Source organism: Rugamonas rivuli (genome assembly GCF_009380165.1).
GTDB lineage: Bacteria > Pseudomonadota > Gammaproteobacteria > Burkholderiales > Burkholderiaceae_D > Rugamonas > Rugamonas rivuli.
In genome coordinates this window covers 1-226,660 of record NZ_WHUF01000001.1, presented here as the reverse complement: position 1 = coordinate 226,660, position 226,660 = coordinate 1, and the positions used below count along the sequence as shown (strand labels likewise).

General features: G+C 63.7%; 210 protein-coding genes, 2 tRNA genes, 1 pseudogene and 2 riboswitches (1 of these 215 cut by a window edge). Of the genes and pseudogenes, 91 read left to right on the top strand and 122 right to left on the bottom strand.

Going from position 1 to position 226,660, the window contains the following annotated elements; translation table 11 throughout:
- Positions 1 to 315, top strand: partial view of an SCO family protein gene (locus GEV01_RS01060; RefSeq protein ID WP_152800877.1) — the 3' portion only. 273 nt of this gene lie to the left of the window's left edge; the window shows 315 of its 588 coding nt (coding positions 274-588); its start codon lies beyond the left edge, outside the window; it ends in the stop codon at positions 313 to 315.
- A 5-nt stretch (positions 316 to 320) separates the two neighbouring features.
- Here GEV01_RS01060 and GEV01_RS01055 read toward each other — a convergent pair whose 3' ends face one another.
- The 5 genes from GEV01_RS01055 to GEV01_RS01035 all read right to left on the bottom strand — a co-directional run bounded on the left by GEV01_RS01055 (position 321) and on the right by GEV01_RS01035 (position 3,055).
- A complete protein-coding gene (locus GEV01_RS01055; protein WP_152800876.1) occupies positions 321 to 734 on the bottom strand; it encodes a nuclear transport factor 2 family protein in 414 nt (137 codons plus the stop codon).
- Positions 735 to 896: 162 nt separating this feature from the next.
- The gene (locus GEV01_RS01050) at positions 897 to 1,358 is read right to left on the bottom strand and encodes a DUF4188 domain-containing protein (RefSeq protein WP_152800874.1); all 462 of its coding nucleotides are present in this window, start codon (positions 1,356 to 1,358) and stop codon (positions 897 to 899) included.
- A gap of 106 nt (positions 1,359 to 1,464) precedes the next feature.
- Positions 1,465 to 2,424: a DUF2806 domain-containing protein gene (locus tag GEV01_RS01045; RefSeq protein ID WP_152800872.1), complete on the bottom strand. Its 960-nt coding sequence runs from the start codon at positions 2,422 to 2,424 to the stop codon at positions 1,465 to 1,467.
- 50 nt (positions 2,425 to 2,474) lie between these two features.
- Positions 2,475 to 2,759 (bottom strand): HigA family addiction module antitoxin, encoded by a 285-nt coding sequence (locus GEV01_RS01040; RefSeq protein WP_152800869.1) that lies wholly within the window; start codon positions 2,757 to 2,759, stop codon positions 2,475 to 2,477.
- A gap of 17 nt (positions 2,760 to 2,776) precedes the next feature.
- Complete coding sequence (locus GEV01_RS01035; protein WP_152800867.1) at positions 2,777 to 3,055, bottom strand: type II toxin-antitoxin system RelE/ParE family toxin; 279 nt, start codon at positions 3,053 to 3,055, stop codon at positions 2,777 to 2,779.
- 165 nt (positions 3,056 to 3,220) lie between these two features.
- On the opposite strand from GEV01_RS01035, the pseudogene GEV01_RS01030 reads away from it, so the two are divergent.
- Together GEV01_RS01030 and GEV01_RS01020 are read left to right on the top strand one after the other, a co-directional pair.
- A pseudogene (locus GEV01_RS01030) lies at positions 3,221 to 5,437 on the top strand (ribonucleoside triphosphate reductase).
- Between the two features lies 1 nt (position 5,438).
- Positions 5,439 to 6,146, top strand: a complete 708-nt coding sequence (locus GEV01_RS01020; protein WP_152800863.1) for an anaerobic ribonucleoside-triphosphate reductase activating protein — start codon at positions 5,439 to 5,441, stop codon at positions 6,144 to 6,146.
- Between the two features lie 30 nt (positions 6,147 to 6,176).
- Here the strand turns inward: GEV01_RS01020 and ubiT are convergent, their stop codons facing one another.
- The 3 genes from ubiT to ubiU are packed head-to-tail and all read right to left on the bottom strand — an operon-like array spanning position 6,177 to position 8,625.
- A complete protein-coding gene (ubiT, locus tag GEV01_RS01015; RefSeq protein ID WP_152800860.1) occupies positions 6,177 to 6,674 on the bottom strand; it encodes a ubiquinone anaerobic biosynthesis accessory factor UbiT in 498 nt (165 codons plus the stop codon).
- Complete coding sequence (gene ubiV, locus GEV01_RS01010; RefSeq protein ID WP_152800858.1) at positions 6,671 to 7,573, bottom strand: ubiquinone anaerobic biosynthesis protein UbiV; 903 nt, start codon at positions 7,571 to 7,573, stop codon at positions 6,671 to 6,673. Before ubiV ends, ubiT begins: the two co-directional genes overlap by 4 nt.
- Before the next feature lie 14 nt (positions 7,574 to 7,587).
- Positions 7,588 to 8,625, bottom strand: a complete 1,038-nt coding sequence (ubiU, locus tag GEV01_RS01005; RefSeq protein WP_152800856.1) for a ubiquinone anaerobic biosynthesis protein UbiU — start codon at positions 8,623 to 8,625, stop codon at positions 7,588 to 7,590.
- 150 nt (positions 8,626 to 8,775) lie between these two features.
- Between ubiU and GEV01_RS01000 the strand changes: the two genes are divergently transcribed.
- From GEV01_RS01000 to GEV01_RS00980, 5 genes are all read left to right on the top strand, one after another.
- Entirely contained in the window at positions 8,776 to 9,243 is a 468-nt protein-coding gene (locus GEV01_RS01000) for a hemerythrin domain-containing protein (protein ID WP_152800854.1), read from the top strand.
- A complete protein-coding gene (locus GEV01_RS00995; protein ID WP_152800851.1) occupies positions 9,240 to 9,500 on the top strand; it encodes a DUF2249 domain-containing protein in 261 nt (86 codons plus the stop codon). The genes GEV01_RS01000 and GEV01_RS00995 overlap by 4 nt, the downstream gene beginning before the upstream one ends.
- The gene (locus GEV01_RS00990; RefSeq protein WP_152800849.1) at positions 9,497 to 10,831 is read left to right on the top strand and encodes a permease; all 1,335 of its coding nucleotides are present in this window, start codon (positions 9,497 to 9,499) and stop codon (positions 10,829 to 10,831) included. The genes GEV01_RS00995 and GEV01_RS00990 overlap by 4 nt, the downstream gene beginning before the upstream one ends.
- Positions 10,828 to 11,772 (top strand): PaaX family transcriptional regulator C-terminal domain-containing protein, encoded by a 945-nt coding sequence (locus GEV01_RS00985; protein WP_152800847.1) that lies wholly within the window; start codon positions 10,828 to 10,830, stop codon positions 11,770 to 11,772. Before GEV01_RS00990 ends, GEV01_RS00985 begins: the two co-directional genes overlap by 4 nt.
- A gap of 87 nt (positions 11,773 to 11,859) precedes the next feature.
- Positions 11,860 to 12,078 carry a hypothetical protein gene (locus GEV01_RS00980; protein WP_152800846.1) on the top strand — a complete coding sequence of 73 codons (219 nt, stop codon included), beginning with the start codon at positions 11,860 to 11,862 and terminating at the stop codon, positions 12,076 to 12,078.
- A 94-nt stretch (positions 12,079 to 12,172) separates the two neighbouring features.
- Here GEV01_RS00980 and GEV01_RS00975 read toward each other — a convergent pair whose 3' ends face one another.
- On the bottom strand, positions 12,173 to 13,483 hold the full coding sequence (locus tag GEV01_RS00975) for a sugar MFS transporter (RefSeq protein ID WP_152800844.1): 1,311 nt from the start codon (positions 13,481 to 13,483) through the stop codon (positions 12,173 to 12,175).
- Between the two features lie 284 nt (positions 13,484 to 13,767).
- On the opposite strand from GEV01_RS00975, the gene GEV01_RS00970 reads away from it, so the two are divergent.
- From GEV01_RS00970 to GEV01_RS00945, 6 genes are all read left to right on the top strand, one after another.
- Positions 13,768 to 14,985 carry an AGE family epimerase/isomerase gene (locus GEV01_RS00970; RefSeq protein WP_152800842.1) on the top strand — a complete coding sequence of 406 codons (1,218 nt, stop codon included), beginning with the start codon at positions 13,768 to 13,770 and terminating at the stop codon, positions 14,983 to 14,985.
- Positions 14,978 to 15,889, top strand: a complete 912-nt coding sequence (locus tag GEV01_RS00965; protein ID WP_152800840.1) for a carbohydrate kinase family protein — start codon at positions 14,978 to 14,980, stop codon at positions 15,887 to 15,889. The genes GEV01_RS00970 and GEV01_RS00965 overlap by 8 nt, the downstream gene beginning before the upstream one ends.
- Before the next feature lie 74 nt (positions 15,890 to 15,963).
- A complete protein-coding gene (locus GEV01_RS00960; RefSeq protein ID WP_152800838.1) occupies positions 15,964 to 18,009 on the top strand; it encodes a glycoside hydrolase family 97 protein in 2,046 nt (681 codons plus the stop codon).
- Between the two features lie 134 nt (positions 18,010 to 18,143).
- Positions 18,144 to 20,591 (top strand): GH92 family glycosyl hydrolase, encoded by a 2,448-nt coding sequence (locus GEV01_RS00955; RefSeq protein WP_152800836.1) that lies wholly within the window; start codon positions 18,144 to 18,146, stop codon positions 20,589 to 20,591.
- 20 nt (positions 20,592 to 20,611) lie between these two features.
- Positions 20,612 to 21,856, top strand: coding sequence for an MFS transporter (locus GEV01_RS00950; RefSeq protein WP_328595405.1), 1,245 nt, complete (start codon positions 20,612 to 20,614; stop codon positions 21,854 to 21,856).
- 267 nt (positions 21,857 to 22,123) lie between these two features.
- Positions 22,124 to 22,861 (top strand): hypothetical protein, encoded by a 738-nt coding sequence (locus GEV01_RS00945; RefSeq protein ID WP_152800832.1) that lies wholly within the window; start codon positions 22,124 to 22,126, stop codon positions 22,859 to 22,861.
- 2 nt (positions 22,862 to 22,863) lie between these two features.
- On the opposite strand, the gene GEV01_RS00940 is transcribed toward GEV01_RS00945, so the two are convergent.
- Complete coding sequence (locus GEV01_RS00940; RefSeq protein WP_152800830.1) at positions 22,864 to 25,449, bottom strand: beta-mannosidase; 2,586 nt, start codon at positions 25,447 to 25,449, stop codon at positions 22,864 to 22,866.
- A 175-nt stretch (positions 25,450 to 25,624) separates the two neighbouring features.
- Between GEV01_RS00940 and GEV01_RS00935 the strand changes: the two genes are divergently transcribed.
- The gene (locus GEV01_RS00935; RefSeq protein WP_152800828.1) at positions 25,625 to 26,632 is read left to right on the top strand and encodes a hypothetical protein; all 1,008 of its coding nucleotides are present in this window, start codon (positions 25,625 to 25,627) and stop codon (positions 26,630 to 26,632) included.
- Positions 26,633 to 26,645: 13 nt separating this feature from the next.
- Here the strand turns inward: GEV01_RS00935 and GEV01_RS00930 are convergent, their stop codons facing one another.
- Genes GEV01_RS00930 through GEV01_RS00895 form a run of 8 tightly spaced genes read right to left on the bottom strand, consistent with a single transcriptional unit; the run spans position 26,646 to position 33,328 of the window.
- Positions 26,646 to 27,095, bottom strand: coding sequence for a GlcG/HbpS family heme-binding protein (locus GEV01_RS00930; RefSeq protein WP_175022861.1), 450 nt, complete (start codon positions 27,093 to 27,095; stop codon positions 26,646 to 26,648).
- A 10-nt stretch (positions 27,096 to 27,105) separates the two neighbouring features.
- Entirely contained in the window at positions 27,106 to 28,512 is a 1,407-nt protein-coding gene (locus tag GEV01_RS00925; protein ID WP_217428325.1) for an FAD-dependent oxidoreductase, read from the bottom strand.
- Between the two features lie 12 nt (positions 28,513 to 28,524).
- Positions 28,525 to 29,370, bottom strand: coding sequence for a tryptophan 2,3-dioxygenase (locus tag GEV01_RS00920; protein ID WP_235914115.1), 846 nt, complete (start codon positions 29,368 to 29,370; stop codon positions 28,525 to 28,527).
- 37 nt (positions 29,371 to 29,407) lie between these two features.
- On the bottom strand, positions 29,408 to 29,680 hold the full coding sequence (locus tag GEV01_RS00915; protein WP_152800822.1) for a MoaD/ThiS family protein: 273 nt from the start codon (positions 29,678 to 29,680) through the stop codon (positions 29,408 to 29,410).
- Between the two features lie 2 nt (positions 29,681 to 29,682).
- Entirely contained in the window at positions 29,683 to 30,123 is a 441-nt protein-coding gene (locus GEV01_RS00910) for a Mov34/MPN/PAD-1 family protein (RefSeq protein WP_152800820.1), read from the bottom strand.
- Positions 30,124 to 30,134: 11 nt separating this feature from the next.
- Positions 30,135 to 31,301: a molybdopterin-synthase adenylyltransferase MoeB gene (gene moeB, locus GEV01_RS00905; RefSeq protein ID WP_152800818.1), complete on the bottom strand. Its 1,167-nt coding sequence runs from the start codon at positions 31,299 to 31,301 to the stop codon at positions 30,135 to 30,137.
- 30 nt (positions 31,302 to 31,331) lie between these two features.
- Entirely contained in the window at positions 31,332 to 32,339 is a 1,008-nt protein-coding gene (locus GEV01_RS00900) for an aminotransferase class I/II-fold pyridoxal phosphate-dependent enzyme (protein ID WP_152800816.1), read from the bottom strand.
- A gap of 50 nt (positions 32,340 to 32,389) precedes the next feature.
- On the bottom strand, positions 32,390 to 33,328 hold the full coding sequence (locus GEV01_RS00895; RefSeq protein ID WP_152800814.1) for a helix-turn-helix transcriptional regulator: 939 nt from the start codon (positions 33,326 to 33,328) through the stop codon (positions 32,390 to 32,392).
- Between the two features lie 232 nt (positions 33,329 to 33,560).
- Between GEV01_RS00895 and GEV01_RS00890 the strand changes: the two genes are divergently transcribed.
- The 8 genes from GEV01_RS00890 (at position 33,561) to GEV01_RS00855 (ending at position 47,849) form a co-directional block, all read left to right on the top strand.
- On the top strand, positions 33,561 to 38,192 hold the full coding sequence (locus GEV01_RS00890) for a CoA transferase (protein WP_152800812.1): 4,632 nt from the start codon (positions 33,561 to 33,563) through the stop codon (positions 38,190 to 38,192).
- Between the two features lie 3 nt (positions 38,193 to 38,195).
- Positions 38,196 to 39,929, top strand: coding sequence for an ABC transporter ATP-binding protein/permease (locus GEV01_RS00885; protein WP_152800810.1), 1,734 nt, complete (start codon positions 38,196 to 38,198; stop codon positions 39,927 to 39,929).
- Positions 39,922 to 41,682 carry an ABC transporter ATP-binding protein gene (locus tag GEV01_RS00880; RefSeq protein ID WP_152800808.1) on the top strand — a complete coding sequence of 587 codons (1,761 nt, stop codon included), beginning with the start codon at positions 39,922 to 39,924 and terminating at the stop codon, positions 41,680 to 41,682. Before GEV01_RS00885 ends, GEV01_RS00880 begins: the two co-directional genes overlap by 8 nt.
- Positions 41,683 to 41,694: 12 nt before the next feature.
- On the top strand, positions 41,695 to 43,905 hold the full coding sequence (locus tag GEV01_RS00875; RefSeq protein WP_152800806.1) for a TonB-dependent receptor: 2,211 nt from the start codon (positions 41,695 to 41,697) through the stop codon (positions 43,903 to 43,905).
- A 14-nt stretch (positions 43,906 to 43,919) separates the two neighbouring features.
- On the top strand, positions 43,920 to 45,176 hold the full coding sequence (locus tag GEV01_RS00870; RefSeq protein WP_152800804.1) for an MFS transporter: 1,257 nt from the start codon (positions 43,920 to 43,922) through the stop codon (positions 45,174 to 45,176).
- 82 nt (positions 45,177 to 45,258) lie between these two features.
- Positions 45,259 to 45,852, top strand: a complete 594-nt coding sequence (locus GEV01_RS00865; protein ID WP_152800802.1) for an undecaprenyl-diphosphatase — start codon at positions 45,259 to 45,261, stop codon at positions 45,850 to 45,852.
- A gap of 3 nt (positions 45,853 to 45,855) precedes the next feature.
- Positions 45,856 to 46,518 (top strand): response regulator transcription factor, encoded by a 663-nt coding sequence (locus tag GEV01_RS00860; protein ID WP_152800800.1) that lies wholly within the window; start codon positions 45,856 to 45,858, stop codon positions 46,516 to 46,518.
- Complete coding sequence (locus tag GEV01_RS00855; protein WP_152800798.1) at positions 46,494 to 47,849, top strand: sensor histidine kinase; 1,356 nt, start codon at positions 46,494 to 46,496, stop codon at positions 47,847 to 47,849. The genes GEV01_RS00860 and GEV01_RS00855 overlap by 25 nt, the downstream gene beginning before the upstream one ends.
- Positions 47,850 to 47,854: 5 nt before the next feature.
- Here the strand turns inward: GEV01_RS00855 and GEV01_RS00850 are convergent, their stop codons facing one another.
- From GEV01_RS00850 to GEV01_RS00840, 3 genes are all read right to left on the bottom strand, one after another.
- Positions 47,855 to 48,259, bottom strand: coding sequence for a histidine kinase (locus tag GEV01_RS00850; RefSeq protein ID WP_152800796.1), 405 nt, complete (start codon positions 48,257 to 48,259; stop codon positions 47,855 to 47,857).
- 29 nt (positions 48,260 to 48,288) lie between these two features.
- Positions 48,289 to 49,056 carry a COG4705 family protein gene (locus GEV01_RS00845; protein WP_152800794.1) on the bottom strand — a complete coding sequence of 256 codons (768 nt, stop codon included), beginning with the start codon at positions 49,054 to 49,056 and terminating at the stop codon, positions 48,289 to 48,291.
- A 171-nt stretch (positions 49,057 to 49,227) separates the two neighbouring features.
- Entirely contained in the window at positions 49,228 to 51,942 is a 2,715-nt protein-coding gene (locus GEV01_RS00840; RefSeq protein ID WP_152800793.1) for an AAA domain-containing protein, read from the bottom strand.
- A gap of 337 nt (positions 51,943 to 52,279) precedes the next feature.
- Between GEV01_RS00840 and GEV01_RS00835 the strand changes: the two genes are divergently transcribed.
- Positions 52,280 to 53,446 carry an FAD-dependent oxidoreductase gene (locus GEV01_RS00835; RefSeq protein WP_328595404.1) on the top strand — a complete coding sequence of 389 codons (1,167 nt, stop codon included), beginning with the start codon at positions 52,280 to 52,282 and terminating at the stop codon, positions 53,444 to 53,446.
- A gap of 31 nt (positions 53,447 to 53,477) precedes the next feature.
- Complete coding sequence (locus GEV01_RS00830) at positions 53,478 to 55,199, top strand: flavin monoamine oxidase family protein (RefSeq protein WP_152800789.1); 1,722 nt, start codon at positions 53,478 to 53,480, stop codon at positions 55,197 to 55,199.
- A 66-nt stretch (positions 55,200 to 55,265) separates the two neighbouring features.
- Here GEV01_RS00830 and GEV01_RS00825 read toward each other — a convergent pair whose 3' ends face one another.
- The 7 genes from GEV01_RS00825 to guaB form a co-directional block, all read right to left on the bottom strand.
- On the bottom strand, positions 55,266 to 55,790 hold the full coding sequence (locus GEV01_RS00825) for a protein tyrosine phosphatase family protein (protein WP_175022859.1): 525 nt from the start codon (positions 55,788 to 55,790) through the stop codon (positions 55,266 to 55,268).
- 13 nt (positions 55,791 to 55,803) lie between these two features.
- Complete coding sequence (locus tag GEV01_RS00820; protein ID WP_152800785.1) at positions 55,804 to 56,070, bottom strand: globin family protein; 267 nt, start codon at positions 56,068 to 56,070, stop codon at positions 55,804 to 55,806.
- Between the two features lie 43 nt (positions 56,071 to 56,113).
- Positions 56,114 to 56,329, bottom strand: a complete 216-nt coding sequence (locus GEV01_RS00815) for a hypothetical protein (protein WP_152800783.1) — start codon at positions 56,327 to 56,329, stop codon at positions 56,114 to 56,116.
- 62 nt (positions 56,330 to 56,391) lie between these two features.
- Entirely contained in the window at positions 56,392 to 57,279 is an 888-nt protein-coding gene (locus tag GEV01_RS00810) for a hypothetical protein (protein WP_152800781.1), read from the bottom strand.
- On the bottom strand, positions 57,260 to 57,490 hold the full coding sequence (locus GEV01_RS00805; RefSeq protein WP_152800779.1) for a hypothetical protein: 231 nt from the start codon (positions 57,488 to 57,490) through the stop codon (positions 57,260 to 57,262). The genes GEV01_RS00810 and GEV01_RS00805 overlap by 20 nt, the downstream gene beginning before the upstream one ends.
- A 34-nt stretch (positions 57,491 to 57,524) precedes the next feature.
- Positions 57,525 to 59,135 carry a glutamine-hydrolyzing GMP synthase gene (gene guaA / locus GEV01_RS00800; RefSeq protein WP_152800777.1) on the bottom strand — a complete coding sequence of 537 codons (1,611 nt, stop codon included), beginning with the start codon at positions 59,133 to 59,135 and terminating at the stop codon, positions 57,525 to 57,527.
- Positions 59,136 to 59,204: 69 nt separating this feature from the next.
- Positions 59,205 to 60,677, bottom strand: a complete 1,473-nt coding sequence (gene guaB / locus GEV01_RS00795; RefSeq protein ID WP_070271573.1) for an IMP dehydrogenase — start codon at positions 60,675 to 60,677, stop codon at positions 59,205 to 59,207.
- 229 nt (positions 60,678 to 60,906) lie between these two features.
- Here guaB and GEV01_RS00790 point away from each other — a divergent pair, with 229 nt between their 5' ends.
- The 9 genes from GEV01_RS00790 to GEV01_RS00755 all read left to right on the top strand — a co-directional run bounded on the left by GEV01_RS00790 (position 60,907) and on the right by GEV01_RS00755 (position 73,220).
- Positions 60,907 to 62,136 carry a hypothetical protein gene (locus GEV01_RS00790; protein WP_152800775.1) on the top strand — a complete coding sequence of 410 codons (1,230 nt, stop codon included), beginning with the start codon at positions 60,907 to 60,909 and terminating at the stop codon, positions 62,134 to 62,136.
- A gap of 207 nt (positions 62,137 to 62,343) precedes the next feature.
- Entirely contained in the window at positions 62,344 to 62,466 is a 123-nt protein-coding gene (locus GEV01_RS31280) for a hypothetical protein (RefSeq protein WP_268878347.1), read from the top strand.
- A gap of 335 nt (positions 62,467 to 62,801) precedes the next feature.
- Positions 62,802 to 63,971, top strand: coding sequence for a choice-of-anchor J family PEP-CTERM protein (locus GEV01_RS00785; RefSeq protein WP_235914112.1), 1,170 nt, complete (start codon positions 62,802 to 62,804; stop codon positions 63,969 to 63,971).
- Positions 63,968 to 65,383, top strand: coding sequence for a PA domain-containing protein (locus GEV01_RS00780; RefSeq protein WP_152800771.1), 1,416 nt, complete (start codon positions 63,968 to 63,970; stop codon positions 65,381 to 65,383). Before GEV01_RS00785 ends, GEV01_RS00780 begins: the two co-directional genes overlap by 4 nt.
- 119 nt (positions 65,384 to 65,502) lie before the next feature.
- Positions 65,503 to 66,024, top strand: coding sequence for a DUF4124 domain-containing protein (locus GEV01_RS00775; RefSeq protein ID WP_152800769.1), 522 nt, complete (start codon positions 65,503 to 65,505; stop codon positions 66,022 to 66,024).
- 67 nt (positions 66,025 to 66,091) lie between these two features.
- The gene (gene gntR, locus GEV01_RS00770) at positions 66,092 to 67,120 is read left to right on the top strand and encodes an HTH-type transcriptional regulator GntR (protein ID WP_152800767.1); all 1,029 of its coding nucleotides are present in this window, start codon (positions 66,092 to 66,094) and stop codon (positions 67,118 to 67,120) included.
- A 103-nt stretch (positions 67,121 to 67,223) separates the two neighbouring features.
- Positions 67,224 to 68,564, top strand: coding sequence for an MFS transporter (locus tag GEV01_RS00765; protein WP_152800765.1), 1,341 nt, complete (start codon positions 67,224 to 67,226; stop codon positions 68,562 to 68,564).
- Between the two features lie 13 nt (positions 68,565 to 68,577).
- On the top strand, positions 68,578 to 70,947 hold the full coding sequence (locus GEV01_RS00760) for a GH36-type glycosyl hydrolase domain-containing protein (protein ID WP_152800763.1): 2,370 nt from the start codon (positions 68,578 to 68,580) through the stop codon (positions 70,945 to 70,947).
- A gap of 35 nt (positions 70,948 to 70,982) precedes the next feature.
- Positions 70,983 to 73,220, top strand: a complete 2,238-nt coding sequence (locus GEV01_RS00755; protein WP_152800761.1) for a beta-glucosidase family protein — start codon at positions 70,983 to 70,985, stop codon at positions 73,218 to 73,220.
- A 21-nt stretch (positions 73,221 to 73,241) separates the two neighbouring features.
- On the opposite strand, the gene GEV01_RS00750 is transcribed toward GEV01_RS00755, so the two are convergent.
- Positions 73,242 to 74,075, bottom strand: a complete 834-nt coding sequence (locus GEV01_RS00750) for a substrate-binding periplasmic protein (RefSeq protein WP_175022857.1) — start codon at positions 74,073 to 74,075, stop codon at positions 73,242 to 73,244.
- A gap of 130 nt (positions 74,076 to 74,205) precedes the next feature.
- Between GEV01_RS00750 and GEV01_RS00745 the strand changes: the two genes are divergently transcribed.
- Positions 74,206 to 75,423, top strand: a complete 1,218-nt coding sequence (locus GEV01_RS00745) for an esterase/lipase family protein (RefSeq protein ID WP_152800757.1) — start codon at positions 74,206 to 74,208, stop codon at positions 75,421 to 75,423.
- Positions 75,424 to 75,425: 2 nt separating this feature from the next.
- Here GEV01_RS00745 and GEV01_RS00740 read toward each other — a convergent pair whose 3' ends face one another.
- Entirely contained in the window at positions 75,426 to 75,710 is a 285-nt protein-coding gene (locus GEV01_RS00740; RefSeq protein ID WP_152800755.1) for an RnfH family protein, read from the bottom strand.
- Positions 75,700 to 76,134: a type II toxin-antitoxin system RatA family toxin gene (locus tag GEV01_RS00735; protein ID WP_070360913.1), complete on the bottom strand. Its 435-nt coding sequence runs from the start codon at positions 76,132 to 76,134 to the stop codon at positions 75,700 to 75,702. Before GEV01_RS00735 ends, GEV01_RS00740 begins: the two co-directional genes overlap by 11 nt.
- Before the next feature lie 75 nt (positions 76,135 to 76,209).
- Here GEV01_RS00735 and smpB point away from each other — a divergent pair, with 75 nt between their 5' ends.
- The 3 genes from smpB to GEV01_RS00720 all read left to right on the top strand — a co-directional run bounded on the left by smpB (position 76,210) and on the right by GEV01_RS00720 (position 78,108).
- On the top strand, positions 76,210 to 76,659 hold the full coding sequence (smpB, locus tag GEV01_RS00730) for an SsrA-binding protein SmpB (protein ID WP_152800753.1): 450 nt from the start codon (positions 76,210 to 76,212) through the stop codon (positions 76,657 to 76,659).
- Between the two features lie 187 nt (positions 76,660 to 76,846).
- Complete coding sequence (locus tag GEV01_RS00725) at positions 76,847 to 77,542, top strand: hypothetical protein (RefSeq protein WP_235914110.1); 696 nt, start codon at positions 76,847 to 76,849, stop codon at positions 77,540 to 77,542.
- Positions 77,542 to 78,108 (top strand): FlgO family outer membrane protein, encoded by a 567-nt coding sequence (locus tag GEV01_RS00720; RefSeq protein WP_152800751.1) that lies wholly within the window; start codon positions 77,542 to 77,544, stop codon positions 78,106 to 78,108. The genes GEV01_RS00725 and GEV01_RS00720 overlap by 1 nt, the downstream gene beginning before the upstream one ends.
- A 1-nt stretch (position 78,109) precedes the next feature.
- Here GEV01_RS00720 and GEV01_RS00715 read toward each other — a convergent pair whose 3' ends face one another.
- From GEV01_RS00715 to GEV01_RS00685, 8 genes are all read right to left on the bottom strand, one after another.
- On the bottom strand, positions 78,110 to 78,952 hold the full coding sequence (locus tag GEV01_RS00715) for an NAD-dependent protein deacetylase (protein WP_152800749.1): 843 nt from the start codon (positions 78,950 to 78,952) through the stop codon (positions 78,110 to 78,112).
- Positions 78,953 to 79,051: 99 nt separating this feature from the next.
- The gene (locus GEV01_RS00710; RefSeq protein WP_152800747.1) at positions 79,052 to 79,900 is read right to left on the bottom strand and encodes a hypothetical protein; all 849 of its coding nucleotides are present in this window, start codon (positions 79,898 to 79,900) and stop codon (positions 79,052 to 79,054) included.
- A gap of 165 nt (positions 79,901 to 80,065) precedes the next feature.
- The gene (locus GEV01_RS00705) at positions 80,066 to 80,563 is read right to left on the bottom strand and encodes a hypothetical protein (RefSeq protein ID WP_152800745.1); all 498 of its coding nucleotides are present in this window, start codon (positions 80,561 to 80,563) and stop codon (positions 80,066 to 80,068) included.
- A 62-nt stretch (positions 80,564 to 80,625) separates the two neighbouring features.
- Entirely contained in the window at positions 80,626 to 81,117 is a 492-nt protein-coding gene (locus tag GEV01_RS00700) for a hypothetical protein (RefSeq protein WP_152800743.1), read from the bottom strand.
- Positions 81,118 to 81,200: 83 nt separating this feature from the next.
- Positions 81,201 to 81,335 (bottom strand): hypothetical protein, encoded by a 135-nt coding sequence (locus tag GEV01_RS31275; protein WP_268878346.1) that lies wholly within the window; start codon positions 81,333 to 81,335, stop codon positions 81,201 to 81,203.
- Between the two features lie 62 nt (positions 81,336 to 81,397).
- A complete protein-coding gene (locus GEV01_RS00695; protein ID WP_217428322.1) occupies positions 81,398 to 81,829 on the bottom strand; it encodes a hypothetical protein in 432 nt (143 codons plus the stop codon).
- 397 nt (positions 81,830 to 82,226) lie between these two features.
- Entirely contained in the window at positions 82,227 to 82,598 is a 372-nt protein-coding gene (locus GEV01_RS30685) for a hypothetical protein (protein WP_175022855.1), read from the bottom strand.
- 145 nt (positions 82,599 to 82,743) lie between these two features.
- On the bottom strand, positions 82,744 to 83,112 hold the full coding sequence (locus tag GEV01_RS00685) for a hypothetical protein (protein ID WP_152800739.1): 369 nt from the start codon (positions 83,110 to 83,112) through the stop codon (positions 82,744 to 82,746).
- A gap of 213 nt (positions 83,113 to 83,325) precedes the next feature.
- Between GEV01_RS00685 and GEV01_RS00680 the strand changes: the two genes are divergently transcribed.
- The 6 genes from GEV01_RS00680 (at position 83,326) to GEV01_RS00655 (ending at position 88,603) form a co-directional block, all read left to right on the top strand.
- Positions 83,326 to 83,910: an RNA polymerase sigma factor gene (locus GEV01_RS00680; RefSeq protein ID WP_152800737.1), complete on the top strand. Its 585-nt coding sequence runs from the start codon at positions 83,326 to 83,328 to the stop codon at positions 83,908 to 83,910.
- Positions 83,907 to 84,593 (top strand): zf-HC2 domain-containing protein, encoded by a 687-nt coding sequence (locus GEV01_RS00675; protein WP_152800735.1) that lies wholly within the window; start codon positions 83,907 to 83,909, stop codon positions 84,591 to 84,593. Before GEV01_RS00680 ends, GEV01_RS00675 begins: the two co-directional genes overlap by 4 nt.
- Positions 84,590 to 86,014: a S8 family peptidase gene (locus tag GEV01_RS00670; RefSeq protein WP_328595402.1), complete on the top strand. Its 1,425-nt coding sequence runs from the start codon at positions 84,590 to 84,592 to the stop codon at positions 86,012 to 86,014. The genes GEV01_RS00675 and GEV01_RS00670 overlap by 4 nt, the downstream gene beginning before the upstream one ends.
- Complete coding sequence (locus GEV01_RS00665; RefSeq protein WP_328595401.1) at positions 86,011 to 86,715, top strand: TorF family putative porin; 705 nt, start codon at positions 86,011 to 86,013, stop codon at positions 86,713 to 86,715. The genes GEV01_RS00670 and GEV01_RS00665 overlap by 4 nt, the downstream gene beginning before the upstream one ends.
- Positions 86,716 to 86,798: 83 nt before the next feature.
- Complete coding sequence (locus GEV01_RS00660; RefSeq protein ID WP_152800729.1) at positions 86,799 to 87,854, top strand: TIGR03118 family protein; 1,056 nt, start codon at positions 86,799 to 86,801, stop codon at positions 87,852 to 87,854.
- A gap of 131 nt (positions 87,855 to 87,985) precedes the next feature.
- Positions 87,986 to 88,603, top strand: a complete 618-nt coding sequence (locus tag GEV01_RS00655; RefSeq protein ID WP_152800727.1) for an FxDxF family PEP-CTERM protein — start codon at positions 87,986 to 87,988, stop codon at positions 88,601 to 88,603.
- Positions 88,604 to 88,656: 53 nt separating this feature from the next.
- Here the strand turns inward: GEV01_RS00655 and GEV01_RS00650 are convergent, their stop codons facing one another.
- Positions 88,657 to 89,073 (bottom strand): DUF4259 domain-containing protein, encoded by a 417-nt coding sequence (locus GEV01_RS00650; protein WP_152800725.1) that lies wholly within the window; start codon positions 89,071 to 89,073, stop codon positions 88,657 to 88,659.
- 79 nt (positions 89,074 to 89,152) lie between these two features.
- Between GEV01_RS00650 and GEV01_RS00645 the strand changes: the two genes are divergently transcribed.
- Positions 89,153 to 90,247 carry a GSCFA domain-containing protein gene (locus GEV01_RS00645; RefSeq protein ID WP_152800723.1) on the top strand — a complete coding sequence of 365 codons (1,095 nt, stop codon included), beginning with the start codon at positions 89,153 to 89,155 and terminating at the stop codon, positions 90,245 to 90,247.
- On the top strand, positions 90,247 to 91,791 hold the full coding sequence (locus GEV01_RS00640; protein WP_152800721.1) for an SGNH/GDSL hydrolase family protein: 1,545 nt from the start codon (positions 90,247 to 90,249) through the stop codon (positions 91,789 to 91,791). The genes GEV01_RS00645 and GEV01_RS00640 overlap by 1 nt, the downstream gene beginning before the upstream one ends.
- A gap of 16 nt (positions 91,792 to 91,807) precedes the next feature.
- Here GEV01_RS00640 and GEV01_RS00635 read toward each other — a convergent pair whose 3' ends face one another.
- The 3 genes from GEV01_RS00635 to ppsA all read right to left on the bottom strand — a co-directional run bounded on the left by GEV01_RS00635 (position 91,808) and on the right by ppsA (position 95,801).
- Entirely contained in the window at positions 91,808 to 92,758 is a 951-nt protein-coding gene (locus GEV01_RS00635; protein WP_152800719.1) for an SPFH domain-containing protein, read from the bottom strand.
- Between the two features lie 22 nt (positions 92,759 to 92,780).
- Entirely contained in the window at positions 92,781 to 93,215 is a 435-nt protein-coding gene (locus tag GEV01_RS00630) for an NfeD family protein (protein WP_152800717.1), read from the bottom strand.
- A gap of 156 nt (positions 93,216 to 93,371) precedes the next feature.
- Positions 93,372 to 95,801 (bottom strand): phosphoenolpyruvate synthase, encoded by a 2,430-nt coding sequence (gene ppsA / locus GEV01_RS00625; protein ID WP_152802245.1) that lies wholly within the window; start codon positions 95,799 to 95,801, stop codon positions 93,372 to 93,374.
- A gap of 153 nt (positions 95,802 to 95,954) precedes the next feature.
- Between ppsA and ppsR the strand changes: the two genes are divergently transcribed.
- Together ppsR and GEV01_RS00615 are read left to right on the top strand one after the other, a co-directional pair.
- Positions 95,955 to 96,803 carry a posphoenolpyruvate synthetase regulatory kinase/phosphorylase PpsR gene (gene ppsR, locus GEV01_RS00620; protein ID WP_008449263.1) on the top strand — a complete coding sequence of 283 codons (849 nt, stop codon included), beginning with the start codon at positions 95,955 to 95,957 and terminating at the stop codon, positions 96,801 to 96,803.
- Positions 96,803 to 98,152 (top strand): amidohydrolase family protein, encoded by a 1,350-nt coding sequence (locus GEV01_RS00615; protein ID WP_152800715.1) that lies wholly within the window; start codon positions 96,803 to 96,805, stop codon positions 98,150 to 98,152. Before ppsR ends, GEV01_RS00615 begins: the two co-directional genes overlap by 1 nt.
- A gap of 15 nt (positions 98,153 to 98,167) precedes the next feature.
- On the opposite strand, the gene GEV01_RS00610 is transcribed toward GEV01_RS00615, so the two are convergent.
- The 18 genes from GEV01_RS00610 to rpsB form a co-directional block, all read right to left on the bottom strand.
- A complete protein-coding gene (locus GEV01_RS00610; protein WP_152800713.1) occupies positions 98,168 to 100,615 on the bottom strand; it encodes a catalase in 2,448 nt (815 codons plus the stop codon).
- A 120-nt stretch (positions 100,616 to 100,735) separates the two neighbouring features.
- Entirely contained in the window at positions 100,736 to 101,941 is a 1,206-nt protein-coding gene (locus tag GEV01_RS00605; RefSeq protein ID WP_152800711.1) for an EAL domain-containing response regulator, read from the bottom strand.
- 21 nt (positions 101,942 to 101,962) lie between these two features.
- Complete coding sequence (locus tag GEV01_RS00600; protein WP_152800709.1) at positions 101,963 to 102,748, bottom strand: TrmH family RNA methyltransferase; 786 nt, start codon at positions 102,746 to 102,748, stop codon at positions 101,963 to 101,965.
- On the bottom strand, positions 102,745 to 103,386 hold the full coding sequence (gene rnhB / locus GEV01_RS00595; protein ID WP_328595400.1) for a ribonuclease HII: 642 nt from the start codon (positions 103,384 to 103,386) through the stop codon (positions 102,745 to 102,747). Before rnhB ends, GEV01_RS00600 begins: the two co-directional genes overlap by 4 nt.
- A 20-nt stretch (positions 103,387 to 103,406) precedes the next feature.
- Positions 103,407 to 104,597: a lipid-A-disaccharide synthase gene (lpxB, locus tag GEV01_RS00590; protein WP_328595399.1), complete on the bottom strand. Its 1,191-nt coding sequence runs from the start codon at positions 104,595 to 104,597 to the stop codon at positions 103,407 to 103,409.
- On the bottom strand, positions 104,581 to 105,369 hold the full coding sequence (lpxA, locus tag GEV01_RS00585) for an acyl-ACP--UDP-N-acetylglucosamine O-acyltransferase (protein ID WP_152800707.1): 789 nt from the start codon (positions 105,367 to 105,369) through the stop codon (positions 104,581 to 104,583). Before lpxA ends, lpxB begins: the two co-directional genes overlap by 17 nt.
- A 2-nt stretch (positions 105,370 to 105,371) precedes the next feature.
- Positions 105,372 to 105,884 (bottom strand): 3-hydroxyacyl-ACP dehydratase FabZ, encoded by a 513-nt coding sequence (fabZ, locus tag GEV01_RS00580; protein ID WP_152800705.1) that lies wholly within the window; start codon positions 105,882 to 105,884, stop codon positions 105,372 to 105,374.
- Positions 105,885 to 105,886: 2 nt separating this feature from the next.
- Positions 105,887 to 106,942 carry a UDP-3-O-(3-hydroxymyristoyl)glucosamine N-acyltransferase gene (gene lpxD, locus GEV01_RS00575; RefSeq protein ID WP_152800703.1) on the bottom strand — a complete coding sequence of 352 codons (1,056 nt, stop codon included), beginning with the start codon at positions 106,940 to 106,942 and terminating at the stop codon, positions 105,887 to 105,889.
- A gap of 24 nt (positions 106,943 to 106,966) precedes the next feature.
- A complete protein-coding gene (locus tag GEV01_RS00570; RefSeq protein WP_152800701.1) occupies positions 106,967 to 107,491 on the bottom strand; it encodes an OmpH family outer membrane protein in 525 nt (174 codons plus the stop codon).
- Positions 107,492 to 107,549: 58 nt separating this feature from the next.
- Positions 107,550 to 109,886 carry an outer membrane protein assembly factor BamA gene (gene bamA / locus GEV01_RS00565; RefSeq protein ID WP_152800699.1) on the bottom strand — a complete coding sequence of 779 codons (2,337 nt, stop codon included), beginning with the start codon at positions 109,884 to 109,886 and terminating at the stop codon, positions 107,550 to 107,552.
- 65 nt (positions 109,887 to 109,951) lie between these two features.
- Positions 109,952 to 111,322, bottom strand: coding sequence for an RIP metalloprotease RseP (gene rseP, locus GEV01_RS00560; protein WP_152800697.1), 1,371 nt, complete (start codon positions 111,320 to 111,322; stop codon positions 109,952 to 109,954).
- Positions 111,319 to 112,512, bottom strand: a complete 1,194-nt coding sequence (gene ispC, locus GEV01_RS00555) for a 1-deoxy-D-xylulose-5-phosphate reductoisomerase (RefSeq protein WP_152800695.1) — start codon at positions 112,510 to 112,512, stop codon at positions 111,319 to 111,321. The genes rseP and ispC overlap by 4 nt, the downstream gene beginning before the upstream one ends.
- Positions 112,513 to 112,523: 11 nt before the next feature.
- Positions 112,524 to 113,363, bottom strand: a complete 840-nt coding sequence (locus GEV01_RS00550) for a phosphatidate cytidylyltransferase (protein WP_152800693.1) — start codon at positions 113,361 to 113,363, stop codon at positions 112,524 to 112,526.
- Positions 113,363 to 114,115, bottom strand: a complete 753-nt coding sequence (gene uppS, locus GEV01_RS00545) for a polyprenyl diphosphate synthase (RefSeq protein WP_008449290.1) — start codon at positions 114,113 to 114,115, stop codon at positions 113,363 to 113,365. Before uppS ends, GEV01_RS00550 begins: the two co-directional genes overlap by 1 nt.
- Positions 114,116 to 114,272: 157 nt before the next feature.
- Complete coding sequence (frr, locus tag GEV01_RS00540) at positions 114,273 to 114,833, bottom strand: ribosome recycling factor (RefSeq protein ID WP_008449292.1); 561 nt, start codon at positions 114,831 to 114,833, stop codon at positions 114,273 to 114,275.
- Positions 114,834 to 114,875: 42 nt separating this feature from the next.
- Positions 114,876 to 115,592 carry a UMP kinase gene (gene pyrH / locus GEV01_RS00535; RefSeq protein ID WP_008449294.1) on the bottom strand — a complete coding sequence of 239 codons (717 nt, stop codon included), beginning with the start codon at positions 115,590 to 115,592 and terminating at the stop codon, positions 114,876 to 114,878.
- A gap of 153 nt (positions 115,593 to 115,745) precedes the next feature.
- A complete protein-coding gene (gene tsf, locus GEV01_RS00530) occupies positions 115,746 to 116,657 on the bottom strand; it encodes a translation elongation factor Ts (protein WP_008449296.1) in 912 nt (303 codons plus the stop codon).
- A gap of 118 nt (positions 116,658 to 116,775) precedes the next feature.
- Positions 116,776 to 117,528 (bottom strand): 30S ribosomal protein S2, encoded by a 753-nt coding sequence (gene rpsB, locus GEV01_RS00525; RefSeq protein WP_008449298.1) that lies wholly within the window; start codon positions 117,526 to 117,528, stop codon positions 116,776 to 116,778.
- A 390-nt stretch (positions 117,529 to 117,918) separates the two neighbouring features.
- On the opposite strand from rpsB, the gene GEV01_RS00520 reads away from it, so the two are divergent.
- From GEV01_RS00520 to GEV01_RS00490, 7 genes are all read left to right on the top strand, one after another.
- Positions 117,919 to 118,749, top strand: a complete 831-nt coding sequence (locus GEV01_RS00520; RefSeq protein ID WP_152800691.1) for an MHFG family PEP-CTERM protein — start codon at positions 117,919 to 117,921, stop codon at positions 118,747 to 118,749.
- Positions 118,750 to 118,905: 156 nt separating this feature from the next.
- Entirely contained in the window at positions 118,906 to 119,730 is an 825-nt protein-coding gene (gene map, locus GEV01_RS00515) for a type I methionyl aminopeptidase (protein WP_043482003.1), read from the top strand.
- Positions 119,731 to 119,752: 22 nt separating this feature from the next.
- Positions 119,753 to 122,320 carry a [protein-PII] uridylyltransferase gene (locus tag GEV01_RS00510; protein ID WP_152800689.1) on the top strand — a complete coding sequence of 856 codons (2,568 nt, stop codon included), beginning with the start codon at positions 119,753 to 119,755 and terminating at the stop codon, positions 122,318 to 122,320.
- 42 nt (positions 122,321 to 122,362) lie between these two features.
- Positions 122,363 to 123,112 (top strand): pseudouridine synthase, encoded by a 750-nt coding sequence (locus GEV01_RS00505; protein WP_008449305.1) that lies wholly within the window; start codon positions 122,363 to 122,365, stop codon positions 123,110 to 123,112.
- A gap of 202 nt (positions 123,113 to 123,314) precedes the next feature.
- Positions 123,315 to 123,986 (top strand): flagellar brake protein, encoded by a 672-nt coding sequence (locus GEV01_RS00500; protein WP_152800687.1) that lies wholly within the window; start codon positions 123,315 to 123,317, stop codon positions 123,984 to 123,986.
- A gap of 80 nt (positions 123,987 to 124,066) precedes the next feature.
- On the top strand, positions 124,067 to 127,477 hold the full coding sequence (locus GEV01_RS00495) for a hybrid sensor histidine kinase/response regulator (RefSeq protein WP_152800685.1): 3,411 nt from the start codon (positions 124,067 to 124,069) through the stop codon (positions 127,475 to 127,477).
- Complete coding sequence (locus GEV01_RS00490; protein ID WP_152800683.1) at positions 127,461 to 128,423, top strand: response regulator transcription factor; 963 nt, start codon at positions 127,461 to 127,463, stop codon at positions 128,421 to 128,423. Before GEV01_RS00495 ends, GEV01_RS00490 begins: the two co-directional genes overlap by 17 nt.
- Here GEV01_RS00490 and GEV01_RS00485 read toward each other — a convergent pair.
- The 9 genes from GEV01_RS00485 to GEV01_RS00445 all read right to left on the bottom strand — a co-directional run bounded on the left by GEV01_RS00485 (position 128,365) and on the right by GEV01_RS00445 (position 137,368).
- Positions 128,365 to 128,961 (bottom strand): trimeric intracellular cation channel family protein, encoded by a 597-nt coding sequence (locus GEV01_RS00485; RefSeq protein WP_152800681.1) that lies wholly within the window; start codon positions 128,959 to 128,961, stop codon positions 128,365 to 128,367. The genes GEV01_RS00490 and GEV01_RS00485 overlap by 59 nt on opposite strands.
- An 86-nt stretch (positions 128,962 to 129,047) precedes the next feature.
- Positions 129,048 to 129,890, bottom strand: a complete 843-nt coding sequence (locus tag GEV01_RS00480) for a hypothetical protein (RefSeq protein ID WP_152800679.1) — start codon at positions 129,888 to 129,890, stop codon at positions 129,048 to 129,050.
- Positions 129,891 to 129,978: 88 nt separating this feature from the next.
- A complete protein-coding gene (gene urtE, locus GEV01_RS00475) occupies positions 129,979 to 130,677 on the bottom strand; it encodes an urea ABC transporter ATP-binding subunit UrtE (RefSeq protein WP_116988640.1) in 699 nt (232 codons plus the stop codon).
- A 5-nt stretch (positions 130,678 to 130,682) separates the two neighbouring features.
- Positions 130,683 to 131,492, bottom strand: coding sequence for an urea ABC transporter ATP-binding protein UrtD (gene urtD, locus GEV01_RS00470; RefSeq protein WP_152800677.1), 810 nt, complete (start codon positions 131,490 to 131,492; stop codon positions 130,683 to 130,685).
- Positions 131,489 to 132,571 carry an urea ABC transporter permease subunit UrtC gene (urtC, locus tag GEV01_RS00465; protein ID WP_152800675.1) on the bottom strand — a complete coding sequence of 361 codons (1,083 nt, stop codon included), beginning with the start codon at positions 132,569 to 132,571 and terminating at the stop codon, positions 131,489 to 131,491. The genes urtD and urtC overlap by 4 nt, the downstream gene beginning before the upstream one ends.
- On the bottom strand, positions 132,568 to 134,142 hold the full coding sequence (gene urtB, locus GEV01_RS00460; protein ID WP_152800673.1) for an urea ABC transporter permease subunit UrtB: 1,575 nt from the start codon (positions 134,140 to 134,142) through the stop codon (positions 132,568 to 132,570). Before urtB ends, urtC begins: the two co-directional genes overlap by 4 nt.
- Before the next feature lie 68 nt (positions 134,143 to 134,210).
- Positions 134,211 to 135,479 carry an urea ABC transporter substrate-binding protein gene (gene urtA, locus GEV01_RS00455; protein ID WP_152800671.1) on the bottom strand — a complete coding sequence of 423 codons (1,269 nt, stop codon included), beginning with the start codon at positions 135,477 to 135,479 and terminating at the stop codon, positions 134,211 to 134,213.
- A 22-nt stretch (positions 135,480 to 135,501) separates the two neighbouring features.
- Positions 135,502 to 136,614 (bottom strand): porin, encoded by a 1,113-nt coding sequence (locus GEV01_RS00450; protein ID WP_235914108.1) that lies wholly within the window; start codon positions 136,612 to 136,614, stop codon positions 135,502 to 135,504.
- A 34-nt stretch (positions 136,615 to 136,648) separates the two neighbouring features.
- Positions 136,649 to 137,368 (bottom strand): S41 family peptidase, encoded by a 720-nt coding sequence (locus tag GEV01_RS00445; protein ID WP_175022853.1) that lies wholly within the window; start codon positions 137,366 to 137,368, stop codon positions 136,649 to 136,651.
- 118 nt (positions 137,369 to 137,486) lie between these two features.
- On the opposite strand from GEV01_RS00445, the gene GEV01_RS00440 reads away from it, so the two are divergent.
- Positions 137,487 to 137,714, top strand: coding sequence for a hypothetical protein (locus tag GEV01_RS00440; RefSeq protein WP_070359967.1), 228 nt, complete (start codon positions 137,487 to 137,489; stop codon positions 137,712 to 137,714).
- A 21-nt stretch (positions 137,715 to 137,735) separates the two neighbouring features.
- Here GEV01_RS00440 and GEV01_RS00435 read toward each other — a convergent pair whose 3' ends face one another.
- On the bottom strand, positions 137,736 to 138,764 hold the full coding sequence (locus GEV01_RS00435) for a hypothetical protein (RefSeq protein WP_152800667.1): 1,029 nt from the start codon (positions 138,762 to 138,764) through the stop codon (positions 137,736 to 137,738).
- 115 nt (positions 138,765 to 138,879) lie between these two features.
- Here GEV01_RS00435 and GEV01_RS00430 point away from each other — a divergent pair, with 115 nt between their 5' ends.
- On the top strand, positions 138,880 to 139,302 hold the full coding sequence (locus GEV01_RS00430) for a hypothetical protein (protein ID WP_152800665.1): 423 nt from the start codon (positions 138,880 to 138,882) through the stop codon (positions 139,300 to 139,302).
- Positions 139,303 to 139,314: 12 nt separating this feature from the next.
- Here GEV01_RS00430 and GEV01_RS00425 read toward each other — a convergent pair whose 3' ends face one another.
- From GEV01_RS00425 to GEV01_RS00395, 7 genes are all read right to left on the bottom strand, one after another.
- On the bottom strand, positions 139,315 to 140,280 hold the full coding sequence (locus GEV01_RS00425) for an ion channel (RefSeq protein WP_152800663.1): 966 nt from the start codon (positions 140,278 to 140,280) through the stop codon (positions 139,315 to 139,317).
- Positions 140,281 to 140,289: 9 nt separating this feature from the next.
- The gene (gene def / locus GEV01_RS00420; RefSeq protein WP_152800661.1) at positions 140,290 to 140,826 is read right to left on the bottom strand and encodes a peptide deformylase; all 537 of its coding nucleotides are present in this window, start codon (positions 140,824 to 140,826) and stop codon (positions 140,290 to 140,292) included.
- Positions 140,823 to 141,725, bottom strand: a complete 903-nt coding sequence (gene galU / locus GEV01_RS00415; RefSeq protein ID WP_152800659.1) for a UTP--glucose-1-phosphate uridylyltransferase GalU — start codon at positions 141,723 to 141,725, stop codon at positions 140,823 to 140,825. Before galU ends, def begins: the two co-directional genes overlap by 4 nt.
- Before the next feature lie 15 nt (positions 141,726 to 141,740).
- Positions 141,741 to 144,077 carry an NAD-dependent DNA ligase LigA gene (gene ligA / locus GEV01_RS00410; RefSeq protein WP_152800657.1) on the bottom strand — a complete coding sequence of 779 codons (2,337 nt, stop codon included), beginning with the start codon at positions 144,075 to 144,077 and terminating at the stop codon, positions 141,741 to 141,743.
- Between the two features lie 11 nt (positions 144,078 to 144,088).
- Entirely contained in the window at positions 144,089 to 145,249 is a 1,161-nt protein-coding gene (locus GEV01_RS00405) for a cell division protein ZipA C-terminal FtsZ-binding domain-containing protein (protein WP_152800655.1), read from the bottom strand.
- Positions 145,246 to 148,773: a chromosome segregation protein SMC gene (gene smc, locus GEV01_RS00400; protein WP_328595398.1), complete on the bottom strand. Its 3,528-nt coding sequence runs from the start codon at positions 148,771 to 148,773 to the stop codon at positions 145,246 to 145,248. Before smc ends, GEV01_RS00405 begins: the two co-directional genes overlap by 4 nt.
- 92 nt (positions 148,774 to 148,865) lie before the next feature.
- Entirely contained in the window at positions 148,866 to 149,495 is a 630-nt protein-coding gene (locus GEV01_RS00395) for a phosphatase PAP2 family protein (protein ID WP_152800653.1), read from the bottom strand.
- Between the two features lie 144 nt (positions 149,496 to 149,639).
- On the opposite strand from GEV01_RS00395, the gene GEV01_RS00390 reads away from it, so the two are divergent.
- The gene (locus tag GEV01_RS00390) at positions 149,640 to 150,263 is read left to right on the top strand and encodes a glutathione S-transferase family protein (protein ID WP_152800651.1); all 624 of its coding nucleotides are present in this window, start codon (positions 149,640 to 149,642) and stop codon (positions 150,261 to 150,263) included.
- Between the two features lie 21 nt (positions 150,264 to 150,284).
- Positions 150,285 to 150,941, top strand: coding sequence for a LysE family translocator (locus tag GEV01_RS00385; protein ID WP_008449342.1), 657 nt, complete (start codon positions 150,285 to 150,287; stop codon positions 150,939 to 150,941).
- A gap of 13 nt (positions 150,942 to 150,954) precedes the next feature.
- Here GEV01_RS00385 and GEV01_RS00380 read toward each other — a convergent pair whose 3' ends face one another.
- Positions 150,955 to 153,582, bottom strand: coding sequence for a DUF1631 family protein (locus tag GEV01_RS00380; protein WP_152800649.1), 2,628 nt, complete (start codon positions 153,580 to 153,582; stop codon positions 150,955 to 150,957).
- Between the two features lie 217 nt (positions 153,583 to 153,799).
- On the opposite strand from GEV01_RS00380, the gene GEV01_RS31380 reads away from it, so the two are divergent.
- Together GEV01_RS31380 and GEV01_RS00370 are read left to right on the top strand one after the other, a co-directional pair.
- Positions 153,800 to 155,578, top strand: a complete 1,779-nt coding sequence (locus GEV01_RS31380) for a methyl-accepting chemotaxis protein (RefSeq protein WP_328595397.1) — start codon at positions 153,800 to 153,802, stop codon at positions 155,576 to 155,578.
- 158 nt (positions 155,579 to 155,736) lie between these two features.
- Positions 155,737 to 155,940: a hypothetical protein gene (locus GEV01_RS00370; protein WP_152800647.1), complete on the top strand. Its 204-nt coding sequence runs from the start codon at positions 155,737 to 155,739 to the stop codon at positions 155,938 to 155,940.
- A 67-nt stretch (positions 155,941 to 156,007) separates the two neighbouring features.
- Here the strand turns inward: GEV01_RS00370 and GEV01_RS00365 are convergent, their stop codons facing one another.
- Positions 156,008 to 156,568 (bottom strand): ATP-dependent Clp protease proteolytic subunit, encoded by a 561-nt coding sequence (locus tag GEV01_RS00365; RefSeq protein WP_008449350.1) that lies wholly within the window; start codon positions 156,566 to 156,568, stop codon positions 156,008 to 156,010.
- Positions 156,569 to 156,711: 143 nt separating this feature from the next.
- Positions 156,712 to 156,809: riboswitch (glycine riboswitch) on the top strand.
- A 41-nt stretch (positions 156,810 to 156,850) separates the two neighbouring features.
- Positions 156,851 to 156,968, top strand: a riboswitch (glycine riboswitch).
- Positions 156,969 to 157,046: 78 nt separating this feature from the next.
- Here GEV01_RS00365 and gcvT point away from each other — a divergent pair.
- The 3 genes from gcvT (at position 157,047) to gcvP (ending at position 161,593) form a co-directional block, all read left to right on the top strand.
- Entirely contained in the window at positions 157,047 to 158,180 is a 1,134-nt protein-coding gene (gcvT, locus tag GEV01_RS00360) for a glycine cleavage system aminomethyltransferase GcvT (protein ID WP_152800645.1), read from the top strand.
- A 36-nt stretch (positions 158,181 to 158,216) separates the two neighbouring features.
- Complete coding sequence (gene gcvH, locus GEV01_RS00355) at positions 158,217 to 158,597, top strand: glycine cleavage system protein GcvH (protein ID WP_070271636.1); 381 nt, start codon at positions 158,217 to 158,219, stop codon at positions 158,595 to 158,597.
- A 101-nt stretch (positions 158,598 to 158,698) separates the two neighbouring features.
- Positions 158,699 to 161,593 (top strand): aminomethyl-transferring glycine dehydrogenase, encoded by a 2,895-nt coding sequence (gcvP, locus tag GEV01_RS00350; protein WP_152800643.1) that lies wholly within the window; start codon positions 158,699 to 158,701, stop codon positions 161,591 to 161,593.
- Between the two features lie 82 nt (positions 161,594 to 161,675).
- Here the strand turns inward: gcvP and GEV01_RS00345 are convergent, their stop codons facing one another.
- Positions 161,676 to 162,053 (bottom strand): hypothetical protein, encoded by a 378-nt coding sequence (locus GEV01_RS00345; protein ID WP_152800641.1) that lies wholly within the window; start codon positions 162,051 to 162,053, stop codon positions 161,676 to 161,678.
- A gap of 143 nt (positions 162,054 to 162,196) precedes the next feature.
- Here GEV01_RS00345 and GEV01_RS00340 point away from each other — a divergent pair, with 143 nt between their 5' ends.
- From GEV01_RS00340 to GEV01_RS00330, 3 genes are read left to right on the top strand one after another with little or no spacing between them, the layout of a single operon-like run.
- Positions 162,197 to 162,484: an ArsR/SmtB family transcription factor gene (locus GEV01_RS00340; protein WP_235914225.1), complete on the top strand. Its 288-nt coding sequence runs from the start codon at positions 162,197 to 162,199 to the stop codon at positions 162,482 to 162,484.
- A 29-nt stretch (positions 162,485 to 162,513) separates the two neighbouring features.
- A complete protein-coding gene (locus GEV01_RS00335) occupies positions 162,514 to 162,750 on the top strand; it encodes a hypothetical protein (RefSeq protein WP_084806023.1) in 237 nt (78 codons plus the stop codon).
- A gap of 26 nt (positions 162,751 to 162,776) precedes the next feature.
- Entirely contained in the window at positions 162,777 to 163,193 is a 417-nt protein-coding gene (locus tag GEV01_RS00330) for a hypothetical protein (protein ID WP_152800637.1), read from the top strand.
- A 5-nt stretch (positions 163,194 to 163,198) separates the two neighbouring features.
- Here the strand turns inward: GEV01_RS00330 and GEV01_RS00325 are convergent, their stop codons facing one another.
- Positions 163,199 to 164,830: a methyl-accepting chemotaxis protein gene (locus GEV01_RS00325; RefSeq protein WP_152800635.1), complete on the bottom strand. Its 1,632-nt coding sequence runs from the start codon at positions 164,828 to 164,830 to the stop codon at positions 163,199 to 163,201.
- Positions 164,831 to 164,839: 9 nt separating this feature from the next.
- On the bottom strand, positions 164,840 to 165,277 hold the full coding sequence (locus GEV01_RS00320) for a cache domain-containing protein (protein ID WP_152800633.1): 438 nt from the start codon (positions 165,275 to 165,277) through the stop codon (positions 164,840 to 164,842).
- 78 nt (positions 165,278 to 165,355) lie between these two features.
- Here GEV01_RS00320 and GEV01_RS00315 point away from each other — a divergent pair, with 78 nt between their 5' ends.
- The 3 genes from GEV01_RS00315 to GEV01_RS00305 all read left to right on the top strand — a co-directional run bounded on the left by GEV01_RS00315 (position 165,356) and on the right by GEV01_RS00305 (position 166,912).
- Positions 165,356 to 165,685: a DUF6677 family protein gene (locus GEV01_RS00315; RefSeq protein WP_152800631.1), complete on the top strand. Its 330-nt coding sequence runs from the start codon at positions 165,356 to 165,358 to the stop codon at positions 165,683 to 165,685.
- Between the two features lie 63 nt (positions 165,686 to 165,748).
- The gene (locus GEV01_RS00310; RefSeq protein WP_152800630.1) at positions 165,749 to 166,150 is read left to right on the top strand and encodes a cupin domain-containing protein; all 402 of its coding nucleotides are present in this window, start codon (positions 165,749 to 165,751) and stop codon (positions 166,148 to 166,150) included.
- Positions 166,151 to 166,213: 63 nt separating this feature from the next.
- Positions 166,214 to 166,912, top strand: coding sequence for a hypothetical protein (locus GEV01_RS00305; RefSeq protein ID WP_152800628.1), 699 nt, complete (start codon positions 166,214 to 166,216; stop codon positions 166,910 to 166,912).
- A 6-nt stretch (positions 166,913 to 166,918) separates the two neighbouring features.
- Here the strand turns inward: GEV01_RS00305 and GEV01_RS00300 are convergent, their stop codons facing one another.
- The 12 genes from GEV01_RS00300 to GEV01_RS00245 form a co-directional block, all read right to left on the bottom strand.
- Positions 166,919 to 168,352 (bottom strand): hypothetical protein, encoded by a 1,434-nt coding sequence (locus GEV01_RS00300; RefSeq protein ID WP_152800626.1) that lies wholly within the window; start codon positions 168,350 to 168,352, stop codon positions 166,919 to 166,921.
- Positions 168,349 to 169,224: an ABC transporter ATP-binding protein gene (locus tag GEV01_RS00295; RefSeq protein ID WP_152800624.1), complete on the bottom strand. Its 876-nt coding sequence runs from the start codon at positions 169,222 to 169,224 to the stop codon at positions 168,349 to 168,351. The genes GEV01_RS00300 and GEV01_RS00295 overlap by 4 nt, the downstream gene beginning before the upstream one ends.
- Positions 169,221 to 169,619: a GntR family transcriptional regulator gene (locus GEV01_RS00290; protein WP_152800622.1), complete on the bottom strand. Its 399-nt coding sequence runs from the start codon at positions 169,617 to 169,619 to the stop codon at positions 169,221 to 169,223. Before GEV01_RS00290 ends, GEV01_RS00295 begins: the two co-directional genes overlap by 4 nt.
- Positions 169,620 to 169,739: 120 nt before the next feature.
- Positions 169,740 to 171,407 (bottom strand): peptide chain release factor 3, encoded by a 1,668-nt coding sequence (locus GEV01_RS00285; RefSeq protein ID WP_152800620.1) that lies wholly within the window; start codon positions 171,405 to 171,407, stop codon positions 169,740 to 169,742.
- Positions 171,408 to 171,499: 92 nt separating this feature from the next.
- The gene (locus tag GEV01_RS31270; RefSeq protein ID WP_152800618.1) at positions 171,500 to 176,155 is read right to left on the bottom strand and encodes a PilC/PilY family type IV pilus protein; all 4,656 of its coding nucleotides are present in this window, start codon (positions 176,153 to 176,155) and stop codon (positions 171,500 to 171,502) included.
- 28 nt (positions 176,156 to 176,183) lie between these two features.
- Positions 176,184 to 176,762 carry a hypothetical protein gene (locus GEV01_RS00275; RefSeq protein WP_152800616.1) on the bottom strand — a complete coding sequence of 193 codons (579 nt, stop codon included), beginning with the start codon at positions 176,760 to 176,762 and terminating at the stop codon, positions 176,184 to 176,186.
- Positions 176,762 to 177,949 carry a PilW family protein gene (locus tag GEV01_RS00270; protein WP_152800614.1) on the bottom strand — a complete coding sequence of 396 codons (1,188 nt, stop codon included), beginning with the start codon at positions 177,947 to 177,949 and terminating at the stop codon, positions 176,762 to 176,764. Before GEV01_RS00270 ends, GEV01_RS00275 begins: the two co-directional genes overlap by 1 nt.
- Before the next feature lies 1 nt (position 177,950).
- Positions 177,951 to 178,394 (bottom strand): type IV pilus modification PilV family protein, encoded by a 444-nt coding sequence (locus GEV01_RS00265; RefSeq protein WP_152800612.1) that lies wholly within the window; start codon positions 178,392 to 178,394, stop codon positions 177,951 to 177,953.
- Positions 178,391 to 179,032, bottom strand: coding sequence for a prepilin-type N-terminal cleavage/methylation domain-containing protein (locus GEV01_RS00260; protein ID WP_152800610.1), 642 nt, complete (start codon positions 179,030 to 179,032; stop codon positions 178,391 to 178,393). Before GEV01_RS00260 ends, GEV01_RS00265 begins: the two co-directional genes overlap by 4 nt.
- Positions 179,020 to 179,445 (bottom strand): type IV pilin protein, encoded by a 426-nt coding sequence (locus GEV01_RS00255; RefSeq protein WP_152800608.1) that lies wholly within the window; start codon positions 179,443 to 179,445, stop codon positions 179,020 to 179,022. Before GEV01_RS00255 ends, GEV01_RS00260 begins: the two co-directional genes overlap by 13 nt.
- Before the next feature lie 97 nt (positions 179,446 to 179,542).
- Positions 179,543 to 180,931, bottom strand: coding sequence for a sensor histidine kinase (locus GEV01_RS00250; RefSeq protein ID WP_152800606.1), 1,389 nt, complete (start codon positions 180,929 to 180,931; stop codon positions 179,543 to 179,545).
- Positions 180,924 to 181,604 carry a response regulator transcription factor gene (locus GEV01_RS00245; RefSeq protein WP_070271700.1) on the bottom strand — a complete coding sequence of 227 codons (681 nt, stop codon included), beginning with the start codon at positions 181,602 to 181,604 and terminating at the stop codon, positions 180,924 to 180,926. Before GEV01_RS00245 ends, GEV01_RS00250 begins: the two co-directional genes overlap by 8 nt.
- 217 nt (positions 181,605 to 181,821) lie before the next feature.
- Between GEV01_RS00245 and GEV01_RS00240 the strand changes: the two genes are divergently transcribed.
- A complete protein-coding gene (locus GEV01_RS00240) occupies positions 181,822 to 182,628 on the top strand; it encodes a Crp/Fnr family transcriptional regulator (protein ID WP_152800603.1) in 807 nt (268 codons plus the stop codon).
- On the opposite strand, the gene GEV01_RS00235 is transcribed toward GEV01_RS00240, so the two are convergent.
- The 12 genes from GEV01_RS00235 to GEV01_RS00180 form a co-directional block, all read right to left on the bottom strand.
- The gene (locus GEV01_RS00235) at positions 182,525 to 184,078 is read right to left on the bottom strand and encodes a CHASE3 domain-containing protein (RefSeq protein ID WP_152800602.1); all 1,554 of its coding nucleotides are present in this window, start codon (positions 184,076 to 184,078) and stop codon (positions 182,525 to 182,527) included. The genes GEV01_RS00240 and GEV01_RS00235 overlap by 104 nt on opposite strands.
- Positions 184,079 to 184,202: 124 nt before the next feature.
- A complete protein-coding gene (locus tag GEV01_RS00230) occupies positions 184,203 to 184,835 on the bottom strand; it encodes a response regulator (RefSeq protein ID WP_008449397.1) in 633 nt (210 codons plus the stop codon).
- Positions 184,836 to 184,980: 145 nt separating this feature from the next.
- Positions 184,981 to 185,397, bottom strand: a complete 417-nt coding sequence (locus tag GEV01_RS00225) for a MerR family transcriptional regulator (RefSeq protein WP_152800599.1) — start codon at positions 185,395 to 185,397, stop codon at positions 184,981 to 184,983.
- 16 nt (positions 185,398 to 185,413) lie between these two features.
- Complete coding sequence (locus GEV01_RS00220) at positions 185,414 to 185,761, bottom strand: integration host factor subunit alpha (RefSeq protein ID WP_008449399.1); 348 nt, start codon at positions 185,759 to 185,761, stop codon at positions 185,414 to 185,416.
- Between the two features lie 176 nt (positions 185,762 to 185,937).
- Entirely contained in the window at positions 185,938 to 188,364 is a 2,427-nt protein-coding gene (gene pheT, locus GEV01_RS00215) for a phenylalanine--tRNA ligase subunit beta (RefSeq protein WP_152800597.1), read from the bottom strand.
- Between the two features lie 67 nt (positions 188,365 to 188,431).
- On the bottom strand, positions 188,432 to 189,451 hold the full coding sequence (gene pheS / locus GEV01_RS00210; protein ID WP_008449402.1) for a phenylalanine--tRNA ligase subunit alpha: 1,020 nt from the start codon (positions 189,449 to 189,451) through the stop codon (positions 188,432 to 188,434).
- Positions 189,452 to 189,554: 103 nt separating this feature from the next.
- Entirely contained in the window at positions 189,555 to 189,914 is a 360-nt protein-coding gene (gene rplT / locus GEV01_RS00205; protein WP_008449404.1) for a 50S ribosomal protein L20, read from the bottom strand.
- 23 nt (positions 189,915 to 189,937) lie between these two features.
- The gene (gene rpmI / locus GEV01_RS00200) at positions 189,938 to 190,135 is read right to left on the bottom strand and encodes a 50S ribosomal protein L35 (protein ID WP_008449407.1); all 198 of its coding nucleotides are present in this window, start codon (positions 190,133 to 190,135) and stop codon (positions 189,938 to 189,940) included.
- Positions 190,136 to 190,345: 210 nt separating this feature from the next.
- Positions 190,346 to 190,885, bottom strand: coding sequence for a translation initiation factor IF-3 (gene infC, locus GEV01_RS00195; protein WP_071658961.1), 540 nt, complete (start codon positions 190,883 to 190,885; stop codon positions 190,346 to 190,348).
- A 19-nt stretch (positions 190,886 to 190,904) separates the two neighbouring features.
- Complete coding sequence (gene thrS / locus GEV01_RS00190) at positions 190,905 to 192,812, bottom strand: threonine--tRNA ligase (protein ID WP_152800595.1); 1,908 nt, start codon at positions 192,810 to 192,812, stop codon at positions 190,905 to 190,907.
- Positions 192,813 to 193,011: 199 nt separating this feature from the next.
- Positions 193,012 to 193,088 (bottom strand) — tRNA-Val (locus GEV01_RS00185).
- 46 nt (positions 193,089 to 193,134) lie between these two features.
- Positions 193,135 to 193,211: transfer RNA gene (locus GEV01_RS00180), tRNA-Val, on the bottom strand.
- A 141-nt stretch (positions 193,212 to 193,352) separates the two neighbouring features.
- On the opposite strand from GEV01_RS00180, the gene GEV01_RS00175 reads away from it, so the two are divergent.
- Together GEV01_RS00175 and GEV01_RS00170 are read left to right on the top strand one after the other, a co-directional pair.
- Positions 193,353 to 194,300, top strand: coding sequence for a cation diffusion facilitator family transporter (locus GEV01_RS00175; RefSeq protein WP_152800593.1), 948 nt, complete (start codon positions 193,353 to 193,355; stop codon positions 194,298 to 194,300).
- The gene (locus tag GEV01_RS00170; protein ID WP_152800591.1) at positions 194,293 to 194,934 is read left to right on the top strand and encodes a CatA-like O-acetyltransferase; all 642 of its coding nucleotides are present in this window, start codon (positions 194,293 to 194,295) and stop codon (positions 194,932 to 194,934) included. The genes GEV01_RS00175 and GEV01_RS00170 overlap by 8 nt, the downstream gene beginning before the upstream one ends.
- Here the strand turns inward: GEV01_RS00170 and GEV01_RS00165 are convergent.
- The gene (locus tag GEV01_RS00165) at positions 194,924 to 195,793 is read right to left on the bottom strand and encodes a LysR family transcriptional regulator (protein WP_152800589.1); all 870 of its coding nucleotides are present in this window, start codon (positions 195,791 to 195,793) and stop codon (positions 194,924 to 194,926) included. The genes GEV01_RS00170 and GEV01_RS00165 overlap by 11 nt on opposite strands.
- A 93-nt stretch (positions 195,794 to 195,886) precedes the next feature.
- Between GEV01_RS00165 and gstA the strand changes: the two genes are divergently transcribed.
- Positions 195,887 to 196,495, top strand: coding sequence for a glutathione transferase GstA (gene gstA / locus GEV01_RS00160; RefSeq protein ID WP_152800587.1), 609 nt, complete (start codon positions 195,887 to 195,889; stop codon positions 196,493 to 196,495).
- Here the strand turns inward: gstA and GEV01_RS00155 are convergent.
- The 3 genes from GEV01_RS00155 to GEV01_RS00145 are packed head-to-tail and all read right to left on the bottom strand — an operon-like array spanning position 196,492 to position 199,997.
- Positions 196,492 to 198,744 carry a RelA/SpoT family protein gene (locus GEV01_RS00155; protein ID WP_152800585.1) on the bottom strand — a complete coding sequence of 751 codons (2,253 nt, stop codon included), beginning with the start codon at positions 198,742 to 198,744 and terminating at the stop codon, positions 196,492 to 196,494. The genes gstA and GEV01_RS00155 overlap by 4 nt on opposite strands.
- Before the next feature lie 7 nt (positions 198,745 to 198,751).
- Positions 198,752 to 199,102, bottom strand: a complete 351-nt coding sequence (locus tag GEV01_RS00150; protein ID WP_008449422.1) for a RidA family protein — start codon at positions 199,100 to 199,102, stop codon at positions 198,752 to 198,754.
- Positions 199,103 to 199,118: 16 nt separating this feature from the next.
- On the bottom strand, positions 199,119 to 199,997 hold the full coding sequence (locus tag GEV01_RS00145) for an alpha/beta fold hydrolase (protein ID WP_152800583.1): 879 nt from the start codon (positions 199,995 to 199,997) through the stop codon (positions 199,119 to 199,121).
- Positions 199,998 to 200,131: 134 nt separating this feature from the next.
- On the opposite strand from GEV01_RS00145, the gene GEV01_RS00140 reads away from it, so the two are divergent.
- The 3 genes from GEV01_RS00140 to GEV01_RS00130 all read left to right on the top strand — a co-directional run bounded on the left by GEV01_RS00140 (position 200,132) and on the right by GEV01_RS00130 (position 203,005).
- Entirely contained in the window at positions 200,132 to 200,926 is a 795-nt protein-coding gene (locus GEV01_RS00140; RefSeq protein ID WP_070271669.1) for a 3-hydroxybutyrate dehydrogenase, read from the top strand.
- A gap of 72 nt (positions 200,927 to 200,998) precedes the next feature.
- Positions 200,999 to 202,336, top strand: coding sequence for a dicarboxylate/amino acid:cation symporter (locus tag GEV01_RS00135; protein ID WP_152802234.1), 1,338 nt, complete (start codon positions 200,999 to 201,001; stop codon positions 202,334 to 202,336).
- Positions 202,337 to 202,456: 120 nt separating this feature from the next.
- Positions 202,457 to 203,005 (top strand): PEPxxWA-CTERM sorting domain-containing protein, encoded by a 549-nt coding sequence (locus tag GEV01_RS00130; RefSeq protein ID WP_152800581.1) that lies wholly within the window; start codon positions 202,457 to 202,459, stop codon positions 203,003 to 203,005.
- 52 nt (positions 203,006 to 203,057) lie between these two features.
- Here GEV01_RS00130 and GEV01_RS00125 read toward each other — a convergent pair whose 3' ends face one another.
- On the bottom strand, positions 203,058 to 203,708 hold the full coding sequence (locus tag GEV01_RS00125; RefSeq protein WP_071849954.1) for a CoA transferase subunit B: 651 nt from the start codon (positions 203,706 to 203,708) through the stop codon (positions 203,058 to 203,060).
- A 21-nt stretch (positions 203,709 to 203,729) separates the two neighbouring features.
- Complete coding sequence (locus GEV01_RS00120) at positions 203,730 to 204,428, bottom strand: CoA transferase subunit A (RefSeq protein WP_008449436.1); 699 nt, start codon at positions 204,426 to 204,428, stop codon at positions 203,730 to 203,732.
- Between the two features lie 128 nt (positions 204,429 to 204,556).
- On the opposite strand from GEV01_RS00120, the gene GEV01_RS00115 reads away from it, so the two are divergent.
- Positions 204,557 to 205,117 carry a LuxR C-terminal-related transcriptional regulator gene (locus tag GEV01_RS00115; protein ID WP_008449438.1) on the top strand — a complete coding sequence of 187 codons (561 nt, stop codon included), beginning with the start codon at positions 204,557 to 204,559 and terminating at the stop codon, positions 205,115 to 205,117.
- 3 nt (positions 205,118 to 205,120) lie between these two features.
- Here the strand turns inward: GEV01_RS00115 and GEV01_RS00110 are convergent, their stop codons facing one another.
- Positions 205,121 to 205,897: an SDR family oxidoreductase gene (locus GEV01_RS00110; protein ID WP_008449440.1), complete on the bottom strand. Its 777-nt coding sequence runs from the start codon at positions 205,895 to 205,897 to the stop codon at positions 205,121 to 205,123.
- A 204-nt stretch (positions 205,898 to 206,101) separates the two neighbouring features.
- Here GEV01_RS00110 and GEV01_RS00105 point away from each other — a divergent pair, with 204 nt between their 5' ends.
- The 3 genes from GEV01_RS00105 (at position 206,102) to GEV01_RS00095 (ending at position 210,006) form a co-directional block, all read left to right on the top strand.
- Positions 206,102 to 207,778, top strand: coding sequence for an electron transfer flavoprotein-ubiquinone oxidoreductase (locus tag GEV01_RS00105; RefSeq protein ID WP_175022851.1), 1,677 nt, complete (start codon positions 206,102 to 206,104; stop codon positions 207,776 to 207,778).
- Between the two features lie 291 nt (positions 207,779 to 208,069).
- Complete coding sequence (locus GEV01_RS00100) at positions 208,070 to 208,954, top strand: flagellin N-terminal helical domain-containing protein (RefSeq protein WP_152800579.1); 885 nt, start codon at positions 208,070 to 208,072, stop codon at positions 208,952 to 208,954.
- 101 nt (positions 208,955 to 209,055) lie between these two features.
- Positions 209,056 to 210,006, top strand: a complete 951-nt coding sequence (locus tag GEV01_RS00095; RefSeq protein ID WP_175022849.1) for a hypothetical protein — start codon at positions 209,056 to 209,058, stop codon at positions 210,004 to 210,006.
- Positions 210,007 to 210,090: 84 nt separating this feature from the next.
- On the opposite strand, the gene GEV01_RS00090 is transcribed toward GEV01_RS00095, so the two are convergent.
- From GEV01_RS00090 to GEV01_RS00055, 8 genes are all read right to left on the bottom strand, one after another.
- Positions 210,091 to 210,666, bottom strand: coding sequence for a PEP-CTERM sorting domain-containing protein (locus GEV01_RS00090; protein ID WP_152800577.1), 576 nt, complete (start codon positions 210,664 to 210,666; stop codon positions 210,091 to 210,093).
- A gap of 144 nt (positions 210,667 to 210,810) precedes the next feature.
- On the bottom strand, positions 210,811 to 212,898 hold the full coding sequence (locus GEV01_RS00085) for a flagellar biosynthesis protein FlhA (RefSeq protein ID WP_008449450.1): 2,088 nt from the start codon (positions 212,896 to 212,898) through the stop codon (positions 210,811 to 210,813).
- On the bottom strand, positions 212,895 to 214,034 hold the full coding sequence (locus GEV01_RS00080; RefSeq protein WP_152800575.1) for an EscU/YscU/HrcU family type III secretion system export apparatus switch protein: 1,140 nt from the start codon (positions 214,032 to 214,034) through the stop codon (positions 212,895 to 212,897). Before GEV01_RS00080 ends, GEV01_RS00085 begins: the two co-directional genes overlap by 4 nt.
- Positions 214,027 to 214,809 (bottom strand): flagellar biosynthetic protein FliR, encoded by a 783-nt coding sequence (locus GEV01_RS00075; RefSeq protein WP_152800574.1) that lies wholly within the window; start codon positions 214,807 to 214,809, stop codon positions 214,027 to 214,029. Before GEV01_RS00075 ends, GEV01_RS00080 begins: the two co-directional genes overlap by 8 nt.
- An 18-nt stretch (positions 214,810 to 214,827) precedes the next feature.
- Positions 214,828 to 215,100, bottom strand: coding sequence for a flagellar biosynthesis protein FliQ (gene fliQ, locus GEV01_RS00070; protein ID WP_008449457.1), 273 nt, complete (start codon positions 215,098 to 215,100; stop codon positions 214,828 to 214,830).
- A 16-nt stretch (positions 215,101 to 215,116) separates the two neighbouring features.
- A complete protein-coding gene (gene fliP / locus GEV01_RS00065) occupies positions 215,117 to 215,884 on the bottom strand; it encodes a flagellar type III secretion system pore protein FliP (RefSeq protein WP_152800573.1) in 768 nt (255 codons plus the stop codon).
- Entirely contained in the window at positions 215,881 to 216,252 is a 372-nt protein-coding gene (locus tag GEV01_RS00060) for a FliM/FliN family flagellar motor switch protein (RefSeq protein WP_175022847.1), read from the bottom strand. The genes fliP and GEV01_RS00060 overlap by 4 nt, the downstream gene beginning before the upstream one ends.
- A 4-nt stretch (positions 216,253 to 216,256) precedes the next feature.
- Positions 216,257 to 217,138 carry a FliM/FliN family flagellar motor switch protein gene (locus GEV01_RS00055; protein ID WP_152800569.1) on the bottom strand — a complete coding sequence of 294 codons (882 nt, stop codon included), beginning with the start codon at positions 217,136 to 217,138 and terminating at the stop codon, positions 216,257 to 216,259.
- A 593-nt stretch (positions 217,139 to 217,731) separates the two neighbouring features.
- On the opposite strand from GEV01_RS00055, the gene GEV01_RS00050 reads away from it, so the two are divergent.
- The 10 genes from GEV01_RS00050 to GEV01_RS00005 all read left to right on the top strand — a co-directional run bounded on the left by GEV01_RS00050 (position 217,732) and on the right by GEV01_RS00005 (position 226,587).
- A complete protein-coding gene (locus GEV01_RS00050; RefSeq protein WP_152800566.1) occupies positions 217,732 to 218,076 on the top strand; it encodes a flagellar hook-basal body complex protein FliE in 345 nt (114 codons plus the stop codon).
- Positions 218,077 to 218,109: 33 nt separating this feature from the next.
- Entirely contained in the window at positions 218,110 to 219,885 is a 1,776-nt protein-coding gene (gene fliF, locus GEV01_RS00045; RefSeq protein WP_328595395.1) for a flagellar basal-body MS-ring/collar protein FliF, read from the top strand.
- Positions 219,869 to 220,912, top strand: a complete 1,044-nt coding sequence (locus GEV01_RS00040; RefSeq protein WP_152800564.1) for a flagellar motor switch protein FliG — start codon at positions 219,869 to 219,871, stop codon at positions 220,910 to 220,912. The genes fliF and GEV01_RS00040 overlap by 17 nt, the downstream gene beginning before the upstream one ends.
- Positions 220,909 to 221,619, top strand: coding sequence for a flagellar assembly protein FliH (gene fliH, locus GEV01_RS00035; protein ID WP_152800562.1), 711 nt, complete (start codon positions 220,909 to 220,911; stop codon positions 221,617 to 221,619). Before GEV01_RS00040 ends, fliH begins: the two co-directional genes overlap by 4 nt.
- Positions 221,616 to 222,926, top strand: a complete 1,311-nt coding sequence (gene fliI / locus GEV01_RS00030; protein ID WP_328595394.1) for a flagellar protein export ATPase FliI — start codon at positions 221,616 to 221,618, stop codon at positions 222,924 to 222,926. The genes fliH and fliI overlap by 4 nt, the downstream gene beginning before the upstream one ends.
- A complete protein-coding gene (gene fliJ, locus GEV01_RS00025) occupies positions 222,923 to 223,354 on the top strand; it encodes a flagellar export protein FliJ (protein WP_008449472.1) in 432 nt (143 codons plus the stop codon). Before fliI ends, fliJ begins: the two co-directional genes overlap by 4 nt.
- A 101-nt stretch (positions 223,355 to 223,455) precedes the next feature.
- A complete protein-coding gene (gene fliD / locus GEV01_RS00020; RefSeq protein WP_152800560.1) occupies positions 223,456 to 224,877 on the top strand; it encodes a flagellar filament capping protein FliD in 1,422 nt (473 codons plus the stop codon).
- 39 nt (positions 224,878 to 224,916) lie between these two features.
- Complete coding sequence (fliS, locus tag GEV01_RS00015) at positions 224,917 to 225,306, top strand: flagellar export chaperone FliS (protein WP_008449474.1); 390 nt, start codon at positions 224,917 to 224,919, stop codon at positions 225,304 to 225,306.
- Positions 225,299 to 225,616: a hypothetical protein gene (locus GEV01_RS00010; protein ID WP_152800558.1), complete on the top strand. Its 318-nt coding sequence runs from the start codon at positions 225,299 to 225,301 to the stop codon at positions 225,614 to 225,616. Before fliS ends, GEV01_RS00010 begins: the two co-directional genes overlap by 8 nt.
- Positions 225,613 to 226,587, top strand: coding sequence for a hypothetical protein (locus GEV01_RS00005; RefSeq protein ID WP_175022838.1), 975 nt, complete (start codon positions 225,613 to 225,615; stop codon positions 226,585 to 226,587). Before GEV01_RS00010 ends, GEV01_RS00005 begins: the two co-directional genes overlap by 4 nt.
- Positions 226,588 to 226,660: the final 73 nt, after the last annotated feature.

The following is a 226,660-nucleotide window of genomic DNA, read 5'->3' as shown; positions in this document are numbered from 1 at the left end:
GGCAAGCGGCTGCGGGTGCTGATGATCAGCCTCGACCCGCGCCACGACACGCCGGCCACGCTGTCCGGACTGCTGAAGATGCATCAGTTGGATTCATCGCAGTTCCGGCTGGTAGTAGCCGACGGCGACAGCCAGACGCGCGCGCTGGCGGCTGTGTTGAACATCAAGTACCGGATACTGGAGAGCGGCGAGATCAATCACACCAACCGCATCGCGCTGCTGGACACCAGCGGCACGGTGCAGGTGGACACCACCCGTCTCGATGCCGAACCTGATCCGGCGTTCGTCAAGCGGGTGGCTGCGTTGATCAAATAAGGGATTTACTCGGCCAGACGATCGGGGATGGCCTTGAGCCGGTAATGCTCATGGAAGAACAGATCGGCCTTGTGCTGGTCTGAGCAGAAGTTGGTCACTTCCTTGATTTTCCCGTGCTCGAATCGGAAGACCAGGCACCAGGTCAAGTCAAGACCGCTGCCAGCGGTACTCCATCCCCGGTGGTGGTCGATGACATAGTCGCCTTGCTCCGCGATAGCGTAGGGCTGAGCTTGAAACTCGGCTTTTCCAAGCTGATCGAAGAAGGCCAGCACCTCCCTGATGCCGCGTTTCTCGCCGGCGAGAGGGTGATGGCCGGGAATGCGCCAGACGATATCTTCCGCCATGACATCGCTGACCGCAGCGACATTCTTGCTTGCATATGCTTCGAAAAGTGCACCAATCTTTTGAAGGTTCGACATGAAATACTTCCTCTCGTGAGCGATGTAATCCCTGCTTAGAACGGACACCATGCATGGCGCCCCTGATCCGGTCGGGCCGGAACCATTATCAAAATGGCGACGTTAACTTTAAAGCATTTGCAAAATTCCCGCTATCTCGGCGACGGCGGGCAAGTCTGCTGGCTATTTAAAGCGATCCTTCGCGCTGAAGCGTTTTCCGGTGGCGGGGTGCACGGTGCCCGCCTTGCCCAGTCCAAACAGCGGCATGTTCGCATAGACGTTCTCGCATGCGCCCGGCGAAATCTTGTAAGTCTCATGCCAGATGCCGACATCGCCGGACGTTCCCACCGCCTGGTTGAACTTCCGCCAGGCCGGAAGGTGCTCGGCATCTTTGTTGGTCGCGTAGGCCAGCAATTGCTCGGACGAGCGCCAGTATTGCACCATGATGGTAGTGCGCCCAAACCACGATTCAAACGACAGCAAACCCGAGTCCGGCGTGCTCATCAACTCACGCAGCATCTTCGGCATGGCCAGCACGACCGGCAGCCACTTGTGGATTTTCCACAGCTTGTTGATACGCATGCCAATCAGGAAGACCACAAAGTCCCCCTCCACTTCTGCGGTCAGGCGTTCGGAACGAATCATCTACACTCCCATGCGATTAATGTCCGGCAGCCGGATGGCGGCTATTGTAGCCCGTTTGATAACTAGCTAGATCAACGCTATCTGCCCTCCCCGCACGACTACATTTTCATGACTCAGCTGTCCAAATCACTTCCTCTGGTTTTCCTAAACAATGCAGCTCTATGCGGGTTAGGCCGCTTCGCGACAAATTATTCGTAGCCTGCCGGATATTCGCTTCATAATCTGGTCTGTCGAGTAGGCTTCCGATTTCCCGTCCAACTCGGGTGAACTCAATATGATTCCATTGTGACGAGCTTTGGTGAAAGTACACTAGCAACCACACATTTCCTGCTCTCATTGGCGTCCACAATGATTGCTCGCCAACGACGGGGTGAACATCAGGCGAAAATTGGCTAATTTCCGTAGGTGCCATGAAGCCAGCCTCGCTAAGCCGCTTCCATCTTGAAAAGTACTCGCCTCGCTTCCATTCGGCGCTATAGTCGACTGCGGCGCCGACACTCTTAGCCCACGCTAAGCTGAAGTCATTCGCTATAGTCTGATCTAGTTCGCTAATCGCCCTGAGCGTTGCCAGTCCAAATGAGCCTGGGCGCACGACTTCGCCCGCAAGTATACGTCCAAAGAGGTCTTGTAGCCTTTCCGACGACGCATCCTCCGCAAATCGAGAAAAGCTGTTCATCCAATCGTCATCGAGTGGTCTGGTCTCATCATCGGCACCCGCCGACGTCGTTTCTTCTAAACGCTTAACAGCACTTTGCGCTACGTTTAGTCGATTTTTCGCTTTGCGGAGATTAGTGGGAAGGTAAATTTCAGTTGCCGCCTGAATTAAGACAGGATCGTTGATTGCTTCTGCAGCAGCGGTCTTAGCTACTGCTGCTGCGATCATTGATCTAGCGGACGTTGTGTCCTCAATGGATTTAACATACTGCTTGAGCTTCGCAGCTGGGATTGCAGTTAGTCCACCCAATAAATTACTCAACGCTTTGAAGAGCGTTGTTTTCACGGGTTCAGGCAAACTAGTAACTGCTTCCGTCACCATTGCCATCACTGTCGATTCTGGTTCAGTCATATAGTCTTTTCGCTTGAGAGATTTCGTTCGTTATGTCCGAGTGGGTAGAGTTACGACACTACGGACACGATGCATTCTATTTTCGGCCTTTTAACCTTACCAGCTTGGTACAGATCGTATTGCAGCTGCATACCGGCCCACATCTCAGGACTAGTACCAAAGGCCGCGCCGAGCCTGTAAGCCATGTCCGGCGAAATACCCGCTGCGCCGTTCACTATGCGTTGCAGCGTGACACGCCCCACGCCCAGATGCGCTGCGACATCCGTTATGGTCAAGTCGCCCAAGTATTCTCTGAGGACCTCGCCCGGATGGGGAGGGTTATGCATCCTCGTCATGTCAATCCTCCATCATTTCAATGGTAATCCCGATAGTCAACCAAAATGGCGTTGGTTCCCTCAAATGCAAAAATCATACGCCAATTTCCGCTTACCGTAACAGCCCAATGTCCTTGTAAATCACCTTTCAAAGAATGAAGGCGCCATGAAGGCATGGACAGATCTTCTGGCCGCACAGCTTGGTCGAGCACAGCCAGTTGCAGGCGCAGCTTGGCGGCATGTGCCGCCTGAATTCCCGCTTTGCTGCCCGTCTCGAAGAAACGTTGCAGTCCTTTATGCCGAAAACTCTTGATCATGGATGCCGCCATGTTGTGTATCGCCACCCGATACACTGCCATGAAATACAAGCGGAAGGACAATCCAGATCAAGGAATTCCAAGTTCGCGCTGACTTTGATTGACGACACCATATCTAGTGCATAACCTTCTTAAACCAACTAGATATGGGACCAAGGAAAAATCATGCAAGGATTGTTTCATACGCAGATCACCAAACGCGACGGCAGCGAGCAGGCCTTTTCGCTGGCGAAGATCGAGGCCGCGCTGTTGAAGGCCGGCCGCGCCAGCGGCGAGTTCGACCTGCCCGAAGCCCGCCACCTGGCCGAGTGCGCGCTGCTCCACCTGTCATCGCTGCGCCCGCAGGACCACATGACCGTCGAGCTGATACAGGACACCGTCGAACGCGTGCTCTACGACGCCGATTACCGCCACACCCTGCGCCGCTACGTGGTCTACCGCGAACAGCACGCCACGCTGCGCCAGGACCGCCACGCGCTGGTTGACGTCGCCGCTTCGATCAACGAATACCTCGACCGCCAGGACTGGCGCGTCAACGCCAACGCCAACCAGGGCTACTCGCTGGGCGGGCTGATCCTCAACGTGTCGGGCAAGGTCATCGCCAACTACTGGCTCAACCACGTCTACCCGCCCGAAGTCGGCCGCGCCCACCGCGAGGCCGACCTGCACATCCACGACCTCGACATGCTGGCCGGCTATTGCGCCGGCTGGTCGCTGCGCACCCTGCTCAACGAAGGCCTGAACGGCGTGCCGGGCAAGGTGGAATCGAGCCCGCCGCGCCATATGTCCAGCGCCATCGGCCAGATCGTCAACTTCCTCGGCACCCTGCAGAACGAATGGGCCGGCGCCCAGGCCTTCAGCTCTTTCGACACCTACATGGCGCCCTTCGTGCGCAAGGACAGGCTCGGCTACAACGAGGTCAAGCAGTACATGCAGGAGCTGATCTACAACCTCAACGTGCCGTCGCGCTGGGGCACGCAGACGCCGTTCACCAACCTGACCTTCGACTGGGTCTGCCCGGACGACTTGCGCGAACAAATCCCCTGCATCGCCGGCGAGGAAATGCCGTTCGCCTACGGCGCGCTGCAAACCGAGATGGACATGATCAACCGTGCCTACATCGAGATCATGATGACCGGCGACGCCAAAGGCCGCGCCTTCACCTTCCCCATCCCGACCTACAACATCACCGAGGACTTCGACTGGGACAGCCCCAACGCCGAACGCCTGTTCGAGATGACGGCCCGCTACGGCCTGCCCTACTTCCAGAACTTCATCAACTCCGAGCTCAAGCCGAACATGATACGGTCGATGTGCTGCCGCCTTCAGCTGGACCTGCGCGAGCTGCTCAAGCGCGGCAATGGCCTGTTCGGCTCGGCCGAGCAGACCGGCTCGCTGGGCGTGGTCACCATCAACTGCGCGCGCCTCGGCTATCTGCACCGCGGCGACGAGGACGGCCTGCTGGCCGCGCTGGACCGCCTGCTGGAACTGGGCCGCGACAGCCTGGAGATCAAGCGCAAGGTGATCCAGCGCCATATGGACAACGGCCTGTTCCCGTACACCAAGCGCTATCTGGGCACGCTGCGCAACCACTTCTCCACGCTGGGCGTGAACGGCATCAACGAGATGGTGCGTAATTTCGATATGCGCGGCGACCGCGACATCACCAGCGACTGGGGCCGCGCACTGGCGCTGCGCCTGCTCGACCATGTGCGCGCCCGCATGGTCGAATTCCAGGCCGAAACCGGCCATATGTACAACCTGGAAGCCACCCCGGCCGAAGGCACGACCTACCGCTTCGCCAAGGAAGACCGCAAGCGCTATCCAGCCATCCGCCAGGCCGGCACGGCGGACATGCCCTACTACACCAACTCCTCGCAGCTGCCGGTCGGCTACACCGACGATCCGTTCGAAGCGCTGGAGCAGCAGGATGCCTTGCAGCGCAAGTACACCGGCGGCACGGTGCTGCACCTGTACATGACCGAGGCGCTGTCGAGCGCGGACGCCTGCCGCTCGCTGGTGCGGCGCGCGCTGAGCCGCTTCAGCCTGCCCTACATCACGGTCACGCCGACCTTCTCGATCTGCCCCAAGCACGGCTACCTGAACGGCAGCCACGCCTACTGCCCGAAATGCGACGCCGAACTGCTGGCCCGCAAACAAGCCGTCAATGCCTGAACTTTTTAAACCCAACCAAGGACTATCATGAACAATCTGCCGCAAACCACCATCGCCGAACTCGACAACGCTGAACGCCAGCCATGCGAAATCTGGACCCGCGTGATGGGCTACCACCGTCCGCTCGCCTCCTTCAACATCGGCAAGCAGGGCGAGTTCCATGAACGTAAATTCTTCAGCGAAGCCGCTGTCAACGCGGGCCGCTGACATGGGCCAGGCCAGCCTCAAGGTAGGCGGCTACACGCCGTTCAGCGCCACCGAATATCCCGGCCTGCTGTCGGCCGTGGTGTTCGTGCAGGGTTGTCCGTGGCGTTGCGGCTACTGCCACAACCCGCACTTGCAGCCTCGCACGAACGCCAGCCCGCTGCCGTGGGCTGACATACTGTCGGCGCTGGAACGGCGCGTGGGCTTGCTTGACGCGGTGGTGTTCTGCGGCGGCGAGGCCACGATGGACCCGGCGCTCGCAAGCGCCATCGGCCAGGTGCGGGCGCTGGGCTTCAAGATCGGACTGGAAACGGCGGGCATCTATCCTGAGCGCCTGGCCGGCCTGCTGCCGCTGCTCGATTGGGTGGGGCTGGACGTGAAAGCGCCCTTCGCCCACTACGCCGCCGTCACCGGCGTTGCCGGCAGCGGCGATCCTGTGCGCGACAGCATCGCCGCCGTGCTGGCCAGCGGTGTCGACTACGAATGCCGCACCACCGTCCATCCGGCCCAGCTGCCGCCGGCGCAGCTGACGGCGCTGGCGCAGACGCTATCCGAACTGGGCGTCGACAACTATGTGTTGCAGGAATTCCGCGCCACCGGCTGCCAGGACCAGGCGCTGCTGACCAGCGCCGTCGCCGGCTATCCGGGCGACGAGCTGCTGGCGCGCATCGAACCGCTGTTCGCCCGCTTCAGCGTGCGCCGCAACCACTAGGGCGCAGCGCACGTCCATGCACGCCGGGTGTTAGGCGCGGGCGCGGCGGCCCGGCAAGCTGTCTAGCAAGCGGGTCAAGGCCTGCTTGCCCAGTTCCGTCAATGGCAACGCGATCGCGTCCAGCGTATTCTTGACCAGCAATCCCAATTCCGTATCCCCCTGCATCGACAAGCGGCGCGAGAAGAACAGCGTGTCCGGATCTTGCTCGCGCCGGGCCAAGGCGATGAAGTCACGCGTGCAAGCGCCGATTTCCAGGTCCGGCTCACCCGCCGAGCGCAGCGGCGCGAAGCCCTGGCCGCGCCACGTAAAGTCGAAGGCCACGCCGCCATCGGTGACGCACACGCGCATATGCTTGCCCTGCAGGCTGGCGCGCACATCGTCCGGCAACTGCGGACGCAGCACCAGGTTCAGCGCGGCCACGCACAGGAACGCACCGGGATAGGCCGGCAGCAAACGGCCGAACGCCGCCAGCGCCGCAGGCAGCGGCCGCGCCGCGCCGCCCGATTGATGAGTGGTGACGGGATTCATGCTGCGCGCTCCAGGTGATAGTCGAGTCCGGGCTGGCCGTACCAATAGCCGTTACAGGCGGCAGCCGGCAACAGCGCTTCCATGGCCTGCGCCGTCGGCGTGGCCTGCGAGGAGCCGCCACGCGCAGCATCGAAGGCCGCGATGATCTGCGGCATATGCTGCGACTGCGGGCTCAGCCTCACAACATCGACACCCATCGCGCTCATCTCGCCCATCTCGGCGATCAGGTTGTACACCAGCGCGGACTGGCTCTGGATGCCGTTCAACACCAGGAATTCCTGCTTCTCCTTGGTGCGCATCATCAGGCCGTCGGGATGCTCGATGCAGCTGAAGCGGCAATCGTCCTTGGGCAGGTTGCGGTTGCGCGCGGTGAAGCAGCGCGCCGAGAACGCCAGCGGCATGCGACCGAAGGCAAACACCTCCGTCTCCATGCCTTCCGGGCGCTGCGCCTGCATATGCCGCAGCCCGCTGCGCCCCATCTCCAGCGGCATGACCCAGCGCTGCGCACCCAGCCCGTGCAGCAGCGACAGCGTCGGCGGGTTGTAGATGTTCAGATGCGGGCCGGCGACAAAGCCGCCCTGCCCCGACAACAGCTGCACCGCGCCCATGTCGTTGGCCTCGACCCGGTAGCGGCCGTTGCCCGCCAGCCGGCGCTGGGCGCCGAAGTCGGCGCTCGATTCGATCAGCGCGAGCGAGGACAGCAGCACCTGCTTGCCGCGCGCCTCCAGCATGGCCGCCAGTTCAAGCCAGTCGGCGGCGCGCAGTTCGTGGCGGCGCGAGCACACCGTTTCGCCCAGGTAGACGATGTCGACCGGCGTTGCGGCCATCTCTTCATAAAACGCCATCACTTCGGCACGCGGCCAATAGTAGAGCAGCGGACCCAATGCAAGTTTCATCATGGTGACTCCAGGTTTCATTTCCACGAGCGGTGATAGGCGCCCAGCGTGTGCTGCTGCCCCTCCGCCAGGGTGTTCAGTTCGGACATCCAGCCCGGCTTGACCGAGTAGCGCGCGGCGTTGCCCATGCACTGGTCGAGCGCCTCGCGCCACACCCGCGTCACCTGCGACACATAGGCCGGACTGCGCTGGCGTCCTTCGATCTTGACCGCCCGCACGCCCATCTCCAGCAGCTGCGGCAGCAGTTCCAATGTGTTGAGGCTGGTCGGTTCCTCGACCGCGTAATAGGTTTCATCCTCGACTTCGAAGCGGCCTTTGCACAGCGTCGGATAGCTGGCGTTTTCCTGAGGCGTGTAGCGGTCGATCATCACGCCGTTCAGGCGCGACTCCAGGCCGTTGGCGTTCTGCTGCCAGCGCACCGCCTTGGCCGGCGAGCAGACGCCGTGGGTGTTGGGCGATTCGCCGGTCACGTAGGACGACAGCGCGCAGCGGCCCTCGACCATCACGCACAGGCTGCCGAAGCCGAACACTTCGATCTCGACATCGGTGTTCTTCACGACATGCTCGACCTGCGCCAGCGACAGCACCCGTGGCAGCACAGCGCGGGCGATGCCGAAGTGGCGCTGGTAAAAATTGATCGCCTCGGCGTTGGTAGCCGAGCCTTGCACCGACAGATGCAGGCGCAGCGACGGGTGATGATCGCAGGCATATTGCATCAAGCCGGGATCGGCCAGGATGACGGCGTCGACGCCGGCGGCGGCGGCGCGGTCGATTGCGCTGCGCCACAGCGCGCTGGTGTCGGGTTGCGGATAGGTGTTCAGGGCCAGCAGCACTTTGCGGCCGCGCTCGTGCGCGTAGGCGATGCCGGCCGCGATGGCGGCATCGTCGAAGTTGAGGCCGGCGAAATTGCGCGCATTGGTGGCGTCGCGGAAGCCCAGGTAGACGCAATCGGCGCCGAGATCGACGGCGGCCTTCAACGCCGGCAGACTGCCGGCGGGACACACCAGTTCAATGGGCCGCGTGGGGGTGGATACGGGAGAGTCGGTTCGATTCATGTGGGGGTTGAGGCACGGGTAAAAAAATCATGGCCAAACGGCGAACGAACTGTATCCCGCCGTCAACCCGGAAATCCTTGATGTGAATCAAAGAAATTCCGCTTCAGCGGGTGGGACAATGCCTACCAGCACATAACGAAGGACAACAGCATGCATACGATCGCCCACTATCTCGATCAGGATCATCGCCGCTGCGACGATCAGTACACCTTGGCCGAGGCCGATATCGCCCGCCGCGACTGGACCGCCGCCGCGCCCCGCTTCACGCTGTTTTTGCAGATGTTCGAGCGCCACCTGGACAAGGAAGAGCGCATCCTGTTCCCCTGCCTGGACCGCGCCATGGGCAATGCCTACGGCCCCACCGCCGTCATGCGCGCCGAACACGGCCACCTGCGCACCGAGCTGGCCCACATGCGCGCGGCCATCATGCGCCGCGACAGCGACGCCTTCTTCGACCACGCCGACACGCTGCGCGTGCTGATGCGCCAGCACAATCTGAAAGAGGAAGGCATCCTGTATCCGCACGCCGACCGCGTGCTGGAAGGCCAGGCTGAAGCCATCGTCGCCAGCATGGAAGGCCTGGCACTGGCCGAGTCCGAAGCCGGGAGCCCCGCATGAACACGCCGGCCGAACACCTGGGCAGCACCCACCTGCTGGATGTGGGCGGCATGGAGCCGCCCGAGCCTATGGTGCGCATCCTCGAAGCGATCGACACGCTGGGCCCGGACGAGCGCCTGCGCGTGCTGATTGACCGCGATCCCATCCCGCTCTACCGCGTGCTGCAACGCTACGGCTACCAGCACCGCACCACGCCGCAGGCCGACCAGCGCTACGAAGTGCTGATCTGGCTGGTGCCGGACGCCGCCTCCGCATGAAAGCCGCCGACGCCCCGCAGCGCGCGCTGTCGTTCGAACACAATCCGCCGCTATCGCTGCCGATGCGCTACTTCCTCAGCGCCCCGCTGTTCGCGGCGCTGGCGGCGGCACTGCTGGCGTGGCAGGGTCCGGCTGCGCTGCTGAGCCGCTGGTCGCCGCAAACGCTGGCGCTGACGCACCTGATGGTGCTCGGCTGCCTCAGCATGACGATGGTGGGCGCGCTGTTGCAGATACTGCCGGTGGTCGGCGGCATCGCCGTGCCGCGCTCGCGCACTGTGGGCGCGCTCGTGCACGCGGGCTTGTGCGTGGGCACGCTGCTGCTGGCGGCCGCCTTCTGGCTGGAGCAGCCGCTGCTGTTCCGCTGCGCGATGGCGGCGCTGCTGGGCGCGCTGCTGCTGTTCCTGGGCGCATGCACGGTCGGCATGTGGCGTCCGCACGCGCCCGGCGCCGGCGCGGTGATGGCCGGCATCCGGCTGGCACTGGCGGCGCTGGTGGTGACGATGGTGTTGGGCGGCATGCTGGCCGGCGCCTTCGCCTGGCCCGGCGCGGCCAGTTGGCCGCTGGAGCGCTTGACCGACCTGCACGCCATGTGGGGCTTGCAGGGTTGGGTCGGCCTGCTGGTGATCGCGATCGCCTTCCAGGTGGTGCCGATGTTCATGGTGACGCCGTCCTATCCGACGCTGCTCACCGGCGGCTACACCACGGCGCTGTTCCTGCTGCTGACGGCGGTATCGCTGTCGAGCGGGCTGGCCGGACCGGGCCAGTTGTTCCATCTGGCCAGCCAGGTGCTGCTGGCGGCGGGCTACGGCCTGTTCGGCGGCTGCACGCTGTACCTGCTGGCGCGCCGCAAGCGGCCCAAGGCCGATCCCACCACGCTGTACTGGCGCACCGCCATGGCCTGCCTGCTGGCCGCGCTGGCCGTGTGGCTGTGGCCGCAAAGCGAGGCTTCCAATGTGCGGCCCCTGCTGGTGGGCGTGCTGCTGGTGGCCGGCTTCGCGCAGTCCGCCGTGCAGGGCATGTTGTACAAGATCGTGCCCTTCCTGGCCTGGTACCACCTGCGCGAGGCGGCGCCGGACCCGCGCTGCAAGCTGCCCAGCATTACCAAGATCATTCCCGAGCACCGCGCTCGCCATCAGTTCTGGATCCATGTGCTGGCCCTGCTGTCGCTGGCGGCCGCCTGCTGGCAGCCGGACACGCTGGCGCGGCCGGCGGCAGCGCTGATGTGCGCGTCCTGCTTGTGGCTGTGGTTCAACCTGGCCGGCGCGGCACGCCTGTACTGGCGACTGCGCGCAGCGCCCGCTCCATCCTTTTCTGTAAGCGCAACAACATGAGCACCACCAGTTATCTCGACGCCTGTCTGCAACAAGCCAGGCCACGCCTGAACACCATGCTGATCCTGATGTTCAGCGAAGCCCGGTTGTTCGGGCAGAACAGCCAGTGGCTGGGCAGCGCCATCGCGCTGCTGGAGCCGCTGGGCTTCCAGGAGCGGGCGATACGCACGGCCTTGTTCCGCTTGGCCGCGCATCAGGCGGTGCGGGTCGAGCGGCACGGCAGGCGCAGCCTGTGCATGCTGGCTCCGGCCACGGCGGCGGCCGTCGCGGCGGCGCGCCAGCGGTTGGACATTCCGCCGGCCCGCAGCTTCGGCGAGGATTGGACCATATTGGTCAACAGCGGCGGCATCAGCGCGGCGCGCTACGGCGCGGTGCGCAAGCGTCTGCTGACACTGGATTACTGCCAGCTCGCGCCCAACCTGCTGGCGCGGCCGACGGCTTACCGGGCTGGGGCCAGGGCCGGCGTCGAACGCGACATGCCGGCGTCGGAAGAGCATGGTTTGGCGTTGTTCGATGTCGGCGGCGCGCAACTGGCGGCGGCGATGCGCCAGCCGCTGTTCGGCCGCAGCGATTGCGACCTGGAAGCAGCCGATGAGTTGTACCGACAGTTCCAGCAACGCTTCCAGCCCTTGTCCAAGCTGCTGGCGCAGCATGGGGCCATCAGCGATGAGCAGGCTTTCTTGATACGGCTGCTGGTCAGCCACGGCTACCAGCACTGCCGCCGCAGCGATCCGCTGTTGCCACAAGAGCTGCTGCCGGCCACATGGCAAGCGATGGCGGCCTACCAGACCTACACCGCGCTGTACTGCGGCTGCGCGAGCCAGGCCCGGCGCCATATCCAGGCGGTGACGGCGGCCGTGGCGGCGGCGGGACAGCCGACAAGCGCCGCGCCTCGGCTACGGCGCGCGCTACTCACATCGGACAGTCTGGTGGCGGCATAAGGCGGGGCTACGCCTAGTCCTTATTGCCGATTGCGCCGCCGGCCGGCGTCCGGCCACAATACCCACATCCATTCCAGGAGAAAAAGCATGGAGTCTATGGCAGAGGACTTTTACAACGGTCCTACCCTGAGCATCACGATCAGCCGCGAAGGCAGCCGTGTCCACCGTCTGATCGACGACACCTGTTACCCGCTGCGCGCCAGCAAGCTGACGGTGCGCCGCGATCCGATGGTCGAAGCGCTGTTCGGCGCGGCAGGCGTACCCGCTCCGCTGGCCGGCGCGGCGATGCCGGCAAGGAAACGCTGAGCCGGTAACCGTCGTTCCCGCGAAAGCGGGAACCCATACGCCGCATGCTCGCCGAGGCCGTATGGATTCCCGCCTGCGCGGGAATGACGGGGGCTTAGGCGGCCGGCGCGTTGCGGTACATGGCGGCGTACTTGACGCCAAAGTACACGATGTAGCAGTAGCAAACGGCCGGCACCAGGAACGAGGTGTACAGCCCGGCCACATCGGCCACATAACCCTGCACGAACGGCACGATGGCGCCGCCGACGATGGCCATGCACAGCACGCCCGAACCCTGACCGGTGAACCGGCCCAGGCCGTTAAGCGCCATGCTGAAGATGGTCGGGAACATGACCGAATTGAACACGCCCACCGCGATGATGGCCCACATCGCCACATGGCCCTTGCTCAGGATGGCCAGCAAGATCAGCGCGATGGAAACGGCGGCATTGAAAGCTAGCGTCTTGCCCGGGCTGATGTAGCGCATCACGGCGAAGCCTATAAAGCGGCCCGCCATGGCGCCGCCCCAGTAGTAGCTGACGTAGTGCGCGGCGGCGCTAGGCGCCAGGCCGGCCACGTCGGCCTCGCCGAGGAAATTGATCAGGAAGCTGCCTATGCTCACCTCGGCGCCGACATACACGAAGATGCCAATCGCGCCCAGCACCAAATGGCGATACGAGAACAGCGACGCCTTCAACGGCGCGCCCGGCGCCTCATCCTGCGCAGCGGTGTCGGCATAAGCGATCTTCGGCAAACGCACCAGCGCGAACAGCACCGCCAGCATCAGCAAGGCCGCGCACAGCGCCAGATACGGGCCGCGCACCGAACCGGCCTGCTGGGCCTGGTAAGCCACTTGCTCAACGCTAGGCAGTTGCGCGAACTGCACCTCGGTCAGCACCCCGCCCGACAGGATCAGCAAGCCGCCCAGCGTAGGCGCGATGGCCGTGCCAAGCGAATTGAACGCCTGCGTCAGGCTCAAGCGGCTCGACGCCGTGGCCGGATCGCCCAGCACCGTGACGTAGGGATTAGCCGCCACCTGAAGCACCGTAATGCCGGCCGCCAGCACGAAGAAGGCGAACAGGAACATGCCGTAGCCGCCCGTCGACGCCGGGTAGAACAGCGCGCAGCCCATGGCGGCGATCACTAAACCGGCCACCGCGCCGTTCTGGTAGCCCAGCCGCTTGATCAGCATGCCGGCCGGCAGCGAGACGATGAAATACGCGCCGAAGAAGCAGAACTGCACCAGCATCGCCTGCACATAGTTCAGCGAATACACCGCCTTGAGGTGGGGAATCAGCACGTCGTTTAGCGACGTCAGCAGCCCCCACAGGAAAAACAGCAGTGTCACGATCATCAAGGGCGCAGTGTTGCTGCCGCCCTGCGTGTCGCCGCGCTGGGCGACGCCCAGTCCTGAAATATGTTCCATGTTTCGATCTCCGTGGTCTTGTTGTTCTGTCGCCTGTCCAGCCGGCGCCACGAATTTTCCATGGCCGCCGCGGCCAGGTCAAACACTGCCTCGGCGGGAGCGCCAGTTTCGCGAGATTCACTAAACAAGCGTGGCGTCGCGCGCGGGGCGAACAGCAGCGTGTTTAGTGAAACGCGATAAACTGAGCCGTCCGCGAAAGATTCCCCCTCTGCGGCGTTTTTCGCTGTGATTAAATCGCGCCACGGTCTACCAGGACCCTCCCCGCAAACTAACCACAAGCGATAATGGCCCCGAATTTCCTCTCCCGCGATGTACTGCTGGCGCATGTGCGCCACACGATGGCCTTCTACGATCCCCGCTGCGTCGACCCGAGCGGCGGCTTCTATCACTTCTACCAGGACGACGGCACGGTCTACGACCGCCACACCCGCCATCTGGTCAGCAGCACGCGCTTCATCTTCAACCATGCGATGGCCTATCGCCACTTCGGCCTGCCGGAGTACCAGCAGCGCGTACGCCACGGCATCGCCTTCCTGCGCGACGTGCACCGCAACCCGCAGACCGGCGGCTACGCCTGGGAACTGTGCTGGAACGGCACCGACAAGCTGATCACCGACGCCACCAACCACTGCTACGGCCTGGCCTTCGTGCTGCTGGCCTACGCCCATGCCAGCATGGCCGGCGTGAGCGAGGCCAACGACTACATCGCCGAGACCTTCGCGCTGATGGAGCAGCGCTTCTGGGACGAGGGTCACGGCCTGTACGCCGACGAAGCCAGCGGCGACTGGTCGGAACTGGCGCCCTACCGCGGCCAGAACGCCAATATGCACGCCTGCGAGGCGCTGATCGCCGCCTTCGAGGCCACCGGCCACCGCCCTTACCTGTTGCGCGCCGAGACGCTGGCGCACAACATCACGGTGCGCCAGGCTGCCCTGTCCGGCGGCCTGATCTGGGAACACTACCGCGCCGACTGGTCGGTCGACGCCGACTACAACAAGGACAACCGCAACAACATCTTCCGTCCGTGGGGCTACCAGCCGGGCCACCTGACCGAATGGTGCAAGCTGCTGCTGATCCTCGAACGCCACCAGGCCCACCTGGCGCGCTCGCCGGAATGGCTGCTGGAACGCGCCCGCGCGCTGTTCGACGCCGCCGTCGGCAGCGCCTGGGACGCCGAACACGGCGGCCTGTACTACGGCTTCGCGCCGGACGGCTCGATCTGCGACGGCGACAAGTATTTCTGGGTGCAGGCCGAATCGCTGGCCGCCGCCGCCCTGCTTGCGCACCGCAGCGGCGACGCTGTCTACTGGGACTGGTACCAGCGCCTGTGGGACTACAGCTGGCAGCACTTCGTCGACCACAAGCACGGCGCCTGGTACCGCATCCTGGCGGCCGACAACAGCAAGATCTGCATCTACAAGAGCCCGGCCGGCAAGACCGACTACCACACCATGGGCGCCTGCTACGAAGTGCTGAACGTATTCGGCAACGAGCATGGTTGATGCCGCACTGCCGAGCTTTGTGGTGGCCGGCGAGGCGCTCACCGACATGATCGTCGACGAGGATCGCGGCCAGCATTGGACCAGCCAGGTTGGCGGCTCCGGCTGGAACGTGGCGCGCGTGATGGCCGGCCTGGACGTGCCGACCGCCTTCGCTGGCGCCATCAGCACCGACGTCTTCGGCGAGGCGCTGTGGCAGGCCAGCACGGAAGCGCGGCTGGACTTGCGCTTCCTCCAGCGCCTGCCCAAGGCGCCGCTGCTGGCGGTGGTGCACCGGCGCTCGCCGCCCAGCTACTTCTTCATCGGCAGTGACAGCGCCGACCTGCACTTCGATCCGGCGCAGCTGCCGGCCGGCTGGATGGGCCAGGCGCGCTGGGTGCATTTCGGCGGCATCAGCCTGGCCCGCGAGCCGCTGGCCGGCAAGCTGGTGGCGCTGGCGCAGACGCTCAAGGACGCCGGGGTACGCATCAGCTACGACCCCAACTTCCGCAAGCTGATGGACGCCGGCTATGACAGCACCTTGCGCCGCATGGCCGGGCTGGCCGACGTCATCAAGGTGTCCGACGAAGATCTGGCGGGCCTGTTCCGCACCTTCGATGTCGATGCCGCGCTGGCCACGCTGCGCAGCTGGAATCCCGAAGCGATCTGCCTCTACACCCGGGGCGAGGCCGGCGCCGAGCTGCACATCGGCGCGCAGCGCTGGAGCGCGCCGGCCGTGCCGGTCACGGTGGCCGACACCGTCGGCGCCGGCGACGCCAGCATCGCCGGTTTGCTGTACAGTCTGATGCGCAAGCCGCTGGACACGCCCGAGGAACACCTGCGCTTCGCGGTGGCCGCCGGCGCGGCCGCCTGCCAGGGCCACGGCGCCACCCCGCCGTCGCTGGCCGCGATCCGGCAACTGCTGTAGGCAAGCGCTGTAAGCACCAGGCCGCGCCTGCCCGGCGCGGCCCTTTTCACTACCGATCACCTGGAGCCGCCTCCATGCATACCCGTACCGTTCTGCTGCTCGCCCTGATAGCGCCGCTTGCCGGCGCCGCCGACCTGAGCGTGCAATCCCCCGACGGCGCCGTCGTCGTCACCGTCAGCGACAACCGCGCCCACCCAAGCTACAAGGTCAGCTACCGAGGCAAGGAAGTCATCGCCAACTCGCGCCTGGGCCTGGTGTTCAAGGACCAGGCCGCGTTTGGCGACGGTTACCGCATCGTCGCCAGCGCGCCCGCCTCGGCCGACACGCAATGGACCCAGCCCTGGGGCGAACGCAAGCTGGTGCGCGACAAGCACAACGAGCTGCGCGTGGACTTCGGCGGCAGCGGCAACGCCGGCAGTAGCGCCACCGGCCGCTTCACCGTACGCTTCCGCGTGTTCGACGACGGCATCGGCTTCCGCTACGAGGTGCCCAAGCAGCCCGGCATGGACCAGGTCGAGATCGTCGACGAATCCAGCGAGTTCGTGCTGCCCGAAGTGGACGCCACGCGCGCCTGGTGGATCCCTGCCCGCGCCTGGCGCAGCCTGGAATACCTGTACCGCAACACCTCGCTGCGCGAAGCCGTGCACGTCGAGACGCCGTTCACCATGCGCCTGGCCTCCGGCGTACACCTGAGCATCCACGAAGCGGCGCTGACCGACTACGCGTCGATGACGCTGGCGCAGCAGCGCGACGGCGTCTTCAAGGCCGACCTGACGCCGTGGTACGACGGCATCAAAGTCAAGACCCGCACCGACTTCAAATCGCCATGGCGCACCGTGCAGATCGCCCCGGACGCGCCCTCGCTGCTGAACTCCGACCTGATCCTGAACCTGAACGAACCCAACAAGCTGGGCGACGTCTCCTGGGTCAAGCCGGGCAAGTACGTCGGCATCTGGTGGGCCATGCACCTGTGGCAGAAGACCTGGTCGTCCGGCGACAAACACGGCGCCACCACCGCCGAAACCAAACGCTATATGGACTTCGCCGCCAAGTACGGCTTCGCCGGCGTGCTGGTCGAAGGCTGGAACGTGGGCTGGGACGGCGAATGGCCCGACAACGGCGACCTGTTCAAGTTCACCCAGCCCTATCCCGACTTCGACATGAAAGCCATCGCCGCCTATGGCAAGAAGACCGGCGTGCAGCTGATCGGCCACCACGAAACCTCGGGCGCGGTCAGCCACTACGCCAGCCAGATGGACGCCGCCTACGACTACTACCGCGACAACGGAGTAACGCAGGTGAAGACCGGCTACGTGGCCGACAACGCCAAAATCAAACGCATCGACGAGCAAGGCCGCGTGCGCTACGAATGGCACGACGGCCAGTACATGGCCGGCGAATACCTGCGCTCGGTCGAGCAGGCGGCCAAGCGCCACATCAGCATCGACACCCACGAGCCGATCAAGGACACCGGCCTGCGCCGCACCTATCCGAACTGGATCACCCGTGAAGGCGCGCGCGGCCAGGAATACAACGCCTGGGGCTTCCCGCCCAATCCGCCCGAGCACACCGCCATCCTGCCGTTCACGCGCATGCTGTCCGGGCCGTTCGACTACACGCCGGGCATCTTCAACCTGAAGCCCAACGGAGAGACCTCCGAGAACCGCGTGCGCTCGACGCTGGCCAAGGAGCTGTCGCTGTATGTGGTGCTGTACAGCCCCATCCACATGGCGGCCGACCTGCCGGAAAACTACGAAGCGCGACGCGACGCCTTCCAGTTCATCGTCGACGTGCCGACCGACTGGGAGCAAAGCCGCGCCATCGCCGGCGAAGTGGGCCAGTACGTCGCCATGGCGCGCCAGCAGCGCGGCGGCGCCGACTGGTTCCTCGGCGCGCTCAGCAACGAGACCGCGCGCACGCTCAACCTCAAGCTGGACTTCCTGGCGCCGTCCAAGCGCTATCTGGCGCAGATCTACCGCGACGGCGCCAAGGCCCACTGGGATACCAACCCCTACGACATCGTCATCGAAACCCGCGAAGTCGGCCGCGAGGACATGCTGGCGCTGTGGCTGGCGCCGGGCGGCGGCGCGGCCGTGCGCTTCAAGGCGCTCGACAAGTAAGCGCCACGGCGGGCCGTGTTTACTAAAAGCCGTTAAACTGCCCGCCGTTTTTCCGCCCGCGTTGACCCCGATTTTTGCCGATGCTATACATGCAAGCATATGCAATTTGACACCCGCACACTGAGGAAACCGTAATGCACATCTTCCCACCGTCCAAATCCCTGCTGCCGCTGCTGACAGGCGCCCTGCTCGGCACCGCCTGCATCAGCCAGGCCGCCGCGCCTGTCGCGTCGGCCGCGCCGGTCAACACCTTCATCGGCACCCAGGACGACGGCAACACCTTCCCCGGCGCATCGGCGCCGTTCGGCATGCTGCAAGTCAGCCCCATCGGCGAACACTACGCCGGCTGGCACTACACCGATCCCAAGATACGCGGCTTCGGCCACTTCTTCCTGTCCGGCGCCGGATGCTGGGAGCAAGGCGGCCAGCTGTCCGTGCTGCCAGTAACCGGCAGCATCGGCCCCGGCGGCAATTTCGACACCAGCAAGCCGGGCAGCTTCGACCACAAGAAATACGCTGCGGAATACACCCATGACGGTGAAGTCGGCGAAGCCGGCTACTTCAAGGTCAAGCTGACCAGCTACGGCGGCATCGTCGCCGAAACCACCGCGCTGACCCGCGCCGCCGCCGAGCGCTACACCTTCGCGCCGGGCACCGCGCAGGGCCATGTGCTGGTCAATCTGGGCCAAGCCAACGAGCGCCACTCGGTGGTCGGCAGCAGCTTGCGCGTGGTCGACGACCACAGCATCGAAGGTAAGATCGTCACCCGCAGCTTCTGCGGCGGCGCCCAGTACGCCACCTGGTTCCGCATGGAATTCGACCGTCCGTTCACCGCCCACGGCGTGTGGAATGAAAACGGTGGCCTGCCCGGCTCCAAGCTGCTGAGCCAGCAGGGCGACAGCCGCCCGCACGGCGCCTGGTTCACCTTCGACGTCAAGGATGGCAAGGCGGTGACGGCGATCAGCGCCATCTCGCATGTGGACGCCGACGGCGCCCGCCGCAACCTGCGCGCCGACGCCTACGCCCAAGGCGCGCCGCGCAGCTTCGACCAGATGCGCGAACAGGCGCAGCAGGCGTGGCAGCAGGAACTCAAGTCGGTCAACATCGAAGGCGCCGACCAGAACCAGCGCACCGTGTTCTACACCGCGCTGTACCACTCGCTGCTGCAACCGCTGACCGGCAACGACAGCGACGGCCGCTATCGCGGCTACGACGACCGTATTCATTCGTCCGGCAAGTCCACCTACTACGAATTCTTCTCGCTGTGGGACACCTACCGCGCACAGAACCAGCTGATCGCGCTGCTGCGTCCCGAGCGCGCCCGCGACATCGCCGAATCCGTGCTGAAGATCCGCGACCAGGGCGGCTGGCTGCCGCGCTGGGGCTACGCCAATTTCGAATCGAACGTGATGACGGGCGATCCGGTCACGCCTTTCCTGGTCGACCTGTGGCGCTACGGCGCACTGAAGGGCCGCGAACAGCAAGCCTACGCGGCGCTGCGTGAAAACGCCTTCGGCGTGCCGCCGTTCGGCAGCCGCAACGAAGGCCGCGCCGGCAACCCGAACTACCTGTCCAGGGGCTACGTGCAGTACGACCTGTCGTTCCGCGCCAAGGGCATGGATGTCGATCCGCACCACGGCGGCTCGGCCACGATGGAATACGCGCAGGCCGACGGCGCGCTGGCCTTCATGGCCGAGGCGCTGGGCAAGAAGGATGACGCGGCGCTGCTGCGCAAGCGCGCCGGCAACTGGCGCAATGTGTGGGACGCCAGCGCGCAGGACAAGGCGCTCGGCTTCCAGGGATTCCCGCGCGCCAAGACCAGCGACGGCCAGTGGTACACCGAGATCGACGGCAGCTACACGCCGCGCGCCGAGCACGGCTTCCACGAAGGCACGGCATGGCAGTATCAATGGCTGGTGCAGCAGGACGTGGGCGGCATGGTCAAGGCGATGGGCGGACGCGAGCAGACCGCGCGCCGGCTGGACGCCTTCTTCGCCTACGACGCGCTGCGCGCCGATCCCTTCCAGGCGGTGCGCAAGGAATGGGTGATGGGCGCGTACAACTACTACAACCAGTACCACTACAATCCGAACAACGAGCCGGACCTGCACGCGCCGTGGATGTACACGCTGATCGGCCAGCCGTGGAAGACCACGACCGTGCTGCGCGCCGCTGAAACCCTGTTCAGCAACGCGCCCAACGGCGTGACCGGCAACGACGATCTGGGTACCATGTCGGCCTGGTATGTGTTCAGCGCACTGGGCATCTACCCGTCCACGCCGGGCAGCGGCCGTTTCCTGCTGCATGAGCCCAAGTTCGCCAAGGCGCAGGTCGACCTGGGCAACGGCAAGCAGTTGAGCATCGAGAAGGATGCTCTGCCAGCCGCAGCGTCTGCCCTGTCGCCGGAGGCGCCGCCCTCCTTCGTCACGCAGCTGAGCTGGAACGCCCGTCCGCACGACAAAGTCTGGCTGGATTGGGAACAACTGCAGCGTGGCGGACAACTGCGCATGCAACTGTCCACCGACCCGGCCGCAGCACACTGGGGCAGCAGCCCCGCCAGCGTCCCGTCTGACGCCAACTGACAGCACGCGGCATGGATAGCATGCGGCACCCCTTGCGCTGGATCGCCAGCCTGTATCTGGCCGAGGGGTTGCCGTTCTACGCGGTAGCCCTGGTCGCCAGCCTGATGTTCAAGAGCTTGCACATAGCGAATGAACAGATCACGCACTGGACCGGTTTCCTGGGCCTGGCCTGGGTGATCAAACCGCTGTGGAGCCCGCTGCTGGAGCTGACCTCAAACAAGAAAAGCACGGTGATCGTTTGCCAGTGGATCACCGGCTGCGCCTTCGGGCTGGTGGCGCTGGCGCTGCAACTGCCCGACTATTTCGCCGCCTGCATCGCGGTGTTCATGCTGGCCTCGCTGTCGGCGGCCACCCACGACATCGCCGCCGACGGGCTCTACATCATGCATCTGAACGAATACCAGCAAGCCCGTTACGCGGGCTGGTGCGGGGCGTTCTTCAATGCGGGCAAGTTCGTCTCGCTCGGCGGGCTGGTGATCCTGGCCGGCCATCTGGAAAGCAAGTTCGACGTGCGGGTGGCGTGGTCCATCATTTTCCTGCTGCTGGCGGCCATCATGCTGGCGGTGGGCGCCTACCACACCATGGCGATTCCGCACACGGCCGCGCCCGCCAAGTCGGCCATGAGCGCGGGCGAGACGCTGCGCGACGTGTTCCGCGATTTCTTCCGCAAGCCGGACATCTGGCTGTGTGTCGTGTTCATCATCCTGTTTCGCGCCGGCGAGGCGCAGGTGCAGACCATCGCGCCGCTGTTCCTGCGCGAGGCGCGTGAGTTGGGCGGGCTGGGCTTGAGCACGGGCCAGATCGGTTCGGTCTACGGCACGGCCGGTACGCTGACCTTCATCCTGGGCAGCCTGGGCGGCGGCTACTTCGCCGCCTGGCTAGGTCTGCGCCGCGCGCTGATCTGGCTGGTGCTGGCGGTGAACCTGCCCAACCTGGTGTTCTATTTCCTGAGCACGCAGATGCCGAGCGATCTGTGGGTGATCACGGCGGCGGTCGGCTTGGAGATGTTTGGCTATGGCTTCGGCTTCGTCGGCCTGATACTGTTCATCATCCAGGTGCTGTCGGTCGGGAAGTACAGCGCCGCGCACTACGCGCTGGCGTCGGGCATCATGCAGCTGGGCTTCGTGATATTCAAGGTGATCAGCGGCGACATCCAGGCGGCGCTGGGCTATCAGCATTTCTTCCTGTGGGTGCTGCTCAGCGCGGTGCCCGCGATGCTGCTGGTGCGCCGCATGCCGCTGCCGGGCGTCCGCGCGAAGGCATGACCGGAGGATACAGGGGGTGGTTCGTTTTTTTTCGGGTTTTACTAAAACGCGATAACCACTACTACCTCATGATAACCATCGATATTTCGCCAGAGTTCGCACTAATCGGGAACTAACTGCTGCTAATCGGTTCTAACGAATATAGGCTCCAAAATTTTAGTATCGGTTAGCGATCGGTATGGAAATTTTAGTAAGCCTTAGCGCGCTGTAGTACGCCTTAGCGGTGGTTAGCAGCGGTTAGTAAAAACCCGATTTTGGGGAACCCTCATGCCTACTCACAGCCTTCAATTCCCAATCCGCGTGCCCGACGATGTGCTGTTAGAGTTGGGCGAATTCACCGGCTTGTTCTGGTCGGATGTTTTCGGCCTGGAGCCCTTCGTCTGTGAGGCCATCCGCAACTACATCAATCCACCGCCGCCACCTCCGCAGCAGCCTGCGACACTATCCGAAGCAGGCTACCAATGGAAGGAGTTGTTTCTTCCCGAAGGAACAAGGCTGCGCGCCAGCTTCGATCACCAGCAATATTTCGCCACAGTGGAAGGGGCAGAAATCAAGTATGGCAAGCATACGGTGTCGCCGTCCTGTTTTGCGAACCTGTACGGCAGCGGCAACCGCAACGCATGGAAAGCCATCTGGCTGCGCCTCCCGGGCAGTGATGCATGGCTGTTGGCCGATGTCTGCCGGGCGGCGCGGAAAGCGGCGATAGCGCGTTTGCTCGCAGGCGAAGAGCAGGAACATAGCCAGCGCTCCCAGACGGCAATCCAGCCGGCGCAAGACCAGCTCACGCAGCCATCAAAACGCCGCAAAACCAGTCCAGCAGCGACCGGCATTGAACGCGCCCGCGCTGGACGGCAGCCCGCAGTGCGCCAATCAGGGCCGAGACAACCCAACCTCCGCCCACCCAGCGCGCAGGCAGCGACGCCCGGCACCGGCATACAGTCCAAGAGCGGCTCCGGAAGAAGCGCCCGCCGCCGCAAACGCCGAGCGGCAAAAAACACTCCCTGAAATCAGGCTGCCGCGCCCACGTGGCGCAGCTTCAGGCAACGACGCAGATCGGCGATGCTGGCGCCGCCAGCCCTGCTGACGCGTAGCACGCGCCGCTCGCCGGGCAGCAAGGTCAACGCATTGTCCGACAGCTCCACGTCCAGCCCCTCGAACTCCACCCACACCGCGCGCGCCAGCGCCTTGCACGACAGTTCGAGACGCACATGGTCGCCCTGCTCGCTCAACTCGGCGTGCAGCCCCGGCTCCGGCAAGTCCAACTCCTTGGCCGCCACGAAGTAGACCACGCTGCGCGACACCATCTGCCCGCCCAGCGCCAGCTCGAACACCACCACATGACGGCGCGGGTCCAGCTGGCCCAGCAGATAATCGTCGCAGTAACTCCCCACCTGCGATGCCGAAACAGGCCGCATCACGTGCTGCTCGGTTTCCTCGCGCAGGCAGCGGCCATGCAGGTCCATCACCCGCATGCGCAGCTCGCCGATCTGCGTCTGCTGGCTGTCCGACACCAGCGTCGCACGGGTAACGCCCCCATCCCGGCTGGCGGCGATGATCACGGGCGCGAAGAAGCGGCGCGTATGGAATTGCAGCGCCTTCCAGCGGCCGTAATAATCGACGCTGGCCCAGGAAGCCCCCGGCCACACATCGTTAAGCTGCCAGTACAGCGAGCCCATCGTACGCGGCATGCTGGCGCGGTGATGCAGGCTGGCCAATTCAATGCCCTCGGCCTGCATCACCTGGCTCAGATAGACGAAGTCGGCAAAGCTGGCCGGCTCGCGGTAGTTGGCGCGGATGTAATGCAAGATCCGGTCGTTGCCCGCGCCGGCCAGGAATTTCTGATGCGCGCGCACTTGCAGCGAGTCGATCTGCTGATGCTTGCGCGCGATCACGCTGTCGATGGTTGCGGCCACCGGCCACGCCTGCAAGCCGAACTCCGACATGAAGCGCGGCGTTTCGCGCTGATACTCCTCGACCGGCTTGGAACCTGCCCACACATCCCAGTAATGTTTGTCGCCGTTGTTGGAATCATTGGCAGGGCCATCCAGGTCATTGCTAGGTGAACTGGACAAATACCCCATGCCGCCGCCATGTTTGGCCACCACCTTGCGCAGCAGCGTGCCGAACAACTGCACATAGCCGTCCCAGACGGTAGCGGCGAACTCAGGCGCCTCGGCTTTCAGCTTGGCGCCTATGCCCCAGTCCTTCCACGCCGTTTCCTCCTCGTTGTTGCCGCACCAGAGCACGACGCAAGCATGCTCGCGCAACCTGCGCACCTGCTGCACCGCCTCGAACAGCACATTGCTGCGGAAGCGCGCATCGTAGGCCGGCACCACGCCGCCGCCGAACATGAAGTCCTGCCAAACCATCAGGCCAAGCTCGTCGGCGATGTCGTAGAACTCCTCGCACTCGTAGTAGCCGCCGCCCCAGTTGCGCAGCATATTCATGTTGGCCGCCTGCGCCGACTTCAATATCCCGCGCATCGCCGCCGGGCTCACGCGGTTGGGGAACATATCGAAAGGAATGACATTGGCGCCCTTGGCGAACACCGGAATCCCGTTGACGACGAAATGGAATTGCCGTCCCCACTGGTCGCGCGCCCGGCGCAACTCCACGCTGCGCAGGCCCACGCGGCGGCGTTGCTCCAGCACCACGCCGTTCGCGTCGCTGACCTGCACCAGCAGCGTGTACAGCGCAGCCTCGCCATAACCATTGGGGAACCAGCGGCGCGGACGATCGACCTGCAGCGCGAACTGCTCGCGCTGCACGCCGGCCGGCATCGCCAGCAAGCGCGTGACGCTGCGCACCTGCCGCCCATCCGGATCGAGCAGCGTCAGTTGCAGCTTCAGCGGCGCGGCGCGGTCCAGCCGCAGCGAGCATTGCACGTTCAGACGCGCACGTTCCGCGTTCACTTCCAGCTGCTGCACATGCAGCCCGGCCAGGCGCACCACATCGCCCGTCTCCAGCCTGACCGGACGCCAGATGCCGGCCGTGACGAAGCGCGGTCCCCAGTCCCAGCCGTAGTGATAGCCCGGCTTGCGCACGAAGTTGGCCGTCATCGCATCGCGCGGCTCGTCGCCGTAGGGTGACGGGTAATTGCCCTGCAACTTGTGCGGCATCGCCTGCACGGCCGGCAGCATGCGGCCGATGGGTGTATGCAGCTGCACCAGCAGCACGTTGCCGCTGGCCTTCAGCATGCCGCGCACATTCAGGCGCCAGCTGCGGAAGGCGTTGGCCGTCGAACGCAGCTTGACGCCGTTGAGCCAGATGTCGGCGAAGGTGTCGACGCCGTCCAGCACCAGCTGCTGGCGCGCGCGCGCCAGCGTTGCCGCGTCGACGTCGAAGCGCAGGCGGTACTCCCAGCCGGCGTTGCCTATCCATTGCAACCCGGCTTCCTCGTGCTCCTGGTAGGGATCGGCGATCAGCTTCGCGGCCAGCAGGTCAGTGTGCACATGGCCGGGCACCGTGGCCGCATGCCATTCGGTCAGCGCGGCGCGGCCTGCGGCCTGGGGATCGGAAGGCAGCAGGCGGAACTGCCAGTCGCGCGCCTGCATGCCGTCGGCATGGGAGCACAGGGAAACAATAGAGGTCATGGTTGCGGCATTTTCATTTTCGGCAGTGTATTTATACCATCGAGGGAAATCAAAATTTCAGAAAGTCCCAAAACAAGGCCGCGTTTAGGCTGCTTTAGTAAACACAAAAAAATATTGCAGTTTATTGCCCTTTTTATTATTGTCATAACTATCACTTCTTTAAAAAAGGAGCAGCATGATCCCCACCGCCACGCTCAATCCCGCAATCGACAAAGCGCGTGCGCAATCACGTACGGCGCGCGTGGATACATCGAAGATCGGCATGCCCGGCGTCTTGCAAAATTGGAAAACGAATTCCCCACGGTTTGGCGCCAACCGCCGGGCCGATGGGTTGACGCCTATCGATACCGCCTGCGCTGCGTTGGCACTGAACTGGAAAAGCCAGGGAGGCGCTGGGATGGGGGGCAACGATACGGCCACCACGACCTTGCTCGATGCGTGCGCGCAGTGGCTGGACGATCGCAAAGTGTTCTGCATGCGCGTCACCGGCTGGCGCGAGAAGGCTATCAAGGAACTGTATTGGCAGGTCGCCTGGGCCTACATCAGCGACCGATATGTGCAGCATGCCTTGGCAACGCTTGCGATCAATAACGCTGCGGGCATGGTGACGTCCATCATTGAGCCGACGCCGCCGCAGACACCGGGCGGAGATCCCTATGACTTCATGAACAGCGGCTATCAGCATCAAACGGCTGCCACCCTGACTCCCTTATACCGCGGCGATACGCGCAGCCCGACAACCATCGAGAACCTCGGAGGACTCATGCCGCAACAGTTGGCGAGTCGCTGGGATTATCTTCCTTTTTTCGATGGCAGCACCGGCGGCAATACCCCCGGCCTGACTAACGACCCGCAACTGGCGATCAACGCGGTCGGCGCGGCCAAGGCAACGGGCAACCATCTCGATCACAGCATGGACGCGTGGGTGGAAAGCTTTGGGCGGGGCAAGCCGCGCGGCTATATTTATGAATTTGGCCATCTGCCAGGGGCGACCAGTTGTCTGCGGGTCCAGGAACAGACCGTGGGCCGCGAAGTAATCTTCCTCGGCATCCCGCATGCCATGATTTCGCGGTGGTGGGCCGTCCATAGCGATCACACGACATCGGGGCCGTTTGCCTTTCCGGCGACGGGCAATCCGCCTGCCAATCCCGGGCCGCAGTCGGCGCCCAACCAGCTGGCCTGAGCGCGCCCGGCGCTCAGGCCCGCCCCGCCTTCTGCGCAGCCCAGTCCTGGAAGGCCTCCAGCGCCAGATTGGCCAGCTCGCCGTCCTCGGCCGAGGTGGCGCCGGAGACGCCGATGCTGCCCAGCACCGCGTCGCCCGCCACGATGGGCGCGCCGCCCTCCAGCGGGCTGACGTGGGCGTTGCCCAGCATCCGCAAGCCGCTGCCGCCGCCGGCGACCATGTCCTCGAAGAACTTCGACGGCCGCTTGAAGTTGACCGCCGTCCTGGCCTTCTCGAAGGCAAACGCCAGGCTGCCATAGTTGGCGTGCTCCATCCTGTGCACCAGCACGATCTGCGCGGCGCTGTCCAGCACCGTCACCACCAGTTTCAGGCCGCGCTCATGGCCCACGCTCTCCACCGCCGCCGCGATATGCTTCGCGGCGGCCAGCGTGACCGGCTGGCCGTAATTCAAAGTCTTGCTCATCTGCTGCATCCTATGGTGTGGGGTTGAACGTCGCCGGCAGGCGGGGTATCCGTTCCCGCACATGCTCGGCGACCCAGGCAAGGTCGATCTCCTCGAAACTGCGCCGTCCCTGCGTCGCCTGCCGCAACAGGTCGGACTGCAGCTTGCCGCGCTCGAAGGCGATCAGGTAAGGCATGCGGCTGAACGTCACCATGCGGTAGCGCGACACAAAACGCTCCGGATAACGCTGCTCCAGCCAGCTCGACAACTGCCGCTCCAGCGCGAACTCCGCGCTGCTGACGCGCTGGCTCATCTCAGTATAGTTTTCCAGCGCCATGGCCTGGATCGCGCCGGCGTTGGGCTGGCACTCGGCCTGATAGGCGGCCAGCGCGGCCGGCAGCGATGTGCCCTCCAGCAGATGCCGGGTCAACGCGACCGCATCCTCCAGCGCGCAGTTCATGCCCTGGCCGTGGAACGGCACCATCGGATGCGCCGCGTCGCCCAGCAGCACGACATTGCCAAACCCATGCCACTGTTTCAGCGACAGCGTTCCCAGCATGCCGACCGGATGGGTGTCGTAGTCGTCGGCAAAATCGGGCATCAGCGCGTACAGCTCGGGAAACGCCGCCGCGAACCAGCGCTGCGCGTCGGCAGCCTTGCCCAGGGCGGCGAAGTTCGGCGTATCGGCCTGGTCGCTTTGCAGATGCAGGAACAGCGTGGCCGTGAAGCTGCCATCGATGTTCGGCAGCGCAATGCACATATGCCCGCCGCGCGGCCAGATGTGCAGGGCATCGCTGTTCAGGCGGAAGCCACCCGCCTCCGCCGCCGGAATTTCCAGTTCCTTGTAGCCGTGCTCCTGGTACTGGCACGCCTGCCCCAGATCGACCTGCTTGCCCAGCGCCTTGCGCACCGCCGAGTCGGCGCCGTCCGCGCCCACCAGCAGTTCGTAGCCCAGCCGCTCGCCGCCCTGCTCCAGCGTGATGCTGCGCGCCGTGAAGTCGATGTCGGCCACGGCCGCATCAAAGCGCAGCTGCGCGCCGGCCCGCTCCGCCGCATCCAGCAGCAGGCCATTCAAACGCGCGCGTTGCAGCGACCAGATCGCCTCGCTGTCGGACAAGCCGTAGGCGTGGAATTCGCTCGGCCGTCCGAGCGGGTGCACCTGCCGGCCGCGCATCGGCAGCGCGATCTCCATTACTTGTTCCTCAAGCCCGGCCTGGCGCAGCGCGTACCGGCCGCGCTCCGCCAACGCCAGGTTGATCGAACGGCCCGCAGTGCCGGCGCTGCGGCGCGGATCGCCGCGGCGCTCCAGCACCTGCACCTTGTAGCCGCGCTGCGCCAGCAGACAGGCCAGCAGGCTGCCGGCCAGGCCGGCGCCGGCTATCGTCACCGAGACACGGCGCGCGCCTTCGCCCGCCATATCGCTAAAATCGCCTTGCATGATGCGTTCTCCTCAAAGAGTGCTGCGTATGCGCCATAGCTCGGGAAAGAGCACGAAGTCCAGCGTCTTGGCCAGGTAGGGCACGCCCGAGCTGCCGCCGGTGCCGCCACGGCGGCCGATGATGCGGTCGACCGTGGTCATGTGCCGGAAGCGCCACTGGCGGAAGCTGTCCTCGAAGTCGACCAGCTGTTCGCCCAGGTCGTGCAGGTCCGCGTACTCCTCGGGGGCGCGATAAATCGTCATCCACGCCGCCTCGACCGTTTCGTCGGGCCGCGTCGCCTGCTGGTCCGCCACGGACAGCAGCCGCGCCGGGTCGATGTCGAAGCCGCGCGCCGCCAGCAGGCGCACCACTTCATCGTAGATCGACGGCGCCGCCAGACGCTGCCGCAAGGTCTGCAGCGACGCCGGGCAATGCGCATGGCTTTCCATCTGGCCGCGGTTCTTATTCCCGAGCAGGAATTCGAGTTCCCTGAACTGGCAGGACTGGTAGCCCGAGGAGGAGCCCAGGTATGGCCGCATCGCCAGGAACTCCAGCGGCTCCAGCGTCGCCAGCACGCCCCAGGCATTGACCATGTGGTCGAGGATGCGCCGGCTGCGCGCCAGCAGCCGGCCGGCCTTGGACAGGCGGCGCGCGCGTATCAGCTGGCTGGCCTGGGTCAGTTCGTGCAACAGCAGTTTCATCCACAATTCCGCACTCTGGTGCTGGATGATGAACAGCATTTCGTCGGACACCGGCGACAGTGGTTCCTGTCCGCCCAAAATCGTCCGCAACTTCAGGTAGTCGCCATACTTCATGGCGGGAGCCGGGGGGCTGGTCGCATCGGCTGCGGGTCGATGCGCGAAAGGACATTCTTGCATGGTGGACCTCATTGGATTTCGATGGATGGGACACCGATCAACCGCCGGCAACCGCCGGCAGTATGGTGATCGCGTCGCCAGGCTTGACGGCCGACGCCAGCCCCTGCTGGAAGCGGATGTCGTCGTCGTTGAGGTAGATGTTCACGAAGCGGTGCAGCTGGCCGTCCTGCATCAGGCGGCCCTGCATGCCGGGATAATTTCGTTCCAGTTCGTGTATCACTTCCTGGATCGAGGTGCCGCTGACGACGACCGTCTTTTGATCCTCGGTCAGCGTGCGCATGATGGTGGGGAGATGGACTTGTACGGACATGATTAACCTTCAATGTATGGGGTGGACAATGCAACGTCGGCGACGACGACCGGCTCTTCCGACACGCGGCCGTCGGCGATGCGGTAGCTTCTGAGCGCCGGCTGGAAGCGCGGATCGGTGCCGACGATCAGGTGATGCACTTCGGGATAGGCGGCGGCGTGCGCGATATCGCTACGGCTGGGGTACGCCGCCGACCCGGTGTGCGAGTGGTAGAACACCAGCGGGACTTCTCCCGCCGCATCCATGCCGCGCCAGGCCTTCAGCTGGTCCAGCGGCGCGAATTCGAAATACTCTTCCGATTGCGCCATATTCCGCATGGGGATCAGCCGATACGGCGGCCGCGCATCCGGCAGGCTGGCGACGATCCCGCAACACTCCAGCGGGTGGGCGGCGCCGGCCTGCGCCAGGATCGCGTCGACGATCTCGCGTGGCAGGGTCAACATGCGTGGCTCCGTCAATACAGGCTCTGGCCGGGATCGACGGCGCGTATCCACGCCAGGATGCCGCCATCCAGATTGCGTACGCCGCCATAACCGGCTTGCTGCATGGCGCGCACCACTTCGCGCGAGCGCGCGCCACCCTTGCAATACACGACGAACTGGCCGGACTTGTCGAACTCGTCAATGCCGTCGTCCAGCATGCGCCGCTTGGGGATCAGCTGCGCGCCTTCGATGCGGCAGATCTCCCACTCGTTCGGCTCGCGCACGTCGATCAGGGTCAGCGGCTGGCCGCCGGCCAGCAATTCCTGCAGCGCGCGCGGCGCTATGCCCGGCACGTCGTGCGCGGCGGGCGCGGCGGCCTTGTGGCCGCAAAACGCCGGGTAGTCGATCAGCGCGGTGATAGTCTGGCGGTCCGGCGCGCGCCGCAGCGGCAGGAAGCGGTAGCTCATCTCCAGCGCGTCGTACACCGCCAGACGGCCCAGCAGTGAAGTGCCGGCGCCGGTGATCAGCTTGATCGCCTCGGTCGCCATGATGGAGGCGATGGCCGCGCATAGCACGCCCAGCACGCCGCCCTCGGCGCACGATGGCGCCAGTTCCGGCGGCGGCGGCTCGGGATACAGGTCGCGGTAATTGCGTCCCATGTCGCCGGGCGCGTTTTCCCAGAACACGCTGGCCTGGCCTTCGAAGCGGTAGATCGAGCCCCAGACATAGGGCTTGTCGGCCAGCACGCAGGCGTCGTTGACCAGGTAGCGGGTGGCGAAGTTGTCCGTGCCGTCGACGATCAGGTCGTACTGGGACACCAGCGCCAGCGCGTTCTCGCTGTTCAGGCCCTGCTCGTGCAGGCGCACTTCCACATGCGGATTCAAGTCCCGTATGGCGCGCTGGGCGCTGACGGTTTTCGGCTCGCCGACCGAGCTCACGCGGTGGATGATCTGGCGTTGCAGATTGCTGATGTCGACGCGGTCAAAGTCGGCGATGCCCAGCACGCCGACGCCCGCGGCCGCCAGGTACAGCAGCGCGGGCGAACCCAGCCCGCCGGCGCCGATCACCAGCACCTTGGCGGCTTTCAATCGTTGTTGGCCGCGCAGTCCGATCTCGGGCAAGAGGACGTGACGGCTGTAGCGCGTCATTTCGGACTGGTCCAGCGCCAGCCCGTCCGTGACGAGAGGAGGTAGTTTCATCTTCCGGTTTCCTATCGAGATATAAAAAGTTCAGGCGCCGACGGCGTCGGCGAACAAGGTCGATTCCAGCGCCGATTGCAGCGCTTCCATTTCTTCGTCCAGGCCGATGGTCACGCGCACCCAGTCCGGCGCTTCCGGCCAGCTGCGGCCGATGTGGATGTTGTGGCGCTGCGCCAGGTCGCGCGCCAGCTGGTTGCCGTCGCGGCCGATCTGCAACATCATGCAATTGGCCTGGGAGGCGGTGTAGGCAATGCCGCGCTGGTCCAGCCAGGCCATGAAGGCCTCGCGCACGCGGCGGATGGTGGCCTTGCGTTCGGCCAGCGCTTCGCTCTGCTTCAGGCTGGCCAGCGCCGCCGCCGCGCCCGGCACCGAGATGTCGTGCGGCGGCACGGTATGGATCAGCGACAGCGAAGCCGGCTGCGCGATCGCGTAGCCGACCCGCAATCCCGCCATGCCGTGTATCTTGGAAAACGTGCGCGTGACGATCAGGCTGGCGTCGCTGGCCACCTGGTCGAGCAGCGACGGCTGGTCGCAAAACTCAAGATAAGCCTCGTCGATCAACAGCGTGGTGACGGGATTTTTCTTGCGCAGCAAATCCATCAGGTCGCGATGCGGCGTGATGCTGCCGGTCGGATTGTTAGGGTTGGCGACGTAGATCAAGCCGCCGGCCGGCGCCGCCGCGCACATCGCCTCGACGTCGTGCGAGCCGTCGGCGCGCAGCGGAATCTTGCGCACCGGCCGCGCCGCCAGCCGCGCCGCGGTTTCGCACACCGCATAACCGGGGCTGGCCACCACCAGCGGCGCGGTGGCCGAGGTGAACGCCATCGTCGCGTAGTGCAAGACCCGGTTCGAGCCCGGATACAGCGACACCCAGGCCAGCGGCACGCCGTGCCAGGCGGCGATTTCCTCGCGCAATTGTTCGGCCAGCACGAACTGGTAGCGGCCGGACTGGCCCACGGCCAGGCGGGCCGCGCTGGCAGCCTCCGGCAGCAGGCCGAAGGGCGATTCGTTAAAGTTCAACAGCACATCGCGTGACATGGTTACTTCCTTTACTTAGGTTGGCAGGTTCAGTTAAATCTTTGCCCGATTCAGCAGCGCGCGGCTTTGGGCGGCTTGCCGAAATAGCGGGCAAACGCCGCACTGAAATTGCTCGGATGCTGGTAGCCGACCTGGTAGGCCGCCTGCGCGACCTGCTGTCCCCGCTCCAGCAACTCCAGCGCCCGCTGCATCCGCAATTCCAGCAGCCGTTGTCCGGGGCTCACGCCGTAGGCCTTGCGGAAGGCATCCTTGAGCTTGTATTCGCTCAGGCCGGTCTGCGCGCACAACGACGCCATGCTCAGCAGCTGGTCGAGATTGGCGCGCATAAACGCGTCGAGCCCGGCCAGCTTGTCCATCTCTTCCGCCCGCAAGCGCCCCTCGGGCCGCGCGGGCGGCGTCAGCAGCCGCAACTGCTCGGCCAGCAGACTCAGCGCCTGAATCCGCAAGCCCAGGTCGTTCTGCTGCCCCAGCAAACGCACGTCCGAGAACGCGCGCAAATGCATGCTGGCCGCCGTCGCGCCGAAACTGAGCTGGCTGGTGCCTTCGTTGCGCGCCAGCGCCGGCCGCAACACATGCCAGCTCAACTCCGGCCCCACATAGCGCAGCAAGGCGCTCTCGCTGACGATCAGCCGCAGCTGGCGCACCGGCCGCTGGCCCGCATGGCAGCGCTCGCCGCGTCCCTTGATGTAGGACGACACCGTCGTGTAGCCGCTGCGGAAATACAGGTTGTCGCCACTGCGGTCACGAAATTCCGATTCGCCCTCCAGGCCGAAGGTCAGCACCAGGTTGCGTTCCCTGCCCTCGTACTCGCAGGCCTGCATCTGGTCCTGGCCGGTTTGCACGCTCGAACTGACCACGGAAAAACCCGCTTCGCAGTCAAAGCGCTTCACTTCATTCGCCGGCAGGTGGCCTGCTTCGACCACCCAGGCCGACTTCGATATCTCGCCGGCGCTGGCGCCGGCGGAATCGGACCCTAACAACGTACGCATCGATGGAAATCCTCCGGTTGCATTAGAGAAAAGACAATCCAAATTGATAACGTTAAGCACAGCCTAACGACAAATCCCTGCGCTGCGCAGAGCCTTCTACGAATCGCATACGAAATCATCCGGATTGAATACGTAATAGTAATGACACTCATTCTCATTTTCATTTATATTTACAAAATGTGCAATATAAACAACTTTGCATCTTCTTTTCACCGCGCATAAGGGTCGCAGCATGGTTCATACAAGCACGCAGCTTGCTCAGAAAGACGTAGCGGCAGGCTGTCTTCCACTGACGGGAATCCGGCTGCGGCTCGGCGCCGCCGGCGACGATCTGCAGCCGCTGCAGGACGCCCTGCGCCGCCGCGCCGCCATCCTCGGCGCCGAGGTGATCGTCGCGCCGGGACAGCTCCAGCCGGGCGCCCTGCTGGCCACCCTCAACGACGCCAGCGGCGCCAGCGTGCAGCTGTGCCTGCGGGCCTGGCCGAAGCAAGCCTCGGGCAGCGCCGCCCTGCTGGAGGCGGCCAGCGGCATGACCGCCTGGCACCAGCGCGCGAGCGGCGAATACCTGCCGCTGGGCATCGACTACCTGGCCACGCTGGGTGCCTCGCTGGCGATGTGCGCGGGCGTGGCGACGCTGCTGGCACTGAGGGAGCACGGTGGCCACGTCGGCCTGAACCTTAACCTAGCTGAATGCGCGCTCTTTGCGATGAATCAATACTTGGCTATGGACCAAGCGGGCCAAATCGCGCTAGAACGCAGTCGCGACGACGACCGCAGCCCGCCATTTGCCAGCGGCGACCGCATCCGTTTCGAGCTGGAAGCCCTGAGCGCCGAGAGCTGGCGCGCGTTCTGGCAAGCGGCCGGCGCCGAACCCGACGACGTCCGGCGCGGCTGGGCGCCCTTCATGCAGCGCTACACGCAAGCCAGGGCATTTTTGCCGGCCGGATTGTTCCGTTGCGCGGGCACGCATATGTACGAGGACTTGCAGGCGATGGCGGCCGAGGCCGGCGTCACGGTGTGCGCCCTGCACCCGGCAGCCGCCGCGAGCGACGACCCCGGCCGCGAGCGCTGGATGCACATCGGCCCGTGGCAGTTCGAACCGGCCGGCGCCGCCGCCCTTGCCGCCGGACGCGGCGAAGGATCGCCCGCACGGCCGCTGGCCGGCTTCAGCGTGCTGGAATCCTGCCGCCTGATCCAGGGCCCGCTGGCCGGCCACCTGCTGCACCGGCTGGGCGCGGACGTCGTCAAGGTTGAAATGCCGGGCGGCGATCCGATGCGCGCCCTGCCTCCGCTGGCGGGCAATATCTCCGCGCACTTCGCCGCGATCAACCTGGGCAAGACCAGCCTGGAGCTGGACCTGAAGGCGGCCGACGGACGCCAGCGCCTGCTGTACCTGGCCGGCCAGGCCGACGTGTTCCTGCACAACTGGGCGCCCGGCCGCGCCGCCCAACTGGGCCTGACCGCCGCCGACCTGGCGCGCACCTGCCCGGCGCTGATTTACGCCAGCGCCTCCGGCACCGGCCAGTCGCCGCTGCCGGACGATCCGGTCGGCACCGACTTCATGATCCAGGCCCACAGCGGCGTCGCCAGCCTGCTGCGCACCGGCGCCGGCCAGCCGCAGTCCGGCACCCTGCTGACCATCATCGACGTGCTGGGCGGCGCGGCGACCGCCGAAGGCATCGTCGCCGCCCTGTATGCGCGCGCAAGCCGGGGCCAGGTGCTGCATCTGGATTCGGCCATGGCGGGCGCGGCCGCAATGCTGGTGGCGGCAGAGTCGCAGTCGCACCACCGCGCCTGGGGCGGCTGCGCCGACGCCAACACCGCCAACCGCTTGCTGGCCCTGCCGCGCGGCTACGCCACCAGCGACGGCTGGCTCATGCTCGACCGCATCGCCGACCAGGACGCGGCCAGCTACGCACGACGACTGGCCGCATCGGCGCCGGACAGCGATTTTGCCCAAGCTTTCGCGCAAGCGCTGAAAGCCAAGTCCAGCGCCGCCAGCCTGCAGGAACTGCGCCGCCACGGCATGCAGGCCGAGCCCATCGCGATGAACGCCGCAGAGGTGATCGGCCACACCCAATTCGCCGGTCTGGCAAACCAGCAAAACGGTTTATTGCAATTTCAAAACCCCTGGTCTGTTTCGCCAAATCCCATCAACTCACACATCTATCCGACCATGACAAACAACAGCACAACGCCCGCCGCCGCCAACGCCACGGACCTGGTCAGCGCCAAACAACGGCAAGCCTGGACCGACGCCGGCATCTACAAAAACCTGGACCTGTTCGCGGCCTTCCAGCAGCACTGCAACGAACGCCCACAAGCCATCGCCGTCTGCGACCAGGACGAAAGCCTGAGCTACGCCACCCTGCGTGCGCGCAGCCTGAGCCTGGCCACCGCCCTCGCCCGCCTGAACGTGGGCAGCGGCGACGTGGTCGCGGTCAACCTCCCCAACGGCTGGCGCGGCTGCGCGGCCGACATGGCCGTCGCCGCCCTGGGCGCCATCGTCCTGCCCTTCCCGCTGGGCCGCAAAGCCCACGAGAGCCGCCTGATCCTCAGAAAATCCCGCGCCAAAGTGCTGATCTGCCAGCGCCAGGTCGGCGACGGCGACTACGCCGCGCTGATCGACGGCATCCGCGCCGACCTGCCCGAGCTGCAAGCGGTACTGGTACACGGCACGCAATACGGCGACTGGGGCGACCTCGACGCCGCCTGGGACCAGCCGGCCTACGACTACCGCGCAGGCACGATAGACCCGAACGCTGCGGCCCGCCTGATCGCCTCGTCCGGCTCGGAATCCGAACCCAAGCTGGTGGCCTACTCGCACAACAACCTGCTGGGCGGCCAGGCCAACTACCTGACCAGCCTGGGCGCGCGCCCGGCCGACATGCGCGCGCTGTTCTGCGTGCCGCTGGCATCGCCATTCGGATCGCTGGGCACCTCCTGCGCGCTGGCGGCCTTCGGCGGCACCCTGATCAACTGCGAACGCTTCCAGCCAGAACAAGTGCTGCACCTGGCGGCGCGGCGCGAAGTCACCCACATGTTCGCCGGGCCGAACATGGTGGACATGCTGCTCAATTGCGAGCTGCTGCAAGCGGAACAGCCGTTCCGCCTGCCCGCGCTGAAGGCCATCGTCAGCGGCGGCTCGGCGCTCAGCGCGGAAACGGCGCGGCGCGTGCGCACGCAAATCGGTTGCTCGCTGATTCAATCCTACGGCTCGGCCGACGGCGTCGCCTGCCACACCGCGCTGGAGGACGAGATCGACACCACCGTCAACACCGTCGGCATACCCGACAGCAGCGTGGTGACGGTGCGCATCGTGGACGAACAAGGCCAGCCGCTGCCGCCGCAACAGGAAGGCGAGATCTGGGCGCTGGGTCCGATGACGCCGATGTGCTATTTCGGCGCACCGGAACTCGACAGCCGCTACCGCGATCCTGAAGGCTGGGTAAAAACCGGCGACCGCGGCATGCTGGACGAAAACGGCCGCCTGCGCATCGTCGGCCGCCGCGCCGACACGGTGGTGCGATCCGGCATCAAGCTGAACCTGCCCGAGATTGAAAACCTGCTGCACGGCCACCCATCCGTCGCCGACGCCGTGCTGCTGCCCGTGGCGACCTCCACCGAGCTGCGCCTGCACGCCTGCCTGGTGCTGCGCGGCGGCGCCACCGCGCCCGACATGGCGGCGCTGAACCACTACCTGCTGAACGACCTGGGCCTGGAACGGTATAAATCGTTAGACTCGATCAGCTACCACGAACAGTTCCCCATCGCCCCGTCCGGCAAGGTGGACAAGGCCGCCCTGCTCAAGCACGTACAGACCGAGCCGGAGCCACGGCCGGCCGGCGAACTGTCGGCCCAGTCCATCCTCGAAATACTGAGCGGGGTGGAACGCGCCGGCGTGCTGCGCGCCGCCATCCAGCTGGGTGTGTTCGACCTGCTGGCCAGCGGCCCCAAGACCTCCCTCCAGCTGGCGCAGGAAAGCGGCGCCAATGCGCGCGGCATGCGCGTGCTGCTCGACGCGCTGGCCGGCCTGAAACTGCTGGCAGCCGAATCGCCCGCCAAGGACTACGCGCTGACGCCGCAATCGCAGCGCTTCCTGGTGCGCAGTTCCGCCTACTACGTCGGCGGCCTGGCCCAGGTCTACACCGACGACCTGATGTGGGAAACCTTCCGCGACTTCAAGGCCGCCGTGGTGGCCGGCCAGAGCGTGCTGCCGGCCAGCCTGGAGATGGCCAACCATCCGTACTGGGAACAATACGCGGCCGGCATCCAGAACACCAGCCGCACCACGGCGGCCCGCGTGTCCGGCCTGCTGCGGGATTGGCGCAAAGGCGAGAAACAGCTCGCCATCCTCGACCTGGCGTGCAGCAGCGGCATCTACGGCTTCACCGTCGCGCAGCAGTTCGACGACGCCAGCGTGTGCGGCGTCGACTGGCCGGCATCGCGTCCGAAGTTCGAAGCCCAGGCGCAGGAATTCGGCATGGCGGAACGCTCGCGCTTCGTCGCCGCCGACCTGTTCGAACTGGCGCTGCCGGACCGCTACGACCTGGTCATCATGAGCCAGATCCTGCACCACTTCGACACGGCGCATTGCCGCGAACTGCTGGCGCGTGCGCGTGCCTGCCTGAAGCCCGGCGGCCGCCTGGTGCTGTGCGACTTCATGCTGAGCGAAGCCGCGCCGCACACCGAAACCATGCAGCGCCTGTTCGGCGCGCAGATGCTGGGCCTGACCAGCGCGGGCGAGTGCTACCGCGCCGATTTCTTCCAGGACCTGCTGCGCCAGCAAGGCTTCCAGTCGCCGCAACTGCGGCCGCTCAAAGGCCTGCCCGTGCATTGCATCCTGGCCGACCTGGAGCCATAGACCATGAACCTTCCATTGTGGCGCCTTGCGCAACGCTTCCTCTCCGCGATACTGGCTTGCATCGGAAGCAACCTGCTGGTGACGGCCAGCTACGTCGCCCAGGCGCTGTGCCTGGCGATGACGGTGCGCGCGCTCTACCAGCAGGAGCCCGGCTGGCAGACCTGGCTGGCGGCCTATGCCGTGCTGGCCGTGGTGCGCACGCTGCTGATGTGGGTGAGCGAGCGCGCCGCGCAAAAGGCCGCCGCAACGGTCAAGTTCCGTCTGCGCGCCGAGCTGCTCGAACCGGCGCTGCGCGCGCCGGCCGGAGTCAGCGAGGCGGAGCTGCAAAACACCCTGGTCAACGGCGTGCAAGCGCTGGAGACGTACTACAGCCGCTACATCCCGGCGCTGTTCGGGGCGTTGCTCGGCTGCGGTGCGATCATCGTCTACCTGGCCTGGCTGGACCCCGCCTCGGCATTGGTGCTGGCCGTGTGCGCCCTCGCCCTGCCCGTGTCCGACCGGCTCTGGCTGCGCTGGCGCCGCCCGCAGGCCACCGGCCTGTTCGGCAGCATGGGCCGCTTCGCCGCCTATCTGCAGGACAGCCTGCAAGGCGTCGAAACCCTGAAGGCCTGCGGCGCCAGCGCCGCGCGGCGCCGCGTGCTGGCCGACCACGCGCACGCGCTGCGGCAGCAGGCGATGTCGGTGCTGTACCTGGTCCTGATGCGCAACGGCCTGACCGGGTTGTTCGGCCTGGGCGCCATCGCGCTGGTGCTGGGCATGAACGTCGTGCGCAGCGCGAACGGCAGCCTCGCCCTGGACAGCCTGCTCATCATTTTGTTCCTGGCGCGTGAAAGCTTCCGCCCGCTCGACAGCCTGGACAAGGGCTTCCACACGGCCTGGGGCGCCGCCAGCGCGATCAAGCCAGTCACCGCGCTGCTGGACGCTCACACCCAAACGCCGCCGCAATGGCAGCCTCCATCGCAGCCGAGCACGGCGTCGACCTCGTATGCGCTGCGCTACGAAGGCGTGCATTTCAGTTGGCCCGGCAACGCCGAATCGGCTGTGAGCGACTTGAATTTCACCATCGGCGAGCGGGAATTCGTCGCCGTCGTCGGCACCTCGGGCGCCGGAAAATCGACGCTGGCCGCCTTGGCGCTGGGCTTCGCAGCGCCGCAACACGGCGAGATCAGCCTGGGCGGACAGCCCATGCGGCGCTACTCGCAGGAACAATGGCGCGCTTACTTCAGCGCGGTGCTGCAGGACAGCACGCTCTTCTCCGGCACGATCACGTCCAATCTGTTGCTGGCCGATCCGCACGCCAGCATCGAGGCCATGTACGAGGCGACGCGGCTGGCCGGCCTGCACGAGGAAATCCTGCGCATGCCGCAAGCCTACGCGACCGAGATCGGCGAGCGCGGCAGCGCGCTCTCCGGCGGCCAGCGCCAACGCCTGGCCCTGGCGCGGGCGTGGCTGAAGGACGCGCCCATCCTCGTGCTCGACGAAGCCACAGCGCATGTCGACGCGGCCAGCGAAGAAGCGATCGGCGCTGCCATCGCCCGCCACACCGGACGGCGCAGCCTGCTGGTCATAGCCCACCGCCTGGACACGCTGCAACGCGCCGACCGCATCCTCGTGATGGAGCGCGGCCGCATCGTCGAACAGGGCAACCACCAGCAATTGATGGCGCTCGACGGGGCCTACGCCCGCCTGTACGCCGCCCAGCAAACCACCGAAACAACGGGAGCCGAACATGGATGAAGTCTTGGACATATCGCCGCAATTGAGCCGTGACGGCCGGCCCGCATGGCGCGAACGAATCGCCGCCTATCTGGCGCTGGTCCAACTGGCGCGCACGCAGAGCCGCCTGCTGACGCTGACACTGTGCGCCAGCGTGCTGGCCCAGGCCGGCATCATCGGCAGCCTGGCGCTGGGCGCGTGGCTGACCGGGCTCGCTTGCGCCGGCCAGGCGCCGGAGCCCATCTATCTGGCAGCGCTGGCGGCAACAGTGGTCGGCGGCGCGCTGGCGCGCTGGTGGCAGGCCGACGTGTCGCACCGGCTGGCCTTCGCGCTGATCGAAACCCTGCAAGTCGGCATCTACTCCGGCCTGGAGCGCGCCGCCCCGCTGCCCGGCACCCGCAGCGGCGATCTGGCCAGCATCGCGACCCAGGATGCGCAAACGATGGAACATTTTTTCGCCCACTTCCTCGGCGACCTGCTGGCCGCCGTGCTGCTGCCGCTGTTCGCCCTGTTGCTGCTGGCGTGGATAGACCCGCTGTTGGCGCTGGCCTGGCTGCCGCTGCTGCCCTTGCTGGCCTCGGTGCCGCTGTGGCTGGGATGGCGGGCCGAAGTCCAGGGCAAGCAGCTGGCATCCGTGCAGGCGCGGCTCAATGCCGACGTGGCCGAAGGCCTGCAGGGCCGCAAGGAATTCGCCGTGTTCGGGCAGGAAGACCGCTGGCTGCACAAGCTGGCGTCGAACGTGCAGAGCTTGCAGACGGCGCAGAAGAAGTACGCCGCCCGCGCCGGCCTTGAACAGGCGGCCATCGAGCTGCTGCAAGCCGGCGCGGTCGTGCTGGTGGCCCTGGCTGCGGGACATCTGGTGCTCAACCTGAGCGTGCCGCCTGCCCTGCTGCCGCTGGTGCTGGTGCTGGCCGCCACGGCGGCGCTGCCGCTGGCCGAGCTGGCCCAAAGCGCGCGCAAGCTGGGCGAGCTGAAGGCGGCGGCGCAACGCATCCTCCATGTGCTGCAGCTGCCCGAGCGCATACCGGACACGGGCCGCGCCACGCCCAAGCACGCGACGCTGAACTTCCGCCAGGTCGGCTTCGGCTATGCGGAGCGCCAGGTTTTGCAAGGCATCGATTTCCAGTTGCGGCCGGGCGAGATCGTCGCGCTGGTCGGCGCCTCCGGCGTCGGCAAGAGCACCTGCGGCAAGTTGATGCTGCGTTTCTTCGACGTGCAGGCCGGACAGATCTGCATCGGCGATACGGACATCCGCGACCTGTCGCTGGCCGCGCTGCGCCAGACGGTGGCCTATGTGCCGCAGGATGTCTACCTGTTCGAAGACAGCGTCGCCAACAATATCCGCCTCGGCCGGCCCGACGCCAGCATGGCAGAAGTGGAAAGGGTCGCCCGGCTGGCGCAGGCGCATGACTTCATCTGCCGCCTGCCGCAAGGCTACGACACGCCGTGCGGCGTGCGTGCCAGCCGTTTGTCCGGCGGACAAGCGCAGCGCATCGCCATCGCGCGCGCGCTGCTGCAACAGGCGCCCATCCTGGTGCTGGACGAGGCCACCTCCCACATCGACACCGTCGGCGAGCTGGCCCTGCACAAGGCACTGAACACCCTGCGGGCCGGGCACGGCATTTTGCTGATCGCACACCGGCCGTCCACGATACGCCAGGCCGACCGCATTCTCGTGCTGGAGCACGGGCGCATTGTCGAGCAAGGCAATCACGCCGAGTTACTGGCGCGCCAAGGCGCGTACGCGCGCCTTCTTTCAAATGAGTCCACATAAAGGTGATGAAGTATGAGTGTAGATAGTTGGCAGCATCCGTTGTCGTCCCGTACACCGTTCCGTCTGGCCGGTCCTTGCCTCCTCGGCATCGGCCTGGCCATGATCCAGCCAGCCAGGGCCGACGACCCGCAGCCCGCTTCAAACGCTCAAGCCACGCAACTGGAAACCATCCGCGTCAGCGCCAGGCGGCATGACGAAACCGATTACTCGGTGCCGATCAGTCTTCAGGCCTTCACCGCCGAAGACCTGGCTTGGCGCATCAGCCCGGGCCAGAGCAACGCCAGCCTGGCCCGCAGCGTGCCCAATCTCAGCTTCGTCGATCTGGGGACGACCTACAGCAACGTGTTCACCATACGCGGCGTGGGTTCCTTCATGCCGCTGTCCAGCGACGACAGCTCGGTCGTGGTGTATCTGAACGACGTGCCGCGCGCCGCCACCGGCGCCGCGCCCAGCCTGCTGGATGTGGAGCGGGTCGAAGTCCTGCGCGGCCCGCAAGGCACGCTGTTCGGCCGCAATACCCAGGGCGGCGCGATCCAGATCATCCCCAATGCGCCCGAGTTCCGCCGCAGCCTCAGCACTGCGCTGGAGGTGGGCGAACACGGCCATGTGTCCACCGACGTGGTGGCGAACACGCCGCTGGCGGACAAGCTGGCGGTGCGCCTGGCGCTGCGCTACACCGACCAGGACGGCCGGATACCGAATCTGTCGACCGGGACCAAGGACGGCGCGGTACGCGTGGGTGCGGCGCGCGCCTCGCTGCTGTGGGGCGTGGATGACCGCACGCTGCTCAGCGCCATCGTGTTCCAGGACCAGACGCGCAGCAGCGTGTCCCGCTTCGTCTGGCGGGAAAATCCCGCCTTTCCGCAAATCGCCCAGGACACCGAGACGCTGGGGCAATGGCGCGACAGCGGCGTCAGCGTCCGGCTGGAACACGACTTCCCGCTGATGAAGCTGACGGCGGTCAGCAGCTACCAGGATTCCAGCAACCGACAAGTCTTCGACCTGAGCGACGCGCTGATCAACGTCGCCATGACGCATCGTCCGGCGTCAGTATTCAATGTGCCGGGCGCGGACATGAGCTCGATGAACCTGCATGAAAAAACCATGATGCAGGAGCTGCGCCTGAACGCGCCCGCCGACAGCCCGCTGCAATGGACGGCGGGCTTGAACTACTTCCGCTCGGACTTCGACAACACCACCGTCGCGCGGGCGTCGCCGGCCGCCTTCAGTTTCGTCAGCACCCAGAACGGCCGCCAGTACAACCGCACGCGAACCGGCAGCACCTCACTGTTCGGCGAGGCCAACGTGCCGCTGGCCGCCAACATCAGCGGCATCGCCGGACTGCGCTACACGACCGAGCACAAGACCGCGAGCTATGTTTTCGACGGCAACGGCAATCCCATGGTCGTGCCGCACTTCGACGGCAAGGAGGAACTCGACGCCCATCTCCTGACCGGACGACTGGGACTATCGCACGACGACAACCGCGGCACCCTGCTTTACGCCACGGCGGCGCGCGGCGCATCCGCTGCCGGCTACTCGGCCCTGTCCACCAGCAGCCCACGCGGCAAGCTGGAGCCAGCCTTCCCCGAATCCAGCAACTGGACCTACGAGGCGGGCTTCAAATCCCGCGCACTGGCGGCCGGCCTGGACGTGCGCATGGCCGTGTTCTACAACGACGTGAAGAATGGCCACCTGGTCGTGTTCGACCCCGGCCAAGCGCTGTTGCGCCCGGTCTCGCTCGACTACCGCAGCCAGGGCGCGGAGTTGGAAGTGGAAGCACAGGCCACCCAGCGCCTGCACCTGCGCGCAGGCCTGGGATACACCAACGGCAAGCTGGCGCACGTGCCGCCGCAACATCTGTCCGGCGCGAAGAGTGGCGCTCCGTTGCCCAACGTCCCCAAATACAGCGTCGACCTGGCGGCCGATTACACCGTCGACGCCCGGTTGTTCGGGTTCGCCGGCCAGCTCAAGAGCAACGTCGGCTGGCAGTTCGTGAGCCAGCGCAGCACCGATATCAAGCAGAGTTTCTACCTGCCCGGCTACGCGCTGCTGAACGCCCGCCTGAGCTGGCAGTATCGCGACTGGAACCTCTACACCTACGCCAACAATCTGGCCAACCGTAGCTACGCCATGACCGGACAAGCCTGGTCGGCCGGCGTCAATTCCGTCCGCCCGGGCCAAAGCCGTGAGCTCGGTCTCGGCGTGATCAAACAATTTTAACGAAAGGACCCGCCATGCTCGACACGATCATAGACGGTGCTGTCAAGGCGCCTGCCGCGCATCCCAGCCGTACCTGGCCCATCCTCGGCGCGATAGTGGTGATCTACCTGGCGCTGGGCACCATCATGGGTTTCCTGCAAGGCCTGGGGCCGGTGCTGCGCGGCCAGGGCATCCCGCTGCGCGACATGCGCGGGCTGTTCCTGGTGTTGATACCCTTCGGCCTGGCGTTCTTGTGGGCGCCCTGGGTGGACCGCCTGCGCTGGCCCTGGCTGCGGCATCGCAGCGGCTGGATATTGAGCATGCAGGCGCTGGCGCTGCTGGCGGTGGTCGCCATGGCCGGGATGCCGATGCCGACCACGTCATGGTGGCCCACCTTGATCCTGGCCTGCATCGCCACCGCAGCGGTGGCGACCACCGATCTGGCGGTCGATGCCTTCTGCGTCGAGCACGTCAGCCCCGCGCATCGGGCGCGCGCGGCGGCGGCCAAGATGGGCGGGATTTCCATCGGCGTTTTTGTGGGAGGCGGCGTCATCGTCGGCGAATACGCGCGCTTGCAATGGCAAGGCAGCCTGCTGTGCATCGCCGCGATCCTGGCGCTGGCCTGCGTGCCGGTGCGCAGCCTGTCGACGCGGGAGCGCGGCGGCCGCACGGCGGCTCAGCGCGCCAATGCGGCCGCCGCGTCCAGTCTGCGCTCGGCCTTGCGCCACCAGGTCTTGCGGCAGCGGCTGCTGCGCGTCACCCTCGTGACGTGCAGCCTGCTGGCGCTGTTCAGTTTCAACCGCCTGCTGTTGACCGACATGGGCGTGCCGCTGGCGCGCATCGCCTGGCTGCTGGGCGCCATCACGCCGCTGGCCAACGCCATCGCCTGCCTGTTCACGCCCTGGCTGTGCCGGTGCTGGCCGGCACGCGTGGTGGCCTGGTGGGCGGCAGGAGTCGGCATCTGTGCGACCTTGCTGCTGGCCGCCGCGTATTGGAGCCAGCAGCACGATCTGGCGATCGCCGCGGCAATTGCCAGCAGCGCCGCAGCCGCCGCGCTCTACGTGGTGCTGGCCAGCCTGATCCTGGGATGGGCCGACCAGCGCCGCGCCGCCACCGACTATGCGCTCCTGTATGGCCTGGGGCGCCTGTTCGCGACGATAACGCTGCTGCTCCTGCCGGCCTGGATCGCGCACATCGGCTGGATACGGTTCTTGCTGGTCGACGCCACCGCATTCCTGCTCGCGCTGACGCTGCTGTTACGCCTGCCCCAGGCCGAGGCCGGACCAACATAAAAGTTTGATCAGTACCTCTCCGGCTCAGTGTCAGCTAAGCCGGAGAGGTTATAGTCATGTGCCGCCATCATATTGGATTTCCATGACTACTCTGAACACCGACCTGTTCCTGCTGCTAGCCGCGCCGCCTTCGCCCCCGCCGCCGGTGCTTGCCGCCGCCATCGCACTGGCCGAGACTGCCATCCTGGCCGTGCCGCTGCTGCTGGTGGCGGGATGGCTGCGCGGCAGCCCGGCCTGGCGCCAGGCGGCGCTGGAAGCATGCCTGGCGGCCGCCGTCGCGCTCGGGCTGGCGCAGCTGGCCGGCCTGTTGTTTCCCCACAATCGCCCGTTCATGGACGGCATCGCCCGCGCCTGGGTTGCTCACGCGCCGGACGCTTCCTTCCCCAGCGACCATCTGACGCTGCTGTGGTCCGTGGCCTTGAGCCTGTGCCTGCACCCCGCCACCCGCCGCGCCGGCGCCGGACTGGCCCTGCTGGGCGTGCCGATGGCGTGGTCGCGCATCTACATCGGGGTGCACTACCCTGCCGACATGGCCGGCGCGCTGTTGATCGGGGCCATCGGCGCCTGCGTGGCGCGGCAGTTGGGCGCGCTGCCGGCGCTGGCCTACCCGCCGGCCGAGCGCCTGTACCGCAGCCTGTTCCGGCCATTGATCCAGCGCGGCTGGGTGCGGGAGTAGGCCATGCGCGTGCTGCTGGTCGAGGACGACCCGATGATAGGCGCCGCCGCCCATGCGGCACTCAAGGCCGCGTCCTATGCGGCCGACTGGGTGCGCAACGGCCAAAGCGCGCTCGATACGCTGGCGTGCCAGCACTACGACCTGGTGCTGCTGGACCTGGGCCTGCCGGGCAAGGATGGCATGGCCGTGCTGCGCGCCGTGCGCGCGTCCGGCAACGAAGTGCCGCTGCTGATCATCACCGCGCGCGACGGCCTCGATGAACGCATCGAAGGCCTGGACAACGGCGCCGACGACTATGTGCCCAAGCCGTTCGAGATGAGCGAGCTGCTGGCGCGCATGCGCGCCGTGATGCGCCGCAAGGGTGGCAGCGCCGCGCCGGTGCTGAGCAACGGCGTGTTGACGCTGGACCCGGCCACGCGCCAGGCCTCCAGCGGCGAACTCACGGCGCAGCTGTCGAACCGCGAGTTCGCGCTGCTACAGGCGCTGATGCGGCGCCCCGGCGCCATCCTGTCGCGCAGCGAACTGGAAGAACGCATCTACGGCTGGGGCGAGGAAGTGGAAAGCAACGCGGTCGAATTCCTGATTCACGCGCTGCGCAAGAAATTCGGCGCGGGCGCCATCAAAAACGTCAGGGGGGTGGGATGGATGGTCGACAAAAGCATCTGAAGGATTCGCTGCAACTGCGGCTGTCGCTGTGGCTGACGGGCGGCATCCTGGCGGTGGCCGTGCCGGCCGCCGCGCTGTCGTTCGTGGCGGCTTATGACGAGGCCAACGAGCTACAGGACGACGCCCTGCGCCACGTGCACGCGCTGTTCGACCAGCACCGGCTTGTCGCGGCGCCGCTCCGCGCGGCAGACAGCAATCCCTTTGCCGGTGGCGACGAGGCGCGCGTGGTGGTGCAGTTGCTGCCGTCGCAGCCGGTGCCGGCACTGGAGCAGCGGACGGCCGACGAGCCACTTCAGCAGCTGGCCGCCCTGCCCGACGGCATCCACCGCCGCACCATCGCCGGCACGCCCTACCGCATCCTGCTGCAGCGGCTGTCCACCGGCGAGCGGCTGGCGGTAGCGCAGGCGGCCGCGGTGCGCGACGAGATCGCGCTGGAAGGCGCGCTGCGCACACTGCTGCCGCTGCTGGTGCTGCTGCCGCTGCTGCCATTGCTGGTGGTGCTGATGGTGCGGCGCGGCTTTCGTCCCATCGCCACGCTGGCCGGCGATATCGACCGCCGCAGCGAGCATGAACTGCAGCCGCTGGCGCCGGACTTTCTGCCGTCGGAAATGCGCCCCTTCGTTACCGCCATCAACCGGCTGCTGGAGCGTGTGGCGCAAGCCATGCAGGCGCAGCGCCGCTTCGTCGCCGACGCCGCCCACGAACTGCGCTCGCCGATGACGGCGCTGTCGCTGCAAGCCGAAGCGCTGGCCGACAGCGATTTGCCACCGGCAGCGCAAGCCAAGGTGGCGACGCTGCGTTCCGGCCTGCGGCGCGGCCGCGACCTGCTGGAACAGCTGCTGTCGCTGGCCCGCGCCCAGTCCTCGCCGGCGCCGGCCGCTGTGCGCGTGTCGCTGCTGCTGGTGTTCCGGCTGGTGCTGGAGGATCTGATGCCGCTGGCGCAGGCGCGCAACATCGATCTGGGCGTCACCAGCGACATCGACGCCGCGCCGCTGGCGAGCGAAGTCGATCTGCTGCTCATGGTGCGCAACCTGGTCGACAACGCCATCCGCTACACGCCCGACGGCGGCCGCGTGGACCTGGCGGTGCGGGTCGGCGCCGAGGGCATCGGCGTGGAAGTGTGCGACTCCGGTCCCGGCATCGCTCCAGAAGAACGGGAGCGCGTGTTCGATCCCTTCTACCGCGCACTGGGCAATGCACACACCGGATCGGGGCTGGGCTTGTCGATCGTGGCCGCGGTGGCACGCCGCCTGGGCGCGCGCGTCACGCTGGACTATGCGGACCGGCAGGCGCTGGCCGGGCTGCGGGCCAGCATCCTGTTCAGCCGCTGAGGCGCTTATTTCGCCTGCGCCTTGTCGATGGCCGCCAGCAGGTCCGTCATCGCAGCCTTGCAGGCGGCGGCATCGGGACGACCGGCGCGCAGCGCTTCCAGCGCGCGGTCGATCGCCTTGTCGACCACGTGCCAATCGGCGGCTGCGCGCGGCTTCAGGCCGGCCTCGGCCTCGTCCCACGAGGTCTCCAGATCCTTGATGCGTTTCTTGCCGCCGGCCAGGTCGCCGGCATCGACCAGCTTGGCCGTGTCCTGGGCGATGGCGCGGAATTTCCCCAGGTCGCCCAGCTTGGCGCTGCTGGCAGCCTGCGCGGCCGGCAGCAGCGGGCTCGATGGTGAGATGGCGGCCGCCGCCAGGATGATGGCCGCAGCGGCCGCGATGATGCCGCGCTTGCAGGTCGGGTTTTGCATATGTGCTCCTCTTGGTTGAAAAATGGATGTCAGTTGGCGCGAACGGTTGCCGGCGTCCTGCTCACGAACGCCACCAGGGCGGCAATCGCCAGCAGGAACACGATGCTGGTGTTGACAGCGCCCCAGCCGATGCCGCCGTATTCGGTCGATTGCGACAGCAGGTCGCCCAGCGAGGCGCCCAGCGGACGCGTCAGAATGTAGGCCAGCCAGAACGTCAGCACCGGATTGGCGCCGTTGCGCCTGGCTGCGTAGATGATCGCGATCAGCGCGCCGAAAGCCAGCACGCCCACGCGGAAGCCCAGCGCCAGCTCCTCCGTCGCCAGGTCGCCGGCCGCCGTGCCCAGCGCGAAGGTCAGCAGGATCGCCGCCCAGTAGAAACGCTCGCGGCGTCCGGTGTTGATGGTGGTGATGGACAGCGTTCGTTCGCGGCGGTACCAGGCGGTAAACAGCAGGGCCAAAAGAACGCCAAAGACGGCCGTGCTGATGTACAGGCTCACGCCCATGCGGTCGGTCAGCGCGTCGGTGATCTGGGTGCCCGCCACACTGAGCAGCACCACGCACAGCCAGTACAGCCATGGCACGAAACGCGTGCTGCGCAGTTGGGCCACCAGTGCGCCGGCCAGCAGCGCGGCGGTGATGCCGCCGGTGATAGCCGTGCCCAGGCCGGCGTTCACCGCCAGATAGTCGGCGCCGGTCTCGCCGACGGTGGTGGACAGGATCTTGATGATCCAAAAGCTCAGCACGGCCGCCGGCACCTTGTTGGCCAGAGCGCCGGGCGCGGTAGTTTGTAGGGTCATGCAACACCTTGTCGAAGTGGGAAAGGGAACGCGCAGTCAATCATGACGACTGACAATTAGCAGTCCATTAGCCTACGGATTTGTTATCGACAAACGCTGGTTGCTCGATGCCGCAGCCTTCCTGATCGCGCTGACGCTGCTGTTACGCGCCCCCCCCGCACGAGGGCCGCGTCAATTTCCAGTAACGCCCGAGCTACCCATTGCCCACTGGTCCAGAAATTCTGCCACTCTTTCCTCGATAAAGCTCTCGACAGTCCGCAGTCGGAGCAATGGGATACCGCTCTTGTGCAGAATACTTTCTTTCAGTGCGTCGCGCGCCGACTGCGGCTTCGTCTCGTGCGATCCGCCGTCCACCTCGATCACCCCGAGCGGCGTTTTACCCACCTTGAAATACACGACAAAATCACAGCTGGCGTGGTTGCTCATGAACTCCCGTTCGCGTGGAGTCAACGTTTCATTGGCCGGTGAGGCCAATTGGGACAAAAAGATCTGGGCGTGGAATTTCATCGCCCCATATGCATCGCGGTCCATCACCTCGCGCAGAATTTGCGCCACGATCTGCTCCGACATGTAGCGGGAATCCTTGGAACTCAGTCGGCGACGCAGCCTTTCGAGCGACCGATCATATTCCTTGTAGAGCAGATCGAAGGCCGACACGACGGGCGCGCGATGGATCTGTTTTTCCTCGGCGTAGTACTCGATGTAGCGCACCAGCGCGGCGACATGGCCATTGTTTGCGGTAAAAACATCGTCGCCCGTCACCAGGGTGAACTTGTTCTTTGCCCTCGACACCGCCACATTGACCAAATGCGGATCGTCCACGAAATCGAGATTTCGCCGGCTGCTGTACTTCTTGTCCAACACCGTAGAGAACACGATCTCGTCACACTCCCTGCCCTGGAATTTATGCACTGTGTCTTTGACGAAGTCCTCAGGCAGGCGGGTGCGAGAGAGCGCGACCTGCGCATTGTAGGGTGCGATGAATCCCCTGTTGCCCTCGCTATCCCAGTCGCTTACGCCATCCCAGTTGAGGACTTCCTGCACCGAATCCAGCTCCCGCAGGTTTGCATTGCTGCGCGTGTGATTCCCCTTGGCAGTAACGATCAGCTTCAACGATTCTTCACCGGCGTTTTGCGTCATGGGCACAAGCTGGTTGTCATAAAACTGCTGGTTGCAGAACTGGATGATCCTGGGGTGACAACGGTAGTGTTCCTTCAGCAGCGTCTTCGGTACGGTATCGTTGAAGACGCTGACGCACGAGTCAAGCAGGCTGTATTTTTCGCAATCGTAGAATTCAACCGGCGCCTCGACGCCAACGACCGCTGGAATATGCGGCAACTGTTTCCGGTCGCCGACAATGATCAGGTTTCTGGCGCAGCCCAAGGCCAGGATGCCCGGGACGATGTCCTGCTGCGAAGCCTCATCGATGATCACATAGTCGAGCAATGCGCCTTCGCCCATGGAGTTGATGATGGAATGCGTGCTGCTGCCAATAATGGGGAAGCGTTTTACAAAGGCGTCAAACTGCCGACGATAACTGCGGGCATCGAATTCTTGCTGGTCAGGGATGTGCCGGCGCAGATGCTGTTTGAGATAGCCCATCGACCACCGGGTCAACTGATCGAGCAAGGCATCGAAACGACCTCGCGCCAGCGCGTCCTGATGGGCCGCCAATGCCGCGCCCCTCTCCCCCAGCGCCTTGTCGTAATAATCAAGCTGCAACGCAAAGATCGCTGCCTTGCGCTTTTCCCGGCTATCAAAGGGTTTCATCCGCAGGATCTTGAAATTAAACAGCAGCTCGATCCTGTCCCTGATCTTGACGCGACGCTCGGCAAGATGGGCCAGATAAGCCATCAAGTCCGAAGACTCTTGTGGCGACAGACGGTACTTCTCCAGAGACACCGGCGCCTCGGTCAAATTGTCGCGCTGCCACTCCAGCAGGTAGCGCCGCTCCACCGCCAGTTCATCCATCTCGGCCCGCAAGCGCGCCACGGCGGCCTGTGCGTGAAGCTGCTGCTTCAGCTTTTGCATCGTAGCCTGAATGTCATCCATGGCAAGCGGGGGGACCTCGGGCTCCGCCGGCACCTTGGGCAAGGCATTGAAAAAAGCTGTACGGTTCTGCTCACTGCCCAGTCTGGCGGCAAGATAGCCCAGCCCGGCCGCGCCAAGTTTCTCGTAGACGTTTTCTACCGCGGCGTTGTTGTTGGACAGAATAGCGACGGTGCCTTTGCGCAGCAGGACATTGGCGACGATATTCAATATCGTCTGCGTTTTCCCAGTACCTGGCGGCCCCTCGATCAAACTGATTTGCGACGCAAACGCTTGTTCAACCGCCTGCTGCTGGCTTTCATTGACGCCGAATGGGTAGATGAAACCGCCACCCGATGCGCGCTGTCCGTTCTGCGCCGTGCAGTAGGCCTGCAACGCGGTATCTTCATGGGCGACCACCTTGTCAAGCTGGCGCAATACGTTCTCGGCGATCGGACGATTCTTCGCAGACGCGTGTTCCACCCTGGCCTGGGCAACCTCGGCAAAATAGCGGAATACATCCCCGTCCTTGATCGCCGTTTCGGCGACGAACACAAGATCGTCCGGATTCTCGATGTCGATCGTTGCGCTGCCGCGGGACTGCACAGCGGCAAACCGCCCGCCGTAGATAGACACGTCCTCAACCGCTTTGAACCGCACGCCGCCTTTGCTCGAAAGTAGCCCTCCCGGCACCACGACGGTAGGGTCAACTCGACAATTACTCAACGGACTGTGAAAGGATTTACCAGAGGGGAAGATGCAAGTCAGCATCAACTCCCCTTGCTTGGGTCCCCACCATATTTTCCAGTCGCTGATTTGCCTGGTCTTGTCCTGGCCATTCACCCAGATTGAAACCATATGTACCTTATATAAAAAACGGCTACGGTATATTACTATGGCCGGCCGAATCTCACATACATAATGCATTCCACTCTGTAAATAACAAGCAAATTAATAGCCATGACCGGCGTCAAGTTAATTAAAAATATATAAAAATCTCCGTTGGAATAAGCCAACACAGGCATTATCTTTTTGAAAATTAATGTAATACTACCCTTCACGGTGTGCCGTTCTTGCGCACATCCGATTCCCTCCAGAGTTATCACCATCCTCCGCTTGTTACTATTGGAAAGGTAGTGTTATGCCTGTCGATAAAATAAATAAGCCCGCATCCGGTTTTCAGCAAACATATGACGTGATAGTCATAGGCGGTGGCCCGATGGGGCTCGCCACCGCGTATTACAACAGCAAGCGTTCCGCCTCCACGCTGGTGCTGGAACAGTTCACCTTCTTCAACCAGCAAGGCAGCTCGGCCGGTGTTTCCCGCCAGTTCCGCATCCCCTACCCGGATGAATACATGGTGAAGATGGCCGAAGATGCCCTGCCTTACTGGGCCGAGCTGCAAGCCCACAGCCAGGAGCAGCTGCTGACGACGGTCGGCACCCTGTGGTTCGGCGACCCGACCGTCCAGTCGACGGAAGGCAACATCGCCGCCGCTGAGCTGGCCATGCAGGCGCAGGACGTGCCCTACACCTCCTTGACCGTGGAGGAAATCGAAGCGCAATATCATTTCAAAGACTTGCCGCAGAATTACCGGGGCCTGTTCCAGGCCGACGGTGCCAGCATCGACTTGCTCGCCACCCAGCGCACCCTGTACGACTGCAATCTGGCCAGTCCGAATGTGACGATGCTCGAACAGTCGCCGGTCATCGGCATACAGCAATCCGATCAGCTGTTCATGGTGACGACGCCGGGCGGCACTTATGTCGGCAAGAAGCTGGTGATCGTGCCCGGGCCTTATATCAACGACGTCATTAACCTGCTCGATTTCAGAATTGAAGCGACGTATTGGAACATGGCCTCGTGCTATTTCAAAAAAACCGACCCCGCCATTCAATATCCGACCTGGTTTGTTTTCCAGCAGCCGGATGGCAAGAGCGGTAATCAGTTCTACGGTTTTCCCGAGGTCGAATGGAATTACCCCGACTATATCCGGGTTGCGCCGGACTTCGTGATGACGCCGCTGTCCGATCCCAACCAGGCCAGCTTTATCCCCAATCCCGACGAATTGGCGTACACCTCCGAGTGGGTACGCAAGCATATGACCGGACTCGACCCCACCCCGCATTACAAGTCCACCTGCCTGGTGGCGCTGAGCACCATCGCCGGCAAGGAAATGCTGATCGACTTTGCCCCGAGCTATGTGCCCAACCACCGCAACATCGTCATGTACGCAACCGGCTGGGCCGCCAAGTTCGTGCCGCTGCTGGGCAGCATTCTGTCGGAAATGGCGCTCGACGGTAAAAGCTCGTACGACATCTCGCACTTCCAGACCGGCCAGCTCTACTTCAGAACCATGTAAATAATTTAGCTACTTATATCGGGAGTCCAAAATGGTTGACAAAAATACGGCATTGAACACCGGCATGCAGGATGGATTGAAATTCGACGTGGCCATCGTGGGCGCCGGCATTTCCGGCATCTACACCGCCTACCGCCTGACCACGGAAGGCGCCAACACGGGCAGCCAGGTACAAGTCTTCGACATGAACACCCGCATTGCCGGTCGGCTTGAATCGGTGCGCCTGCCCGGCATGCCGACGGTACAGGGCGAACTGGGCGGCATGCGCTACCTGACCTCGCAAAAGATCGTCACCACGCTGATCGAACAGGTCTTCGCCGATCAGATGGAAGCGGTTGAATTCCCGATGGGCGATCCGGCAGATCTGTATATGTACTTGCGCAAGGATCGCTGCAAGCAAAACGCCTGGACGGAAGCGCAGAGCAGGGGGCAGAAGCTGCTTACCCGCTACTACCTGGACGACGACGACATCGGCTTCAGCGCCGATCAGTTGTTCAGCAAAGTGATCTACGACGTGCTGACCGCGGATCCGTGGTTCCGCGAAAATTTCGGCCAGCACGTCCACCAGGTCGACGCCTACACCTACGTCATCGAACTGACGCTGCGGCAATGGGACCAGGTCAAGCCCTACCTGACCTACCACTTCGAAGGTTCGCCGTACGACAAACGCCTCGTCAACGACATCGGCTTCTGGAACCTGCTGAAGGACCAGGTATCGCAGGAAGGCTATACTTTCCTGTCGACCGCCGGCGGCTACTACTCCAACACCATCAACTGGAACGCGGCGGAAGCCTTCCCCTACATGATCGGCGACTTCTCCGCCGGCGCGGAATACAAGACCATCGCCGAGGGTTTCGACAGCACGGTCTATGCGATGGCGAACGACTATATGCGTCACGAAGGCGCATGCATCTGGTCCGAAAACAAGCTGCTGACCTTCAACCGGCAACACCCGCAGAGCGCCACCCATCGCTACGAACTCGTGTTCCTCAACCTGCGCTCGAACCAGCAATGGCGGGCGTATGCCAATCGCCTGGTGCTGGCGATGCCGCGGCACTCGCTGGAGCTTCTGGACCAGGACAACTTCTTCTTCAACGTCAATGAAAACACCGAGCTGAACAAAAACATTCGCTCGGTCATCAAGGAGCCGGCGTTCAAGATCCTGATGGGATTCGACACGCCGTGGTGGAACGAGCTGGGCATCACCGCCGGCCACTCCATCACCGACCTGCCGATGCGCCAGTGCTACTACTTCGGCACCGCGAAAGTGACCGACCATTCGATGCTGCTCGGCAGCTACGGGGATATGGAGACGGAGACGTTCTGGAAGGCCCTGTCCGACGATCCGGTGAAGTTCCGGCCACGCGCAACCAGGCTGGCGTCGCAGCTCGAAGTCGAAGCATTGAACGATGTCGCCGCCAGCGACACGATGGTCAAAGAAGTGGTCAAGGAGCTGCGCGAACTGCACGGCGTGGGTATCCCCATGCCCTACGTCACCTGGTTCAAGGACTGGGGCGACGACCCGTTTGGCGCCGGCTATCACGCCTGGAAAGCCGGCTACAAGGTGCAGGATGTGATGCCCTACATGCGCAAGCCCATGGCGACAGAAGACATACACATCTGCGGCGAAGCCTATTCCGACCAGCAAGGCTGGGTCGAAGGCGCCTTCTGCGAGGCGGAGAAAATGCTGCAGTCCTATTTCGGCCTGCCGCGTCCGAGCTGGCTGCCGGCTGATTATTACCTCGGCTGGTAGACCTCAAAAAGCCTGCGCGGGGGTCGACACCGGCCTCGGCGCAGGCCGCCAGGAAAACCTTGATCTTCAATAAGGTTCAAACTGAATGCCCGCTTTTCGCAGCAGGGACACCATCAAGCTCTTCCAGGGCCCTTCCGGCGACCACACACGCGCGACCGATTCATAGGCGAGCTCGGGCTTCTCGTGAAGGACGATGGCGCGATACAGGAAGGTCATGCTGGAGGCGCGCATATTGACCTGGCAATGGACCAGAACTTTGCGATCGCGCAGTCGCGCCATGGCCTCCACGAAGGACTGGAAGTCGGCTTCCGTGGGATTTCCGAAGCGGATAGGAATATTGATGAACTCAAGGCCCTGCTGGCGAACGATCTCCGCTTCGCCGGCAATGGCGTCCGACACGGTCGGCGGCGCCAGGTAGATGACTGCGCCAAACCCTTGCGCGGCCAGGCCGGCCAGTGCCTTGGCTCCAGGCTGGCCCGATGTGACCAGCCGGGGTGAGATCGTGACCACGTTCGGTGCCTCGATCACTACATCCGTCGCGGATGCCGCGCCACATGCCAGCAGCCCGGCGAGCAGCGCGAGCACCGCCATTGCGCGCCGCGTTTTAACCACGATACGGCCCCTTGACTTCGCCCCAGCCCCACTTGGGCATGGGCGCATCCTGATCGGCCTGCGCCCCCGGCTGCGAGTTGATGACAGCCAGACGCGAACCCCACTCAAGATAGCCAACCAGCGCCGAGCGGAATTCCGGGTCGTCCGGCATGGCCAGCAAGGCGTCGCGCTTGACATGCTCGTAGAAGCGCGAGGTCAGACGACGCAGGGCATCGATACCGCCCAGCCATTCGTACAGCGTAGGAATGTTTTCGGACATGCTGAACCTTTCAAATGCGGTCTAAGGCATCTAGGGTAGCAGGTCAATCAACGCGCGCGGCACATTTTGCGCATTTCACGAGTCTCGTGCGGCCTATCGTCCAGCCGCACTCCCTCGCCGCAACCGCCGCCCGCTTGGCCCATGCTTCCATGGGATCATTGGCGACTTCTTCGAATTCAAAGAACGCGCGGCAATCATGGGATTCGCACACGAGCATGAATTCACAGAACAGCATTTCTTCAAGCAAGTCATTCAACATTGCAATGGCCTTCTAAACGTGGGACAAAAAAACCTTTAAGCACATAGCCGTGTGTTGATCTGCTACGGGACGTCGAACAAAATTTGCCAGTCTTGGTCTGGATCGAAGCAGTCTGGCAGTTCGTCGCCAGCACGCCACGAACCAAAGAAATCTTCGACGTGTCCTTCGGACATGATATGAAGGATGTTCGTTGGCGCAGGATGCTTTCGCGCCAAATACCCTAGCCGATGCCCATCCTCTCTGTCGTGGAAATTGAACCCCTCAATTTCCATGTCAGTGACCTGCGAAATAAGATCGTTTTGCAATTCGAAAGATTCGGTTACGTTCTTTCCAATCGATGCTTCCAGCAACTCGGACTGTAACTGGGCAACTTCGAGAAAAAAACGAGAATATTCAAAAATATCGAAGTCTGGTTTTGGGAATCGATCACCGCTGGACGGCGCCCTGTACGAGATCAACTCTCTAAATGCTTTGAGATGAAGAACTGACTTCTTTAGTCGTCCCGATAGCTCCCGATTCAAATTTGCGATCTCGTCGCAGGCGACGTTGATAGTCTTCGAATGCGACATCAGCAAGATGTCACCGCCATTCCATGCCACGTTGGGGCTGGTTAAAGCAATCGCGCGGAGAGAATGCAAGACGGTGTAGTAGCTAAGGTAGGACGTTACTGCGCGCAGATTCCTTTCTTCCGCATACTTCAAGCTTTGAGCCATCACGGAAGCAGCCAAGACCATTTTGGCCGAAAAGTAGACTCGCACTGTCCACTCAGAATTTAAGTCTTCGCTCCATTTTTTTGTCAGCAGCGCAAATTGCTGCATCAAGTCTTGTGAGCGGCGAGATACAGATTTTTCTTCGCAAAGTAAAGGGATCTGTTGAAAATCATACCACCACTCTCGGCCCGCATACTGGGCGCGACCACCTAGCAGTTTTTTAACCTGGATGTGTGTCATCTAATGAATCCAATAAGCACAAAGCTTTGAAAATGAGCCTGGAACGATAAATGTCCACAACTGGCCTTGCGGCCATCAGAACTTTACGTTGCCTGACACCTGTTGTCATGCAGGCCTTTGACGTCCTTCGCGTAAAAATCTGCACCACCGTTAAGGTCACGCCATGAAAAATGCCATTGATGATGCAGTCAAGATCATCAATGGCATTCATTTATCCCTCTAGGGTAAAAAACTAGAAGGCGGGCTCATTCCCACTCGATGGTCGCAGGTGGCTTGCCGCTGATGTCATACACCACGCGGTTGATGCCACGCACTTCGTTGATGATGCGGTTCGACACTTTACCCAGCAGCGAGTGCGGCAGGTGCGCCCAGTGTGCGGTCATGAAGTCCTGCGTCTGCACGGCGCGCAAGGCCACCACGTATTCGTAGGTGCGGCCATCGCCCATCACGCCCACCGATTTCACCGGCAGGAACACGGCAAACGCCTGGCTGGTCGCTTCGTACCAGTTGGTCGGCACGCTGTCCTGGTCGAAGCCTGGCACCACCACCGGCTCGTACGGCGTGTTGCGCAGTTCTTCGATGAAGATCGCGTCGGCGCGGCGCAGCAGGTCGGCGTAGTCCTTCTTCACTTCGCCCAGGATGCGCACGCCCAGGCCAGGGCCTGGGAACGGATGACGGTAGACCATGTCATGCGGCAGGCCCAGCGCCACGCCCAGCTTGCGCACTTCGTCCTTGAACAGTTCGCGCAGCGGCTCCAGCAGCTTCAGCTTCATGGTCTCCGGCAGGCCGCCCACGTTGTGGTGGCTCTTGATGGTCTGGCCCTTCTTGCCCTTGCCGGCCGATTCGATCACGTCCGGATAGATGGTGCCTTGCGCCAGCCATTTGGCGTTGACCAGCTTGCCCGACTCGACCTGGAACACTTCGACGAATTCGCGGCCGATGATCTTGCGCTTCTGCTCGGGATCGGTCACGCCTGCCAGGTGGCCCATGAACTGGTCTTCGGCATCGACGCGTATCACTTTGACGCCCAGGTTCTTGGCGAACATGTCCATCACCATCTTGCCCTCGTCCAGGCGCAGCAGGCCGTGGTCGACGAACACGCAGGTCAGCTGGTCGCCGATGGCGCGGTGGATCAGCGCCGCAGCCACCGACGAATCGACGCCGCCGGACAGGCCCAGGATCACTTCATCGCTACCCACTTGCGCGCGGATTTTCTCGACCGCTTCCGAGATGTAGTCCGGCATGTTCCAGTCCGATTTGCAACCGCAGATCTCGTGCACGAAACGGCCCAGCATGGCCTTGCCCTGCACCGTATGGGTCACTTCCGGGTGCCACTGCACGCCGTAGAAGCGCTTCTCTTCATTGGCCATGGCGGCGATCGGGCAGCTCGGGGTGTTGCCCATCAGGACGAAGCCCGGCGGCATGTCCAGCACCTTGTCGCCGTGGCTCATCCACACTTTCAGCATGCCGTGGCCTTCGTCGGTGACGAAGTCGTTGATGCCGTCGAGCAGCTTGGTGTGGCTGCGGGCGCGCACTTCGGCGTAACCGAATTCGCGCACCAGGCCGTTCTCAACCTTGCCGCCCAGCTGGGCCGCCATGGTTTGCATGCCGTAGCAGATACCCAGCACCGGCACGCCCAGTTCGAACACGGCGTCCGGCGCGCGCGGGGCGTCGCCTTCCAGGGTCGAGCTGTGGCTGCCCGACAGGATCACGCCGGCGGCGCCGTAGTTGCGCACGAACTCGTCGCTGACGTCGTACGGGTACACTTCCGAGAACACGCCGGAGTCGCGCACGCGGCGCGCGATCAGCTGGGTGACTTGGGAGCCGAAATCGAGAATGAGGATTTTTGAGTGCATGTGTAATGTACTGGAGAGGTAATGAATAGAAAAACGCCGGCTTAGCTAAGCCGGCGTTGCAAGGACTGTTTAGTCGCCGGAACGGTAGTTCGGCGCTTCCTTGGTGATCTGCACGTCGTGCACGTGCGATTCGCGCATGCCGGCCGAGGTGATCTCGACGAACTCGGCTTTGTTGCGCAGTTCGTCGATGGTGGCGCAACCGCAGTAACCCATCGATTGACGCACGCCGCCGACCAGTTGGAAGATGATCGCCAGCACGCTGCCTTTGTAGGCGACGCGGCCTTCGATACCTTCAGGCACGAACTTGTCGGCCTTCATGGTGGCGTCCTGGAAGTAGCGGTCGGCCGAACCGTCCGACATCGCGCCCAGCGAACCCATGCCGCGGTACGACTTGTACGAACGGCCCTGATACAGGATCACTTCGCCTGGCGCCTCTTCGGTGCCGGCAAACATGGAGCCCATCATCACGGTCGACGCGCCGGCCGCCAGGGCCTTGGAGATGTCGCCCGAGAAGCGGATGCCGCCGTCGGCGATACATGGCACGCCGGTGCCTTCCAGTGCTTCGGCAACGTTGGAGATCGCGGTGATCTGCGGTACGCCGACGCCGGCCACGATACGGGTGGTGCAGATCGAGCCTGGGCCGATGCCGACCTTGACCGCGTCCGCGCCGTATTCCACCAGAGCTTTAGCGGCAGCGGCGGTGGCGATGTTACCGCCGATGACGTCCACGTGCGGGAACTTGGTCTTGATCCATTTCACGCGGTCCAGGATGCCTTGCGAGTGGCCGTGGGCGGTGTCGACCACCAGCACGTCGACGCCGGCGGCGACCAGCAGTTCGATCCGCTCTTCATCCTTGGCGCCAACGCCGACAGCGGCGCCGACCAGCAGCTTGCCCTGCGAGTCTTTCGACGCCAGCGGGTGCTCGGTGGATTTCTGGATGTCTTTGACAGTGATCAGGCCGCGCAGTTCGAAGGCGTCGTTGACGACCAGCACGCGCTCCAGGCGGTGCTTGTTCATCAGGCGCTTGGCTTCGTCGCGGTCGGCGCCTTCCGCGCCCTCTTTGACGAACACCAGCTTCTCACGCGGGGTCATCTTGGCGCGCGCTTCGGCGTCCAGTTCCTGTTCGAAACGCAGGTCGCGGTTGGTGATGATGCCGACCACTTCCTTGCCTTCGACGACAGGGAAGCCGGAAATGCCATATTGCTCGGTCAGCTTGATGACGTCGCGGATCTTCATGGTCGGCGGGATCGTGATCGGATCGCGCAGCACGCCGGCCTCGAAACGCTTGACGCGCGCTACCTCGCGAGCCTGATCCTTGGGATTCAGGTTCTTGTGGATGATGCCGATGCCACCCTCTTGTGCCATGGCGATCGCCAGGCGGGCTTCAGTGACCGTGTCCATCGCTGCGGACAGCAACGGGATGTTCAGACTGATGTTACGGGTCAGGCGAGTTTTGAGGGACGTATCGGCAGGCAGAACATTCGAGTACGCTGGGACGAGAAGCACGTCATCAAACGTGAGTGCTTTTTGGAGTAGACGCATAGCATTTCCTATAGGCGCAAAAGCAGATTATACAGAAATCGCGGCATCTTGTCCTTAACTTCTAGAAAGCACTGCAGCCCCCGCCGCCGCCCACCGTCCCGGCAGGGCAGCTTGCCGTTCCACCGGTGGGATTTGGATAGTTTGCTCGTTGTAAATAACTGATAGGATTGCCCCGCATTAAATTGCAAAACGGGTAATGTTTATCAATATTTATCACGAGCGAAATTAAATGAAAATCATTCGTCACTCCATGCTCTTCGCAGCAATTACCGCAATCTCTGCCGCTCATGCCCAGACTGCCCTGACCATCGCCCAACTCCAGGCATCGAACGCCTGCTCCACTCCCGCCTACATCACCGATGCCGGCAAAGAAGGCATGTTCGTTGCGTCCTCGGACACCTCCAGCGAGGCGAATGGCGGCACGACCTTATGGTGCAACGCCGGCGGCCCGAACAAGAAGTTGTACAAGCGGGTCTACGACAGCACGATCAATGCCAAATGGTTTGGCCTGACAGAAGGAGCAACGGATAACTCCGTCGCAGTGCAGAATGCGATCGACGCGGCAAGGAACGGGCAAGAAGTACTCATTCCGGAGGGGCGTTATCAATTCCAGAATTCCATCACCTTGCACGACGAAACGTATATCCATTTCACGGCACGGGGCGAGTTGACGTTTGGCGCCAGGGACGGAATCATCGTGGAGGGTCGGTTTGGACACGTCCTGAACCTGACCAGGCTACATGGCATGCCTTGGGAGGATCATCCACGTTACGGCTACGTCGGATCGGGCATCACCTTGATGAATGCCCAGTTCGCAACGGTCAAGGTAAATTGGATTGATGGTTTCCAAAATGCGATCAAGCTATCGGCCAGAGGACAAAACGGCTCGCAATATAACAAGATAGACTTCGATGGCTTAAAAAATAACGACGTGGGTATATTGCTGACCACTGAAAACGACGGCATACATAACTGGGTAACAGAAAACACTTTCACCGGCGGGAAGATTACCGGCCTCACTGGTCTCCTATCCGCCCCTGGCCCCGGCGCAGACAGCTTCAACGGCAACAAATTCTACAACCTGGGATTTGAAGGCTTGACCACCGCGGTGGATGCGACCGGCTTCGTGCGGAACATATTCTTCGCACCCCGGCTTCTGGGGGCCGAAGGGGTGCAGAACGGCTTCAAGTTCAGCGCAAATTCGATTAACAACGTCATTCTCTCAACGGCGATTTATGAGGGCGCGTTTGTATCGAAAGACACGCCTGGGAATGCTGGTTCGGGCACTCTGGTAATCGGCACCATGTCGACGCCGGTTGGACGGACATCGGGCGTGCTGAGCGTTGCAGATACCAACGGACGCTTCCTTGGCTTGATGCGCGATGAAAACTCGGAAACGATCAAAGAAAGCAAATCGCGGATACTCACGCTGTCTTCGCAGACTAATGTCTCCAAGTAATAGCGTACAAGCGTAAGTTCTCTTCAGCAAAGCGGCTCCCTTGGCGGAGTCGCCCCCCCCTCTGGCACACGGTCGTCCGCATGCCACCTCATCGCACAAAGTGTTGCGCAATTAAACATTAACCAAGAAAAATATCTTTTTCCTACTGGAAAATTGATTTATATTGAGGCAAAGAAAGTTCAATCGTGCGCCTCATGTGGAGCAATCGTGTTAGAAAAAGAAACTCTTCGTATCGCGGCCATCGTGGCCGCCCTGTTAGTCATGCTCATCGCGGCAGACTACATAGAGGACTTTGACGTCCGCCAGTCCAACCGGATTACGCATCGCTGATCCCCGGCCAACCCTCCCCTCCCGGACGCGCCCCGCCGCGTCGACAATTACCTTCTCCGCAACTTTTCCCATAGAACATGTTGCAAAAAAACCTCGGCTTTTTGACCACATTCAAACCGGCCGGAAGCTGCTTGTTTGCTAGCTAAGACGGGCTCAACACTATCGATTTAGAGTAATTTGATAAACAATATATATAGAAAACCAAGAACAATTGCTGTACTTTATTAAACGTAGTCATTTGGGCCAGAGGCATACAACCATTGCCGTCTGACATGTTCAACGCGCTCGCTTGCCGTAGCGAATTGTATGCAAGCAAACAATACCATTGGGGCATCATGAACTTGAATAAATACCTGATCGGACTCGTAGCCACCGTTGCTACCAGCTCCGTCTTCGCCAGTCCTTTGTTGAACGAAGGATTCAATGACATCAGCACCCTCGGCGCAAGCGGCTGGGTGATGACCAACAACAGCACTGGCTCGGTCGGAGGGGTCAACAACGTGATCGGCTCGACCAACTGGTTCCAGGGCGACCCGGGCTATTTCGGCGCCGCTTCCGGCCCCGCAAATTCCTACATCGCGGCCGACTACACCAACGCCACTTTTGGCGGCACCGTCAGCAATTGGCTGCTGACCCCGGAGCTGGCACTGTCGAACGGCGAAAAGCTGAACTTCTCGCTGCGCCTGCTCGGCCAGGGCTTTACCGATAACGTCGAGGTCTACTACAGCACCCACGGCGCCAGCGCGAACGTCGGCTCGACCATCTCGTCGGTCGGCGATTTCGTCCTGCTGCACCCGGCATACACCTCCAGCACCGACACCGGCTGGGTGAACTACTCGGTACCGCTGTCCGGCCTGTCCGGCGACACCACCGGCCGCTTCGCATTCCGCTACGTCACCGCTGCCGGCGACGGCAACTTCGTCGGCATCGACTCGGTCAGCGTCAGCGCCGTACCTGAGCCTACCGCTGCGCTGATGCTGCTGCTGGGCCTGGGCGTGGTCGCCGTCAGCCGCAAGAAACTGCGCCTGCTGGCACTGGCCGGCCTGTCCGCCAGCACCCTGGTGGCACAAGCCGCCGAGCCGCAAGTCACCGGCCCGAATGGCCTGATGAGCTTCCCGAACGCCCGCGTCGTCGTCCAGCCTGAGCTGAACGTCAACGCCACGCCAACCGGCAACGGCATGGTCGCCTATAAAGATGCAGGCACCGGCCAACTGGTCGGCCCGTCGGCAGAACAGGCCGCCGAACTGGCTGCCGCAGCCGTACCGTCCAGCAGCGCCAAATTCGCCCCAGCCGGCGCCCGCGTCAAAGCCGGCGGCCGCGCAGCGCCGCTGACCACCTCGCGCGGCGGCGTCGGCCTCGCGCTCGACGAATCGACCGCCAGCTTTGCCGTCGTCCAAAAGGATGCTGACGGCAAACTGATCGAATCCTGCGTTCCCGGTGAGGACGTCGCCCACCACCTGGCCCACGGCCATAGCCTGCCAGCCGTGCAAGGAGAAAAACAATGAAGCGCTTCACCCTGAACGCCATGGCCGCTGCGGCCGCCTGCCTGTTTGCCTCGTCGACCTGGGCTGCTGCAACCATCGTCATCGTCAACGGCGACCCTGCCAACGTCGGCTTCAATGACCCGACCGTGGTCGCACCGGTCGGCGGCAACGCCGGCACCACGCTGGGCGTGCAGCGCCTGAACGCCTTCCAGGCCGCCGCCAACAAATGGGGCGCCACCCTGACCAGCAGCAGCACCATCCGCGTGCTGTCGACCTGGGAAGCGCTGACCTGCACCCCGACCTCGGCCGTGCTCGGCAGCGCCGGCGCGACCCAGGTGTTCCGCGACTTCGCCGGCGCACCGCAGGCCGGCGCCTGGTATGGCAAGGCGCAGACCGGCAAGCTGACCGGCAGCGATCCGGACAGCAGCACCGCCGATATCCGCGCCCGCTTCAACATCAACCTGGGCAAGTCCACCTGCCTGTCCGGCTCGCCGTTCTATCTGGGCCTGGACGGCAACCACGGCACCGCCGTCGACCTGGTGACGGTGCTGACCCACGAGTTCGGCCACGGCCTGGGCTTCCAGACCTACACCAACGGCTCGACCGGCGCCCAACTGGCCGGCACGCCGAGTATCTGGGACTTCTTCCTGAAGGACGCCACCACCAACAAACTGTGGAAAGACATGACCGACGCCGAGCGCGCCGCGTCGTCGCTCAAATCCGGCAAGCTGGTGTGGACCGGCGCGATCGCCAACGGCGCCGGCTCCACCCTGCTGCAACAGGGTTCGCCTGCGCTGACGCTGATCAGCCCGGCCAATATCGCCGGCACCGTCCAGGTCGGCACCGCCAGCTTCGGTCCTGCGCTGAGCAGCCCGGGCATGACCGGCGAAATCATGCCGGTGGTGGACACCGCACCTAACCTCGGCCTGGCCTGCGGCCCGCTGTCGGCAGCCAATGCCGCCGCGGTCAACGGCAAGATCGCCCTGGTCGATCGCGGCGTCTGCTCGTTCACCATCAAAGCCAAGGCTGTACAGGATGCCGGCGCGATCGGCGTGATCGTCGCCGACAACGTCGCCGGCTCGCCGCCGCCAGGCCTCGGTGGCGCCGATCCTAGCGTCACCATTCCTGCGGTGCGCATCTCGCTGGAAGACGGCAACGCGCTGAAAGTGGCACTGTCCAAGCGCACCCGCCTGCACTCCAACGTGTTTGCCAACCTGGGTGTGAACCTAGCCATGCGCGCCGGCGCCGATGCGTCCGGCCGCCTGCTGATGTTCGCGCCGAATCCATACCAGGGCGGTTCGTCGGTATCGCACTACGACACCAGCGCCTTCCCTAACCTGCTGATGGAGCCGGCAATCAACGGCGACCTGACGCATGAGGTCACGCCACCGTTCGACCTGTCCTTCCCGCTGCTGCGCGACATCGGCTGGTAAGACATCCCTGCTCTTTGCCGAAAGCCCGTCGTCCACCCGGACGGCGGGCTTTTTTGCTTTCCAGTTGACAGTTGCTGTGAATCATGGCGAAATCTATGCGTGCCCTAAGGAGCGTCCCCATGAAACACCGTACTCTGCATTGCCTCAGCGGCGCCCTGTTGCTGGCCGCATCCTCGCTGGCAATCGCCCAGTACATGTGGCTCGACGACAAGGGCGTCAAGCAGCTGTCGGACCGCCCGCCGCCGCCGTCGGTGCCGGAGCAGCGCATATTGAAGGCGCCCGGCAAGGCGCCGTTCAATCCCAACGCCGCAGCGCCGGCCGAGGCCGAAGCACCCGCCGCCGACGCCGCCACCCCGGATGCGCCGCCCGCCAAGCGCCCGCCCACGCTGGCCGAGCGCAACGCCGACTTCAACAAGCGCAAGGCCGACGCCGCAGCAGCCGACAAGAAGGCCGCCGCCGAAGCCCAGCAGAAAGCCGACATCGCCGCCAACTGCGACGCCGCCCGCAAGAATCAGCAGGCGCTGGCCGACGGCCTGCGCCTGAGCAATTACGATAAAAACGGCGAACGCGGCATCATGGGCGACGAGGAACGCGCGGAAATGGCGAAAAAGAACCAGAAAGTGTTGGCTGGCTGCAAATAGCCCCTGTCGGGGCAAGGCCAAGCTGCCGTATGATATCGCTATCAAACATGCATATGACCGGCACCTCATGATCAAGACTGCAGCGAACAAGAGCCGCGCCAGCGGCCGCATCACTTTGGCGATGGTGGCCGAACGCGCCGGCGTGGCGACCATGACCGCCTCGCGCGCCATCACCCAGCCGGACATGGTGTCGCAGGCGCTGCGCGACCGCGTGGAACAGGCCGTCACCGAACTGGGCTACGTGCCCAACCGCGCCGCCCGCGCGCTGGCTTCGTCGCAGTCGAAGGTGATCGCGGTGCTGGTGCCGTCGCTGTCGAACGCAGTGTTCACCGAAGTGCTGGCCGGCGTCCAGGATGCGCTCGACGCCGACGACTACCAGATCCTGATCGGCAACACCCGCTACTCCGACAAGGAAGAGGAAAAGCTGATCGGCACCTACCTGCAATCGAATCCCGACGGCATGCTGCTCTCCGGCCTGAGCCACAGCCCGCGCGTGCAGCAGATCCTGACCAATTCCCGCGTGCCGGTGGTGTCGATGATGGACATGTCCACCGACCCGGCTCAGCTGACGGTGGGCTTCTCGCAGTTCCAGGCCGGCCACGCGATGACGCGCTACCTGATCGAAAAAGGCCACAAGCGCATCGGCTTCATGGGCGCGCAGCTGGACGAGCGCACGCTGCGCCGCGCCGAGGGCTACCGTCGGGCGATGCTGGACGCCGGCCTGGCCGACATCAAGCTGGAAGTGATGGTGGGCGAGCCGTCGACCATCGCACTGGGCGCCGAGCTGGTGGGCCGCATGCTGGCGCAGGCGCCCGATTGCGACGCCATTTTCTGCTGCAACGACGACCTGGCCCACGGCGCCATCTACCAGTGCCAGCGGCGCGGCATCGCGGTGCCGTCGCAGCTGGCCATCTGCGGCTTCAACGATCTGCCGGCCTCGGCGTGGATGAATCCCTCGCTGACCACCATCGGCACGCCGCGCTACCGCATCGGTTTCGAGGCCGCCAGGCTGCTGCGCGCGGTGATCAAGGGCGAAGAGCCGGCCAACCGGCAGGTCGACCTCGGCTTCACGCTGATGGCGCGCGAGAGCGCCTGATAAACGCCTGAGGGCCGCACCGCTGCTGCGTCGCAGCATCAATTCCGGTTTACAAATTACGCCAAAGCCGTACACTGAGCCCACTATTGTTAGCGCTATCATCATGCACACACCACTGACCTGGCGCGAAAAGATCGGCTACGGCGTCGCCGATATGGGTTTCAATTTTTATTGGACCAATATCGCCACCTTCCTGCTGATCTTCTACACCGACGTCTTCGGCATCTCGGCCGCGGCGGCGGCGTCCATGGTCTTCACCATCAAGATCGTCAACGCCTTCACCGATCCGCTGATCGGCGCCGCCGCCGACCGCACCGTCACCCGCCACGGCAAGTTCCGTCCTTACCTGATATGGCTTCCCGTGCCGCTGGCCTGCGCCGCCCTGCTCACCTACACCACGCCCGATCTGCCGGACGGCGGCAAACTGGCCTGGGCCTACGGCACCTATCTGCTGATGATGATCTGCTACACCTGCATCAACATCCCGTACAACGCCTTGTCCGGCGTGCTCTCCGCCGATCCGCAGGAGCGCGCCACCGTCAACAGCCTGCGCTTCATCTTCGCCTTCGCCGGCGGCACGCTGGTGACGGCGGCCACGCCGGCGCTGGTGCGCTGGCTGGGCGGCGGCAATGAGCAGCTGGGCTGGCAATTGACGATGCTGGCGTGGGGCGTGCTGGCCTCGGCCCTGTTCGTGCTGACCTTCCTGAACACGCGCGAACGCATCGCACCGCCCGCCGCGCAAAAGACCAAGGTATGGCAAGACCTGCGCGACCTGTCGCAGAACCGCCCGTGGACGGTGCTGTTCTTCCTGGCGCTGATCATCATGATCACCATCACGCTGCGCACCACCAGCGCGGCCTACTACTTCAAGTACGTGGTGGGCAGGCCGGAGCTGATGCAGGGCTTCGTGCCGGCCTATATGATCTCGGCCGCCGCCGGCGCCGCGCTGACGCCGTTCCTGACGCGCTTCATCGACAAGAAGCGGCTGATGATGCTGCTGATGAGCGCCACCTCCCTGCTGTCGCTGGCCTTCTTCTTCGTCGGCCGGGAGCAGGTCGAACTGATGTTCGCGCTGCAGATCGCCACCGGCCTGGTGCTCGGTCCGAAATCGCCGCTGGCTTTTTCGATGTACGCCGACACCGCCGACTACAACGAATGGCGCACCGGCCGCCGCGCCACCGCCATGACCTTCGCCGCCGCCACCTTCTCGCAAAAGCTGGGCACCGCCGTCGCCGTGGCGGTTATCGGCTGGCTGTTCACACGGCTCGGCTACGTCGCCAATGTGGCGCAGTCGTCCGGTTCGCAGGCAGGCATCGTGTGGCTGATGTCATTGATACCGGCGGCGTTCGCGCTGTTGGCCGTCGCCGCCATGTTCTTCTATAACCTCGACAACGCCAGGCTGGTACAGATCCAGGCGGATCTGGCCGCGCGCAAAACCTCATGATGGAGATCGCTTGATGCTACGCCCCACCCACAACGGCGACCGCTACGAACTGACCAGCCCCACGGCGATGCCGCGCGCGGCGGGCTTCCTGTGGAACCGCAGGATGATGATCCAAGTGACCTGCCGCGGCTACGCCACCGCGCAGTTCATGCAGCCGGAGCCCGCCAAGTATGCGCACGCACCCAACCTGGAGGCCAAGACCTTCATGCAGCCGGAGCAGAACTACTACGCCCATCATCCGGGCCGCTTCTTCTACATCAAGGACGAGGACAGCGGACAGCTGTTCTCCGCGCCGTACGAACCGGTGCGCGCGCCGGTGGACGCTTTCGCTTTCTCGGTCGGCAAAAGCGACATCGCCTGGACCGTCGAACACCTGGGCGTGCGCGTCGAACTGACACTGAGCCTGCCCACCGACGACGTGGCGGAACTGTGGTCGCTGCGCGTGACCGACTTGTCCGGCCGGCCGCGCCGGCTGAGCGTCTATCCCTACTTCCCGATCGGCTACATGTCGTGGATGAACCAGTCCGCCGAATACCGCGCGGACCTCGGCGGCGTGGTCGCCAGCAGCGTCGCGCCGTACCAGAAGGTGGCCGACTACTTCAAGCAAAAAGACTTCAAGGACAAGACCTACTTCCTGTGCGAGGAAGCGCCGCAGGCCTGGGAAGCGCAGCAGCACGCCTTCGAAGGTGAAGGCGGCCTGCATCATCCCTCTTCCATCCAGGCCGACCAGCTCTCCAACAGCGACGCACGCTACGAAACGCCAACAGCCGCCGTGCAGTACCACCTGGCGCTGGCCGGGCATGCATCGCACGACTACCGCTTCCTGTTCGGCCCCGCCTTCGACGACGCCGAGATCGCGGCCATGCGCGCCAGGTACCTGAGCGCCGCCGCCTTCGACGCGGCGCGCCGCGACTACGCCGCCTACATCGCGGAAGGCCGCGGATGCCTGCACATCGAAACGCCGGATCCGGAACTGGACAACTTCGTCAACCACTGGCTGCCGCGCCAGGTGTTCTACCACGGCGACGTCAATCGCCTCAGCACCGATCCGCAGACCCGCAACTACCTGCAGGACAATATGGGCATGAGCTTCATCCAGCCCGGCGTGATGCGGGCAGCCTTCCTGCACGCGCTGTCGCAGCAGGAAGCCAGCGGCGCCATGCCGGACGGGATACTGCTGGCCAAAGGCGCCGAACTCAAATACATCAACCAGGTGCCGCACACCGACCATTGCGTATGGCTGCCGGTGGCGCTCAAGGTCTACCTCGACGAGACCAACGACTACGCCATCCTCGACGAGGAAGTGGTCGGCCACGAAAGCGGCATCGCTCTCACCGTCTCCGAACGCGTGAGCAGCGCCATGGACTGGCTGCTGCACGCGCGCGACCAGCGCGGCCTGAGCTACATCGCGCAAGGCGACTGGTGCGATCCGATGAACATGGTCGGCTACAAGGGGCGCGGCGTATCCGGCTGGCTGACGGTCGCCACGGCCTACGCGCTGAACCTGTGGGCCGACATCTGCGACCGGCACGGCGGCAGCGCCTCGCTGACGGAGAGCGCAAAACACTTCCGCGCCGGCGCCAAGGCCGTCAACCGCGCCGCCAACGAACACCTGTGGGATGGCAACTGGTACGCGCGCGGCATCACCGACGACAACGTCGCCTTCGGCGTCAGCAAGGATGTGGAAGGCCGCATCTGGCTCAACCCACAGGCCTGGGCCATCCTCGGCGGCGCGGCCGGCGAGGCGCAGCGTGCAGCCATGCTGGAGCAGGTCGAGCGGCAGCTGGCGACGCCCTACGGCGTGGCCATGTTCGCGCCGCCGTACAGCGCCATGCGCGACGATGTCGGCCGCGTCACACAGAAGCATCCCGGCTCGGCGGAAAACGGTGCGGTCTACAATCACGCCGCCGTGTTCTACATCTACAGCCTGTACACCATCGGCGAGGCTGACCGCGCCTACAAACTGCTGCGGCAGATGCTGCCGGGACCGGACGAAAACGATTACCTTCGACGTGGCCAACTGCCGGTCTTCATCCCCAACTACTATCGCGGCGCCTGGCATCAGTATCCGCGCACCGCAGGCCGTTCCAGCCAGTTGTTCAACACCGGTACCGTGTCCTGGGCCTACCGCTGCTTCATCGAAGGCCTGTGCGGATTGCAGGGTGACGGCGACGGGCTGCGCATCGCGCCGCAACTGCCGAAGGAGTGGGACCGCATCAAGGTCACGCGGACCTTCCGGGGCGCGACCTTCAAGCTGTCCATACAACGCTCGGACGTAGCCGAAACACAGGTCTGGAGCGAAGGTAAACGTTTGACCGATTGCCGCGTTACCGGTATCGTGGCAGGTGGAGCACACGCGCTGGACGTATTGATCCCGCGTTGAACGATCAATTCAAATTATAAGGACACGGTAATCGTATGAAGAAGCGTCTCTGGCTGTCACTCGCACTGGTTTATCCCCTCATGCTGGCCCACGCTGCGGATGACAAGCGCCCGTGGCTGGACAGCGCGCAGTCGCCGGACGCGCGCGCCGTGCAGCTAGTCGCGGCGATGACGCTGGACGAAAAAATCCAGACCGTGTTCGCCTACTTCTCCACCGAGTTCGCGCCGAAGAAGTTCACGCCACCGAAGGAAGGCCGTCCCGATTCGGCCGGCTACGTGCCGGGCATCGCCCGCCTCGGCTTGCCGCCGCAGTACCAGTCGGACGCCGGCGTCGGCGTGGCCACGCAGGCCGTGTCGAAGAAGCCGTACGAGCGCACCTCCCTGCCCTCGGGCCTGGCCACCGCCGCCACCTGGAACCCCAAGCTGGCCTTTGCCGGCGGCGCGATGATAGGCGGCGAGGCGCGCAGCACCGGCTTTAACTTCCTGCTGGCCGGCGGCGTCAACCTGATGCGCGAGCCGCGCAACGGCCGCAACTTCGAATACGGCGGCGAGGATCCGCTGCTGGCCGGCGTGATGGTCGGCGAGCAGATACGCGGCATCCAGTCCAATCATGTAGTCTCCACGGTCAAACACTACGCCTTCAACGACCAGGAGACTAACCGCAACCACGTCAACGTCAAGATCGCCGATGCGGCGGGCCGCATGTCCGACCTGCTGGCCTTGCAGATCGCGATCGAGCGCGGCCAGCCCGGCGCGGTGATGTGCGCCTACAACCGCGTCAACGGCGCCTATGCCTGCGAGAGCGACTACCTGCTGAACCAGGTGCTGAAACAGGACTGGGCATATCCGGGCTTCGTGATGTCCGACTGGGGCGCCACCCACTCCACCATTCCGGCCGCGCTGACAGGCCTCGATCAACAGTCCGGCCATCCATTCGACAAGGCGGCCTACTTCAACGAAGGCTTGAAAGAAGCGGTGGTCAACGGCCATGTACCGCAGGCCCGCCTGGACGACATGGTCAAGCGCATCACGCGCGCCATGTTCGCCAACGGCCTGGTCGAGCACCCGGTGGCCGCGCCCACATCGGCCGGCGCCGGCATCGACTTCGCCGCCAACGCCAAGGTGACGCAGGCCGACGCCGAAGAAGCCATCGTGCTGCTGAAGAACCAGAACAACCTGCTGCCGCTGGACGCCAGCGTGCGCACCATCGCCATCATCGGCGGCCATGCGGATGTGGGCGTGCTGTCGGGCGGCGGCTCGGCGCAGGTGTATCCGGTCGGCGGCTCGCCGGTCGCCAACGAAGGCCCTGCACACTTCCCCGGCCCGATGATCTATCACCGCTCGTCGCCGATGCAGCAGTTGACGGCGCTGACCAAGGCGCGCGTGGTCTACCACGACGGCAAGGATGCCGCAGCCGCCGCGAAGCTGGCCGCGTCCAGCGATGTCGCCATCGTGTTCGGCAACCAGTGGATGGGCGAGAGCATCGACGCGCCCGATCTCAACCTGCCGGGCCCGCAGGATGCGCTGATCGCCGCCGTTGCCAAGGCCAATCCAAAAACCGTGGTGGTGCTGCAAACCGGCGGCCCGGTAGCGATGCCGTGGCTGGACAAGGCCGGCGCGGTGCTGGAGGCCTGGTATCCCGGCACCAGCGGCGGTGCGGCGATTGCGCGCATCATCAGCGGCGAGGTCAATCCGTCCGGCCGCCTGCCCGCCACCTTCCCTGCCTCCGTGGCCCAACTGCCACGCCCAGTGATCGACGGCGACGCCAAGACCAAGGACGAAAACATCATCGAAAAAGTCGCCACCGACTACGACATCGAAGGCGCGGCGGTCGGCTACAAATGGTTCGATCTGAAGGGACACAAGCCGCTGTTCGCGTTCGGCTACGGGCTGTCGTACACCAGCTTCGCGTACTCCGAACTGAGCGCCAGGGCCTTGGGCAACGGCGTGGAGGTGAGCTTCACCACCAGGAACACCGGCAAGCGCGATGGCAAAGCTGTGGGCCAGGTGTACGTGTCGCCAGTGGCCGGCGGCTGGGAAGCGCCCAAGCGCCTGGGCGGCTGGGACAAGGTCGAGCTGAAGCCTGGCGCCAGCGGCAAGTCCACGCTGCGCATCGATCCCCGTCTGCTGGGCATGTACGACAGCGCCAGCAAGACCTGGAAGATCGCCGCCGGCGACTACCTGGTGACGCTGGCCGAATCGGCCGGCGCAGCACCGGCCGCCAGCGTCAGGCTGCATCTGGAGGCCCAGACCGTCAACGTCAACGGACGCTGATGCAGCCGATTCAGGGAAGCGTCAATCCTGCACCGCCAGAGCGGACAGCAACGGCGCGGCCCCCTGGCGGAATATCCGCTTGACGGTGGCGTCGTCGAAGTACCTGGCGTACAGCGTGGGCACCACCTCGTCGGCCACCATGCTGCGTATCGCGCTCGCATAGCGCGCCCGCGCACCGGCGCTGACCGTCTTCTTCGACAGGTAGATGCCGGTGAAGCGGGCGTTCGATTCCGGCATGGGGATCACCGACGGCGCAAATTTGAAACGACGGGTCTTCAGATGCCTGGCGTAGATCGGCGGTGTGGCCAAGGTGCCGTCGGCGCGGCCCATTTCCAGTTTGCCGAACACCGTGTCGAAATCGCTGACCACCTCCAGTCTGCCGGCGGCGGCCAGCAGCACCAGCTGGGCTTCAACGGCAGGGTCGTAGGTCATTCCGCGCGTGACGTTCAGCCTTCCGCTGCCGCGCGCGACAAAATCGGTCAGGCTCGTGTAACGCTGGCCGGGCGGTTCGGTCAAGATCAAGTCGTATTGAAGATAGGCGTATGGCAGGAAGCTGGCGTAGGCGTCGCGCTCCGGCGTGCGCAGCGCCGCCAGCGTCATGTCGATGCGCCCTGCCTCCAGTTCGACGAACAGGCGCTGCCGCGGAAACCAGATGAATTCGAAACGGCAGCCGGTTCTGCGCGCCAGCTCTCTGGTCACATCCACCGAAATGCCGCGTATCTCCCCGGCCTCGCGGAAGGAGGTGTAGCCAAGGTCGCTGAACCCGACGCGGGTCAGCGCCGGGCAAGCGTCCTGCGCGTGGGCTGCGACAAGGCCGAGCCACAAGCCGGCGATCGCGAATATCCGGTTGCGCATCCTGTGTCTCATCGTGGGCCCATGTTTTGTGGTGACGACGAGTGTAGCCTAGCTTGCCGCGCTTGCGCAATCCGGCGCGGCGATCTGGCGGAGCGCCGTACACTGACGCCTGGACTATCTGGAGACCACCATGCAATTCGCCAAACATGCGGAACTGCAGCGCGCTCTGGCCGACGCCGCGCCGGACATCGTTGCACCGCCTTTAACGCTGACCGCCGCAGCACCCTTGCCCGCTGAGCAGATCGCCGATGCGCATCTGAACATCGTGCGCCACAAGGACAGCGGCTGCATCCAGTTCGTGTTCCCGGTCCAGCGCACGCAGTTGATAGCTGCCGCCGCCGGCCACGGTAACTGGATCGTGCAGGCCGCCCTGCGCGTCAAGGAGCGCATGACGCAGCAAATGATCGAGGCCATCGAAGCCCACAACAAGCCGGAAAGCCTGCTCAAGCTAAGCCAGGGCTGGAGCCAACCCGCCACCGCAGCCGAACTGGCAGCCTCGCGCGGGCGCAAGGTGCTGCTGTTCGTGCACGGCGTGTTCAGCTCCATCGAAGGGGCCTTCGCCGACCTCGATGCGGACGGCACCATGCAGCAGCTGCTGGCGCGCTACGACGGCCAAGTCTACGGCTACAACCACTGGACCATCGCCAAGACGCCGCAGCAGAACGCGCTGGACCTGCTGTCGCACCTGCCCGCCGATGCAGGGTGGGATGTCGACATCGTCTGCCACAGCCGCGGAGGATTGACGGTGCGCTCGCTGCTGTCGGCCGCGCCGCATGCAGAGGATGACGTACTGGCCGCCATCGCAGCGCAGCGCGCAGGCCGTATCGCCAAGGTGAGCAAGGTGTTCTTCGTCGCGGCGGCCAACCAGGGTTCACCGCTGGCGTCGCCCGAAGACATCCAGCACTTCCTCAACACGACGGCGATGCTCGCCTCGTTCAGCGGCGGCATGGCGCTGGACCTGGTGATCGCGCTGGCGCGGATGGTGGTGTCGCTGGGCTTCTCGCGGCCCAGCGTGGAGGCGCTGGCGACCGGTTCAACGCTGATAGGACAGCTGAACCGCAGCGACACGCTGCTGACCAGCGCCAGCATCTACTATGCGCGCGCCGACTTCGATTTCGGGAAATCAGCGCTGGAACGGACCGGCGCGCTGATCAACCGCATGCTGCTGGAAACCGACAACGACGTGGTGGTGCCCTACACCAGCGTGCTGCTACCGGAGGCGCAACCCGCCGACGAACGCATGCTGAGCTTCGGCACGCCGCAACAAAAACAGTCGGAGGTCTGGCATACCGAATTTTTCAAGCAGCCGCAGATGCGCGAGTTTTTGAAGCGCACCGTCTCGCCGTAGCCTCAGGCCGCCGATTTGCGCCGGCGCCTGGCGTTTTTGGGGTCGGCGATCAGCGGCCGGTAGATTTCGATGCGGTCGTGTTCGCGCAGCACGGTGTCCAGCGTCTTCTTCTTGGCGTAGATACCGACCTGCATCGTCGCCAGGTCGATCTCCGGCGCCTCCTGCAGCACGCCGCTGATGGCGATGGCCTGCTCGATGGTGGTGCCGGCCGGTACGCTCAGCGCGCGCAGGAACTGCAGCGCGTCGCTGGCGTAGCAGACCTCGATGTTGAAGGTGTCAGCCGCCATACACCGTTTCCGCCCGTTTGCAGAAGGAATCGACCATGCTGTTGGCGATCATGCCGAACACCGGCCCCACCAGCTGCGCCAGCAAGGCGCTGGAGAACTCGTAGTGCAGGTCCAGCTCGATCTTGCAGGCATCCTCGCGCAGCGCCTTGAAGGTCCACACGCCGTCCAGGCACTTGAAAGGACCGTCCACCAGCTTCATCTTGATCTCGGTCGACGGCGTGTTTTCATTGCAGGTGGTGAAGCTCTGACGCACGCCGTGATAGTTGATGCCGACGCTGGCCGTGACCGCATTGCCGTCCCGTTCGCGTATTTCCACACCACCGCACCACGGCAGAAACTGGGGATAGTCCTCGATCGCCGCGACCAGATCGAACATCTGTTGGGCGCTATATCCGAGGAAAACTGATTTGTGCACTACTGCCATAGTCGAACCATTTGCTATGATGTTGAATTATTCGCGTTTCTGTGCGCGAAGCAGTAGTTTAACCGATAGCATCCCATGACCATAGCCGATAACAAAAAAGCCTTTTTTGACTACTTCATTGAAGACCGCTACGAAGCCGGTATCGTTCTTGAAGGCTGGGAAGTCAAAGCCATCCGCGACGCCCGCGTGCAGATCAAGGAAGCCTACGTCACCATCAAGGGCGACGAGCTGTACCTGTTCGGCGCGCACATCAGCGCCCTGCCGACCGCTTCCACCCACATTTCGCCGGAAGCCATCCGCACCCGCAAGCTGCTGCTGCACCGCAAGGAGATGGACAAGCTGATCGGCAAGGTCGAGTGTTCCGGCTACACGCTGGTGCCGCTGAACCTGCATTACAAGGGCGGCCGCGTCAAATGTGAAATCGGCCTCGCCAAGGGTAAGAAAATGCACGACAAGCGTGCCACCGAGAAAGACCGCGACGGCAAGCGCGAAGTGGCCGCCGCCATGAAGACCAATCGCCGCTGAAAAACGCCCTCGCTCTGTTGCGCGCCCTGTACAAAACCCGGTCCCGTACCGGGTTTTTTATCGTCCAACGAGTTTCTAATTAGAAACTACCATGCTAAACTGGGAGCAGCATGATTTTACATTCGCGGCCCCTGCCTGCCCTGCGGGCGCCGGCCGCGAACCGGACTAGACTTTTGACGACGAGGCAATGATGGCGCTGAAAACTGCAACGGCTGTGGCAGCCGGAATATTGCTCGCCGGTTGTGCGTCGCGTTACACGCCGACGCCGCTGGCGACGAACTTCCCCACCACCAAGCAGGCCAAGCTGCAAGCGGCTTACCACTGGGGCGTCATCTCCGACAATATCGAGAAAAACATCGTGGCCCAGCTCAAGAAGGGTCCGCCACGCCCGGTCTTCCTCAACGAACCGAAAGAACCGAGCGCCTTCCAGCGCGCGCTGACCACCCAGCTGACCACCTCGCTGGTCAACGACGGCTATGTGGTGTCGCGCTCACCGGCCGGCTCGCTGAAGATCGACATGGACGTGCAAGCCGTCACCTTCAACGCCAACCGGCCGCAATACCGCTACCACGGCGAGAGCGCGGCGCTGGCCACCGGCGTGTGGGTGCTGAGCGAGATCGAAGCGCCGGTACTGGCCGGCGTGGCCGTGGGCGCCGGTGCCTGGGATTCCTACGCCTGGTTCAACGCCCAGTTCGCCCCCGGCGCCACGCCCAAGACTGAAATTATCGTCACCGTCTCGGTGTCCGACCAGTTCCGCTACGTCGCGCGCACCACCTCGGCCTACTACGTGGCCGACAGCGACCGCGTCCTGTACGGCATCATCGACCCCGAGCCGGTAGACCCCGCACAGACCCGTATCTTCAAAGTTCGCGGAGACATGTAATGCCGATCCAAGTTTTGACCAAGCCGCTGGCCCGCGCGGCCCTGCTGGCGCTGCCGCTGTTGTTGGGCGCGTGCTCCTCGACGCCGACCAAGGACGAAGGCAACTATTCGACCATCTCCTCCAACCAGTTCATCGACGCCAACTACAAGGCCGCCGACTCGCTGATGCACCAGCTCAGCGGCAAGCTGATGGCCGACAAGCCGCTGATCATGGCCACCATCGTCAATATCGATGCGCTGGAGCAGACCACCACGCTGGGCCGGCTGGTGTCCGAGCAGCTGTCCACGCGCCTGGCGCAAGGCGGCCTGAGCATGCTGGAAATGAAGCTGCGCAACAGCGTCTACCTGAAGCGCAACCAGGGCGAGCTGATGCTCACGCGCGAGATCGGCGAAGTGGCCACCGCCCACAATGCGCAAGCCATCGTGGTCGGCTCGTACGCGGAGACCAGCGACATGGTGTTCATCAACATCAAGGTAATCCAGCCGAACACCAACTTCGTGCTGGCCGGCCAGGATTATGTGCTGGCCAAGGAAGCCATCGTCCGCTCCATGCTGCAGCGGAACTGATCTACAACAGGCGCGGCAGCACCTCGCTGGCCGTCGCCTCCACTTTCAAGCCGATCAGATCGTCCGCCCGGGTCTTGCCCAGGTTGATGGCCGCGATCGGCTTGCCCGTCTCGGCCGCCAGCTTGCAGAAGCGGTAGCCGGAAAACACCATCAGCGACGATCCCACCACCAGCAGCGCATCGGCCTGCTCCATCATGTGCAGCGCGGCGGCCGTGCGCGGCGGCGGGATGTTATCGCCGAAGAAGATCACGTCCGGCTGCAGCGTGCCGCCGCAGGCGTCGCAGGATGGCATGTGAAAGTCCTGCAAGGCGTCCAGCTCGACTTCGGCGTCGCCGTCGGGACGAGCTTCTGGCACCACGCTGTCCACGCCGGCCGCCGCGCTGGCTGCCAGCACCGGGTTGGCCTCGACCAGCCAGGCCTGGATGTCGGCGCGGCGGTGCAGCGTGCGGCAGTCCAGGCAGATCACGCCGTGGATATTGCCGTGCAGCTCGATCAAATTGCGGCTGCCGGCGCGCTGGTGCAGGCCGTCGACGTTCTGGGTGATCAAGGAATCGATGCGGCCGGCGGTTTCCAGCTCGGCCAGGGCCTGGTGGCCAGCGTTCGGTGCGGCCTGGGCCAGCGTCGGCCAACCGGCCATGCTGCGCGCCCAGTAGCGGCGGCGGACGGCCTCGGACTTGCGGAAGTCCGGCCCCTGGATGGGCGTGCGGCCGCGGCGGACGCCGTCCTTGTCGCGGTAATCGGGAATGCCGGAGGCGGTGCTCAGGCCGGCGCCGGTCAGCACCAGTACGCGACGGTGCTGGTGCAGGAAATCGGCTAGCTGTTCAACTTGCGGGTTCGGGTTCATGGGCGATATGGTAGCCGAGATCGCCGTTGAGGACACTTGGTGTGGGGCCGTTTTCGCCCCGAAGCCGCCTGTCGTCCTGAAACAGATAGTGGAATACGGTCACTCCGCAGGCCAAGACAATTGAGTTTCTTCAGCAGATTTCGTCTGCTCAGCATTCTTATAGATTCCACTCATTCCTTGGAACGTGCTCTCAGACCTCATCAAATCTATCGTGTAAAACAACGGGACAGCGTCCATCGATATTGCTCTTTTAAATTGTCGTTTATCTTTTTCGAGGTAGAAGTCAAACTGCTGTATTGAGAAAAATGGCTGTTTTTGGAGCAAAACTGGAAAAACTACTCCGTACTTTGCCCTCCAGAGTGAAGGGACAATCCTTACGATATAGCCTGCAAGAGAATCCCCTCCCAGAAGGAATTTCCGCATGGCCTCGATAAGAGATGCTTCCAGGGGCATTACTGAGCAGTGGTCCCAATCGTCGAACGTCGATTTCCAGAACATGCCAATCACAAAATGATAAAGTTGCCGAGAATCTATAACTTTGAGTGAATTGCTGCCTATGCTCAAAATCATATTGGGACGATAACCGTTCCCAGGTGCTTTCCATAAAGGCATGAGACTTTCAAAGAGAATCTTATACGCAGGGGACGGCAACTCGTTCTTGACGTCTACCCTGAGCATCATTTTGGCGTAGTAATCCTCACCTCCTGCTGACATTATTCCCTCACACGTGTCACATAACAGTGCGTGAGTTATCTGTTTTCCCAATGAAAATACTCTGTTCTTCTTCGAAGTCCGGAGTAATAACTTTGTATTCTCAGCTTTGGATAGGTTAAGATATCTATAGACAGACTTCGGTAAAAAATGACTTTGGCGCAGAACCTTCGTTTGCCCATCATCCGGACCGCATAGAGCACATAGTCCCATCACTTCATCTATTTGGTCTGCCATCTAAATTTCTTTCTGCAAATAATTCATTGGCAAGCGCACGTCCCCTTGGGTATGAGGGCGTGGTATTGCGACGTCCACTTTTGGCCGAGGTCTGCCGCCAACTCAGTGGCTGCTGGCACCCGCAGCGTGTAAACAGTCCAGCTGGCCGCATTGTTGGGCCTTCCGCTACAAATTTTCTAGCGCCTCTGCAGTCGGGCAATTTTTAGCATTTTCGGATTCCCCTTGTACAAGATTCCCGTTGCGATAGATACATTTAAATGGATCTTTCCGTGGTTCTTGGCCCACAAACCTTTGAACATGATGATCTTCGAAATATGCGACACTAAATTTCACCATAGATTTTGGTTCATCAGCATCGCCTATCCAAACATATTGGCACCCCGAAAATGGATGCGGCAGATGCTTGTGCGGAAATATGGCGAGATCAATGCCATGCGTGCGAACAAATTCAGCATCATCGGGTACTTGGTCTATGACAGGGCATGTCTGAGGCGTAGTAGAATTTGCTGTGACACTGGCTGAGTCTGCCCACGATGCTCGTGTTGTCAGCACGATCAGTAAGAAACCAATAGCTTTCAAAAAATTCTTCAATCTCATCTTATTTTTCAAACGGCGGCAATGGCCGGATGCCGCCATTTCGTTAAAGATAGAAAGCGCAACCATGCAGACGCCGACTTAATGGGGTACCTATGCAACATGAATTTCACCAGTCCAGCGTCCAAACATCAGTGCCAGTGAGTGATACACCCAACACCATCAGGCCCTTCACTATGAAGACCACAAACTGCCGCATCAAGCTCATTATACGTATATTCAACATGCACTAAATTTTCATTTTGGAAGGAAAATTTCGCACTGTTGTAACCCATTGGCAATAGAAGAGGTATCGGAACAATGACGAACACTGTAAGGCCACGCCAAGCGAGGCCGTGACGATAGGTCAATGTGTGGACACCATTTATAAGGTCCTCGTTGTTAGGTGCTCCCCACATCCTGATAAGTGTGTTTGGCTTAATGTTTTTGGCGCCCGCCTGATTCGGAAGTGACTTATTTTCACAGGCAACAATCATTTTTTCGTAACTGGTAGGGCAAAGTGCCATTTTTCCAGCATCGTTAACATCCCAGCCAAGTGTTTTTCCAGTGACGGTACCGGCACCAAAACAACCACTAAGCGAGTAAGATGCCATAAATAGTAGTGCCAATTTATAAGCGCGCATTTTACCGTTTATAGAAAATCACTTATTCTTTAATTGAATTTTTAGTACTTCCAGGTGTCCGTTCTTGGCCGTTAGCGTCGCTCTCAACGCAACAGGCTGACAATAAACAAGACAAGAATAATACTAACGATGGCGGCAACGGAAATCCAGTAACCTCGTTTTTGACCAGGCGTCATCTTCTTCCAAGTTTCCTCATCTGGTCCACCCTGTCCTGCCATACTTGACTCCTCAATTTCTATAAGCTTCAGCGGCAGCTATTGGCCGCTGGCCGACTTGCCGGTCAAGCGGTTTTCCTAAGCTGCTTATCGCTCCATCCTTCGTCTCCAAAATGCTTTTCAGCCAGAGCACGAATGTAGCCATAACCCCAAATTGGCGGGCCATCGCTAGTCAGGCCCGTGTACACCACCTCTGGCGCGACATCCCAAGTGCCATCAACTGCGCCGTTCACTTCACCACCGTTACGCTGAATTGCTCGAATGTGCATAAATCCGCTTTGCAATACACCGGCGTTCTTTAGGTTCGACGGCGTAGGCAATGAGGGGCCGGACCAATTTAAAAGCCCTCCAAGAAACAGAGTGCGATTCAGCTTCCCTTCTGAAGTAGTGCGAGCCAAAACCAAGCCGCAGGCAAAGTAACCATTGCTCAGCTGAAAACTCCAGTATTGTCCCTGCCGTAGATAGGAAGTGGAGCGAGGTTCAAAAGGGAAGTTCATCACACGGAAATCTTTGCGAAATTAAAAATCGAATGTCTGTTGTTGGCCGCAACGCGACCTAACGGTTATAACCCATCAGATCACAACATACAGTGCAAGCAAAATGACTTGTGCTAAAGAATATCCGCTAACGATCCAGTTCCATGCATTCAAGTGTAACCGATTCCTAATTCGTCTAGAAAAGTAGCCCAAACCGATGACACAACTTACCAATGCTAAGATATACGTGGCAAATAAAAATAACAATGAAACCATGACGTAACCTTGATCCGTTGCCTTCTCATTGGGCATGCGCATAATGGTGATAAAAGCCAACGAACAGGGAAGCCCACTAAGAAGCATCACTAACGAGGCTACGTTTGGAGATTTTTCACTTTCCACTAAGCCTTACCTTCTATTAAATATTTCCGGGATAAAGTTCAAGCCGTTGTTGGTCAGCTTTTGGCCGTTGTGCACCCGCAGCGACATATTCGTACGAAGCCTGGGCAAGGACTGAAAAATGTGTGTGAGCCATAGCTGGCACTGCAACCCATTCTCTCATCGGGCGACCTTTGCCGGATGGGTCCCAAAGTTCAGCCCCTTCGAGTCCGAGGGCTTTACGATGGTGTTCACCGGTGAGCTTAAATATCACCCACTCTTTATGCAGGGACAAAAACGCCTTGCCGTTGACCTTAATGCAGGACTTCCCAAACATCTGTCCTGATTCCGTACCTTCTATCGCGCCGAACTTAGTCAACAGCTTTGCATATTCACTAGCTGCGGTAGTCATATATCTCCGTTTCTGAACTTCGATGCACTTGCTTAGTGGCTCAGCCACGTGGGCTCAGTCTGCTTCTGGCCGAAGGCCGCCTACTCTGCACTGCCCAAGCGTTCAACGCTGCGAAGCTTCCAGCCGGCACAACGCGCTGCCAGACTTATTCAGGGTAAGAGTCAAAGCTCTTCCCATCTTTGAAATAAAAGATCCAGACGTCGTCAAACTCCTCGCCGAAGCCGCGAACCCCGAACACCGTGTCCGAAAACTCAGCCGACAGCACAAGGAAGAGCGCCAGGAATTTGTCGATGTAGCCATGCATCTCCGTGAATTCGCCGCTCATTGCTTGCTTCAGTTCATTCTGCTCTATTTCTAAATACCCACCCTCAGTTGCCCAGCCCGAGTTCGATGCCCAGCCGCCAGCATCGACAATCTTGGCATTCTTTGCGAATTCAACGACCTTAGAACAGAAGCCCTCATCACCCGAGTTGTCGCCAAAGATACTCACTTCCAATTTCGTGTAATAGCTCATTCTTTCCTCCCGTCGGGCGCGCAATGATTTCAATTTCACTATTTTACGTGCTTTCCATTTGGAAATATTCACGCATTGTCACCCAGGTCCAGGTTTCCCCTTTGCCGAAATCCGCCCTTCCCAACCCGGTGGTAGCATAGGACGATAAAATTTCCCAACTTGTAGAACCGTTTTCGTCCGGCAAGGTATTAACGGGGAAATGGAGGATGGCGGATGCCGCAAGAACGGGGCCAAATGAGCGGCTCGAACCCGGAATCGGAAGAGGTGCGCCTGCTGGCCAGGATAGCGGCCGGGGACCGGCTCGCCTTTGAAACGCTGTACAGGACGTACTTTTCACGCCTGTCGCGTTTTGTCGGCCGCATGGCGCGCAATGCGGCGCTGATCGAGGAAGTGGTCAACGATACGATGCTGGTGGTATGGCAGAAAGCCGCCACCTTCGATGGCAGTTGCAAAGTGTCGACGTGGATTTTTGCCATCGCCTATCGCAAGACCCTGAAGGGATTGAAGGCCAGCGACGATCCGGTGGAATCGGACGCGTCACTGTACGAAGACGACAGCGGCAACCAGCCGGAGCAGACCATGAACCGCCAGCAGCTACAGCAAACCGTGGGCGAAGCATTGGACCAGCTGCCCGCCGCGCAACGCGCGGTGATGGTGCTGACCTATTATCATGACATGGCCTACAGTGATATCGCCGAAGTAGTGGATTGTCCGCTGAACACGGTGAAAACCCGCATGTTCCATGCGCGGCACAGATTGAAAGACTTGTTGTGGAACGAAAGAGAGAGCAGCCGATGAACGGGCGCATCTTCAGAATGGATATCCCGGCCCACCAGGCGGTGCAGGAATTGCTGCCTTGGTTCGCCAGCGGACAGCTGGCGCCGGACGAGGCGCAGCGGGTGCAGGAGCACCTGCAAACCTGCGCGGAATGCCGGCAGGATCTGGAATGGGAACGCGATATGCGAACCGAGGCCAGCAGTGCAGGCGATGCATTGCCCGCAGGCTTGGACATGGAACGCGCCCTGGCCCGGCTGATGCCCGCACTGGGGCCGCAGGAACAGAGCGCGCCCGCGCCGGCCGCAGTCCCCGCACCCGCGCCGCGCCCCGTATCCTGGTGGCGCGCGGGGGCCGCCAACCAGCCTTCATGGCTGCGCTGGACAGTGGCGGCACAATGGGTGGCGATCATCGGCCTGGGCGCCCTGCTGCTACGGCCGGACAGCGATCCCGCGCCCTACCGCGTGCTGGGCTCGGCGGTCAGCAACGGCGGCAATCTGGTGGTCGTGTTCCAGCCCAACACCAGCGAACGCGACCTGCGCCGCGTGCTGCAAGCCCAGGGTGCACGCGTGGTCGACGGCCCGACCGTGACCGACGCCTACCTGCTCACCGTGCCGGCCGCCAACCGCGACCGCGCGGTCCAGGCCATGCGCGCCGATCCGGCCGTCAAGCTGGCCGAGCCGCTGGATGCAGGGAGCTCGCCGTGAACACCCGCTGGCTACGCACCGGCCTGATGCTGGCCTGCCTTGCCGGCACGCCGTTGATCGCGCACGCCGCTGCGTCACAATCGGCCCAGGCCCAGGCCGCACCGCCGGACGGTGACGAAACGCTGCGGCCGCTCGCCGCGCCCGGCCGCGATCCCGGCGAGCACCAGTTGCTGGTAATGCTGCGCCTGCCCGCCACGCATTTCCGTCCGGACGCCAGCTACGGCGGCCGCTACATCGACGACAGCGGACGCGGCGCGCGCCGCCGCCGCGCCGAGGAGCTGGCCCGCCAGCACGGCCTGACCCTGGTCGACGACTGGCCCATGCCCGTACTGGGCCTGGACTGCTACGTCATGCGCTACCCGGACCACGACAACGCCGAACGCATCATCGCCAAGCTGGCCCGCGATCCGCAAGTGGAATGGGCGCAGCCGGTGGCCAGCTTCGAAGGCATGGCGACGCAGCCTGCCCGCGCCGCCGCCGACAATCCGCAGCCGCCGGGCAGCGATGCGCTCTATCCGGTCCAGCCCGCCGCGCGCTACTGGCACGTGGCCGAGCTGCATCGCCAGACCACCGGCCGCGACATCAAGATCGCGGTGATCGACAGCGGCATCGACGGCAGCCATCCCGACCTGCTGGGCCAGCTGGCCGTCAACACCAACTTCGTCGACAACGCCGCGCCGCCGCCGGAAAACCATGGCACCGCCGTGGCCGGCATCATCGCCGCGCGCGCGGGGCATGGCGGCATCGTCGGCGTGGCGCCGCAGGCCAGGCTGATGGGCCTGCGCGCCTGCTGGCAGCAGCCCGACCTGGCCACGCGCTGCAACAGCTTCACGCTCAGCAAGGCGCTCAACTATGCGATCCTGAACGGCGCCCAGGTCATCAACCTCAGCCTGGCCGGACCGCCGGATCGCCTGCTGGACAAGCTGCTGGACGTGGCGCTGGAACGCGGCATCGGCGTGGTCGGCGCGGTCGATGCGAAGGCGACCGGCCCGGCCTTCCCCGCCAGCCATCGCGGTGTGCTGGCGGTGGCGTCGCAACCTTCGGCAGGCAGGCTGGCGGCGGCCGCAGCGCCATCGGCACATTCGGCAACGCTCACCGTGGCGCCGCCCACGGCCGCCGCCCCGTCCGGCGACCCGCCGTTACTGGCCCCCGGCAACGACATCCCGACCACGGCGCCAGGCGGCCGCTGGTCCTTCGTCAGCGGCAGCTCATACGCGGCGGCCCACGTCAGCGGCATGCTGGCCTTGATGGCGCAGCTGCAACCGGGCGCCACGCCCGCACAGTTGCGCCGCCTGCTGCAACCCGGCGATGCGCTGAACACTGTTAATATCGACGCATGCGCCACCATCTCCCGCTTGCTCCGCAATTGCAGTTGTTCATGCACCGCTGCCGGTCTCACGCAACATGGCGTCGGCCCGTGACGCTGCGCGCCGCCGCCCTCGCCTGCATCGCCATCCTGCCGCTCCTGCCGTGGCGCCACGCCATGGCGCAAACCGATTTCAGCGGCAGCGTCGCGCTGCAATCGGACTACCGCTACCGCGGCCAATCGCTCGGCGACGGCCAAGTGGTGCCGCAACTCACGCTCAACCTCGACCACGTCAGCGGCTGGTACGCCGGCCTGTTCGCCAGCGGCGCGGCGATGGGCGATCTGAACGGCTACAAGGTGCAAGCCTACGGCGGTTACGCGCTGCGGCTGCGCTCGGGCTGGAGCGTCGAGGCCGGGTGCAGCCGCAGCAGCTACACCCAGCTGCACTTCGTCGATTTCAACGAATGCTATGCCGGCGCATCGGCCGAGCGCTTCACCACGCGGCTGTACTACTCGCCACGCTACTTCGGCCACCACGCCCGCACGCTGTACGGCGAAGTCAACCTGTTCTACCCGGTCCATCCCAGCTTCAACCTGATCGCCCACGCCGGCCTGCTGCACACCTTGAGCGGCATGGCGTGGCCGGGCGTGCCGGCCGGATCGCGCCATGACTACAAGCTGGGCGCCAGCGTCCCGCTCGGCAACTGGACGATCCAGCTTGCACGCGAACAGACCCAGGACGATGGCATCCGCTACAACCACTATCCGCCGCGCCCGGCGCGGGCCTGGGTGCTGAGCAGCACCTACTCGTTCTAGCGATTTATCTGCGCAGCGGGGGAACCGCACAGCGGCGAGCGGGAATCCACGGGATATCAACCCTGATCCCGAAAGGAGTCGCCATGCGCACCCGCTCTTACACCGCCCTTGCCGCCCTGGCCCTGTCCGCCTGCGGAGGCGGCGGCTACGATACGCCGATGACGCAGCCGCCGGTCATCACCCCGCCGGTGCTGACCCAGTTCAAGCTCACCAAGCTGGTCGGCGACACCGCCGGCAGCGCCGCCCAGACCGACGCCAAACTGGTCAACGCCTGGGGCATCGCCTTCAACCCGGCCGGCTTCGTCTGGGTCGCCAACAACGGCAGTTCCACCTCCACGCTGTATGACGGCAACGGCGTCGCGCAGGCGCTGGTGGTGGCCACGCCGCCGTCGCCAACCGGCATCGTCTACAACGGCAGCGCCGATTTCCGCGCCAGCCCGTTCATCTTCGCCACCGAAAGCGGCAAGATCGCCGCCTGGTCGCCCACGGTCAACCTCAACAACGCCGTCACCGTGTTCGATGGCGCAGGCGCACAGGCGGTCTACAAGGGCCTGGCCATCGCCACCTGGAACAACGCCAACTACCTGTACGCGGCCGACTTCCACAACAACCGCGTCGATGTCTTCGACGCCAACTTCAACAAGGTCACGCTGCCCGGCGCCTTCCGCGACACCACGCTGCCGGCCAACTACGCGCCGTTCGGCATCCAGGCCGCCGGCGACCGCATCTACATCGCCTACGCCCAGCGCGAAAGCGGCGGCGACGACGACGTCAAGGGCGCCGGGCTGGGCGCGATCGACGTCTTCGATACGGCGGGCAACCTGCTCAAGCAATTGGCGATGGGCGGCGTACTCAACGCGCCCTGGGGCATGGCGCTGGCGCCGGCCAACTTCGGCACCTACAGCGGCAAGCTGCTGGTGGCTAACTTCGGCGATGGCAAGATCAATGCCTACGATCCGTCCACCGGCGCCATGGCCGGCACGCTGTCCAACGCTGCCGGCAGCGCCATCGTGATCGACGGTTTGTGGGGCATCGCCTTCGGGCCGGGCGTCAACAGCCAGCCCGTCAACACGCTGTTTTTTGCCGCCGGACCAGGCGGAGAGGCGCATGGGCTCTACGGTCGCATCGATATGCAGTAAAGCCACAAAATCAGAGTATTCCTACCTGGATCTCAAAAATCGCTTGGCATAAGATGATTACGGAATTACAATTCTATTGTCGCATCAGAAACATCAATTGCCAAAATACAACATCACAGGGAATTACAACGATGAACACCATAAAAATGATCAAATCCGTCGCAATCGCTGCCCTGCTGGCAAGTGGTACCGCAATGGCCGCGCCGGTCGAACTGCTGCTGAACGGCGGTTTCGAAGCCGACGCGCAAGCCAATGGCACCTGGGCGATCTACCCTAACCTGACCGACTGGACCGGCGGCGCCTACGGCATCGAACTGCGCAACAACGTCGTCGGCATCGCACCGGAGGGCGTCAACTTCGTCGAGCTGGACACCTACCACAACAGCAGCATCAGCCACGACGTGCTGACCGGCCTCGGCCAGCAGTACACGCTGAGCTTCCAGTTCCAGGACCGTCCGGGCGTGGACACCTCGTCGCAAGGCCTGGCTGTCACCTGGGGCGGCAACGCAGTCGACAGCGTGAACAACTCGCTGGGCGGCGGCTGGGAAACCCGCACCTACACGCTGACCGGCAATGGCGCGTTGATGTCGCTGAAGTTCACCGCCATCGGCACCGACGACAGCCTGGGCACCTCGCTGGACAACGTCTCGCTGACCACCGCCGTGCCTGAGCCGGAAACCTACGCCATGATGCTGGCCGGCCTGGGCCTGGTCGGCTTCGCCGCCCGCCGCCGCAAGGCAGCCAAGTAAGCGGCACCGCTCGCCGCAATGAAAAACGCCCCGAAGTCGGGGCGTTTTGTTTTTCAGGCGGCGATGCGGCCGCGCAGTTCTTCCACCGCCGCGCGCCAGTCGGCGTAATGCTCGCTGTCGGCCCACAGCTCGCGCAGCTCGGATTGCTCGGACAGGATGCGCTCAATGGCGCGGCCGGCCTTCTCGGCCAGGTCGGTACGCACGCGGGCCTTGGGCTTGCGCGCCTCCACCCAGGCGTCCACCGCCGCGCTGTCTTCGCTGCGCTCGCCGCCCTTGCCTTGCAAGCGCGCCAGCACTTCGATCGCCACCAAGGCCTCGGCGCCGAACGGCGCTTCCAGCATGCCGCCGTTGTTTTCCAGCGCCGTGTCGAGCGTGCTCTCCACCGCTTCCAGGTTGCTGGTCTGCTCCAGATCTTCCGCCCAGTCCTGCGCGTAGTCGTTGCCGAACGCGTCCACCGCCCATGTACCCATCGTTGCTCCTGTCGAGGCCGCTTTTTGCAGGCGGCCCGTATGATATATTGTTTCCTCCAACATTTTATCAGACGCCCCCATGTCGCTACACCCATCCTCCCCGTATCTGAAGGTGCCGGCTGGCGCGCGCTGGAAAGATGCTGTGGCCGGCAAACCGGCCGCCGACATCGATCCCCATCTGGCGCCGCGCATGCAGATCACGCCGCAGCAGCAGGTGGCGTCGGCCGGCAGCTGCTTCGCACAACGCATCGCCGAAGCGCTGCAGCAAAGCGGCTACGGCTACATGGTGGCCGAGACCGGCCCCGGCTTCATCGCCGAGGCGGACCGCAAGGCGCTGGGCTACGGCGTCTACTCCGCGCGCTACGGCAATATCTACACCACGCTGCAACTGCTGCAACTGTTCGACCGCGCCTACGGCCGCTTCGAACCGGCCGAGCCGCTGTGGCGCAACGCCGAAGGCGGCTATGTCGATCCGTTCCGGCCGTCGGTGCAGCCGGGCGGCTACGCCAGCGAGAGCGAGTGCCTGTGGGACCGGCGCGAACACCTGGCCGCCGTGCGTAGCATGTTCGAGCAGCTCGACGTCTTCGTCTTCACGCTGGGCCTGACCGAATCGTGGCTCAGCAACGAGGATGGCGCGGTGTTCCCGGTCTGTCCCGGCTCCGGCCTGGGCGGCGAGTTCGATCCGGCCCGCCACCGCTATCACAACTTCAGCGTGGCCGAGGTCAGCGAGCATATGTCGCAGTTCATGACGCGGCTGGCCGAGGTCAACCCGCGCGCGCAGGTGATCCTGACGGTGTCGCCGGTGCCGCTGATGGCGACCTTCGAGGAACGCCACGTGCTGCAAGCGACCACCTATTCGAAGGCGGTGCTGCGTGTGGCCTGCGAGGAGATCGTGCGCAAGCACGCCAACGCGCACTACTTCGCGTCGTATGAAATCGTCACCGCCAGCGGCGACAGCAACAACTACTTCGCGCCCGACCGCCGCAGCGTGCTGCCGGCCGCCGTCGAGCACGTGATCGCCTGCTTCCGCCGCCAGTACATGGGCGATGCGGCCATCCCGGCACCTGCCGCCGCAGCGCGAGCCGCCACGCCTGCGCTGCCGGACCAGCCGATGTGCGACGAGCAGCTGGTGATGGACGCACTGGCCAGCCACACGGCGAAAGGACAAGCATAATGGCGGTTACCCTGCTCGGCACGCCGAGTCCCATCCACCTCATCGGCGAAAGCCACACCCTCATCTTCCGCAATCTGCTGTTCCGCACCGCCGGCAGCGAGCAGCTGTTCCAGACCCGCACCCGCTACCTGCCGCACGTGCTGGCGCAGAATTTCTGCGATCCGGCGGTACGCGCCTTCCACCAGGATTTGCTGGAAGCGTTCCGCGCCGAGGAGCTGCTGCGCCCCGACCTGTCCCCTGCCCACCATTCGCTGGACGGCAGCACCATCAGCGGCGCATGGATGGAGAAGCGCGCCGTCGTGGCGCCGGCCGTGGTGCTGTGCATCGGCGACCTGGACATCCATCATCTGCTGAGCCAATTCGCCGACTACGATTTCGAACTGCCCGACGATGCGCACTACGGCGTCGACCGCGACAAACGGCCGGTGGCCTACGCCACCATCCGCGCGCAGATGGAGAAGCTGCTGTCGCCCTTCACGGAAGGCTTGCGGCTGCTGCGCGCCTTCGGCTTCACGCGCATGCTGGTGCACTGCGTGCCGCCACGCACGCCGGACGACGCGGCCACGCAGCGCTGGACCAAGGTGCACAAGTCGGTGCGCGCCAAGCTGACCGTGATCGCCAACCAGTTCCTGGCGCGCGAGTGCGCGGCCATCGGCATTCCTTTCATCGATGTGTGGCCGGAGCTGTGCAAGGACGGCTACCTGCGGCCGGAGTTCGATCTCGACGGCACTCACCTGACGGTGGCGGCTGCGCAGGTCGCACTCGACAAGATCGTCGCCAGCCTGCGGCAGCATACCTGGGATGCGCACAACGTCGCGCGCTACCAGCACGCGGCAGCGCAGGCGCCACGCCATGCGCAAGCTATCGCGGTTGAGCGTCCGCTACCCGGCGTCAGCATCGGCCAGCTGGACGCGCCGACGCAAACGCTGCAATCGCTGGAGGCGTCGTCCGGCAGCTACCGCGCCTTGCCGGAGCTGGCGTCGCGCCTGGACTGGGTTTCCGCACCGGCCGCCAGCCGCGCCGCGCTGCTGACCGCGCAGCCGAGCGAAGAACAACTGGCGCTGGCGGCGCAGCTGCTCGGCCAGGGCGCGGGCCAGGCAGTGCTGCACGGGGACGTGGACTACGCGATGACGGTGTCGAGCTTCCGCCCGAGCCGCATTGCAGCGGGCAGCGCGCCGCAGCTGCTGGCGCGCGCGGCGCAAAGCTCCGGCGTGCGCAAGGCGGTGTTGCGCTTGGGCGGCGCCGGCGTCATAGGCTTCGCTTCCATCGCCGGCGAGACGGTGCATGTGATGAGCGCCACGCCGGGCACGCTGGCGGTGTACGACCCGGCCGCCACGCTGTGCACCGTCGACCCGACGCTGGGCGACATCAGCCTGGTGGAGATCGCGCTGATGCCGCTCGCCATTGGCCATCCGTTCCGCGTGGTGTGGAGCGGCCTGCATGAATGGCCGCTCGATCCCTTCCAGTACGGCGTGGCCGGCATGGCGGCCGCGCCGCCGTTCGACGGCCAGCAAGTAACGGTGCGCGCGCTGGCGATGGCCTGACGCGCGCCGGGCTGCGTTAAGCCTTGGCCGGCTTGACCAGCGGCGCATCCTTCTGCGATTTAACCACCTGCATGGCGGTGGCGATCAAGCCGCTCATCTCGCCCAGGTTGGCCGGGATGATGATGGAGTTGTTGGTCTTGGCCAGCTGCGAGAAGGCGCCGACGTACTGCTCGGCCACCTTCAGGTTGACGGCGTCCTCGCCGCCCGGCTCGCGGATCGCCGCACCCACCTGGCGCAGCGCCGACGCATTCGCCTCGGCCAGCGCGACGATGGCTGCGGCCTGGCCCTGTGCGCGGTTGATGGCGGCCTGCTTGTCGCCTTCCGAACGGGCGATCTGCGCTTCGCGTTCGCCGCTGGCGATGTTGATCTGTTCCTGCTTGCGGCCTTCCGATGCAGCGATCAGCGCACGCTTCTCACGCTCGGCGGTGATCTGTGCCTGCATCGCGTGCAGGATTTCCTTCGGCGGCGTCAAATCCTTGATCTCGTAGCGCAGCACCTTCACGCCCCAGTTGGCGGCCGATTCATCGATCGCATTGACGATGGCGGTGTTGATATGCTCGCGCTCTTCAAACGTTTTATCAAGTTCCATGCGGCCGATCACCGAACGCAGCGTAGTCTGCGCCAGCTGCGTGATGGCGGCGATGTAGTTCGACGAACCATACGAGGCGCGCATCGCGTCGGTGATCTGGAAGTACAGGATGCCGTCAACCTGCAGCTGCGTGTTGTCGCGCGTGATGCAGACCTGCGGCGGCACATCCAGCGGGATCTCCTTCAGCACGTGCTTGTAGGCGATGCGGTCGACGAAAGGAATCACGATGTTCAGGCCAGGCCCCAGCGTGGCGTGGTATTTGCCGAGCCGTTCGACCACCCAGGCGTGCTGCTGCGGAACGACGTTGATGGTCTTGAACACAAACACCAAGGCCAGGATGAAAAGGATGAAGGTGACATTGCCGAAACTGATATCCATAAAACTCTCCAGTAGGTAAATCTTAGGCTGCCACGATCAGGCGGCTGCCGCGTACTTCGCGTATCGTGTATTGCCCGGGCGCCGCGCTGCTGCCGGCCACCGTGCCCGTCTCCAGTTCCACATCCCACAACGCACCGCGATACATCACGCGCGCTGCACCGTCCTGCCAGGCCGGCACGTGCACGGTCTGGCCGATGTCCATATTGACGTTGGGGTCGCGCGCGGCCTCGGTGTTGTCCATCAGCTTGCCGAAGCGGCTGCGCCGCAACAGCACGGTGGCCGCCACGCCGACCACGGCGGCAAGCAGCGTCTGCGTCGCCATGCCAAAGCCCAGCAGCGCAGCCAGCGCGCCGGACGTCAGGCCGATGGCGATCATCAGCAGATAGAAGGTTCCGCTGCACAGTTCCAGGATCACAGTAGCGCCAGCCGCCACCAACCAAAAACTCCAGTCAGCCATGATGCACTCCTCTCAGGTTTAAAAATGCAAAAACCCCCGCTTCCCGGTGCGGGCTGCGAGGGTTTTTGCTACAAGGCGCTTGGTATTGATAGTGTTATTTACAACTCAATTCGATAACACCAGTCTAAACCAATTTACGCCTACGTCAACACTTAATTACTTTTGCAGTGCTGCCAGCTTCTGCCAGGTGTCGATCACCGAGTCCGGGTTCAGCGACATCGATTCGATGCCCTGTTCCATCAGCCAGACCGCGAAGTCCGGATGATCGGAAGGCCCCTGGCCGCATATGCCGATGTACTTGCCCTGCGCGCGGCAAGCCTTGATCGCCAGCGACAGCAAGGCCTTGACGGCTTCGTCGCGTTCGTCGAAGTCGGCCGCCAGCAGCGCCATGCCGGAATCGCGGTCCAGGCCCAGGGTCAGCTGGGTCAGGTCGTTGGAACCGATCGAGAAGCCATCGAAGTGTTCGAGGAACTTGTCGGCCAGGATGGCGTTGGACGGCACTTCGCACATCATGATCAGACGCAGGTCGTTCTCGCCGCGTACCAGACCGTTTTTAGCCAGCAGGTTGACGACCTTCTCGGCCTGGCCCAGCGTACGCACGAACGGCACCATGATCTCGACGTTGGTCAGACCCATGTCGTTACGCACGCGCTTCATGGCGGCGCACTCCATCTCGAAGGCGCCGGCGAAATCGGCAGCCAGGTAGCGCGCCGCGCCACGGAAGCCCAGCATCGGGTTTTCTTCATCCGGCTCGTAACGCGAACCGCCGATCAGCTTCTTGTACTCGTTGGACTTGAAGTCCGACAGGCGCACGATCACTGGCTTCGGCCAGAAGGCGGCGGCGATGGTGGCGATACCCTCGGCCAGCTTGTCGACGTAGAAGGCTTTCGGCGAGGCGTGGCCGCGCGCGACCGACTCCACCGCTTTTTTCAGATCGGCGTCGATGTTCGGGTATTCCAGAATCGCTTTTGGATGCACGCCGATGTTGTTGTTGATGATGAACTCAAGACGCGCCAGGCCAACGCCGCCGTTCGGCACCGACTGGAAGTCGAAGGCCAGCTGTGGATTGCCGACGTTGAGCATGATCTTGGTCGGCAGCTTAGGCAGCTCACCGCGCGACACTTCCGAGATTTCGGTTTCCAGCAGACCGTCGTAGATCTTGCCCTCGTCGCCTTCGGCGCAGGACACGGTGACGAAGGTGCCGTCCTTCAGGATCTCGGTGGCGTCGCCGCAACCGACAACCGCAGGCACGCCCAGTTCACGGGCGATGATCGCCGCGTGGCAGGTACGGCCGCCACGGTTGGTGACGATGGCCGAAGCGCGCTTCATCACCGGTTCCCAGTTAGGGTCGGTCATGTCGGCGACCAGCACGTCGCCCGGCTGCACGCGCTCCATGTCGGCCGGATCGTGGATCACGCGCACAGGACCGGCGCCGATCTTCTGGCCGATAGCACGGCCCGAGGCCAGCACGGTGCCGGAGGATTTCAGCTTGAAGCGCTGCTGCACATCGGTCGCCTTCTGCTGCGACTTGACGGTTTCAGGACGCGCTTGCAGGATGTACAGCTTACCGTCGCGGCCATCCTTGCCCCACTCGATGTCCATCGGACGGCCGTAGTGGTTCTCGATGATGACGGCGTACTTGGCCAGCTCCACCACTTCGGTGTCGTTCAGCGAGTAGCGGTTGCGCAGTTCGACCGGCACGTCCACGGTCTTGACCGAACGGCCAGCCTTGGCTTCGTTGGTGAACTCCATCTTCAGCAGCTTGGAGCCGATGTTGCGGCGGATGACAGGCGATTTGCCTTTTTCCAGCATCGGCTTGTGGACGTAGAATTCGTCCGGGTTGACCGCGCCCTGCACCACCGTCTCGCCCAGGCCATAGCTGGAGGTGACGAAGACCACGTCCTTGAAGCCGGACTCGGTATCGATGGTGAACATCACGCCAGCCGCGCCCAGATCCGAACGGACCATGCGCTGCACGCCGGCCGACAGCGCGACTTCAGCGTGGGTGAAGCCTTTGTGTACGCGGTAGGAGATGGCGCGGTCGTTGTACAGCGATGCGAAGACATGCTTCATCGCGTCGAGCACGTTCTCGATGCCGACCACGTTGAGGAAAGTCTCCTGCTGACCGGCGAACGAAGCGTCCGGCAAGTCTTCGGCGGTGGCCGAGGAACGCACGGCGAACGACATCTCGGTGCTGGAATCGGCAACCAGCTGGTTGTAGAAGGTTTCGATTTCCTGTTGCAGGCGTGGCTGGAACGGGGTTTCGACGATCCATTGACGGATCTCGGCGCCGGCTTGCGCCAGGGCGCGCACGTCGTCGATATTCAGGTCGGCCAGACGGTCGGCGATGCGCTCGGCCAGCGGCTTGCCGCCGTCGACGCTGTGCGACAGGAAGTCACGGAAAGCCTGGGCCGTGGTGGCGAAGCCGCCCGGAACCCGGACGCCGGCGCCAGCCAGTTGGCTGATCATTTCGCCTAATGAGGCGTTTTTGCCGCCGACGGATTCGACATCCGTCATGCGCAAATGTTCGAACGATGCGACGTATACCGCTCCGTTACTCTGCTCCTTCAATGCTGCGTTGGACATAATGACACCTTTTTGATGATAGAAATCTTCCAGCGAGGCGCAGACTTGTTTCTTGTTATTCTGGTCGTCGTGCAGCACAATCTTACCTATGGCGCCCATTCTACAGCCTGCGGCCCAAATTGACGATTCACAATAATGACAGGCTTACTCTACATGACACAAGAACAACGTCCTCCCCTGCCCGCCGTAGCCCGCACGGTCTTCTTCGTTTCCGACGGCACCGGCATCACGGCAGAAACCTTTGGTCACTCGGTTTTGACCCAGTTCGAGCTGCGCTTCCGCCAGATCCGGCTGCCCTTCATCGATACGCTGGACAAGGCGCACGACGCTGCACGCAAGATCAACGAGGCGTTTGCGACTGATGGTCAACGGCCGATCATCTTTTCGACCCTGGTCAAGACCGAACTGTCGAACGTGATCCGCCAGTGCAAGGGCATGCACATGGATTTGATCCAAACATTTGTTGCCCCATTGGAACAGGAACTGGGCGTCAAATCGACCCACACCATCGGCCGTTCGCACAACATTGTGGACAGCGAGGAATACAAAAACCGCATCGAGGCGATCAACTTCTCGCTGGCGCACGATGACGGCCAGTCGCACAAGAACCTGTCCTCGGCGGACGTGATCCTGGTGGGCGTATCGCGCTCGGGCAAGACCCCGACCAGCCTGTACCTGGCGATGCAGTACGGGATCAAGGCGGCCAACTATCCGCTGATCCCGGACGATTTCGAGCGCGGCAAGCTGCCGTCGTCGCTGTACGAGTTCAAGCCGAAGATCTTCGGTCTGACCATCACGCCAGAGCGCCTGGCCGAGATCCGCAACGAGCGCCGCGCAGGCAGCAAGTACGCGTCGATCGAGAACTGCCGCTACGAAGTCAACGAGGCGGAGATGATGATGAAGCGCGAAGGCATACGCTGGCTGTCGTCGACCACCAAGTCGATCGAGGAAATCTCGACCACCATCCTGCAAGAGATCAAGCCTAACCGGCGCGAGTACTGATGCCCCGGCTCGCGCTGCGGTCCATGCGGTTTGCCGCGCTGCTGTTCGCAGCCGTGGCGCCGCTCGCAGCGTGGGCCCAGTCCACAGCCTTCGTGCACGTCAACCTGGTGCCGATGGACAGCGAGCGCGTGCTGCGCGACCAGACGGTGCTGGTGCGCGACGGCCGCATCGAAGCGGTCGGCGTGGCGCTGGCTGTGCCGGCTGGCTATCAGGTCATTGATGGCCATGGCGAGGCGTGGCTGTCGCCCGGCCTGGCCGACATGCACACCCATTCCGAAACCCGCAACGACCTGGCGCTATATCTGGCCAACGGCGTGACCACGCTGCTCAACATGGGCGGCGCCCGCGCCAACCTCGTTGACAGCATCGTTCCCGCCGTGGCGCGTGGATCGCTGCCCGGCCCCCATGTCTACACCAGCCTGATGGTGGACGGCACGCCGGACTACAACGGCTTGCAGATCAAGACACCAGCGCAGGCGCGCGCGGTGGTCGACCTGGCGGCCGCCAACGGCTACGATTTCATCAAGGTCTACGTCGGGCTGGCGCCGGATGTATTCAGCGCGCTGGCCGAAGCAGGCCGCGCACAGGGCCTGCCGCTGGTGGGCCATGGCGTGACGGCCGTGCGGCTGGAGCGCCAGCTGGCGCAAGGCCAGGTGCTGGTCGTGCATCTGGAGGAATTCTTCTACACCTATTTCACGCCGGCCGGCGGGCAGGAAACCGATACGCCGCCTGACGAGGCGCGCATACCCGAGGCGGTGGCGCTGGCCAGGCGCTACGGCGCGGCGGTGATCGCGGACGTCGTCACCTACCAGGCGTTGGCCGGCCAGATGGGCCATCCCGAACGCCTGCGCGCCATCCTGGCCGAGCCGCAGACGGCGTACGTGGCCCCGGCCGATGTGCAGGCGTGGCGGCGCAGCGGCTACGGCGCCAAGTCGGCGCGACTGGAGGCCAAGCTGGTTTTTCTGCGCAAGCTGACCAAGGCCCTGGCCGACGGCGGCGTCGAACTGCTGTCCGGCACCGACGCACCAACCATCCCTGGCGTGGCGCCAGGCTACTCTTTGCACGACAATCTGATGGAGCTGGAGCGCTCGCAGTTGAGCCGCTATCAGGCACTCGTCACAGCCACCCGCGCGCCGGGGGCTTTCATCGCCCGCACCAAGGGCGGCGTGGCGTTCGGGCAGATCGTGACCGGATATCGCGCCGATCTGGTGCTGACCGAGCACAATCCGCTGGAAGGACTGGCGACGCTGCGCACGCCGCTGGGCGTGATGGCCGAAGGCCGATGGCGCGACCGGCAGTCGCTGGCGGCGCTGCTGGAAGGCGTGCGCGCCAGCTACCGGCCGGATTAGCGCGGGAATGACACGTCAGACGCGTGGGGGATCGGTTTCGCGAGCGTAAACGCGGCGATGGACCAACGCCCCCTCGAACCGCGCCAGCGGCCCGTCACTATCGCCGCGCTCCGCAATGATCAAGCCAGGATCGATCTCACCATCCGGCAGCGCCAGCGGCAAGCCAGCCGCGTACACCAACTTCGCGCCGTTACCCAACGCCAGCAGCGGCTTGTCGTGCCGGTATTGCAGCCGCAGGAACTCCACCGCCGCGACCTCCCGGTTGAGCAGCGTGCCGCCCGGCGTGGTGCTCTGCGGCTCGTCGTCCACCAGCGTGTAGGCGTCGGCGCGATCCGGCACGATGGCGCCATCCCACAACATCGACGGCCCCGTCTCGAAACTGATCTCCACGTCCAGGTCCGAGCCCGGCAAGGGGCCGACCCGCTCGCCCATCAGACGCGGCACCGCACCACCATCCAGCAACGCCGCGTACAACTGCCGCACCTGCCCGGCATCGACGCCCGGCGCCACCAGCAGCGCCACCCGCAACGTCTTGATGCCCGTCGTGCCGGGACGGCTGAACAACGACAGCGCCGACGACGGCGGGTAATTGTGGATCGGCAGATCGGTCGCCAGCGGCAGCGGTGGCGGCACCTCCATGCCCAGGCCATCGGCCACGCCCTGGGCCAGCTTCTGCGCGACGTTGACCAAACCGGCCAGCACGCGACGGCGGATGGCCGGCGTCTGCACCCGCGTCAGCTCGAAGCGGAAGGCGGCGATGATGTGGTTCTGCTCCACCGCCGTCTGGCTGTTCCAGAACAAGCGCGCCTGCGAGTAGTGGTCGGCGAACAGCTCCGGCTTGCCACGCACCTTGGCCGCCGTCAGCGGCTCGGGGAAGCTGGTGAATCCCGCCGCCCCGGCCTGGAACGGACAGCCGCCCGCCAGCGAATTGGGCTCGTAGCTGACCCGCCCCCGGTTAAGCGACTGCCGGTGCATGCCGTCGCGCTGGTTGTTGTGGATCTGCGCCAGCGGCGTGTTGATCGGGATCTCGTGGAAGTTGGCCCCGCCCAGGCGCGAGATCTGCGTATCGATGTACGAATGAATGCGCCCTTGCAGCAGCGGGTCGTCGCTGAAGTCGATGCCCGGCACCACGTGGGCGGCGCAGAAGGCCACCTGCTCGGTCTCGGCGAAGAAGTTGTCGGGATTGCGGTCCAACACCAGCTTGCCCAGCGGCCGCACCGGCACCATTTCCTCCGGCACAAGCTTGGTCGGATCGAGCACGTCGAAGGGGAACTGCGCCGCCTGTTCGGCGCTGAAGGTCTGCACGCCCAGCTCCCACTCGGGGAACTGGCCAGCCTCGATGGCCTCCCACAAATCGCGCCGGTGGTAGTCGGGATCGGCGCCGGTCAGGCGGGCCGCCTCGTCCCACACCAGCGAATGCGTGCCGGCCATCGGCGTCCAGTGGAATTTGCAGAACAGCGAAGCGCCCTGCGCGTTCACCAGCCGGAAGGTGTGCACGCCAAAGCCCTGCATCATGCGGTAGCTGCGCGGGATCGCGCGGTCCGAGGTGTGCCACATCAGCATGTGCGTGATCTCGGGGCTGAGCGAGGCGAAGTCCCAGAAGGTATCGTGCGCGCTGGCCGCCTGCGGCATGCCGTTGTGCGGCTCCGGCTTGACCGCGTGGATCAGGTCCGGGAACTTCATCGCGTCCTGGATGAAGAACACGGGGATGTTATTGCCGACCAAATCCCAGTTGCCCTGGTCCGTGTAGAACTTGACCGCGAAGCCGCGCACATCGCGCACCGTGTCGGCCGAGCCGCGCTCACCGGCCACCGTCGAGAAGCGCACGAACACCGGCGTGCGTTTGCCTGCCTCGCCCAGCAGCGACGCACGCGTGATGGCGCTGTGGTCGGCGTAGCTTTCGAAATAGCCATGCGCCGCCGAACCGCGCGCGTGCACCACGCGTTCCGGAATGCGCTCATGATCGAAGTGGGTGATTTTTTCGCGCAGGATGAAGTCTTCCATCGCCGTCGGGCCGCGCAGGCCTATCTTCAGGCTGTCCTGGTTGTCGGCCACCTTCACGCCCTGGTTGGTGGTCAGTTCGCGGCCGCTGTCGTCCACCCGCACCCGATCCAGCGGACCATCGAGCGGATTGTCGCCGAGGTCCGGATGGCCGTCGCCGACCTTGGGCGAGGCCACCGTTTCGGTGCTGGTGCCGGCGGTGGCGAGCTGGCTGGCGGGAGTGCGCGTCTCGCCCACGTGCGGCGTGAAGGCGGCTTCGCCGTATTCCAGCGGCTTGGTCTCGTTGAAGGGCATCTCGACGGCGAGCTGCTCGTCGGTGGTGACTTTTTCCAGCAGCTGATTGGCGATCGGGTTCGGAGGCCCCAACCGCTCCGGATGCGGTGGTTCGGCCGGGCCGGCCACCGTGCTCAAAATGGAACCGGCGCCGTCCACCGCGCCGCCGTTGTCTTTGGGATTAGCCATGTCGCACCTCGTGAATGGATCGCCTGCCCGGACGGGAGGCGGAGATTCAGTGTGCTTTTCTAACGGCCTTAGGTATTTGACGGCGCGCAAACCGAACGCAGCGGGCCGCGCCCGCTGCGCTTAGAAGAAATGTTGCCAATCAGCCAGCCAGGCAGGGAACTCTTCGACCGGCATCGGCTTGGCGATGTAATAGCCCTGCGCATAGGTGCAGCCCAACCCTTGCAGGAAATCCCAATCCTGCTTGGTCTCGACGCCGACCGCCACCGAGCGCCGGTCCAGGCTACGCGCCAGGCCGAGGCAGGAGCGCAGCACCGTGCCGATGGCCTGCTTCTTGGAAGCGCCGTCGACAAAGCTGCGGTCGATCTTCAATTCGGAGAACGGGATGCGCGCCAGCAGCTGCAGGTTGCTGCGCCCCGTGCCGTAGTCGTCGATGGCCAAGCCGAAGCCCTTCATGCGCAAGCGCAGCAGCCGCTCCAGGAAATGCGGATCGGTGGTCAGCACCGCCGACTCGGTCATCTCGAAGGTGATGTAGTCGGGCATGATGCGATGCCGCTCCAGGCAGGCTGAGATCTGCTCCATGAACTGCGGATGCGCCAGCGTGCCCTGGTCGACATTGATGGAAAACGAAATCGGTATGCCCTGGTCGTGCAGCGTGCGGCAGGCAGCCACCGACTTCTCGATCATGCTCCAGTCGAGGAAATCGATGCGGCGGTTATCCTCCAGCACCTGCATGAACGACGCCGGCCCCAGCACGCCATACAGCGGATGGCGCCAGCGGGCGAACATCTCCAGTCCCTTGACCTGCCCCGTCTCCAGCTCGATCTTGGGTTGGAAGAAGGGATCGAACTCGCGCATCTGCAAGCCCTGCCCCACCTCGGCGAACGAGATCGGCGGCACCTGCGCGCGCGATGAAGCGGTATGCGCCTGTTCCGGCTCCAGGTAGTTGGCGATCAGCGCTTCCAGCCGGCTGCCGATCACCGGCTTGCCGATCGCGCCCAGCATATTGATGCCGTAGGCGGCCGCCATGGTCTCCACCGAAAACAACACCGCGTTGGACTGCGCCCCCACCACCAGCACGCCGACGCGCGATTTGGCGTCGGCCAGGCGGCGTATCAGCTCCAGCGCATCCATGCCCGGGAGGGCCAGGTCGATGATGGCGATATCGACTTTAGGCGTGATGCCGGCGCTGAAATGGCGCAGTGCAGTATGGCCGTCGGGCGCCTGCGTGATGCGGCCCACGCCCAGGTGCACCAGGATATCGGCCAGCGCATGCCGTTGTACCTGATCCCCTTCGGCTACCAGAAAGTGCAACTGCGCGATATCCATGTACGGCTCCAAAAGCTGCGGTTATGTCTGATTCTGCCTTACTTGCTCGAAAAAGCATACTGCCGCGCAGGCGGCGACGTTGAGCGACTCCACCTGGCCCAGGTGCGGGATCACCACCTGATGGGTCGCCATCGACAGCAGATCGTCCGCCACGCCCTGCCCTTCGTGGCCGAACAGCCACGCCACCGGCTGGCGCAGGTCGACATCGTACAGGCGCTGGGTGGCGTAGCCGCTGGTGGCGAGCGACGTCACCTTGGATGCGGCCACCAGCGCCGCCAGGTCGACGTTCTCGAAAATCTCCAGCACGAAGTGCGCGCCCATGGCCGCGCGCAGCACCTTGGGCGACCAGCAGAACGCCGAACCGGCGCTGCAATACACCTGGGTGATGCCGGCCGCCGCCGCGCTGCGCAGGATGGAGCCGACGTTGCCGGGATCCTGCACGTTATCGAGCAGCACCGCCGACACGGCCAGCGGCTCGGTCACGGCGCGTTCCGGCGTCTCGATCAAAAACATCACGCCGACGCCATGTTCGACCTGGCTGACGGCGTTGTACAGCGCATCCGGCAATCCCAGCACGTGTGCGTGCTTCGCCTCCAGCTGGCCGACGATGTCCATCACTTCCGGGTTGTGCAGCGCCGATTCGCTGACCACGCACTGCTCCGGCAGGCCGCGCAATTGCAGGAAGGCCTGGCACAGGTGCACGCCGTCGAGCAGCGTGCGGCCGGACTTGCGGCGCGCCTGCGAACTGCCGGCCAGCTTGACCAGCTCTTTGTACTGCGCGTTGTCGCGCGAGGTGATGGTCTTCATGCTGCTCCCCCGGCTCGCGCCGCGAATTCTTCCAGTACCTTGCGCACCGGAGCAAACGAACGGCGGTGCACTGGCGACGCGCCGTGCTCACGCAAGCGCTCCAGGTGCAGCGCGGTGCCGTAGCCCTTGTGCTGGTCGAAGCAGTACTGCGGATACTGCGCGTGCAGCGTCACCAGCGCGGCGTCGCGCGCGGTCTTGGCCAGGATCGACGCGGCAGAAATCGCATCGACCTTGTCGTCGCCGCCGACCACTGCGATGCTCTGGATCTTCATCACCGGGCAGCGGTTGCCGTCGATCAGGGCCAGCGTCGGCACGGTGCTCAGCGCCTCCACGGCGCGCCGCATCGCCAGCATCGACGCTTGCAGAATATTGAGCTTGTCGATTTCCTCTTCCGACGCTTCGGCGATGGCCCACGCCAGCGCGTTGGCCTTGATCAGCGGCGCCAGCAGGTCGCGTTTGGCTTCGGTCAGCTTCTTGGAATCGCGCAGGCCTTCGATGGGCCGCGAGACGTCCAGGATCACGGCAGCCGCGTACACCGGGCCGGCCAGCGGACCACGGCCCGCCTCGTCGACGCCGCATATGATTTCATCGGGCGAGTCGGGCAGGAAGTCGAACAGGCCGGGGGTTTGATTATTCACTTTGATTCTCGTTGATACGGTTAAGCTTTGATGACCTTGAGCACGGCGGCCGCGCTCTCCACCGCGCTATTGCGCAGCAGGCTGTGATGCATGTCGGTGAAGCGCTGCGCCAGCCGCAGGCGGTGCGGCGCGTCGCTCAGCTGCTTCCACATCGCATCCGCCAGCGCCTGCGGGTTGGCCGCGTTTTGCAGCAGCTCCGGCACCACGAACTCGCGCGACAGGATGTTCGGCAAACCGATCCACGGCTGGTAGCCGAAGTGGCGCAGGATCTGCCATTCCAGCTCCATCATGCGATAGGCGATCACCATCGGCTTCTTGAACAGCGCCACCTCCAGCGACGCCGTGCCCGAGGCCACCAGCACCGCGTCCGCCGCAGCGATGGCCGTGTGCGACTGGCCGTCCAGCAGCTGTATCTCAACGTCCTGCAGGCCGGCCTGCGCCACCAGTTCGAGGAAGTACTGGCGCTGCCGCTCGCCCGCCATCGGCGCCACGAAACGCAGCGAGCGGTCGCGCTGCAGCAGCAGCCGCGCCGCGCCGACGAAGGCCGCCGTGTTGTATTTGAGCTCGGACATGCGGCTGCCCGGCATGATGGCCACCACATTGGCGTCCTCCGCCAGGCCCAGCGTGCGGCGCGCGCCCGCCTCGTCCGGCACCATCGGGATCAGCTCCGCCAGCGGATGGCCGACATAGCTGACCGGCACGCCGGCCTGGCGGTAGATTTCCTCTTCAAACGGAAACACCACCAGCATGTGCGACACAGCGCGGATGATTTTCTTGATGCGTCCACCGCGCCAGGCCCAGATCTGCGGCCCGATGTAGTGGATGGTCGGGATGCCGGCCGCCTTGAGCTGCTCTTCCAGCCCGAGGTTAAAGCCCGGATAGTCGGCGCCGATGAAGGCTGCCGGCCGCTCGGCCAGCAGCTGGTCGCGCAGCTGGTTCTGGATGCCCTTGATTTCGCGGTAGCGCGGGATCACGGCCAGCAGGCCGCGCACGGTCAGCTTGTCCATGGGCCAGTGCGATTCGAAGCCCTGGGCCATCATGTGTTCGCCGCCGATGCCGTGGAAGCGCGCTTCCGGCAGATGCGGGCGCAATCCCGACAGCAGCCGTGCCGCCAGCAGGTCGCCGGACGGTTCGCCCGCCACCAGCGCCAAAGATAGCGGCGACGGCGCAGCCGGCGCGGAGGCCGGCGTCAGGTCAGCGGACGATGCCACGGCTGGCGATGCTGAGGAACTCGCGCATCGAACGAATCTGCTCGGCCGCTGCCGGCGTCGCTTCTTCTTCCGCTTGCAGCGCAACCTTGGCCTCTTCCAGCGTCAGGCCAGAGCGATAGATCAATTTGTAGGCGGTGCGGATGCCGTTGATCTGCTCGCGCGTGAAGCCGCGGCGTTTCAGACCTTCGATGTTGACGCCGTGGGCCTGGGCCGGATTACCGTTCAACAGCACGAACGGCGGCACGTCCTGCGTCAGCGAAGTGCTCATGCCGACAAACGCGTGCGCGCCGATCTTGCAGAACTGGTGCACATTGGCGAAGCCGCTCATGATGACCCAGTCGCCGATTTCGACGTGGCCGGCGATCTGCGCGTTGTTCGAGAAGATCGTGTTGCTGCCGACCTGGCAGTCGTGCGCCAGGTGGACGTAGGCCGAAATCCAGTTGTCGTTACCCAGCGAGGTCACGCCCTTGTCCTGCACCGTGCCGGTGTTGAAGGTGCAGAACTCGCGGATGGTGTTGCGGTCGCCGATGGTCAGGCGGGTCGGCTCGCCGTTCCACTTCTTGTCCTGCGGCGCGGCGCCGATCGACGAGAACTGGAAGAACTTGTTGTCGCTGCCGATGGTCGTATTGCCCTCGATGACCACATGCGGACCGACGACCGTGCGCGGGCCGATCACGACGTTCGGACCAATCACCGAATACGGGCCCACCTCGACGGATTCGTCGAGCTGCGCCTTCGGATCGATGATGGCGGTGGCGTGGATCTTGGACATGATTACTTCCCTGCCGGCTGGCTGGCGTCCGTGGCGCTGCGGATGGTGCACATCAGTTCCGCTTCGACCGCGGTCTGGCCGTCGACCGTGCCGACCGCCTTGTACTTCCAGATGCCGCGCGCGACGCGCAGGATCTCGACGTTCATCACCAGCTGGTCGCCCGGCTCCACCGGACGCTTGAAGCGCGCGTTGTCGATGCCGACGAAGTACACCACCGAGTTCTCGTCCGGCTTGATGTCCATGGTCAGGAAGGACAGGATGGCGGCGGTTTGCGCCATCGCTTCGATCATCAGCACGCCCGGCATCACCGGCTTGTGCGGGAAGTGGCCGTTGAAGAATTCCTCATTGACGGTGACGTTCTTGATCGCGGTGATGGTCTTGCCCGACTCCCAGTCCAGCACGCGGTCCACCAGCAGCAGCGGATAACGGTGCGGCAGGTACTGTTTGATGGCGTGGATATCCAGGCACTTCTTGGTGCAGGTGGATTCGGAGGTAACAGGGGTGGTAGTCGTCATGATTATTTCTCGTCTTGATTCGTCAATGTTTTAATTGTTTTTTCCAGCGCGCGGATTTTATCGCGCATCGTCGACAGATTGCGAACGATGGCGGCCGATTTTTCCCACTCGCTGTTCTTGGCCAGCGGATAAAAGCCCGTGTACTGTCCCGGCTCCAAAATGGAGCGCGACACCATGCTGCCCGAGCCCACGTGCACCTTGTCGGCGATGGTCAGATGCCCCAGCACCATGGCGGCGCCGCCGAAGGTACAGTACTTGCCGATCTTCGCGCTGCCGGCCACGCCGACGCAGCCGGCCATCGCCGTGTGCGCGCCGATATGGCAGTTGTGGCCGATCTGGATCTGGTTGTCCAGCTTTACGCCGTCTTCCAGAATCGTGTCGGCCAGCGCGCCGCGGTCGATGGTGGTGTTGGCGCCGATGTCCACATCGTCGCCGATCACTACCCGCCCGGTCTGCGGAATCTTGATGTAGACCCCGCCCTCGTTGGCGAAACCGAAACCGTCGGTGCCGATCACGGCGCCCGAATGGATGATGCCCCGCTTGCCGATCACGCAGCGCGCCTGGAAGGTCACGTTGGCGAACAACTGCGTGTCCTCGCCGATGAAGGCGTCGCGGCCGATGTAGCAGCCGGCGCCGATCACCGCGCGCTCGCCGATCACGGCGCCGCTTTCGATCACCGCGCGCGCGCCCACGTGGGCGCTGGCGGCGATGCTGGCGTCATCGGCCACCACCGCGCTGGCGTGTACGCCGGGCGCCGGCACGATGGCCGTCAGGGATTCGAAATACTGCGCCGCGCGGGCGAAATACACGTACGGGTTGTTGGTGACGATGCGCGCGCCTTCGTATCCGGCGGCGATGAAAGCGTCATCGGCGGCCGACACGATCAGTGCCGCCGCCTGGCTTTGCAGCGCCTGCGCGCGCAGTTTGCTATTGCTGAGAAAGCTGATGTGCGAAACGCCGGCGTCCGTCAGTGGCGCGATCCCGGTGACAACCAGGTTCGCGTCCCCCACCAACTGCCCGCCGAGGCGTTCGACCAATTCCCCTAGTCGAGTGCCCATCGGGTGATCCAATCTTGATGTGTTTTACTTGTCTTTATCCAGCGCGGCCAGCACTTTGTCGGTGATGTCGATGCGCGGGCTGGCCCAGACCGCATCCTGCAGCACGATGTCGAAGCCTTCCACCGATGCCATCTGCTTGATGATCTTGGTGGCTTTTTCCGAGATCGCCTGGCGCTCTTCGCTGGTGCGCTGGCTCAGGTCTTCACGGAACTCGCGCTGGCGGCGCTGGTATTCCTTATCGAGCTCGAACACGTCGCGCTGGCGCTTGACGCGGTCGGCTTCGGCCAGCGTCGGCATGTCCTTCTCCAGCTTTTCCGACGCCGACTTCAGGCGCGCGGCCATATCCTGCATGGCTTTCTCGCGGCTCTTGAACTCTTCCTGCAGCTTCTCGCCGGCCAGCTTGGCCAGCTTGGACTCGTTGTAGATGCGCTCAGCGCTCAGCCAGGCGATGCGCGAGGCCGAGGTCTGGGCCTGCACCGGCGCCAATGCACACCAGCCCAGTGCAAGCACGGCGAGAGATTTGGTCAGGGTAGCGGACGCAGTCTTCAACTTGTTTCTCCGAAGTAAAAATTAGTACTCAATGCCATCGCAATGTCTATCCGACGCCTTAGAAGCCGGTACCCATCTGGAACTGGAAGCGTTCCAGACGATCGCCCGGCTTGGCGTTCAAAGGCTTAGCATAACTCAACTTGAGCGGACCGACCGGCGAAATCCAGCTGATACCCAGGCCCGACGAGTAGCGCAGCTCGGAATAGCGCATCTTCTGGCCTTCCTGGTAGACCTGTCCGGTATCGAGGAAACCGAACCAGCGCAGGCTGCGGTCCTGACCCGAACCCGGGAACGGCAGCTGCAGCTCGGCATTGCCGATCACGCGCGAAGCGCCGCCCAGGGCGTCGCCGTACACATTGTCGACCGCGCCCAGCGAGGAGCTCAGGTAGCCGCGCACCGAACCGATGCCGCCGCCGTAGAAGTTCTTGAACACAGGGTAGCTGCTGTTGCCCAGGCCATGGCCGTAGTCGATCTCGCCCTTCAGTGCCAGGGTGATCTTCGGCGTCAGCGGCTTGAACCAGTTGTGCTCATACACGGCGCGGTAGTATTTCTGGCGGCCGACCACGTCCAGCTCGAAGTTGAAGCGCTGGTAGCGGCCCACGGTCGGCGTCAGCGCCGAATCGCGGCTGTCGCGCGCCCAGGCGGCGGTCAGCGGCACGGCGTTGGTGGAGGCGGTACCGATGCCGTCCTTGTTGCCGGTGATGCTGGTCACGTAATCCTTGAAGCGCACCGGCGAGGTGGCGTCGGTGGTGATCTTCGAGCGTTCCAGGCCGATACCGAAGAACACGGTGTCGACTTCCGAGAACGGCACGCCGTAGCTGATGCGGCCGCCCTGCTGGCGGATGGTGTAGCTGCCGATGTTGAGCGCCGGCGGCTGCTGCGTGCGCAGGTAGACTTCGTACGAACGCGAGATGCCGTCGTCGGTGTAGTAAGGGTCGGTCTGCGAGAACGAAATCGTGCGGCTGTACTTCGAGGTATTGAGCTCGATGCCGACGGTGGTGCCCGAACCGGCGAAGTTGGCCTGCTGGATCGCCGCCTGGAAGGTGAACTTCTCCGACTGCGAGAACGCGCCGCCGATCTGGAAGTTACCGGTCGGGCGTTCGACCACGGTCAGGTTGACGTCCACCTGGTCGGACGTGCCCTGCGCTTCAGGCGTGTCGATGGTCACGTCCTTGAAGTAGCCCAGGCGGTCGACGCGGTCGCGCGAATACTTGATCTTGTTGGCGTCGTACCACGACGATTCGAACTGGCGGAACTCGCGGCGGATCACTTCGTCGCGGGTGGTGGTGTTGCCGGCGATGTTCATGTGGCGCACGTAGGCGCGCTTGCCCGGATCGATGAAGAAGGTGAACGCGACTTCGCGCTTCTTCTGGTCGATTTCAGGGCTGGCGTTGACGTTGGCGAAGGCGTAGCCGAAGGTGCCCAGGCGATCCGAGATCAGCTTGTTGGTGGCGGTCAGGCGTTCGCCCGAATAGGTCTCGCCCTGGCGCAGCAGCACCAGCGAGCGCAGTTCCTCTTCGCGGCCGAAGGTCTCGCCTTCGAACTTGATGCCGGAGACCTTGTACTTCTCACCCTCGGTGATGTTGATCGTGATGTAGATGTCCTTCTTGTCCGGCGTGATCGACACCTGGGTCGAATCGATCTGCATCTCGATATAGCCGCGGTTCAGATAGTAAGACTTGAGCGACTCGATATCGCCGGTCAGCTTGGTCTTGGAGTACTGGTCGGCCTTGGTGTACCAGCTGAACCAGCCGCCGGTGTTCAGGGCCAGCTGGTCTTTCAGCTCCTTGTCCGAGAATACCTTGTTGCCGACGATGTTGATCTGCTTGATCTTGGCGATGTCGCCCTCGTCCACCGCGAAGGTGATGTTGACGCGGTTACGCTCGATCGGGGTGACGGTGGTGACGATCTTCACGCCGTACAGGCCGTGCGACAGGTACTGGCGCTTGAGCTCTTGCTCGGCGCGGTCGACCGACGCCTTGTCGAAAATCTTGGTCTCGCCGACGCCGATGTCTTTCAGCGCCTTGACCAGCGTGTCTTTTTCAAATTCCTTGGTGCCGGTGAACTCCACCTTGGAGATGGCCGGACGTTCCTCGACCAGCACCACCAGCACGCCGCCGTCGGCTTCCAGCTTGACGTCCTTGAAGAAACCGGTGGCATACAGCGCCTTGATGGCGGTGATGGACTTGTCGTCGTTGAAGGTCTCGCCGACGCGTACCGGCAGGTAGCTGAAGACCGTACCGGCTTCCGTACGCTGGATCCCTTCGACGCGGATATCTTTGATGACGAAGGGCTCGATGGCCATGGCGCTGCCGGCGCACAGCGCCAGGACAGCGGCGCCGATCAGGCTGCGGCGAAAGGAAGATGAAGTAATACGGTCAGAATATAATTTCATTGGGGTTATTCAATGGCTAAATCAACGAACTACTCATAAACATGGTCAATGCAAAAGCGGGCCTGCTACAGCAGCCGCGCGACGTCGTTAAACACCGCCAGCAGCATTAATGTCAGTAGCAAACCCATGCCCAGGCGCTGCGCAATCTCACCAAAACGCTCCGGCACAGAACGCCCAGTTAAAACTTCCAGCGAATAATACAGCAAATGCCCCCCATCTAGAACGGGAATTGGTAGCAAATTCATTACCCCCAAACTGATGCTGATGAAGGCGATGAAGCTCAAATAGCTGGCCGCGCCCATTCGTGCGGTCTGCCCGGCATAATCGGCGATGGTGATCGGGCCGGTGACGTTCTTCAGCGAGACTTCGCCGGTGATCATCTTGCCGATCATTTTCACCGTCATGGTGCAGGTATCCCATACCCGCGCCACTGCCTTGCCGACGGCCGCAATCGGGGACGATGGCACGCTGATCATATCCGGCAGCTGCGCGACGTAAGCGCTGATCTTACCGACTGTTACAGTTCCCTTACCGGTCTTTGCCTGTTCGGCCTGCGGCACCATGGGCAGCACCAACTCCTGGCCGGCGCGGCGCACGGCCACCTGCACGGTCTTGCCGGCGGCGGCGCGGATGATGTCGATGAAGGCGATACCGTCGGCGACCGGCGTGCCATCCACCGACAGCAGCAGGTCGCCCTTGAGCAGGCCGGCGCGCGCGGCCGGGCCGCCTGCGACCACTTCTTGCACCACCGGCGCCGGACGGGCCACGCCCACACCCAGCTTGCCGGGCACGTCGCCTTCCAGGTCCAGCGTCGCCAGCACGGCGGCCGGCAGCACGAAGGTGAAGCGGCCCTGCCCCGTGCGCTCGACGGCGATGCGGGCTTCGGTTTTGTCGATGGCCGATTGAATCAGGTTCCAGCGCAGCTCGGACCATACGGCCACCGGCTGCTCGTTGACGGCGGTGACCACGTCGCCGCTGCGCAGGCCCGCGCTCCATGCTGCGGTGGGCACAGCAGCTTCGTTGGCGCGCACGCTGATCTTGCTGGTCGGTTCTTCGACGCCGTGCATGTACAGGCCGGCGAACAGCACGATCGCGATCAGGAAGTTGGCCGCAGGGCCGGCGGCCACGATGGCGATGCGCTTCCATACGTTCTGGCGCGTGAATTCGCGCTTGAGGTCTTCGGGCGGCAGGTCGCCGAGATCGGCCTCGCGGGCATCGAGCATCTTGACGTAGCCGCCCAGCGGCAGCGCCGACACGGCCCATTCGGTCTGGTCCGGCCCGAAGCGGCGCGACCACACCACCTTGCCCATGCCGACCGAGAAGCGCAGCACCTTCACGCCGCACCAGCGCGCCACCAGGTAATGACCCAGCTCATGGAAGATGATCAGGGAGCCCAGGCAGACGATGAAGGCCAGTGCGGTTTGCAGGAAGTTCATTTTGCCAGTCCGGCGATATAGGTTTCAGCGGCGACGCGCGCAGCGGCGTCCTGCGCCATCACCGCCTCGATGCTGTGGGCCGCGCCGTGCGGCAGCACCGCCATCACATGGGCGATCACGCGGTCGATCTGGCGGAAGCCGATCTTCAGGTCGAGGAAGGCTTGCACCGCGATCTCGTTGGCCGCGTTCAGCAGCGCCGGCGCGGTGCCGCCGGCCTTGAGCGCGTCGAAGGCCAGCGCCAGACAAGGGAAGCGATTGAAGTCGGGACGTTCGAATTGCAGCGTGGCGATCTGCGTCAGGTCCAGCTGGGCCACGCCCGATTCGATGCGCTCCGGGTAGGCCAGCGCGTGCGCGATCGGCGTGCGCATGTCGGGATTGCCCAACTGCGCCAGCACCGAACCGTCGACATACGACACCATCGAATGGATCACCGACTGCGGATGGATCACCACCTCGATCTGCTCGGCCGGTGCGCCGAACAGCCAGTGGGCCTCGATCACTTCCAGGCCCTTGTTCATCATGGTCGCGGAATCGACCGAGATCTTGCGGCCCATCGACCAGTTGGGATGCTTGCAGGCCTGCTCCGGCGTGACCGCGTCCAGCGTGGCGACGTCGCGCGTCAGGAACGGGCCGCCGGAAGCGGTCAGCAGGATCTTGGCGATGCCGGCCCTGGCGTCGCGCACCGCCGGCACGCGGCCGCCGAACTGCGGCATGCCCTGGAAGATCGCATTGTGTTCGCTGTCGATAGGCAGCAGCACTGCGCCCGCTTCGTGCGCGGCGTCGATGAACAGCTGGCCGGACATGACCAGCGCTTCCTTGTTGGCCAGCAGGACTTTCTTGCCGGCGCGGGCCGCGGCCAAGGTAGGCGCCAGGCCGGCGGCGCCGACGATGGCCGCCATCACGCTGTCGACTTCGGGCGCGCTGGCGACGCTGCACAGCGCCGCTTCGCCATATTCCACTTCGGTGTTGACGCCGGCGGCGCGCAGCAGCGCCGTCAGGCGGCCGGCGCCTTCTGCCGTGCCGACCACCGCGCGCGCGGGACGGCAGGCGATGCACTGGGCGGCCAGTTCGTCGATGCGGTTGTGGGCGGACAGCGCGTAGACCGAGTAGCGCTCCGGATGACGGGCGAGCACGTCCAGCGTGGACACGCCGATCGAGCCGGTGGCGCCAAGGATGGTGATGCGTTGCATAGTGATTTCTTTCAGAACCAGGAGCCGATCAGCGCTGCCAGCGGCAGGACCGGGATCAAGGCGTCAATACGGTCAAGCACGCCGCCGTGGCCAGGCAGCAGGTTGCTGCTGTCCTTGATGCCGGCGCGGCGCTTGAGTTGGGATTCGAACAGGTCGCCGATGACCGAGGCGGCCACGATCACCAGCAGCACCATCAGCGCCAGCGTCCAGCCGAAGCGCGCTTGCAGCTGGTAGGCGAAGGTGTCCTGCAACCACGGCGAGCCGGCGGCCAGCACGATGGAAACTGCGGAGATGGCCAGCACGGCGATACCGCCGCCGATGGCGCCTTCCCACGATTTGCCCGGCGAGATCGACGGCGCCAGCTTGCGCTTGCCGAAAGCCTTGCCGGAGAAGTAGGCGCCGATGTCGGCGATCCACACCAGCACCATCACCGACAGCAGGTACAGCGGCGAATGCTGGCACAGGCCGACGATGGCGAAGAAGCAGGCGAACACGGCAAAGCTGAAGGTGATGGCCAGCGACCAGTTGGCCGCGCCGCCCAGCGGCGGCAGGCCCAGGCCCAGCGACGGCGCATAGCGGATCAGCCACAGCAGGCAGGCCGCGCCGTACAGCGCGTTGACCGCGCCCGGCTTGGCCGCGTGCGTCAGCAGCACGGCAAACAGTACGCCGCCGGCGATGCCGACCAGGCGGGCGCGCATCTCGGCCAGGCCGAACAGGCGCGCGCCCTCCCACATCGCGGCGCCGACAAACAGCGTGACGACGACGGCAAACGCAGGGAAGTAGTTGAAGAACAGGACCGGCAGCAACACCGCCAGCAAGATCACAGCGGTAATAATCCTAGTTTTCAGCATCAGCTTGTCTTCTCGGCGAGTTGCGCGCCGGTGCGGCCGAAGCGGCGTTCGCGGTGCTGGTAGGAGGCGATGGCCTCGTCGAGGCTCTCGATGGAAAAATCGGGCCAGTAGGTATCGGTGAAGAACAGCTCGGTATAGGCGAGCTGCCACAGCAGGAAATTGGAGATGCGCTGCTCGCCGCCGGTGCGGATGAACAGGTCGGGCTCGGGCGCGTAGGCCATGGCCAGGTGCGGCGCCAGTTGCTCTTCGGTGAAATCGCCTGCGCCCGGGTGGGCGGCGACCATCTTGCCGACGGCCTGCATGATGTCCCAGCGGCCGCCGTAGTTGGCGCAGACGGTGACGGTCATGCGGGTGTTGTTGGCGGTCTTGCGCTCGGCGCTGGCGATCATGCTTTGCAGCTTATCGTCGAAGCGGCTGAGGTCTCCGACCACCTTGAGGCGGATGTTATTGGCGTGCAGTTTGGAGACTTCGCGGTCCAGCGCCGTGACGAACAGGCGCATCAGCAGCGACACTTCCTCTTCGGGGCGGCGCCAGTTTTCGGAGCTGAAGGCGAACAGGGTCAGGTACTCGACGCCGCGGCGGGCGCAGGCCTCGACCACGGTACGCACGGCTTCCACGCCCTTGACGTGGCCCGCCACGCGCGGCAGGAAGCGCTTGGTGGCCCAGCGACCGTTGCCGTCCATGATGATGGCGACGTGGCGCGGCACGGCCGGCGCGTCTGGAACCTCAGTAGTCGAACTCGTATATTTCATGAAGACTTTGGTGCCAAAGTATAAAGTATTGCAGGTGTGACGCAAAAAGACAAGACGCCCGAAACGTCATTCCCGCGAAGGCGGGAATCCATGGAACCTTAGCTCAGCATGGATTCCCGCTTTCGCGGGAATGACGGCGTCGGAGGTCGACGGCAACTTAAACCGTCAGAACTTCTTTTTCCTTTTCAGCGACCATCTTGTCGATGTCGACGATGAACTTGTCGGTCAGCTTCTGCACTTCATCGGTGCCGCGACGCTCGTCGTCTTCCGAGATGGCTTTGTCCTTGACCAGCTTTTTCATGCCTTCATTGGCATCGCGACGGATGTTGCGGACGGCGATTTTCGCGTCTTCCGCTTCGCTCTTGACCAGCTTGACCATTTCCTTGCGGCGTTCTTCGGTCAGCGGCGGGGTCGGCACGCGGATCATGTCGCCCTGCGACGATGGGTTCAGGCCCAGGTCCGCATCGCGGATGGCTTTCTCGATGGTAGCGGCCATCTTCTTCTCGAACGGCTGCACACCGATGGTGCGGGCATCGATCAGGGTCACGTTGGCGACCTGGGTCAGCGCGGTCGGCGAACCGTAGTACTCGACCTGCACGTGGTCCAGGATGCCGGTGTGGGCGCGGCCGGTGCGGACCTTGGCCAGATCGGCGCGCAAGGTTTCCAGCGATTTGATCATGCGCTCTTGCGCACTCTTTTTAACGTCAGCTACGGACATTGCTGCTCTCCTGTGATCGGAATGTAATATAAACGTGAAGCGTTAAACGTGGACCAGTGTACCTTCATCCTCGCCCATGATGACACGCATCAGCGCGCCCGGCTTGGTGATGGAGAACACTTTGATCGGCAGTTTCTGGTCGCGGCACAGCGCGAAGGCGGTGGCGTCCATCACTTGCAGGTGCTTGGCGATGGCTTCGTCGAAGGTGATCGAGCTGTACAGCGTGGCGTTGGCATCCTTCTTCGGATCGGCGGTGTAGACGCCGTCGACCTTGGTGGCCTTGAGCACGATCTCCGCGCTCATCTCCGAACCGCGCAGCGCCGCTGCCGTGTCGGTGGTGAAGAACGGGTTGCCGGTGCCGGCCGCGAACACCACGACCTTGCCTTCTTCCAGGTACTGCAGGGCTTTCGGGCGCACGTACGGCTCGACGACCTGTTCGATGCCGATCGCCGACATCACGCGGGCGGTGATGCCGACGTGGCGCATCGCGTCGGCCAGCGCCAGTGCGTTCATGACGGTGGCCAGCATGCCCATGTAGTCGGCGGTGGCGCGGTCCATGCCCTGGGCGCCTGGGGCGACACCACGGAAGATGTTGCCGCCGCCGATGACGATCGCCAGTTCCACGCCCAGTTTCGCGACCTCGGCCACATCGGCGACCATCCGTTCGATCGTGCCGCGGTTGATGCCGTAAGGATCATCGCCCATCAGGGCTTCGCCGGACAATTTGAGGAGGACGCGCTTGTAGGCTGGTTTTGACATGAGACGAGGCTCCTAAGTTGGTTTATTCGGGTAAGGCTGCCGGCGCCTATGATACCTTGGTCGACGCCGGGAACGACTAGTTGACTTACAGTGCTGCAGGTGAAACTTTGGTCAGGCTAAAAAAACGGGCCTCTCGGCCCGTTTTCTTTGGTATTACGCTCCTTTGGAAGCAGCCATCTGAGCGGCTACTTCTGCGGCGAAGTCGTCAACCTTCTTCTCGATGCCCTCGCCTACCACGTACATGGTGAAGGCTTTAACGGTGGTCGATTTTTCTTTCAGCATCTGCTCGATCGATTGCTTGTCGTTTTTCACGAAAGCCTGGTTCAGCAGCGACACTTCTTTCAGGAACTTCTGTACCGAACCTTCCAGACGCTTGGCCAGGATTTCTGGCGATTGCGCTGGCTTGCCTTCGGCAGCAGCTTTGGCTGCATCTTCTTCAGCTTTCAGTTTTGCAACCGAACGCTCTTTTTCGATCAGTTCCGCTGGAACCTGCTCGGACGACAGCGACACTGGCTTCATTGCAGCGATGTGCATGGCCACGTCTTTACCAACTTGCTCGTCGGCGCCGTCGAAGTCGACGATCACGCCGATGCGCGCGCCGTGCAGGTAGGAAGCCAGCTTGCCGGTGGTTTCGAAACGCTGGAAGCGGCGGATCGACATGTTTTCGCCGATTTTACCGATCAGTGCTGCGCGCACTTCGTCCAGGGTCTTGCCGTCCAGCGGCAGTGCCAGCAGAGCGGCGACGTCGGCTGGGTTGTGCTCGACTACCAGGCGGGCGGCGTTGTTTGCCAGGGCCAGGAAGTCGTCGTTTTTCGCGACGAAGTCGGTTTCGGAGTTAACTTCAACCAGCGCGCCGACGTTGCCGGCGATGAAGGTTGCCACTACGCCTTCAGCGGTGATGCGTGCCGATGCTTTCGATGCCTTGCCGCCCAGTTTGACGCGCAGGATCTCTTCCGCACGACCCATGTCGCCTTCGGCTTCGGTCAGTGCTTTTTTGCATTCCATCATAGGCGCGTCAGTCTTCGCGCGCAGTTCGCCTACCATTGCTGCAGTAATAGCTGCCATGTGATTCTCCTGTATTCGGTGTTCGGGTGGGGGTGGTGAGCGCTGCTCTAACCACTTACGTTAAAAAAAAGGGGGAGCTGTTGGCCACCCCTTTTTCCTTACAGCTTGTTACGAACGATTAAGCCTGTTCGTTAACTTCGACGAATTCGTCGCCAGCTGCGGCTTTAACCATTTCAACTACTTCGTTACCGGCAGCAGCACGGCCTTCCAGGATCGCATCTGCAACGCCGCGGGCGTACAGAGTGATGGCTTTCGACGAGTCGTCGTTACCTGGAATTACGAACTGAACGCCTTCTGGCGAGTGGTTGGTATCGACCACGCCGATAACTGGGATGCCCAGTTTTGCGGCTTCGGTGATGGCGCCTTTATGGTAGCCAACGTCAACGACGAAGATTGCGTCAGGAACGCCGCCCATGTCTTTGATGCCGCCGATCGATTTTTGCAGCTTGATCATTTCGCGTTGGAACATCAGCGCTTCTTTTTTCGACAGCTTCTCTACCGAACCGTCTTCGATCGAAGCTTCCATGTCTTTCAGGCGCTTGATCGAGGTCTTGATCGTTTTGAAGTTGGTCAGCATGCCGCCCAACCAACGCTGGTCGACGAAAGGAACGCCTGCGCGTGCTGCTTCAGCAGCAATGATTTCGCGAGCTTGACGCTTGGTGCCGACCATCAGGATGGTGCCACGGTTCGAAGCGACCTGTTTCACGTGCTTCATCGCTTCTTGATACATACCCATCGTCTTTTCCAAGTTGATGATATGGATCTTGTTGCGGTGACCGAAGATGAACGGTGCCATCTTTGGGTTCCAGAAACGGGTTTGGTGGCCGAAGTGGACACCGGCTTCCAGCATTTCGCGCATAGTTACGGACATATTAAACTCCAGGGTTGGGTCTGGAATCCGATCAGTCACCATAGAGGCACCCTTGTCGACCGGATTCGCGTTTATTAATAGAAATTAACAACTAATTTTTGAAACTAAGTTTGCAACATTGCTCAAACCGAATTCAAGCAACCCGAGATTCTACCCTGAAAACAGCCACTTAGGCAAGCACTGCACGCCTTCCACCCGCCACCGCCCCAAATTGGTGCGCCGTTCTCAATTTCACCATGCTTGTTACAAATCAAGTAAAAGTGTAAATCTTTAAGCATTGCTGCCGAAGATGTAATATCATTGCCAAAATTAAAATTACATACCGTTAATAAGTATTGATTTGCAAGACACGAATTGCAAGGCACAAACCTCTGATAAAGGCGCTACACCATGTCCATCCTCTTCGCCGTGACGCTAGCCGCAGCCTCCACTGTCCAGCCAAGCTGCTCCTGGGACCACCCGGGTGTCAATCCGTACACCGGCAAGACGGCAGCGGCCATCGATCGCTACACCGACATTCCAGCCGCCGTGCGCAGCACGCTCAAGCGCCGCATGGAAGAAGGCCAGTCGGACGATAAAGTCCTCATCACCCGCGATGGCATCAGCGGCAAGAACCAGTACGACCCGGCCATCCGCGACATGCACTTCGGCGCCGCCTCCGTGTGCGCCACCGTCACCCGCAGCAAGTGGGCCGAGCAGCGCCAGGAACCGGGCGCCGTCTATTGCGTCGACCAGCACTGCATCCTGGTGCCCAAGATTTGCGGCAACGTCAGCCGCATCAACCGCGTGCCGGCCGCCGTCGCCAAGGCGCCGGTCACGCCGCCTCCTCCGGTCGCCAAACTGGGCGACAAGCTGGGCGACAAAGACCTGGGCCTGGCCGACGCCGAGAAGTTCGATCCCGAGGAACTGACCGAGAAAGAACGGGCCGAGCGCGATCGCCTGCAACGCCAGGCCGCACTGGACGCCGCCAAGCTGAAACCCGGCGTGGAAGAGTACGAATTGCCCGAGCAATTCGAATTCGAGGCCGACGTTGACGTCCGCGTGGCCGGCGGCGACGGCCACCGCCCGCTGACGCCGCCGTTTATCGGCGGTGACGAAGACGACGGCATCTCCACCAACCCGACCGCCGTGCCGGAAGCCGACACCTGGGCCATGCTGCTGGCCGGCCTGGGCATCCTGGGCGTCGCCGCGCGCCGCCGCAACCAGCGCAAGCAGGGCTGAATCCCGCCAGCCCGTGCGCCACGCCGGGCATTATCCTTGCATTCCCGAGCGGGGCCGTCCCGCGTCGTTTATAATTTCGACATATTTGCACGCCGCGAGCCGATTCCATCCGCTCGCCGCCTGCGTTTTTACCGTTTACTTTGCTGATTGCGATCCATTATGTCTATCTCCATTAAATCCGCCGAAGATATCGCCGGCATGCGCGTGGCCGGCCGCCTGGGCTCCGAAGTGCTGGACTACATCACGCCCTTCGTCAAGCCCGGCGTGACCACGGGCGAACTGGATCGCCTCTGCCACGAATACATGGTCAACGTGCAGGGCACCATCCCGGCGCCGCTGAACTACTGCCCGCCGGGCTACACGCCCTACCCTAAAGCCATCTGCACCTCGGTCAACGACGTCATCTGCCACGGCATCCCGGGCGACAAGGTGCTCAAGAACGGCGACGTGGTCAACCTCGACATCACCGTCATCAAGGATGGCTACCACGGCGACAACAGCCGCATGTTCTTCATCGGCGAGCCGTCGATCCTGGCCAAGCGCCTGTCCGACATCACCTACGAGTGCATGTGGCTGGGTATCGCCAAGGTCAAGCCGGGCGCGCACCTGGGCGACATTGGCCATGTGATCCAGCAGCACGCGGAAAAAGCCGGCTACAGCGTGGTGCGCGAGTTCTGCGGCCACGGCATCGGCAAGATCTTCCACGAAGAGCCGCAAGTGCTGCACTACGGCCGCCCAGGCACGCTGGACGAGCTGCAGCCGGGCATGATCTTCACCATCGAGCCGATGATCAACGCCGGCAAACGCGAAATCCGCGAAATGGGCGACGGCTGGACCATCAAAACCAAGGATCGCAGCCTGTCGGCGCAGTGGGAACACACCATCCTCGTCACCGAGACCGGCTACGAAGTGCTGACCTTGTCGGCCGGCAGCCCGCCGCCGCCGGCGTTCATCACCAACGCCGCTGCCGTAGCCGCGTAAGCACAGGATGTCGACGGCGGCGATGAAGAAGGAACTGCGCGAGCAACTCAAGCGCCAGCTGAAGGCCGACCGCCAGGTCGTCATCGCCGGCTTCCAGGCCGACGGCATGCCCGAGAAGCTGCTGCGCAGCCTGCGCCAGAGCGTCGACGCGGTGCTGACCACGGCCTGGCACGAAGCCCGGCTGCCGGCCAACACTGCGCTGGTCGGCGTCGGCGGCTACGGCCGCGGCGAGCTGTTCCCCTATTCCGACGTCGACCTGTTGATCCTGCTTGAAAAAGCCCCCGATGCCGACACCACCGGCAAGCTGGAGGAACTGGTCCAGCTGCTGTGGGACCTGGGCCTGGAAATCGGCCACAGCATCCGCACCGTGGACGAGTGCCTGAGCGAATCGGCGGCCGACATCACGGTACAGACCAGCCTGCTGGAAGCGCGCGTCATCTGCGGCGACGAAGCCTTGTTCGAGCAACTGCAACAGCGCTACCAGGCGGCGATGGACCCGCGCGCCTTCTACCACGCCAAGGTGCTGGAAATGCGCCAGCGCCACGCCAAGTACGAAGACACCGCCTTCAGCCTGGAACCGAACTGCAAGGAAAGCCCGGGCGGCCTGCGCGACCTGCAAGTGATCCTGTGGATGGTCAAGGCCGCCGGCCTGGCCAACTCCTGGCGCACGCTGGCCACCAGCGGCCTGATCACGCAGACCGAAGCCAAGCAGCTGATGGAAAAGGAACGCGCCTTCAAGGACATCCGCGTGCGCCTGCACCTGCACGCCAAGCGTCGCGAAGACCGGCTGGTGTTCGACGTCCAGACCGCCATCGCCGAATCGCTGGGCCTGACCGCCACCGGCAGCGGCGTCCACATGCGCCGCGCCAGCGAATACCTGATGCAGCGCTACTACTGGGCCGCAAAGACCGTCACGCAACTGAACACCATCCTGCTGCAAAACATCGAGGAACGGCTGTTCCCGAAATCCGGCGAGGCGGTGCGCATCAACGAGCGCTTCAACGACGTCAACGGCCTGATCGACATCAGCGAGGACGACACCTTCGCCACCACACCGTCGGCGATGCTGGAGATCTTCGTGCTGATGACGGAGCGCCCTTCGCTGCAGGGCATGACCTCGCGCACCATGCGCGCGCTGTGGCACGAGCGCTTCCAGATCGACGCCGCCTTCCGCGCCGATCCGGTCAACCGCGCACTGTTCCTGCGCATCATGCAGGCGCCGGTGGGCATCATCCACGCACTGCGCCGCATGAACGACATGTCCGTGCTCGGCCGCTACCTGCCCAACTTCCGCAAGATCGTCGGCCAGATGCAGCACGACCTGTTCCACGTCTACACGGTGGACCAGCACATCCTGATGGTGGTGCGTAACATGCGCCGCTTCACGATGGCCGAGCACGCGCACGAATACCCGTTCTGCAGCCAGCTGATGGCCAACTTCCCGCAACCGTGGCTGCTGTACCTGGGCGCGCTGTTCCACGACATCGCCAAGGGCCGCGGCGGCGACCACTCCAAGCTGGGCACGGTCGACGCCGAGCAGTTCTGCGTCGAGCATGGCATGAGCACCGAGGACACCGAACTGGTGGTGTTCCTGGTCGAGAACCACCTGACCATGTCGCAAGTCGCGCAGAAGCAGGACTTGTCGGACCCGGACGTGATCGCCGCCTTCGCCAAGGTGGTCAAGGACGAGCGCCACCTGACCGCGCTCTACCTGCTGACCGTGGCCGACATCCGCGGCACCAGCCCGAAAGTGTGGAACGCCTGGAAGGCCAAGCTGCTCGAAGACCTGTACCGCATCACCTTGCGCGTGCTGGGCGGCGAGCCGCACAGCGCCGACCACGAACTGAAGAACCGCCAGCAGGAAGCGCTGGCCACGCTGCGCCTGTACGGCCTGCCGCCGGACGCGCACGAAGCGTTCTGGAAGCAGCTCGACGTCGCCTACTTCCTGCGCCACGACGCCTCCGACATCGCCTGGCAGACGCGCGCGCTGTACGATCGCTTCACCAGCGACAAGCCGGTGGTCAAGTGCCGCCTGGCGCCGATCGGCGAAGGCTTGCAGATCGCCGTCTACATCCAGGACCAGCCTGACCTGTTCGCGCGCATCTGCAGCTATTTCGACCGCAAGAACTTCAGCATCCTGGACGCCAAGATCCACACCACCCGCCACGGCTACGCGCTCGACACCTTCCTCGTCACCGAGCAGAGTTTCGCCAAGAGCTACCGCGACATCATCAGCCTGATCGAGCACGAGCTGTGCGCGCTGCTGACCAATCCGGAGCCGCTGCCGGCGCCGGGCAAGGGCCGGCTGTCGCGGCTGTCGCGCACCTTTCCTATCCAGCCGACGGTGGACCTGCGGCCGGACGAGCGCGGCCAGTACTACCTGCTGTCGGTGGCCGCCAACGACCGCACCGGCCTGCTGTACTCGATCGCCAACGTGCTGACCAAGTACAAGATCAACCTGCACACCGCCAAGGTGATGACGCTGGGCGAGCGCGTCGAAGACGTGTTCCTGATCGACGGCGCCACACTCAGCAACGCCCGCAGCCAGATCCAGCTTGAAACCGACCTGCTGGACGCGATCAAGGTATAAACTCAGATTTAAGCAGCACCTCACCTTTATAGAAAACGCATCATGTCCGAAGAATTATTACGCCTGTCCAAACGCATGTCCGAACTGGGCCTGTGCTCGCGCCGCGAAGCCGACGAGTGGATAGCGCGCGGCTGGGTACGGGTGGACGGCCAGGTCGTCTCCGAACTCGGCACCAAGATCTACCCGAGCCAGCGCGTCACCGTCGAGCGCCAGGCCGCCGCCGAGCAGTCCAAGCGCGTGACCGTACTGATCAACAAACCGATGGGCTACGTCAGCGGCCAGGCCGAGGACGGCTATCAGCCGGCCGTGGTGCTGGTCAAGCCGGAAAACCGCTGGCCGGACGATCCGTCGCCCGAAATCTTCCACCCAACCCAGCTGCGTTCGCTGGTGCCGGCCGGACGCCTGGACATCGACTCGGTCGGCCTGCTGGTGCTGACCCAGGACGGCCGCGTGGCCAAGCACCTGATCGGCGAAACCACCGACGTCGACAAGGAATACCTGGTGCGCGTCGAGTACACCAAGCCCGGCAAGCTGCCGGACAGCGACCTGAAAAAGCTCAACCACGGCCTGTGGATGGACGGCAAGCCGCTGCTGCCGGCCAAGGTGCGCTGGCAGAACGACGACCAGCTCAGCTTCACTCTGCGCGAAGGCAAGAAACGCCAGATCCGCCGCATGTGCGACATGGTCGGCTTGAAAGTTGTTGGTTTGAAACGTGTACGCATCGGCAAGGTCAAGCTCGGCGACCTGCCGGTAGGCCAGTGGCGCTACCTGCGGCCGGAAGAGCAGTTCTGACACAATCTCTAAATTTTCTTGCTCTTTTGCAAGCCAAGATCGTGAATAGCCTGTAAACTGTGTAAACCGACCTCGCATCGTAGAGTCATTACCAAAGAGATATGCCGTCGTGAACGATCCTATACCGAATGAATTCCGCCGCGGTCCTCCCAGCCTAAAAGACGCTGTGGAACCAATACCGGCGGGTTCGAAGCCGCATGAAATGACCGATGAGCATGACATCGGCGATTCACTGACCCTGCTCGCCGACAACGGCGATCCGATCTCGATTTACCCATCTACCACCACCAACGTGGTGATGGCGCGCATCAAGTCGGTCGATCCTGAAAATCCGCACTTTGTGCTGGAGCTGAACGAGGGCGAGTTCCTCCCGCCCGGCGACGCCGTCTTCGTGGCCTGGCTGCGCGCGGCCAAGATCCAGTTCAAGCTCAGCTCCCCCGACTGGGCCTGCACGCCCGGCGAGCCTACCCTGATCCCGCTGGACTTCCCGACCAGGTGCCAGGTGCTGAACCGCCGCGCTTCGACGCGGCTGGAAACCCCGCTGGGCATCTACTACATGGCTTCGTTTGTCCTGAACGGCAAGCCGTATGAGCTGCAGCTGTACGACTTCTCGGCCGGCGGCGTCGGCATGCGCGCACCACCGCGCGACTGCCAGGGCCTGTACGTGGGCCGCAAGCTGCAACGCGTGCGGCTGGAACTGGGGCCGGACTCGGTGATGATCGCCGACCTGGAAGTGCGGCTGTCGCGCACCTTCCGCTCCTTCCTGCTGGGCGAGCAGGTGCAGATCGGCTGCCAGTTCTCCAACCTGTCGCCGTCGATGCAGGAAGAGCTGGCCCGCCTGCTCGACAAGCTCAACCACAGCAAGCAGCGCTAAACCGCACGCGACAGCCTTGCTGGGCATGCAACTTGCTTAAAAAAGCAGCTTAGATAGCTGCTTTTTTTTATGGGCCCGGCATGACAAAAATAGAGAGCGAACCGACGCAACGCATCGTCAAGATCCGTCGCGACTACAACACCTGGGTGGCCAACGAAACCATCGAGGACTATGCATTGCGCTACACGCCGCGCGCGTTCCGCAAATGGTCGGTGTTCCGCGTATCGAACACCGCCTTCGGCGCGATCTCGTTTTTGGTGCTGGAGGCGATCGGCGGCACCATCACCGTCAACTACGGCTTCATCAACGCGCTGTGGGCCATCATGGCGGTCGGCCTGATCATCTTCCTCACCGGCCTGCCGATCAGCTACTACGCCGCCAAGTACGGCGTCGACATGGACCTGCTGACGCGCGGCGCCGGCTTCGGCTACATCGGCTCGACGATATCGTCCTTCGTCTACGCCTCGTTCACCTTCATCCTGTTCGCGCTGGAAGCGGCCATCATGGCCTATGCGCTGGAGCTGTACTTCCACCTGCCACTCTATCTGGGCTACATGGTCAGCGCGCTGGTCGTGATCCCGCTGGTGACGCACGGCGTCACGCTGATCAGCCGCATCCAGATGCTGACGCAGCCGGTGTGGCTGGTGCTGATGGCCCTGCCCTTCATCGCCATCCTGCAAAAGCAGCCGGAGCTGCTGCCGCAGCTGCTGCACTACGCCGGCCGCTCCGGCGAGAACGGCCACTTCAACGTGCTGATGTTCGGCGCCGCCACGGCGGTCGGCGTGGCGCTGATCACGCAGATCGGCGAGCAGGTCGACTTCCTGCGCTTCATGCCGCAAAAGACCGCCGTCAACCGCTACCGCTGGCATCTGGGCGTGCTGATCGCAGGGCCGGGCTGGATCCTGCTCGGCATCGCCAAGATGCTGGGCGGCGCGCTGCTGGCCTTCCTGGCGATCAGCAGCGCGGTGCCGCTGGCGCAGGCGGTCAACCCGACGCAGATGTACCTGGCCGGCTTCGGCCAGGTGTTCGCCAACCCGTCGCTGGCGCTGCTGGCGACGGCGCTGCTGGTGGTGATCTCGCAGGTCAAGATCAACATGACCAATGCCTATGCGGGTTCGCTGGCGTGGTCCAACTTCTTCGCTCGGCTCACGCACAGCCATCCGGGGCGCGTGGTGTGGGCCGTGTTCAACGCGCTGATCGCCGTGCTGCTGATGGAGCTGGACGTGTTCCAGGCGCTGGACCAGGTGCTCGGCCTGTACTCCAACATCGCCATCTCGTGGATCACGGCGGTGGTGGCGGACCTGGTGGTCAACAAGCCGCTGGGACTGAGCCCGAAAGGCATCGAGTTCCGCCGCGCCTATTTGTACGACATCAATCCGGTCGGCGTCGGCGCCATGCTGCTGGCGTCCGCGCTGTCGGTGGCGGCCTTCACGGGATTGTTCGGCCATCAGGCGCAGGCCTTCTCCGCCTTCATCGCGCTGCTGACGGCCTTCGTGGCATCGCCGCTGATCGCCATCGCCACCAAGGGCAAGTACTACATCGCCCGCAAGCCGGCGCATGTGCACAGCAAGACCTGCGTGATCTGCGAAAAGGAATACGAATCCGAGGACATGGCGCACTGCCCGGCCTATCAGGGTTCGATCTGCTCACTGTGCTGCTGCCTGGACGCGCGCTGCAACGATGTCTGCAAGCCGCACGCGAAGGTATCATCGCAATGGCAGGCGGCGATGCAGGCGCTGCTGCCCAAATCGCTGTGGCGCTACCTGAGCAGCGGACTGGGACACTATCTGCTGCTGATGATCGTCACCGTGCTGTTCCTGGGTGCGCTGCTGGGACTGATCTACTACCACGAGCAATCGGTGCTGGCGGCCGGCGACGCCGCGCTGCTGCCGCAGCTGCAGCTGGTGTTCTTCAAGATCTTCGCGGCGCTGCTGCTCACCAGCGGCATCGTCGCCTGGTGGCTGGTGCTGACCAGCGAAAGCCGCCGCGTGGCGCAGGAAGAATCGAACCGCCAGACCGGCCTGCTGACGCGCGAGATCGAACTGCACAGCCAGACCGACGCCCAGCTCCAGCAAGCCAAGAAGACCGCCGACCTGGCCAACCAGGCCAAGAGCCGCTACATCGCCGGCATCAGCCACGAGATCAGGACGCCGCTGAACTCCATCCTCGGCTACGCGCAGCTGCTGGACAACGATCCATCGATACCGGAGCACCGCCAGCAAGCCATCCGCGTGATCCGCAGCAGCGGCGAGCACCTGCTGTCGCTGATCGAAGGCACGCTGGACATCGCCCGCATCGAAGGCGGCAAATTCAACTTCGACATGAAGGAGCTGAACTTCCCCGACTTCATCGGCCAGATCGTGCGCATGTTCGAACTGCAGGCGGCCAACAAGGGACTGGCCTTCCGCTACGAGCTGACCGGCGCGCTGCCGCGCATCGTGCGCGCCGACCGCAAGCGGCTGGGGCAAATCCTCATCAACATCCTCGGCAACGCGGTCAAGTTCACCAGCACCGGCGGCATCGTGCTGCGCCTGCAGTATGCGCGCGAGATGGCCTCGTTCGAAATCGAGGACAGCGGCCCCGGCATCCTGCAGGAAGAGATCGACCATATCTTCGAACCGTTCTCGCGCGGCAGCGCCAGCGCGCACGCCAACGCCAGCGGCACGGGCCTCGGCCTGCCGATCTCCAAGATGCTGACGCAGCTGATGGGCGGCGAACTGAATATCCGCAGCACGCCGCAGCAAGGCAGCGTATTCCACATCCGCCTGTTCCTGCCCAGCGTGCACGCCTCGGCCAGGGAGTTGAAGGAACTGGAGCAGCCGGCGGCGCAGCGCACCGGCTATCGCGGCACGCGGCGCCGCATCCTGGTGGTCGACAACGAACGGGTCGACCGCGAGATGCTGCTCAACATACTGACGCCGCTGGGCTTCGATGTGGCGCTGGCCGAATCCGGCCTCGAATGCCTGGACCTGCACGCCTCCTTCAAGCCGGACCTGATCCTGATGGACCTGGCCATGCCGGCCATGGACGGCTGGGAAGCCAGCTACATCCTGCGCCGGCGCCAGCTGTCGCAGGTGCCGATCGCCATCGTCTCCGCCAACGCCTTCGACAAGGGCATGGAAAACGCCGCCGGCATCACGGCGGCGGACTTCATCGTCAAGCCGGTCAACGTGGCCGAGCTGCTGGACTGGATAGGCCAGCGCCTGGCGCTGGAATGGATCACGCAGCCGGCCATCAGCATCGAGGTGGCGGCGGCCGCGCCGGAACTGGCGCGGCTGGTGCTGCCGCCCGCCGCGCAACTGGCGGCGCTGAATGAACTGATCCGCATCGGCTACGTGCGCGGCATCCAGAACAAGCTCGATGAAATCAGCGCGCTCGATGCGCGCTACCTGCACTTCACGCAAACCATGCACAATTTCGCCGCCCGCTTCCAGCTGGACGCGATGGCCGACTTCCTCCGAAAGAACCAGACCGATGAACTTCAACATTGACCCAGCCCGCGGCGACGTCGTCCTGGTGGTGGACGACGTGCCGGAAAACCTGGCCGTGCTGCACGACGCATTGGACGAATCGGGCTACACCGTGCTGGTGGCGAACAACGGCGCCACGGCCTTGCAGCGCGCCGCCGAAGCGCAGCCGGACATCATCCTGCTGGACGCCGTCATGCCCGGCATGGACGGCTTCGAAACCTGCCGCCATTTGAAAGCCAGCCTGGCCACGCGCCACATCCCGGTGGTGTTCATGACCGGGCTGACGGAAGCGGAGCACGTGGTGGCGGCCTTCGCCGCCGGCGGCAACGACTACGTCGCCAAGCCGCTACGCACCAGCGAAGTGCTGGCGCGGATCACCTCCCACATGCAGACGGCGCGGCTGGTGGTCCAGGCCCGCAGCGCGCTGGACGCCTTCGGCAACGCGGTGATCGCGATGACGCCGCGCGACGGCAAGATCGTCTGGCAAACGCCGCTGGCGCGCACGCTGATGCAGGGCTATGCGGTCGATACGGAATTGACGGCGTGGCTGGCGGCGACGCAACTGGCGCACAGCCAGGGCCAGTCGCATCCGCCGCTGACGCTGCAGCGAGCCAGCCGCCGCCTGATCTTCTCGGCGGCGGAGTTCAGCGAAAATGAACAGTGGATGATCGTGCTGCGCGAAGAATCGGACAGCGCGCAGATCGAGAAGCTGATGGCGTCCTTCAAACTGACGCAGCGCGAATCGGAGGTGCTGAACTGGGTCATCAAGGGCAAGACCAACCGCGACATCGGCGACATCCTCGGCACCAGTCCGCGCACGGTGAACAAGCACCTGGAACACGTGTTCGTCAAACTGGGCGTGGAAACCCGCACCTCCGCCGCGGCGGTCGCGATGGGCAAGCTGCGAATCAGAACGACGGAAGCCGCAAGCCCAGTTGAATCGCCAGCAGGCGCACCACCACGATAGAAACCAGGCCGACGCCGAAGGCCCAGCGCGGCGGCATGCCGGCCTTCTTCAGCAGGATGTACAGCAGGATGCCGGCAATGGCGGCGGTGGCGTAGATATCCTGGCGCAGTATCAGCGGCACCTTGGCGGCGAGGATGTCGCGCACCAGGCCTCCGCCGACGCCGGTCAGTGTGCCCATCAGGATGACGATCAGCGCGCGGCAGCCCTGCGCCTCCGCCACCTTGGCGCCGGACATGGCGAACAGCGCCAGTCCCAGCGCGTCGGCGATCAGCAAGGCGTCGGTCGGCACCGGCAGCACCTGCACCCAGACGATGGTGAGGACGGCCGAAGCGACGATCACCAGCAGTGGCTTGGGATCCTCGATCCAGAACACCGGATGGCGGTTCAGCAGCAGGTCGCGCACCGTGCCGCCGCCGATGGCGGTCATCGCGGCCAGCACCATGATCCCCAGCAGATCCAGATGGGAAGCCATCGCCGCCAGCGTGCCGCTGGCGGCAAATACGGCCACGCCGATCAGATCGAGGATATAAAAAAGCAAACGCAACTCCACGGCAAACCTGACAAATAAAAAAGGACCGTTACTTTATCAGCAATCGGCGGCGCGGCCAAATTATGCGGAATGACTCAATGCCGCTTCTCCATGGCGTGCGCCAGCAGCTGCTTGCCCTCGGCGGTCGCGAGCCTGACCTGATCCGGCGACAGCCCCTCTGACATCTTCTGCATAAATTCCTCCGGCAGCGGATTGGGCGTAGTCTTTGAAGCGCCGCCAAGCACCATTTCATAGTGGTCGTGCACGACAGTCGCATAGCGCAGCGCCGCCACCGGATGCTGCTTCAACAGATCACTGTCCTCGTTGTACTCGCCCAGCAGCGTAATGATGCTGGGGATATCGCCCTGCTGCGCCTTCACCTCCAGATAGCCCAGCGCTTCGGCCTTCCACGCCCGTACTAGCGGATCGTCCGGCCGGGATTCCAACGCGGACGGATCGCCAAACGGGCCGGTTTGCAGGAAGGCCAGGTCCGCGCCATCGATGCCCGCCTTGGCCGCCAGGGTCAATAGCTCCAATCGCGCAGTCTTCATCCGTTCGGTCATGTCTGCACACAGCAGTTTTTCCGCGGACTTCTCGGCGACGTTCGCCGGCCGCATGAAGTCCCCATCCGCAACCGCCAGATCGCCGGTGAGTTGGAAGTTGATACAGTTTTGCACCAGCCAGTACGCATCGTAGGCATCGGACGGCCTGCCGGTGCTGGCCAGTTGGTCGACCTGCTGCGCCAGCGTGTAACGCGGGTCGCGTTTGGGCAGCAGGGCTGGATACGTAGGCTTGTGGGTGCCTGCGAGGTCGGCGGGGATAGCCGCCTGCGGTCTGGCAGCTACGGGCTCGCTGGCAGGACGGCTCGACGACCAGTACAAGCCGACCAGGACGAGCGGCACCAGCAGAACGACATACAGCGAAAATTGCGGTCTCATGATGGCTACAAATTGGCAAGAAAGACAATGTAGCATGGAACCTAACTAAAAAATGCGCACTTTGTCACGCCGTGCGCCCTACTCCAACCTAGACAGCCAGGTGGCGCTTGACGTCCGGGTCGTTCATCGCCGCCTGCGCACCGCAAGCCACCACCTCGCCGCGCGACAGCACGATGAACTGGTCGGCCAGTTCGTGGGCGAAGTCGAAGTACTGCTCGCACAGCAGGATCGCCATGTCGCCGCGTTGTCGCAGCAGCCGGATCACGTTGCCGATGTCCTTGATGATGGACGGCTGGATGCCTTCGGTCGGCTCATCGAGGATGATCAGTTTAGGCTCGGCCAGCAGCGCGCGCGCAATCGCCAGCTGCTGCTGCTGGCCGCCAGACAGGTCGCCGCCGCGCCGGTGCAGCATGTCTTTCAGCACCGGGAACAGCTCATACACCTCGCCCTTGATGGTGGACGCCTTCTTGCCGCTGTGCGTGGCGAGGCCCATCAACAGGTTCTCCTCCACCGTCAGCCGCGCGAAGATCTCACGCCCCTGCGGCACGTAGGCGATGCCGGCCCGCGCGCGCTGGTGCGGCGCCATGCGCGTGATGTCGCGCCCTTCCAGCCGCACCGCGCCGGCCGATACCGGCAGTACGCCCATCAGGCATTTGAGCAGCGTGGTCTTGCCGACGCCATTGCGGCCCAACAGCGCCATGCACTTGCCCCGCTCCAGCTCCAGCGAAACGCCACGCAGCGTGTGCGAGGAACCGTAGTACTGGTTGATTTTTTCGACTTGCAGCATATTCGTCAGCGCCCCAGATAAACTTCAATCACCCGCTCGTCGGACTGCACTTGCGACATCGTGCCCTGCGCCAGCACCGAGCCTTCGTGCAGCACCGTCACCACGCCCTGCTGCGCGATCTCCGTCACGAACGCCATGTCGTGCTCCACCACCATGATCGAATGCTTGCCGCGCAATTCGTTGAGCAGCTCCGCCGTGCGCGCCGTTTCGGCGTCGGACATGCCGGCCACCGGTTCGTCCAGCAGTATCAACTGCGGCTCCTGCATCAGCAGCATGCCGATCTCCAGCCACTGCTTCTGCCCGTGCGACAGCAGCCCTGCCAGCCGCTGCTCGCTGCCGTTCAGCCGTATCAGCTTGAGGATCTCGTCGATCTTGCCGCGTTGTTCGGACGACAGCCGCGCGAACAAGGTGGGCCGAACGCGCTTGTCGGTCTTCATCGCCAGTTCGAGATTTTCAAACACGGTGTGCTGCTCGAAGATGGTCGGCCGCTGGAACTTGCGGCCTATGCCGGCGTGGGCGATCTGGTACTCCGTCATGCGGCTCAGGTCCATGGTCTGGCCAAAGAAGGCGGTGCCGGAGGTCGGCCGCGTCCTGCCCGTGATGACGTCCATCATGGTGGTCTTGCCCGCGCCGTTAGGACCGATGATGCACCGCAGCTCGCCGACCGAAATATCCAGGCTCAGTTTATTCAGCGCGCGGAAGCCGTCGAACGACACCGTGATCTCTTCCAGGTACAGGATGGCGCCGTGCGTGGTGTCCAGTCCGGGCTCCGCCACGCGGCCCGACGAGATGTTCAAATGCTCGTTGGCGCTCATGCCTGCTCCTTGCGCCAGCGCGCCGCCAGTCCCGCTATGCCCTGCGGCAGATAGCGCGTCACCAGGATGAAGATCAGTCCCAGCGCGAACAACCACAGATTCGGGAAGGCGCCGGTGAACCAGCTTTTCAAACCGTTGACCGAGAACGCGCCGATGATAGGCCCCAGCAGCGTGCCGCGGCCGCCCACCGCCGCCCAGATCACCATCTCGATCGAGTTCGCCGGCGACATCTCGGACGGGTTGATGATACCGACCTGCGGCACGTACAGCGCGCCCGCAATCCCGCACAACACGGCCGACAGGGTCCACACGAACAGCTTGAACCACAGCGGGTTATAACCGATGAACATCAGCCGCGATTCCGAATCGCGCACCGCTTGCAGCACGCGCCCGAGCTTGGACTTGACGATCCAGCGGCACAGCAGCAGCGAGCCGGCCAGCATCGCCAGCGTGACCAGATACAGCGTCGCCTTGGTGGCGGGCGCGCTGATCGAGTAGCCCAGTATCCGCTTGAAGTCCGTGAAGCCGTTGTTACCACCAAAGCCGGTGTTATTACGGAAGAACAGCAGCATGAAGGCGTAGGTCATGGCCTGCGTGATGATCGAGAAGTACACGCCCTTGATGCGCGACCGGAAGGCGAAGAAGCCGAACACAAACGCCAGCAAGCCCGGCACCAGCACCACCAGCGCCACGCAGTACCAGAAGCTGTCGGTGGCGGACCAGAACCACGGATAAGTTTTCCAGTCGAGGAAAACCATGAAGTCCGGCAGGTCGCTCTGGTACACGCCTTCCCTGCCGATGGCGCGCATCAGGTACATGCCGTGTGCATAAGCGCCCAGCGCGAAGAACACGCCGTGGCCCAGCGACAGGATGCCGGCATAGCCCCACACCATGTCGAGGGCCAGCGCGGCCAGCGCGTAGCACATGAATTTCCCGACCAGGCTGACCATGTAGCTGGGCACATGCAGCGGATGGCCGTCCGCAAAGGCCAGGTTCAGCAAGGGCAGCGCCGCCAGCACCACGCAGCAGGCGGCGATGCCGCTCCACGCCCGGCGCGAAAAGAGAGAGGGATGATTCATTCGGCGCTCCTGCCTTTCATGGCGAACAGGCCCTGCGGCCGCTTCTGGATAAACATGATGATGAAGACCAGGATGGCGATCTTGGCCAGCACCGCTCCCGCCACCGGCTCCAGGAATTTATTCGCTTCGCCCAGTCCCAGCGCGGCGATGATGGTGCCCGCCAGTTGGCCGACGCCGCCCAGCACCACCACCATGAAGGAATCGACGATGTAGCTCTGGCCCAGGTCCGGTCCCACGTTACCCAGCTGCGACAAGGCCACGCCGCCCAGTCCCGCGATGCCGGAGCCGAGGCCGAAGGTCATCATGTCGATCTTGGCGGTGGAGACGCCGACGCAGCCGGCCATACGGCGGTTCTGCATCACGGCGCGGACGAACAGGCCAAGCCGGGTCTTGTTCAATATCAGCCAGACGCCGGCCACCACGAGCAGCGCGAACACGATGATGACGATGCGGTTATAGGCCAGCACCAGCGAGCCGAGCACCGTCACGCCGCCGGACATCCAGGAAGGATTCGCCACCTCGACGTTTTGCGCGCCGAAGATGGTGCGCACCGCCTGCATCAGTATCAGGCTGATGCCCCAGGTGGCCAGCAGCGTTTCCAGCGGACGGCCGTAGAGCCAGCGGATCACCGTGCGTTCCAGCGCGATGCCGACGGCGGCCGTCACCAGGAAGGCGGCCGGCAGCGCGGCGATCAGGTAGCAGTCCACCGCAGATGGGAAGTAGTTGCGGAAGCCGAGCTGGCACAGGTAGGTGGTGTAGGCGCCTATCATCAGCAGTTCGCCGTGGGCCATGTTGATGATGCCCATCAGGCCGAAGGTGATGGCCAGGCCCAGTGCCGTCAGCAGCAGCACGCTGGCCAGCGAGATGCCGTAGAAGACGTTGCCGATAAATTCGGTGCGCGCCAGGCGGCTGTCCAGAGCCTGCAAGGTGTGGGCGGCTGCAACGCGCACCGCCTGGTCGGGTTCTTTATCGCTCAGCATCGCTTGCAGCAGCGGGCGCAGGTTGGCGTTGCTGCTGTCGGCCAGCGCCTCGACGGCGGCCTTGCGCCTGGCGGCGTTTGCCGATTGCAGGTTGGCGGTGGCGGCGACCAGTTGCAGCATGGGGCGAATCTCGGCGTCCTGCTCGTTCGCCAGCGCTTTTTCGATCAACGGGGCTTGCGCCAGCGTGACGCTTTTTTGCAGCTCGGTGGCCGCGGCCAGCCGCTGTGCGCGGTCTGGCGCGAATAGTTTGAGGGCGGACAGCGCGTCGTCCACGGCGCCGCGCAGGCGGTTGTTAACCATGACGCCGTCCAGGCCTTCGGGCAGCGGGCCGGTTGCGCCGGTGGCCGGGTTGTAGGCTTTGTCGTCGGTGACGATGTAGATGCTGCCATCCGGCGTGGCGTACAGGGCGTCGCTCTTGAGCGCCGTCAGCAGGCGGATAGCGTCGTCGTTGGCCAGCGCGCCGATCTTGACGATGGCGTCGACGCGGGCGTCGGGATCGCCGCCGGCCAGGGGCGCCAGCAAGGCGTTGTCGATGGCGGCATGCGCCGCGCAGGACAGCAGCAGGCAAGCCAGGAGCAGGAGTTTTTTCAAGGTGGTGTCCTCAGTGATACTGAATTGCTGCGGGCTCCGTCGCACCGACCGGAGCCCCACGGCACGGCTTACAGCTTCTGCTTGCCCTCATTACCCGGAATGTACGGGCTCCACGGATTTGCGCGCACCGGGCCTGGCGTCTTCCACACCACGCTGAACTGACCGTCCGGACGAATCTCGCCGATAAACACCGGCTTATGCAAATGGTGATTGGTCGGATCCATCGTCAACGTAAAGCCCGACGGCGCCTTGAAGCTCTGCCCCGCCATCGCCGCGATCACCTTGTCGGTGTCGGTCGACTTGGCCTTCTCCACCGCCTGCGCCCACATATGGATGCCGACGTAGGTCGCTTCCATCGGATCGTTGGTCACGACGGTATTCGCGTTCGGCAGCTTCTTGGCGGTGGCATAAGCCTTCCACTTCTTGATGAACTCCGTATTCACCGGATTCTTCACCGATTCGAAGTAGTTCCACGCCGCCAGGTGGCCCAGCAGCGGCTTGGTATCCACACCGCGCAGCTCCTCCTCACCCACCGAGAACGCCACCACCGGCACATCGGTCGCCTTCAAGCCGGCGTTGCCCAGCTCTTTGTAGAACGGCACGTTGGAATCGCCGTTGATGGTGGAGATCACCGCCGTCTTGCCGCCGGCCGAGAACTTCTTGATGTTGGCGACGATGGTCTGGTAGTCCGAGTGGCCGAACGGGGTGTACACCTCGTCGATATCGCTATCCTTCACGCCCTTGCTCTTCAGGTAGGCGCGCAGGATCTTGTTGGTGGTGCGCGGATAAACGTAGTCGGTCCCCAGCAGCACGAAGCGCTTGGCGCCGCCGCCCTCCTTGCTCATCAGGTATTCCACCGCAGGTATCGCCTGCTGGTTCGGCGCGGCGCCGGTGTAGAACACATTCTTCTCCAGCTCCTCGCCCTCGTACTGCACCGGGTAGAACAGCAGGCTATTCAACTCCTTGAACACGGGTAGTACCGACTTGCGCGACACCGACGTCCAGCAGCCGAACACCACGGACACCTTGTCCTGCGCGATCAGCCCGCGCGCCTTCTCGGCAAACAGCGGCCAGTTGGAGGCCGGATCGACCACCACCGCCTCCAGCTTCTTGCCCAACACGCCGCCCTTGGCGTTGATTTCGTCGATGGTCATCAACGCCACGTCTTTCAGCGACGTTTCGGAAATCGCCATCGTGCCCGACAGCGAATGGAGGATGCCGACCTTGATGGTGTCGGCGGCGTAGGCGCAGGTGGACCAAGAAGCACCGGCGGCCAGCACGGCGGTGGCGGTGGCGATGCGGCTCAGGGAGGCGATAAAATTGCGACGATTTTGCATGGGATAGCTCCGTGTGGTGGAATTAGAATTGCAGCTGCAAAGTGACCGAGAACTTGTCCGTATCGGCGGCCTTGGTCATCTTGGTCTTCGAGTACACGGCGCTGAGCTGCGCGTTGTAGCCGTCGATGATGTAGTTCACGCCCGCGTCATACTGTTTGGTGTCGATGTCGGTGTCGGCGGCGAACTTCTGCCAGCGCACGAAGGGCTGGAACTTGCCCCAGCCGGCCTTCTCTTCGAAGATCCAGGAAGCGCCCGCCGAATAAGCCTTGCCCTGTTCGGACTTGATGATGTTGTCGGTGTTGTAGTCGTACCAGGCCGCCTCCAGCGCGAAGGCGCCGGAACCCTTGACCCGCTTCTCCATCAGGAAGTCGACGTTGTAGGAGCTGTACTTGCCGCTCTTGGCGACGGTGAGGATGCCGTCCTTCTGGTAGCGTCCCGCCACGCCTATCGACAGGATGTCGGCGCTGCCGAGATAATTGCCGGTGCCGTAGTAGCCCGGTTCCGCGTCCCAGAAATCGTACTGCAAGCGGCCGGCGTACATCAGCGAGTCATCGGCCTTGACGCCTGCCGCCTTGGCCTGCGATTGCGTCATCGAGCCGATGCCGAAGGTATGGCCTTCGAACACGCCGAACGAGTAACCGAGCTTGCCCTCGGCAACGGCGCCCCAGACCACCACGCCGTCGTCGCGGCCGCGGAAGATGCCGCCGTTGTAGCCGTAGCGCGAAGCCACGCCGGCCCAATAGCCGCCGCCCAGCGAGTAGTACGGCCCTGCCATGTTAGCGCGGTCGCTCGGCGACAGCAGGCGGCCCGCCCAGATGTTCAACTCGGGCAAAATGGCGAACTGGCCGGCGGCGTCCAGGATGCGGATCTTGTCGCCGTCCCACTCGGTGTTCAGCATGCCCTTGATGTTCTTGTTGAGCGAGGCCCCCAGGAACAAGCGCGCCGAATCCAGATTGAAGTCGCTGGAGCGGTCGGTGCCATTGGGCGCCCCGTCCTTGGTGCTGGTGTAGCTCTCGCGCATGCCGAAGCCGACGCTGACCGACTTGTCTTCGCCGAAATTGACCGTGGCGCCGGCGTGCGCATTGCCGACCACCGCCACTGCTGCGGCCAGCAGCATTCCCCGTTTCAAACCCATCTTGTTCCCCTTTTCGGTTTTGGATGCTGCAAGATTAGCCAGCAGACAAGCCGTGAGGAATACGTCGAATGACGTAGTGGTATGGGAGGGACAGGACGCCCTTGCCGACAAACAGGCTGCCGTCCGGGTAGACATCGCGCTTGACGCAGATGCGGGCATTGCCGCCGCCCGGCAGCGCAAAGAACAAAGGCTGGCCGGTGCTGCCGCCGGTGGCCTCGCCGACGATGACGCCGCGCTTCATCAGCCGGAAGGCGACGGTGAAGTCTTCCGCTGCCGAGAAGGTCTGCGGGCCGATCAGCACAGCCACCGGACCGTTGAAGACTTCCTTGTGCTGCTCCGTATAGCCGCCATCGGAGGCCAGCGGCGCCCAGGATACAGCGCGGCTCGCGTGCGCGCGGCTGACGGCATTGTCGTCGCGGCGGTAGGAGGCTGCGCTGACAATCGGCCGGCGGCTCAGCCACGACAAGATCCTCAGGCCGAAATCGCTGGAACCTCCGCCGTTGCGGCGCACGTCGATCACCAGCCCTTTCACCTTCAGGATCTCAGGCATAGCCAACTCAAACATCTTGACGCTTTCTTCGCTCTCGAAATGGTCGATGGAGATATAGGCGATATCGGGCTTGTACGGCGTGGCGATGGCGGGAACCGTGTACAGCCGCTCCGGCAAAGGCGGCGTCGCATCCGCCGTTGCCGTCAGAGGCGCGGCCAGTGCGAACAACGCAAGTACGGCGAGTGGTTTGAATGGCGATCGCATCGTCTGCCATTGCATAAAAACCAAGATGCCAGATATTGACAGAACCTCCACACCGGCGCAAGCACCGCCGGCGCGGATTTGGTGGCACAATACCGGCTTACTTTTTCGGAGCCCAACCATGACCATCTTCGCCGCCCCCGTATTCGACGCCACCGTGATCTACGAAGGCAATGAGCTGTTCAAGGGCCAGGGCGCGGCGCGCGGCTGGGCCGAGAAACTGGCGAAGGAACTGGAGTGCGAAATCGGCGTCGAGAAGATCGGCACCGGTTGGGTGCTGACCGGCACCGTCGACGGCGAAGCCTGCAAATGGAGCATCGTCGGCCAGCGCCTCAAGCGCATGGACTAAAGCGCGCGTTAGCGCACAACATCAGCGGCCAGCGGCGACCGGCGCTGAAGCCTCGGCGCGCAGGATGATCACGGCGGTGGCGATGTCCTCGTGGCGATTGCGCGCCGGCGAGTTGACCGTCATGTAGATTTTCACCGCCGCCAGCGTGGCGTGGTCGCCGAAAAACGCGCCCTCGGCGTCGTAGCGCTCCGGGAAGTTCTCCTTGTTCAGTGGGCACGACAGCGATTCATTCTTTCCGCGATTCGGCCGCTTCTCGCATTTGACGTAGCTGTCGCCGTTGACGGCGGCGGCGATCAGATGATCTGTGGCCTGGTCCAGCATTACCGGAAAACTGAAGCGGCGCGCAACCCCGTCCACCTTCATCTCGAAACTGAACACACCCTTATAGGCCGGCAGACTATCGAGTTTCAGTTTGGCGTCCGATATTTTACCGGGCGGGATAAAGCCGTCGCCGCCAAGGCCGCCGCGGAAGGTCGCGTCGGTGCCGTCGATCTGGCGGTACTCCATGGTGCGGTGTATGAACAGCAGATTGTCGTAGGCCGATTGCGGAAGCGGTTTATTGGCCGCCATGGCCTGGGCCTGGGCCATGATCGCCAGCATGCGCGCCTGCCGCTCCGCCGGTCCCGGCATGGGTCCGCGACTGGCCTCAACGGTCAACCGCACCTTCGACTCCTGGCCGACAAACAGATGCAGGTTGTCGCGCCGGCCCCACCATAATTCGCCAACCGGCCCGGTGCTGCCGGACTGCTCCCACGCCGCCGGGTCGTAGGTATCCTTCGGCGACGGATCTTCGCGCCCCACGTCCGGATTGCGAAGTCCTACCAGCTTGTCGTCCTTGCTGAACGCCGCCATTTTTTGCGAGCTGCCGTAGTTGGTCGCGCCGACGCCGGCGTTGGACGAATACTGCGAACACACGTTCTGGCTGGCGCCGGCGGGTAGCCATGGTTTGGCCGCCGGCGGGCAGCGCTCCAGTGTTTCCGGGCCTGCTGCGGCGGGCAACGTCACGCACAGTGCTGCCAGTAACGGCAGGGTCGAGTACTTGTTTTTCATGCGGCGTAGGCTTGAGCTAAAAAATAATATTATATGCATGATAATAATCAGGCGTCGCACAATGCGGTGTTCGGAGTAGAATTTAGCTTTGACTATGCCGCCGGGTCGTTTCGCCATGCCTCAAGCACTGCCCTTTCAGCTTCGAAAAGAATGCCCGCCCGGCGCGTGCGAGTGCCGCCGCGACGAACTGCTGGAACAGTGGGACCAGGCGCCCGAGGAGACGGACATCCGCATCCTGCGCCTCACGCGCGATGAAGAGAAGCTGCTGATCGCCAGGATAGAGAACATCGCCAGCTTCGAGGAGCTGGGCCGCATCGAGCAGCGCATGCTGGAGCAGCTGGGCATACGCCTGACCATCACGCCCAGCCTGAACGGCGTGCGCACCGTGATGGGCCTGCAGATACGCCTGGCGGAGCAGCAAGGCCTGTGCCGCAAGACCCGCGAGCAAGTGCCAGCCGCCGTGCGGCGCTGCCTGCACAACCACCCCGATATCGTCTACGCGCTGCTGAACTCCCGCGACCTGCTGGGCGCAGGCTGACGCCCTTCCCTCTTAGCCGGGATGCGCCAGCGCCGCGCCGGGCATGCTGCCGCCGGCCGTGCCGTCCGGGTAGATGTCGTGGAATTTGCTGTAGTCCAGTATCCGCACATTGCCCTCCAGTTTGTCCGACATGATGTCGGCGAAGTGGTGGTTGAAGAAGATGTGCTCCGCCGCGTAAGTCTGGCGCGCGTGGACGAAATCGTTGAGCGTGTCGTCGGTGCCGGAAACGGCTACCGACAGCGTCGCGCCTTCATTGTGCAGGTCTTCCTGCGACTTGCCCCAGAACGGACTCGATTCGTCGATCTTGTGCAGGATGGTCCACGTCAGCGCGAACACGCCGGAATGCTCGCGCTCCAGTTGCAGGTCGTAGAAGCGCGTGAAGATCTGCCCTTCCAGCGTGGTTTCGCGGCGTATCAGCGTGGCCCGCACCGAGGCTTCCAGTATCAGGTTGCCGCGTTCATTCCCGGTCCTCAGCATCAGCGTCGGCACGCCGTTGAACGGCGTGACCACTGCGACATCGGAAAACATGATGCGCGAAGTCGGCCGCGAGAAGCGGGCGAACAGCAGCCCCGTCACCGCCGCCACTTCCACCATGCCTAGCAGGATTTCGGTCGAGGCGACAATGTGGCCATAGGTCGATCCTGGGTTCATAAACCCGTAGCCGACGGTGGCCAGCGTTTCGATCGAGAAGAACACCGCGTCCGGGAAGTAGCCGGGCCGCGCATTGGAGATCGAACCGGGCACCAGGTAGAACGCCAGCGCAAACGCCACGTTAGTCACCAGGTACAGCGCGCCGACCAGCAGGAAGAAATGCGTCCAGCTCAGGGTCAGCATCCAGTGGTAGATGTCGCCCCAATGCGGGCGGCCCAGGCCTACCCGCTTGATCTGCGAAGTCCCCATGCGGAACACGCCACGGTCGTTGCCGACGCGGGGACGGATCACCTTCTGCGCGGGCTTGCGCGCCGGACCTTCACTCATGGCCGGCCCTCAATCGTCGTCGTTGGGATCGAGGCCGGGGAACATCACCTCGGTAAAGCCGAACTTCGAAAAGTCGGTGATGCGCATCGGGTACAGCACGCCGAGCAGGTGGTCGACTTCATGCTGCACCACGCGCGCGTGGAAGCCGTCGACATCGCGGGAGATGGGTTGCTTGAACTGGTCCACGCCCTCATAGCGCAGCTTGACGAAACGCGGCACGCTGCCGCGCAGGCCGGGCACCGACAGGCAGCCTTCGAAACCCTCTTCCTTTTCGTCGGACAGCGGCGTCAGCACCGGATTGATTAATACCGTTTCCGGCACTTGCGGCGCATCCGGATAGCGCGCGTTCTGCTTGAAACCGAAGATCACCAGCTGCAGGTTGACGCCGATCTGCGGCGCCGCCAGGCCCGCGCCATTGGCCGCGTGCATGGTGTCGAACATGTCGGCGATCAGCTCGCGCATGGCGGGCGTGTCGAACTCCGTTACCGGCTCCGCCACGCGCAGCAGGCGCGGGTCGCCCATCTTCAGGATTTCGCGGACGGTCATTTGATGCCTCCGCCATTGATCTCGCACTGCATCTCGCGCAGGAACTGGCAGTACTCGGCGCCGGTCTCGGGATGCTTGAGGCCCATCGCCGTCATCGCCTTCAGGTAGCCCAGCTTGGAGCCGCAGTCGTAGCGCTGGCCGTCGTAGCGGTAGGCCAGTACGCGTTCATCCTTCATCAGCGCGGCGATGCCGTCGGTCAGCTGGATCTCGCCGCCGGTGCCGGTGCCGAGGTTTTCCAGGTATTGGAAAATCCGGCCGGACAACACGTAGCGTCCCACCACCGCCAGCGTGGACGGCGCCACGTCCGGCGACGGCTTCTCGACGATGCCGTGCACCAGTTCCAGCTTGGGCTGGTAGGCCGAGGCGCTGACGATGCCGTACTGGCGGGTGGCGGCGCGCGGCACTTCCTGCACCGCCAGCACGCTGCAACGCTCGTAGGCGTACAGGTCGGTCATCTGCGCCAGCACCGGCTTGACGCCGTCGGCGGTGTCCATGAAGTCGTCCGCCAGCAGCACGGCGAACGGTTCATCACCGATTACCGGACGCGCACACAGCACCGCATGGCCCAGGCCCAGCGGCTCCGACTGGCGGATGTAGATGCAGTTGACGTTCTTCGGAATGACGTTCTGCACCAGCTCCAGCAAGGCTTTCTTGTCGGCCGCTTCCAGTTCCGCTTCCAGCTCGTAGGCTTTGTCGAAGTGATCCTCGATGGCGCGCTTGTTACGGCCGGTGATGAACACCATTTCGGTGATGCCGGCGGCGACCGCTTCTTCCACCGCGTACTGGATCAGCGGCTTGTCGACGATGGGCAGCATCTCTTTCGGCTGCGCCTTGGTCGCTGGGAGAAAACGGCTGCCAAGACCGGCGACCGGGAACACTGCTTTTCTGATTTTGGACATGATAGCTATCTTGTTTTAACTGGCTTCCAGCAGCGCCAGCAGGCCTGCCTCGTCCAGTATGGTGACTTCGAGTTCCTGGGCCTTGGCCAGCTTGCTGCCAGCATCGGCCCCGGCAACCAGGTAATGGGTCTTCTTGGATACCGAGCCGGATACCTTGCCGCCCTGCGCTTCGATCATGGCGCCCGCCTGATCGCGACTGAGGTTGGGCAGAGTGCCCGTCAATACAAAGGTCTTGCCGGTCAGCGGGCCTTCGGCCGCCTGCTCCGGCAGCTGCGCCAGCAGATCCTTGCGCAGCTGGTCCAGTGCGATCAACTGCTCGCGGTGGCCGGGTTCCGCCATCCACGTCTCCAGCGCTTCAGCCACGCCTGCCGGCAGGCCGAACACGGTGAACACCGGCAGGTGCGCCAGCACTTCCAGCGTCACTTCCTGTTCGACCAGCTGCTTGCTGCGCGGCTCGGTCAATTTCGGTATGCCCAGCGCGGCCATCAGCTTGACGGTGTCGAGCTTCTCGCGCAGCTTGGCGCTTGGCGGATGTTCGCCGGCCGGTGCGACGCCGGCGGCCAGCAAGGCGTCGATGGCCTCCTGGTTTTTCGGCTCGGCGAAGAAGTCGGCGATCGACTCGGCGACGATGCCGCCGATATCGGGCAGCACGCGCAGCAGCGCGGCCGGCACGCGGCGGATCAGATCGAAACGGCCCAGCCATTCGGCCAGCGTCTTGGCGGTCGATTCGCCGACGTGGCGGATGCCGAGCGCGAACAGCATGCGCTCCAGCGGCGGGTTCTTGCTGGCGGCGATGGCTTCCAGTAAATTGTCCGCCCACTTGGTGGCGATCTTGCCCTGTGCGACAGTCTCCGGCGTCGTGCCTTCGCGTTCGTCGGCCAGGCGCTTCATCTCCAGCAGGTCTTCCAGCTTGAGCGCATACAGGTCGGCGACGCGCTGCACCTGGCCGTGTTCCACCAGGTTGTCGATGTAGCGGTCGCCCAGGCCTTCGATGTCCATCATGCGGCGGCCGGCGAAGTGGCGGATCGCCTCCTTGCGCTGGGCCGAGCAGAACAAACCGCCGGAGCAGCGCGCAATCGCCTCGCCCTCTTCGCGCACGACGTGCGAACCGCACACCGGGCAGGTTTTGGGCAGCACGTAGGCTTCCGGCTCCGGCGACAGCCGGCGCTCCAGCACCACGGACAGCACTTCGGGAATGACGTCGCCAGCGCGGCGCACGATGACGGTGTCGCCGATACGCACGTCCTTGCGGCGCACCTCATCTTCGTTATGCAGCGTGGCGTTGGTGACGTTGACGCCGCCGACGAACACGGACGCCAGCCGCGCCACCGGCGTGATGGCGCCGGTGCGGCCGACCTGCACTTCAATCGCCAGCACGGTGGTCAGTGCTTCCTCGGCCGGGAACTTGTGCGCCAGCGCGAAACGCGGCGCGCGCGACACGAAGCCCAGCGTGCGCTGGTCCTGCAGCAGGTTGGCCTTGTAGACCACGCCGTCGATTTCGTATGGCATAGTCGGACGGGCTTCGCCGATCTGTTTGTAGTAGGCCATCAAACCGTCGTAGCCGCGTACTACGGCGCCTTCCTTCGCGACGGGCAGGCCCATGGTGCGGTACCAGTCCAGCAGCGCGGAATGCGACAGCGGCATCTCCGCGCCTTCCAGCGCGCCGACGCCGTAGGCGAAGAAACTCAGGTTGCGGGAGGCGGTGATGCGCGAATCGAGCTGGCGCAGGCTGCCCGCCGCCGCGTTGCGCGGATTGACGAATTCCTTCTGGCCGGCTTCACGCTGGCGCGCATTCATCGCTTCGAAGTCGCTCTTGAACATCAGCACCTCGCCGCGCACGTCGAGCACGGCCGGCGGTGTCGCAGTGAGGAGGCGCAGCGGGATCGTGCGGATGGTGCGGATATTGGCGGTGACATCCTCGCCGGTGTAGCCGTCGCCACGGGTGGCGGCTTGCACCAGCAGGCCGTTCTCGTAGCGCAGGTTGATGGCCAGGCCATCGTATTTGACTTCGGCCGCGTATTCGACGGCGGCCACCGCATCCAGGCCTTCGCGCACGCGGCGGTCGAAGTTCTCGATATCCTCGTCGGTGAAGCCGTTGTTCAGCGACAGCATCGGCACCGTATGCGTGACCTGGTCGAACTGCGGCAGCGGCGCCGCGCCCACGCGCTTGGTGGGCGAATCGGGCAACGCGAACTGCGGGTGCGCTTCCTCCAGCTTTTGCAACTCGACGAACAGCTTGTCGTACTCCGCGTCCGGTATGGTGGGCGCGTCTTCCACATGATAGGCGTGCAGGTGCTTGTTGAGCTCAGCGCTCAACGACTCGATGCGCGCCTTGTAATCCACTTCAGTCATTCCACTTCCTGTCAGCTAAACAAACGCAGCGCGCGAATCGAACCTGCCGGAATATCGGCATCGTTCATCTCGGCGTAGAAGTCCTGTACCTGGCCGGCGATCTCCGACAGAGCGGTGTCCGACAGCGGCTGGTTGTAATCGTCGACGATGGTCGCGTCCAGGCGTCCCACCAGCGATTTGGCGCAAGCGACCATGGCGCCGAAACCGTCGCGGGCCGGAGCCACGCACGGCACGTCCAGCAGCAAGGTCAGTCGCGGCGTGGTTTCCTCGGCCAGCGTGACGTTGGTCGACAACGAGAACAGATGGCCGCCCTCGCCGTCCGGCATCACGTAGCGGCCGTCGGGACGCACGTCGAAGCCCTGTTTCTCCAATGCGCCCAGCAGCGTGGAGATGGCCCACGGCGCGCCGTTGGTTTGCAGGTTGACGCCCAGTTGCGCGTCGTGGCCGGCGACGAAGCGGTGCAGGTTGCGCGCCTCGGCCATCACTTCGATCATGTCCGGGATTTCCGGCTCGGCGCCGATTTCGTCGGCCATGGCGCGCAGGCGCGTGACCAGTTCCGAGTATTCCAGTTCGTTCAATGCGGTGCTGCGGCTGGCCAGCTGCACGCCGCCTTGCAGCTTGGTGTAGACGCCGCCGTGGACGATGGGCTCCCAGTCGCCGCTGACGGCCAGGCCGATGTAGTGCACCGGCTTGTTGCCGACCATGCGCAGCGTTTGCAGCACCGGCAGCAGCTTGTCGCCGCGCGCCGCGCCTTCCAGCGCCAGCGGCAGCAGGCAATCGATCAGCGGGTCGACCAGCGCGGTGGCCTGCTCGGCGGCCGGCGTCACGCTGTTGGCGCGCGGTGCGGCCGGCGGCGCGGTCGGGTCGGCGGGATCCGTTTCGAATTCGGCGGCGACCGCGCCCAGCGCTGCTGCGGCGGCGGAAGCTTCGCCACCGGCCACGCCAGGCGCCGCGCTGTCGAGCGAGAAGCTCGGCTCCTGACGCGCCGGTTCATGGCGCGCGCCGGACGCAGGCGGCGTTTCGCCGGTGCGCATCAGCACATCGTCATGGTCGGTCGAGAAGGCGCGTTCGACGCTCTTCTTGGCCTTGTATTCCTGGATTTTGTTGTACGTGAAAACGCCGGCGACGAATACGCCGGCGATTCCGATCAAACTCATTTGAAGGTCTGTCATGCTGCTTGTGCCTCGGAAGCGAAGTTTGCGGCGGATTCCATATCCACCGCCACGATGCGCGATACGCCCTGCTCTTGCATCGTCACACCGATCAGTTGATTGGCCATCTCCATCGCGATCTTGTTATGCGAAATGAAGAGGAATTGGGTCTGGTCAGACATGCGCTTGACCATCCGGCAGAATCGTTCGGTATTGGCGTCGTCCAGCGGTGCATCGACCTCGTCGAGCAGGCAGAACGGCGCCGGGTTAAGTCGGAACATCGAGAACACCAGCGCCGTTGCGGTCAGCGCTTTTTCACCGCCGGATAACAGGTGAATGGTGGCGTTCTTTTTGCCCGGCGGCTGGGCCATGACCTGCACGCCGGAGTCGAGAATTTCATCGCCGGTCATGATCAGCTTCGCCTGGCCGCCACCGAACAGGATCGGGAACAGTTCGGAGAAGTGGCCGTTGACGCGGTCGAAGGTGTCTTGCAGCAGATCGCGCGTCTCTTTGTCGATGCGCGCGATCGCGTCTTCCAGCGTGTTGATCGCCTCGTTCAAGTCGGCGTTCTGCGCATCGAGGAAGTTCTTGCGTTCGGAGGCCGTCGCCAGCTCGTCGAGCGCCGCCAGGTTGACCGCGCCCAGCATCGAGATCGCATTGGTCAGGCGCGTGACTTCGCCCTGCAGATACGAGGCCTTCATATCGGGATGCAGCTTCTCGGCCAGCGCCGCTTCGTCGGCCTGCACCTCGGCCAGTTGTGCGGCGAACTGCTCCTGGTTCAGGCGCGCGGCCTGCTCCTTCAGCTGCATCTCCATGATCTTGTCGCGCTGCGGTTGCAGCGCGCGCTCGGTCGACATGCGGCCTTCCTCGAACATGCGCAGCTGCTGCGTGATCTGGTCGAGTTCATGGCGCGCGTCGGACAGCGCTTTTTCCTGGCCGGTGCGGCGGTCCAGCAGATCCTGCAAGCCTTCGTTGGCCTGGCCGGATTCGAGGTTGGCCAGTTCGGCCTGTCCCGCTTCCAGGCTTTGCGTGACCTGCGCCACCTGCGCGGTCGCGGTGGCGATCGAGCGGCGGAATTCTTCGATCTTGCTGCGCTGGGATTTCTCCGCGAACTGCGCTTCCTGCGCGCCGCGTTCCAGATCGCGCAAGGCTTCGCGGGCGTCGGCGAGGCGCTGCTCCTTTTCGAGGAACAGGGTCTGGCCTTCCTCGTGGTCGCCCTGGAGGTTGCCGAGTTCCATATCGAGCTGCTCGAACTTTTCCTCGGACTCCATCTTGATCTGGGTTTGTTCTTCTTCCTGCGCGGCGATTTCGGCCAGGTCGGTTTCGATCTGGTTGCTGCGCTGGTTGAAGCGCGCTTCGATCTCCGACAGCTTGACCACGTCCAGCTGCAGGGTGTGCACCGACTGCTGAAGGCTTTGCAGCTTGGCCCGGTACTCGGTCAGGCGGCGCGTCAGTTCGGCGACGGCGGCATCGGCGCGCACCGAACGGGCGCGTGCCTCGTCGGCCAGCATCTGCTGCGCGCGCAGCTGCTTGGTGATGTTGTCGATTTCCTGCTGGCGGCCCAGCATGCCGTCCTGCTCCGAGTCGGCGGCGTAGAAACGCACGCTGCCCTGCGTGACGGCGTGGCCCTGGCGCGTGACGAAGCAGGCGCCGGCCGGCAGTTTCGCGCGCTCGGCGAAGGCTTCGGCCGTGTCCTCGGCGATGTAGACGTTGTGCAGCCAGTCCTGCAGCAGGCCGCGCAGGCCGGGGTCATTCAGCTTGAGCAGATTCAGGAACGGCTGCAGGCCCGCCACTTCCACCGGCGCCGGCGGCACGGCGGTGGACGGCGCGAACAGCGCCAGCTTGGCCGGCGGCGCATCGCTGAAGAAGGCCTTGGCCCATTCGATGTTCGACATCTGCAAGGCCGAGGTGCGCTCGCGCAGCACGGATTCCAGCGCCGTCTCCCAGCCGGATTCGATATTCAGCTTTTGCCACAGGCGCGGCAGCGTATCCAGTTCATGCTTTTGCAGCCACGGCGTGACTTTTCCCTGCGTCTGCACGCGTTCCTGCAACTGGCGCAGCGCGTTCAAGCGCGCTTCAAGTTGGGCGTTGGCGGCGGTTTCGGTGTTGACCTGCTGCTGGGCGGTCTGGCGTTCCTCGTCCAGGCGCGGTTGCTGCTCCAGCGCTTCTTCCAGCAGGAAGCCTTGTTCTTCCAGGGCTTGCTGCTTCTCTTCCAGTTGCAGACGCAGGTTGTTCAGGTGCGCACTGTCCGGCAGATTGAGGCCGCTCTTTTCCTGTTGCAGACGCTCGCGCCGCACGGCCAGTCCGTTGAGGATGTTGTTGGCGTTGCGCTGGTGCGCCGATTCCAGCTCAAGCTGCTGCTGCGCCTGCATGATGCGGGCGCGCGATTCGGTGCTCTTGCCTTGCGCCTCGCGCCACAGCTGTTCCAGCATCGGCAGCGACTCGGCCTTTTGCTCGGCCATCATCTGCGACTGTTCGACCTTGGCCGACAGCTCTTCCAGCGTGAACTCGGCTTCCTCGATCTGGCCGCCGTATTCGCTGGCCTGGTGCTGCCATTGGTCGCGCTGCGCGGTCAGCGCGGCCAGCTGCGCCTGCAGGCGGCTGCGCGATTCGATGACGAACTTGATCTGCGCTTCCAGGCTGCCGATTTCGGCGTTGGTCTGGTACAAGCTGCCCTGCGCCGTGTGCAGGCGGTCGCCGGCCGAGAAGTGCGCCTGGCGCATCTGCTCCAGCGACAGCTCGACGTTGCGCAGCTTGGCGGTCTGTTCTTCCAGGTCGTTCTGCGCCTGCTCCATCTCGCGGAAGTATTTCTTCTGCTCGTTCTCGGCTTCGATCTTGCGCAGCAACCACAGCAGCTTTTGCTTTTCTTCCTGGTCCGATTGCAGCTGGTGGAACTTGGTGGCGACGGCCGCCTGCCCTTCCAGCTTTTCCAGGTTGGAGTTCAGCTCGCGCAGGATGTCGTCCACGCGCAGCAGGTTTTCGCGGGTATCGTGCAGGCGGTTCTCGGTTTCGCGGCGGCGTTCCTTGTACTTGGAAACACCGGCGGCCTCTTCGAGGAACACGCGCAACTCTTCCGGCCGCGATTCGATGATGCGGCTGATCATGCCCTGGCCGATGATGGCGTAGGCGCGCGGGCCGAGCCCGGTGCCGAGGAAGATGTCCTGGATGTCGCGCCGGCGCACCGGCTGGCCGTTGATGTAGTAGGTCGAGGTGCCGTCGCGGGTCAGCGTGCGCTTGACGGCGATTTCGGCATACTGGCCCCACTGGCCGGAGGCCTTGCCGTCGTTGTTGTCGAACACCAGCTCGACCGACGCCCGCCCGGCCGGCTTGCGGTGGGTCGAACCGTTGAAAATAACGTCCTGCATGGACTCGCCCCGCAGCTCGGAAGCCTTGGATTCGCCCAGCACCCAGCGCACGGCGTCGATGATATTCGACTTGCCGCAACCGTTGGGCCCCACCACGCCAACCAACTGACCCGGTACCTGGAAATTGGTGGGATCAACGAAAGACTTAAATCCCGACAATTTGATGGAAGATAGACGCACGTTGTTATCTGGTGTGTGGGCTGGAAAAGTTCACAATAATACCATTTTGCGCATCAAATCAGGCCGAAAACGCGTCATGGCGGAGCGTGCGCTTATCGTAGCGGGGATTTGGGTTCCCGCCAAATGGCGCGGGTGTATGGTTTGTCGTGGCCCGACAGGTAGAGCGCGGCCTGGGTGATCCACATTTCGGCCGGCACCGGCTCCACACGCGGCGCAATCAGCACGACGGGAATGCAGAACACCACCAGCAGGCGGCTCAGCGCCAGGTGGTGCTCGGTGCTGGCGTACCAGATGAACACGGCCGCCACAAGCAAACCCAGCAGGCAGCCCGTCACCGATTCCGACACCGAATGGGCCTGGACGTAGACGCGGGAAATGGAGATCAGCACGGCCAGCGCCGTCCCGGCGAGCACGCCGAACCAGCGCAGCGCCACGGACGACGAGCGGAACGCCAGGAAGAACGCGACCGGGAACACGGCGGCGGCGCGCATGGCATGGCCGCTGAAGCCGGCGAATTCCACCGATTCCACGCCGATGCCCCAGCCGACGAAAGCCATCTTGGTGGCCACCACCAGCGCCATGCCGACGCCGAACAGTGCGCACCAGGCGGCCGTCAGCCGCCAGGACTTGCCAGCCAGCAGCCAAACAGCGATGGCGATGCCTATCGGCCCGGTGACTGCCAGACTTCCCGTAATACTCAAACCGTGCCACCACATCATCATCTAAAAGCGCCCTATCGTTGTTTTTGCACCGCATCATTAAAACACATGCGGGCGCATTCTATCGAAAATTGCCATGCAACAACAGTGCGAGCAGGATTTCGCCATGGCCGACGCGTCCCGGCGGGCCGTGGCATACTGTTGCTCATGCTTACCATTCTTGGAAAATCCTCGTCCATCAACGTCCGCAAAGTGCTGTGGACTTGCGCCGAAATCGGCCTGGACTACCAGCTGGAACGGTACGGCAGCGGCTTCCTGCCGACCGCCACGCGCGACTTCCTGCGCATGAATCCCAACGGCATGGTGCCGGTCATCATCGACGACGGGCACAGCCTATGGGAATCGAACACCATCTGCCGCTACCTGGCGGGCAAGCATGGCCGCAGCGACCTGCTGCCGTCCGAGCCGATGGCGCGGGCGCAGGTGGAAAAGTGGATGGACTGGCAGGCGACCGAGTTGAACAACGCCTGGCGTTACGCCTTCATGGCCCTGGTCCGGAACAGTCCGGCACATGGCGATGCGGCTGCGCTGGCGGCCAGCGTGGTGGAATGGAACCGTCTGATGGCCATGCTGGACGCGCAGCTGGCGGCCGGCGGGCCTTACGTCTGCGGCGCGACGATGACCCTGGCAGATATCGTGCTCGGCTTGTCGGCGAACCGCTGGCGCGCGGTGCCGATGGCGCGGCCGGATCTTGCGGCCGTCGACGCCTGGTTTTCCCGTTTGAGCGAGCGCGAAGGTTTTCGCACCCATGGCTGTAACGGCCTGCCCTGACAATCTTTTTGGAGTTTAGCAATGACTGTATCGACCTGGCTGTTGTTCTTATCGGTGTCCCTGGCGGCGGCGTTCAGCCCGGGGCCGGGTGTGCTGATGGCGATCTCGACCGCGACCACCATGGGCGCGAAGCGGGCTTTCTACAGTTCGGCGGGCAATGCGCTGGGTGTGTTCATCGTGGCGACGACGGCGGTGGCCGGCCTGGGCCTGCTGTTGAAGACGTCGGCGCTGGCGTTCGGCGCGTTGAAGGTGGCCGGTGCAGCGTATCTGATTTACCTTGGCATCAAGGCCTGGCGCAGCGCGGGCCTGGTGACGGCAACGGCCGAAGCGGCAGCAACGGCTGAAGCGGCGCCAGGCGCAGTTGAGGCCAGCCGCTTCGCCACCTTCCGCAGCGGCCTGCTGGTGGCGGTGTCCAATCCGAAGGCGATCCTGTTCTTCACCGCCGTGTTCCCGCAATTCATGCCGCCGGACCATGTGGACCCGGTGCGCTTCCTGCTGCTGACTTCGACGTTCACCAGCTGCACCTTGCTGTCGCACTTCTTCTACGTGGCGTGCGCGTCGTGGCTGAAGCGCAGCGTCAAGCAGAGCATCGCCCGCACCCGCCTGGCCAAACGCACCACCGGCGTGATCTTCGTCGGCATGGGCGGCGCGCTGCTGACGTTGACGAACTCGAAGTAACTGTAACGAAGGTCTAGCCGAACGCCGAGGCTGGCGGGTCGATGGAGGCGTCGTTGTCGGCGTTGCGGGCCAGGGCTTGCGACAGGGCGACGGCGACCACGCCCTCGCTGCGCACCACTTGCACGCTCTGCTCGCGGAAGCGCTGCGCCAGCTGCTCGCCGGACATCGAAAACGCTTCCTGCCGCGCCGCCGTCGAGAAGATGTACAGCGTGCGTAGCGGACTGATCCAGGCCAGCTTGACCTTGCGGCTGCTACCATCCTCCTGTTCGAATTCCAGCCACATGCCGCGCGTCAGACTGTCGACTTCGATGGCGGCTTCTTCCTCTTCCGGATCCACCTGCTGCAACGCGCGCGCTTCGGCTTCCGCCTGGGCGGCGGCTTCGGCTTTGGCTTGCAGCTCAAGGCGCCGTTCGGCGGCCTGCTGCGCCACCTGCATCGATATCTCCAGCTGACGCTCCGGCGACATCTCCAGCGGCGCACGCACGATGGACGCATGGCACTCGGCCAGCTCGGCAAAGAATTGCAGACGGTCGGCATCCTGCCACTTGATGATGTCCAGCCATTTGTTCAACGTACTCAGCAGCACCGGCAGCTTGGCGATCAGCTGCTTGCGGTCATCGGCGTTGAGCTTGGGGCGTACGCTCCAGATCAGGTCGTCCATGGTCTTGGTGGCGTTGTTGACGGCGCCAGGCTTGTCGTCCTCGATGCTGTAGGCGATGGTCAGCACGGACACCCAGCGCTGTTCGAGGAAGGCTTCAACCACGGCAATCACTTCGCCGGTGCCGATGCGCAGGGCGACGGCGTTCCTGGCCAGCTTGCCCGACTCGGCCATCTTCTCCTGCTTCAGCGCGGCGGCGACCGGTTCGGCGATGGCGGCAGCGGCAGCGCGCTCTTCGGCCTGGATCGATGCTTCCAGTTCGTTGACCGCTTCGGTGAACACCGACAGCTCGTGATCGTAGTCGCGGCCGACGCGGTCGACGCTGCGCTGCATGGCCTGGAACAGCGGATCTTCCGGACCCTTGCGCTGCTCCCAACCCATGCGCGACAGCAGGTCGATCAGGCGGCGCGCGGGATGGGCTTCCTGGAAGAAGAAGTTTTTATCGACCAGCGCGGCCTTCAAGACCGGGATTTGCAGGAAGCGGATCAGGTCGCGGATTTCCTGCGAGATGTTCTGGTCGCGGAAGACGGTGTCGAAGATCGCCGACAGCAGGTCGATGGTGCTCTCGTCGGTGCGCGACAGGCTGCCCTGCGGCATGCTGGCTTTGATGTTCGGCAGGTAGAAGACATTGCCGCCAGCCGCGCCTGCCGTTGCGGGCGCAGCAGCGCCATCGGCGGCATGTGCGGACGGCAGCGATGCACCGCCAACGTCGGCCACCGCGCCGAGCGTGCCGATGGATTCGTAAGGCACGGCTTTTTGCAACTGCGCCAGATACGCCAACAGCGGCTGCTTGGCGCCGATCTGCGACAGGCGCTGGGCGTCCTCGTTGCTCATGGCGCCGGACACAAAGCCTTGCGCCGGTCCCTGCACCCACACGCCGCCAGCCCCCTGCCCCGGCACGGCAGGCATGAATCCACCTGCGGCGACGGCCGGTACGCCAGCTGCGCCAGCGGCAAAACCGGCGGCCATCAACACACCTGTGCCAGACGGTCCAACGGCGTGCGAACCGGCGTGCGACACGACACCATGCGGGACCGCGCCCGAAGCCGGGGCAGCCCCCGCGCCGCCCTGCTCGCCAGCCTTCGGCACCCACACCGCACCGGAATTCAACGCCGACATCGGCAAATCTGGAATACTCAAATCCACGCCCTGCAACAGGCCGCCTGCGATGTTGTCGACGATCTCGCCGGCAGCCGAACCCTCGACATCGCTGGACGCGAAGAACTGCCGCAACTGCTGCGCCAGCGCCGCCTGGTTGCCGCGCACGCGCGACGGCGCCGCAGCCTTGGGCTTGTCCGTCTTGCGGCTCTGGTAGCCGTCCACCGAGCCCGGCAACACACCCTTGCTCTGCAAGGCCAGGTTCAAGGCATCGAGCATCGGCCCCAGTTCGATGAACATGCCCGGCTTGATCAAAGGCTGCAACAACGGCGCGGCATCAGCCGCGGTGTCGAACTCAACCCAAGCCTGCTGCAAAGCCACCAAAAACACTTCGGGACGGAATGGATTCTGGCTGACACGCAAGATGTCGCGATCCAGCAGGAAAGCCAGGCGCACGTTCAACGTTTGCAGCTGATCGGAATACAGGCTCTCGAACGGTTTGCTGACGCCGCCAAGCGCGACCTTGTTATCCATTTCCTCGAACGGCACCAGCGACAGCGGCTGTTCGCTCACGCGCGGCGTGCCCTTGACCGCCGGCGACAGCTCGGCGATCTCGCGCCGCAGCGCCTTCTCCAGCGTGCTGGAAGCCAGGTGCAGGAAGGCGAAGTTGCGATTGCGCAGTTGATTGCCGGCGCGTATGCGCTGCTGCATGGTGCGCGGGTCGCCACCGGTGGCGTCGATCAGCGCGCCGGCCAGTTTGTTGGCCAGGTCGAGATACTGGTCGCCCGCATGCTTGGTGGCGATGCCGATCAATTCTTCCAACAAGGCATGCCGCGGCGAGACCGGCTTTTTCGGCGCTGCGGACGTTGTGGAAGTTGCAACCATGGTGTTACCTGCTGTGATAAGAGAGTCTGTTTACGCCATTCTTGCACATTCTTTCCACAAGGCAATACCGTAAAGGAAAGACTGTGCAATATTTCGCGTATTTTTCTGTTTTCCCACAACTTTTATGGCATGAAACCCAGCATTGACGGGGCGCAAAGGACAAGGTTGAGGTTTCCCTAACATAACAAATTCCTACCGCCGCCGCCGAGAATCCGCCATGAAATTCCTGCATAACCTGGAAACTTCCAGCAAGCTGCTGGCCGCCTTCGCCACCCTGCTCGGCCTGACTGCGCTGATGGGTCTGAGCGCCCTGGTCCGCATGGGCCATATCGACGACGCATCTGGGGAATTGTCCGACAAATGGCTGCCTCAGACCATAGCAGTGCTGTCGCTGCGCAACGATTTGCAGGAAGTGCGCAAGCTGGAACACGTGGTCCTGGGCGACAAGGACAGCATCGTCGACGCTGACCGCAAGCTCGGCGCGGCCTTCGCGGCCTTGCGCAGCAATGCCGGCCAGCTGACACGCCTGCTGGCCGGCACACCCGACCAGCCCCAGGCCGCCGAACTACTGCGCCTGGCCGGCGACTACGCCACCGAGCACGACCGCATGATCGCCCTGGCCGCCGGCGGCAAGAATGACGAGGCCAAGGCCCTGTTGAAAGGCCGCTCGCAACAGGCGCTGGACGCGCTGAACGGCCAGATCGGCAAGCTGCTGGCGGCCCAACTGGCCGGCGGCAAGCAAGCGGCGCGCACGGGCGACGAACTTTACGACGGCGCCCGCCTGATCACGCTGACCACGCTGGGCGCGGCGGTCTTTGGCGGCGCACTGCTGGCGCTATGGCTGGCCCGCTCGATCTCGGCGCCCCTGCAGCGGGCGACGCTGGCGGCGCAACGCATCGCCAGCGGCGACCTCGGCACCCGCATCGGCGAAACCAGCGCCAACGAGACCGGCAGGCTGCTGCAAGCGATGCAGCACATGAACGACAGCCTGCTGGGCATGATCGGCCAGGTACGGCAAGGCGCCCGCGCCATCGACGGCGCCGCGCGCGAGATCGCCGAGGGCAACCTGAATTTGTCGACCCGCACCGAGCAGCAAGCCGCGTCACTGGAGGAAACTGCCTCGTCGATGGAGCAGTTGACGGCCACCGTCAAGCAAAACGCCGAGCACGCGATGCAGGCCAATCAGCTGGCGCTGTCGGCGTCCGCCGTGGCGCTGCGCGGCGGCGCCGACGTCGAGCAGGTGGTGGGCACGATGGCGTCCATCAACGACAGCTCGAAGAAGATCGCCGAGATCATCGGCGTAATCGACGGCATCGCTTTCCAGACCAACATCCTCGCGCTGAATGCAGCGGTGGAGGCGGCGCGCGCGGGCGAACAGGGCCGGGGCTTCGCGGTGGTGGCGTCGGAGGTCCGCAACCTGGCCCATCGCAGCGCGGCGGCCGCCCGCGAGATCAAGGAGCTGATCGCCGATTCGGTCGACAAGGTGGCGCGCGGCACGCAACTGGCCGACCAGGCGCGCAATACGATGGACGAGGTGGTGGGCAGCGTCAAGCGCGTTACCGGCCTGATCGGCGAGATCGCCGACGCCAGCGCCGAGCAGACCGCAGGGCTGGAGCAGGTCAACCAGGCGGTGGCGGAGATGGACCAGGCCACCCAGCAGAACGCGGCCCTGGTCGAACAGGCGGCCGCCGCGACGGCCGCGATGCAGGAAGAGACGGCCAGACTGAACGAAGCGGTCGGCGTATTTTCCGGCGACGGCGATGCGGCGGCGCCGACGCCGGCTCTCGCTCTGCCCATGCCCCTCAGTGCCGAGCTCGCCGCGCCGGCAACACACATGACGCACGCGGGCGGCAGTGCTGCCGCCGGACGGCGCGCGGCCGCCCCGGCGCGGCCGCAGCGGACGTTGCCCCCGGCGCAGGCACCAGCACGACGCAAGGCTGCGCCCGCCATGCGTCCGGCTCCAAGCGGCAAGGAAGTCGAGTGGGAAGAGTTCTGAGGGGAGCAGCAAGGCATGCTCCTACATGCCACCTAGACGAATTCCGATAGCGATCAGGGGATCGAACACGCATCATTGCGATACCAAAAACGCGACGGAATGCAAGTACCGGCGCGGTTCTGGCGAGCACGTTCTTTCACTTTCGCAAAGGAATAGACATGAACTCGAATCAAAAAGGTAGTGGCAGCAAGCAGGGCCAGAGCCCCGGCAGCAGCAAGCAGTCGGGCGACAAGGGTTCGTCCGGCGCTTCGCGCGGCAGCAGCAGCGGCACGCAGGGCGGCACCCATGAGCAGCATGTGGAAGCCGGCCGTCAAAGCCACAAAAACGACGGCAACAAGCAGTCCGGCAACAAGGACCGCTAGATAGGCAAGCGCGGTCCCTGCGGTGCCATCCTCCGGCGCCGCAGCGCCGCGGCGCCAGGTTCCGACGTCAGATATTGGCCACCCGCTGTCCGCGCGGCGGCACGAAATCCTTCACCGCATCGACCATCCCCACTTTCAAGCCTTCGGCCGCCGTCAGGTGCAGGTCCGAGTACTCGTGCGTGCGCCAGTGCTCGTCGGTGAACTGCACGTGATCGCGCAGGATCTGTTCGGTGCGGGCGTCGTCGGCCTGCAAGCCTTCGACGATGATGCGCAGCGCGTCGGGGCGGGCGCCGTGCGGCGCGCTCGCGTGCGATTTGTGCACCATGAAGCGTGCGGTGTCGCTGGCGTAGCGCTCGGCCCCGGCCAGGAACAGGATCACTGCGATCGAGGCCACCGCGCCGGCGTTGTAGGTAACGATCTTGATCGGCAGCTTGCTCAGGTAGTTGTACAGGCAAATGCCGTCGCTGACGTAGCCGCCGTTCGACTGGATCAGGATGTGCGCGGTGGTGATGCGGTCCTCCGTCATGTCGGCCACGGCGTCAAAGACGCGGCGGACCATGTCGCTGTTGACATCGCCGGACAGGGTGAACCACGCGTGGCCCTCGTAAGTAGTGGAATCTTGGCTCATAACTGGGCTCTCGAATAAGTATGATTTATTCTAGCAAATAGTTGTTTTTCAAGCCTTATTATTGCATTTCATTCGTGCGCGGGGGCGATGCCCCTGAAAACAGGCTTCAGATTGACAATAAGGTGCTTCTGACATATATTCCCGAGTCTTGATCGGGAGAGGGTTGCGAGCGAATTCGCCAGCGCAGCCGCCGAAGGGGCACTACCCAAAAACTCTCAGGCAAAAGGACCGATCAAGGGACCAGCGCGGCCGTCGTATTGTTCAATGCGACGGGATGCCAACTGGACCAACTCTGGAGAGCGGTCGCGGCGCAAGCCGGCGGCCCACCGAAGGGGCGCACGGGAACCAGGAGCCAGCCTCCTCCCGTAATCTCTCAGGTACCAAGGACAGAGGGGTCTGCGATCATTGTGGAATCAGCTTTTGTTTAGCGTTTCCTTGTATGTTCTGTTAACCCCTATTCGATTTGGACCGAGGAATTATGACGCTCAAAGCCACCCCACTCAATAATGCCCACCGCGCCGCCGGCGCCAAGATGGTCGACTTCGGCGGTTGGGACATGCCGGTCAACTACGGCTCCCAGATCGAAGAACACAACGCCGTGCGCACCGACGTCGGCATGTTCGACGTCGCCCACATGTGCGTGGTCGACATCAAGGGCGACAACGTGCGCGGCTTCCTGCGCGGCCTGCTGGCCAACAACGTCGACAAGCTGCAGGTATCGGGCAAGGCCCTGTACTCGTGCATGCTGAACCCGCAAGGCTTCGTCATCGACGACCTGATCGTCTACTTCATCAACGAGAGCTGGTTCCGCCTGGTCGTCAACGCCGGCACCGCCGAAAAAGACGTGGCCTGGATGCAGCAGCAGAACACCGCCACCAACGCCGGCCTGACCATCACCCAGCGCCGCGACGGCGACACCGCAGAAGGCGCCCCGATGGCGCTGATCGCCGTGCAAGGCCCGAACGCCCGCGCCAAGGTGTGGGAAGTCATCCCTGAATCGAAAGAAGGCACGGCCGACATGAAGCCGTTCAACGTCGCCTTCGCGCAAAGCCCAACCTTCGGCGAGGCGATGATCGCCCGCACCGGCTATACCGGCGAAGACGGCTTTGAAATCGGCGTCGCCGCCGCACAGGCCGAGAACCTGTGGAACGCGCTGGTCGCCGCCGGCGTCAAGCCGGCCGGCCTGGGCGCGCGCGACACGCTGCGCCTGGAAGCCGGCATGAACCTGTACGGCCAGGACATGGACGAGACCGTCAACCCGCTGGACGCCGGTCTGGCCTGGACCATCGACCTGGTGTCCGAGCGCGACTTCATCGGCAAATCGGCGCTGCAAGCGATGGGCCAGAACGCCCAGTTCGTGGGCCTGATCCTGCGCGAAAAAGGCGGCGTGCTGCGCGCCCACCAGAAGGTGGTCGTAGCGGGCACCGACGCCACCGGCGAGATCACCAGCGGCACCTTCAGCCCGTCGATGCAGCAGGCGATCGCGCTGGCCCGCGTGCCGAACGGCGTGGCCGTCGGCGACACCGTGCACGTCGAGATCCGCGACAAGAAACTGGCCGCGTCGGTGGTCAAGCTGCCGTTCGTGCGCAACGGTAAAATCCTGGCTGTTTAATTTTCGTATCACCTAACTACCCTTCTGGAGCCTTACATGAACATTCCTGCCGACCTGAAGTACACCGAATCCCACGAATGGGTACGCGCTGAAGCTGACGGCACCGTCACCGTCGGCATCACCGAGTTCGCACAGGATGCGCTGGGCGATATCGTCTTCGTCGAACTGCCGAAAGTGGGCGCAACCTTCGGCGCCGGCGACGACGCCGCCGTGGTGGAATCGGTCAAGGCAGCCAGCGACATCTACGCGCCGATCGCCGGCGAAGTAGTCGCCGTCAACGACGACGTGGTCAACGCGCCTGAATCGATCAACGCCGACGCTTACGCCAACTGGCTGTTCAAGATCAAGCCGGCCGACGCCGCCGCGATCAACGGCCTGCTGGACGCCGCCGCTTACGGCAAGACCACCGAAGCGTAATTCCGCGAGAGGGCCAGCAGCACGCTGGCCCTTTGCTTTTTTGCCCATCTTTGCCTGCGCCCCGCGCCGGCAATCCGCATCCTTTTTGGCCCTGACAAATCATGACCCGCACCAGCCTGACCCAACTCGAAGCCCGCGACGCCTTCATCGCCCGCCACATCGGCCCTGACGCCGCAGAACAGGAAGCCATGCTGTCGGTACTCGGCTACGCCTCGCGCGCAGCCCTGATCGACGCACTGGTCCCATCCAATATCCGCAACAAAGGTGCACTGCCGCTGGGCGCGTACTCGCAGCCGATGCCGGAACAGGAAGCGCTGTCCAAGCTGAAGAAGATCGCCTCGAAGAACAAGGTGCTCAAGTCGCTGATCGGCCAGGGCTACTACAACACCGTCACGCCTGGCGTGGTGCTGCGTAACATCTTCGAAAACCCGGCCTGGTACACCGCCTACACCCCGTACCAGCCGGAGATCTCGCAAGGCCGCCTGGAAGCGATCCTGAACTTCCAGCAAACCATCACCGACCTGACCGGCATGGGCATCGCCAACGCGTCGATGCTGGACGAAGGCACCGCCGCCGCTGAAGCCATGACGCTGATCCAGCGCGTGGGCAAATCGAAATCGCTGACCTTCTACGTGGCCGACGACGTGCTGCCGCAAACCCGCGAAGTGGTCGAAACCCGCGCCAAGCCGCTGGGCATCGAAGTGAAGACCTTCCACCCGGCCGAACTGTCCGCCGTCGGCGACTGCTTCGGCGTGCTGCTGCAGTACCCAGGCGTGAACGGCGTGGTGCGCGACTACAAGGCCGGCGTTGAAGCGGTCAAGGCCAAGGGCGCGATGGTTGTCGTCGCCGCCGACCTGCTGGCGCTGACCATGCTGACGCCTCCGGGCGAATGGGGCGCGGACGTCGTCGTCGGTAACAGCCAGCGCTTCGGCGTACCGCTGGGCTTCGGCGGCCCGCACGCAGGCTACCTGTCGACCCGCGACGAATTCAAACGCAGCATGTCCGGCCGCCTGGTCGGCGTCACCATCGACGCACAAGGCAACAAGGCTTACCGTCTGGCGCTGCAAACCCGCGAGCAGCACATCCGCCGCGAAAAAGCCACCTCCAACATCTGCACCGCGCAGGTGCTGCTGGCGGTGATGGCGTCGATGTACGCCGTCTACCACGGCCCGAAAGGCCTGCTGCAAATCGCCCAGCGCGTGCACCGCTACACCGGCGTGCTGGCCGCTAACCTGAAGACGCTGGGCTACACCGTCACCAACGACACCTTCTTCGACACCCTGACCGTGGCCGTCAAGAACGCCGAGCAGCTGCATGCATCGGCCCACTCGCACGGCGTCAACCTGCGCGTGATCGACGCCACCCACGTCGGCGTATCGCTGGACGAAACCACCAGCCGCGAAGACATCGCGCTGCTGTGGACCGTGTTCGCCCACCCTGTCGGCGGCCCGGCCCACGGCCCGGACTTCGACGGCGTGGAAGCTGCCGTTGCACAGGCCTTCCCTGCTGCGCTGTCGCGCACCAGCGAGTACCTGAGCCACCCGGTCTTCAACCGCTACCACTCCGAAACCGAAATGCTGCGCTACCTGCGCAGCCTGGCGGACAAGGATCTGGCGCTGGACCGCACCATGATCCCGCTGGGTTCGTGCACCATGAAGCTGAACGCGACCTCGGAAATGATCCCGGTCACGTGGCCTGAGTTCTCCAACATCCACCCGTTCGCGCCGGACGCGCAGACCGTGGGCTACCGCGAAATGATCTCGCAGCTGGAAGAGATGCTGTGCGCGCTGACCGGCTACGCCGCCGTGTCGCTGCAGCCTAACGCCGGTTCGCAGGGCGAGTACGCAGGCCTGCTGGTGATCCAGGCTTACCACCAGTCGCGCGGCGAAGGCCATCGCAACATCTGCCTGATTCCATCGTCGGCGCACGGCACCAACCCGGCATCGGCCAACATGGTCGGCATGCAGGTGGTCGTCACCGCTTGCGACGCCAGCGGCAACGTCGACCTGGCCGACCTGAAAGCCAAGGCTGAACTGCACTCGAAGAACCTGGCCTGCGTGATGGTGACTTACCCATCGACCCACGGCGTGTTCGAAGAAGGCATCCAGGAACTGTGCGAAATCGTCCACGGCCACGGCGGCCAGGTCTACATCGACGGCGCCAACATGAACGCGCTGGTCGGCGTTGCGGCGCCGGGTTCGTTCGGCGGCGACGTCTCGCACCTGAACCTGCACAAGACCTTCTGCATTCCTCACGGTGGTGGCGGCCCAGGCGTCGGTCCTATCGGCGTCGGCGCGCACCTGGCGAAGTTCCTGCCTAACCAGCGTTCGAACGGCTACATCCGCGACAACGCCGGCATCGGTTCGGTCAGCGCCGCGCCGTACGGTTCGGCCAGCATCCTGCCGATTTCGTGGATGTACATCGCGATGATGGGCGCGGAAGGCCTGACCGCCGCGACCGAAACCGCGATCCTGAACGCCAACTACATCGCGCGCCGCCTGTCGCCGCACTTCCCTGTGCTGTACTCGGGCCACGACGGCCTGGTGGCGCACGAGTGCATCATCGACCTGCGTCCGCTGCAGGATGCCACCGGCATCAGCAACGAAGACGTGGCCAAGCGCTTGATGGACTTCGGCTTCCACGCGCCGACCATGAGCTTCCCGGTTCCGGGCACGCTGATGATCGAGCCGACCGAAAGCGAATCGAAAGTCGAGATGGACCGCTTCATCGATGCGATGATCGCCATCCGCGGCGAGATCGCCAAGGTTGAAAGCGGCGAGTTCGACAAGCTGGACAACCCGCTGAAATTCGCGCCGCACACCGCCGAGGTGCTGACCGCCGACAAGTGGGAGCGCAAGTACAGCCGCGAAGTGGCGGCCTACCCTGTGCCGTCGCTGCGCAAGCAGAAGTACTGGCCGCCGGTCGGCCGCGCCGACAACGTCTACGGCGACCGTAACCTGTTCTGCGGCTGCGCGCCGATGAGCGACTACGAGTAAGCGTGTAAGTAACTGAGGGACGCGCGGTTCGCCGCGCTGTCTGAAGAACGCAGGCGAACCATCCGGTTCGGCCTGCGTTTTTTTATGCCTGCGCCGCGCGCGCCAGTGCGATGCCGCCGATGATGAGCAGCGCCAGCCAGGATATGTGTCGCCCACGCGTGAACACCAGCGGCAGCACGCCGGCAACGATCAGCGTCCAGCCCAGCGTTTGCGCGGCGCTCGTCGCGGTCAGGCAATCCTGCGCCAGTTGAATCAGCAGCGCGGCGAAGCCCCACAGCACGACGGTGGTTTCGTGCCACACAAAGCGCAGCGTGCCGATGGTGAAACTGGTACCGCCCAGCACCTGAGGCAGATTATCGCGCCGGAACAGACGGATCAGGATATAGCGCTCACCGAGGATGGAGTGAGCCAGGCCGAGGGCGACGGCAAGCGAGGCGGCAAAATAAAGCAGCAGTGTCATGGGAATCCGGTCAGGTCGGTTCGACCGGTTCATTCTAGCCGATTTGGCAACTTGAATTTATGTTTGACTTCATTTCATATGTCAGATATTCTTTACACATGAAATCGAAAACGCCTACTCCCAGCGGAGATCAATTGTTGAGCATGCTTGCGGCGCTGTCCAACCCGCACCGTCTGCGCATCGTTGCGATGCTGAAGTCTGGTGGGCGCAATTATGTCAGCCAGTTGGCGCGCGAACTGGGCATCAGCCGGCCCTTGCTGCATCTGCACTTGCAGAAGCTGGAGGACGCCGGCCTGGTCGTCAGCCAGATGGAGCTGTCGCAGGACGGCAAGGCGCTGAACTATTTTGACGTGAGCAATTTCGACTTCGAACTGACTCCGGCCCTGATCGCCGAGGCGGTCAAGTCGCTGTCCAACAACCCTGAACAATAGAGGCAATTATGGCTGAGCATGTATATCTTTTGACGATCTGCCTCCCCCTGCTGGCGATCGTGATCATCGCGGCGATGCGGCATTTCTCCGCGATCCAGCAGGCCAAGCTGCGCTTCGCCCACGAGGAAGCGTATCGCGTGATTGCCGAGAAGGCTGTCGCCGCGCATACCGAGGCCGCTGCCTCGCTGGCGTCCATGGATGCCACTTTGTCGGAGTTGAAATCGCGCGTCACGGCGATCGAAAAGATTTTGAAAGAAGTCGAGTAATCCCCTACCACCACCTGGAGCCACAAATGAACGAAGTTTCGTTGGTACGTCTGTATATGCTGAGAGCCGTGTATCTGATTATCGCTGTGGGTCTGGGCCTGGTCATCTGGCCTGGCGTGCTCCATCACGACAAGCCATGGAGCCTGATGGGCGGCGTGGTCAATTGCATGCTGGCGGCGTTTGGCGCACTGTGCGCGCTGGGCGTGCGCTATCCTTTGCAGATGCTGCCGGTGCTGTTGTGGGAACTGTCGTGGAAGATCATCTGGACGCTGGTCGTCGTCCTGCCCGCATGGCGCTCCGGCACGCTGGACGCCGGCACGATGGAAATATTCGTGCAATGCCTGGCAGTGATCATCATCCCGATCGCCATGCCCTGGGGCTACGTCGCCAAGAAATACCTGCGCCAATCCGGCGACCGCTGGTCGAGCGCACAGAAAGCCTGATCAGTTCAATTGCGCACCGACGCCAGCCGCAGGCGCACCACGCGTGGGGTGCCTGCGGGCAGTTTGGGCGGCGGTGGTTCCATGCCCTCGTCCAGTTTAAACATCGCCACCGCCTCCGACAAGTTGACCGCCTGCCGCTGCAAGCTCGACGCCGCGCTGGCGGCCTGTTCGACCAGCGCCAGCTTCTGCTGCGTCACCTGATCCATCTCGACGATGGCCTGATGCATGCCCTGCAAGCCCTGCGCCTGCTCCGCGCTGGCCGCGCTGACCTGGCCGATGATGTCCCCCACCTGCTGCACCGACGCCACGATCTCCGCCATGCTGCTGCCGGCCTCCTCCACCGAACGGCTGCCGCCCTCGATCTCCGCCACCGACTCCGCGATCAAGGCCTTGATCTCCTGCGCCGCCACGGCCGAGCGCTGCGCCAGGTTGCGCACCTCGTCCGCCACTTGCGCGAAGCCTTCGCCATGCTCGCCCGCGCGCGCCGCCTCCACCGCCGCGTTCAAGGCCAGCAGATTGGCCTGGAAGGCGATGCCGTCGATCACGCCGACGATCTCCACCACCTTGCGCGAGCTGCCGCGTATCGCCGCCATCGTCACCACCAGCCGCTGCACCACGCTGCCGCCGCGCACCGCGAAGTTGGTGGCGCAGCGCGCCAGCTGGTTGGCCAGCTGCGCGTTGTTGGCCGTCTTGGTGACGGTGGCGCTCAGCTCCTGCATCGAGCTGCTGGCCTCCTCCAGCGTGGTGGCCTGCGCCTCGGTGCGCTGGGTCAGGTCGACATTGCCCAGCGCGATCTCGCGCGACGCCGTGTCGATCGACTGCGCCGACGCCAGTATCGTCTTCAGCGTGGTGTTGAGATTGCGGATGCTGGTGTCCAGCGCGCGCGCCGTCTCGGCGATTTCATCCTTGCCGTAGACGCGGTTCTTCACGGTCAGGTTGCCCTCGGCCAGATCGAGGGCGGCCGCGCCGATCTCGCCGACCTCCTTCAACAGCGCCCGCCGCACCGCCATCGTCACCAGCAGCGACAGCGTGATCGACAGCACCACCACCGACGGCATCACCGTCGACAAGGTCTTGAACTCGGCCTCCGCGTCGCTGTAGGCGCGCGCGCTGAGCGACTGCTCCAGCCGCGACAACTCCTCCAGGCGCTTCGCCACCACGTCGAAGCCCCGCTCGGCCTTGGACATGGCGTTGGTCGCCATCGACTGGTCGGCCATGCTCAACTCGATGACATCGGCAGTCGCCTTCACGTACAGGGCGTACGCCGCCTGCGACTGGGCGACGAAACGGCGCTCGGCCGGGTCGTTCTGGGTCGCCATCTCCAGCTGCGCGAACTGGCGGTCCAGTGCGGCGTGGCGGGCGTGGATGTCGCGCACCAGCGCATCGATGCGCGACGGCGAGAAGCTGGCGTTGATCCAGGTGAGCAGCTGGTAGATTTCGGTGTGCGCGCGGTTGGCGCCGGCCACCAGGTCGGCCGCCGCCTTGAGCCGCACGGCGCGCTGCTGCACCATGTCTTCCAGGCGGTGGTGCTGCCGCACCAGCCCGGCGAAGGCGCCTGCCGACAGTGTGATCAGCAGGATCAGCACCACGCCCGGCGCCAGCAGCAGCTTGGGGCCTATTCGCAGTTTGCTGAGCATGTTCACGGCTCAGTGCTTGTAGATACCGGCTTCCAGCGCCACATCGCCGACCCGCAGCACATAGGTGCTCTTGGCCTCCACCTTGCCGGTCTGCGGGTTGCGGAACTTGTAGTCGACCCAGCCAGCGCCCTTGCCCCGGGCCAGCGCCAGCATCTCCTGGCGGAACGGCTTGCCGTCGGCGTCCGGCACGTCCAGCAGGTTCTTGCCGATCAGCGCCGTGGTAGGATGGGCGATGGTGATGCCGTCCATGTCGCGCATCGCCAGGTACAGCGTGCCCTGGTTGAATTCAGGATCCTTGCGGTTGATGCGGACGATCATCTCGGCCTTGCCGTGTGCGCGCACGAACTGCGCGCCCTTCTCGGCCAGCGCCATCGCATCCTTCTCGTTGGGGGCGGCAAGGGCCTGCAGCGAGCCTAGCAACAAAACGATACCGAATACAGCACGCATGATTCCCTCCGGCAGGTAAGATGGTGTACTGTACGCCGCATGCAGCGGCGCAATCTTGCGTTTAGTCAACGGAGCACCATGAAAGCATCGATCAAAGCCGCGCTGGTCTCGGCCCTAGTGTTTCCAGGACTGGGCCATCTGGTCCTGCGGCGCGGGGAGCGCGGCCTGCTGTTCATCGTGCCCACCTTGCTGGCGGTGGGCTACCTGCTGCGCGCCACGCTGGCGCTGGCCGCCACCCTGGTGGCCAATGTCGAGAGCGGCAAGCTGCCGCTCGATCCTATCCTGATCCTCGAACGCGTGCACAGTTCCGGCATCGACAATCCCGCCACCAACGGCGCCGCCTTGATCTGCATCGTTTGCTGGGTCGGTTCGGTGGCGGATGCGCTGTGGCTGGGGCGCCACCGCTAGCATCGCGCGCCGGCGTACAATCGGTCGGCTTCCGCCGCTTTCCCTCACCAGAAAGGATACGCCATGCCTGCTGCCCCGCACGTCCGCCATGCCCTGCCCCTCCTGATCGCCATCCTGCTGGCCGGCTCCGCCCAAGCCCAGGCCTCCGGCATCCGCCGCACCGTGATCCAGAAAGCCGACGTCTCGGTGCCGGGCCGCGAGGCGGTCGTCGCCAGGGTTGAACTCGACGCCGGCGCCACCGCCGGCCGCCACACGCATCCGGGCGACGAGATCAGCTACGTGCTGGAAGGAGAAGGCGAACTGCGCATCGACGGCGAGGATCCGCGCCGCGTCAAGGCCGGCGAATCGTTCGTCATCCCGGCCGGCACCGTCCACGACGCCCTCAACGTCGGCAGCGGCACGCTCAAGCTGGTCGGCGTGTACGTGGTCGAAAAAGGCAAGCCGCTGGCCACGCCGGCCAAATAGTGTCATCACAGTTTCATCTGGCGGCGCTACAGTGGCGGCGCCACCATTGAATACTGACCGCCGATGACTTTTTCGCTTCCCCGGGCCGCCGCCTGCGCGCTGGCCTGCCTGCTGGCCTGCCCCGGCGCCCAAGCCGGCCGTCCGATGACGGTCGACGATGCCGCCATCGCCGCACCCGGCCAGTGCCAGCTGGAGACCTACGCGCTGCGCGCCGGCGACCTGGCCGAATACTGGGCCACGCCGGCCTGCAATGTGGGCGGCAGCTGGGAGCTGGCGTTCGGCGGCGCCTGGGCCGACGACACCTCCGGCCCGCACAGCCGCACCACGCATTACGGACGCCTGCAAGCCAAGACCGTGTTCAAACCACTGGAGACCGACGGCTGGGGCCTGGGCCTGGTGCTGGCCGACCAGTTCCGCGCAGGACGCGGCGGCGATGGGGACCTCTCGGTCAACGTGCCGCTCAGCGTATCGCTGCGCGGCGACGCGCTGCTGCTGCACTTCAACCTGGGCCTGATGCACCTCGAGAGCGTGCGCCGCCACTACGCCACCTGGGGCAGCGGCGTCCAGTTCAAGCTGGACGAACGCCACACGCTGACGGCCGAAGTGTACGGCCGCCAGCACAACGGCTCGCGCTACCAGTTCGGCATAGCCCGCGCGCTGATACCGGACCGCCTGCAGATCGACGCCACCTGGGGCCGCAGACTGACGCGCGGCGCCGCCGAACCGGTGGTGACGCTGGGACTGGTGTTCCAGTCCAATTAGGCACCGTCAGGCCAGCAGGCGGCCGGCCGGCAGCACAGCAGGCAGCACCATCAAGCGCTGCCAACGCCAGCGCAGCATCAACAGGCTGGCCAGCGCTATCGCCACGCCGATGCAGAACAAAGAGAACTGCTGCACATGGCGCTCCACGCCAATCAGGATCAGGTAGGCCACGGTCGCCAGGAAGGTGCCGACCAGCGTCGCCATCTGCGACGGCGACGCCGGCAGCACCGCATAATTGCGCAGCAGCGCACAGGAGAACGGCAGCAGCGCGGCGGACAGCACAAAGGTCGACGCGTACAGGCGCGGCGCTCCCTGGATCACCATGTCGAGACCGGCCGCGCACAGCACCGCCACCAGCCACACGCGCATGAAGCGCTTCAGCAGGGCCGCCCCCATCACGCGGTTGAGCTGCGCCGTCGACGGCGCAGCCGGCGCCAGGCAGTAGATGGCCTGCTCGGCGCCGTTGCGGGTCGCGCCCTTCACCAGCTCGAATGCATACATCATCACACCCACCAGCACGCAAGCCTGCATCATCGACGCACGCATCAAATTCCGCACCACAAACGTATCGCTGCCCGAACACAGCACCGCCAGCGTCGCCGCCAGCGTGACCAGCAGTGCGTAAGCATGATAGCCGCCTTCATGCGCCCCCGGCCCAAAGGTGTGCAGCAGCATGCTGCCCGACGCGGCGCCGCCCCGGCTATCGCGCCGCAACGCTGAGCGATAGCCCACGCGCAGCAGCATGCTCCAACGGCTCCAGTTGTTGTTCTCGCCGCGCTTAGGCGCATCGCCCTGCAAGCGGCGCTGCAGCATGGCGTGGCGCGCATGCCAGGTCCAGTGACTGTCGCCGCCGCGCGGGAAGACCTGCTGCAAGGCCGCGCCACCCAACGCCGCCGCCGCGAGCAGGCCAATGCCGGTCAGCGCGGGTTCGCCCAACGGGCCAATCACGCCCCACAGCGCGTGCAACGGTTGCCGGAACACCGATACCGAGCCGAGTATCAGCAGCGACGGCAGAAAGGCCAGCACCGAGTAGCGCTGCACGTACAGCATGTAGCAGAAAAAGAAGGCGGCGGCGACCAGCAGGTAGCCGAAATGGCCGACCACCAATGCCGCCAAGCCTGCCACCAGCATCACGCTGACGGCCCACACCACCGTGGTCAGCACGATCAGGCGACGCCGCAGCTGCGGCACCAGGCAGGCGTAGGCGGGATGGTTCTGCTGTACGGCGCTCTTCAGGAAAGAGCCGCACCACAACAGGATCAGGAAGGCAGGCGCTCCCGCCATGACGGCCCAGCCCACATCGCGGCGGTCGATCATATTGGTCCCGATCGGCGTCAGCACGGCCAGCGCCAGCACCAGCATCGTCATGCGCTTCATCATGCGGCTGGCGCAGCCGTCGCGCATCACCTGCAACAGCAACTGGGTGTAGGCTCCGCTCATTTCGTCACCTCGACAAACAGGTCTTCCAGGCTCAGGGTTTCCACGCGCAGATCGGGGCCGGCGCGCAGGTCGGCGGCTTCCTGACCGCTCAGCCGCGCCAGGATGCTGACGCCGCCGCTGCGGTCCTGCTGGCGGCGGATCTCGTCGCGGAACTGCAAGCGCGCCAGCGCCGCCGCCGTGCCGGTGATGCGGTGCGCGCTTTCCAGCAGCTCGTCCAGCGGCGCCTGCAGCGTGATCTTGCCGCCCTGGAGGAAGGCCACGTCCAGCGCCACCCGCTCCAGGTCCGACAGGATGTGGGTCGAGAAGATCACCGTCGTATCGCGCTCGATCACGCCGTCCACCAGCTCGTGCAGGAAGTCGCGGCGGCCGACCGGATCGAGGCTGGCCACCGGTTCGTCCAGCACCAGCAAGGCCGGATCGTGCGCCAGTGCGCGGATGATGGACAGGCGCTGCTTCTCGCCGCCGGACAGGCGGCCGATCTGCTTGTTCCGCGCCTCGCCGGCGAAGCCCCAGCGCTCCAGCAGCCCGGCCACCTTGCCGGCATTCCAGCGCGGGTACAGGGCCTTGAAGTAGTCCAGCATCTGCAAGGGCGTGAGCCACTCGAACAGTTCGGACTTCTGCGGCACGTAGCCGATGGCCGCGCGCACCTGGTCGCCCAGCGCGGTGGCGGGCTGGCCAAACAACGTGCTGGCGCCGCTGTCGGCCTCGCGCAGGCCGAGCAGGCATTCGAGCAGCGTCGACTTGCCGGCGCCGTTGCGGCCCAGCAGGCCGATCACCTTGCCCTGCGCGATATCCCAGTTCACACCCTGCAGCACCTGCTGGCCGCCGAAGGATTTATGCAGGTTGGCGACATTGACGATCGATGGTTTCATGCTTGTTCCTTCAGGATTTTTTTAAACAGGGCGAGGACGGCGTCGGGATCGAGTTCCAGCTGGCGGGCTTCCACCGCGGCCCGCTCCAGCGTGGGCCGCAGCAGGGCTTCGCGTTCGTGCGCGCTGTGCGCATGCGCCCTGCGCTCGGCCACCAGCATGCCGATGCCGCGGCTGCGCGACAGCAGGCCTTCGGTCTCCATCATGTTGTAGGCCTTGGAGACGGTCATCGGATTGACGGCCAGCGCCAGCGCGACCTCGCGCACGGAGGGCAGCACGTCGCCCGGCGCCAGCACGCGGGCGGCCACCAGGCGGCGGGTCTGCTCGATCAGCTGACGGTAGATCGGCTCGGCCGAACCGGTGGCGATCGAGTACAGCGAGGGGGTATGGGAAGTCATCGCCTTTTTGTATCAGTGTATTAGTTGACTAATACATTAGAACGAAAAAGGCCCGCTGTCAAACAAAATCGGAAGAAAAAAAACGCCGGTGCAGGACGCACCGGCGCATATACCGCGCGCTTACACCAGCTTGGCCGAGTGCTCGCGGGTGGCGTGGAATTGCAGCTTAGGCCAGCGCTCCTGCGTCAGGCGCAGGTTGACGCCGGACGTGGCCAGGTAGGCCAGGTTGCCGGCGGCGTCGTAGGCGACGTTGTGGCCCAGCGCATCCTCGAAGTCCGACAGGGCCTTCTTGTCGTCGCTGGAAACCCAGCGCGCGCTGCTGATGCTGGTGCCTTCGAACACGGCGTCGACGCCGTACTCGTTCATCAAACGGCTGGCGACCACCTCGAACTGCAGCACGCCGACCGCGCCCAGCACCAGCTCACCGCCCTGCACCGGCTTGAAGACCTGCACCGCGCCCTCTTCGCCCAGCTGCTGCAAGCCTTTGTGCAGCTGCTTGATCTTCAGCGGGTTACGGATGCGCACCGAGCGGAAGAAGTCCGGCGCGAAGTACGGAATGCCGGTAAAGGTCAGCAGCTCGCCTTCGGAGAAGGAATCGCCGATCTGCATATTGCCGTGGTTCGGCAGGCCGATGATGTCGCCGGCGTACGCCTCTTCCACCTGCTCGCGCGAGGACGCCATGAACGTCACCACCGACGAGACCTTGATCTCGCGGCCCAAACGCAGGTGCTTGACCTTCATGCCGCGCTCGAAACGGCCCGAGCATACGCGCAGGAAGGCGATGCGGTCGCGGTGGGCCGGGTCCATATTGGCCTGGATCTTGAACACGAAACCGGTGAACGGCTCTTCCTTCGGATCGACCGCGCGCACGGTGGCGTCGCGCTCGCGCGGCGCCGGGGCCCAGTCGACCAGCGCCGACAGAATCTCGCGCACGCCGAAGTTGTTGATCGCGGAGCCGAAGAACACCGGCGTCTGCACGCCGGCCAGGAACTGCTCCAGGTCGAAGGGATGGGAGGCGCCGTGCACCAGCTCCACTTCCATCTTCAGCTGGTCCATCTCCAGCGGGAACATCTCCATCAGGCGCGGATTGTCGATGCCCTTGATGATCTCGAAGGCGCCGTCGGCCTTTTCCTCGCCGGCCTTGAACAGCATGATGGTGTCGTTCAGCAGGTGGTACACGCCGCGGAAGTTCTTGCCCATGCCGATAGGCCAGGTCACTGGCGCGCACTGGATCTTCAGCACCGATTCCAGCTCGTCGAGCAGTTCCAGCGGATCGCGGGTTTCGCGGTCCATCTTGTTCATGAAGGTGACGATGGGCGTGTTGCGCATGCGGCAGACGTCCAGCAGCTTGATGGTCTGCGCTTCCACACCCTTGGCGGCGTCGATCACCATCAGCGCCGAGTCGACCGCCGTCAGCACGCGGTAGGTGTCTTCCGAGAAGTCCTGGTGGCCGGGGGTGTCGAGCAGGTTGACCACGTGGTCGCGGAACTCGAACTGCATCACCGACGAGGCGACCGAAATGCCGCGCTGCTTCTCGATTTCCATCCAGTCGGAGGTGGCGTGGCGGCCGCTCTTGCGCGCCTTGACCGTGCCGGCCATCTGGATCGCGCCCGAGAACAGCAGCAGTTTTTCCGTCAGCGTGGTTTTACCCGCATCCGGGTGGGAAATGATGCCGAAGGTGCGGCGGCGCTGGACTTCACGCGCGATCAGGGCCGGCGTGCGGGCGCTGGACGTGGAGCCGGCGTCGTCGTTATTCTCGGGTGTTACGTTTTCGATATCGTTGACCATTTGTTCGCGATCTGAGGCGGGGCTGCAAAACCCTCGATTTTACCGATAGTTGAGCCCCTCGTGTGAACTGTTTGCCTCAGATCGCCCCGCTTTTACTCCCCTTTCACCCTGCGCCAGCCCGTGCGGTGGGCGTCGGCCGAGATCTGCTCCGACAGCGGCGAGGTCTTGTTGGTGCCGTCGGCCAGCGTGGTGATCATCTTCAGCTGGCCGTTCGGCAGGCGGATGATGATGAAACCGACCGCCGCCGAGGTGTTCGACAGCGTCGCCCCGATCGGATGGCTGCCGATCGCCTGGCCGTTGCAGACGTTGACCTGGTACAGATTGCTGGAGCCGCCCACCGAGCACGACGACGACGAGGTCGGCAGGTTGGTGACGACGTTGGCCACGCCGCTGACGATTTGCGGATCCAGGTTCATGCGCTCGCCGGCGTTGACCGACCAGTCGAAATACCAGCCCTCCTTCTGCGTCAGGTCGACCGGGTTGTTGGTCACTTGGTAGGTGTTGACGTTGCTGCTGTTGCCCAGCAGGCTGAGCGTCTGCTGCACCATGGTGGAACCACGGATGTTGGTGATCTGGCTGCCGGTGTCCTTCAGCAGGTACAGGCTCTGCACCGAGGTGTCCGAGGTGTCGGGCACGTCCAGCAGGCGGCCGGTGCCGAACAGCACCACCCGCACGCCGGACGTGGTGACGGTCGACACGCCGCCGATGACGGATGTCACCTGCACCGCGCAGGTGGTCACGTCCGGCCGCGTGGTGATCGGCTTGGAGGCGCCGGCATTGCCCATCAGGTTGACGGTGACGGCGCCGGACGGATCGCTGAGGTTGAAGCGCCACATCTGGCCCTGGTTGTCGCCGCCGAAGACGAACTGGATGCGCGGATCGGCGCCCGGGTCGTCGCTGATGGCGGAGATCTTGGCCAGGCCGGACGGCGTGACGGTGTCGCCCGAGTTGTTGCTGATCTTGTTGAGCAGCTCGCCGGTGTAGGCGTCCAGGATGTACAGGAAACCCTTGCCGGTGCCGGTGCCGACGCCGTCGGTGCCGGGCACGTTGTTGTAGCCGGAGGTCAGGAACACCACCCAGCGGCCGTTGGCCAGCGTGCCGAACTGCGGATTGCCGAAGGTCAGGCCGAGGTCGCCGTCGCTGAGCGGGCACACGGTGTTGTCGGCGCAGAATTCCCACAGCTGCTTGGGATTCTTGGTGTCGGTGATGTCGAGCGCGTAGTAGCCGCGGCCGCCGCCGTTCAGGCCGGCCACCAGCACGGTGCGCCAGCCCAGCGCGCCGGCCTTGATGTCCGCCACTTCCGGCGAGCCGTCGGTGGTGAACTGGTGGTTGGTGCCGTAGGTGGTGCCGGCCAGCGCGTACAGCTTCTTCATCGTGATGCGCGGCACGTAGGCCCACAGCTCGACGCCGGTGGCGGAATCGAAGGCGTGCAGCATGCCGTCGTTGGCGGCGGTGAACACGGTGCCGGTGCGGTACTTGGCGCTGGCCGGGTTGCCGTAGGTATCCTTGAAGACCGCGTAGTCCGGGTCCGGGAAACTGTTGCGCGGGTCGCGCACGAAGGCCGGCTTGGACGAGGCGATGTCGCCCAGCACGATGGGTATCGGGCCGGCGGCGCCGGACGGCGTGTTGGCCGTCAGCGTGTAGGCACGGAACAGGCTGTCGTCGGCGTACTGCTGCTGGCCGCGCAGGTAGTTGACCAGGTTGTTGCCGTCGTTGACGATGGCTTTGTCCGAGGCCGACAGCAGCACGCATTGCGCCAGCGCCGCACACTTGTTGGCGAACCAGCCGCCGGCCGGCCCTTTCATATTGGCGTAGCGGAATTCATCGGGCGTGCTGGCGTTGGCGCCGGACGTGTTGTACATGTAGATGGTGCGGGTGTCGCTGCTGTTGCCGACCTTCTTGCCCAGCGTGTCGCTGGTGGTCCAGGTGTTGGCGTTGCCGACGCTGCCGTCGGTGCTGTCGATCTTCTTGTCCGACAGTTCGCCGTACCATTTCACGGTGGTGAAGGTGTCGGAGAAGATATCGTTGTCGGTCAGCGTGATGTTCGGCGTCGAGGTTGCAGCAGCGGCGGCCGCGCCGACGTGCACCTGCATATTCGACAGCGCCTCGCTCAGGCCGCTGACCACGTCTTTCGGATCCTGGGCGCTGAAGTACTTGCCGTGGCCGTTGATGGCCGCATGCCACAGGTCGTCGACCCTCTCCTGCACCGTGCTGGCGCCGTTGGTCACGTCGGGATCGGGCCAGACGTAGGCGCCGTTGCCGTTCCATGGGCAGCCGCTGGTGGCCGCCGTGATCAGGTTGTAGAAGTCGCCGCCGGCCTTGGGCGCGCTGTCGTAGTTGGGTTCGTAGGTCATCACGCCATCCACGCCCAGGCCCAGCGTGTAGGTGTTCATGTGCAGGTGGGTGTTCTCGCCGCCGGCCGCCGGCACCGAACCGGGCTTGGTCATGTCCGGCTCCAGCGACGGCCGCAGCGACACCGTGCCGGTGCTGGAACCGCCGTTGTACCAGTGCAGCGCCACGTCCGAGATCGACGGCTGCGACTGCGCCCGCGTATCGACGCAGCCGCGCGCCTGGGTGCAGAAGCGCGAGGCGTTTTCGACGTTGTCGTTGTTGACCACGTTGGCGGTCGAGCTGCCGTTCCAGTAGCCGTCGGTGGTCAGTATCATGAAGTTCTGCTGGCACGGGTACTGCACCACTTCCTGGCCGGCCGCGTAGTTGTACGGCGTCAGGTTGGCGTACATGCGGCCGACGTTGTCCATCGCCGTGCGGATCGGCGTCGAGCCCGACGTGGTGGTGTTGTACAGCGTGGTGTACCAGCTGGAGCGCGCGCTGCCGGTGAAATCGGCCGGCTTCTGGTCGATGGCGCCGCCAGCGCCTACGATCGACAGCTTGGCGTAGCCGACCTTGTAGTTGGCGGTGATGGCCGAGAAGGCGATGCCGACCGAGGTCTTCATCATTTGCAGCCGGCTCTTGTAGTACACATACCAGTTGGCGAAGTTGGTCATCTCCTCGGCATAGGTGCAGGTGCTGCCGGCGCAGTCGGTGCGGTCGGCCGATTTCGGATAGGTCTGGCCGCTGACGATGTTGACCCGCACGAAGGGATTCGGGGCGCCGGAACCGGCCGACAGCGCGGCGGTGGTGGCCGGGATGGCATCGTTGACCGCCGCCGTGTAGCCGCTGGAGCCGGTCGTGGTCCAGCTGACCGTGCCCTGGTTGTCCATCGTGAAAGCGCTGATGGTGCCGGTGTTGTCGGTCGCGCCCCAGTTCAGCAGGCAGACGCTGGTGTTGTTGTAGCCGGGCGGGCAGTTGCTGCTGCTGCCGAGGTAGGCCTTGATGGTGCCGCCGGTACCGATCTTGCCGACCAGCGCAGAGGCGATCAGCGTCGGCGTCTGGGTCTTGCCCAGGCTCAGGTAGGTCGGACTGCTACCGGAACTGCCGCCGACCAGCACGGTGCCGGCATAGCTGAGGTTCTTGAGGATGGCGGTCAGCGACGACGAGGTGGAAGTGCCGTTAAAGCTGACCACCGCCTTGGCCGGCGCATAGGCGGTCGCCACGACGGTGGGCGCCGTCACCGCGATGCCCCAGCCGGCGCGCGAGCTGTCCGTGAGGGTCACGCAGGTGTTGACGCTGACGCTGCCGGTGCAGCTGACCGGCAGCACGGCCACCACGTTGTCGGCGCTGAGCGTGATGCCGAAGACGCTGCAGGCCGGCACCGTGGCCTGGCCGGTCGGGGTCTTGACGCAGGCGTAGTACAGGCTGGTGGAGGCGGCGCCCTTGCCGACCGCGGTGGCGATGATGTTGGCCGCCAGCGCGCTGGCCAGCGTTTGCTGCTTGATCAGGCTGTTGGTGCCGGTGGCCGCGTTGACGGCGGCGTTGGTGATGGTGGTGCTGCCGTTGACCACCACGCTGCTGATGTTGAGGGAGGTGGCCGTGGCCGAGGCGCCGATGGCGATGGTGCCGTAGGAGGCGGTGGCGCCGGCCGGCATCGAATAGCCGGGGTAGATGAAAGTCCCTACCCGTTTGCCCTGGCACTGGGTCAACAGCTTGTCGCTGCACCAGCGCACCTTGGCCGCCACCGGATAACCGGACGGCGCGGCGGCGCCGATGGCGGTCGACTTGCAGGTCTTCATGGTGTCGTCGGTGCAGAACTGGCCGACGCCGATGGTGTAGTAGTACGGGCCGGTGGTGATCGCGGTCGCGGTCTGGTAGGTGGCGTCCGGATAGGTGTAGCTGGCGGTGTTGAACTGGCAGGTGCCGCCCGAGCACCACTTCAGGTCGGGGAAGCCCGTCACCAGGTTGATGTTGGCCGACACCGTGGTACCGAACAGGTCGGCCTTGTGGGCGCCGAAGCCGTCGCCGCTGACCGAGGTCCAGTTGCTGGTGTTGGCGGCGTTCTGCTCGGGGTAGTAGCTGCCGTCGTACTTGATCGGCACCACGTAGCGTATCGTCGGGTTGTAGTACTGCTTGTTGAAGTCCGGACTCATGAACGGCGGATGGCCGACCGCGCAGGCGGTGATGCCGGCCTGCAGCGTGGCGGCGCTGCGGCACAGGTTGTCGTTGACGTAGTCCGGCGTGTAGGTCTGGTCCATCGAGCCGGAGTTATCGAACAGCAGCATCAGGTTGGGCTTGACGGTGCCGGTGCCGGTGATGTTCAGCAGCGGCACCTGGGCGATCTGGGTGGTCGCGGCCGGGGCCAGCAACGGTGCGCACAGGGCCAGGCCGGCCAGCGTGGAGTAGAGCTTGTTCATGATGGTTCCATTCAAAAAAACGGCGGCCTCACGGCCCTTTCATGACGACGGCTTGCGTGACCACATTGCCGCCACGGGCGCCGACGATGCGCGCCGTCACCACGTAGTGCAGCTGCGGCTGGTCCAGGTAGTTGGGGCTGTCGGAGCGGCCGCTCTTGCCGTAGGGGACGCCCGACTTGGAATTCGGCCGCGCCGAGGTCAGCAGACAGCGGTTGCCGGGCGCGTTGAAGGCGCCGGCGAAATCGCACAGCCGGTGGATCACGTACTCGACCCGGTTGCCCGAGGGATCGGGCGCCAGCGTCACCGAGCCCTGCCAGAAGGCCGGAGTGCTGACGGTCCAGTTCGGCGACAGCGTGGCGACATAGCCGTTGGCCGGCTGGCTGTTCTCCAGCACCGAGGCGCTGGGCATGGAGCGCAGGTAGGCGAACGCGGTGTGGATGCCGAGGTCGGTCGCCTTGCTCAGCGACGCGTCGTAGGCCAGGTTGGACGTGGTCAGCGTGGTCGAGGTGCTGGACTTGAGCAGGTAGATGCTGCTGACCAGCATCACCGTCAGCATGATCAGCATGATGGGCAGCGCGATGCCGCGTTGTCGGGTCTGCGGGCGCATCAAGGCCTCCATTGAGCGTTGCGGATCTGCACGATGGTTTCGAACACGCGGTAGCGATAGCACTGCCACGACACCGTGTCGCCGGCCACGGCCACGTTGACCTGCACCGGCACCGCCGCCACGCCGGCCGGCGCGCTGCTGGCGAACACGGTGGGCGCCACCGGCGTCGCGGTGCACAGCCCGGCCGAGTTCGGCTTTTCGGCATTTTTGCTGCGCGCCACCACGGCGATGCGCACGGCGGCGATGCGCTGGTAGTCGCCGGGGCTGCCGGCCACGCCGTCGCTGTCGGCATCGATCATGGTGCCGCTCCAGGCGGTGATCTGCATGCCGTCGGCGCCGGGGGTGGGATCGTAGGGATTGGGGCCGGGCGGACGGGCGTCGAAGCCGTACTGGGCCTTGATGCTGACCACGTTGTCGGTCACGGACACGCCGGCCGCTTCGGCGCCGGCCAGTTCGGTGGCGCGCAGCAGCAGCACGCCGTTGCTCACCGTCCAGGTATGGAAATGCATCAGCGTCGGCGAACCGAGGTTGTAGATGTAGGCCAGGTTCTGCTTGTACGGGTTGGGCAGGCCGGCGATGGCGTTGAAGCGGTAGGCGCCGCCGCTGTTGACCAGGATGGTGCTGTTGGGCGGCGGGCCGAAGCCGGACAACTGGAACAGCGTGCACTTGCCGCTGCCCGGCGTCAGCGGCGCGATCACCATCACGTCGCCGTTGTTGAAGCCGTAGGGATTCTTGCTGTCGACGGTGAGGGTGTTGCCGACCGTGTAGTCGGCGAACAGCTTGATCGAACCGGCGCCGGCCTGCGAAGTGCCGCTGTTGAACGAGATCAGGTCGGGATTGGCGCCGTTGGACTGGATCACCACCGGCGCCAGCGGCGTGATGCTGGCGCCGGCGCGCGGCATGGCGGGCAACGCGTAGCCGCTGGCGTCGGAGAAGCTGGTGTCGCAGCCGGCCACCATCGGATCGTTCAGCCCCCAGCCCGCCGCCGTGGCGTCGCTGCTGAGCGAGAACAGCGCCAGCATGCCGTTTTGCATGCTGTCGGAACCGCCGACGGCGGCGTCCTTGTTTTTCTCGCCGCTGACGATCAGGCGGGTGGCGAACAGCAGCGCCAGCAGGCCGATCACCACGCTGACCATCAGTTCCACCAACGAGAAGCCGCGATGGCGGCGCAAGAGAGAGGCGTTCATATCAGATCGCAATATAGGAAGTGACCAGGTGCTGGTTGGGGGCGTCGCCCGCCTTGCGTTTCCACTTGATGGAGATGTCCACCTGCACCCGCAACTGCTGCGGCGTGACCGTCACGCCGATGACGGCGCCCGGTATCAAGGCCTGGGTTTCGTCGACCCAGGGCTTGATGGCGGCGGTCGGCGTCCCGCCCTCCGTGACACTGTAGTTCAGCACGTTGTTGCTGTCGGCATTCATCACGCCCAGCAGTTTTTCGCCGGCCAGCGTGGCTTCGGCGCGCTGGCTGGCGTCCGACAGCGCCGCATAGGCGCGCGCCTGCAAGCCGATGGTGCCGACCAGGCCGATGCCGAGGATGACGATGGCCAGCATCGCCTCCAGCAGCGCGATGCCGCCCTGGCGCCGGTTGGGCCGGCCGGTCGTGGCGGAGCGGTGAGGTATGGTTTTCATGGCGGACAGGCCCTGGTATCGTTGGCGGGAGCGTGCGGATCGCACTTGCTGGCCATGCCGGCCAGCGTGATCACCAGCGCCACCGCCGGCACATCGGTCGCGTACTGGGAGGCCGGGTTCAGGCGCAGGCTGGTCATGCGCTGGGCGAAGCGGGTGTCGACCCAGCCGACCGGCGTGTAGTACACCTGCGAACTGCCCTCCGGCAGCGTGCTCGGCAACAGCACTTCGGAACTGGGCAGCGCATCGGCGGCGCGGTACACGGACTTGTAGCCGGCCACGCCTTCGGGATCATTGGCGGCGGCGGCGTTGACGGTCGACCATCCGGGCTCGGCCGCGCCGCACTGCGTTGCCGGCGAGACGAAGCAGATGTCGACCTGCCAGTCCATCTGCCCGGTGTTGACGTTGGGGGTCAGCGAGATCCGGCTGAAGCTGTTGTGCATGACGGCCTGGCGGCGGGCCATGCTGAAGCCGTCGGCATAGAACTCGCTGGCGCCGCGCGTGCGGTTGTTCAGCAGCCAGCTGCTGGCGTTCGGTATGCCGATCGCCAGCATGAAGGCAAAGATGGTCAGCGCCAGCAGCAGCTCCAGCAGCGTGAGGCCACGCATGCTGTGCCGGGGCGGCGGCGTCAGTTGGAACATGCGCCACCTTTATGGTCCACCCAGCACGAACCGCTGATGCCCCAGCCGGCCGGACTGCCGGTGGTGGTGTGGGTGCCGTTCTGGTCGATGGTGTAGACGAAGCCGGTCATCTTGCCGATGCCGGTGGCCGTCAGCGTGTAGCTGGAGGCGGTGGCGGCGCTCAGCGCGTAGGTGAAGTTGGCGGTATTGGGCGGGAAGTTGCTGGCGCCGTTGAAACCGACGTAGGTGCGGTTGTTGGACCAGAACTGCTCGGCCGCCGGCTGCGCGCCGCCCAGGCCGGTGAACGCTTCGCTGAGGCGGCCGCGTATCACGTAATCGCTGTAGGCCGGGATCGCCACGGCCATCAAGATGCCGACGATGGCCACGGAGACCATAATCTCGATCAAGGTAAAGCCTTTTTGTGCACGCTGCATGGCCCGCTCCCGGTGAGTTTTCTATGCATTGCAGTGTAGCGGGCCAAGCTTGCATTACCCTGAGGAAATGCTGACAAATTCCTGACAACGGTGAAAATCAGCAAAAATGCACGGAAAATAGTGCGCCCTGGCCGCCGGCGGCGTCGGCGATGGCCAGGCTGGCGCCGTGGACGGTGGCGATGTCGCGCACGATGGCCAGGCCCAGACCGCTGCCGGTGGTCTTGTCGTCCAGCCGCACGTAGCGGCTGAACACCTGCTCGCGCTTGGCCGGCGGGATGCCGGGGCCGTTGTCCTCGACGGTCAGCCAGCCGCCCTCGCCGTCCGGCCGGCAAGCCACCGTGACCGTGCCGCGCGCCGGCGTGTAGCGGATGGCGTTGTCGATCAGGTTGTCGATCAGGTCGCGCAGCAGGAAGCGGTCGCCCAGCACCGTCACCGGCTGCAGGTCGAAGCCGAGGTCGATGGACTTCAGCGTGGCCTGGTCGACGAAGGATTGCACCGCGTCTTCCACCAGCGCGTTCAGCGCCACCGGTTCCAGCCGCGTTTTTTCGAAGTGGCCGGGTTCGGCGCGGGCCAGCGCCAGCAGCTGATTGGTCTGCCGTATCATGCGCTCGGTGGCCGACAGCATCAGCTTGAGCGAGGGCGCGGTCTCCGGCCCGGCGTGGCGTTCGCCCAGCCATTCGAGCTGGGTCTTCAAGCCCGCCAGCGGCGTGCGCAGCTGGTGCGCGACATTGGCCAGGAATTCCTGCCGCGCCTGCGCGCCCTGGCTGACCTTGTCCAGCAGGCCGTTGAAGGCGGCCACCACCGGCTCCAGTTCGTAGGGGACTTCGGCAGAGGCGATCGGTTCGAGGTCGTCGCCGTCGCGCGCGTTCAGGCCGGCGCGCAGGCGGTTCAGCGGCAGCAGGCCGTTGCTGACCGAGAACCAGATCAGGCCGACGCAGGCCAGTGCGAACAAGGATTCCAGCAGCACCAGCGCGCGCACCACGGCCTGGCGGATCTGGGTGCGCTTGCGCAGGGTCTTGGCGACGCCGATGTAGGCGTGCACCGGGGCGGCGTTAATGTCGGCGTTGACGCTCAGCGTCAGCCGCAGTGCCACGCCGCGTACGGCTTCGCCCCGCAGGCTGCCATCGAAGGCCGCGGCAGGCTTGCCGGCGCGCGCGGCGCCGCCCAGCGCGGCTTGCGACAGTGGCGGGAAATCTGCGTCGCCGGCGATGGCCTGCCCGGCCTCGTCGCGCACCACGAAGTAGACGGCGTCGCTGTCGTCGGTGCGCAGCACCTGCTCGGCCTGGCGCGGCAGGTCGATGCGCAGCTTGCCCTGGTCGGCGGCCAGGCGGGCGCCCAGCGCGGCGGCGGCGTCGGACAGGCTCTGGTCGAAGGCCAGCTGGGCCGGCAGCCAGGCCAGCATGTAGGTCAAGGCGCCGCCGGCCAGGTTGATCAGCAGGATGGGCCCGATCAGCCACTTCAGCAGACGCAGCCGGATGCTATTCATGCGCGGCCGGAGTCTGTTCCAGCATGTAGCCGAAGCCGCGTATGGTGCGGATCGACACGCCGGCGTCGGCGATCTTCAGGCGCAGGCGGGAAATGTAGACCTCCACCGCATTGAGCGTGAGGTCGTCGCCCCACGGCAGGATGGCGTCGATGATCTGCTGCTTGGACACCACGCGCGCGCCGTGCTGCAGCAGGTATTCCAGCACCGCCCATTCGCGCACCGACAGCTCGATGATCTTGTCGCCCACGCGGGCGCGCTTGGCCGACAGGTCGAGCGCCAGATCGCCCAGCGCCAGCACGGCCGGCTTGGGCGTGTTGCGCCGCGCCAGCGCGCGCAGCCGCGCCACCAGCTCGGCGGTGGCGAACGGTTTGACCAGGTAATCGTCGGCGCCCAGCTCCAGGCCGCGCACGCGGTCCTCGATGGCATCGCGCGCCGTCAGCAGCAGCACCGGCACCTGGCTGCCGCGCGCGCGCAGCCGCCGCACCACCTCGAAGCCGTCGATGCCGGGCAGGCCGATGTCGAGCACCACCACCTCGGTATGCTCGGCGCGCTGCAGCAGCGCGTCGGCCTGCGTGCCGTTGCCGACCACCTCGACCGCCATGCCGTGCCCGCTCAAAACGCGGCTCAGGCCATCGGCCAATACGGCGTCATCTTCCACTACAAGTACATGCATGATCTGTGCGCCAGTCGAAGTGATTTTGTGCATTATGCACGCGCCCCTCGGAGAAAAATAGAGGCCGTGTAGGACCAGGACTACAAAGTGCCATGTTGCAAGCCTACATTTGTGCGTCTGCTCCTCTTATGTTCGCAATCTAACAAAACCCCTAAAGTTATACCCACACCGCAGCATTGCTTCGGTGCTCTTGTATAGCCAGATTGTGAGGAACAAAATGAACAACACCCAACTTAACGCAACCGAAAAAACCGCCGCGCCACGCATGACGGTTCGCTCGAAAGAATTCAACGTTGCGTCGCGGCCTGTTGTCAGCTACAGCGGCGCCCAGCAGAACGAACTGCTGGCCGCACTCCCGCGCGACGTGCTGGAATCGCTGTTTGAACACCTGGAACTGGTGACCCTGCCCTTCGGCAAAGAATTGTTTGAGTTCGGCGGCGCGATGGAATACGTGCACTTCCCGACCACCGCCATCGTCTCGCTGCTGTACGTGATGGAAGACGGCGCCACCACCGAGATCGCCGTTGTAGGACACGAGGGCGTCGTCGGCGTCTCGCTGTTCGAAGGCGAGCGCGCCATGTGCAGCGCCGTGGTGCAGGCGGCCGGCTACGGCTACCGCATGAAAGCCCAGCATCTGCGCGATGCGTTCAACCAGGGCGGCGCCCTGCCCGCGCTGCTGATGCGCTACAACACCGCGCTGTTCGCGCAGATGGCGCAGAACGCCGTCGGCGGCCGCCACAGCTCGATCGAACAAAAGCTGTGCCGCTGGCTGCTGGACCGCCTGGACCGCTCGCCATCGAACGAACTGAAGGTAACGCAGGAAATGATTTCCATCATGCTGGGCGTGCGCCGCGAAAGCATCACCGCCGCCGCCGGCAAATTGCAGGACGACGGCCTGATCACCTACCGCCGCGGCAACATCACTGTGCTTGATCGCTCAGGCTTGGAGGCGTATGCGGGTGAGTGCTATAAGGTGGCGAAGACGGAATACGACCGTCTGCTGGTGGATGTAGCACGCTGCTAAGCACTTCGCTGATGGCCGGCGGCAATGCCACGGCCGCATCGGCGCGACGCTCTTCCGCCGGTGCGCGGTTGCGCAGCGGGATGGAAACTTCGATGCAGGTGCCTGCATCGTTACGGCCGCGACGAATGGTCAGCGAGCCGCCCAGCAGCAAGGCTCGTTCGCGCATGCCCAGCAGTCCATGCGACATGGGCTTGACGATGGTGTTGGAGGCGATGCCGATGCCGTCATCGATGATGCGCAGTACCAAGCCATCGTGGTTGCGGTTCAACGTGACGGTAACGCGGCTGGCCTTGGCGTACTTGCGGATATTGGTCAGCGATTCCTGCACGATGCGGAACAAGGCGATCGACAGGTCGCCCGAATTGCGGGCCGTGTTTTCGATATCGGCGCTGACGTCGCAATCGCAGCGCACCTGGGCCAGGCGGCTGAACTCGTTGCAATAGCTTTCGATGGCGGCGCACAGGCCCAGGTTGTCCAGCAGACTCGGACGCAGGTTCTCGACGATGCGGCGCTTCATTTCCACCGTTTCCACCAGCGTGGCGCGGGCGCGCTTGAGTTGCGCCGCCAATTCGGGATCGGTCTTGTTCAGCTGCTGGGTGACGGCGGCGATATCCATGCTGATCGAGGTCAGGTTGGCGCCCATCTCGTCGTGCAGTTCGCGCGACAGCCGCACCTTCTCTTCCTCGCTGATGCTGATCAGGTGGCGCGACAGCACCGACAACTGCTCGGTACGCTGCTCGACCTGCGATTCCAGATTCTCGTTGGCGCTTTGCAGCGCGTGCTCGACCTGCGCGCGGTTGGCGAAGCTGCGCCGCACCAGCTGGTAGAACATGATCAGCACGACGATGGCGACCGCGTTGATGCCCATGCCCAGCAGCACCGCCTTTTGATATTCCTGGTAGAACATGGCGCTGCGCGAGGCCATGGTTTCGTTTTGCTCCTGTTCCATGATGACGACCTGCAGGCGGATCTCGTCCATGCTGGCGCGGCCATCGCTGAGCTTGGCGATCTTGACGATCTCGTCCAGCCCACCCTCGCGGTAGACATCGATGGCCTGGCTCATGATGCTCAGGCGGCGGCGCACCAGCGTATGCAGTTGCGCCAGGTTCTTCAGCTGCGACGGGTTATCGGCCAGCAGCTTTTCCAGTTCTTTGAATTCGATCTCGGTTTCCGCCAGCGCGGTCTTGGTCGGCCCCAGGTAGGCGTCGCGGCCCGACAGGAAATAGCCGCGCATGCTGCTCTCGGCGTCGAGCACCAGCACGTTCAGGTATTGCAGGCGATCAGCCACGCGCGCGGTCTGGCCCAGCAGGACCTGGGCGCCGCGCAGGGCTTGCAGATTGTGGAACAGGCTAAATCCGTTGACGATCAGCAGCAGCGCGCAGGTCACGCACAAGACGGTCTTGTACAGCGGCAGGCGATGATGCGGCGCTGTTTCGACAGTGAAATACATCCTGATGAGTTTCCTTCACTTGGGTTAATCCGGGGCGGACACACGCCACACTAGCCGAATTATAGACCGTCGAAGGAAGGGATGCTCTTTGCGGGGCGCGGCAAACGTGCGCGCCCCCGGGGGATCAGTCCAAAAGATTGTTCTTCATGGCGTAGTAGGTCAGGTCGGAATTCGACTGCATGCCCATTTTTTCCATGATGCGGGTGCGGTAGGTGCTGACGGTTTTAATGCTCAGCGACAGCGCCACGCCGATGTCGGACACAGTGGCGCCGCGCGCCAGGCGCAGGAAGACCTGGAACTCGCGGTCCGACAACTCGGTATGCAACGCCGTGTTGGGATCGCGGTCGAAGCTTTGCGCCAGCAACTCGCCGACGGTGGAGCTGACATAGCGCCGGCCCTGGTACACGGTGCGCACGGCGGTGATCAGCTCGTCGGCCTCGCATTCCTTGTTCAGGTAGCCGTTGGCGCCCATTTTGAACAGGTTCAGCGCGTACTGCTGCGCCGGATAGCCGGACAGGATCAGCACCGGCAGATCCGGCTGGCCCTGGCGGATGGTGCGCAGCGTATCGATGCCGCTCTGGTCGGGCATGGCGATGTCGAGCAACAACACGTCGCAAATTTCACGGCGCGCGATATCCAGCGCCTCGCGTCCGGTACCGGCTTCCGCCACCACGTCGAAGTCGTCCGCCGATGAAAAAATCTGTTTGAATCCCGCTCTTACTATCTGATGGTCGTCACAAATGGCAACGCGTATCATTGTTTCCCCTCGTCTTGTCCGGTCGATGCGGCTTGGGCCCCACCGGACTGCACGCCACCGTCCATCAGCCTCGCTGATGAATGAATAATGTTGAAATTATAGCAGCAATCATCCCGCTAGCCGCGCTACGCGGCAGCAGTGCGCATTACGCCTGCTTGAGCAAGCTCAAAATCGCCTGCAATTCACCGCGTATCATGTCGCGGTCCAACGGTGCCGGGAGGTCCGCCGGCGGCACGCCGCCCACAGCCAAGCCGCCATCATACTCCGCTGCCGCGCCATCATACGCACGACTGTCGAGCTTGTTCCGGGCGCCGCTGATCGTGAAGCCCTGCTCGTACAGCAGCTCACGGATGCGGCGTATCAGCAGCACCTCGTGGTGCTGGTAGTAGCGGCGGTTGCCGCGCCGTTTGACCGGCTTGAGCTGCGTGAACTCCTGCTCCCAGTAGCGCAGCACGTGCGGCTTCACGCCGCACAGCTCGCTCACTTCACCGATCGTGAAATAGCGCTTGGCCGGGATCGGCGGCAGCACAACCAGTTCGGATTTGGCGAGGCGGTCATTCATCACGGCTCAGTCCCACTCAGGCGGCGCGCGCCATCGGATTTGTCTCTTCGACCATGCCCTTGAGTTTTTGGCTGGCATGGAAAGTCACCACGCGGCGAGCCGTGATCGGAATTTCTTCGCCGGTCTTCGGGTTGCGGCCCGGACGCTGCGGCTTGTCGCGCAGCTGGAAGTTGCCGAAACCGGACAGCTTGACGGCCTCGCCGCGCTCCAGCGCATTGCGAATCTCGTCGAAGAAGGTTTCCACCATGTCCTTGGCCTCGCGCTTGTTCAAGCCGACCTGTTCGAACAATAGTTCGGCCAGCTCCGCCTTGGTCAGCGTAGGCAAATCTTTTTCTGCATCCTGGCGTACCTTGGCCACCTGCATGGCCCGATGCAAATCGGCAGCCAATGCGGATTGGAGTACGGCGGAATCGACGTCGTTATTATTAATTTTCCTGCCCTGCCTTATCTAAGAACGAATGAGTCCGGCAAAGGCCGGACTCCCAAATGGTCAAAAATGACGATTTTACAACAAGTTACGGTGGCCGCTCAGGTAGCCGCTTACGTGCGCAGACGGGCGCCGTGTTTTTGCGTGACGGCGTCGCCCGCAGCACTCATCACAGCCTCGACCACATCGTCTTGCAGCGTATTTTGAGTATCTTGCAAGCTAAAGCGGAAAGCAAGCGATTTTTCGTCCGCCTCCAGTCCTTTACCACGATATTCATCAAACAAAACAATGGCTTGCACGATCTTGCCATGCGGATTTACTTGCACGGAAGCATTAAATGCATCCAGCAGATCTTGCGCTGGAACGTCTTGCTTGACGACCACGGCCAGATCGCGGGTCGCGCCTGGGAACTTGGAGATCTCTGCATATTCTGGCACAGATCGTTGCTGCAAAGCAATCGCATCGACCTCGAACACGACCGGTGCGTGCGGCAGCTCGTACTTCTGCAGCCAGCGCGGGTGCAGCTCGCCGATGAAGCCGATGACCTTGCCGTCCAACAGCACGTGCGCCGAGCGGCCCGGATGCAGCGCCGGGTGCTCCGCCTTGACGAAGCGCAGCGACAGCGGCGCGAACAGGTGCTCCAGGTCGGCCTTGAGGTCGAAGAAATCGACCGCGCGGTTGTCCTGGCCCCACTGCTCGTCGGCCACATTGCCGTAGGCCATGGCGGCCACGCGTTTCGGCTGGTGGTAGCCGGCCACAGTCAGCGGGCCGTCCGGAATGCTGTCGTCGCGCAGGTAGATGGCGCCGACTTCGAACAGACGCACGCGGCTGGTCTTGCGGTTCAGGTTGTAGCGCACGTTGGCCACCAGGCTGCCGATCAGCGTCGAGCGCATCACGTTCATCTGGCTGGCGATCGGGTTCTGCAGCTTGATCGGGTTGGCGTTGCCGCCGAAGTCCTGCTCCCAGGCCGAGTCCACAAAGCTCATGTTGACCACTTCCTGGAAGCCCAGGTCGGCCAGCTGGTGACGCACCGCGAACAGCGAACGGGTGTTTTCCGGCGCGATGATCATGGTGTTGGCAGCCACCGGCGCCACAGTCGGGATGTTCTCGAAACCGTAGACGCGCGCGACTTCCTCGATCAGGTCTTCCTCGATCTCGATGTCGAAGCGGTACGACGGCGACGTCACCGAGAACACGCCGTCGGCCAGCGTGAACGGCAGCGCCAGGCGGGTGAAGATGTCGGCGATGGTCTGGTCGTCCAGCGCGACGCCGATCACTTTCTGGGCGCGGGCGGTACGCATCTGCACCGGCGCGCGCTTAGGCACGTTGACGATCTGGTCGTCGACCGGGCCGACCTGCGTGGTCGGCGTGCCGCAGATTTCGATCAGCAGCGAGGTGATGCGCTCGATGTGCTCGACGGTGGTCGCGTAGTCGACGCCGCGCTCGAAGCGGTGCGCCGCGTCGGTCGAGAAGTTGTACTTGCGGGCGCGGCCCTGGATGGCGTTCGGCCACCAGAACGCGGCTTCCAGGTAGATCGATTCGGTCTCCAGCGAGACGGCCGTGGCGTCGCCGCCCATGATGCCGGCCAGCGATTCGATTTCCTTGTCGTCCGAAATCACGCCTACCCATTCGTCGACGGCGACGGTGTTGCCGTTCAGGAGCTTGAGCGTTTCGCCAGCTTTACCCCAGCGCACGTTCAGGCCGCCGTGGATCTTGGCCAGGTCGAACACGTGGGTAGGACGGCCCAGCTCCAGCATCACGTAGTTGGAGATGTCCACCAGCGCCGACACCGAGCGCTGGCCGCTGCGCTCCAGGCGCTGCTTCATCCAGTCCGGCGTTGCGGCCTTGGCGTTCAGGTTGCGGATCACGCGGCCGGAGAAACGGCCGCACAGGTCCGGCGCCGAGATCTTCACCGGCAGCACTTCGGCGCTGTTGACAGCGACGGCGCGGAACGACGGCGCTTGCAACGGCACGCCGGTCAGCGCCGACACTTCGCGCGCCACGCCCAGCACCGACAGGCAGTCCGCCTTGTTCGGGGTCAGCTTGATGGTGAACTTGAGGTCGTTGAGCGCGTAGTAGTCGCGGAAGTTCTGGCCGACTGGTGCGTCGTCCGGCAGTTCCAGCAGGCCGCTGCCCTCTTCCGACAATTTCAGTTCCTTGGCCGAGCACAGCATACCTTGCGACTCGACGCCGCGCAGCTGGCCAACCTTGATTTCAAACGGCTTGCCGTCGGCGCCAGGCGGCAGCACGGCGCCGGCCATGGCGCAGACGACCTTCAGGCCCGGGCGCACGTTCGGTGCGCCGCAGACGATGTTGAGCAGCGTGCCGGTGCCGACATCGACCTGGCAGACATTCAGGCGGTCGGCGTTCGGATGCTTGGCCATGTCGCGCACGTGGCCGACGACCACGTTGGAGAACGGCGGCGCCACGGCTTCGACTTCTTCCACTTCCAGGCCGGACATCGTCAGCAGATGGGCCAGTTCGTCCGAAGTCATCTTCGGATCGACCATGGTACGGAGCCAGTTTTCGGAGAATTGCATAATCAAGCCTTCAAAGATAGTCCGACGGGAGCGCGCACCTCGGTGGCGCTCGACCGTTTCGTTATTGTTAGTTGAACTGCTTCAGGAAGCGCAGGTCGCCTTCGTAGAACAGGCGCAGGTCGCTGACGCCGTAGCGCAGCATCGTCAGGCGTTCCAGGCCGGAGCCGAACGCGAAGCCGATGTACTTTTCCGGGTCGAGACCGAAGTTGCGCACCACCGACGGGTGCACCTGGCCCGAGCCGGAAATCTCCAGCCAGCGCCCCTTCAGCGGACCGGAACCGAAGGCGATATCGATCTCGGCCGAAGGCTCGGTGAACGGGAAGTACGATGGACGGAAGCGCACTTGCAGGTCGTCCGTCTCGAAGAAGGCCTTGACGAAGTTCAGGTACACGCCCTTGAGGTCGGCGAAGCTGATGTTCTCTGCGATCCACAGGCCCTCGACCTGGTGGAACATCGGCGAGTGCGTGGCGTCGCTGTCGACGCGGTAGGTGCGGCCCGGCGCGATCACCTTGATCGGCGGCGTGTGGCTGCGGGCATAGCGCACCTGCATCGGCGAGGTGTGCGTGCGCAACAGCAGCGGCTTGCCTTCGCTGTCGTTGCCTTCGATATAGAAGGTGTCTTGCATGGAACGGGCTGGATGGTTTTCCGGGCTGTTGAGCGCCGTGAAGTTGGTCCAGTCGTTTTCGATTTCGGGGCCGTCGGCCACGTCGAAACCGATGGAGCGGAAGATCTCTTCCACGCGCTCCCAGGTCCGCATCACCGGGTGGATGCCACCGCCGGCGCGACCGCGGCCTGGCAGCGAGACATCGATGGCCTCGGCGTTCAAACGGGTTTGCATCTGGGCGTCGGCCAGCGCATCGCGCCGGGCCGTCAGCGCCGCTTCAATCTGCCCTTTGGCAGCATTGATCAGGGCGCCCTGCGCCTTGCGCGCTTCAGGGTCGAGCTTGCCCAGACCCTTCATCAATTCGGTGATCTGGCCGGTCTTGCCCAGATATTTGGCTTTGGCATTTTCCAGTGCGGCGGCGTCATCTTTGACCGCGTCGAAATCCTGCACTGCTGAGGCGACGAGTTGTTCCAGGGAGTCCATGCGTTTTTCTTATCCTCAATCAAAAACGGGGCACAGGTATATACCTTTGCCCCGTTCTCAGTCGTTATCCCGCGAACGGGATACGGCGTCTAATCATTGCGTATTAAGCAGCGATTTTTGCTTTCACAGCGTTGACAATCGCAGCGAACGCTGGCTTGTCCATCACTGCCATATCGGCCAGGACTTTACGGTCCAGTTCGATCGAAGCTTTCTTCAGACCATTCATGAAGACGCTGTAGGTAACGCCATGCTCACGGGAAGCAGCGTTGATACGAGCGATCCACAGGCGGCGGAAGACGCGCTTCTTGTTACGACGGTCGCGGTAAGCGTATTGGCCAGCGCGCATAACTGCTTGCTTGGCAATACGGTATACCTTGCTACGACGACCGCGGTAGCCTTTGGCCAGGTTTAATACTTTTTTATGACGGGCACGAGCTGTAACCCCACGTTTTACTCTAGGCATAGTAACTCCTTAAAAGTGTGAGATTAAGCGGTTGGCATCATACGCATGACGGACGTTACATCCGAAGCGTTGATGTTACGGGTGCCGCGCAGCTGACGTTTGTTTTTGGTGGTCTTCTTGGTCAGAATGTGGCGTTTGAACGCCATACCCGATTTAACAGTACCACCTGGACGCACGCGAAAACGTTTTTTCGCGGAGCTTTTGGTTTTCATTTTTGGCATAGCAATCTACCCTCTTGGGTAGCTCCATATCAAACAGGATTGCAGGTGGTGACACTACGTCACGCTTAGATGCCTGCTTTCACTTGTTTTTGCAGCAGATGCGAGTCCACTACATTACAACAGCCGGCAATTATAGACCAGTTGCTGCAATTCTGCACCACAAATTATAAGAGGCGCCGCAGCGCCTCTTATATTGCCTTTACAGCAGGATTACTTCTTTTTCTTCGGAGACAGCACCATGATCATCTGGCGGCCTTCCATCTTCGGGAACTGCTCGACCTGGCCGTATGGCTCCAGATCGGCTTTCAGACGTTCCAGCATGCGGAAGCCAATATCCTGGTGCGCCATTTCACGGCCGCGGAAACGCAGCGTGATCTTGGTTTTATCGCCTTCATCGAGGAACTTGATGAGGTTACGCAGCTTGATATTGTAGTCGCCGTCATCGGTACCCGGACGGAATTTGACTTCCTTCACGGCGATGATTTTCTGCTTCAATTTCGCTTCGTGAGCCTTCTTCTGCTCCGAATACTTGAATTTGCCGTAGTCCATCAAACGGCAGACCGGCGGGACCGCGGTAGGCGCGATCTCGACCAGGTCGACGTTTGCTTCTTCCGCCAGGCGGAAGGCTTCGGCCAAACTCACGATACCGAGCGGCTCGTTATCGACCCCACTTAAACGCATTTCAGGGGCAGTGATTTCGCCATTGATGCGATGCGACTTGTCAGTAGCTATGGTGATTCCTTTTAAAATCTAATGAAGAACTGTGCGATCAGGCTTTGTTGGCGACATCTTGCTGCAGTCGCTCGATCAGGGCATCGATGGACATGACGCCCAAATCGACATTACCCCGTGCCCGCACAGCTACGGTATTGGCATCCCGCTCTTTATCGCCAACTACAAGGATGTAGGGCAGTTTTTGGACGGAATGTTCGCGTATTTTATAGGTTATTTTCTCGTTGCGCAAATCGGTCTGCACGCGGAACCCGCTCCGGCGCAGCTTTTCAGCCACTTGTGCCACATATTCGGCCTGCGAATCGGAGATGTTCAACACCGACACTTGCACCGGCGCCAGCCATGCCGGCAAGGCACCCGCATAGTTCTCGATCAGGATGCCGATGAAGCGCTCCATCGAACCGACGATCGCACGGTGCAACATGACCGGCACCTGACGGCTGTTGTCAGCCGCCACATATTCGGCACCCAGACGCTCAGGCATGAAGAAGTCGACCTGCATCGTGCCGACCTGCCATGGGCGGCCCAGCGAATCCTTCAGGTGGTATTCGATCTTCGGACCATAGAACGCGCCCTCGCCCGGCAATTCGGTCCAGGTCACGCCGCAGGCGCGCAGGCCCGAACGCAGCGCGTCCTCGGCCTCATCCCACACTTCGTCGGTGCCGATGCGGTTGTCCGGACGCAGTGCCAGCTTGACTTCGATGTTGTTGAAGTCGAAGTCTTTGTAGACTTCCATCGCTTGCGTGTGGAAAGCCACGACTTCCGGCTCGATCTGCTCTTCGGTGCAGAAGATATGGCCGTCGTCCTGGGTGAAGCCGCGCACGCGCATGATGCCGTGCAGCGCGCCCGAAGGCTCGTTGCGGTGGCACTGGCCGAACTCGCCGTAACGCAGCGGCAGGTCGCGGTACGAACGCATATTGCTGTTGAAGATCTGCACGTGGCCCGGGCAGTTCATCGGCTTCAGCGCGTAGGAGCGGTTTTCCGACTCCGTCACAAACATGTTTTCGCGGTAGTTGTCCCAGTGACCCGTCTTGCCCCACAGGCTGGAGTCCAGAATCTGCGGCGCCTTGACTTCCTGGTAGCCGTTGACCTGGTACTTGTTGCGCATGTATTGCTCAACCTGCTGCCAGATAGTCCAGCCCTTTGGATGCCAGAACACCAGGCCCGGCGCTTCGTCCTGGAAGTGGAAGAAGTCCAGCTGCTTGCCCAGTTTGCGGTGGTCGCGCTTTTCCGCCTCTTCCAGTTGGAACAGGTATTGTTCTTGATCTTCTTTCTTGACCCAGGCAGTGCCGTACACACGCTGCAGCATTTCGTTCTTGCTGTCGCCGCGCCAGTAGGCGCCGGCCAGCTTCATCAGCTTGAATACTTTCAGCTTGCCGGTCGATGGCACGTGCGGGCCGCGGCACAAGTCGGTGAAACTGCCTTCGGTGTACAGCGATACATCCTGGTCGGCAGGGATCGACGAGATGATCTCGGCCTTGTAGGCTTCGCCGATGGACTTGAAGTAGGCAACCGCCTCGTCGCGCGGCAGCACCTTGCGGGTGACCGGCTCGTCCTTCTTGGCCAGCTCGGCCATTTTCTTTTCGATCGCGACCAGATCGTCAGGCGTGAACGGACGCTTGTACGAGAAGTCGTAGTAGAAACCGTTTTCGATGACCGGACCGATGGTCACTTGCGCATCAGGGAACAACTCCTTGACAGCGTAGGCCAGCAAGTGGGCGGTCGAGTGACGGATCACGTCCAGACCTTCAGGGTCCTTGTCGGTGATAATGGCCAGATCGGAGTCTTTCTCGATCAGGAAAGAGGTATCCACCACTTTGCCATCAACCTTGCCGGCCAATGCGGCCTTGCCCAGGCTGGTTGCGATGCTGGACGCCACTTGTGCAACGGTGACTGGGCCGTCGAATTCACGGGCAGAACCATCAGGAAGGCGAACTGAAAGCATAACGATCTCCATTTCGGCGCGGGCGCCAGGTAGTGGTACAAAAGAATGATAATAAAAAACGCGGACGAAAAAAAACGCGGGCTAGCCGCGTTTTCTCTTTTTTTGAGCAAAAGAATCCCGATCGACTAGCGTCACTCCCAAAGCTTGGTAGTAGTTCGCGGTGTCATAACCGGATTGCCTTTCTCGCTCTTACATATTCTGGTGGGCGGTGCAGAATTCGAATCTGCGACCCCTTGGATGTCGACCAAGTATTCTAACCAGCTGAACTAACCGCCCGTGGTACTACTATTTTACTGCGCTTTTACTACTGTGCTACGTAATCTGGTGGGCGGTGCAGAATTCGAATCTGCGACCCCTTGGATGTCGACCAAGTATTCTAACCAGCTGAACTAACCGCCCGAAGACCAGCATTATAGAGAGCGATTCGAAGAAAAACAAGGGCATAATTCGGAAACATTTACAAAATGCACTATGACGATGCGATACGCGAGTTAGCCGCATCCATTAAACTATGGCTGTTCCCACTTCAACAAGAAGCCGATGCAAGCCGAAACCCGCGCCAGTACTAGCGTAGAGCTGCCCCCCTCCCCGTCCGCCCACCTGCACGAGCACCGCGACGGCGACGCCCAACATGTGCATTTCAATGTGCAGCGCAGCCAATCCGTGCTGGCATGGTCGCTGGCGTTGACGCTGGGATTCGCTGTCGTCGAAGTCGTCACGGGCTTCATGTCCAATTCGCTGGCCTTGATTTCCGACGCCGGCCACATGGTGACGGACGCCGCCGCGCTGGGCCTGGCCTTGCTGGCGCAGCTGATCGCCAAACGGCCGCCGTCGGCACGCCATTCGTTCGGCTTCGGCCGCGCCGAGGCGCTGGCCGCTTTCGTCAACAGCCTGGTGCTGCTGTTGCTGGTGGGCTGGATCGGCTACGAGGCAGTGCAACGCTTCTCGCAACCGCAGCAGGTGCAAGGCGGGACTGTCTTCATCGTCGCCGGCATCGGCCTGCTCATCAATCTGGTGCTGGCCTACATACTGTCCCGTGGCGACAGCAATATGAATACGCGCGCCGCGCTGGTGAACGTCATCGGCGACTTGCTGGGTTCGGTAGCCGCGCTGATTGCGGGCGCCGTCATCTATTACACGGGCTGGATGCAGATCGATCCGCTGCTGTCGATCTTTGTCGCGCTGCTGATTTTAAAGTCCACCATCGACGTGCTGCGCGAGTCGTATCACTTCCTAATGGAAGGCGTACCCAAGCACATCGACTATCTGGAGGTGGGCGCCGACCTGGGGCAGATCGACGGCGTCCGCTCCGTGCACGACCTGCACGTATGGGACATGTCGCCAGGCCAGCCGGCGCTGATCGGCCACGTCGAGATCGACGACCTCGCCCGCTGGCCCGACATCCTGCAAGCCATCAAAGCCATGCTGCTGGAAAAGCATGGCATCGACCACATCACTTTACAAGCTGAAGTAGCACACAATGCATAATTTTGAAAAACGCCGCGACCGATACAATGCCTTTGCTTCCTTTGAAAACCCGCTGGTCAACCTGAGCTTCGAGCTGGAAGTGCCGGACTTCCGGCCTTTCTGCAAGGCGAACAAGCTGCCGCCGTTCCATGTCTTCCTGTATTGCGTACTCAACTCGCTCAAGGAAATCGACAACTTCATGTACCGCGTCTTCGAAGGCGAGGTCATCAAGATCGATGACTTCATGGCCTCGTACACCGTGCTCAACCAGGACAACAACTTGAACTTCGCGCGCTTCCAGCGCTCGTCGGATCTGCGCGAATTCGTCGCGCGCAGCCTGGAGGCGAAGAAGTTCGCCGAATCCAGCGATGTGCTGGTCAACAGCACCGAGGCGTTGAGCCCGCTGGACAAGAGACGCAACGTCCACATCACCTGCATGCCGTGGCTGAAGCTGGTGGCGATCGAACATCCGATCTATCAGCACAAGAGCTACGACATTCCATCGCTGGCCTGGGGCCGCTTCAGCGACCCGCGCGACGATGGTAAGTTAAGCGTGAACATGTCGGTGCTGGCCCACCACGGTTTCGTCGACGGCTACCACGTGCACCTGCTGGCCCAGGCCATCGCGGCGCGGGCGGCCCACATCATCGGCTAAGGCCGTCAAGAAAAGTTTGCACGGCGGCCGATGCGCGGCCCGCCTGCGAACTGACCAGGCCAAACTCCCGATAACGGCGCGGCTCCAATTGCATGACGCGCAGGCCACGCCTGTCTTCCGGCAGCGCGGATTCGGGAATGATGGATACGCCCAGCCCTTCCCTCACCAGCACCGCCGCACTGCCCAGGTCGCGCACCGTGACGCGAATATCCGACAGCATCAAGCCCTCCTGCATGACCAGGCTGCGCGCGTTGACCTCACAACCTCCGGTCGCCAGCACGAAAGGCTGGCCCGCCAGTTCATCCAGCGCCACGCCCTGCTCGCTTGAACGGCGTCCCAGCGCATGATGGGACGGCAGCACCGCCACCCACGCATCGCGCCCGATGATGACCGCCTGCCGCTGCGGCGCCGGGTTCAGTAACACGCCCAGCTCTATCGTATCGGCCGCCAGCCATTGCTCCACCTCCTCGTCCGTACCCTCCAGCGCTACCACATCGATGCCGGGATGGCTGCGCTTGAAGGCGCTCAGCAAAGGCGGCAACACCGTCGTCAGCAGGGACGGGAAACTGGCCAGCCGGATGCGACCCGCATGCAAGCCTTGCGCGGCATGCGACAGCGAGCGGATCGCATCGAACTGCGCCAGCATCGCGCGCGCATGCGTGACCACCTGCTCGCCGAACGCGGTGACGCCGACTGCGCGTCGATCGCGCACCAACAGCGGCGCACCCAACGACGCTTCCATCTGAGCGATGGCCTGACTGGCGCCGGATTGCGTGATGCCGACCTGCTCCGCCGCCCGCGAGATGTTGCCCGCGTCCGCAGCCGCGACCAGCACGCGCCAGTGGGACAAATTCATCATTAGAAAACCTGATACCTGTTTTATGAGGCATTAATTTTACAGCCATACGCCGGATGCCTACAGTGAGGACTCACCGTTTTTATGGAATCCGATATGAAACTATATTTCGCACCGCACACCTGCTCGCTCTCGCCACACATCGTGCTGCAGGAACTGGGGCTGGCCTATGAACTGATACGGGTCGACAATCAAACCAAGCTGACGAGCGACGGCAGGGACTTCCGCAGCATCAACCCGAAGGGCTATGTCGCAGCGCTGGAACTGGGGAATGGAGAAGTGCTGACCGAGGGCTCGGCCATCGTGCAATATCTGGCGGACTTGAAGCCGACGGCGGAACTGGCGCCGCCGCAGGGCAGCTGGCAACGCGTGCGGCTGCAGGAATGGCTGGGCTTCATCAGCAGTGAGATCCATGCCGGCGCCGCGCCGCTGTTCAACAGCGCCTTGCCGGAAGCCGCACGCGCCATCTTCCGCGACAAACTGGCGAAGCGCGTGACGCTGCTGGACACCACACTCCAGCAGCAAGCCTATCTGCTGGGCGACAAGTTCAGCATCGCCGACGCCTATCTGTACACGGTGCTGGGCTGGTTCAAGTTCTTCGAGATTAGCCTGAGCCCATGGCCGGCCGTCGCCGCCTACGAAAGCCGTATCACCGCCCGCCCATCGGTGCAGGCGGCGATACGGGCTGAAGCCGAAGCGCCCTAAGCGCGGCGGGCTTCCTGCACGCCCGTGACTTCGGCGATGGCGTTCAGCGCTTTTTGCAGCTGCGCGGTGGCGCCGATCTCGGCCGTGAAGGTCATGCGCGCAAAGCCTTTCGCGCTTTGCGTGTTGACGCCGATAACGTTGATTTTCTCGCGCGAGAAAATCTCCGAAATATCGCGCAGCAGACCCTGACGGTCGCCCGCCAGGATGAAGATGTCGACCGGGTAGACCGTGTCCGATCCGGCACGGCCCCATTCGGTCACGATGACCCGCTCCGGCGCCTTGGCGCGCATCTCGGCGAAGTTCTTGCACGTGGTGCGGTGGATCGACACACCCTTGCCGCGCGTGACGAAGCCGACGATGCCGTCGGGCGGCGCAGGCTTGCAGCACTTGGCCAGCTGCGTCATCAAGCCATCGGTGCCCACCACCAGCACGCCCGACTTGGCCCCCTGGTCCACGCTCGATGCCTTGCTCTTGCCCAGCACCACAGCGTCTTCCGGCTCGGTCGGCTCGCCCGTATCGTGCAAGGCTTGCTCGACATGGCGCAGGCTGAATTCATCCTTGCCCACCGACAGGAACAGGTCATCCACCTTGGCGAAGCCCAGCTTGTTGGCCAGCGCCTCCAGGTTGACCGCAGTCTTGCCTTCGCGCTGCAGGGATTTCTCCACCATCGCGCGGCCGTGCGACAGCGTTTCCTGCATGTCGATGGCGTGGAACCAGGCGCGGATCTTGGAGCGCGTGCGCGTCGCCACCGTGTATTCATCGCTGAGCCAGTCGCGCGACGGACCCGCCGTACCCGGCGCGCCCTTGGCGGTGATGATCTCGCAGGTCTGGCCGTTTTTCAGCGGTGTGTTCAGCGGCACCATCACGCCATCGACGCGCGCGCCACGGCAGCGGTGGCCGACATCGCTGTGCAGGTGATAGGCAAAATCGACCGGCGTTGCGCCGACCGGCAATTCCAGCACCCGCGCCTGCGGCGTCAGCACGAAGATGCGGTCGTCCAGCGCGGCAGACTTGAGCTTCTCGACCCACTCGCGCTGCTGCTCTTCCTGCCCGACCACCGCGTCAGCGACATCGGTTTTCCAAGCCAGCAGCTGGCGCAGCCAGGCGATTTTCTCGTCGTACTTCTGGCCGGCGAAGTTGGAGCCGCCCGCCTCCTTGTAGCGCCAGTGCGCCGCCACGCCGTACTCGGCGAAGCCGTGCATTTCCTGCGTGCGGATCTGCACTTCCAGCGGCCGGCCGTCTTCCGCCGTCACCACCGTGTGCAGCGATTGGTAGCCGTTCGATTTCGGCCGCGAGATGTAGTCGTCGAATTCTTTCGGGATCGGCGTCCAGATGTTGTGCACCACGCCCAGCACCGTGTAGCAGGTCTTGACGTCGGCCACGATCACGCGGAAGGCGCGCACGTCGTACAGGTCGGTGAAGTCCAGTTCCTTGCCCTTCATCTTGCTCCAGATGGAGTAGATGTGCTTGGGCCGTCCGAACACTTCGGCCTGGATGCCGGCCGCCGACATTTCCGATTGCAGGCGCGCGATCGACGAGGTGACGAAACCCTCGCGCATCATGCGCTTCTCTTCCAGCATCTTGGCGATGCGCTTGTAGGCTTCCGGCTCGATGAAGCGGAACGACAGATCCTCCAGCTCCCACTTGAGCTGCCAGATCCCCAGGCGGTTGGCCAGCGGCGCGTACAGGTCCAGCGTTTCGCGGCCGTAGGCGCAGGTCATGTCGTTGAACAGCTTGATGTCGGCGAAGTAGCGCAAGGTCGTCACGCAGGACGCCAGGCGCACCAGCACCACGCGCATGTCCGAGGCCATCGCCAGCAGCATCTTGCGCAGCGTTTCGACTTGCGCCACAGCCATCTGCGCGGCGTTGCGGCCGCGTGAAGCGGCGCCTTGCGGGCCCTGAGTTTGCGTCAGTTCGCGCAGCCGTATCAGCTGGCGCACGCCGGCCACCAGCTCGCTGACCTCATGGCCGAAACGCGGTTCGATGATGGGCGCCTGCGCCGTGTCGAGCAGCGTCAGTTCGAACATCAGGCCGGCGATGCGGGTCTCGACGTCGGTGCGCATGAAGGCCAGCGTGCTGGCCACGCCGACCGCGAAGTCGATGGCTGGCTGGCCGCTGACGCAGACCTTGTCGCCGTAGGCATCGCTGGCAAAATCCAGCGCCGCCAGCATGCGCGCGCTATCGTCGGGCGACAGGCCCTGGACCAGCTGCTCCGACGTGACGCTCGTAAGCGCGGTGATAGAAACCATGATGCCCCTAGCGCTGCGCCGCGACGACGATGATCTCCACGCGCCATGCCGGATCGGCCAGTTTGGCTTCCACCGTGGCGCGCGGCGGCGTGTGGCCGCTCGGCACCCAGGCGTCCCACTCTTCGTTCATGCCGGCGAAATCGGCCAGGTCAGCGATGTAGATGGTGGTGCTGAGAATGCAGGTCTTGTCGCTGCCGGCCTCGGCCAGCAGACGGTCGATATGACCCAGCACTTCGCGGGTCTGGCCTTTGATGTCCTGCGTCTTGTCGTCGGCAATCTGGCCAGCCAGATAGACGGTGCCGTTGTGGATGGCCACTTCGGACAGGCGTTTGCCTACATGCAGTCGTTTGATTTCCATACTTTTCTTCTTTACATTAACCCAACAGGAATTGCTTGACGATCGCGATCTGGTCGTCGTGAATGAAGGTCGGCGCATGGCCGACACCGGCGATTTCCACCAGCCTGGCTTTGGGGCCGCGCTGCGTCATCAGGGCCGCGGTTTCCGGCGACAGCAGATCGGACTCGGCGCCGCGCACCAGCAAGGTCGGGCAGCGGATCGCATCGTAGGCGGCCCACAGCATCGCCTCGTCGGCTTCGGCCGATTCCGGCGTCGCCGAGCGGAACGGCAAGGCCAGGCCCATATCGTAGTGGCGCACCCATTTGCCGTCTTTATCCTGACGCAGCACGTCGGTCGCCAGTTTATGCCATTCCTCCTCGGTGTGCTCGCCGAAGGTCAGCGAGACGTCGCGGATGAACTTGGCCGCTTCGTCGAAGGTGTTGAAGCGCAGATCCTGGCCGATGTAGTCGCCGATGCGCTGCAGCGCCATCGGCGCCAGCACCGGGCCGATATCGTTGAGCACCAGCTTGCGGATCGGGTTGTCCGGCAGCGAGGCCAAGCCCAGGCCGATCAGGCCGCCCATCGAGGTGCCGAACCAGTCGACGCTGGATTTTTCACCGTCCGGCAGCACGCGCGCCAGCAGGGTGACGATATCGCTGACATACTGGGGAATGCGGTACAGCTGCGGGTTCTTCAGCCAATCGGAACGGCCGCGGCCGACGACGTCGGGGCAGATCACGCGGTAGTCATTGGCCAGCGCACGCGCCATGGCGTCGAAATCGTCGCCGACGCGGGTCACGCCGTGTACACAGATCAGCACATTGGGGTTGCTCTCATCGCCCCACTCCTTGTAAGACATGCGGTGCAAACCAGCCAGAGACAGACATTGAACAGACTTTATTTTTGCTTCGAACATGCGGCTTCCTTGGTGGTTTTTATAGTGTTTTATGTAATGATGTTCAGAAATACCATTTTACCGGGCGTTACGCTTAAAATCCTACCGAAGTGTAGCGCAGCAGGACTTTAATCTCCAACCCTCCAGAGGACACTATGGCAAACAAGACTTTGAGCGGCAAGACGGCGCTGGTGACAGGCTCCACCTCCGGCATCGGCCTGGGCATCGCCCGCACGCTGGCGGCGGAAGGCGCGCACGTGCTGCTGAACGGCTTCGGCGACGCCGCCGAAATCGCCCAACTGCAAGTTGACCTGGCCAAGGAATTCGGCGTGCAGGTCGCCTATCACAACGCCGACATGTCCAAGCCGGCCGAGATCGAAAGCATGATCGCCTTCGCCGGCGACAAGTTCGGCGGCATCGATGTGCTGGTCAACAACGCCGGCATCCAGCACGTGGCCAATGTCGAGGACTTCCCGGTCGAGAAATGGGACGCCATCATCGCCATCAATCTGACCTCTGCGTTCCACACCTCGCGCCTGGTACTGCCGCGCATGCGCGCCAACAACTGGGGCCGCATCATCAACCTGGCGTCCACCCACGGGCTGGTGGCGTCGGCCGGCAAGTCGGCCTATGTCGCCGCCAAGCACGGCCTGATCGGTCTGACCAAGGCCGCCGCGCTGGAGACCGCCACCACGGGCGTCACCGTCAACGCGATCTGCCCCGGCTTCGTGCTGACGCCGCTGGTGCAGAAGCAGGTCGACGCGCGCGCCGCCAAGGACAGCATCAGCAACGAGGACGCCAAGAAAGCGCTGCTGGCCGACAAGCAGCCATCCGGCGAATTCGTCACGCCGGAAGAGCTGGGCGCGCTGGCCGTGTTCCTGTGCAGCGACGCCGCCAAGCAAGTGCGCGGCGTGGCATGGAATATGGACGGCGGCTGGGTCGCTCAATAAGTCTTACATAAGAGATATCACAGTTGTGAATGCGGTTAACCACAATAGTGATGTCTGATATTTTGACGGATGATGGTCTCCTCACCAGAAACGCGAGGAGACCCCGTGAAAAAGCCGTTCTACAAAATTCTATACGTCCAGGTGTTGTTCGCCATTGCCTGCGGCATCCTGCTAGGCATCTTCTACCCATCCGACGCCGTCGCGATGAAACCGCTGGGCGACGGCTTTATCAAGCTGATCAAGATGATCATCGCACCGGTGATTTTCTGCACCGTGGTCTCCGGCATCGCCGGCATGCAGGACGTTAAGAAGATCGGCCGCGTCGGCGGCAAGGCGCTGCTGTATTTCGAAGTGGTTTCCACTTTCGCGCTGGTGATCGGCCTGTTCGTCGCCAACATCGTGCGCCCAGGCGCCGGCTTCAACGCCGACCCGGCCACGCTGGACACCAAGTCCATCGCCGAATTCACCGAAAAAGCCAAGCATCAGTCGACCATCGACTTCGTGATGAACATCATCCCGAACACCGTGGTCGATGCCTTCGCCAAGGGCGACATCCTGCAAGTACTGCTGATCGCCATCCTGTTCGGCTTCTCGCTGTCGCTGCTGGGTGAGCGCGGCAAGCCAGTCACCAAGCTGATCGACGATTTGTCGGCGGCCATCTTCGGCGTGGTCGGCATCGTCATGAAAGTCGCACCGATCGGCGCGTTCGGCGCGATGGCCTTCACCATCGGCAAATACGGCATCGCCTCGCTGAAACCGCTGGCCACGCTGATGGGCTGCTTCTACCTGACCTGCGGCCTGTTCGTGGTGGTGGTGCTGGGCACCGTGGCCCGCCTGACCGGTTTCTCGATCTTCAAGTTCATCAACTACATCAAGGAAGAACTGCTGATCGTGCTGGGCACCAGCTCGTCGGAAAGCGCCCTGCCTTCGCTGATGACCAAGCTGGAACGCCTGGGCTGCTCCAAGTCCGTGGTCGGCCTGGTGGTCCCGACCGGCTACTCGTTCAACCTGGACGGCACCAACATCTACATGACCATGGCCGCCCTGTTCGTGGCCCAGGCCACCAACACCGACCTGACCCTGACGCAGGAACTGACCATCCTTGGCGTGGCGATGCTGACCTCCAAGGGAGCATCGGGCATCACCGGCGCCGGCTTCATCACGCTGGCGGCGACGCTGGCCGTGGTGCCGACCATTCCGGTGGCGGGCATGGCGCTGATCCTGGGCATCGACCGCTTCATGAGCGAATGCCGCGCGCTGACCAACTTCGTCGGCAACGGCGTCGCCTCGGTGGTGGTATCGCACTGGGAAAAAGAACTGAACCACGACACGCTGCACAAGGAACTGAACAATCCCGGCTCGACCGTGACCGATCCTGACTTGCAACCGCTGACCCGCCACGCATACTGATTTTCCCGCGCCTCCGGCCTCGACGCCCCGCACGCTGCCTGCCAGCCTGCGGGGCGTTGTTCATTCTTGACATCGAGATAATTCGTGAGAGAATGCAGTTTTACTAACGGGAATTAATCCATGAACAAGATTATTCGTCTGCTGGCCTGCGCCGGCCTGCTGGCTGCCAGCGTTGCGGCGCAAGCCGCCAGCTACCAGTTCTCCTACCACTTCCTCGATGGCGAGGTGGTCGCCGGCTCCTTCGACGGCAACGCCAACGGCAATCTGATCACGGACCTGAGCAACATCGCCATCAGCGTCAACGGCGTCGCCTTTGGCGGCGGCACGCATTTCTATTCCTTCGGCTTTGGTCCTGGAGGGCCGGTCAGCGGCGACGGCGTGGCCTCCTTCGATGGCAAAGCCAACCAGTTCCTGTTCGTCAACGCCGACATCCTGCAAGGCGAGGCGCCGACCCATAGCCTGGTGTCGGGCACCTTCAACGGCGGCGAGACCGATGCCCTGGCTTACTATTCGATCGCGGGCGGCGGCTACGGTGAAGGCGACGGCGCCGATCCGTATTCGGCGGCGCGCTGGAGCGTCACCGCCGTGCCGGAACCGGCGACCTACGCCATGCTGCTGGGCGGCCTGGCGCTGACCGGCGCCCTCGCCCGCCGCCGCAAATCGGCCTGAGCGCAATAAAAAAGGCACGCCGAAGCGTGCCTTTTTTTCGTCCCGCCCGATATCAGACGGCCGAGGTATCCAGTTCAACGCCGGTGGCGGCCTGGATCTGTTCCTTGGTGACGCCGGGCGCCAGTTCGGTCAGCTTCAAGCCCTTGTCGGTCACTTCCATCACGCCGAGGTCGGTCACGATCAAGTCCACCACGCCGACGCCGGTCAACGGCAGGTCGCATTGCTTGAGCAGCTTGTGCGAGGTCGAGCCATCCTTGGCGGTGGCGACGTGCTCCATCAGCACCACCACCCGCTTGACGCCGGCCACCAGGTCCATCGCGCCGCCCATGCCCTTGACCATTTTGCCCGGGATCATCCAGTTGGCCAGGTCGCCCTTTTCCGACACCTGCATCGCACCCAGGATCGCCAGGTTGATCTTGCCGCCGCGGATCATGCCGAAGGAATCGGCCGAGCTGAAGTAGGCAGCACCCGGCAGCGCCGTCACGGTCTGCTTGCCGGCGTTGATCAGGTCGGCGTCGACTTCATCGTCGGTCGGGAACGGGCCGATGCCCAGCAAGCCGTTCTCCGATTGCAGAAACACTTCCATGCCGGCCGGCACGTAGTTCGCCACCAGCGTCGGCAAGCCGATGCCGAGGTTGACGTAGTAACCGTCCTGTAATTCCTTCGCCGCGCGCGCGGCCATTTCGTCACGAGTCCATGCCATGATATGTGTTCTCCGTTGTTCTTAGTTGGCGCGCACGGTGCGCTGCTCGATACGTTTTTCCGGCGTGGCGTTGACCACGATGCGGTGCACGAAGATGCTCGGCAGATGCACGGCGTCCGGGTCGATCTCGCCGATTTCCACCAGCTGCTCGACTTCGACGATGGTGATCTTGCCGGCCATCGCGGCGTTCGGGTTGAAGTTGCGCGCGGTCTTGCGGAACACCAGATTGCCGGCCTTGTCGGCCTTCCAGGCCTTGACCAGGGCCACGTCGGCCACCAGGCTGCGTTCCATCACATATTGTTCGCCGTCGAATTCGCGGATTTCCTTGCCCTCGGCGACGATGGTGCCGACGCCGGTCTTGGTGAAGAAGGCTGGAATGCCGGCGCCGCCGGCGCGCAGCTTCTCGGCCAGCGTGCCTTGCGGCGTGAATTCCAGTTCCAGTTCGCCGGCCAGGTACTGGCGCGCGAACTCTTTGTTTTCGCCCACGTAGGAAGCGATCATTTTCTTGATCTGGCGGGTTTCCAGCAACTGGCCGAGGCCGAAGCCGTCCACGCCGGCGTTGTTGGAGATCGCGGTCAGGCCGGTCACGCCGGAATCGCGCAGCGCGCCGATCAGTGCCTCGGGAATGCCGCACAGGCCGAAGCCGCCGACGGCAATGGTTTGCCCGTTTTGTACGACGCCCGCCAGCGCGGCGGCGGCGTCAGGATAGATTTTATTCATGGGTGTCCCTTATAGTTTGTTGCTAAATCCGTTGCTAACATTGTTAAATGCACTAGCGACGAGGCGTCTCAGCATAGAATACGCAAATCAAAAGCACAATACCGTAGAACTACCTGCCGCCCCCACACATGAACAACGCTCCGGTCATCGATTACGAATCCATTTTCCTGCACGCCCCGGTCGGCATGTGCATCTCGGAAAACCGCGTCATCCAGTCCTGCAACGAGGCGCTGGCTGCGATGTTCGGCCACACCCGCGCGCAACTGGAGGGGCTGTCCTTCCTGGTGCTGTATCCGACCATGGACGAGTTCCTGCGCACCGGCGACCGCATCATCCCCATCATGAACGCCAAGGGCCGCTATTCGGACGAGCGCATCATGCGCCGCGCCAACGGTGAGTTGTTCTGGTGCCACGTCACCGGCCATTCGATGAAGGCCTCCGAACCGCTGGGGCCGGGCATCTGGACCTTCGAGGATGTCAGCGAAAAACGTCCGGTCACGGCCGAGCTGACGCCGCGCGAGCGCGAAATCGCCGCGCTGCTGGTCGAAGGCAAGACCAGCAAGACCATCGCCCGCCAGATCGACCTCAGCCCGCGCACGGTGGAAATGCACCGCGCCAAGCTGATGCGCAAGTTCTCGGCCGCCACCTCGTCGGAACTGGTCCACAAGCTGGTCGGCCTCCAACTCTGAGTTTTACGTCGCCGTCATGCCGTCATCGGCGGAAATGATGGCGCCGTTGATGAAGCTGGAATCCTCGCCGGCCAGCAGCAACAGCAGGCCGTCCAGGTCTTCCGGCTTGCCGGGACGCTTGCGCGGCAGCATATTGATCAGCTTCTGGCCCTGTTCGCTGGCGAAGTATTCCTCGTTGATCTCGGTCGAGATATAGCCCGGGCAAATGGCGTTGGTGTTGATGCCGTACTTGCCCCACTCCACCGCCATGGCCTTGGTCATCTGCACCACGCCGGCCTTGCTCATGCAATACACGCCGATCTGCGGCAGCACCCGCAAGCCCGCCACCGAGGCGATGTTGATGATGCGATGCTGCTTGCCCGGGTCGCCCTTGGCGCGCGCGATCATGCGCTTGGCGGTCTGCTGGGCCACGAAGAAGGCGCCGCGCAGATTGGTATCCATGACAAAGGCGTAGTCTTCCGGCGTGACATCGACCAGGCGCTGCGTGGTCGACACGCCCGAGTTGTTGACCAGGATGTCGATCGGCCCGGCCTCGGTCTCGGCATGGGCGATGGCCGACTTGATGCTGGCATAGTCGGTCACGTCCAGGCTGACCACATGGGCGGCGCCGCCGTCCGCCTCGATTTCGGCGCGTAATTCCTTCAGGCGCTCGGTGCGGCGCGACGCCAGCACCACCTGGGCGCCGGCCTGGGCCAGCACTTTGGCAAACCGGGCTCCGAGACCGCTGGAGGCGCCGGTGATCAGCGCAATTTTTCCCTCAAAGTTGACTTCTATGCCCACGAGCTACTCCTAGTGTTTGGTATAAGTGACGAATTGCCGACAGCCTGGCTGTCGTATCGTTATGATTACACAAATTGCCAGTATTAGATTGCAGTGTCTAATAATGTCCCTCAAAATGGCGCCCACATTGCATTTCGGACGAAAAAGAAGCACACTCGTGCTTAAATTTTCTTCCCTCCTTATTGACCACTATAAGAACAGACCATGACACAGCCACAAAATCTAGTAGAACAGTACGGTCCGCGCGACGCGATGGAGTATGACGTCGTGATCGTCGGCGGCGGCCCGGCGGGCTTGTCGGCGGCCATCAAGATCAAGCAACTGGCCGCGGAAAAAGGCCAGGAAGTGTCGGTCGTCGTGCTGGAAAAAGGCGGAGAACTGGGCGCCCACATCCTGTCCGGCGCCGTGATGGACCCGAAGGCCTTGACCGAGCTGATCCCCGACTGGAAGGAAAAAGGCGCGCCGCTCAACACCGAAGTCACCGAAGACCGCGTGCTGTTCCTGACCGAAACCAAGGCCATCAAGACCCCGAACTTCCTGCTGCCGGCCTGTTTTGAAAACCACGGCAACTACGTGATCTCGCTGGGCAACGTGGTGCGCTGGCTGGGCCAGCAGGCCGAGGCGCTGGGCGTGGAAATCTTCCCCGGCTTCCCTGCCGCTGAAATCCTGTACAACGACGACGGCTCCGTCAAGGGCGTCGCCACCGGCAATATGGGCGTCAAGCGCGACGGCGAAGCCGGCTCGGACTTCCAGCTGGGCATGGAACTGCACGGCAAGTACACGCTGTTCGCCGAAGGCGCGCGCGGCCACCTGGGCAGGCAGCTGATGGCCAAGTACGACCTGAACAAGGGCAAGGATCCGCAATCCTACGGCATCGGCATCAAGGAACTGTGGGAAATCGATCCGGCCAAGCACCAGCCTGGCCTGGTAGTCCACACCACCGGCTGGCCGCTGGACAGCAAAACCTACGGCGGCTCCTTCCTGTACCACCTGGAAAACAACCAGGTCATGGTCGGCTACGTGGTCGGCCTGAACTACGAGAATCCTTATCTGTCGCCGTACGAGGAATTCCAGCGCTACAAGACCCATCCGGCCATCAAGACCTTCTTCGAAGGCGCCAAGCGCATTTCCTACGGCGCCCGCGCGATCACCGCCGGCGGCCTGCAATCGTTGCCGAAACTGGTGTTCCCGGGCGGCGCGCTGATCGGCTGCGACGCCGGCTTCCTGAATATGAGCCGCATCAAGGGCAGCCACGCCGCCATCAAGTCCGGCATGCTGGCCGCCGAATCGGCATTCGAGGCGCTGGGCGCCGGCCGCCAGCACGATGAACTGGCTTCCTACCCGATCGCCTTCGAAAAATCCTGGCTGCACGAAGAGCTGCATGTGGCGCGCAACGTCAAGCCATGGCTGAACAAGGGCCTGTACCTGGGCTCGCTGATGACCGGCATCGACCAGCTGATCTTCCGCGGCAAGGCGCCATGGACGCTGCACCACAGCCACGCCGACCACGAATGCCTGAAGCCGGCTTCGCAGTTCGCGCCGATCAGCTATCCCAAGCCGGACGGCAAGCTGACCTTCGACCGCCTGTCGTCGGTGTTCATTTCCAACACCAACCACGCCGAAGACCAGCCGATTCACTTAACGCTGAAAAATCCGAGCGTGCCGGTGGACGTCAACCTGGCCCAGTACGCGGGCCCGGAAGCGCGCTACTGCCCGGCCGGCGTCTACGAGTTCGTCAAGACCGACGAAGGCGCGGACCGCCTGCAGATCAACGCCCAGAACTGCGTGCACTGCAAGACCTGCGATATCAAGGATCCGACCCAGAACATCGTCTGGGTGACGCCGGAAGGCGGCGGCGGCCCGAACTATCCTAATATGTAAGACATAAAAGCAACAAAATCACAGCAGCGCGTCCTCAGTGGCGCGCTGTTTTTTTATCCGTGGAACAATTTGGAACAATTTTTTTGTGCCAACACTGCAAAACCGGACCATAATCGAGCGGTGGAAAGGCCGCACACCGGGCTGGAATGGGCTTTACCGGGTCCCCGTTAGAAAATATTTTAGAAATTTCCACAAAGCATTTAATGCCCTCCCAGATATGGTCGTCTTGTACTTGGGAGAGCACAAAGGATCCGTTGCTCCGAACTGAATCCACCTACCAGGAGTTATTTCATGCTGAGCCTTCACACTAACGCTGCGGCCCTTTCCGCACAGAACTCGATCTCCCGCACCCAGATGGCGCTGTCGAACTCGCAGACCCGCCTGAGCACCGGTTTCCGTGTCAATTCGGCCATGGACGATGCTGCGGGCCTGCAAATTGCAACCCGTCTGAAAGCACAGACCAGCGGTATGGCCATGGCCATGCGCAACACCCAGAACTCGATCTCGATGCTGCAAACCGCCGAAGGCGCGTTTGACGAAGTCACCAACATGCTGGTGCGCATGAAAGATCTGGCCACCCAGGCAGCCGACCAATCGTCCTCCGCCACCGACCAGACCGCTCTGCAATCGGAATACGATGCACTGGGTAAAGAACTGAACAACATCATGAACAACACCACTTTCGGCGGCCAAGCTCTGCTGAAAGGCGGCACCATCGCCGGTTCGATGCAGTTCCAGATCGGCGCCAGCAAAACCGAAACCATGACCGTCGACCTGAGCACCGACATGGGCACCACGCTGGAAAACGCGCTGACCGCCGTCAGCGCCCAGTACACCACCCCATCGGCAACCGCCGGCACCGAAGTTTCGGGCGCCAACCAGGCAGCCGGTGCAACCGCTGCAGGCACCTCGATCAAGAACATCTCCGACGCGCTGGACGCAGTTGGTTCGATCCGTTCGTCGCTGGGTGCAGCCGCCAACCGTCTGGACCACATCTACAACAACTTGTCGAACATTTCGACCAACACCAAAGCTGCAACTGGCCGTATCATGGATACCGACTTCGCCGCTGAGTCGTCGAACATGACCTCCAGCCAGATGCTGCTGCAAGCTGGTACCGCCATGTTGAAACAGTCGAACAGCACGTCGTCCCTGGTTATGTCCTTGCTGCAATAATCGTAGCGCCTTCCTGATCTGCTCGCGGGTCAGGAACACAAGGAGCCAACCGGAGTATCGGTTGGCTTTTTTTTCATCGGATTTTTTCGAGAGCGAGCTCGATGGCTTTAGACCGCATCGGACCAACTTCCCGCCCGCTGGGCATCCCGGACCGGCAGCCCACGCAGCCAGGCCCGGTTGCGCGCGCACCCGGCGAAGTGCCGTTCGATGCCGACTATCCGGTCGGCCCGCTGGCCCCGAGCGGCCCCGGCGCCATCGGCGTGCTGCTCGACGGCCCGGACGGCATGCCCTTGCCGCATTCCGGCGTCGAAGCGCTGGCCGCCGCCCTGGCCGAGGTGCCGAACGGCGCCGACCCGGCCGCGATGCGGCCCAACCAGGTCTTTCTGTCGCGCCAGCTGGTCTGGCAACCGCCCGACACCCAGATGATGGCCGCCTCCTGGCAAGTCATGGTGCGCACCTACGGCGAGCAGCGCGCCGCCTGGCTGGAACAGGCCAGCGGCCAGCATGTGCCGTCCAGCCTGTTCATGGCCGACCACACGCCGTCGGCCATGCGCGACGGCCGCCCCGGCCTGCCGCTGGTGACGGAGATGGAGCCGTGGCGCTTTGCCGTCTACGCCTGGGGCGCCGAGCGCCTGGTGCTGAAGGTCATCGTCAAGGATGACGAGGAACAGGAACGCAACAACCGCCGCCGCCGCTCGCGCGTGGCGCTGCGGCTGGAACTGATGCTGCCGGGCGTGGGCCGGGTGGTGATCCAGATGGAGCCGGCCACCGGCAACGGCGTGGTGCTGGAAGTGGGCGCGGCGCAGACCTCGGCCATGCAGCACATGCGCGAAATGCTGCCGCAGCTGGCGGCCACGGTCAGCCGCTCCGGCCTGACGATCTTGCGCTGCCGCCTGCGGCGCGAACTGCCGCCGTCCAGCGGCGAGCACTCCCACCCTACCCGCCTGCACACGGCGGCGCTGACCCAGGCCATCTTCAAGGCCATGGCCGAGCTGGCCGTGCTGCTGTCGCAGCCGCTGCCGCCGGACGAACTGTTCACCGAAACCGCCTGAGCCCGACCGGCCCGGCCACAAAAAAACCCGCCGGGCGCTGACGCCGGGCAGGTTTTTTTGTGGCCTTGGACGGCCGTAAACTGTTTAGCTGTTTTGACGGCGGCGGGCGATCGCACCGACGGCCACCAGGCCCAGCAACATCATGGCGTAGCTCGAAGGCTCCGGCACGGCGCTGACGTAGCCGATGGTGAAGCTGCCCGAATCCCATTGGCCGTCGGCTTCGCCCGGATTCAGGTCTTTGTAGTTTTCGCTGAATTCGATGCGCAGCTTGCCGTCGGCGCCCACTTTGAAGTCCAGGCCCAGGTCCACCAGGTTGGCGCTGCCTTCGGAATGCTCGGAGCCGCCCTCTTCGGTGATGCTCGGGGTGAACACCACGCCGGCATTGCCGGCGCTGGGGCTGAAGTGCACTTCCATGTCGGCCAGCCAGCTGGGATCGAAGGCGGTGTAGTTGACGTTCCAGGTGATGCTGGTGACTTGGGCCAGCGCGCCCAGGTTCAATTCGATGACGGTGTTGCCCGCCTCACCAAACAAATCGTAGCTCTTGATCCCGGCGACGTTGACCACCTGGGTCGTTTCGGCCGCGCGGACGGCGCCGCCGGCAAGCGCTGCGGTGACAGCGGCAAAGAACATCAAAGCGCGCACAAATTTCAGATTTCTCATTTTTTTGGCTCTTTCAGTGAGGTACTACGGTTGGTGATGATGAAAAGATATCATGCTTATTAAAAAGTCAGTGCACGATTACCAACACCTGACGAAAAAGCAACAATATCCCTCCAGCCATCTTCCTCACTGCGGCGAGCCGGCTCAGCCGACCGTGCCGATGATGCTCACTTCGCGGTTCTCCGGTATCTCGTTGTACGACAGCACATGCAGGCCGGGCGCGAACAGGCGCGCGTAGCGGGCCAGCAGCGGCCGGATCTGCGGCAGCACCAGCAACAGCGGCGGCGTGGCCTGCTGCTTCATCTGCTCGCGCGCCACCGGCATATTGACCTGCAGCTGCGCCAGCAGATGCGGATCGATAGGATAGTTGTCCAGCACCACCTTGCCGCTCTGGCGAGCCTGGTTCAGCGAGCCCAGCAGCATGTTCTCCAGGTCGCCGCCCAGGTTGAAGGCTTGCATCTCCGTCTTCTGGCCGAACAGGCCGGTGACGATCTGGCGCCGCAGCGCGCAGCGCACCTCGGCCGCCAGCAAGATGGGATCCTTGGTGGTCTCGGAACTGTCGACCAGGGTGGTGGCGATGGGCACGATATCCTTCAGCGAGACGTTTTCCGCCAGCAGCACGCGGAACACGCGCAGCATCTGCGTGTGCGTCAGCGCCTTGTCCAGCGAGGACGCCAGCTTGGGCGACAGCGCAGCCAGCCGGTCCATCAGCGCCGGCACGTCTTCGTGGCGGAACAGTTCCGGCAGGTATTCGCGGATCAGCTTGGACAGATGGGTGGCGATCGCGCTCGGCGCCTCCACCACCTGATAACCGAGGCCCAGCGCGTTGGCCTTCTCGCTGGTTTCGATCCACGTCACCGGCATGCCGTAGGCCGGCTCGATGCCGGGGATGCCGTCGATCTGGCCGTAGATGTTGGGCGACGGGATGGCCATCAGGCGGTCGGCGAACACCTCGGCCTGGGCCACCACGCTGCCCGACAACATCACCGAATACTGCGATGGCTTCAGGCCCAGGTCGTCGCGCACGATGATGGGGGGCAGCAGCAGCCCCATCGCTTCGGACAGGCTTTGGCGCACGCCCTTGACACGCTTGGTCAGCGGCTCGCCGTGGGCCTTGTCGATCAGGCCGACCAGCTTGTAGCCCAGCGCCACTTGCAGCTGCTGCACGGCCGGCAGGCTGTGCCAGTCGAGATCGGGCGCGCGGTCGTCGCGCAGCGCCGCCTCGATGGCGTCGAGATTGGAGGTGTCGGGCGCCTTGACCCGCTGGAACAGCCGGTAGCCGACATAGGCCAGCACCAGCGCGAACGGACCGAACATCTGCCATGGCATGCCCGGCACCAGCGCCAGGATCAGCATCATGCCCGAGGCGCTCATCATCACCTGCGGCGACGCCAGCACCTGGCCGCCGACCTGCTGTTCGAAGTCGCCGGAATCCGAGATACGCGTGACCAGGATGGCCGCGGCCGCCGACAGCAGCAGCGCCGGGATCTGCGCCACCAGGCCGTCACCGATGGTCAGCAGCGCGTACTGCTTGAAGGCGTCGCCGAAGGACATGTCCTGCATCAGCGCGCCGATCGCCACGCCGCCGACCATGTTGATGATCAGGATCAGGATACTGGCGACGGCGTCGCCGCGCACGAACTTGGAGGCGCCGTCCATGGCGCCGTAGAAGTCGGCCTCGGCGGCGACGTCGAGACGGCGGGCCTGGGCCTTTTCCTGGTTGATCAGGCCGGCGTTGAGGTCGGCGTCGATGGCCATCTGCTTGCCGGGCAAGGCGTCCAGCGTGAAACGCGCCGACACTTCGGAAATCCGCTCCGCCCCCTTGGTGACGACCATGAAGTTGATGATCATCAGGATCACGAACACGACGATACCGACCACGTAGTTGCCGCCGATGACGACCTTGCCGAAGGCTTCGATCACCTGGCCGGCCGCGGCCGTGCCTTCGTGGCCGTGCAGCAGCACCACCCGGGTCGACGCCACGTTCAGCGTCAGCCGCATCATGGTGGTGGCCAGGATCACGGTCGGGAACACCGAGAAGTCCAGCGGCCGGCGGGCCGAGACCGACACCAGGATGACGATCAGGGCCAGCACGATGTTGAACGTGAACATCACGTCCAGCAATATCGGCGGCAGCGGCAGGATGATCATCGCCAGGATGACCAACAGGAATGCCGGCGTGGCGAACTTATGGCGACGCGCTTCGGCGACCAGCCTGTTCAAAAAATTCATGACTGCTTAACCTCGCTCATGGATGTGGGGACATCGACTTCTCTTGGATAGACCGGCTCGGCGTTACGGCGTCCGGTACGGAATGCTTTCAACTGCAATACATAGTTCAACACCTGCGACACCGCCTGGTACAGCTGGACCGGAATCTGCTGGTTGACCTGGCTGGTGTTGTAGATGGCGCGCGCCAGCGGCGCCAGCGGCATCACCTCGATCTTGAATTCGGCCGCCAGCTGGCGGATGTACAAGGCCATCTCGTCGATGCCCTTGGCCACCACATACGGCGCTTCGGCGCGGTCGTGGTCGTACTTGAGCGCCACCGCGTAGTGCTCCGGGTTGACGATCACCACGTCGGCGGTCGGCACCGTCTTGCGCGCGCTGCGCCGCGCCATCGCCCGCTGCAGCTGGCGGATGCGGCTCTTCACTTCAGGCCGGCCCTCGGTCGACTTGTGCTCTTCCTTCTGGTCCTGCTTGGACATGCGCTGGTTTTTGGCGAAGAAATACGCCTGCGCCGGCACGTCGATCAAGGCGAAGATGATAAACACCGCGACCAGCGACATCAAGCCGTCCAGCATCAAATTCGAACCCGACACCATGGCCCGCCCCATCGGCATGTGCTGCAGCTGGGTGTAGTCCTGCACCGTCGAGCGGGCCACGTGGATCAGCACGGCGATCAGCACGCCGGCCTTGCCCAGCGAGATCAGGAATTCGAAGCCGTGCTTGGCGCTGAACAGCCGCCCCAGGTTGGCCGCCGGGCTCAGGCGTTCCATCTTCGGTTCCCAGTGCTTGGTGCTGATCACCCAGCCGCCCGGTACCATCGCGCCCAGCACGATGAAGAAGGGCACGATGAACAGCGGCAGCAGCATCTTCACCAGCAGCCACATCGAGGTGCTGAACACGGTCGACATGGCGTTGTCGATCGCGCCCGTCGAGCTCAGCGGCGCAAAGCTCTGGTGGAAAATTTCGTGGAACTCGGCCATGTAGTCGGGCAGCAGGTAGACGAACAGCTTCAGGCTGACCAGGATGCCGATCGCCGTCGACAGGTCGCGCGAACGCACCACCTGCCCTTCCTGGCGCGACTTCTTGAGCTTCTGCTGTGAAGCCTTTTCTGTTTTATCGGCGCTGTCCTGATCAGCCATGGATCGCCACCTGCATCTGCTGGCGTATCAGCTCCAGCACCATATTGGTCATGCGCACATAGTGCTCGGGAATGAAGCGCACCACCTGCGCCAGCATCATCAGGCCGAAGATGGTGATCACGGAAAAGCCCAGCGCAAACAGGTTCAGCGCCGGCGCCACGCGGTTCAGGAAACCAAAGCCCAGCTGCACCACCATGGTGGAAAACACGACGGGGATGGCCAGCAGCATGGCGGCGGAAAATATCCAGGCGACGTTGTAAGCCACCGCGTTGAGCAGCAGCGGCTGGTAGCCGTGGCCCAGCGGCCAGGCCTTGAAGCTCTGGCCGATGACGTTGGCGATCACCAGGTGGCCGTCGATGGCGAAGAAGACGATGATCGACAGCACCGACAGCAGCGCCGACACCACGTCCGACGACTGGCCGTTCATCGGGTCGTTCATCACCGCCATCGAAAAACCCATCTGCGAGGACACCAGGTAGCCCAGCACGCCGATCACCGACATGGCGAAGTGGAAGGCCAGGCCCAGCACGAAACCGATCAGCGCCTGCTCGATGCTGGCCACCACGCCGTGCATGGAAAACGGATCGATGGGGGCGCCGGTGGTGGTCAGCGGCAGCATCAGCACCGCCAGCACCAGCGCGATCAGGATGCGCACCGTGACCGGCGTGACCGCCTCGCCCAGCACAGGAGCGCCGATGAACATCGCCAGGATGCGGCAGAACGGCCACCACAGCGCGGTCAGCATCGGCAGCAACTGGCTCAGTATCGGTTCCATGGCGATGGCTGGGCCAAGCTAGCCGACCAGCGTGGCCGCGCGGGTGAAGATGGAGACGCAGAAATCCATCAGGTAGCCGGCCATCCAGCGCCCCATCAGGATGATCGCCAGCAGCGTCACCAGCAGTCTGGGCAGGAAGCTCAGCGTCTGTTCGTTGATCTGCGTGGCGGCCTGCACCAGCGCCACCACCAGGCCGGTGATCAGGCCGGGCACGACCAGGATCACCACCAGCAGCATGACGATGTGCAGCGATTCGACCACCAGGTCGACGGCAACTTCGGGAGTCAGCATCAGGATCGCCTCAGTGTCAGTACGCCTGCACGCTCGTGACGAGCGTGTTGACGGTCAGGGTCCAGCCATCCACCAGCACAAACAGCAGCAGCTTGAACGGCAATGAAATCACCAGCGGCGACAGCATCATCATGCCCATCGCCATCAGCACCGACGACACCACCAGGTCGATCACCAGGAAGGGAATGAACAGCATGCAGCCGATCTGGAAAGCGGTCTTCAGCTCCGACAGCACGAACGCCGCCAGCTTGACGGTGAACGCGTGCTGCGCGGGCTCGGTGATCTTGTCCTCGCCGGCCAGATGGGCGATCTGCTGCAGGGCCGCCTTGCTGGTCTGCGCCAGCATGAAGCGCGACACCGGCTTCTCGGCGATCTGCAGCGCGGTCTCCAGGCCGATCTTGTCCTGGTCGTAGGGCACGAAGGCTTCGGTCCAGATCTGGTCGCCGATCGGCCGCATCACCAGCAGGGTCAGGATCAGCGCCACGCCGGTGATGATGCGGTTGGGCAGGCCCTGCTGCAAGCCCAGGGCCTGGCGCAGCAGCGACAGCACGATGACGAAGCGGGTAAAGCTGGTCATCATCATGACCATCACCGGGAGCAAGCCCAGCAAGGTCATGATGATCAGGATCTGGGTCTTGACCGTCAACTCGGTTTTCGCGCCGGGCACCACGTTGGCCAGCAGGTCGACCGCGTGGGCCGACTGGCAGCAGAGCACCAGCGCGCCCCCGGCCAGTATCGACGCAGCCAGCAACAGGCGCCGGCGCGTAGGCATCCTCCAGATCATGGAGTCATCATGTCGAGATTGAGGCCGTCCAGGTCGATCACTTTGAGGCCGTAGTTTTCGCCCGCCACCACCACTTCGGCGCGGCCGATGGCGGTGCCGTTGACCTTGATCACCAGCGGTTCGCCGGCCAGCACGTCGAGCTCGACCACGCTGTCGGGGCCGATCGCCATCAGGTCTTGCAGCGAGATCCGGGCCGAGCCCACCTCCAGCGTCAGCGTCACGGGGATCTTGCGCATCATGGCCGGCAGGTCGCGCCGCGACGGCGAGGCCGGCACATCGGCCAGCTCGGTGCCGACCTGGTCGATGATCATCTCTTCGGACAGGTCTTCCAGCAGGGCGTCGCTAGGGTTGGCTACGTTCATGTTCATCATGTTATTCGGCGTCTTCAAAAGAGGTTAAACAGAGTTTGCCTTTGTGCTCGGTGACGGCGGCCGTGAAGAGGCGGGAATCTTCGAGCAGCACGTCTGCTCTGTTCAGGCTGATCGGGATCACGTCGCCGACCTGCAGATCGTACAAGCTGCCCAGCGCGATTTCCTTGCTGGCCAGGCGGCCGACCAGGCCCACCTGCAGGCGCTGGGCCAGCGGCGCGGCGGCCTTGCCCTTCTTGCCGTTGCCGCTGTCGCGGTCGCGCAGCAGGCCGCGCAGCACGCTGGCCATCAGCACCTTGTCCAGCGCGAACCAGTACTGGCCGGTGGCGCCGCTGGCGATGTCGGCCAGCGTGACGGTGATGATCCAGCTGCCCTTGGGCGGATGGGAACCGGGGGCCGGCTTGAATTCGCTGTCGACTTCGGGCTCGCCTTCGGCCGGGGCCGGCTTGTCGAGCACGGGGAGGTTCAATTCGATGCGGCCGGCCAGGGTGCCGGCCAGTTGTTGCCCGAGTACAACAGCCAGGCGTTCCTCGGTGGCCGTGACCCGCACCGCGTTCTCGTCGAGCGCGGCGGCGTCGGCCTTGCCGCTGCCGTAGCGGTAGTTGAGCACGCTGAGCAGCACCTTGCGCTCCAGCGAAAAGGCGATCTGCCCGGCCGGCGCCGCAAAGCTGAGCCAGCGGCTGCGGCTTTCGTGGCCTTCGAGCCGGCTGAACGCGACATCCTCCACCTGGAAGCCGCCCCAGTAGCGGCGGTTCATATTCAGCCGCATCGACTGCGACAGGTCGTCGCGCAATTGGGCGGCAAAGATGTGCAGCAGATGCACCGGCCGCCCCAGCAGGCATGGGTCCAGGACTTGAGGTGGCGCTGTCTGTTTTGTCGTTGTCATGTTTTCGCCATGTCGGAATTCTTCGCTACTCCACCATCATCGCACTATCCAGCCAAAAACTGGTTACTTCGAACGCACTATTTGGGGAATATTACCTATCGTAACTTAAAGTCAGGCGATATCGATAGCACAGCATACATCAAAATTCACATTATTGCCAAACAACAATATTTAACTGAACAATTCCACTGGGCAAATAAGTCTTTACAAGAATATTGCTAGCCGGTAAGCTTATCCCAGCTCCAGCAGTCTGACGCTGCCCCGCAACACACATGAATAAATGGCGCTTAGTGAATGATTTATAACGATATTTGCCGCAAGAAAACTGTTTCGGCGGCGCAGCCGCTGTCAGGCGCCCTACTTCACTCCAGGAAACAATCAAGCATGACTACCGCCCCGCTGGCACACATACCAGTTGGCCTCTGATCATCCTGCATACGCTGACATTCTTACAAGACTGTGACATCGACAGCGCAGTGTCGTTTGATTGAGAACAGCAGCCAACAGATAAACAACGCAGGGCTTGCTGCTTTCTGGCAATCTGGATATGGTAGACATATGGGACTAACGTTGCATGAACGGGAGATAGCAAGATGAGTAACGGAATCTCTAACCTGATACAAGCCGACCTCGCGTCGCTCACCAACGCGGCGCAAAACCTGGCCAACCAGAGCGTCGCCCCGGCCGCGCAATTCGCCAGCGGCGACGCCCAGCCCGCCTTCTCCTTCGCGCAGACGATGAAGGATGCGGTGCACAAGGTCAACGACGCCGACGCCAACGCCGCCCAGCAGATGTCCGACGTCGATTCCGGCAAGAGCGACGACCTGGTCGGCGCCATGCTGTCCAGCCAGGAAGCCAGCCTGTCCTTCTCGATGTTGATGCAAGTGCGCAACAAAGTGATGGGCGCCGTGGACGAACTCATCAAATTACCGCTGTAACGGCCCTCCCGGTTCAACGCGAAAGCAAACAACGTGATCAATCCCCTCAAGTCCGCCTTCGAGCGCTGGCGCGCGAGCCCCGTCGCGCTGTCGCTGCCACCCAACCTGCTGAAAAACCTGTATCCGCTGCTGCTGCTGGCGATCGGCGTGACGGCCATGGTGCTGATGTACCTGTGGAGCGACCAGTCCGGCTACAAACCGGTGTTCGGTGCGCGCGAAAAAGTCGCCGCGGCCGACATGATGACGGTGCTCGACGCCGACCACATCCCGTACCGCCTGCACCCCGAGAGCGGCCAGGTGCTGGTGCCCAACTCCATGCTGGGCAAGGTGCGCATGCTGCTGGCCGCCAAGGGCGTGACCGCCCAGCTGCCGGCCGGCCTGGAGCTGATGGACAAGAACGACCCGCTGGGCGTGTCGCAATTCGTGCAGGACGTGCGCTTCCGCCGCGGCCTGGAAGGCGAGCTGGCGCAATCGATCATGACGCTGGACGCCATCGCCCACGCGCGCGTGCACCTGTCGATCGCCAAGTCGACCTCCTTTGTTTCCTCGGACGGCGAGAAATCGTCGGCCTCGGTGGTGGTGGCGCTCAAGCCCGGCCACACCATGTCGCCTGAGGCGATCGCCGCCGTCGTCAATATGGTGGCCGGCAGCGTCGCCAGCCTGAGCCCGCAGCGCGTCAGCCTGGTCGACCAGACCGGCAACCTGCTGTCTTCCCACATCGACCTGGCCGACGGCTTCGACGCCGGCGCCTCCAGCAATGAAAACGGCAAGCGCATCCAGGACGAGGTCAAGGCCAACGTCCGCAACCTGCTGGGCCCGGTCATCGGCGACGACAACTTCCGCATGAGCGTGATGGCCAGCGTCGACAACGACAAGGTCGAGGAAACGGTCGAGAAATACGGCGCCGATCCGAAAGTCACCAGCGAAGCGATGCGCGAAGAACAGGACCGCAACCGCGTGGCGCTGGGCGTGCCGGGCACGCTGTCGAACCGTCCGCCGCCGGCCAACGCCAACCCGGCCGACGCCAACAAGCCGGCCGCCGCCAACGATCCGAACAACCCGGGCGAAGGCACGGCGCGCAAGAACGCCACCACCCGCCAGTACGCCTACGACCGCAGCATCACCCAGACCAAGCGCAGCCGTGGCCGCCTTGAAAAGCTCAGCGTCGCCGTGGTGCTGGCGCAGGCCGCCTCGCCCACGCCCAAGACCGGCTGGAGCGCCAACGAAATCGCCAACATCGACAAGATCCTGCGCAACGGCCTGGGCATCAACACCGAGCGCGGCGACCAGCTGGTGGTGTCGGCCATGAACTTCCCGCCGAAAGCGGCCATGACGCCATGGTGGCAGGAACGTGACAACGTGGTCGACATCAGCTCCTACGTGATGTACGGCGTCGGCATCATCCTCGGCTACTTCCTGCTGCTGCGTCCGCTGATGCGCCTGGCCACCGTGCGCCTGACGCCGGCGCCGCAGGAACTGGCCCGCATCGCCGCCGAACGCCGCGCCGCCGAACAGGCCGCCGTGGTGGCCGCCAAGGAAGCCAAGGAAGCGGCCGCTGCCGCGGCCGGCACGCCGGCCATCGCCGGCACCCATGCACCGGGCACGCCGGGCGCAGCCCCTGCCCTGCCGGGCGCCGCCGCCACGCCGGGCATGCCGGTGGTGCCGCTGCTGGAAAACTACGATCTGCCGCCGCCAGGCTCGGCCGTCGACGTCATGGTCGACCACCTGAAAGTCCTGGCTGCCAAAGAACCGGAACGTGTCGCCGAAGTCGTCAAACAATGGATGCAGAAAAATGGCCGAACTCAATAACGCGCAGGACGAAGACTACGGCGACGCCGTCCGCAACGCCCAGCTGTCACCGGTGGAGCAAGCGGCCATCGTGCTGCTGAGCATAGGCGAGGAGCCGGCCGCCGCCGTGCTGCGCTGCCTGAGCCGCGAGGAATTGCTGGAAGTGACGCAGGTGATGTCGCGCATGAGCGGCATCAAGGTCGAGTCCGTCAAGACCGCGATGCAAACCTTCTTCGACGATTACCGCCAGCAGTCCGGCGTGCACGGCGCCTCGCGCAGCTACCTGAAGCGCTCGCTGGACCTGGCGCTGGGCGGCGATCTCGCCAACACCGTATTGAACAACATCTACGGCGATGAACTGCGGCCGAAGATGGCGCGGCTGCAATGGGCTTCGCCGAAATGGCTGGCCGAATACATCTCCAACGAACACGTGCAGATGCAGGCGGTGTTCCTGGCCTTCCTGCCGGCCGCGCTGGCCGGCCAGATCATCGACGCCCTGCCGGCCGACGGCCGCGACCTGGTGCTGCTGAACCTGGCCCGCATGGAAGAAGTCGACCGCGACCTGCTGATCGAGCTCGACGAACTGGTGGTGCGCTGCCTGTCCTCCTTCGATTCGCAGAGCACCAGCGTGGAAGGCATACGCCAGGCCGCCGAAATCCTCAACCGCCTGCCGAGCAACCGCGCGCAGATGGTCGAGCTGCTGCGCGCCCATGATCCCGAGGTGGTGTCCAAGATCGAGCTGTCGATGTACGACTTCTTCATCCTCGGCAACCAGTCCGAAGTGGCGGTCACCCGCATCATCGAGGAAGTGCCGCTGGAGCAATGGGCGATCGCGCTCAAGGGCGCCGAAGTGTCGATCCGCGACGCCATCCTCAAGACCATGCCGAAACGCCAGGCCCAGGCCTTCGAGGACATGATGCGCCGCGCCGGCCCGATGCCGCTGTCGCGCATCGAACAAACCCGCCAGGAAATCATGGCCACCGTCAAGGCCCTGGCCGACGCCGGCGAAGTCGAGATCCAGCTGTTCGCCGAACAGGTGGTCGAATGAAGTCGTTCCGCGCCTACCGCTTCCCGCCGCTGGCCCAGTTCACCAACCTGGCGCACCAGCGCGCCGTGGCGCACAGCCACAGCCAGGGCGGCGACGGCGGCGCCCAATGGGCCGCCTCGGTCAGCGAGGGCTTCGAACAAGGCCAGCGCGACGGTTATGAAATCGGCCTGGCGCGCGGCCAGGAAGACGGCTTCGAAGCCGGCCGCGCCGCCGGCCAGGAACAGGGCCGCGAAGAAGGCCGCCATGAAACCCTGGTGGCCTACGACCAGATGGCCCGCCCGGTCGACGCCATGCTGAAAAGCCTGAAGAAGCTGCGCTCCGACTACCGCGCCGCCCAGCGCAAGGAAGTGGTCGACCTGGTGGCCAAGGTGGCCCGCCAGGTGATCCGCGCCGAACTGGCGCTGCAACCGGTGCAGCTGATGGCCCTGGTCGAGGAAACCTTGGCATCGATGCCACCGACGCGCGAGGAAATCGATGTCTTCCTGAACCCGGAAGAATTGAAGCGCATCGCCGAGCTGGACCCGAAACGTTCCAAGCGCTGGAACCTGATACCCGACGCCCGGCTGGAAGTGGGCGAGTGCCGCATCAAGGCCGGCGACAACGAAGTCGACGCCGGATGCCATCAACGTCTTGCGGCTGTCATGGAACAGGTCGATAATCAACTTCAAGCTGCCGACGGCGGCGACGAACCGGAGAGCGAAGAGTGATCGCTGACGCCTTACGCAATCTCGAACTGGGTTCCGTACCCATGGCGACCCCGACCGGTCGCCTGGTGGGGGCGTCCGGTTTATTGCTTGAGGCCGTCGGTTGCCCTCTGCACACCGGCCAGCGTTGCCAGATTGAGACAGTCAGCGGCGAATGGCTGGACGCGCAAGTGGTCGGTTTCCGCGACAAGCTGTCCTTCCTGATGCCGTTCAAGAAAGCCATCGGCCTGACCACCGGCGCGCGCGTGCTGCCGCTGCCGGAAAAAGTCAGCCTGCAGATCGGCTCCGGCTGGCTGGGCCGCATGGTCAACGGCCTGGGCGAACCGATCGACGGCCTCGGCAAGCTGTCCGGCGACTTCCCGCTCGAAGCGCTGCCGCCGCGCATCCATCCATTGAAAAAGAAACCCGTCACCGAGGCGCTGGACGTGGGCGTGCGCGCCATCAACGCCATGCTCACGCTGGGCAAGGGCCAGCGCGTCGGCCTGATGGCCGGCTCCGGCGTCGGCAAGTCCGTGCTGCTGGGCCTGATGACCCGGCAAACCGTGGCCGACGTGGTGGTGGTCGGCCTGATCGGCGAGCGTTCGCGCGAGGTGCGCGAATTCGTCGAAATGTCGCTCGGCAAGGAAGGCTTGTCCAAGGCCGTGCTGGTGATCGCGCCGGCCGACGAGAGCCCGCTGATGCGCATCATGGCCACCGAACTGTGCCATTCGATCGCGGCCCACTACCGCGACCAGGGCAAGAACGTGCTGCTGCTGGTCGATTCGCTGACCCGCTACGCCATGGCGCTGCGCGAAGTGGCGCTGGCGCTGGGCGAGCCGCCGGCCACCAAGGGCTATCCGCCGTCGGTGTTCTCGGCGCTGCCGCAGCTGATCGAATCGGCCGGCAACGGCGAAAACCAGACCGGCAGCATGAGCGCGATCTACACCGTGCTGGCCGAGGGCGACGACCAGCAGGATCCGGTGGTCGACACCGCCCGCGCCGTGCTCGATGGCCACATCGTCATGACCCGCGAGCTGGCCGAGCGGGGCCACTATCCGGCGATCGACATCGCCGCCTCGATCAGCCGCTGCATGACCCAGGTCATCACCCACGAACACATGCTGGCGGCGCGCGCGCTCAAGGCCAGCATGGCGCGGCACGACCGCGTGCGCGACCTGATCCCGCTGGGCGCCTATGTGCCGGGCGCCGATCCGATCACCGACAAGGCGGTGCAGCTGCACCCCAAGGTCGAGGATTTCCTCTGCCAGGGCACCAAGGAAGAAGCGCCCTTCGCACCGTGCGTCACCCAACTTGAAAAGCTGATGACATGAGCCAACACAACATCCGCAACCTGACCACGCTGGTGGCCCTGCGCAACACCGAGGTGGAGCGCCTGCAGACCGAGCTGGCGGAAAAGGAAAGTTTGCGCGAGCGTTATCAGAAAAACCTGGAGCGCCTGACCGGGCTCTACACGAATAGCGGCGCCAGCGGCAAGCTGCATCCTGCGCTGGCCGGCAACTGCGGCGACTACAAGCAGGCCGTGATGCAGATGGCCGACAGCCACCGGCTCGACCTGCACATGCACGAGGCCGACATGGCGGTGTCGCAGAAGGCGCTCAACGCGGCCTGGGCCAAGCGCGAAGTGCTGGGCAAGGTGCTGAGCAAGCAGCAAAAAGTGGTCCTGCAACAGCAAAATGTGCAGGAACGCAAGCAACATGATGAATTAGCAACGCAACTATGGATACGCGGCCAGAAATAAACGCCGCCGCGAAAAAATAGTTAGAAATATTTTCATAGGGAAACGATTAAGGTCGCCTTATATCAGGGTACACTTCAATCATCCTTACCGGGAGCACGATCATGTCCGTCATCAGCAGTCCTAACTACGATCCGCAGACCACGGCCGAGAAACTGGCGAACGCCTACGTCGCGCCGACCAAGGCCATACTGGACAGCCGCAACACCAAGGCCACCGCCACCGTCAGCGCCCTCGGTACGCTGGGCACGGCGCTGAGCGCCTTCCAGTCGACGCTGCAGGCGCTGGTCACCGGCACGTCCACCGTCAGCGCCGCCTCGGCCACCAGCAGCAATACCGCGATCGCCACCGGCACCGCCAGCTCCACCGCCGTGGCCGGCACCTATTCGTTCTACGTCGAGCAGCTGGCCACCGCCGGCCAGGTGTCCTACAACGTCAGCGACAGCGCCGTCACCGGCGCCGGCGCCGGCTCGATGAAGGTGATGCTGGCCGACGGCTCCAACTTCCAGATCGACCTGGCCACCGCCGACAGCAATATGGACGGCAAACTGTCGGCCAAGGAAATCGCCGCCGCCATCAATGTCGCGGCCAGCAACAACTCGCGCGTCACCGCCTCGACCCTGACCATCAACGGCCAGCCCAAGCTGGTGCTGACCGCCACCCAGACCGGCGCCAACAACGCCATCGCCTCGCTCGACGTCTCGGCGCTGGGCGACCCTGCGCTGCAATCCGACCTGTCGACGCAAAAAGTCGAAGCGGCCGCCAAGGACGCCATCGTCTGGATGGGCGACCAGAACACCGGCACCAAGGTGACGCAGGCGTCGAACACCTTCACCACCATCGACAACGTCAAGTTCACCGTCAAGCAGGCGCAGCTGGCCGGCGCCACGCCGGTGCAGCTGACCATCGGCCCGGACAACAGCGCCACCGCCGCCAACGTGCAAACCTTTGTCGACGCCTACAACAAGCTGCTGGCGGTGTTCAACGCCGTCACTGCGCCGGGCGACCACAGTCCGACCTCGTCCACCGACAGCACGCCGAAGTCGGGCGACGCCGCGCTGTACAACGATTCCGGCGTCACCGCGCTGCGCGCCAGCCTGAGCGCGATGCTGCGCAGCGCCACCGGCGGCAAGTCGCTGATCAGCTTTGGCATCACCGCCGCGCGCGACGGCACCCTGTCGCTCGACAGCGCCCGCCTGCAGAAGACCATCGCCGCCGATCCGGGCAAGATGGACCAGCTGTTCGGCCGCGCCGGCATCGGCGTCGACAGCGGCGTGCTCGGTTCGATGAACAAGCTGGTCAACACCTGGACCAATTCCGCGACCGGCCTGATCGGCGGCCGCAAGACCGCCGCCACCAAGGTGGTGGACGACGTGGCCAAGCGCCAGGTGGCGCTGCAAAGCCAGTTCGACAATTCCTACAAACGCTACTTGGCGCAGTTCAGCGCGCTGCAGCAGTTGCAGGCGTCGATGACCAGCACCTCGAATATGTTCTCGGCGATGTTCTCGTCGAACAGCAACAACTAAGCCTCAACCCCAGCATTAACGACCATTACGGTGAACACCATGTTGAACCAGGAAGCCTACAGCAGTTACCACTCCACCAATCTGGACGCCCAGGTGGCACGGGCGTCGCCGATCGAACTGGTGCTGGTGCTGACCGACGGCCTGCTCGAAGAGCTGGCCCGCGCGCGCGGCCACATCGTCGGCAAGCGCTACGAGCTCAAGGCCAACAGCCTGAACAAATGCACCGACATCATCAACGGCCTGGCCAGTTCGCTGGACTTCGACAATGGCGGTGAAGTGGTGGAAAACCTGGGTCGCCTGTACGACTACTGCGCCGGCCGCCTGTACACGGCCGGCGTCAGCCTGGACCCGACCATCGTCGATGAAGTCACGACGCTGCTGACCACCATCAAAAAGGGCTGGCTGGGTGTGCAGGCCAAAAATGGATAGGCAACGCACCTTGCTGCAAATGGCGCAGAAAATGAGCGCCGCCATCGCTTCGCAGGACTGGAAGATGCTGGCGGCGATTAACACGTTAATGGCGACCACGCTGCCGCAGATGGCGGCCCAGGGCCCGTGGAGCAGCGCCGAGTGGGCCGCGCTGGCGGCCTTGCGCCAGGTACACGAGCAAGCAGTGGAAGCCTGCAACGCCGCCACCGGGGATCTGGACCGGCGGCTGCAGGAAATGCAGACCAACAAAGAAGGCTGGCTGGCATATGCGCTGGACAGCGAACAGTTAGAGACCGGAATCCAAGCATGACCATGACACTCTCCAGCGCTACGGCCGCGGCAAAAGCCGCGAAAGCCGAACTGACCGCTCCGGTGGCCTCCAATCATGGCGGCCTCGATGGCATGCCGACGTCCGCGCCCAATCGCAACGCCGACGCCAATACCGGCAGCCGCGTTCCGCCGAAATCGGCTCCGCTGACCGGCAACAACAAGAATCCGGTCACCGCCAACGGCAAGTCCCAGCCGAACGGCAACAGCCGCACGCCGCTGGCCAGCAACCAACCCAAGCCGACGCCGGCGCCGCGCAGCGCCACCCCGTCCAGCCAGAACGATCCGGTCAGCTACCCGGGCCGCGAGCAGGGCGAACCCGCCGCCGATGAAGCGGCCACCGTCGCGCCGCTGTTTGCCCAGCTGCTGAACCTGGCCGACCAGGCCGCCGCCGGCGCCGAACTGGCCGCCGTCGATACCGGCACGGACAGCGGCAGCGACGGCAAGGCCGACAGCGCCGCCGGCAGCGGCAGCGCCAGTACCGCCACGCTGGTGCCGGCGATGTTCGGCAACCTGCTGGCCCAGGCCGTACCGCTGGCCGCGCCCGTCCCGGCCGCCGGCGCCAGCGGCGACAACGCCGCGCGCACCGACGCCGTCGGCGCCACCGCCACGCTCAACAGCGCCGCCACCCGTTTGAACCTGTCCGCCGTCGGCGTGGCCGTCACCCCTGCCCCGCTGCCATCGGCCGCCGCCCAGAACGCCGACGACGGCACCGCCGCGGCAGCTGCTGCTTCGGCTACGGCCGCCGCTGCCGCCGCCGCCGCGCAGCCTGCCAGCACGGTCCCGGCCGGCACGCCGCAAAACATTTACGCCATGGCCAACAGCGCCGCGCTCGGCGCACAGGTCCAGCAAAGCCAGGCCGATGCGCCGGCCCCGGCCCCGGCATCGTCGGCCGCACCGGCGGCCAGCCGGGGGGCGGGGGCGTCGAGGCTATCTTCCGCCAGCCCTACGTGAAGTCGGAAGTGCTGGACCTGGAAGGCACCTACGATGCGGCCAACTGGAAATTCCCCGGCCAGGCCGGTACCAC

Excerpts from the sequence above, each read along its gene's own strand:
- GEV01_RS00450 (WP_235914108.1), bottom strand. The coding sequence starts at position 136,614 with ATGGGTTTGAAACGGGGAATGCTGCTGGCCGCAGCAGTGGCGGTGGTC.
- GEV01_RS00165 (WP_152800589.1), bottom strand. The coding sequence starts at position 195,793 with ATGATGAATTTGTCCCACTGGCGCGTGCTGGTCGCGGCTGCGGACGCG.
- GEV01_RS00735 (WP_070360913.1), bottom strand. The coding sequence starts at position 76,134 with ATGGCAGTAGTGCACAAATCAGTTTTCCTCGGATATAGCGCCCAACAG.
- ppsR (WP_008449263.1), top strand. The coding sequence starts at position 95,955 with ATGACACAAGAACAACGTCCTCCCCTGCCCGCCGTAGCCCGCACGGTC.
- GEV01_RS00650 (WP_152800725.1), bottom strand. The coding sequence starts at position 89,073 with ATGGGTACATGGGCGGTGGACGCGTTCGGCAACGACTACGCGCAGGAC.
- GEV01_RS00520 (WP_152800691.1), top strand. The coding sequence starts at position 117,919 with ATGTCCATCCTCTTCGCCGTGACGCTAGCCGCAGCCTCCACTGTCCAG.
- GEV01_RS01045 (WP_152800872.1), bottom strand. The coding sequence starts at position 2,424 with ATGACTGAACCAGAATCGACAGTGATGGCAATGGTGACGGAAGCAGTT.
- GEV01_RS00900 (WP_152800816.1), bottom strand. The coding sequence starts at position 32,339 with ATGTCACGCGATGTGCTGTTGAACTTTAACGAATCGCCCTTCGGCCTG.
- GEV01_RS00340 (WP_235914225.1), top strand. The coding sequence starts at position 162,197 with ATGCTTGCGGCGCTGTCCAACCCGCACCGTCTGCGCATCGTTGCGATG.
- GEV01_RS00720 (WP_152800751.1), top strand. The coding sequence starts at position 77,542 with ATGCCGATCCAAGTTTTGACCAAGCCGCTGGCCCGCGCGGCCCTGCTG.
- gcvP (WP_152800643.1), top strand. The coding sequence starts at position 158,699 with ATGACCCGCACCAGCCTGACCCAACTCGAAGCCCGCGACGCCTTCATC.
- GEV01_RS00380 (WP_152800649.1), bottom strand. The coding sequence starts at position 153,582 with ATGGTTGCAACTTCCACAACGTCCGCAGCGCCGAAAAAGCCGGTCTCG.
- GEV01_RS00990 (WP_152800849.1), top strand. The coding sequence starts at position 9,497 with ATGAAAGCCGCCGACGCCCCGCAGCGCGCGCTGTCGTTCGAACACAAT.
- pyrH (WP_008449294.1), bottom strand. The coding sequence starts at position 115,592 with ATGTCAAAACCAGCCTACAAGCGCGTCCTCCTCAAATTGTCCGGCGAA.
- GEV01_RS00725 (WP_235914110.1), top strand. The coding sequence starts at position 76,847 with ATGATGGCGCTGAAAACTGCAACGGCTGTGGCAGCCGGAATATTGCTC.
- GEV01_RS01050 (WP_152800874.1), bottom strand. The coding sequence starts at position 1,358 with ATGATTCGTTCCGAACGCCTGACCGCAGAAGTGGAGGGGGACTTTGTG.
- gcvT (WP_152800645.1), top strand. The coding sequence starts at position 157,047 with ATGACGCTCAAAGCCACCCCACTCAATAATGCCCACCGCGCCGCCGGC.
- GEV01_RS00895 (WP_152800814.1), bottom strand. The coding sequence starts at position 33,328 with ATGCGTACGTTGTTAGGGTCCGATTCCGCCGGCGCCAGCGCCGGCGAG.
- GEV01_RS00440 (WP_070359967.1), top strand. The coding sequence starts at position 137,487 with ATGACCATCTTCGCCGCCCCCGTATTCGACGCCACCGTGATCTACGAA.
- GEV01_RS01035 (WP_152800867.1), bottom strand. The coding sequence starts at position 3,055 with ATGATCAAGAGTTTTCGGCATAAAGGACTGCAACGTTTCTTCGAGACG.
- GEV01_RS00955 (WP_152800836.1), top strand. The coding sequence starts at position 18,144 with ATGCACATCTTCCCACCGTCCAAATCCCTGCTGCCGCTGCTGACAGGC.
- moeB (WP_152800818.1), bottom strand. The coding sequence starts at position 31,301 with ATGAAACTACCTCCTCTCGTCACGGACGGGCTGGCGCTGGACCAGTCC.
- GEV01_RS00315 (WP_152800631.1), top strand. The coding sequence starts at position 165,356 with ATGAAAGCATCGATCAAAGCCGCGCTGGTCTCGGCCCTAGTGTTTCCA.
- GEV01_RS00225 (WP_152800599.1), bottom strand. The coding sequence starts at position 185,397 with ATGAATGACCGCCTCGCCAAATCCGAACTGGTTGTGCTGCCGCCGATC.
- GEV01_RS00170 (WP_152800591.1), top strand. The coding sequence starts at position 194,293 with ATGCATAATTTTGAAAAACGCCGCGACCGATACAATGCCTTTGCTTCC.
- GEV01_RS00710 (WP_152800747.1), bottom strand. The coding sequence starts at position 79,900 with ATGGCAGACCAAATAGATGAAGTGATGGGACTATGTGCTCTATGCGGT.
- GEV01_RS00240 (WP_152800603.1), top strand. The coding sequence starts at position 181,822 with ATGAACAACACCCAACTTAACGCAACCGAAAAAACCGCCGCGCCACGC.
- GEV01_RS00855 (WP_152800798.1), top strand. The coding sequence starts at position 46,494 with ATGGATGGTCGACAAAAGCATCTGAAGGATTCGCTGCAACTGCGGCTG.
- GEV01_RS00365 (WP_008449350.1), bottom strand. The coding sequence starts at position 156,568 with ATGAGCCAAGATTCCACTACTTACGAGGGCCACGCGTGGTTCACCCTG.
- GEV01_RS00660 (WP_152800729.1), top strand. The coding sequence starts at position 86,799 with ATGCGCACCCGCTCTTACACCGCCCTTGCCGCCCTGGCCCTGTCCGCC.
- GEV01_RS31270 (WP_152800618.1), bottom strand. The coding sequence starts at position 176,155 with ATGAACAAGCTCTACTCCACGCTGGCCGGCCTGGCCCTGTGCGCACCG.
- GEV01_RS00370 (WP_152800647.1), top strand. The coding sequence starts at position 155,737 with ATGAACTCGAATCAAAAAGGTAGTGGCAGCAAGCAGGGCCAGAGCCCC.
- GEV01_RS00740 (WP_152800755.1), bottom strand. The coding sequence starts at position 75,710 with ATGGCGGCTGACACCTTCAACATCGAGGTCTGCTACGCCAGCGACGCG.
- rpmI (WP_008449407.1), bottom strand. The coding sequence starts at position 190,135 with ATGCCAAAAATGAAAACCAAAAGCTCCGCGAAAAAACGTTTTCGCGTG.
- GEV01_RS01040 (WP_152800869.1), bottom strand. The coding sequence starts at position 2,759 with ATGACGAGGATGCATAACCCTCCCCATCCGGGCGAGGTCCTCAGAGAA.
- GEV01_RS00630 (WP_152800717.1), bottom strand. The coding sequence starts at position 93,215 with ATGGCTGACTGGAGTTTTTGGTTGGTGGCGGCTGGCGCTACTGTGATC.
- GEV01_RS00055 (WP_152800569.1), bottom strand. The coding sequence starts at position 217,138 with ATGACAACGACAAAACAGACAGCGCCACCTCAAGTCCTGGACCCATGC.
- GEV01_RS00875 (WP_152800806.1), top strand. The coding sequence starts at position 41,695 with ATGAGTGTAGATAGTTGGCAGCATCCGTTGTCGTCCCGTACACCGTTC.
- fabZ (WP_152800705.1), bottom strand. The coding sequence starts at position 105,884 with ATGACGACTACCACCCCTGTTACCTCCGAATCCACCTGCACCAAGAAG.
- GEV01_RS00175 (WP_152800593.1), top strand. The coding sequence starts at position 193,353 with ATGCAAGCCGAAACCCGCGCCAGTACTAGCGTAGAGCTGCCCCCCTCC.
- GEV01_RS00885 (WP_152800810.1), top strand. The coding sequence starts at position 38,196 with ATGAACCTTCCATTGTGGCGCCTTGCGCAACGCTTCCTCTCCGCGATA.
- GEV01_RS00850 (WP_152800796.1), bottom strand. The coding sequence starts at position 48,259 with ATGCAAAACCCGACCTGCAAGCGCGGCATCATCGCGGCCGCTGCGGCC.
- pheS (WP_008449402.1), bottom strand. The coding sequence starts at position 189,451 with ATGGACTCCCTGGAACAACTCGTCGCCTCAGCAGTGCAGGATTTCGAC.
- GEV01_RS00760 (WP_152800763.1), top strand. The coding sequence starts at position 68,578 with ATGCTACGCCCCACCCACAACGGCGACCGCTACGAACTGACCAGCCCC.
- ubiT (WP_152800860.1), bottom strand. The coding sequence starts at position 6,674 with ATGAATCCCGTCACCACTCATCAATCGGGCGGCGCGGCGCGGCCGCTG.
- GEV01_RS00100 (WP_152800579.1), top strand. The coding sequence starts at position 208,070 with ATGCTGAGCCTTCACACTAACGCTGCGGCCCTTTCCGCACAGAACTCG.
- GEV01_RS00860 (WP_152800800.1), top strand. The coding sequence starts at position 45,856 with ATGCGCGTGCTGCTGGTCGAGGACGACCCGATGATAGGCGCCGCCGCC.
- urtC (WP_152800675.1), bottom strand. The coding sequence starts at position 132,571 with ATGAATCATCCCTCTCTCTTTTCGCGCCGGGCGTGGAGCGGCATCGCC.
- GEV01_RS00310 (WP_152800630.1), top strand. The coding sequence starts at position 165,749 with ATGCCTGCTGCCCCGCACGTCCGCCATGCCCTGCCCCTCCTGATCGCC.
- uppS (WP_008449290.1), bottom strand. The coding sequence starts at position 114,115 with ATGAAATATACGAGTTCGACTACTGAGGTTCCAGACGCGCCGGCCGTG.
- GEV01_RS00815 (WP_152800783.1), bottom strand. The coding sequence starts at position 56,329 with ATGTTGAATGACTTGCTTGAAGAAATGCTGTTCTGTGAATTCATGCTC.
- GEV01_RS00825 (WP_175022859.1), bottom strand. The coding sequence starts at position 55,790 with ATGGCGGTGCTCGCGCTGCTCGCCGGGCTGCTGGCATGTGGCGCGGCA.
- GEV01_RS00105 (WP_175022851.1), top strand. The coding sequence starts at position 206,102 with ATGACACAGCCACAAAATCTAGTAGAACAGTACGGTCCGCGCGACGCG.
- galU (WP_152800659.1), bottom strand. The coding sequence starts at position 141,725 with ATGTCCAAAATCAGAAAAGCAGTGTTCCCGGTCGCCGGTCTTGGCAGC.
- GEV01_RS30685 (WP_175022855.1), bottom strand. The coding sequence starts at position 82,598 with ATGACTACCGCAGCTAGTGAATATGCAAAGCTGTTGACTAAGTTCGGC.
- GEV01_RS00790 (WP_152800775.1), top strand. The coding sequence starts at position 60,907 with ATGAAAATCATTCGTCACTCCATGCTCTTCGCAGCAATTACCGCAATC.
- GEV01_RS01020 (WP_152800863.1), top strand. The coding sequence starts at position 5,439 with ATGGGCCAGGCCAGCCTCAAGGTAGGCGGCTACACGCCGTTCAGCGCC.
- rseP (WP_152800697.1), bottom strand. The coding sequence starts at position 111,322 with ATGAACTTCCTGCAAACCGCACTGGCCTTCATCGTCTGCCTGGGCTCC.
- GEV01_RS00845 (WP_152800794.1), bottom strand. The coding sequence starts at position 49,056 with ATGACCCTACAAACTACCGCGCCCGGCGCTCTGGCCAACAAGGTGCCG.
- GEV01_RS00405 (WP_152800655.1), bottom strand. The coding sequence starts at position 145,249 with ATGACAGACCTTCAAATGAGTTTGATCGGAATCGCCGGCGTATTCGTC.
- GEV01_RS00635 (WP_152800719.1), bottom strand. The coding sequence starts at position 92,758 with ATGGATATCAGTTTCGGCAATGTCACCTTCATCCTTTTCATCCTGGCC.
- GEV01_RS00130 (WP_152800581.1), top strand. The coding sequence starts at position 202,457 with ATGAACAAGATTATTCGTCTGCTGGCCTGCGCCGGCCTGCTGGCTGCC.
- GEV01_RS00230 (WP_008449397.1), bottom strand. The coding sequence starts at position 184,835 with ATGATACGCGTTGCCATTTGTGACGACCATCAGATAGTAAGAGCGGGA.
- GEV01_RS00425 (WP_152800663.1), bottom strand. The coding sequence starts at position 140,280 with ATGAGTGAAGGTCCGGCGCGCAAGCCCGCGCAGAAGGTGATCCGTCCC.
- fliP (WP_152800573.1), bottom strand. The coding sequence starts at position 215,884 with ATGATCTGGAGGATGCCTACGCGCCGGCGCCTGTTGCTGGCTGCGTCG.
- GEV01_RS00680 (WP_152800737.1), top strand. The coding sequence starts at position 83,326 with ATGCCGCAAGAACGGGGCCAAATGAGCGGCTCGAACCCGGAATCGGAA.
- GEV01_RS00010 (WP_152800558.1), top strand. The coding sequence starts at position 225,299 with ATGGATAGGCAACGCACCTTGCTGCAAATGGCGCAGAAAATGAGCGCC.
- GEV01_RS00080 (WP_152800575.1), bottom strand. The coding sequence starts at position 214,034 with ATGGCTGATCAGGACAGCGCCGATAAAACAGAAAAGGCTTCACAGCAG.
- GEV01_RS00830 (WP_152800789.1), top strand. The coding sequence starts at position 53,478 with ATGGTTGACAAAAATACGGCATTGAACACCGGCATGCAGGATGGATTG.
- GEV01_RS00140 (WP_070271669.1), top strand. The coding sequence starts at position 200,132 with ATGGCAAACAAGACTTTGAGCGGCAAGACGGCGCTGGTGACAGGCTCC.
- urtD (WP_152800677.1), bottom strand. The coding sequence starts at position 131,492 with ATGAGCGCCAACGAGCATTTGAACATCTCGTCGGGCCGCGTGGCGGAG.
- guaB (WP_070271573.1), bottom strand. The coding sequence starts at position 60,677 with ATGCGTCTACTCCAAAAAGCACTCACGTTTGATGACGTGCTTCTCGTC.
- GEV01_RS00305 (WP_152800628.1), top strand. The coding sequence starts at position 166,214 with ATGACTTTTTCGCTTCCCCGGGCCGCCGCCTGCGCGCTGGCCTGCCTG.
- GEV01_RS00785 (WP_235914112.1), top strand. The coding sequence starts at position 62,802 with ATGAACTTGAATAAATACCTGATCGGACTCGTAGCCACCGTTGCTACC.
- fliS (WP_008449474.1), top strand. The coding sequence starts at position 224,917 with ATGTTGAACCAGGAAGCCTACAGCAGTTACCACTCCACCAATCTGGAC.
- ubiV (WP_152800858.1), bottom strand. The coding sequence starts at position 7,573 with ATGATGAAACTTGCATTGGGTCCGCTGCTCTACTATTGGCCGCGTGCC.
- bamA (WP_152800699.1), bottom strand. The coding sequence starts at position 109,886 with ATGAAATTATATTCTGACCGTATTACTTCATCTTCCTTTCGCCGCAGC.
- GEV01_RS00295 (WP_152800624.1), bottom strand. The coding sequence starts at position 169,224 with ATGAAACCATCGATCGTCAATGTCGCCAACCTGCATAAATCCTTCGGC.
- GEV01_RS00085 (WP_008449450.1), bottom strand. The coding sequence starts at position 212,898 with ATGAATTTTTTGAACAGGCTGGTCGCCGAAGCGCGTCGCCATAAGTTC.
- GEV01_RS00615 (WP_152800715.1), top strand. The coding sequence starts at position 96,803 with ATGCCCCGGCTCGCGCTGCGGTCCATGCGGTTTGCCGCGCTGCTGTTC.
- rplT (WP_008449404.1), bottom strand. The coding sequence starts at position 189,914 with ATGCCTAGAGTAAAACGTGGGGTTACAGCTCGTGCCCGTCATAAAAAA.
- fliD (WP_152800560.1), top strand. The coding sequence starts at position 223,456 with ATGTCCGTCATCAGCAGTCCTAACTACGATCCGCAGACCACGGCCGAG.
- GEV01_RS00115 (WP_008449438.1), top strand. The coding sequence starts at position 204,557 with ATGAACAACGCTCCGGTCATCGATTACGAATCCATTTTCCTGCACGCC.
- GEV01_RS00775 (WP_152800769.1), top strand. The coding sequence starts at position 65,503 with ATGAAACACCGTACTCTGCATTGCCTCAGCGGCGCCCTGTTGCTGGCC.
- GEV01_RS00750 (WP_175022857.1), bottom strand. The coding sequence starts at position 74,075 with ATGCGCAACCGGATATTCGCGATCGCCGGCTTGTGGCTCGGCCTTGTC.
- GEV01_RS00935 (WP_152800828.1), top strand. The coding sequence starts at position 25,625 with ATGATCCCCACCGCCACGCTCAATCCCGCAATCGACAAAGCGCGTGCG.
- GEV01_RS00930 (WP_175022861.1), bottom strand. The coding sequence starts at position 27,095 with ATGAGCAAGACTTTGAATTACGGCCAGCCGGTCACGCTGGCCGCCGCG.
- guaA (WP_152800777.1), bottom strand. The coding sequence starts at position 59,135 with ATGCACTCAAAAATCCTCATTCTCGATTTCGGCTCCCAAGTCACCCAG.
- GEV01_RS00675 (WP_152800735.1), top strand. The coding sequence starts at position 83,907 with ATGAACGGGCGCATCTTCAGAATGGATATCCCGGCCCACCAGGCGGTG.
- GEV01_RS00445 (WP_175022853.1), bottom strand. The coding sequence starts at position 137,368 with ATGCGATCGCCATTCAAACCACTCGCCGTACTTGCGTTGTTCGCACTG.
- GEV01_RS00975 (WP_152800844.1), bottom strand. The coding sequence starts at position 13,483 with ATGGAACATATTTCAGGACTGGGCGTCGCCCAGCGCGGCGACACGCAG.
- GEV01_RS00250 (WP_152800606.1), bottom strand. The coding sequence starts at position 180,931 with ATGAATAGCATCCGGCTGCGTCTGCTGAAGTGGCTGATCGGGCCCATC.
- fliQ (WP_008449457.1), bottom strand. The coding sequence starts at position 215,100 with ATGCTGACTCCCGAAGTTGCCGTCGACCTGGTGGTCGAATCGCTGCAC.
- GEV01_RS00435 (WP_152800667.1), bottom strand. The coding sequence starts at position 138,764 with ATGAAAAACAAGTACTCGACCCTGCCGTTACTGGCAGCACTGTGCGTG.
- GEV01_RS31275 (WP_268878346.1), bottom strand. The coding sequence starts at position 81,335 with ATGGCAGGACAGGGTGGACCAGATGAGGAAACTTGGAAGAAGATGACG.
- GEV01_RS00695 (WP_217428322.1), bottom strand. The coding sequence starts at position 81,829 with ATGAACTTCCCTTTTGAACCTCGCTCCACTTCCTATCTACGGCAGGGA.
- GEV01_RS00135 (WP_152802234.1), top strand. The coding sequence starts at position 200,999 with ATGGTCTCCTCACCAGAAACGCGAGGAGACCCCGTGAAAAAGCCGTTC.
- def (WP_152800661.1), bottom strand. The coding sequence starts at position 140,826 with ATGACCGTCCGCGAAATCCTGAAGATGGGCGACCCGCGCCTGCTGCGC.
- frr (WP_008449292.1), bottom strand. The coding sequence starts at position 114,833 with ATGTCCGTAGCTGACGTTAAAAAGAGTGCGCAAGAGCGCATGATCAAA.
- GEV01_RS00145 (WP_152800583.1), bottom strand. The coding sequence starts at position 199,997 with ATGTTCGAAGCAAAAATAAAGTCTGTTCAATGTCTGTCTCTGGCTGGT.
- GEV01_RS00880 (WP_152800808.1), top strand. The coding sequence starts at position 39,922 with ATGGATGAAGTCTTGGACATATCGCCGCAATTGAGCCGTGACGGCCGG.
- GEV01_RS00430 (WP_152800665.1), top strand. The coding sequence starts at position 138,880 with ATGCCTCAAGCACTGCCCTTTCAGCTTCGAAAAGAATGCCCGCCCGGC.
- GEV01_RS31380 (WP_328595397.1), top strand. The coding sequence starts at position 153,800 with ATGAAATTCCTGCATAACCTGGAAACTTCCAGCAAGCTGCTGGCCGCC.
- GEV01_RS00810 (WP_152800781.1), bottom strand. The coding sequence starts at position 57,279 with ATGACACACATCCAGGTTAAAAAACTGCTAGGTGGTCGCGCCCAGTAT.
- ligA (WP_152800657.1), bottom strand. The coding sequence starts at position 144,077 with ATGACTGAAGTGGATTACAAGGCGCGCATCGAGTCGTTGAGCGCTGAG.
- GEV01_RS00960 (WP_152800838.1), top strand. The coding sequence starts at position 15,964 with ATGCATACCCGTACCGTTCTGCTGCTCGCCCTGATAGCGCCGCTTGCC.
- GEV01_RS00965 (WP_152800840.1), top strand. The coding sequence starts at position 14,978 with ATGGTTGATGCCGCACTGCCGAGCTTTGTGGTGGCCGGCGAGGCGCTC.
- GEV01_RS00120 (WP_008449436.1), bottom strand. The coding sequence starts at position 204,428 with ATGAATAAAATCTATCCTGACGCCGCCGCCGCGCTGGCGGGCGTCGTA.
- GEV01_RS00385 (WP_008449342.1), top strand. The coding sequence starts at position 150,285 with ATGACTGTATCGACCTGGCTGTTGTTCTTATCGGTGTCCCTGGCGGCG.
- GEV01_RS00925 (WP_217428325.1), bottom strand. The coding sequence starts at position 28,512 with ATGCAAGGCGATTTTAGCGATATGGCGGGCGAAGGCGCGCGCCGTGTC.
- GEV01_RS00285 (WP_152800620.1), bottom strand. The coding sequence starts at position 171,407 with ATGGTCAACGATATCGAAAACGTAACACCCGAGAATAACGACGACGCC.
- tsf (WP_008449296.1), bottom strand. The coding sequence starts at position 116,657 with ATGGCAGCTATTACTGCAGCAATGGTAGGCGAACTGCGCGCGAAGACT.
- GEV01_RS00980 (WP_152800846.1), top strand. The coding sequence starts at position 11,860 with ATGGAGTCTATGGCAGAGGACTTTTACAACGGTCCTACCCTGAGCATC.
- GEV01_RS00260 (WP_152800610.1), bottom strand. The coding sequence starts at position 179,032 with ATGTTCCAACTGACGCCGCCGCCCCGGCACAGCATGCGTGGCCTCACG.
- fliH (WP_152800562.1), top strand. The coding sequence starts at position 220,909 with ATGAAGTCGTTCCGCGCCTACCGCTTCCCGCCGCTGGCCCAGTTCACC.
- GEV01_RS00300 (WP_152800626.1), bottom strand. The coding sequence starts at position 168,352 with ATGAGCGGAGCCTACACCCAGTTGCTGTTGCAGGTGATGCGCGACGGC.
- GEV01_RS00805 (WP_152800779.1), bottom strand. The coding sequence starts at position 57,490 with ATGAATGCCATTGATGATCTTGACTGCATCATCAATGGCATTTTTCAT.
- GEV01_RS00320 (WP_152800633.1), bottom strand. The coding sequence starts at position 165,277 with ATGCGTGCTGTATTCGGTATCGTTTTGTTGCTAGGCTCGCTGCAGGCC.
- GEV01_RS00715 (WP_152800749.1), bottom strand. The coding sequence starts at position 78,952 with ATGAACCCGAACCCGCAAGTTGAACAGCTAGCCGATTTCCTGCACCAG.
- GEV01_RS00500 (WP_152800687.1), top strand. The coding sequence starts at position 123,315 with ATGACCGATGAGCATGACATCGGCGATTCACTGACCCTGCTCGCCGAC.
- GEV01_RS00610 (WP_152800713.1), bottom strand. The coding sequence starts at position 100,615 with ATGGCTAATCCCAAAGACAACGGCGGCGCGGTGGACGGCGCCGGTTCC.
- pheT (WP_152800597.1), bottom strand. The coding sequence starts at position 188,364 with ATGCAATTCTCCGAAAACTGGCTCCGTACCATGGTCGATCCGAAGATG.
- GEV01_RS00125 (WP_071849954.1), bottom strand. The coding sequence starts at position 203,708 with ATGGCATGGACTCGTGACGAAATGGCCGCGCGCGCGGCGAAGGAATTA.
- GEV01_RS00480 (WP_152800679.1), bottom strand. The coding sequence starts at position 129,890 with ATGAGACCGCAATTTTCGCTGTATGTCGTTCTGCTGGTGCCGCTCGTC.
- GEV01_RS00510 (WP_152800689.1), top strand. The coding sequence starts at position 119,753 with ATGAAGAAGGAACTGCGCGAGCAACTCAAGCGCCAGCTGAAGGCCGAC.
- GEV01_RS00645 (WP_152800723.1), top strand. The coding sequence starts at position 89,153 with ATGTCGCTACACCCATCCTCCCCGTATCTGAAGGTGCCGGCTGGCGCG.
- GEV01_RS00050 (WP_152800566.1), top strand. The coding sequence starts at position 217,732 with ATGAGTAACGGAATCTCTAACCTGATACAAGCCGACCTCGCGTCGCTC.
- GEV01_RS00550 (WP_152800693.1), bottom strand. The coding sequence starts at position 113,363 with ATGCTGAAAACTAGGATTATTACCGCTGTGATCTTGCTGGCGGTGTTG.
- GEV01_RS00395 (WP_152800653.1), bottom strand. The coding sequence starts at position 149,495 with ATGATGATGTGGTGGCACGGTTTGAGTATTACGGGAAGTCTGGCAGTC.
- urtE (WP_116988640.1), bottom strand. The coding sequence starts at position 130,677 with ATGCTGCAAGTCGAAAAAATCAACCAGTACTACGGTTCCTCGCACACG.
- GEV01_RS00605 (WP_152800711.1), bottom strand. The coding sequence starts at position 101,941 with ATGGATATCGCGCAGTTGCACTTTCTGGTAGCCGAAGGGGATCAGGTA.
- GEV01_RS00495 (WP_152800685.1), top strand. The coding sequence starts at position 124,067 with ATGACAAAAATAGAGAGCGAACCGACGCAACGCATCGTCAAGATCCGT.
- GEV01_RS00950 (WP_328595405.1), top strand. The coding sequence starts at position 20,612 with ATGCGGCACCCCTTGCGCTGGATCGCCAGCCTGTATCTGGCCGAGGGG.
- GEV01_RS00265 (WP_152800612.1), bottom strand. The coding sequence starts at position 178,394 with ATGAAAACCATACCTCACCGCTCCGCCACGACCGGCCGGCCCAACCGG.
- GEV01_RS00290 (WP_152800622.1), bottom strand. The coding sequence starts at position 169,619 with ATGACTTCCCATACCCCCTCGCTGTACTCGATCGCCACCGGTTCGGCC.
- GEV01_RS00490 (WP_152800683.1), top strand. The coding sequence starts at position 127,461 with ATGAACTTCAACATTGACCCAGCCCGCGGCGACGTCGTCCTGGTGGTG.
- ispC (WP_152800695.1), bottom strand. The coding sequence starts at position 112,512 with ATGCAACGCATCACCATCCTTGGCGCCACCGGCTCGATCGGCGTGTCC.
- gntR (WP_152800767.1), top strand. The coding sequence starts at position 66,092 with ATGATCAAGACTGCAGCGAACAAGAGCCGCGCCAGCGGCCGCATCACT.
- GEV01_RS00235 (WP_152800602.1), bottom strand. The coding sequence starts at position 184,078 with ATGTATTTCACTGTCGAAACAGCGCCGCATCATCGCCTGCCGCTGTAC.
- GEV01_RS00325 (WP_152800635.1), bottom strand. The coding sequence starts at position 164,830 with ATGCTCAGCAAACTGCGAATAGGCCCCAAGCTGCTGCTGGCGCCGGGC.
- GEV01_RS00820 (WP_152800785.1), bottom strand. The coding sequence starts at position 56,070 with ATGTCCGAAAACATTCCTACGCTGTACGAATGGCTGGGCGGTATCGAT.
- rpsB (WP_008449298.1), bottom strand. The coding sequence starts at position 117,528 with ATGTCCGTAACTATGCGCGAAATGCTGGAAGCCGGTGTCCACTTCGGC.
- GEV01_RS00705 (WP_152800745.1), bottom strand. The coding sequence starts at position 80,563 with ATGGTTGCGCTTTCTATCTTTAACGAAATGGCGGCATCCGGCCATTGC.
- smpB (WP_152800753.1), top strand. The coding sequence starts at position 76,210 with ATGACCATAGCCGATAACAAAAAAGCCTTTTTTGACTACTTCATTGAA.
- GEV01_RS00390 (WP_152800651.1), top strand. The coding sequence starts at position 149,640 with ATGCTTACCATTCTTGGAAAATCCTCGTCCATCAACGTCCGCAAAGTG.
- GEV01_RS00090 (WP_152800577.1), bottom strand. The coding sequence starts at position 210,666 with ATGAGAAATCTGAAATTTGTGCGCGCTTTGATGTTCTTTGCCGCTGTC.
- GEV01_RS00915 (WP_152800822.1), bottom strand. The coding sequence starts at position 29,680 with ATGTCCGTACAAGTCCATCTCCCCACCATCATGCGCACGCTGACCGAG.
- GEV01_RS00270 (WP_152800614.1), bottom strand. The coding sequence starts at position 177,949 with ATGAACGCCTCTCTCTTGCGCCGCCATCGCGGCTTCTCGTTGGTGGAA.
- GEV01_RS00910 (WP_152800820.1), bottom strand. The coding sequence starts at position 30,123 with ATGTTGACCCTGCCACGCGAGATCGTCGACGCGATCCTGGCGCAGGCC.
- GEV01_RS00970 (WP_152800842.1), top strand. The coding sequence starts at position 13,768 with ATGGCCCCGAATTTCCTCTCCCGCGATGTACTGCTGGCGCATGTGCGC.
- GEV01_RS00685 (WP_152800739.1), bottom strand. The coding sequence starts at position 83,112 with ATGAGCTATTACACGAAATTGGAAGTGAGTATCTTTGGCGACAACTCG.
- lpxD (WP_152800703.1), bottom strand. The coding sequence starts at position 106,942 with ATGGGCACTCGACTAGGGGAATTGGTCGAACGCCTCGGCGGGCAGTTG.
- GEV01_RS00155 (WP_152800585.1), bottom strand. The coding sequence starts at position 198,744 with ATGGTTTCTATCACCGCGCTTACGAGCGTCACGTCGGAGCAGCTGGTC.
- GEV01_RS00655 (WP_152800727.1), top strand. The coding sequence starts at position 87,986 with ATGAACACCATAAAAATGATCAAATCCGTCGCAATCGCTGCCCTGCTG.
- GEV01_RS00075 (WP_152800574.1), bottom strand. The coding sequence starts at position 214,809 with ATGGAACCGATACTGAGCCAGTTGCTGCCGATGCTGACCGCGCTGTGG.
- GEV01_RS00870 (WP_152800804.1), top strand. The coding sequence starts at position 43,920 with ATGCTCGACACGATCATAGACGGTGCTGTCAAGGCGCCTGCCGCGCAT.
- GEV01_RS00150 (WP_008449422.1), bottom strand. The coding sequence starts at position 199,102 with ATGGAAATCAAACGACTGCATGTAGGCAAACGCCTGTCCGAAGTGGCC.
- ppsA (WP_152802245.1), bottom strand. The coding sequence starts at position 95,801 with ATGTCCAACGCAGCATTGAAGGAGCAGAGTAACGGAGCGGTATACGTC.
- GEV01_RS00060 (WP_175022847.1), bottom strand. The coding sequence starts at position 216,252 with ATGAACATGAACGTAGCCAACCCTAGCGACGCCCTGCTGGAAGACCTG.
- GEV01_RS00700 (WP_152800743.1), bottom strand. The coding sequence starts at position 81,117 with ATGCGCGCTTATAAATTGGCACTACTATTTATGGCATCTTACTCGCTT.
- GEV01_RS00940 (WP_152800830.1), bottom strand. The coding sequence starts at position 25,449 with ATGACCTCTATTGTTTCCCTGTGCTCCCATGCCGACGGCATGCAGGCG.
- GEV01_RS01000 (WP_152800854.1), top strand. The coding sequence starts at position 8,776 with ATGCATACGATCGCCCACTATCTCGATCAGGATCATCGCCGCTGCGAC.
- GEV01_RS00005 (WP_175022838.1), top strand. The coding sequence starts at position 225,613 with ATGACCATGACACTCTCCAGCGCTACGGCCGCGGCAAAAGCCGCGAAA.
- GEV01_RS00995 (WP_152800851.1), top strand. The coding sequence starts at position 9,240 with ATGAACACGCCGGCCGAACACCTGGGCAGCACCCACCTGCTGGATGTG.
- gstA (WP_152800587.1), top strand. The coding sequence starts at position 195,887 with ATGAAACTATATTTCGCACCGCACACCTGCTCGCTCTCGCCACACATC.
- GEV01_RS00245 (WP_070271700.1), bottom strand. The coding sequence starts at position 181,604 with ATGCATGTACTTGTAGTGGAAGATGACGCCGTATTGGCCGATGGCCTG.
- ubiU (WP_152800856.1), bottom strand. The coding sequence starts at position 8,625 with ATGAATCGAACCGACTCTCCCGTATCCACCCCCACGCGGCCCATTGAA.
- GEV01_RS00345 (WP_152800641.1), bottom strand. The coding sequence starts at position 162,053 with ATGACACTGCTGCTTTATTTTGCCGCCTCGCTTGCCGTCGCCCTCGGC.
- GEV01_RS00505 (WP_008449305.1), top strand. The coding sequence starts at position 122,363 with ATGTCCGAAGAATTATTACGCCTGTCCAAACGCATGTCCGAACTGGGC.
- GEV01_RS00945 (WP_152800832.1), top strand. The coding sequence starts at position 22,124 with ATGCCTACTCACAGCCTTCAATTCCCAATCCGCGTGCCCGACGATGTG.
- GEV01_RS00865 (WP_152800802.1), top strand. The coding sequence starts at position 45,259 with ATGACTACTCTGAACACCGACCTGTTCCTGCTGCTAGCCGCGCCGCCT.
- GEV01_RS00330 (WP_152800637.1), top strand. The coding sequence starts at position 162,777 with ATGAACGAAGTTTCGTTGGTACGTCTGTATATGCTGAGAGCCGTGTAT.
- urtA (WP_152800671.1), bottom strand. The coding sequence starts at position 135,479 with ATGCAAAATCGTCGCAATTTTATCGCCTCCCTGAGCCGCATCGCCACC.
- GEV01_RS00040 (WP_152800564.1), top strand. The coding sequence starts at position 219,869 with ATGGCCGAACTCAATAACGCGCAGGACGAAGACTACGGCGACGCCGTC.
- GEV01_RS00745 (WP_152800757.1), top strand. The coding sequence starts at position 74,206 with ATGCAATTCGCCAAACATGCGGAACTGCAGCGCGCTCTGGCCGACGCC.
- lpxA (WP_152800707.1), bottom strand. The coding sequence starts at position 105,369 with ATGTCCAAGATCCACGCCACCGCCATCATCGATCCGAAGGCGCAGCTC.
- GEV01_RS01055 (WP_152800876.1), bottom strand. The coding sequence starts at position 734 with ATGTCGAACCTTCAAAAGATTGGTGCACTTTTCGAAGCATATGCAAGC.
- GEV01_RS00220 (WP_008449399.1), bottom strand. The coding sequence starts at position 185,761 with ATGCAGGTGGCCAAGGTACGCCAGGATGCAGAAAAAGATTTGCCTACG.
- GEV01_RS00780 (WP_152800771.1), top strand. The coding sequence starts at position 63,968 with ATGAAGCGCTTCACCCTGAACGCCATGGCCGCTGCGGCCGCCTGCCTG.
- GEV01_RS00765 (WP_152800765.1), top strand. The coding sequence starts at position 67,224 with ATGCACACACCACTGACCTGGCGCGAAAAGATCGGCTACGGCGTCGCC.
- GEV01_RS00985 (WP_152800847.1), top strand. The coding sequence starts at position 10,828 with ATGAGCACCACCAGTTATCTCGACGCCTGTCTGCAACAAGCCAGGCCA.
- GEV01_RS00095 (WP_175022849.1), top strand. The coding sequence starts at position 209,056 with ATGGCTTTAGACCGCATCGGACCAACTTCCCGCCCGCTGGGCATCCCG.
- GEV01_RS00755 (WP_152800761.1), top strand. The coding sequence starts at position 70,983 with ATGAAGAAGCGTCTCTGGCTGTCACTCGCACTGGTTTATCCCCTCATG.
- GEV01_RS00255 (WP_152800608.1), bottom strand. The coding sequence starts at position 179,445 with ATGCAGCGTGCACAAAAAGGCTTTACCTTGATCGAGATTATGGTCTCC.
- GEV01_RS00600 (WP_152800709.1), bottom strand. The coding sequence starts at position 102,748 with ATGAAGACCATCACCTCGCGCGACAACGCGCAGTACAAAGAGCTGGTC.
- GEV01_RS00275 (WP_152800616.1), bottom strand. The coding sequence starts at position 176,762 with ATGCGCCCGCAGACCCGACAACGCGGCATCGCGCTGCCCATCATGCTG.
- GEV01_RS00920 (WP_235914115.1), bottom strand. The coding sequence starts at position 29,370 with ATGCAAGAATGTCCTTTCGCGCATCGACCCGCAGCCGATGCGACCAGC.
- GEV01_RS00890 (WP_152800812.1), top strand. The coding sequence starts at position 33,561 with ATGGTTCATACAAGCACGCAGCTTGCTCAGAAAGACGTAGCGGCAGGC.
- fliJ (WP_008449472.1), top strand. The coding sequence starts at position 222,923 with ATGAGCCAACACAACATCCGCAACCTGACCACGCTGGTGGCCCTGCGC.
- gcvH (WP_070271636.1), top strand. The coding sequence starts at position 158,217 with ATGAACATTCCTGCCGACCTGAAGTACACCGAATCCCACGAATGGGTA.
- GEV01_RS00640 (WP_152800721.1), top strand. The coding sequence starts at position 90,247 with ATGGCGGTTACCCTGCTCGGCACGCCGAGTCCCATCCACCTCATCGGC.
- GEV01_RS00840 (WP_152800793.1), bottom strand. The coding sequence starts at position 51,942 with ATGGTTTCAATCTGGGTGAATGGCCAGGACAAGACCAGGCAAATCAGC.
- thrS (WP_152800595.1), bottom strand. The coding sequence starts at position 192,812 with ATGCTTTCAGTTCGCCTTCCTGATGGTTCTGCCCGTGAATTCGACGGC.